The organism is Ensifer sp. BR816 (assembly GCF_000378985.1).
Lineage (GTDB): Bacteria > Pseudomonadota > Alphaproteobacteria > Rhizobiales > Rhizobiaceae > Sinorhizobium.
In genome coordinates this window covers 1,510,714-1,739,223 of sequence record NZ_KB905370.1, presented here as the reverse complement: position 1 = coordinate 1,739,223, position 228,510 = coordinate 1,510,714, and the positions used below count along the sequence as shown (strand labels likewise).

200 protein-coding genes, 2 tRNA genes, 5 pseudogenes and 2 riboswitches (2 of these 209 cut by a window edge) are annotated in these 228,510 nt (G+C 64.0%); of the genes and pseudogenes, 122 read left to right on the top strand and 85 right to left on the bottom strand.

Annotated elements, in window-relative coordinates:
• On the top strand, positions 1-556 hold the 3' portion of the coding sequence (acs, locus tag RHIBR816_RS0108310; RefSeq protein WP_018236070.1) for an acetate--CoA ligase. The gene continues 1,394 nt to the left of window position 1, outside the view; the window shows 556 of its 1,950 coding nt (coding positions 1,395-1,950); the start codon falls outside the window, past its left edge; its stop codon occupies positions 554-556.
• Positions 557-625: 69 nt separating this feature from the next.
• Here acs and imm45 read toward each other — a convergent pair whose 3' ends face one another.
• Both imm45 and RHIBR816_RS0108300 read right to left on the bottom strand, forming a co-directional pair.
• Positions 626-937, bottom strand: coding sequence for an Imm45 family immunity protein (gene imm45, locus RHIBR816_RS0108305; RefSeq protein WP_018236069.1), 312 nt, complete (start codon positions 935-937; stop codon positions 626-628).
• Positions 938-1,032: 95 nt separating this feature from the next.
• Positions 1,033-1,233: a DUF1674 domain-containing protein gene (locus RHIBR816_RS0108300; protein ID WP_018236068.1), complete on the bottom strand. Its 201-nt coding sequence runs from the start codon at positions 1,231-1,233 to the stop codon at positions 1,033-1,035.
• A gap of 187 nt (positions 1,234-1,420) precedes the next feature.
• On the opposite strand from RHIBR816_RS0108300, the gene htpX reads away from it, so the two are divergent.
• The 5 genes from htpX (at position 1,421) to purH (ending at position 7,537) form a co-directional block, all read left to right on the top strand.
• Positions 1,421-2,380 carry a zinc metalloprotease HtpX gene (gene htpX, locus RHIBR816_RS0108295; protein WP_018236067.1) on the top strand — a complete coding sequence of 320 codons (960 nt, stop codon included), beginning with the start codon at positions 1,421-1,423 and terminating at the stop codon, positions 2,378-2,380.
• A complete protein-coding gene (locus RHIBR816_RS0108290; RefSeq protein ID WP_026186767.1) occupies positions 2,380-3,792 on the top strand; it encodes an RsmB/NOP family class I SAM-dependent RNA methyltransferase in 1,413 nt (470 codons plus the stop codon). Before htpX ends, RHIBR816_RS0108290 begins: the two co-directional genes overlap by 1 nt.
• A 134-nt stretch (positions 3,793-3,926) precedes the next feature.
• Entirely contained in the window at positions 3,927-4,118 is a 192-nt protein-coding gene (locus tag RHIBR816_RS37435) for a hypothetical protein (protein ID WP_157628146.1), read from the top strand.
• Positions 4,102-5,787: a heparinase II/III family protein gene (locus RHIBR816_RS0108285; RefSeq protein WP_018236064.1), complete on the top strand. Its 1,686-nt coding sequence runs from the start codon at positions 4,102-4,104 to the stop codon at positions 5,785-5,787. Before RHIBR816_RS37435 ends, RHIBR816_RS0108285 begins: the two co-directional genes overlap by 17 nt.
• Positions 5,788-5,926: 139 nt before the next feature.
• Complete coding sequence (gene purH / locus RHIBR816_RS0108280) at positions 5,927-7,537, top strand: bifunctional phosphoribosylaminoimidazolecarboxamide formyltransferase/IMP cyclohydrolase (RefSeq protein WP_018236063.1); 1,611 nt, start codon at positions 5,927-5,929, stop codon at positions 7,535-7,537.
• Positions 7,538-7,812: 275 nt separating this feature from the next.
• Here the strand turns inward: purH and RHIBR816_RS0108275 are convergent, their stop codons facing one another.
• Positions 7,813-9,204, bottom strand: coding sequence for an MFS transporter (locus RHIBR816_RS0108275; protein ID WP_026186766.1), 1,392 nt, complete (start codon positions 9,202-9,204; stop codon positions 7,813-7,815).
• A gap of 120 nt (positions 9,205-9,324) precedes the next feature.
• Complete coding sequence (locus RHIBR816_RS0108270; protein ID WP_026186765.1) at positions 9,325-14,112, bottom strand: NAD-glutamate dehydrogenase; 4,788 nt, start codon at positions 14,110-14,112, stop codon at positions 9,325-9,327.
• Positions 14,113-14,394: 282 nt separating this feature from the next.
• Here RHIBR816_RS0108270 and pdxY point away from each other — a divergent pair, with 282 nt between their 5' ends.
• Together pdxY and RHIBR816_RS0108260 are read left to right on the top strand one after the other, a co-directional pair.
• Positions 14,395-15,276, top strand: a complete 882-nt coding sequence (gene pdxY / locus RHIBR816_RS0108265; protein WP_018236060.1) for a pyridoxal kinase PdxY — start codon at positions 14,395-14,397, stop codon at positions 15,274-15,276.
• A gap of 49 nt (positions 15,277-15,325) precedes the next feature.
• Positions 15,326-15,973 (top strand): carbonic anhydrase, encoded by a 648-nt coding sequence (locus RHIBR816_RS0108260; protein ID WP_018236059.1) that lies wholly within the window; start codon positions 15,326-15,328, stop codon positions 15,971-15,973.
• Between the two features lie 59 nt (positions 15,974-16,032).
• Here the strand turns inward: RHIBR816_RS0108260 and RHIBR816_RS0108255 are convergent, their stop codons facing one another.
• Together RHIBR816_RS0108255 and RHIBR816_RS0108250 are read right to left on the bottom strand one after the other, a co-directional pair.
• Positions 16,033-16,854 (bottom strand): lytic transglycosylase domain-containing protein, encoded by an 822-nt coding sequence (locus RHIBR816_RS0108255; protein ID WP_026186764.1) that lies wholly within the window; start codon positions 16,852-16,854, stop codon positions 16,033-16,035.
• A gap of 239 nt (positions 16,855-17,093) precedes the next feature.
• On the bottom strand, positions 17,094-18,128 hold the full coding sequence (locus tag RHIBR816_RS0108250) for an aspartate-semialdehyde dehydrogenase (RefSeq protein ID WP_018236057.1): 1,035 nt from the start codon (positions 18,126-18,128) through the stop codon (positions 17,094-17,096).
• A 500-nt stretch (positions 18,129-18,628) separates the two neighbouring features.
• Here RHIBR816_RS0108250 and RHIBR816_RS0108240 point away from each other — a divergent pair, with 500 nt between their 5' ends.
• Positions 18,629-20,521: an MFS transporter gene (locus tag RHIBR816_RS0108240; RefSeq protein ID WP_018236055.1), complete on the top strand. Its 1,893-nt coding sequence runs from the start codon at positions 18,629-18,631 to the stop codon at positions 20,519-20,521.
• 162 nt (positions 20,522-20,683) lie between these two features.
• Here RHIBR816_RS0108240 and RHIBR816_RS0108235 read toward each other — a convergent pair whose 3' ends face one another.
• Both RHIBR816_RS0108235 and leuB read right to left on the bottom strand, forming a co-directional pair.
• Positions 20,684-21,382, bottom strand: a complete 699-nt coding sequence (locus RHIBR816_RS0108235; protein WP_018236054.1) for a phosphatase PAP2 family protein — start codon at positions 21,380-21,382, stop codon at positions 20,684-20,686.
• 131 nt (positions 21,383-21,513) lie between these two features.
• Positions 21,514-22,626, bottom strand: coding sequence for a 3-isopropylmalate dehydrogenase (gene leuB / locus RHIBR816_RS0108230; protein ID WP_018236053.1), 1,113 nt, complete (start codon positions 22,624-22,626; stop codon positions 21,514-21,516).
• Positions 22,627-23,010: 384 nt separating this feature from the next.
• On the opposite strand from leuB, the gene RHIBR816_RS0108220 reads away from it, so the two are divergent.
• The gene (locus RHIBR816_RS0108220; protein ID WP_018236052.1) at positions 23,011-23,652 is read left to right on the top strand and encodes a LysE family translocator; all 642 of its coding nucleotides are present in this window, start codon (positions 23,011-23,013) and stop codon (positions 23,650-23,652) included.
• A gap of 89 nt (positions 23,653-23,741) precedes the next feature.
• The gene (locus RHIBR816_RS0108215; protein WP_018236051.1) at positions 23,742-25,829 is read left to right on the top strand and encodes a M3 family metallopeptidase; all 2,088 of its coding nucleotides are present in this window, start codon (positions 23,742-23,744) and stop codon (positions 25,827-25,829) included.
• Here RHIBR816_RS0108215 and RHIBR816_RS0108210 read toward each other — a convergent pair.
• On the bottom strand, positions 25,826-26,998 hold the full coding sequence (locus RHIBR816_RS0108210) for a dihydrodipicolinate synthase family protein (protein WP_026186763.1): 1,173 nt from the start codon (positions 26,996-26,998) through the stop codon (positions 25,826-25,828). The genes RHIBR816_RS0108215 and RHIBR816_RS0108210 overlap by 4 nt on opposite strands.
• Before the next feature lie 293 nt (positions 26,999-27,291).
• Here RHIBR816_RS0108210 and RHIBR816_RS0108205 point away from each other — a divergent pair, with 293 nt between their 5' ends.
• From RHIBR816_RS0108205 to RHIBR816_RS0108185, 5 genes are read left to right on the top strand one after another with little or no spacing between them, the layout of a single operon-like run.
• Positions 27,292-28,335 (top strand): LacI family DNA-binding transcriptional regulator, encoded by a 1,044-nt coding sequence (locus RHIBR816_RS0108205; protein WP_018236049.1) that lies wholly within the window; start codon positions 27,292-27,294, stop codon positions 28,333-28,335.
• Complete coding sequence (locus RHIBR816_RS0108200; RefSeq protein ID WP_018236048.1) at positions 28,332-29,333, top strand: Gfo/Idh/MocA family protein; 1,002 nt, start codon at positions 28,332-28,334, stop codon at positions 29,331-29,333. Before RHIBR816_RS0108205 ends, RHIBR816_RS0108200 begins: the two co-directional genes overlap by 4 nt.
• A gap of 5 nt (positions 29,334-29,338) precedes the next feature.
• A complete protein-coding gene (locus RHIBR816_RS0108195; protein WP_018236047.1) occupies positions 29,339-30,958 on the top strand; it encodes an acyl CoA:acetate/3-ketoacid CoA transferase in 1,620 nt (539 codons plus the stop codon).
• Entirely contained in the window at positions 30,951-31,730 is a 780-nt protein-coding gene (locus tag RHIBR816_RS0108190; protein WP_018236046.1) for an enoyl-CoA hydratase/isomerase family protein, read from the top strand. The genes RHIBR816_RS0108195 and RHIBR816_RS0108190 overlap by 8 nt, the downstream gene beginning before the upstream one ends.
• Positions 31,730-33,238 (top strand): aldehyde dehydrogenase family protein, encoded by a 1,509-nt coding sequence (locus tag RHIBR816_RS0108185; protein ID WP_018236045.1) that lies wholly within the window; start codon positions 31,730-31,732, stop codon positions 33,236-33,238. The genes RHIBR816_RS0108190 and RHIBR816_RS0108185 overlap by 1 nt, the downstream gene beginning before the upstream one ends.
• 113 nt (positions 33,239-33,351) lie before the next feature.
• Here the strand turns inward: RHIBR816_RS0108185 and RHIBR816_RS0108180 are convergent, their stop codons facing one another.
• The gene (locus RHIBR816_RS0108180) at positions 33,352-34,416 is read right to left on the bottom strand and encodes a LacI family transcriptional regulator (RefSeq protein WP_018236044.1); all 1,065 of its coding nucleotides are present in this window, start codon (positions 34,414-34,416) and stop codon (positions 33,352-33,354) included.
• 334 nt (positions 34,417-34,750) lie between these two features.
• On the opposite strand from RHIBR816_RS0108180, the gene RHIBR816_RS0108175 reads away from it, so the two are divergent.
• The 10 genes from RHIBR816_RS0108175 (at position 34,751) to RHIBR816_RS0108130 (ending at position 45,792) form a co-directional block, all read left to right on the top strand.
• Entirely contained in the window at positions 34,751-35,995 is a 1,245-nt protein-coding gene (locus tag RHIBR816_RS0108175) for an extracellular solute-binding protein (RefSeq protein WP_018236043.1), read from the top strand.
• 236 nt (positions 35,996-36,231) lie between these two features.
• On the top strand, positions 36,232-37,110 hold the full coding sequence (locus RHIBR816_RS0108170) for a carbohydrate ABC transporter permease (protein WP_018236042.1): 879 nt from the start codon (positions 36,232-36,234) through the stop codon (positions 37,108-37,110).
• Positions 37,110-37,991, top strand: a complete 882-nt coding sequence (locus tag RHIBR816_RS0108165; RefSeq protein WP_018236041.1) for a carbohydrate ABC transporter permease — start codon at positions 37,110-37,112, stop codon at positions 37,989-37,991. The genes RHIBR816_RS0108170 and RHIBR816_RS0108165 overlap by 1 nt, the downstream gene beginning before the upstream one ends.
• A 4-nt stretch (positions 37,992-37,995) precedes the next feature.
• On the top strand, positions 37,996-39,108 hold the full coding sequence (locus tag RHIBR816_RS0108160; RefSeq protein WP_018236040.1) for an ABC transporter ATP-binding protein: 1,113 nt from the start codon (positions 37,996-37,998) through the stop codon (positions 39,106-39,108).
• A 2-nt stretch (positions 39,109-39,110) separates the two neighbouring features.
• Complete coding sequence (locus RHIBR816_RS0108155; protein WP_026186761.1) at positions 39,111-40,619, top strand: GMC oxidoreductase; 1,509 nt, start codon at positions 39,111-39,113, stop codon at positions 40,617-40,619.
• Positions 40,616-41,389 carry a 3-ketoacyl-ACP reductase gene (locus tag RHIBR816_RS0108150; protein WP_018236038.1) on the top strand — a complete coding sequence of 258 codons (774 nt, stop codon included), beginning with the start codon at positions 40,616-40,618 and terminating at the stop codon, positions 41,387-41,389. Before RHIBR816_RS0108155 ends, RHIBR816_RS0108150 begins: the two co-directional genes overlap by 4 nt.
• Positions 41,390-41,479: 90 nt before the next feature.
• Positions 41,480-43,135: a GMC family oxidoreductase gene (locus RHIBR816_RS0108145; RefSeq protein WP_018236037.1), complete on the top strand. Its 1,656-nt coding sequence runs from the start codon at positions 41,480-41,482 to the stop codon at positions 43,133-43,135.
• Between the two features lie 13 nt (positions 43,136-43,148).
• On the top strand, positions 43,149-43,466 hold the full coding sequence (locus RHIBR816_RS0108140) for a Dabb family protein (RefSeq protein ID WP_018236036.1): 318 nt from the start codon (positions 43,149-43,151) through the stop codon (positions 43,464-43,466).
• Between the two features lie 4 nt (positions 43,467-43,470).
• Positions 43,471-44,742, top strand: coding sequence for a glycerate kinase (locus RHIBR816_RS0108135; RefSeq protein WP_018236035.1), 1,272 nt, complete (start codon positions 43,471-43,473; stop codon positions 44,740-44,742).
• 174 nt (positions 44,743-44,916) lie between these two features.
• On the top strand, positions 44,917-45,792 hold the full coding sequence (locus RHIBR816_RS0108130; protein WP_018236034.1) for a DUF3800 domain-containing protein: 876 nt from the start codon (positions 44,917-44,919) through the stop codon (positions 45,790-45,792).
• A 203-nt stretch (positions 45,793-45,995) separates the two neighbouring features.
• Here RHIBR816_RS0108130 and RHIBR816_RS0108125 read toward each other — a convergent pair whose 3' ends face one another.
• Genes RHIBR816_RS0108125 through RHIBR816_RS0108110 form a run of 4 tightly spaced genes read right to left on the bottom strand, consistent with a single transcriptional unit; the run spans position 45,996 to position 51,658 of the window.
• Positions 45,996-47,228, bottom strand: a complete 1,233-nt coding sequence (locus tag RHIBR816_RS0108125; protein WP_018236033.1) for a pyridoxal phosphate-dependent aminotransferase — start codon at positions 47,226-47,228, stop codon at positions 45,996-45,998.
• Positions 47,229-47,247: 19 nt separating this feature from the next.
• Positions 47,248-48,780 carry an aldehyde dehydrogenase family protein gene (locus RHIBR816_RS0108120; protein WP_018236032.1) on the bottom strand — a complete coding sequence of 511 codons (1,533 nt, stop codon included), beginning with the start codon at positions 48,778-48,780 and terminating at the stop codon, positions 47,248-47,250.
• A gap of 45 nt (positions 48,781-48,825) precedes the next feature.
• Positions 48,826-50,247, bottom strand: a complete 1,422-nt coding sequence (locus RHIBR816_RS0108115) for an FAD-binding oxidoreductase (protein WP_018236031.1) — start codon at positions 50,245-50,247, stop codon at positions 48,826-48,828.
• 10 nt (positions 50,248-50,257) lie between these two features.
• The gene (locus RHIBR816_RS0108110) at positions 50,258-51,658 is read right to left on the bottom strand and encodes a VOC family protein (RefSeq protein ID WP_018236030.1); all 1,401 of its coding nucleotides are present in this window, start codon (positions 51,656-51,658) and stop codon (positions 50,258-50,260) included.
• A 112-nt stretch (positions 51,659-51,770) separates the two neighbouring features.
• On the opposite strand from RHIBR816_RS0108110, the gene RHIBR816_RS0108105 reads away from it, so the two are divergent.
• The 4 genes and pseudogenes from RHIBR816_RS0108105 to RHIBR816_RS35705 form a co-directional block, all read left to right on the top strand.
• Positions 51,771-52,664, top strand: a complete 894-nt coding sequence (locus RHIBR816_RS0108105; RefSeq protein WP_026186760.1) for a LysR family transcriptional regulator — start codon at positions 51,771-51,773, stop codon at positions 52,662-52,664.
• Between the two features lie 353 nt (positions 52,665-53,017).
• Positions 53,018-61,627, top strand: coding sequence for a cyclic beta-(1,2)-glucan synthase (gene ndvB / locus RHIBR816_RS0108100; RefSeq protein WP_026186759.1), 8,610 nt, complete (start codon positions 53,018-53,020; stop codon positions 61,625-61,627).
• 196 nt (positions 61,628-61,823) lie between these two features.
• A complete protein-coding gene (locus RHIBR816_RS0108095; RefSeq protein ID WP_026186758.1) occupies positions 61,824-62,978 on the top strand; it encodes an OpgC family protein in 1,155 nt (384 codons plus the stop codon).
• Between the two features lie 77 nt (positions 62,979-63,055).
• Positions 63,056-63,724, top strand: a pseudogene (locus RHIBR816_RS35705) (carbon-nitrogen hydrolase family protein); the annotation flags it as partial.
• A gap of 294 nt (positions 63,725-64,018) precedes the next feature.
• On the opposite strand, the gene RHIBR816_RS0108085 reads toward RHIBR816_RS35705, so the two are convergent.
• Positions 64,019-65,776, bottom strand: a complete 1,758-nt coding sequence (locus RHIBR816_RS0108085) for a glucan ABC transporter ATP-binding protein/ permease (RefSeq protein WP_026186757.1) — start codon at positions 65,774-65,776, stop codon at positions 64,019-64,021.
• A gap of 368 nt (positions 65,777-66,144) precedes the next feature.
• Here RHIBR816_RS0108085 and RHIBR816_RS33800 point away from each other — a divergent pair.
• The 3 genes and pseudogenes from RHIBR816_RS33800 to RHIBR816_RS0108070 form a co-directional block, all read left to right on the top strand.
• Positions 66,145-66,441: pseudogene (locus RHIBR816_RS33800) on the top strand (autoinducer binding domain-containing protein); the annotation flags it as partial.
• Between the two features lie 132 nt (positions 66,442-66,573).
• Positions 66,574-70,032 (top strand): pyruvate carboxylase, encoded by a 3,459-nt coding sequence (gene pyc, locus RHIBR816_RS0108075; protein ID WP_018236023.1) that lies wholly within the window; start codon positions 66,574-66,576, stop codon positions 70,030-70,032.
• A gap of 93 nt (positions 70,033-70,125) precedes the next feature.
• Positions 70,126-70,404 carry a hypothetical protein gene (locus RHIBR816_RS0108070; RefSeq protein WP_018236022.1) on the top strand — a complete coding sequence of 93 codons (279 nt, stop codon included), beginning with the start codon at positions 70,126-70,128 and terminating at the stop codon, positions 70,402-70,404.
• A gap of 14 nt (positions 70,405-70,418) precedes the next feature.
• On the opposite strand, the gene RHIBR816_RS33795 is transcribed toward RHIBR816_RS0108070, so the two are convergent.
• The 4 genes from RHIBR816_RS33795 to RHIBR816_RS0108050 form a co-directional block, all read right to left on the bottom strand.
• The gene (locus RHIBR816_RS33795) at positions 70,419-70,718 is read right to left on the bottom strand and encodes a hypothetical protein (protein WP_018236021.1); all 300 of its coding nucleotides are present in this window, start codon (positions 70,716-70,718) and stop codon (positions 70,419-70,421) included.
• Positions 70,719-70,831: 113 nt separating this feature from the next.
• The gene (locus RHIBR816_RS0108060; RefSeq protein WP_018236020.1) at positions 70,832-71,593 is read right to left on the bottom strand and encodes an amino acid ABC transporter ATP-binding protein; all 762 of its coding nucleotides are present in this window, start codon (positions 71,591-71,593) and stop codon (positions 70,832-70,834) included.
• A complete protein-coding gene (locus tag RHIBR816_RS0108055) occupies positions 71,590-72,270 on the bottom strand; it encodes an ABC transporter permease subunit (RefSeq protein ID WP_018236019.1) in 681 nt (226 codons plus the stop codon). The genes RHIBR816_RS0108060 and RHIBR816_RS0108055 overlap by 4 nt, the downstream gene beginning before the upstream one ends.
• A gap of 346 nt (positions 72,271-72,616) precedes the next feature.
• Entirely contained in the window at positions 72,617-73,390 is a 774-nt protein-coding gene (locus RHIBR816_RS0108050) for an amino acid ABC transporter substrate-binding protein (protein WP_018236018.1), read from the bottom strand.
• Between the two features lie 268 nt (positions 73,391-73,658).
• Between RHIBR816_RS0108050 and RHIBR816_RS0108045 the strand changes: the two genes are divergently transcribed.
• The 3 genes from RHIBR816_RS0108045 to RHIBR816_RS0108035 are packed head-to-tail and all read left to right on the top strand — an operon-like array spanning position 73,659 to position 76,054.
• Positions 73,659-74,441 (top strand): DeoR/GlpR family DNA-binding transcription regulator, encoded by a 783-nt coding sequence (locus tag RHIBR816_RS0108045; RefSeq protein ID WP_018236017.1) that lies wholly within the window; start codon positions 73,659-73,661, stop codon positions 74,439-74,441.
• Positions 74,438-74,824, top strand: a complete 387-nt coding sequence (locus RHIBR816_RS0108040) for a VOC family protein (protein ID WP_018236016.1) — start codon at positions 74,438-74,440, stop codon at positions 74,822-74,824. The genes RHIBR816_RS0108045 and RHIBR816_RS0108040 overlap by 4 nt, the downstream gene beginning before the upstream one ends.
• Positions 74,825-74,857: 33 nt before the next feature.
• On the top strand, positions 74,858-76,054 hold the full coding sequence (locus RHIBR816_RS0108035; RefSeq protein ID WP_018236015.1) for an MFS transporter: 1,197 nt from the start codon (positions 74,858-74,860) through the stop codon (positions 76,052-76,054).
• A gap of 146 nt (positions 76,055-76,200) precedes the next feature.
• Here the strand turns inward: RHIBR816_RS0108035 and RHIBR816_RS0108030 are convergent, their stop codons facing one another.
• Both RHIBR816_RS0108030 and RHIBR816_RS0108025 read right to left on the bottom strand, forming a co-directional pair.
• Entirely contained in the window at positions 76,201-76,407 is a 207-nt protein-coding gene (locus RHIBR816_RS0108030) for a DUF1737 domain-containing protein (protein WP_018236014.1), read from the bottom strand.
• Entirely contained in the window at positions 76,404-77,309 is a 906-nt protein-coding gene (locus RHIBR816_RS0108025; RefSeq protein WP_018236013.1) for a CoA ester lyase, read from the bottom strand. The genes RHIBR816_RS0108030 and RHIBR816_RS0108025 overlap by 4 nt, the downstream gene beginning before the upstream one ends.
• Positions 77,310-77,411: 102 nt before the next feature.
• Here RHIBR816_RS0108025 and RHIBR816_RS0108020 point away from each other — a divergent pair, with 102 nt between their 5' ends.
• Positions 77,412-77,654 carry a hypothetical protein gene (locus tag RHIBR816_RS0108020; RefSeq protein ID WP_018236012.1) on the top strand — a complete coding sequence of 81 codons (243 nt, stop codon included), beginning with the start codon at positions 77,412-77,414 and terminating at the stop codon, positions 77,652-77,654.
• Positions 77,655-77,667: 13 nt separating this feature from the next.
• Here the strand turns inward: RHIBR816_RS0108020 and RHIBR816_RS35700 are convergent.
• Positions 77,668-78,422: pseudogene (locus tag RHIBR816_RS35700) on the bottom strand (IS5 family transposase).
• Between the two features lie 217 nt (positions 78,423-78,639).
• On the opposite strand from RHIBR816_RS35700, the gene leuD reads away from it, so the two are divergent.
• From leuD to RHIBR816_RS0107990, 4 genes are read left to right on the top strand one after another with little or no spacing between them, the layout of a single operon-like run.
• Positions 78,640-79,245: a 3-isopropylmalate dehydratase small subunit gene (gene leuD, locus RHIBR816_RS0108005; protein WP_018236009.1), complete on the top strand. Its 606-nt coding sequence runs from the start codon at positions 78,640-78,642 to the stop codon at positions 79,243-79,245.
• An 11-nt stretch (positions 79,246-79,256) separates the two neighbouring features.
• On the top strand, positions 79,257-79,637 hold the full coding sequence (locus tag RHIBR816_RS0108000; RefSeq protein ID WP_018236008.1) for a RidA family protein: 381 nt from the start codon (positions 79,257-79,259) through the stop codon (positions 79,635-79,637).
• Between the two features lie 24 nt (positions 79,638-79,661).
• Positions 79,662-80,501 (top strand): MoxR family ATPase, encoded by an 840-nt coding sequence (locus RHIBR816_RS0107995; RefSeq protein WP_198294167.1) that lies wholly within the window; start codon positions 79,662-79,664, stop codon positions 80,499-80,501.
• Complete coding sequence (locus RHIBR816_RS0107990) at positions 80,498-80,956, top strand: NUDIX domain-containing protein (protein ID WP_018236006.1); 459 nt, start codon at positions 80,498-80,500, stop codon at positions 80,954-80,956. Before RHIBR816_RS0107995 ends, RHIBR816_RS0107990 begins: the two co-directional genes overlap by 4 nt.
• Before the next feature lie 134 nt (positions 80,957-81,090).
• Here the strand turns inward: RHIBR816_RS0107990 and RHIBR816_RS0107985 are convergent, their stop codons facing one another.
• The gene (locus RHIBR816_RS0107985) at positions 81,091-82,305 is read right to left on the bottom strand and encodes a ubiquinone biosynthesis hydroxylase (protein WP_018236005.1); all 1,215 of its coding nucleotides are present in this window, start codon (positions 82,303-82,305) and stop codon (positions 81,091-81,093) included.
• A gap of 184 nt (positions 82,306-82,489) precedes the next feature.
• Here RHIBR816_RS0107985 and tesB point away from each other — a divergent pair, with 184 nt between their 5' ends.
• The 6 genes from tesB to RHIBR816_RS0107955 all read left to right on the top strand — a co-directional run bounded on the left by tesB (position 82,490) and on the right by RHIBR816_RS0107955 (position 90,139).
• Positions 82,490-83,374: an acyl-CoA thioesterase II gene (tesB, locus tag RHIBR816_RS0107980; RefSeq protein WP_018236004.1), complete on the top strand. Its 885-nt coding sequence runs from the start codon at positions 82,490-82,492 to the stop codon at positions 83,372-83,374.
• A gap of 251 nt (positions 83,375-83,625) precedes the next feature.
• Positions 83,626-83,964: a P-II family nitrogen regulator gene (locus RHIBR816_RS0107975; RefSeq protein WP_014766401.1), complete on the top strand. Its 339-nt coding sequence runs from the start codon at positions 83,626-83,628 to the stop codon at positions 83,962-83,964.
• A 27-nt stretch (positions 83,965-83,991) separates the two neighbouring features.
• Positions 83,992-85,416 (top strand): ammonium transporter, encoded by a 1,425-nt coding sequence (locus tag RHIBR816_RS0107970; RefSeq protein ID WP_018236002.1) that lies wholly within the window; start codon positions 83,992-83,994, stop codon positions 85,414-85,416.
• A gap of 339 nt (positions 85,417-85,755) precedes the next feature.
• Complete coding sequence (locus RHIBR816_RS0107965) at positions 85,756-88,404, top strand: DNA translocase FtsK (RefSeq protein ID WP_018236001.1); 2,649 nt, start codon at positions 85,756-85,758, stop codon at positions 88,402-88,404.
• Positions 88,405-88,519: 115 nt separating this feature from the next.
• Positions 88,520-89,182 (top strand): outer membrane lipoprotein carrier protein LolA, encoded by a 663-nt coding sequence (locus RHIBR816_RS0107960; protein WP_026186755.1) that lies wholly within the window; start codon positions 88,520-88,522, stop codon positions 89,180-89,182.
• 150 nt (positions 89,183-89,332) lie between these two features.
• Positions 89,333-90,139: an exodeoxyribonuclease III gene (locus tag RHIBR816_RS0107955; RefSeq protein WP_018235999.1), complete on the top strand. Its 807-nt coding sequence runs from the start codon at positions 89,333-89,335 to the stop codon at positions 90,137-90,139.
• 172 nt (positions 90,140-90,311) lie between these two features.
• Here RHIBR816_RS0107955 and RHIBR816_RS0107950 read toward each other — a convergent pair whose 3' ends face one another.
• Positions 90,312-90,953, bottom strand: coding sequence for a LysE family translocator (locus RHIBR816_RS0107950; protein ID WP_018235998.1), 642 nt, complete (start codon positions 90,951-90,953; stop codon positions 90,312-90,314).
• Between the two features lie 167 nt (positions 90,954-91,120).
• On the opposite strand from RHIBR816_RS0107950, the gene RHIBR816_RS0107945 reads away from it, so the two are divergent.
• Positions 91,121-92,338, top strand: a complete 1,218-nt coding sequence (locus RHIBR816_RS0107945; RefSeq protein WP_018235997.1) for an argininosuccinate synthase — start codon at positions 91,121-91,123, stop codon at positions 92,336-92,338.
• A gap of 335 nt (positions 92,339-92,673) precedes the next feature.
• On the opposite strand, the gene RHIBR816_RS0107940 is transcribed toward RHIBR816_RS0107945, so the two are convergent.
• From RHIBR816_RS0107940 to phaR, 3 genes are all read right to left on the bottom strand, one after another.
• Entirely contained in the window at positions 92,674-93,912 is a 1,239-nt protein-coding gene (locus RHIBR816_RS0107940; RefSeq protein ID WP_018235996.1) for a multidrug effflux MFS transporter, read from the bottom strand.
• The gene (locus RHIBR816_RS0107935; RefSeq protein ID WP_018235995.1) at positions 93,909-94,382 is read right to left on the bottom strand and encodes a MarR family winged helix-turn-helix transcriptional regulator; all 474 of its coding nucleotides are present in this window, start codon (positions 94,380-94,382) and stop codon (positions 93,909-93,911) included. The genes RHIBR816_RS0107940 and RHIBR816_RS0107935 overlap by 4 nt, the downstream gene beginning before the upstream one ends.
• Positions 94,383-94,580: 198 nt before the next feature.
• Entirely contained in the window at positions 94,581-95,159 is a 579-nt protein-coding gene (gene phaR / locus RHIBR816_RS0107930) for a polyhydroxyalkanoate synthesis repressor PhaR (RefSeq protein ID WP_018235994.1), read from the bottom strand.
• A 226-nt stretch (positions 95,160-95,385) separates the two neighbouring features.
• On the opposite strand from phaR, the gene RHIBR816_RS0107925 reads away from it, so the two are divergent.
• From RHIBR816_RS0107925 to RHIBR816_RS0107890, 7 genes are all read left to right on the top strand, one after another.
• A complete protein-coding gene (locus tag RHIBR816_RS0107925; RefSeq protein ID WP_018235993.1) occupies positions 95,386-96,567 on the top strand; it encodes an acetyl-CoA C-acetyltransferase in 1,182 nt (393 codons plus the stop codon).
• A 114-nt stretch (positions 96,568-96,681) separates the two neighbouring features.
• The gene (locus RHIBR816_RS0107920; protein WP_018235992.1) at positions 96,682-97,407 is read left to right on the top strand and encodes a beta-ketoacyl-ACP reductase; all 726 of its coding nucleotides are present in this window, start codon (positions 96,682-96,684) and stop codon (positions 97,405-97,407) included.
• Positions 97,408-98,129: 722 nt separating this feature from the next.
• Positions 98,130-101,111, top strand: a complete 2,982-nt coding sequence (locus RHIBR816_RS0107915) for a helicase-related protein (RefSeq protein WP_034816061.1) — start codon at positions 98,130-98,132, stop codon at positions 101,109-101,111.
• A 7-nt stretch (positions 101,112-101,118) separates the two neighbouring features.
• Positions 101,119-101,529, top strand: a complete 411-nt coding sequence (locus tag RHIBR816_RS0107910; protein ID WP_018235990.1) for an RNA-binding S4 domain-containing protein — start codon at positions 101,119-101,121, stop codon at positions 101,527-101,529.
• Positions 101,530-102,009: 480 nt separating this feature from the next.
• A complete protein-coding gene (gene fdxA / locus RHIBR816_RS0107900; protein WP_012709747.1) occupies positions 102,010-102,348 on the top strand; it encodes a ferredoxin FdxA in 339 nt (112 codons plus the stop codon).
• A 405-nt stretch (positions 102,349-102,753) separates the two neighbouring features.
• Complete coding sequence (locus tag RHIBR816_RS0107895) at positions 102,754-103,320, top strand: CarD family transcriptional regulator (RefSeq protein ID WP_018235988.1); 567 nt, start codon at positions 102,754-102,756, stop codon at positions 103,318-103,320.
• A gap of 387 nt (positions 103,321-103,707) precedes the next feature.
• The gene (locus RHIBR816_RS0107890; RefSeq protein ID WP_018235987.1) at positions 103,708-104,574 is read left to right on the top strand and encodes an RNA polymerase factor sigma-32; all 867 of its coding nucleotides are present in this window, start codon (positions 103,708-103,710) and stop codon (positions 104,572-104,574) included.
• 16 nt (positions 104,575-104,590) lie between these two features.
• Here the strand turns inward: RHIBR816_RS0107890 and ampC are convergent, their stop codons facing one another.
• From ampC to thiB, 5 genes are all read right to left on the bottom strand, one after another.
• A complete protein-coding gene (gene ampC, locus RHIBR816_RS0107885) occupies positions 104,591-105,775 on the bottom strand; it encodes a class C beta-lactamase (RefSeq protein ID WP_026186753.1) in 1,185 nt (394 codons plus the stop codon).
• Between the two features lie 156 nt (positions 105,776-105,931).
• Positions 105,932-107,443 (bottom strand): M48 family metalloprotease, encoded by a 1,512-nt coding sequence (locus RHIBR816_RS0107880; RefSeq protein WP_026186752.1) that lies wholly within the window; start codon positions 107,441-107,443, stop codon positions 105,932-105,934.
• Positions 107,444-107,777: 334 nt separating this feature from the next.
• Positions 107,778-108,509: an ATP-binding cassette domain-containing protein gene (locus tag RHIBR816_RS0107875; protein WP_018235984.1), complete on the bottom strand. Its 732-nt coding sequence runs from the start codon at positions 108,507-108,509 to the stop codon at positions 107,778-107,780.
• Complete coding sequence (gene thiP / locus RHIBR816_RS0107870) at positions 108,506-110,131, bottom strand: thiamine/thiamine pyrophosphate ABC transporter permease ThiP (protein WP_018235983.1); 1,626 nt, start codon at positions 110,129-110,131, stop codon at positions 108,506-108,508. Before thiP ends, RHIBR816_RS0107875 begins: the two co-directional genes overlap by 4 nt.
• 7 nt (positions 110,132-110,138) lie before the next feature.
• A complete protein-coding gene (gene thiB, locus RHIBR816_RS0107865) occupies positions 110,139-111,164 on the bottom strand; it encodes a thiamine ABC transporter substrate binding subunit (protein ID WP_018235982.1) in 1,026 nt (341 codons plus the stop codon).
• Positions 111,165-111,213: 49 nt separating this feature from the next.
• Positions 111,214-111,328: riboswitch (TPP riboswitch) on the bottom strand.
• Between the two features lie 166 nt (positions 111,329-111,494).
• Between thiB and RHIBR816_RS0107860 the strand changes: the two genes are divergently transcribed.
• The 3 genes from RHIBR816_RS0107860 (at position 111,495) to RHIBR816_RS0107850 (ending at position 114,552) form a co-directional block, all read left to right on the top strand.
• A complete protein-coding gene (locus RHIBR816_RS0107860) occupies positions 111,495-111,974 on the top strand; it encodes a GNAT family N-acetyltransferase (protein ID WP_026186750.1) in 480 nt (159 codons plus the stop codon).
• Positions 111,975-112,070: 96 nt separating this feature from the next.
• Complete coding sequence (locus RHIBR816_RS0107855) at positions 112,071-112,721, top strand: thiamine diphosphokinase (protein WP_018235980.1); 651 nt, start codon at positions 112,071-112,073, stop codon at positions 112,719-112,721.
• Positions 112,722-112,725: 4 nt separating this feature from the next.
• Positions 112,726-114,552, top strand: a complete 1,827-nt coding sequence (locus RHIBR816_RS0107850; protein ID WP_026186749.1) for an ABC-F family ATP-binding cassette domain-containing protein — start codon at positions 112,726-112,728, stop codon at positions 114,550-114,552.
• Positions 114,553-114,761: 209 nt separating this feature from the next.
• On the opposite strand, the gene rpmF is transcribed toward RHIBR816_RS0107850, so the two are convergent.
• From rpmF to mtgA, 3 genes are all read right to left on the bottom strand, one after another.
• A complete protein-coding gene (gene rpmF / locus RHIBR816_RS0107845; protein ID WP_026186748.1) occupies positions 114,762-114,947 on the bottom strand; it encodes a 50S ribosomal protein L32 in 186 nt (61 codons plus the stop codon).
• A 145-nt stretch (positions 114,948-115,092) separates the two neighbouring features.
• Entirely contained in the window at positions 115,093-115,740 is a 648-nt protein-coding gene (locus tag RHIBR816_RS0107840; protein ID WP_018235977.1) for a glutathione S-transferase family protein, read from the bottom strand.
• Positions 115,741-115,816: 76 nt separating this feature from the next.
• A complete protein-coding gene (gene mtgA / locus RHIBR816_RS0107835; RefSeq protein WP_034816057.1) occupies positions 115,817-116,563 on the bottom strand; it encodes a monofunctional biosynthetic peptidoglycan transglycosylase in 747 nt (248 codons plus the stop codon).
• 194 nt (positions 116,564-116,757) lie between these two features.
• Between mtgA and RHIBR816_RS0107830 the strand changes: the two genes are divergently transcribed.
• Both RHIBR816_RS0107830 and hisC read left to right on the top strand, forming a co-directional pair.
• Positions 116,758-117,672 carry a polyprenyl synthetase family protein gene (locus RHIBR816_RS0107830; RefSeq protein WP_018235975.1) on the top strand — a complete coding sequence of 305 codons (915 nt, stop codon included), beginning with the start codon at positions 116,758-116,760 and terminating at the stop codon, positions 117,670-117,672.
• 3 nt (positions 117,673-117,675) lie between these two features.
• The gene (gene hisC / locus RHIBR816_RS0107825; protein ID WP_018235974.1) at positions 117,676-118,731 is read left to right on the top strand and encodes a histidinol-phosphate transaminase; all 1,056 of its coding nucleotides are present in this window, start codon (positions 117,676-117,678) and stop codon (positions 118,729-118,731) included.
• A 134-nt stretch (positions 118,732-118,865) separates the two neighbouring features.
• Here hisC and ispG read toward each other — a convergent pair whose 3' ends face one another.
• Entirely contained in the window at positions 118,866-120,119 is a 1,254-nt protein-coding gene (ispG, locus tag RHIBR816_RS0107820) for a flavodoxin-dependent (E)-4-hydroxy-3-methylbut-2-enyl-diphosphate synthase (RefSeq protein WP_018235973.1), read from the bottom strand.
• 197 nt (positions 120,120-120,316) lie between these two features.
• Positions 120,317-120,394, top strand: a riboswitch (SAM riboswitch).
• 60 nt (positions 120,395-120,454) lie between these two features.
• Here ispG and metA point away from each other — a divergent pair.
• From metA to RHIBR816_RS0107795, 4 genes are all read left to right on the top strand, one after another.
• Positions 120,455-121,378, top strand: a complete 924-nt coding sequence (gene metA / locus RHIBR816_RS0107810) for a homoserine O-succinyltransferase (protein WP_018235972.1) — start codon at positions 120,455-120,457, stop codon at positions 121,376-121,378.
• The gene (locus RHIBR816_RS0107805; protein WP_018235971.1) at positions 121,378-122,562 is read left to right on the top strand and encodes a VWA domain-containing protein; all 1,185 of its coding nucleotides are present in this window, start codon (positions 121,378-121,380) and stop codon (positions 122,560-122,562) included. The genes metA and RHIBR816_RS0107805 overlap by 1 nt, the downstream gene beginning before the upstream one ends.
• 82 nt (positions 122,563-122,644) lie before the next feature.
• The gene (locus tag RHIBR816_RS0107800) at positions 122,645-123,661 is read left to right on the top strand and encodes an aldose epimerase family protein (protein ID WP_018235970.1); all 1,017 of its coding nucleotides are present in this window, start codon (positions 122,645-122,647) and stop codon (positions 123,659-123,661) included.
• Between the two features lie 234 nt (positions 123,662-123,895).
• Positions 123,896-124,642 carry a sulfite exporter TauE/SafE family protein gene (locus RHIBR816_RS0107795; protein WP_018235969.1) on the top strand — a complete coding sequence of 249 codons (747 nt, stop codon included), beginning with the start codon at positions 123,896-123,898 and terminating at the stop codon, positions 124,640-124,642.
• Here the strand turns inward: RHIBR816_RS0107795 and trmD are convergent.
• From trmD to RHIBR816_RS0107765, 6 genes are all read right to left on the bottom strand, one after another.
• Positions 124,624-125,328, bottom strand: coding sequence for a tRNA (guanosine(37)-N1)-methyltransferase TrmD (trmD, locus tag RHIBR816_RS0107790; protein WP_018235968.1), 705 nt, complete (start codon positions 125,326-125,328; stop codon positions 124,624-124,626). The genes RHIBR816_RS0107795 and trmD overlap by 19 nt on opposite strands.
• 13 nt (positions 125,329-125,341) lie before the next feature.
• Positions 125,342-125,905, bottom strand: coding sequence for a ribosome maturation factor RimM (gene rimM / locus RHIBR816_RS0107785; RefSeq protein WP_026186747.1), 564 nt, complete (start codon positions 125,903-125,905; stop codon positions 125,342-125,344).
• 132 nt (positions 125,906-126,037) lie between these two features.
• Complete coding sequence (rpsP, locus tag RHIBR816_RS0107780; RefSeq protein WP_018235966.1) at positions 126,038-126,412, bottom strand: 30S ribosomal protein S16; 375 nt, start codon at positions 126,410-126,412, stop codon at positions 126,038-126,040.
• A gap of 37 nt (positions 126,413-126,449) precedes the next feature.
• Positions 126,450-126,785 (bottom strand): chorismate mutase, encoded by a 336-nt coding sequence (locus tag RHIBR816_RS0107775; RefSeq protein ID WP_018235965.1) that lies wholly within the window; start codon positions 126,783-126,785, stop codon positions 126,450-126,452.
• Between the two features lie 29 nt (positions 126,786-126,814).
• Positions 126,815-128,371, bottom strand: coding sequence for a signal recognition particle protein (gene ffh, locus RHIBR816_RS0107770; protein ID WP_018235964.1), 1,557 nt, complete (start codon positions 128,369-128,371; stop codon positions 126,815-126,817).
• A 262-nt stretch (positions 128,372-128,633) separates the two neighbouring features.
• Positions 128,634-129,101 (bottom strand): MarR family winged helix-turn-helix transcriptional regulator, encoded by a 468-nt coding sequence (locus RHIBR816_RS0107765; RefSeq protein ID WP_018235963.1) that lies wholly within the window; start codon positions 129,099-129,101, stop codon positions 128,634-128,636.
• Between the two features lie 127 nt (positions 129,102-129,228).
• On the opposite strand from RHIBR816_RS0107765, the gene RHIBR816_RS0107760 reads away from it, so the two are divergent.
• From RHIBR816_RS0107760 to RHIBR816_RS0107735, 6 genes are all read left to right on the top strand, one after another.
• The gene (locus RHIBR816_RS0107760) at positions 129,229-130,236 is read left to right on the top strand and encodes an MBL fold metallo-hydrolase (RefSeq protein WP_026186746.1); all 1,008 of its coding nucleotides are present in this window, start codon (positions 129,229-129,231) and stop codon (positions 130,234-130,236) included.
• A gap of 90 nt (positions 130,237-130,326) precedes the next feature.
• The gene (gene dapF, locus RHIBR816_RS0107755) at positions 130,327-131,232 is read left to right on the top strand and encodes a diaminopimelate epimerase (RefSeq protein WP_198294136.1); all 906 of its coding nucleotides are present in this window, start codon (positions 130,327-130,329) and stop codon (positions 131,230-131,232) included.
• Positions 131,229-132,503 (top strand): tRNA (N(6)-L-threonylcarbamoyladenosine(37)-C(2))-methylthiotransferase MtaB, encoded by a 1,275-nt coding sequence (gene mtaB, locus RHIBR816_RS0107750; RefSeq protein WP_018235960.1) that lies wholly within the window; start codon positions 131,229-131,231, stop codon positions 132,501-132,503. Before dapF ends, mtaB begins: the two co-directional genes overlap by 4 nt.
• Before the next feature lie 15 nt (positions 132,504-132,518).
• Complete coding sequence (ftsY, locus tag RHIBR816_RS0107745) at positions 132,519-134,192, top strand: signal recognition particle-docking protein FtsY (protein WP_018235959.1); 1,674 nt, start codon at positions 132,519-132,521, stop codon at positions 134,190-134,192.
• Positions 134,193-134,351: 159 nt separating this feature from the next.
• On the top strand, positions 134,352-134,984 hold the full coding sequence (locus RHIBR816_RS0107740) for a septation protein A (RefSeq protein ID WP_026186745.1): 633 nt from the start codon (positions 134,352-134,354) through the stop codon (positions 134,982-134,984).
• Positions 134,981-135,571 carry a DUF2585 domain-containing protein gene (locus RHIBR816_RS0107735; RefSeq protein WP_018235957.1) on the top strand — a complete coding sequence of 197 codons (591 nt, stop codon included), beginning with the start codon at positions 134,981-134,983 and terminating at the stop codon, positions 135,569-135,571. The genes RHIBR816_RS0107740 and RHIBR816_RS0107735 overlap by 4 nt, the downstream gene beginning before the upstream one ends.
• 214 nt (positions 135,572-135,785) lie before the next feature.
• Here RHIBR816_RS0107735 and RHIBR816_RS0107730 read toward each other — a convergent pair whose 3' ends face one another.
• From RHIBR816_RS0107730 to ccmA, 5 genes are all read right to left on the bottom strand, one after another.
• Positions 135,786-136,397, bottom strand: a complete 612-nt coding sequence (locus RHIBR816_RS0107730) for a DsbE family thiol:disulfide interchange protein (protein ID WP_018235956.1) — start codon at positions 136,395-136,397, stop codon at positions 135,786-135,788.
• Entirely contained in the window at positions 136,394-136,570 is a 177-nt protein-coding gene (ccmD, locus tag RHIBR816_RS0107725; protein WP_018235955.1) for a heme exporter protein CcmD, read from the bottom strand. Before ccmD ends, RHIBR816_RS0107730 begins: the two co-directional genes overlap by 4 nt.
• Positions 136,567-137,337, bottom strand: a complete 771-nt coding sequence (locus RHIBR816_RS0107720) for a heme ABC transporter permease (RefSeq protein WP_018235954.1) — start codon at positions 137,335-137,337, stop codon at positions 136,567-136,569. Before RHIBR816_RS0107720 ends, ccmD begins: the two co-directional genes overlap by 4 nt.
• A gap of 144 nt (positions 137,338-137,481) precedes the next feature.
• On the bottom strand, positions 137,482-138,141 hold the full coding sequence (gene ccmB, locus RHIBR816_RS0107715; protein ID WP_018235953.1) for a heme exporter protein CcmB: 660 nt from the start codon (positions 138,139-138,141) through the stop codon (positions 137,482-137,484).
• The gene (ccmA, locus tag RHIBR816_RS0107710; protein ID WP_018235952.1) at positions 138,138-138,761 is read right to left on the bottom strand and encodes a heme ABC exporter ATP-binding protein CcmA; all 624 of its coding nucleotides are present in this window, start codon (positions 138,759-138,761) and stop codon (positions 138,138-138,140) included. The genes ccmB and ccmA overlap by 4 nt, the downstream gene beginning before the upstream one ends.
• Before the next feature lie 269 nt (positions 138,762-139,030).
• On the opposite strand from ccmA, the gene acnA reads away from it, so the two are divergent.
• The 3 genes from acnA to RHIBR816_RS0107695 all read left to right on the top strand — a co-directional run bounded on the left by acnA (position 139,031) and on the right by RHIBR816_RS0107695 (position 143,634).
• Complete coding sequence (gene acnA / locus RHIBR816_RS0107705) at positions 139,031-141,721, top strand: aconitate hydratase AcnA (RefSeq protein ID WP_018235951.1); 2,691 nt, start codon at positions 139,031-139,033, stop codon at positions 141,719-141,721.
• 256 nt (positions 141,722-141,977) lie between these two features.
• Entirely contained in the window at positions 141,978-142,751 is a 774-nt protein-coding gene (locus tag RHIBR816_RS0107700; protein WP_026186744.1) for a thioredoxin family protein, read from the top strand.
• A gap of 478 nt (positions 142,752-143,229) precedes the next feature.
• On the top strand, positions 143,230-143,634 hold the full coding sequence (locus RHIBR816_RS0107695; protein WP_034816054.1) for a DUF2794 domain-containing protein: 405 nt from the start codon (positions 143,230-143,232) through the stop codon (positions 143,632-143,634).
• A 70-nt stretch (positions 143,635-143,704) separates the two neighbouring features.
• Here RHIBR816_RS0107695 and RHIBR816_RS0107690 read toward each other — a convergent pair whose 3' ends face one another.
• From RHIBR816_RS0107690 to RHIBR816_RS0107675, 4 genes are all read right to left on the bottom strand, one after another.
• Complete coding sequence (locus tag RHIBR816_RS0107690) at positions 143,705-144,262, bottom strand: GNAT family N-acetyltransferase (protein WP_018235947.1); 558 nt, start codon at positions 144,260-144,262, stop codon at positions 143,705-143,707.
• 117 nt (positions 144,263-144,379) lie between these two features.
• The gene (locus tag RHIBR816_RS0107685; protein ID WP_026186742.1) at positions 144,380-145,117 is read right to left on the bottom strand and encodes a Bax inhibitor-1/YccA family protein; all 738 of its coding nucleotides are present in this window, start codon (positions 145,115-145,117) and stop codon (positions 144,380-144,382) included.
• A 215-nt stretch (positions 145,118-145,332) separates the two neighbouring features.
• Complete coding sequence (locus RHIBR816_RS0107680; RefSeq protein WP_018235945.1) at positions 145,333-147,888, bottom strand: ABC transporter permease; 2,556 nt, start codon at positions 147,886-147,888, stop codon at positions 145,333-145,335.
• Complete coding sequence (locus RHIBR816_RS0107675; RefSeq protein ID WP_018235944.1) at positions 147,885-148,610, bottom strand: ABC transporter ATP-binding protein; 726 nt, start codon at positions 148,608-148,610, stop codon at positions 147,885-147,887. The genes RHIBR816_RS0107680 and RHIBR816_RS0107675 overlap by 4 nt, the downstream gene beginning before the upstream one ends.
• A gap of 72 nt (positions 148,611-148,682) precedes the next feature.
• Between RHIBR816_RS0107675 and RHIBR816_RS0107670 the strand changes: the two genes are divergently transcribed.
• Complete coding sequence (locus RHIBR816_RS0107670) at positions 148,683-149,324, top strand: arylesterase (RefSeq protein WP_018235943.1); 642 nt, start codon at positions 148,683-148,685, stop codon at positions 149,322-149,324.
• A gap of 112 nt (positions 149,325-149,436) precedes the next feature.
• The gene (gene thpR / locus RHIBR816_RS0107665; protein WP_026186740.1) at positions 149,437-150,024 is read left to right on the top strand and encodes an RNA 2',3'-cyclic phosphodiesterase; all 588 of its coding nucleotides are present in this window, start codon (positions 149,437-149,439) and stop codon (positions 150,022-150,024) included.
• On the opposite strand, the gene RHIBR816_RS0107660 is transcribed toward thpR, so the two are convergent.
• A complete protein-coding gene (locus RHIBR816_RS0107660) occupies positions 149,964-150,446 on the bottom strand; it encodes a protein-tyrosine-phosphatase (protein WP_018235941.1) in 483 nt (160 codons plus the stop codon). The genes thpR and RHIBR816_RS0107660 overlap by 61 nt on opposite strands.
• Before the next feature lie 70 nt (positions 150,447-150,516).
• Here RHIBR816_RS0107660 and RHIBR816_RS0107655 point away from each other — a divergent pair, with 70 nt between their 5' ends.
• The 4 genes from RHIBR816_RS0107655 (at position 150,517) to rlmN (ending at position 153,678) form a co-directional block, all read left to right on the top strand.
• Positions 150,517-150,834, top strand: coding sequence for a 4a-hydroxytetrahydrobiopterin dehydratase (locus tag RHIBR816_RS0107655; protein ID WP_018235940.1), 318 nt, complete (start codon positions 150,517-150,519; stop codon positions 150,832-150,834).
• Between the two features lie 61 nt (positions 150,835-150,895).
• Complete coding sequence (locus RHIBR816_RS0107650) at positions 150,896-151,273, top strand: YkvA family protein (RefSeq protein ID WP_018235939.1); 378 nt, start codon at positions 150,896-150,898, stop codon at positions 151,271-151,273.
• 432 nt (positions 151,274-151,705) lie between these two features.
• The gene (locus tag RHIBR816_RS0107645) at positions 151,706-152,209 is read left to right on the top strand and encodes an invasion associated locus B family protein (RefSeq protein ID WP_018235938.1); all 504 of its coding nucleotides are present in this window, start codon (positions 151,706-151,708) and stop codon (positions 152,207-152,209) included.
• A 233-nt stretch (positions 152,210-152,442) separates the two neighbouring features.
• Positions 152,443-153,678: a 23S rRNA (adenine(2503)-C(2))-methyltransferase RlmN gene (gene rlmN / locus RHIBR816_RS0107640; protein ID WP_018235937.1), complete on the top strand. Its 1,236-nt coding sequence runs from the start codon at positions 152,443-152,445 to the stop codon at positions 153,676-153,678.
• Positions 153,679-153,783: 105 nt separating this feature from the next.
• On the opposite strand, the gene RHIBR816_RS35685 is transcribed toward rlmN, so the two are convergent.
• The 5 genes from RHIBR816_RS35685 to RHIBR816_RS0107610 all read right to left on the bottom strand — a co-directional run bounded on the left by RHIBR816_RS35685 (position 153,784) and on the right by RHIBR816_RS0107610 (position 157,390).
• Positions 153,784-154,735, bottom strand: a protein-coding gene (locus RHIBR816_RS35685) for an IS630 family transposase (RefSeq protein WP_371259044.1) whose coding sequence is annotated in 2 segments (ribosomal slippage) — positions 153,784-154,420 and positions 154,419-154,735 — 954 coding nt in all. Because the reading frame shifts where the segments join, the coding sequence is not laid out codon by codon here.
• Between the two features lie 83 nt (positions 154,736-154,818).
• Positions 154,819-155,007, bottom strand: a complete 189-nt coding sequence (locus tag RHIBR816_RS0107625) for a Trm112 family protein (RefSeq protein WP_018235934.1) — start codon at positions 155,005-155,007, stop codon at positions 154,819-154,821.
• A gap of 10 nt (positions 155,008-155,017) precedes the next feature.
• On the bottom strand, positions 155,018-155,698 hold the full coding sequence (locus RHIBR816_RS0107620) for an LON peptidase substrate-binding domain-containing protein (protein ID WP_018235933.1): 681 nt from the start codon (positions 155,696-155,698) through the stop codon (positions 155,018-155,020).
• A gap of 145 nt (positions 155,699-155,843) precedes the next feature.
• A complete protein-coding gene (trxA, locus tag RHIBR816_RS0107615) occupies positions 155,844-156,821 on the bottom strand; it encodes a thioredoxin (RefSeq protein WP_018235932.1) in 978 nt (325 codons plus the stop codon).
• Positions 156,822-156,880: 59 nt separating this feature from the next.
• A complete protein-coding gene (locus tag RHIBR816_RS0107610; protein WP_018235931.1) occupies positions 156,881-157,390 on the bottom strand; it encodes a prolyl-tRNA synthetase associated domain-containing protein in 510 nt (169 codons plus the stop codon).
• A 355-nt stretch (positions 157,391-157,745) separates the two neighbouring features.
• Between RHIBR816_RS0107610 and RHIBR816_RS0107605 the strand changes: the two genes are divergently transcribed.
• The 6 genes and pseudogenes from RHIBR816_RS0107605 (at position 157,746) to RHIBR816_RS0107575 (ending at position 163,054) form a co-directional block, all read left to right on the top strand.
• Positions 157,746-157,820 (top strand) — tRNA-Gly (locus RHIBR816_RS0107605).
• Positions 157,821-158,198: 378 nt separating this feature from the next.
• Complete coding sequence (gene rplS, locus RHIBR816_RS0107600) at positions 158,199-158,732, top strand: 50S ribosomal protein L19 (protein WP_018235930.1); 534 nt, start codon at positions 158,199-158,201, stop codon at positions 158,730-158,732.
• A gap of 127 nt (positions 158,733-158,859) precedes the next feature.
• Positions 158,860-159,669, top strand: a complete 810-nt coding sequence (locus RHIBR816_RS0107595) for a basic amino acid ABC transporter substrate-binding protein (protein WP_018235929.1) — start codon at positions 158,860-158,862, stop codon at positions 159,667-159,669.
• 9 nt (positions 159,670-159,678) lie between these two features.
• Positions 159,679-160,496: pseudogene (locus tag RHIBR816_RS33790) on the top strand (amino acid ABC transporter permease).
• Between the two features lie 430 nt (positions 160,497-160,926).
• Positions 160,927-162,336 (top strand): 3-isopropylmalate dehydratase large subunit, encoded by a 1,410-nt coding sequence (leuC, locus tag RHIBR816_RS0107580; protein WP_018235927.1) that lies wholly within the window; start codon positions 160,927-160,929, stop codon positions 162,334-162,336.
• A gap of 178 nt (positions 162,337-162,514) precedes the next feature.
• Complete coding sequence (locus tag RHIBR816_RS0107575) at positions 162,515-163,054, top strand: histidine phosphatase family protein (RefSeq protein WP_018235926.1); 540 nt, start codon at positions 162,515-162,517, stop codon at positions 163,052-163,054.
• A gap of 9 nt (positions 163,055-163,063) precedes the next feature.
• On the opposite strand, the gene RHIBR816_RS0107570 is transcribed toward RHIBR816_RS0107575, so the two are convergent.
• Positions 163,064-163,612: a L,D-transpeptidase gene (locus RHIBR816_RS0107570; protein ID WP_018235925.1), complete on the bottom strand. Its 549-nt coding sequence runs from the start codon at positions 163,610-163,612 to the stop codon at positions 163,064-163,066.
• A 142-nt stretch (positions 163,613-163,754) separates the two neighbouring features.
• Here RHIBR816_RS0107570 and RHIBR816_RS0107565 point away from each other — a divergent pair, with 142 nt between their 5' ends.
• Positions 163,755-164,438 carry a response regulator transcription factor gene (locus RHIBR816_RS0107565; protein ID WP_018235924.1) on the top strand — a complete coding sequence of 228 codons (684 nt, stop codon included), beginning with the start codon at positions 163,755-163,757 and terminating at the stop codon, positions 164,436-164,438.
• A gap of 15 nt (positions 164,439-164,453) precedes the next feature.
• The gene (locus RHIBR816_RS0107560) at positions 164,454-164,909 is read left to right on the top strand and encodes a cyclic nucleotide-binding domain-containing protein (RefSeq protein ID WP_018235923.1); all 456 of its coding nucleotides are present in this window, start codon (positions 164,454-164,456) and stop codon (positions 164,907-164,909) included.
• A gap of 37 nt (positions 164,910-164,946) precedes the next feature.
• Here RHIBR816_RS0107560 and RHIBR816_RS0107555 read toward each other — a convergent pair whose 3' ends face one another.
• A complete protein-coding gene (locus RHIBR816_RS0107555; protein WP_018235922.1) occupies positions 164,947-165,381 on the bottom strand; it encodes a metallopeptidase family protein in 435 nt (144 codons plus the stop codon).
• A 168-nt stretch (positions 165,382-165,549) separates the two neighbouring features.
• Here RHIBR816_RS0107555 and RHIBR816_RS38295 point away from each other — a divergent pair, with 168 nt between their 5' ends.
• The 6 genes from RHIBR816_RS38295 (at position 165,550) to RHIBR816_RS0107520 (ending at position 175,969) form a co-directional block, all read left to right on the top strand.
• A complete protein-coding gene (locus tag RHIBR816_RS38295) occupies positions 165,550-166,503 on the top strand; it encodes an ImuA family protein (RefSeq protein ID WP_026186737.1) in 954 nt (317 codons plus the stop codon).
• Positions 166,388-167,959, top strand: a complete 1,572-nt coding sequence (locus tag RHIBR816_RS0107545) for a DNA polymerase Y family protein (RefSeq protein WP_256375047.1) — start codon at positions 166,388-166,390, stop codon at positions 167,957-167,959. The genes RHIBR816_RS38295 and RHIBR816_RS0107545 overlap by 116 nt, the downstream gene beginning before the upstream one ends.
• Positions 167,956-171,303 (top strand): error-prone DNA polymerase, encoded by a 3,348-nt coding sequence (locus RHIBR816_RS0107540; RefSeq protein WP_018235919.1) that lies wholly within the window; start codon positions 167,956-167,958, stop codon positions 171,301-171,303. Before RHIBR816_RS0107545 ends, RHIBR816_RS0107540 begins: the two co-directional genes overlap by 4 nt.
• A 295-nt stretch (positions 171,304-171,598) precedes the next feature.
• Positions 171,599-171,910 (top strand): (2Fe-2S)-binding protein, encoded by a 312-nt coding sequence (locus RHIBR816_RS0107535; RefSeq protein ID WP_018235918.1) that lies wholly within the window; start codon positions 171,599-171,601, stop codon positions 171,908-171,910.
• Positions 171,876-172,361, top strand: a complete 486-nt coding sequence (bfr, locus tag RHIBR816_RS0107530; RefSeq protein ID WP_018235917.1) for a bacterioferritin — start codon at positions 171,876-171,878, stop codon at positions 172,359-172,361. The genes RHIBR816_RS0107535 and bfr overlap by 35 nt, the downstream gene beginning before the upstream one ends.
• Before the next feature lie 590 nt (positions 172,362-172,951).
• Entirely contained in the window at positions 172,952-175,969 is a 3,018-nt protein-coding gene (locus tag RHIBR816_RS0107520; protein WP_018235915.1) for a calcium-binding protein, read from the top strand.
• 67 nt (positions 175,970-176,036) lie between these two features.
• Here the strand turns inward: RHIBR816_RS0107520 and RHIBR816_RS0107515 are convergent, their stop codons facing one another.
• The 14 genes from RHIBR816_RS0107515 to rplU form a co-directional block, all read right to left on the bottom strand.
• Entirely contained in the window at positions 176,037-176,564 is a 528-nt protein-coding gene (locus RHIBR816_RS0107515; protein ID WP_018235914.1) for an RNA pyrophosphohydrolase, read from the bottom strand.
• Positions 176,565-176,617: 53 nt separating this feature from the next.
• The gene (locus RHIBR816_RS0107510) at positions 176,618-177,823 is read right to left on the bottom strand and encodes a divergent polysaccharide deacetylase family protein (RefSeq protein WP_018235913.1); all 1,206 of its coding nucleotides are present in this window, start codon (positions 177,821-177,823) and stop codon (positions 176,618-176,620) included.
• A gap of 155 nt (positions 177,824-177,978) precedes the next feature.
• Positions 177,979-179,301, bottom strand: coding sequence for a S41 family peptidase (locus RHIBR816_RS0107505; RefSeq protein ID WP_026186736.1), 1,323 nt, complete (start codon positions 179,299-179,301; stop codon positions 177,979-177,981).
• The gene (locus RHIBR816_RS0107500) at positions 179,291-180,688 is read right to left on the bottom strand and encodes a murein hydrolase activator EnvC (protein ID WP_084811017.1); all 1,398 of its coding nucleotides are present in this window, start codon (positions 180,686-180,688) and stop codon (positions 179,291-179,293) included. Before RHIBR816_RS0107500 ends, RHIBR816_RS0107505 begins: the two co-directional genes overlap by 11 nt.
• A 131-nt stretch (positions 180,689-180,819) precedes the next feature.
• Complete coding sequence (gene rlmH / locus RHIBR816_RS0107495) at positions 180,820-181,302, bottom strand: 23S rRNA (pseudouridine(1915)-N(3))-methyltransferase RlmH (protein WP_018235910.1); 483 nt, start codon at positions 181,300-181,302, stop codon at positions 180,820-180,822.
• Positions 181,303-181,462: 160 nt separating this feature from the next.
• Positions 181,463-181,954: a ribosome silencing factor gene (rsfS, locus tag RHIBR816_RS0107490; protein ID WP_026186735.1), complete on the bottom strand. Its 492-nt coding sequence runs from the start codon at positions 181,952-181,954 to the stop codon at positions 181,463-181,465.
• 44 nt (positions 181,955-181,998) lie between these two features.
• Complete coding sequence (locus RHIBR816_RS0107485) at positions 181,999-182,565, bottom strand: nicotinate-nucleotide adenylyltransferase (RefSeq protein ID WP_245262693.1); 567 nt, start codon at positions 182,563-182,565, stop codon at positions 181,999-182,001.
• A gap of 56 nt (positions 182,566-182,621) precedes the next feature.
• Complete coding sequence (locus RHIBR816_RS0107480) at positions 182,622-183,905, bottom strand: glutamate-5-semialdehyde dehydrogenase (RefSeq protein ID WP_018235907.1); 1,284 nt, start codon at positions 183,903-183,905, stop codon at positions 182,622-182,624.
• On the bottom strand, positions 183,898-185,079 hold the full coding sequence (gene proB, locus RHIBR816_RS0107475) for a glutamate 5-kinase (RefSeq protein ID WP_018235906.1): 1,182 nt from the start codon (positions 185,077-185,079) through the stop codon (positions 183,898-183,900). The genes RHIBR816_RS0107480 and proB overlap by 8 nt, the downstream gene beginning before the upstream one ends.
• A gap of 1 nt (position 185,080) precedes the next feature.
• Positions 185,081-186,091 carry a GTPase ObgE gene (gene obgE / locus RHIBR816_RS0107470; RefSeq protein ID WP_018235905.1) on the bottom strand — a complete coding sequence of 337 codons (1,011 nt, stop codon included), beginning with the start codon at positions 186,089-186,091 and terminating at the stop codon, positions 185,081-185,083.
• 176 nt (positions 186,092-186,267) lie between these two features.
• Complete coding sequence (locus RHIBR816_RS0107465) at positions 186,268-186,852, bottom strand: GNAT family N-acetyltransferase (protein ID WP_018235904.1); 585 nt, start codon at positions 186,850-186,852, stop codon at positions 186,268-186,270.
• Positions 186,849-187,481, bottom strand: a complete 633-nt coding sequence (locus RHIBR816_RS0107460) for a GNAT family N-acetyltransferase (protein ID WP_026186733.1) — start codon at positions 187,479-187,481, stop codon at positions 186,849-186,851. The genes RHIBR816_RS0107465 and RHIBR816_RS0107460 overlap by 4 nt, the downstream gene beginning before the upstream one ends.
• Before the next feature lie 130 nt (positions 187,482-187,611).
• On the bottom strand, positions 187,612-187,881 hold the full coding sequence (gene rpmA / locus RHIBR816_RS0107455) for a 50S ribosomal protein L27 (RefSeq protein WP_018235902.1): 270 nt from the start codon (positions 187,879-187,881) through the stop codon (positions 187,612-187,614).
• 30 nt (positions 187,882-187,911) lie between these two features.
• The gene (rplU, locus tag RHIBR816_RS0107450) at positions 187,912-188,283 is read right to left on the bottom strand and encodes a 50S ribosomal protein L21 (RefSeq protein ID WP_018235901.1); all 372 of its coding nucleotides are present in this window, start codon (positions 188,281-188,283) and stop codon (positions 187,912-187,914) included.
• Positions 188,284-188,586: 303 nt separating this feature from the next.
• Between rplU and RHIBR816_RS0107445 the strand changes: the two genes are divergently transcribed.
• Positions 188,587-188,676 (top strand) — tRNA-Ser (locus RHIBR816_RS0107445).
• Between the two features lie 69 nt (positions 188,677-188,745).
• Here RHIBR816_RS0107445 and RHIBR816_RS33785 read toward each other — a convergent pair.
• Positions 188,746-189,471, bottom strand: a complete 726-nt coding sequence (locus tag RHIBR816_RS33785; RefSeq protein ID WP_245262568.1) for a DUF429 domain-containing protein — start codon at positions 189,469-189,471, stop codon at positions 188,746-188,748.
• A 52-nt stretch (positions 189,472-189,523) separates the two neighbouring features.
• Positions 189,524-190,033: a hypothetical protein gene (locus RHIBR816_RS0107435; protein WP_026186732.1), complete on the bottom strand. Its 510-nt coding sequence runs from the start codon at positions 190,031-190,033 to the stop codon at positions 189,524-189,526.
• 191 nt (positions 190,034-190,224) lie between these two features.
• Between RHIBR816_RS0107435 and RHIBR816_RS35670 the strand changes: the two genes are divergently transcribed.
• On the top strand, positions 190,225-190,380 hold the full coding sequence (locus tag RHIBR816_RS35670) for a hypothetical protein (RefSeq protein ID WP_018235898.1): 156 nt from the start codon (positions 190,225-190,227) through the stop codon (positions 190,378-190,380).
• 101 nt (positions 190,381-190,481) lie between these two features.
• On the opposite strand, the gene RHIBR816_RS0107425 is transcribed toward RHIBR816_RS35670, so the two are convergent.
• Positions 190,482-191,828, bottom strand: a complete 1,347-nt coding sequence (locus tag RHIBR816_RS0107425) for an amidase (RefSeq protein ID WP_018235897.1) — start codon at positions 191,826-191,828, stop codon at positions 190,482-190,484.
• Between the two features lie 612 nt (positions 191,829-192,440).
• Here RHIBR816_RS0107425 and RHIBR816_RS0107420 point away from each other — a divergent pair.
• From RHIBR816_RS0107420 to ppa, 4 genes are all read left to right on the top strand, one after another.
• Positions 192,441-194,000, top strand: a complete 1,560-nt coding sequence (locus RHIBR816_RS0107420; protein WP_018235896.1) for an alkaline phosphatase — start codon at positions 192,441-192,443, stop codon at positions 193,998-194,000.
• 129 nt (positions 194,001-194,129) lie between these two features.
• Positions 194,130-195,956: a translational GTPase TypA gene (gene typA / locus RHIBR816_RS0107415; protein WP_018235895.1), complete on the top strand. Its 1,827-nt coding sequence runs from the start codon at positions 194,130-194,132 to the stop codon at positions 195,954-195,956.
• Between the two features lie 204 nt (positions 195,957-196,160).
• Entirely contained in the window at positions 196,161-196,667 is a 507-nt protein-coding gene (locus RHIBR816_RS0107410) for a GNAT family N-acetyltransferase (protein WP_018235894.1), read from the top strand.
• Between the two features lie 260 nt (positions 196,668-196,927).
• Positions 196,928-197,461: an inorganic diphosphatase gene (gene ppa, locus RHIBR816_RS0107405; RefSeq protein ID WP_018235893.1), complete on the top strand. Its 534-nt coding sequence runs from the start codon at positions 196,928-196,930 to the stop codon at positions 197,459-197,461.
• Here the strand turns inward: ppa and RHIBR816_RS0107400 are convergent, their stop codons facing one another.
• Together RHIBR816_RS0107400 and RHIBR816_RS0107395 are read right to left on the bottom strand one after the other, a co-directional pair.
• Entirely contained in the window at positions 197,462-197,785 is a 324-nt protein-coding gene (locus tag RHIBR816_RS0107400) for a DUF167 domain-containing protein (protein ID WP_018235892.1), read from the bottom strand. It lies immediately after the preceding gene.
• Position 197,786: 1 nt separating this feature from the next.
• Positions 197,787-198,080: a YggT family protein gene (locus RHIBR816_RS0107395; RefSeq protein ID WP_012709685.1), complete on the bottom strand. Its 294-nt coding sequence runs from the start codon at positions 198,078-198,080 to the stop codon at positions 197,787-197,789.
• A 129-nt stretch (positions 198,081-198,209) separates the two neighbouring features.
• Between RHIBR816_RS0107395 and RHIBR816_RS33780 the strand changes: the two are divergent.
• Positions 198,210-199,456 (top strand): annotated as a pseudogene (locus RHIBR816_RS33780) (MFS transporter).
• Between the two features lie 141 nt (positions 199,457-199,597).
• On the opposite strand, the gene RHIBR816_RS0107385 reads toward RHIBR816_RS33780, so the two are convergent.
• The 6 genes from RHIBR816_RS0107385 to hemC form a co-directional block, all read right to left on the bottom strand.
• Complete coding sequence (locus RHIBR816_RS0107385) at positions 199,598-200,368, bottom strand: glutamine amidotransferase (RefSeq protein WP_018235891.1); 771 nt, start codon at positions 200,366-200,368, stop codon at positions 199,598-199,600.
• A 2-nt stretch (positions 200,369-200,370) separates the two neighbouring features.
• Positions 200,371-200,856: a TerB family tellurite resistance protein gene (locus RHIBR816_RS0107380; protein WP_018235890.1), complete on the bottom strand. Its 486-nt coding sequence runs from the start codon at positions 200,854-200,856 to the stop codon at positions 200,371-200,373.
• A 31-nt stretch (positions 200,857-200,887) separates the two neighbouring features.
• Positions 200,888-202,513: a heme biosynthesis protein HemY gene (locus tag RHIBR816_RS0107375; protein WP_018235889.1), complete on the bottom strand. Its 1,626-nt coding sequence runs from the start codon at positions 202,511-202,513 to the stop codon at positions 200,888-200,890.
• Positions 202,514-202,642: 129 nt separating this feature from the next.
• Positions 202,643-203,941 carry a COG4223 family protein gene (locus RHIBR816_RS0107370; RefSeq protein ID WP_018235888.1) on the bottom strand — a complete coding sequence of 433 codons (1,299 nt, stop codon included), beginning with the start codon at positions 203,939-203,941 and terminating at the stop codon, positions 202,643-202,645.
• A 162-nt stretch (positions 203,942-204,103) separates the two neighbouring features.
• Positions 204,104-204,814, bottom strand: a complete 711-nt coding sequence (locus RHIBR816_RS0107365) for a uroporphyrinogen-III synthase (RefSeq protein ID WP_018235887.1) — start codon at positions 204,812-204,814, stop codon at positions 204,104-204,106.
• A 3-nt stretch (positions 204,815-204,817) separates the two neighbouring features.
• A complete protein-coding gene (gene hemC, locus RHIBR816_RS0107360; RefSeq protein WP_018235886.1) occupies positions 204,818-205,747 on the bottom strand; it encodes a hydroxymethylbilane synthase in 930 nt (309 codons plus the stop codon).
• A 176-nt stretch (positions 205,748-205,923) separates the two neighbouring features.
• Between hemC and tsaD the strand changes: the two genes are divergently transcribed.
• From tsaD to RHIBR816_RS0107335, 5 genes are read left to right on the top strand one after another with little or no spacing between them, the layout of a single operon-like run.
• Positions 205,924-207,018, top strand: coding sequence for a tRNA (adenosine(37)-N6)-threonylcarbamoyltransferase complex transferase subunit TsaD (gene tsaD / locus RHIBR816_RS0107355; RefSeq protein WP_018235885.1), 1,095 nt, complete (start codon positions 205,924-205,926; stop codon positions 207,016-207,018).
• Positions 207,019-207,028: 10 nt separating this feature from the next.
• Entirely contained in the window at positions 207,029-208,030 is a 1,002-nt protein-coding gene (locus RHIBR816_RS0107350) for an NAD(P)H-dependent glycerol-3-phosphate dehydrogenase (protein WP_018235884.1), read from the top strand.
• 33 nt (positions 208,031-208,063) lie between these two features.
• On the top strand, positions 208,064-208,357 hold the full coding sequence (locus RHIBR816_RS0107345; protein ID WP_018235883.1) for a YciI-like protein: 294 nt from the start codon (positions 208,064-208,066) through the stop codon (positions 208,355-208,357).
• 6 nt (positions 208,358-208,363) lie between these two features.
• Complete coding sequence (locus RHIBR816_RS0107340; RefSeq protein WP_018235882.1) at positions 208,364-208,795, top strand: EVE domain-containing protein; 432 nt, start codon at positions 208,364-208,366, stop codon at positions 208,793-208,795.
• Between the two features lie 34 nt (positions 208,796-208,829).
• Positions 208,830-209,495: a 50S ribosomal protein L11 methyltransferase gene (locus RHIBR816_RS0107335; protein WP_018235881.1), complete on the top strand. Its 666-nt coding sequence runs from the start codon at positions 208,830-208,832 to the stop codon at positions 209,493-209,495.
• Between the two features lie 30 nt (positions 209,496-209,525).
• Here the strand turns inward: RHIBR816_RS0107335 and RHIBR816_RS0107330 are convergent, their stop codons facing one another.
• Positions 209,526-210,176, bottom strand: coding sequence for a hypothetical protein (locus RHIBR816_RS0107330; protein ID WP_018235880.1), 651 nt, complete (start codon positions 210,174-210,176; stop codon positions 209,526-209,528).
• A 304-nt stretch (positions 210,177-210,480) separates the two neighbouring features.
• On the opposite strand from RHIBR816_RS0107330, the gene sdhC reads away from it, so the two are divergent.
• The 17 genes from sdhC to RHIBR816_RS0107240 form a co-directional block, all read left to right on the top strand.
• Positions 210,481-210,873 carry a succinate dehydrogenase, cytochrome b556 subunit gene (gene sdhC, locus RHIBR816_RS0107320; protein WP_018235878.1) on the top strand — a complete coding sequence of 131 codons (393 nt, stop codon included), beginning with the start codon at positions 210,481-210,483 and terminating at the stop codon, positions 210,871-210,873.
• A 12-nt stretch (positions 210,874-210,885) separates the two neighbouring features.
• On the top strand, positions 210,886-211,266 hold the full coding sequence (gene sdhD, locus RHIBR816_RS0107315; RefSeq protein ID WP_018235877.1) for a succinate dehydrogenase, hydrophobic membrane anchor protein: 381 nt from the start codon (positions 210,886-210,888) through the stop codon (positions 211,264-211,266).
• A gap of 7 nt (positions 211,267-211,273) precedes the next feature.
• On the top strand, positions 211,274-213,115 hold the full coding sequence (sdhA, locus tag RHIBR816_RS0107310) for a succinate dehydrogenase flavoprotein subunit (protein WP_018235876.1): 1,842 nt from the start codon (positions 211,274-211,276) through the stop codon (positions 213,113-213,115).
• Positions 213,116-213,133: 18 nt separating this feature from the next.
• A complete protein-coding gene (locus RHIBR816_RS0107305) occupies positions 213,134-213,913 on the top strand; it encodes a succinate dehydrogenase iron-sulfur subunit (protein ID WP_018235875.1) in 780 nt (259 codons plus the stop codon).
• A gap of 147 nt (positions 213,914-214,060) precedes the next feature.
• The gene (gene msrA / locus RHIBR816_RS0107300) at positions 214,061-214,657 is read left to right on the top strand and encodes a peptide-methionine (S)-S-oxide reductase MsrA (RefSeq protein WP_018235874.1); all 597 of its coding nucleotides are present in this window, start codon (positions 214,061-214,063) and stop codon (positions 214,655-214,657) included.
• A 182-nt stretch (positions 214,658-214,839) separates the two neighbouring features.
• Entirely contained in the window at positions 214,840-215,376 is a 537-nt protein-coding gene (locus RHIBR816_RS0107295) for a protease inhibitor Inh/omp19 family protein (RefSeq protein ID WP_018235873.1), read from the top strand.
• A 91-nt stretch (positions 215,377-215,467) separates the two neighbouring features.
• Complete coding sequence (gene zapE, locus RHIBR816_RS0107290; RefSeq protein WP_018235872.1) at positions 215,468-216,622, top strand: cell division protein ZapE; 1,155 nt, start codon at positions 215,468-215,470, stop codon at positions 216,620-216,622.
• 179 nt (positions 216,623-216,801) lie between these two features.
• Positions 216,802-217,764, top strand: coding sequence for a malate dehydrogenase (gene mdh / locus RHIBR816_RS0107285; protein ID WP_018235871.1), 963 nt, complete (start codon positions 216,802-216,804; stop codon positions 217,762-217,764).
• 47 nt (positions 217,765-217,811) lie between these two features.
• Positions 217,812-219,005, top strand: coding sequence for an ADP-forming succinate--CoA ligase subunit beta (gene sucC, locus RHIBR816_RS0107280; RefSeq protein WP_018235870.1), 1,194 nt, complete (start codon positions 217,812-217,814; stop codon positions 219,003-219,005).
• Positions 219,006-219,022: 17 nt separating this feature from the next.
• Complete coding sequence (sucD, locus tag RHIBR816_RS0107275; RefSeq protein WP_018235869.1) at positions 219,023-219,925, top strand: succinate--CoA ligase subunit alpha; 903 nt, start codon at positions 219,023-219,025, stop codon at positions 219,923-219,925.
• Between the two features lie 239 nt (positions 219,926-220,164).
• Entirely contained in the window at positions 220,165-223,161 is a 2,997-nt protein-coding gene (locus RHIBR816_RS0107270) for a 2-oxoglutarate dehydrogenase E1 component (RefSeq protein WP_018235868.1), read from the top strand.
• A gap of 123 nt (positions 223,162-223,284) precedes the next feature.
• Entirely contained in the window at positions 223,285-224,526 is a 1,242-nt protein-coding gene (gene odhB, locus RHIBR816_RS0107265; protein ID WP_018235867.1) for a 2-oxoglutarate dehydrogenase complex dihydrolipoyllysine-residue succinyltransferase, read from the top strand.
• Positions 224,527-224,690: 164 nt separating this feature from the next.
• Positions 224,691-225,332, top strand: coding sequence for a LysE family transporter (locus RHIBR816_RS0107260; RefSeq protein WP_026186730.1), 642 nt, complete (start codon positions 224,691-224,693; stop codon positions 225,330-225,332).
• A gap of 1 nt (position 225,333) precedes the next feature.
• Entirely contained in the window at positions 225,334-225,837 is a 504-nt protein-coding gene (locus RHIBR816_RS0107255) for a hypothetical protein (RefSeq protein ID WP_018235865.1), read from the top strand.
• Positions 225,834-226,586, top strand: coding sequence for an SDR family oxidoreductase (locus tag RHIBR816_RS0107250; protein WP_026186729.1), 753 nt, complete (start codon positions 225,834-225,836; stop codon positions 226,584-226,586). The genes RHIBR816_RS0107255 and RHIBR816_RS0107250 overlap by 4 nt, the downstream gene beginning before the upstream one ends.
• A 39-nt stretch (positions 226,587-226,625) precedes the next feature.
• The gene (gene lpdA, locus RHIBR816_RS0107245; protein WP_018235863.1) at positions 226,626-228,032 is read left to right on the top strand and encodes a dihydrolipoyl dehydrogenase; all 1,407 of its coding nucleotides are present in this window, start codon (positions 226,626-226,628) and stop codon (positions 228,030-228,032) included.
• A gap of 118 nt (positions 228,033-228,150) precedes the next feature.
• Positions 228,151-228,510 carry the 5' portion of a DUF2867 domain-containing protein gene (locus RHIBR816_RS0107240; protein WP_018235862.1) on the top strand. It continues 129 nt past the right edge of the window, so 360 of the gene's 489 nt are visible here — the first part of the coding sequence; the start codon lies at positions 228,151-228,153; its stop codon lies beyond the right edge, outside the window.

Below are 228,510 nucleotides of genomic sequence, written 5' to 3'. Positions count from 1 at the left end.
CATCACCGACAGTTGGCCGGGGCAGATGCGCACCGTCTATGGCGACCACGAGCGCTTCATCCAGACCTACTTCTCCACCTACAAGGGCAAGTACTTCACCGGCGACGGCTGCCGCCGCGACGAAGACGGCTACTACTGGATCACCGGCCGCGTCGACGACGTCTTGAACGTCTCGGGCCATCGCCTCGGCACGGCGGAGGTCGAATCGGCGCTCGTCTCGCACCACCTCGTTTCCGAAGCGGCCGTTGTCGGCTATCCGCATTCGATCAAGGGACAGGGGATCTATTGCTACGTCTCTTTGATGGCGGGCGAAGCCGGCAGCGATGAGCTGCGCCAGGAGCTGGTCAAGCACGTTCGCGCCGAGATCGGGCCGATCGCCACCCCGGACAAGATCCAGTTCGCGCCCGGCCTGCCGAAGACCCGCTCCGGCAAGATCATGCGTCGGATTCTCCGCAAGATCGCCGAGGACGATTTCGGTTCGCTCGGTGATACCTCGACGCTCGCCGATCCGACGGTCGTCGACGACCTGATTGCCAATCGGCAGAACCGGGCGTGATGCGAATTCACCAGCAGAAGATATCGGGCCGCTCAGCGGCCCGATGCACAAATAGCCTCGGCGAGGCTGTCAGGCCTGATAGCGCTCCAAGTAGAGGACTTCTTCGATAGGGCATTCCGGATAGATCCATTCTGCCCAATTGGCTTTGAGCCACGCGGCGGAGATGGATACGGTCCGCAAGACAAATGCTTCCGGCGGGAGGTGAACGAACGTGTGTCCCGCATGGTAACCAGTCGCCACCATGATGCCTAACGGACGCTTCTCATCCCCTGTCTCGACGACCATGAAGTCAACGGTTTCTTCATAAGGATAGGAGCCTTTGACACGAAAGATGGCACCGCGCCAAATTTGCGGTTCTTCAATGGCTATGAGCTTATGCATGTCTGACAACTAACTATCGATGACCGGCTACTTTTTAGCCACGGCGAGCTTTCGATTCGAGAGCGAAACTATCTCCGCCGCGGATTGAAAATGCCTCAGAAGTCGATTGCTCGGCCCTTGATCTCCCAGTCGCCGAAACGGGCGGGATCGAGACCGCCGCGACCGCCGAACTCCTCCGGGATCGCCGCCTGTTGCTCGGCGCGGCGTCGCTCCTCCGCCTCCTTCAAGGCACGAAGCGCGGCCGGTGACAGCGGCCGCTTCGGATGATCGGGTGAATTGTCATTGTCGTTCTGCATGTGACAGCCGGATTTCCCTGACGATATTGAAGAACGGGGGTTTGATCCCCATCATATAAGTCGCTTCCGTCAAAGCGGAACCCTGATTCACGTGAAACGTTTGGGGAGAGATCGCATGGACACGCCGAGCCGGTCCGCCGCGCCTCGTCGCCGAATGAAGTGATCTAAGAATGCCTGGAGCTCATCCATGAATCTCGTGCGCACTGCAATGTTGCTTGCCTTCATGACGGCCCTTTTCATGGCCGTCGGCTATGTCATCGGCGGCCGGGGCGGGATGATGATCGCCATGGTCATGGCTGCGGGCATGAACTTTTTCTCCTATTGGAATTCCGATCGCATGGTCCTGAGGATGTATCGGGCCCAGGAGGTCGACGAACGCAGTGCGCCGGAATATTATGGCATCGTGCGCGATCTGGCGCAGAATGCCGGTCTGCCGATGCCGCGCGTCTATGTCATCGACAGCCCGCAGCCGAACGCCTTTGCCACCGGCCGCAACCCTCAGAATGCTGCGGTCGCCGCCTCCACCGGCCTGCTGCAGTCGCTCTCCTATGAGGAAGTCGCCGGCGTCATGGCGCATGAGCTTGCCCATATCCAGTATCGCGACACGCTGACGATGACGCTGACGGCGACGCTCGCCGGTGCCATCTCGATGCTCGGCAATTTCGCCTTCTTCTTCGGCGGCAACCGCGAGAACAACAATCCGCTCGGCTTCATCGGCGTGCTGATCGCGATGATCGTCGCGCCCCTTGCCGCCGCGCTGGTGCAGATGGCGATCAGCCGCACGCGGGAATATTCGGCCGACCGGCGCGGCGCCGAGATCTGCGGCAATCCGCTCTGGCTCGCCTCGGCGCTCCGGAAGATCGCCGGGGCAGCCCATGTCATTCACAACCAGGACGCGGAGCGCAATCCGGCGACGGCGCACATGTTCATCATCAATCCGCTTTCGGGCGAGCGCATGGACAACCTCTTCTCGACCCATCCGAACACGGAGAATCGCGTCGCCGCGCTCGAGCGGATGGCGGGCGAGATGTCGACGGGCTCGACGGCGCCGGCGCGCCCTGATAATGCGGTGCGCAAATCGCGCTCTGTCCCGAGAACCGGCTGGGGTCGCGGTGGTTCCGAACCGCCGAAAGGCCCCTGGTCCTGATGCCCGAAGACAGACAAAACGATTCACGTCCGAAACGATCCCGATCGAACAAGCCCTCCCGGATGGGAAGTGAGCGGCCCGATGCCAGCGCCCAGGCCAAACCGGGCCTGAAGAGCCGTCAGGCGGCCGCCAAGATCCTGGCGGCTGTGATCGATCGCAAGACGTCGCTCGACGGCATGCTCGACCAGGAGCACGGCAATCCGGCCTATCGCGAGCTCAATGATGCCGACCGCGCGCTGGTGCGCGCCATCCTCAATTCGGCGCTCCGGCACCTGCCGCGGATCCGCGCCGCGATCGATTCGCTGCTGCAGACCCCGCTCCCCGAGGGCGCGCGCGCGCTCGAGCATGTGCTGACGGTCGCTGCGGCACAGATTCTCTATCTCGACATCCCGGATCATTCCGCCGTCGACCTCGCGGTCGAGCAGGCGCAGTCGGATCCGCGCAATCGCCGCTTCGCCAGCCTCGTCAACGCGGTCCTCAGACGGCTGTCGCGCGAGAAGGATGCACTTCTCGAAAACATGCAGGCCGTGCCCGCCATTCCGGCCTGGTTCCATGACCGACTCGTCGCCCATTACGGCCGCGCTGAGGCGGAAGGCATGTCCGAGGCGCAGCTCGTTCCCGCCGCGATCGACCTTACGGTGAAGTCCGACCCCGCCGGGTGGGCCGAGCGTCTCGGCGGCACGGTGCTGCCGACCGGCTCCGTCCGGCTCGGCGATTTCTCCGGTACGATCCCGTCCCTGCCGGGGTTTGCGGAAGGGGCCTGGTGGGTGCAGGACGCGGCCGCCTCCATACCGGCGCGGCTTTTCGGCGATCTTTCCGGCAAAGCCGTCGTCGATCTCTGCGCGGCGCCGGGCGGCAAGACGGCCCAGCTCATTCTCGCCGGGGCGACGGTGACGGCGCTCGACCAGTCCTCCAGCCGGTTGCGGCGGCTCAAGGGCAACCTTCAGCGCCTCGGCCTCGAAGCCCGCACGAAAGAGACCGACATGGCGGATTTCCGCCCGGAAGAGCTTTTCGACGCGGCGCTTCTCGATGCCCCCTGTTCATCGACCGGCACGACGCGCCGCCATCCGGACGTGCTCTGGACGAAAGGGCCGGAGGACATCGAAAAGCTCGCCCGGCTGCAGGAACGGCTGCTGCGCCATGCGCTGAGCGTCGTCAAACCTGGCGGTATCGTGGTCTTTTCCAATTGCTCGCTGGACCCGCGCGAAGGCGAAGAGGTCGTTGAACGCGTCCTTGGGGATGGACTTTGCGAGCGCGTTCCGATCGCCCCGTCCGACTGGCCCGGACTCGAGGCGGCGATCACCGCGATCGGCGAGTTCCGCACGACGCCGGCGATGCTGCCGCTCGACCCTCCCTTCTCCGGCGGGCTCGACGGTTTCTATGCGGCGGTGCTGCGCCGCTCCGATGGCTAGCGCATCGGCCCGAAAATCGGCTTCGATTTTCGGAAGGCACGATGCGTCGATTCAAACTGTTGCAGTGTCCTTTGCGCGTCTGAAACGACGCGCCGCTGTAACATCATCAAGCCTCGTCAACAGGCTGTCTCGCCGTGGCAATTGACGCTTTTGGACTGCCCGCCTATCAATGGTCGCAGATTGATAGAAATTTAATCATCCGTCCGGCACGGTTCCGGTCCATGAAAGCGATTCTGGCGCAATCCCGACAGGTGCTGGTCAAGCGCTTCGAGGGTCCCGTTGCGGAAATCAAGAGATTTGCAGGCGCCGATGCTGTTTTCCAGTAAACGTAGGCTGCTTTACCTGTATCTGCGCGAAGGCTGGCGCCGCTTTTCGCGCCGGCTTTCGCTCGGGCGGCTGTCGGCGCTGCGCTTTTCCGGATCGACGCCGGACCGGCTGATCGTCGCGCCGACGGATCTGAGAGCGATCGATCCCTTCGTGGCGGAGGAAATTCTTCACGGCCGCTATCCATTGGCGGGCCGGGTGCTCGATACGGAGGGCGAATCGCCCTTCGAGATCGACCTGCCTTCGCACGAATTTGCCAATCGGCTCCACGCCTTCGACTGGCTGCGCCACATGCGTGCGGTCCGGGATGAGGCCGGCTTTGCCAGGCTGCGCCAGATCCTCGACGACTGGATGGGCACGCACGGCCGCAATATCGGCGGCATCTCCTGGGATGCCGATGTGATCGCGCAACGCATCATTGCCTGGCTGTCGCATTCGCCGGTGGCGTTGCGCAATGCCGAGCATGGTTTCTATCGCCGCTTCCTGAAGAGCCTCGCCTTTCAGGTCCGCTATCTGCGCCACATCGCCGAAACCGTGCCGGATGGCGAGGCGCGGCTCAGGGTTCGCATAGCGCTGGCGATGGCCTCCGTGTCGATGCCCGTCTCCCCCTCGGCACTACGCCGGGCGGCGCGCAGTCTGGATCTGGAGCTCGACCGTCAAATTCTGCCCGACGGCGGGCATTTCTCCCGCAATCCGCGCGCCGCCCTCGAACTGCTGCTCGACCTGCTGCCGCTCAGGCAGACCTATGTCAATCTCGGCCACGACGTACCGTCGCGGCTGATCTCCGGCATCGACCGGATGTATCCGGCCTTGCGCTTCTTCCGGCATCAGAGCGGCGAGCTGGCGCTCTTCAACGGGGCAACCTCGGTGCCGGCGCACGAGCTCGCCTCGGTGCTGCGCTATGACGAGACGGCGGGCGAACCGTTCCGGTCGCTCCCGCATATCAATTTCGAGCGGCTCTCGCTGGGCGAAACCGTCGTCATCGTCGATACCGGGCGCCCGTTGTCGGTCGATCTGTCGCGCAGCGCCCATGCCGGCTGCCTCTCCTTCGAGATGTCGTCGGGGCGAAACCGTCTCATCGTCAATTCCGGCGCGCCGAAATTCGCCGGCGAACGATTTCGGCAAATGGCACGCGCCACTGCCGCGCATTCGACGGTGACGCTGAACGACACATCCTCCTCGCGCTTTTCGCAATCAAGCTTTCTCGGCGCGATCATGACGAGCGGTGTTTCGCGGGTCGAGGCGGAACGAGGCGACGAGCCCGGTCGCATCGAGTCGGTCCGGGCGCGCCATGACGGCTACCTTGCCGCCTTCGGTTTGATCCACGAGCGCGACATCGGCGTCCTGAACGGTGGTCGGCTGATCCGTGGACGCGATCGGCTTACCGGGGCAAACGGCGGCGATCCGGAGACCGCCGATGCGGCGGTCGCCGTTGCCCGCTTTCACATTCATCCGGCGATCGGGCTGCGCCAGAGCAGCAAGAGCGAAGTTTATCTGAGTGCGCCCGATGGCGAGGCCTGGCTTTTTGCCTGCCGGGATGGAGAACTGGGAATCGAGGAGGACGTCTTCTTCGCCGACCCTTCCGGCGTGCGGGCCTCGTCGCAGATCACGGTCACCTTCGCGGCCGGAGCGCAGCCGGAGATCCAGTGGACGCTGACCCGCGAGGGGTAGGCTGCTGCGCTGAAGCCTATTTTCCACCCCTCACGGCGGCGAAGGTTCCTTCCGCTGGCAAGCTGTGCTAACGGGCAGCCATTCCAATCGCCGGCACCCCACTTTCCAAGCGTCCGGCGCTGCCAAAGGAGCATGGTTGATGGCTGTCGCCTCCAAGAAGATCCCGGCTCCGGACGAAGTCCGGATCCAAACCGCCCTCCTCTCCGTGTCCGACAAGGCGGGCATCGTCGAGCTCGCCTGCGCCTTGCATGAGAAGGGCGTACGGCTGGTCTCGACCGGCGGCACGCACAAGGCGCTGGCGGGGGCCGGCCTGCCCGTCAGCGACGTATCCGAATTGACCGGCTTTCCGGAAGTCATGGACGGCCGCGTCAAGACGCTTCATCCCGGCGTCCATGGCGGCCTGCTCGCCATCCGCGACGACGCAGACCACAAGGCGGCGATGGACGCGCATGGCATCACGGCGATCGATCTCGTCGTCATCAATCTCTATCCGTTCGAAGAGGTTCGCGCTGAGGGCGGCGACTATCCGACCACGGTCGAGAATATCGACATCGGCGGGCCGGCGATGATCCGTGCCTCGGCCAAGAACCATGCCTATGTGACGATCGTCACCGATCCGGCCGATTATGCGACGCTGCTCGACGAAATCGCCAATGGCACGACGCGCTACGTCTTCCGCCAGAAGATGGCGGCCAAGGCCTATGCCCGGACGGCGGCCTATGACGCGGCGATCTCCAACTGGTTCGCCGAGGCGCTTGACACGCCCATGCCGCGCCATCGGGCGATCGGCGGCGTGCTCAAGGAGGAGATGCGCTACGGCGAGAACCCGCATCAGAAGGCGGGCTTCTACGTCACCGGCGAAAAGCGGCCGGGGGTCGCGACCGCGACGCTGCTGCAGGGCAAGCAGCTTTCCTACAACAATATCAACGATACGGACGCGGCCTTCGAACTCGTGGCGGAGTTCCTGCCGGAGAACGCGCCGGCCTGTGCGATCATCAAGCACGCCAATCCCTGCGGTGTCGCCACCGCGCCATCGCTCGCCGAAGCCTATCGCCGGGCGCTTGCCTGCGATTCGACCTCGGCCTTCGGCGGCATCATCGCGCTCAATCAGCAACTCGACGCGGAAACGGCCGAAGAGATCGTCAAGCTCTTCACCGAGGTGATCATCGCACCGTCGGTGAGCGACGAGGCCAAGGCGATTATCGCCCGCAAGCCGAACCTCAGGCTGCTGGCCGCCGGCGGCCTGCCGGATCCGCGCACCCCCGGCCTGACCGCCAAGACGGTCGCCGGCGGCCTGCTGGTACAGACGCGCGACAACGGCATGGTCGAGGACCTGGAACTCAAGGTCGTTACCAGGCGCGCGCCGACGGCGCAGGAACTTGAGGACATGAAGTTCGCCTTCAAGGTGGCCAAGCACGTCAAGTCGAACGCTGTCGTCTATGCCAAGGACGGCCAGACGGCCGGTATCGGCGCCGGCCAGATGAGCCGCGTCGATTCGGCCCGCATCGCCGCCATCAAGGCCGAGGAAGCCGCCAAGGCGCTCGGCCTTGCCACGCCGTTGACGCGCGGCTCGGCGGTCGCCTCGGAGGCCTTCCTGCCCTTCGCCGACGGCCTCCTGTCGGCGATCGCCGCCGGCGCCACGGCCGTCATCCAGCCGGGCGGCTCGATGCGCGACGACGAGGTCATCGCCGCCGCCAACGAGCACGATGTCGCCATGGTGTTCACCGGGATGCGGCACTTCCGGCATTGAGCGGTTAGGCGGAAAGGCACGCCCTCTCCCTTTGTCATCCTCGGGCTTGGCCCAGGGCTTGACCCGAGGATCCACTCACAAGCCGAAAGCTGAACACTCGGCTCGGTGCGGCTCGACCGCCTCTCGCTTTCCTCCGGTGCAGCGCTTGCGCATGGATCCTCGGGTCGAGCCCGAGGATGACGACTGGAAAGGGGGTGCCCACCAAAAACCGTCTGGTAGCAACGGGGTTGCAGGACGTGCCTTTGGTAAACTGCCGTGCCGCGCGGCGAACCCGTTCACGCCGGCCGATGCGCCGGATAGGGCGTGCGCAGCAGCATGACGAGGCCAACGGCGAGGAAAACGACCAGCGCCATCATGCCGATGCGTGCCGAGCCGGTCATCACGGTGATGGTCGCGACCGAGGCGGGCGCCAGGAACGACGTGGCGCGGCCGGAAAGCGCATAGAGCCCGAAATAGCGTCCGGCCTCGTCCGGCGAGACGCTGCGGGCCAGATAGGACCGCGACGAGGCCTGGACAGGGCCGAAGGCGATGCCGACCAGCAGGCCGTAAAGGATGTAAGCCTTTTCGGCGGCGGTACCGAAGAGCCCGTTCGAGTCCGCGGTCGGCAGCGGGACAAGCCCGAACAGCGTAAAGCCGGGACCGGTCGAGACGATGCCGAGCGTTGCGATCGTCAGGCAGACGAGGCTGGCGACAACGATGTTCTTCGAGCCGAGCCGCGCGTCGAGGCGGCTCGCATAGAGGCAGCCGCCGATCGCGACGACGTTGAGGATGATACCGTAGAGGCCGAGTTCCATCGTCTGCCAGCCGAACATGCCGGCGGCGAAGGTGCCGCCGAGTGCCAGCAGGCCGTTGACGCCATCCTGGAAGATCATCCGGGCAATCAGAAAGCGCAGGATTCCCGCCCTCTCCTTGAGTTCGCCGAGCGTGCCCTTGAGCTCCGTCAGCCCCCGGACCGTCGCCTCTCTGAGAGACGTCGTCGCCTTGCCTGCATCCGGGGTGAAGAGGAACATCGGCAGGATGAAGACAAGGTACCAGAGCGCCGAGATCGGGCCGGTGATGCGCGCATCTTCGCCCTTGGCCGGGTCGAGCCCGAAAAGCGGCTCGAGCCCAAGCGCCGTCTTGCCGGTAGCCGGATTCCCGGCAAGGAGCGCGACGACGCCGATAAGCACGATCATGCCACCGAGATAGCCAAGGCCCCAGGCGATGTTCGAGATCCGCCCGACGTCTTTCTCGCCGACGAGACGCGGCATCATCGAATCGTTGAAGACGATCGAAAACTCGGCCGCGACCGTTGCCAGCGTCAGGAAGATCGCCGGGTAGATCAGCGGCGAGCCGGGTACCGCGTACCACAGCATGGCGAGCGAGGCGATCTTGATGGCGGCAAAGAAGCCGATCCACGGTTTGCGCGGTCCAGTCGCATCGGCAATGGCGCCGAGGACCGGCGAGAGCACGGCGATGACGATGCCGGAAACGGTCAGCGTATAGCCCCAGATCGCCTGCCCCGCCGTGTGATCTGCCGTTAGCCGGGAAACGAAATAGGGTGCGAAGATGAAAGTGGTGATGACAGTGAAGAAGGGCTGAGCGGCCCAGTCGAACAGCATCCACCCGGCAATGCCGAGACGGGTGGTCTTCGGCTGCTCCTTCGCGCGTCCAGCTGCAATATCCAAGCTCCCCTCCCGGATCAGGCCGAGCCGCGCCATTCAGCGGCGCGGTGGCCAATGCGTTGAAATCACGCTCGATCCGGGAACGGAATCAGTCCTCCGGGCCAGCGGCCCGGAGGGACTGTGTCATTTCGCCCTGCCGCGTGCAAGATCGCTGAGGAGGCCTGCGGCGACGGTGATCTTGGCAAGCGTCGTCTCGCCCTTTTCGGTCAGGAGCTTCAGCTGGTCGCCTGCACGCGCCACACGCTCACGGTCCTGCTCCTGCCAGGCGAGGATAGGATTGCGTTCCTTCTTCTGTTCGACGAGCGCGGCGACGGTGATATCGCGGCGGGCGGTGGCGATGTCGGCAACGGCGCGCGTCAGCGCCATCGCCTCGAACTGCTCGGTGGCGGGCACCCGGTCGGCGGCCGCCAGTAGGCGGTTGACCCGTAGCGTCTCGGTCACGGCGAAATAGCCTTGCGCCGTGCGATTGAGCGGCTCGCCGGTCACCGTGGAGATCTGCATGATCTCGGGGACCAGCGTCATCAGCGACAGTTCGGCGATTTCCTCGGCAAGCTTTGCCGGCACGCCGCTCTCGATGAAGCCGGCTGCCTTCAGACGGGCCTCCTCGGCGCTTTCGCTCGAAATCGCCCCGCGCATCGTGCCGCGCAGCTTCTGCAGCCCGTCGCGCAGCCGCTGAACGGCGTCGGCAACCGGCCCCTCGGACGCTCGTGTTCGCAAGGCCCGTTCGGAGACCACCGCGAAGATGCGGCCGACCTCCTGGTAGAGCCTGTTCTGGACTGCGCCGCTGATCCTGTTGTCGAGCGCGTCGATTTCTCCATAGATCCGCGGCAGGTCGAAACCGTCGAGCGCCAGCACCGCGGCCTTGACGACATCGGCGGAAAGGAAACCGGTTCCGTCCGTCAGCGTCGACACGAAGGCGGGACCGCCGCGGTTGATCGCTTCGTTGGCGAGCACGGTTGCAATGATTTCGCGGCGCAGACGATGGCCGTGGATGTCCCCGCCATAGGTCTTGCGCATCTTCGCCGGGAAATAGCGTTCGAGCGTCGCGGTGAAATAGGGGTCGTCGGGCAGCTCGCTCTGGATCAGTTCGTCGAACAGTACCAGCTTCGCATAGGAGAGCAGCACCCCGATCTCCGGGCGCGTCAGCGGCTTGCCTCCCTGGTAGCGCTCGGCCATCGCCACTTCTGTCGGCAGGGTCTCCACCTTGCGGTTGAGATGCCCGTCGGTTTCGAACCGCGCCATCAGCCGCGCCAGCGGCGTGCGGTTGGCGAGACCCTGCATTTCCGTGAGCGAGATCGCCAGCGATTGTTGGTAGTTGTTGCGCAGCACGAGGTGGCCGACCTCGTCCGTCATCGCCGCCAGCAGCGTGTTGCGCTTGGGCCGGGTCAGGCGCCCGTCGCGCATCGCAGACGCGAGCGCGATCTTGATGTTGACCTCGACGTCGGAAGAATTGACGCCGGCCGAATTGTCGATCGCATCGGAATTGCAGCGTCCGCCGGCGAGCGAGAAGCCGATGCGTCCCCGCTGCGTGACGCCGAGATTGGCGCCCTCGCCGATGACGCGCGCGCGCACCTCCTCCGCGGTCACGCGGATCGGGTCGTTGGCGCGATCGCCGACTTCGGCGTCCGTCTCGTTGCTGCCGCGTACATAGGTGCCGATGCCGCCGAACCACAGAAGGTCGACCTGACTTTTCAGGATGGCGTTCATGATCTCGAACGGCGTCGCCTTCTGCTTGTCGATGCCGATCGCCGCCATTGCTTCCGGCGTCAGCGTGACCAGCTTTTCGGCGCGCGAGATGATGATCGCTCCGGGCGACAGCGTCTTGCGGTCATAGTCCTGCCAGCTCGAGCGCGGCAGCGCGAACATGCGCGTACGCTCGGCAAAGGAGAGATCGATATCCGGATTCGGATCGATGAAGATGTCGCGATGGTCGAAGGCGGCGATCAGCCGGATCTTCTCCGAAAGCAGCATGCCGTTGCCAAAGACGTCGCCCGACATGTCGCCGACGCCGGCCACCGTGAAGGGCGTCGTCTGGATGTCGATGTCCATCTCGCGGAAATGCCGCTTGACGGCTTCCCAGGCGCCGCGCGCGGTGATGCCCATCTTCTTGTGGTCGTAACCGGCCGAACCGCCGGAGGCGAAGGCGTCGTCGAGCCAGAAGCCGGCCTCCTGCGCCAGCCCGTTGGCCGTATCCGAGAAGGTCGCGGTGCCCTTGTCGGCCGCCACGACGAAATAGGGGTCGTCGCCATCGAGGCGAAGCGTGTCCTGAGGCGGCACGATTTCCTGGCCGACGATGTTGTCGGTCACCGAGAGCAGCGTGCGGATATAGGTCTTGTAAGCCTCGGTTCCGGCCTTGAAGATCTCGTCGCGGCTGCCGCCGACGGGGAGCTGCTTCGGATAGAAGCCGCCCTTGGCGCCGACCGGAACGATGACGGCGTTCTTGACCTGCTGCGCCTTGACGAGGCCGAGCACCTCGGTGCGGTAGTCCTGGGCCCGGTCGGACCAGCGCAGCCCGCCGCGCGCCACCTTGCCGAACCTGAGATGCACGCCTTCGACCTCGGTGCCGTAGACGAAAATTTCGCGGAAGGGGCGCGGTTCCGGCAGGCCTTCGAGCGCCTTCGGATCGAGCTTGAAGGCAAGCACCGGGCGCGGCCGGCCCTCGGCATCCTTCTGGAAATAGTTGGTCCGGAGCGTCGATTGGACGACGTTGACGTAGCGGCGCAGGATCCGGTCTTCGTCGAGGCTCGGCACGGCCGAGAGCGACTCCTCGATTGCCGTGAGCAGGGCGCTCACCTTCTTCGCGCGCGCCTTGGCGTCCATTTTCGGATCGAGCCGCGTCGAGAACAGGCGGAAGATATCGGCGGCAATGGCCGGATATTTGTTCAGCGTGTCGGCGATATAGCCCTGCGAATAGGTGATCCCCGCCTGGCGCAAATAGCGCGAATAGGCGCGCAGCACCGTTACTTCGCGGGCGGTAAGTCCCGCGAGCATGACCAGGCGGTTGAAGTTGTCGTCCTCGATCGTGCCGTTCCAGGCGGCGAGGAAAGCCTCCTCCAGGGCAGAGCCCGTCCTGGCGAGGTGGACGGTGTGGCCGTCGCGGTGAATGAGTTCCATGTCGTGCAGCACGACCTCGCGCGGCTCCTGCCCATGCGGGCGCACACCGATGTCGTGGGTCTGTTCGCTGATGACGCGGAAGCCGAGATTTTCGAGGAGCGGCACGCGGCGGGAGAGCGAGACCGGAGTGTCGGCGTGGAAGATCTTCAGTTCCAGCGCGTCCGGCCTTTCCCGGTCCCGGTGGTAGAAGGAGATGCGAATCGGATCGTCCGCCTGGCAGGCGGCCATGCCGCTAAGGTCGGCATAGGCCTCGGCCGGCGTGAAGGCGGCCTGATAGGCCTCGCCGACCGCAAGCTCGACACCGTCCTTGCGGGCGAGCAGGTTGAAGCGGTCGGTCCAGCGGGTGACGATGGCGCGGACCGCTTCCTCGAGTTTCGCCTGGGGGACGCGCGGCGTCTTGCCGCCGGAGCGCCCGATGATGAAGTGGACGCGGGCGAGACCGCCTTCGGGGAAGGCGGGATAGTAGGCCGAGACGCGGCCGTCATAGACGGTCTTCAGGTAATCGCCGATCTTCTCGCGGACATCCGAATCATATTGCTCGCGCGGCACGAAGACGATGACCGACACGAAGCGGTCGAAGTGGTCGATGCGCGGCAGCACGCGGATGCGCGGCCGGTCGCCGAGCTCGTTGATCTGCTCGCAGAAGGCGGCGAGCACGCCGACATCGATCTGGAAGAGATCGTCGCGCGGATAGGCTTCGAGCGTATTGGCCAGCATCTTGCCGGAGTGGCTCTGCGGATCGTAGCCGAAGTGATCGACGATCTTCTCGATCTTGTGCCGCAAGAGCGGGATCTCCGCTGCCTGGCGCGTATAGGCGGTCGAGGTGAAGAGACCGACGATGCGGAGCTCGCCCACGACGTTGCCGGAGGCGTCGAAGCGCTTGACGCCGATGTAATCCATATAGGCGCGGCGGTGGACGACCGACTTCACATTGGCCTTGGTGACGATGAGGAAGTCCGGTCCTTCCAGGAAGGCGAGGATTTCGGGCGTCGTCAGCACCGCGTCCTTGCCCTGGCGCAGCACGCGGACGTCCGGATTGGAAAGAATGCCGAGGCCCCGGCCCTTGCCGCGCTCGACAGCCGCTCTCTCACCCTTGCCGGAGTAAGTATATTCGCGCATTCCCAGGAAGGTGAAATTGTTATCCCTTAGCCAGCGAAGGAATGCGAGTGCTTCGTCTCGGTCGCTCTTTTTGCGGGACGCATTGTAATCCTCCAGTTCGCGCATGGCCTGATCGAGCAAGGCGGTCATCGCCGGCCAATCGTGGACGGTCTGATGGACCTGTTCGAGCACATCGGTGATGCGCTTGCTCAGCGACCGCTCCTCGAGCGGCGCCAGCTTGCTCAGGTGGATCTGGATATGGCTGACGCGGTGCGCCGGGTCGCTTTCCTCGTCCGGGTCGAACAGTTTCGCCGGTTGGCCTGGTTTCGTGACCAGAATGGGATGAATTGCCAGGTGAATGTCGCGGTGGGTGCTCGTCACCTCCCCCATGACCGAGTCATAAAGGAAGGGCATGTTGCGTTCGGTGACGGCGATGATCGAGACCTCGGTTCCGCCCGGCGCTATGCCCGGCACCGTCTCGACCGAAACCTGCGGTTTGCCGCCGTCCCAGCGGGCGAGCTCTCGGCGGGCATGGGCGGCTGTCAGCGCCAGCATGTCCGGAGAATAGAGATCCAGGTCGTCGTTGCTCGCGCCACCGAAGAGAATTTCCGGCGGCAGAGTCTCGGTGCCGATCTTGGTCATTGCCGCCCGGGCCGCGTCAATATGACGATCCCGTTTCGGATTATGCTTCACGCCCATGAACTCGCTCCCCCAAAATGATAGTCGACCCTAGCAGAACCATGGTCAATGGCGATGGTTTTTATGATGGATTTGGGCGAAATCGAGCCTGTTTTCGGAGAAATTCACGTAGAATCGACCTAAATCCATTTAAATCGGGCGTGATTTTGCGAAAATTTCTCAAAAAACGATGAAAACGAATAAAAACGCCGCAGCACTCCAAAGTCGCCACGGCCGGCTCCCTGTTGACAGGGCTGCGACAGTCGGGCGATCACACGCCGAATCGAAGGATTGGTCCGCCCGATGTCCGAAGCACCCGCCGCCCGCGGCGCCGTCATTGTCATATCCAGCCATGTGGTCCGCGGCACGGTCGGCAATCGCGCCGCGGTGTTTGCCCTGGAGACGCTCGGCCACCAGGTCTGGGCACTGCCGACCGTCATTCTTCCCTGGCATCCCGGCCATGGCCGTTCGACGCGGGTAGTGATGCCGGATCAGGATTTTCAGTCGATCATCGATGATCTCGCCGGCGCCCCCTGGACGGGCGAGGTGCGCGCCATCCTGTCCGGCTACCTGGGCTCGCCTGCCCAGGCGGAAGGCGTTGCCCGGCTGGTCACGGCGCTCAGGGACCGCAATCCGGAGCTTTTCTACGCCTGCGACCCGGTGATCGGTGATGCGACCGGCCTTTACGTGCCGGTCGAGCTCGCTGCCGCCATCCGCGACCGGCTGCTGCCGCTGGCGACACTGGCGACGCCCAACCGGTTCGAGCTCGCCTGGCTGGCGGGCGCCGCGCTTGAAACCAATGCGGCGATCCTCGACGCCGCGCTCGGCCTCGGGCCGTCCCGGGTGCTGGTGACCTCCGCGATCCCGATGATGAGCGGCGGCACCGGCAATCTCTATCTTTCCGGCCGGCACGCGCTCCTTGCCGAGCATCGTTTGATCGACGATCCGCCCAACGGTACCGGAGACCTGCTTTCGGCCGTCTTTCTTGCGCGGCTTCTCCAGGGGCTCTCCGAGGAACGTGCGCTGCAGCTGGCGACCGCCAGCGTGTTCGAGATCATAGCGCGCAGCCGCAAGCGCGGCGCCGACGAACTGACGCTCGAAAAGGACGCATCGAGCCTGGCGACGCCGATGGCGATGGTTCAGATGCGCCGGTTGGTGCATCCGAGCCAGATGCGGCCGAAATAAAAGAAACTGCTCATAATGGATTGATCTGTCGATCACAGCGAGGTAACCGATGGATATGCAGCGCTTCCCGGAAAATCTTCTGAACGGCTATCGCAATTTCATGAACGGCCGGTTCAGCGAACAGCAGCAACGCTACAAGACCCTCGCAGAGACAGGCCAAAAGCCCCGAACGATGGTCATCGCCTGTTGCGATTCGCGGGCGGCCCCCGAAACAATCTTCGATTGCGGCCCGGGGGAGCTGTTCGTCATCCGCAACGTTGCCAATCTGATGCCGCCCTACGAGCCGGACGGCCACTATCATTCGACCTCGGCGGCGTTGGAATTCGCAGTCCAGTCGCTGCGCGTCAGCGATATCGTCGTCATGGGGCACGGCCGCTGCGGCGGCATCAAGGCGGCGCTCGATCCGGACGCGGAGCCGCTCTCGCCCGGCGATTTCATCGGCCGCTGGATGAACCTCTTGAAACCGGCTGCGGAACAGATCCAGAGCAACGCCGTGATGACGCAGGCGGAGCGTCAAAGGGCACTCGAGCGCGTGTCGATCCGCAACTCGCTCGCCAATCTCCGAACTTTCCCCTGCGTCCAGGTTCTCGAGGCGAAGGGAAAACTCAGCCTGCACGGTGCCTGGTTCGACATTTCGAGCGGCGAGCTCTGGGTGATGGACGCGAAGACCGGCGATTTCGCCCGTCCGGGGATGTAAATAGAGAAAGGCCCGCTCCTTTCGAAGCGAGCCCTTTATTCCAATCGTCACTGGGGTGATCAGTCGCCGTCGATCTCGGCGCCGATGATGGCGATCGCCTGCTGGTAGACGCTCGCGGCGTTCCAGCCCTGGATCGCCGCGTAGTTCACCTGGCCCGGCTGGTAACCGCCGCCCGGCTGCCAGCCGTGGCCGCGCAGGAAGTTCGCGGTCGAGGCGAGCGCGTCGGCCCTGGAGCGGACCATGTCGACGTGGCCATTGCCGTCGCCGTCGACGCCGTATTTCAGCACGTTCAACGGCAGGAACTGCGTCTGGCCGATTTCGCCATGGGCAGCGCCGCGGGCGGCCGGGCTCAGGTCGCCGCGCTGGACGAGCTGAAGTGCGGCGTAGAGTTGGTCGGTGAAATAGGCGGAGCGGCGGCAATCATAGGCGAGCGTCGAGACGGCGGAAAGCGTGTGCTCCTTGCCCATGAAGGAGCCGAAGCCGGTTTCCATGCCCCAGATCGCGATCAGCGGACCTGCTGGTACGCCGAACCGCTGCTCGATGCTTTCGAACAGCCTGGCATTCTGGGCGCGCATTTTCCGGCCGCGTGAGATGATCGCCTGGCCGCCGCGCTTCTGCATGAACGCGTCGAGCGACAGCTTGAAGCTCTTCTGGCCGCGATCGGCGCGGATCGTCGCGCGGCTGTAGGAGACATTGGAAAGCGCCTGGTTGACGACCGACGGGCTGATGCCGCTGCCGGCGGCCTCGCGTTTGAACTCCGCCACCCAGGCAGCAAAGCCGCTGCCGTCGTTGCCGCACTGGGCCGCGAAAGAGGCGGCCGGGAGAAGTGCCGTTGTGATGAGGGCGGCGAGCCCCGCCGCCGCGCGCTTTGCCATGTGCATGAGATACCCCGTCATTGCCCGATTTACATTGCCTTCAAAGACGCCGGTGCCGTCGACGCTCTCGTTTGGCCGTTACAGCGCCGTCGCGTCCTTCAGACACATGGTCGCCGTAGCACCTTGAATTGCAGTCGTGCCGCGTGATGGTTTCACGTGAATCCACCGCTCCGGACTTCAATGCGAAACCCCGCAGGTCCCATTCGGTCCGAGCGGGGCTCCGATTGCGATCGATTGCCGCCTTTTCAGGCGGCCTGCTTGCGCGGCTTGATCAGGCCGCGATTGACCAGCAGTTCGGCGATCTGAACGGCGTTCAGCGCCGCACCCTTGCGCAGGTTGTCGGAAACGACCCACATATTCAGGCCGTTTTCGACGGTCGCGTCCTCGCGGATGCGCGAAATATAGGTCGCGTCTTCGCCGGCGCATTCGTAAGGCGTCACATAGCCGCCGTTCTCATGCTTGTCGACGACGAGGCAACCCGGCGCCTCGCGCAGGATCTCGCGGGCCTCGTCGGCGGTGATTTCGTTCTCGAACTCGATATTGACCGATTCCGAATGGCCGATGAAGACCGGCACCCGCACGGCCGTGCAGGTCACCTTGATCTTCGGGTCGAGCATCTTCTTGGTCTCGGCGAGAACCTTCCATTCTTCCTTGGTGTAGCCGTCTTCCATGAAGACGTCGATGTGCGGGATGACGTTGAAGGCGATCCGCTTGGTGAACTTCTTGCTCTCGATCGGATCGGCAACGAAGACGGCACGCGTCTGGTTGAAGAGTTCGTCCATGCCGTCCTTGCCTGCGCCGGAGACCGACTGGTAGGTGGAAACGACGACACGCTTGATCTTGGCATGGTCGTGCAGCGGCTTCAGCGCGACGACGAGCTGCGCGGTCGAGCAATTCGGATTGGCGATGATGTTCTTCTTGGTGAATCCGGAAACCGCATCCGCGTTCACTTCCGGCACGATCAGCGGTACCTCGGCGTCGTAGCGCCAGGCCGAGGAATTGTCGATGACGACGCAGCCCTGCTGGCCGATCTTCGGCGAGTACTTGAGCGATACCGCGCCGCCGGCCGACATCAGGCAAATATCCGTGTCGGAGAAATCATAGGTTTCGAGGTTGGAGACCTTCAGCGTCTTGTCACCATAGGAGACTTCGGTGCCGACGGAGCGCGAGGAGGCGAGCGCCACGACCTCTTCCGCTGGAAATCCCCGTTCGGAAAGGATGTTCAGCATCTCCCGGCCGACATTGCCGGTGGCGCCTGCGACTGCAATCTTGAAACCCATGATCTAAGCTCTCTTTCTGTCTCTCCTCATCTGGTGGAGGCGGAAGCCGCGCGGTTCGTCCGCGAGGTTCCTGTCCCCGGCCGAACCGGGGAGAGAGCGGAGGGCCAGAGACGTCAGACGGTTTTCGTCGTCGTTTTGGCCGTTGTTTTGCGATTGAGCGAGAAAGGGCGAGCCTGCCCGGCAGGGGCCGGCAAGCGCAGCGCAGCGATGGACGAACTGTTCGATCGCATCTCAAGTTTCCTCGTTCGCCGCTGCTCTTAGCGGCTTTTCGGCAAGAGTCAAGCCGGCGGCGGGGTCTCCGCCTTGAATTGCAGGGGGATGCGGGCACCGTTTTCCGCCCGCCGCATTAGACGAAAGTCATAGGACGAAAGCATCTCTGCCTCGGGCACGGCTTTTCTGACATCCTCTCAATCAGGCGTACCACGCTCGCGGCTTCGGGGAGGAGCCGGGAGCGATCCAACGGACGCTCCAATATGCCTTTTGAAGTGGAGGATCATCAAATGGCAAATGTCGCAACAGCGGACGGCATCAAAAAAGCCCGTCCGATGACCGGCGAGGAGAAGAAGGTCATCTTCGCTTCGTCGCTCGGTACCGTCTTCGAATGGTACGATTTCTATCTTTACGGGTCGCTCGCCCTCTATATCGGCGCGACCTTCTTCAGCCAGTATCCGCCGACGACGCAGGCGATCTTCGCGCTGCTCGCCTTTGCCGCCGGCTTCCTGGTTCGGCCCTTCGGCGCCCTGGTTTTTGGGCGTCTCGGCGACCTCGTCGGCCGCAAATATACGTTCCTCGTCACCATCCTGATCATGGGCCTCTCGACGTTCCTCGTCGGCGTGCTGCCGGGCTCGGCCTCGATCGGTATCGCTGCCCCGATCATCCTGATCATCCTGCGCCTGCTGCAGGGCCTCGCGCTCGGTGGTGAATACGGCGGCGCGGCCACCTATGTGGCAGAGCATGCCCCGCATGGACGCCGCGGCTATTTCACCTCCTGGATCCAGACGACGGCGACGCTCGGGCTGTTCCTGTCATTGGTGGTCATCCTGCTGGTTCAATACGTGCTCGGCAAGGAAGCCTTCGCCGCCTGGGGCTGGCGCATACCCTTCCTGCTCTCTTGCGTCCTTCTCGGCGTGTCCGTCTGGATTCGTCTGAAGATGAACGAATCGCCCGCCTTCAAGCGGATGAAGGAAGAGGGCAAGGGCTCGAAGGCACCGCTGACGGAAGCCTTCGGCCAGTGGGGGAATGCCAAGATTGCCCTGCTGGCGCTTTTCGGTGCCGTCGTCGGCCAGGCCGTTGTCTGGTACAGCGGCCAGTTCTATGCCCTGTTCTTCCTCACCGGCGTCCTCAAGGTTGACCCGCAATCTGCAAACCTGATGGTGGCTGCCTCGTTGTTGCTCGGAACCGGCTTTTTCGTCTTCTTCGGCTGGCTTTCGGACAAGATCGGCCGCAAGCCGATCATCATGGCCGGCCTGCTGCTTGCCATGCTCACCTATTTCCCGCTGTTCAAGGCGCTGACCTGGGCCGGCAATCCGGCGCTTGCCGAAGCGCAGGAGAATGTCCGTGCCACGGTTACCGCAGCGCCGGGAGATTGCAATTTCCAGTTCAACCCGACCGGCGTGCAGAAGTTCACGACGTCCTGCGACATCGCGACTGCCTTCCTCACCCGCAACTCCGTGCCCTATGACGTGGTGACGACGGCTGCTGCCGGCGCACCGGCAACCGTCAAAGTCGGAGAGACGACGATCACCAGCTATGATGCAGTTGCTGCCGGCGACAAGGCGAAGGCCGAAGACGCCGCGTTCAACAAGCAGGTCAATATGGCGCTGCAAACCTCGGGCTACCCGCTGGTGCGCGGTACGGCCAAGGTGCCGGAATCGAAGCTCGACGGCTTCGTTGCCGCCAATCCGGAACTGGCACTCGACGCGGCCGCCATCCGCGCCGGCGAAAAGGCCATGGTCCCGGCCGACAAGCTGACTGCCGACAAGCTGCTGACCAAGGAAGAGGTCGGCGGGGCGACCGAGATGGCGGTCTATTCGATCGACAAGGGCGGCGCCTTCACGATGGTGGCCGACCCGGCCCGCGTCAACTGGACGGTGATCATCGCAGTCCTGACCGTCCTCGTCATCTATGTGACGATGGTGTACGGCCCGATCGCCGCGCTGCTGGTCGAACTCTTCCCGACCCGCATCCGCTACACCGGCATGTCGCTGCCCTACCACATCGGCAACGGCTGGTTCGGCGGCCTGCTTCCGGCAACGGCCTTTGCGATGAGCGCGGCCAAGGGCGATATCTATTATGGCCTCTGGTACCCGATCGTCTTCGCCGGCATCACCCTGGTTATCGGCCTGTTGTTCCTGCCGGAAACCAAGGACCGCGACATCCACGCGATGGACTGAGCGGATCGAATTCGAGACGCGGGGTGCGGACGTAAACCGCACTCCGCTTCAGAACAAGCTCTCCTGACTCCGGCGCGGCCCCCGAGCCGGCTTTTTTTTTGCTTTGGGCCCGGCCTCCGCGTCGTCTTTTTTTGGCTTTGGGCGCTGCCTCCGCGCCGGCTTCTATTTGAGCTTCGGCGGGGGACTTGCACTCTTCGGCGCCGGCCAGCCGCCGGCATCGAGGCGGAAGAGCCAGTCCCGCCTGGCGAAGAGATAGGCCCACATCATCGCGGCCCAGAGGCCGAGCAGCAGGCCGACGGCGACGTCGCTCGGATAGTGGGCGCCGACGATGACGCGCGAGACGCCGATGAGCAGCGCCAGGATCAGGAACAGCGGCCGCAGCCCCGGCTTCAGCATTGCGAAGGCGCCGAAGAAGGCGCCGGCCGCCGTCGAATGGCCCGAAGGGAAGCTCTCGAACAGCCAGTCGCCGGTAAAGGGCGCCAGGCTGTAAGCGCCGTAGTCGGCGAAGAGTTCGGGGCGGGCGCGGCCGATCACCAGCTTCAGGCCGTGAACCAGAACGCTCGCCGTGGCGATCGTCAGCAGGAAATAGGCGGACAGGTTGCGCGCGGCGCGCGCCCGCTGCCGGACCGTGTCGCGCTGCGATGCGCGCCGTACGACGAAGGCGATCAGGAGCAGGGTTGCGGATGTATAGAGCATCCAGGCGAAGGTGCCGAAATCGGTGATCGTCCGGTTGAAGTCGACGATCTCGTCCGGCAGGCCGCGCGCCCATTCCGACAGATGCGGATCGAAGGGAACAAGGGCCAGGACGAGAACGATCGTCGTCAGAAGGATCCAGCCTGTGGAGGCAAGCGGTTGGTTCATGTCGGTCTTTCCTGTCGCTTTCCTGCATGTGAAAACGAACGCGGAAAAATCAAGGGATTCCAAAGAAAACACCTCCGGATTGCGTCCGGAAGTGTGCTTGTTCAGGCAGTCGGCGCTGTTCCGGCGGCCGATCAGGCCGAGAGCGCCTTGAACTCGGCGAGAATGGCGTCGCCCATCTCGACGGTGCCGACCTGGCGGCAGCCTTCCGCCATGATGTCGCCGGTGCGGATGCCCTTGTCGAGGACGTTGGCGATCGCCCTCTCCAGATTGTCGGCTTCCTTCACCAGGTTGAAGGAGTAACGCAGGCACATGGCGAAGGAGGCGATCATGGCGATCGGGTTGGCGATGCCCTTGCCGGCGATGTCCGGCGCCGAACCGTGCACCGGCTCGTAGAGCGCCTTGCGCTTGCCGGTCTTGGCGTCCGGTGCGCCGAGCGAGGCCGAGGGCAGCATGCCGAGCGAGCCGGTCAGCATCGCCGCGACGTCCGAGAGCATGTCGCCGAACAGGTTGTCGGTGACGATCACGTCGAACTGCTTCGGCTGGCGTACCAGCTGCATGCCGCCGGCATCGGCCAGCATGTGCTCTAGCTGAACGTCGGAATATTTCGCCTTGTGCGTCTCGGTAACCACCTGGTTCCAGAGCACGCCCGACTTCATGACATTGCGCTTTTCCATCGAGCAGACGCGGTTGTTGCGGGTGCGCGCCAGCTCGAAGGCGACGCCGGCGATGCGCTCGATCTCGTAGGTGTCGTAGACCTGGGTGTCGATGCCGCGCTTCTGGCCGTTGCCGAGGTCGATGATCTCCTTCGGCTCGCCGAAATAGACGCCGCCGGTCAACTCGCGGACGATCAGGATGTCGAGACCCTCGACCAGTTCGGCCTTCAGCGACGAGGCGTTGGCAAGGGCCGGGTAGCAGATGGCGGGCCGCAAATTGGCAAAGAGTTCCAGATCCTTGCGCAGCCGCAGCAGGCCGGCTTCCGGCCGCACCTCATAGGGAACCGCGTCCCATTTCGGGCCGCCGACCGCGCCGAAAAGCACGGCATCGGCGGCAAGGGCCTTCGCCATGTCGTCTTCCGAGATCGCCGCGCCATGGGCGTCATAGGCGGATCCACCCACAAGCCCCTCGTCCGTCACGAAGCCGGCGCCCTGCTCGGCGTTCATGTAAGCGATGATTTTGCGGACTTCCGCCATGGCTTCCGGGCCGATGCCGTCGCCGGGCAGAAGGAAGAGATTGCGCACAGTCATGGAAAGTCCTTCTCGAGGAGGGGAAACTGGGCCGCGTTCTTAGCGCAACTTCGTATCGAGGGAAATCGCGGCGGCGAAAGATTTGTGCGCGGTGCGTTCGGTTCCCGGCGAAACAGATGCCTGAGCCTTCCCATGAGAAAATAGCCGCCGTGGAACCGATCGCCCGGTTCCCGGAGCGCTGAGGGATACCTATGCGCAAATTCGTTCGGGCCATCGCGGAGCTGATCCGCGACACGATCAACCTCTTCACCTTCCGCAAGCCTTCGCAACGGGGTTGACGCCAAGTGGCGACAGCGACCGGTCGTATCCGCCGCCCGGTGTTTCCGCTTGACGGCCCCACCCGCGAACGCTCGAATGGCTCGACTTCACCTTGGGGGATTCGAGATGTCCGAGACGCTTCTTGTCGGTGCCTTCCTCGCCGCGCTGTCCTATACGCTGATCCCCGGTCCCGCCTTCCTGGCGCTTCTCGGCATCGGCGCCGGCCAGGGCCGAAAGGCCGGCGCCCTGTTCATGGGCGGTCATCTCGCCGGCGATATCCTCTGGTCGACGCTGGCGCTCGTTGCCATCGTCGGTGCGCGGTCGATCGGTACCGCGCTCTTCGACGTCCTCGGCCTCTTTTGCGGCGGCTATCTCGCCTGGATCGGCTGGACGGCGCTCAATGCCCGGCCGAGGGGCGAGAACCGGGCGCTCCTGACGGTCGAGCGGCCGCTCCGCCGCGGGCTGATCTTCGGGCTCACCAATCCCAAGGGCTACCCGGTCGCGCTCGCGACCTTCACGGCGCTGCTCGCCGGTTCCGCCAATGCGCTGGAATTCAATGCGCTACCAATGCTGCTCGCCGTCTCGCTCATCGGCTTCCTGATCGCCGACGTGATCCTGATCGCGATCATCGGCGCCTCGGTCGTGCGTCGCTTCTATCGCCGCCATGAGCTCACCATCGTCCGGCTGTCGGGGTTGCTGTTCATCGGCTTTGCGGTGCAGGCGATCTGGCATGCGGCGCCTGGCCTTTTCGGCCTTCGCAAGCCTTGACGACCGCCCCCTGCCCGACCACCTCAAACGTCGCCATCATGAATGTGACTGCGCCGGCTCTGCCGGTGCTGCATGCGAAAGGATCTCCCATGACTTCAAGCGCTTCGCTTAATCCCGCCCTGGTAGACTGGACCGGACACGAGGGCCTGCCTCGGTTCGAGGCGGTGAAGGACGCGGATTTCGCGCCCGCCTTCGATGCAGCCCTCGCAAGCCACGAGGCGGAGATCGACGCGATCGCCAACAATCCGGAGCCGCCGACCTTCGAGAACACCGTCGTCGCGCTGGAGATCGCCGGAGACGAGCTATCGCGCGTTTCGGCGCTGTTCTGGAGCAAGGCAGGTGCCCATACCAACGAAGTGATCCAGGCGCTCGAACGCGACATCGCGCCGAAGATGTCGCGCCACTATTCGAAGATAGGCACGAATCCGGCGCTTTTCAGCCGCATTGATACGCTGTGGGAGACGCGGGAGGCGCTTGGCCTCGATCTCGAGGCGACGCGCGTGCTCGAGCGGCACTGGAAGGGTTTCGTGAAATCCGGCGCCAGGCTTGCCAAGCCCGACCAGGAGCGGCTGGCGGCGATCAACGAGACGCTCGCCGGGCTCGGCGCGAAATTCGGCCAGAATGTGCTGGCCGACGAGAAGAGCTGGGCGTTGCTGCTCGCAAGCGAGGCGGAACTGGCCGGGCTTCCGGACTTCCTGAGGGACGCGATGGCGGCCCAGGCGCGCGACCGGGGCGTGGACGGAAAATATGCGGTCACGCTGTCGCGCTCGATCATCGAGCCGTTCCTGACCTTCTCGGAAAACCGGGAACTGCGCGAACAGGCGTTCAGGGCCTGGACGGCGCGTGGTGAAAACGGCGGCGAGACCGACAATCGCGGCATCATCGCGGAAACGCTTTCGCTCAGGGCGGAAAAGGCGAAGTTGCTCGGCTATGCGAATTATGCGGCGCTGAAGCTCGACGACACGATGGCGAAGACGCCCGAGGCCGTGAACGGCCTGCTGATGCAGGTCTGGGAGAAGGCGGTGGCGCGCGCCCGCGAGGAGGAGGCGGAGCTTGCCAAGCTCGTCGTCGCCGAGGGGCGCAATCACAAGGTCATGCCCTGGGACTGGCGGCATTACGCCGAAAAGCTGCGGGCGGAAAAATTCAACTTTTCGGAAAGCGAGCTGAAACCCTATCTGCAGCTCGAAAAGATCATCAATGCCTGCTTCGACGTCGCGGGCCGGCTCTTCGGCATCACCGCAACGGAAAAGAAGGGCATCGCCGCCTACCATCCGGACGTTCGCGTTTTCGAGATTCGCGACGCGGCTGGCAAGCTCGTTGCACTCTTCCTCGGCGACTATTTCGCCCGCTCTTCGAAGCGCTCCGGCGCCTGGATGAGTTCCTTCCAGTCGCAGCACAAGCTGAAGCTGAAGAACGGTGCGGTCGGCGAAATCCCGATCGTCTACAATGTCTGCAATTTCGCGAAACCCGCCGACGGCAAGCCGGCGCTGCTCTCCATAGATGATGCACGTACCCTCTTCCACGAGTTCGGCCACGCGCTCCACGGCATGCTGTCCAACGTCACCTATCCCTCGGTGTCGGGCACGGGCGTTTCGCGCGACTTCGTCGAACTGCCGTCGCAGCTCTATGAACATTGGCTGACGGTGCCGGACATCCTCAAGACATACGCCGTGCATTACCGGACCGGCGAGCCGATGCCGCAGGCGCTGCTCAACAAGGTGCTGGCCGCGAGAACCTTCAATTCCGGCTTCGCGACGGTCGAGTTCACGTCGTCGGCACTCGTCGACATGGCCTATCATACGACTGAGCCCGTCAGCGACCCGATGGCGCTGGAAGCGGCGACGCTCGATAGGATCGGCCTGCCGGCCTCGATCGTCATGCGGCATCGCAGCCCGCATTTCCTGCACGTCTTCTCGGGAGACGGCTACTCGGCCGGCTACTATTCCTACATGTGGTCGGAGGTGCTCGACGCCGACGCCTTCGCGGCCTTCGAGGAGACCGGCGATCCCTTCGACCCGGCAATGGCCGAGAAGCTCAAGGCCAATATCTACTCCGTCGGCGGCGCGATCGATCCGGAGGACGCCTACAAGGCCTTCCGCGGCAAGCTGCCGAGCCCGGATGCGATGTTGGCGAAGAAGGGGCTGGCGGCCGTAGCGCCGCCCTCGCCCGCCACTTAGCCCGCCTGTTCTACACCGAGGACGGCGAGAAAATTGCGCATCCGCGCCGCCGCCAGTTCCGGCCTGTCGAGCACATTGGCCCGGTCGGCGAGGCGGAAGATGTCGGCATAGTGCGAGAGCCCGCGGGCCGACTGCAGCCCGGCCGGCAGCGTGAAATGGCGCTGGTGGCCGTTCAGCCAGGCAAGAAAGACGACGCCGGCCTTGTAGTATTGCGTCGGCGCCTCGAAGATCTTGCGTGACAAGGGCACCGTCGGCTCGATGACGCCGCGGAAGGTGGTGATATCGCCGGCCGCCAGAGCAGCGAGCGCCTTGGAGGCAGATGGCGCGACGGCGTCGAAGATGCCGAGCAGCGCATCGCTGTATTTTCTGCCGTCGCCCTCGATCAGTTCCGCATAGTTGAAGTCGTCGCCGGTGAAGCAGAGCACGCCCTCCGGCAGCCGGTCGCGCAGCGCCACTTCCTTGGCGTTGTCGAGCAGCGAGATCTTGATGCCTTCGACCTTGGCGCTGCTCTCGCCGATGATCGACAGCACGGTTTCGAGCGCCTCCTCGAAATTTTCGGAGCCCCAATAGCCTTTGAGCTGCGGGTCGAACATGTCCCCCAGCCAATGCAGCACGACCTTGTCCTTCGCCTGGGCGAGGATATGGCCGTAGACGCGCCGGTAGTCGTCCCCGGAGCGCCCGACGCGGGCGAGCGCCCGGCTCGCCATCATGATCGCCCGGCCGCCCTCGCCCTCGACGAAACCGATCTGCTCCTCATAGGCGGCGATGACGTCGTCGATCGACTGTGCGTCCGCGGCAGCGAGATGGTCGGTGCCGGCGCCACAGGCGAGGTCGGCGCCGGGAACGCTGCGCGCCTCGGCAAGCGAACGGCGGATCAGTTCCCGGGCGCCCGCCCAGGAAAGCCCCATGCCGCGCTGGGCGGTGTCCATCGCCTCGGCGATCTTGAAGCCGAGGCTCCACAGATGATGGCGGAAGGCCATCGTCGCTTCCCAGTCGATCGCCGGATTGCCCCACGGATCGGCGTCGCGCAGCGGGTCGGAAACGACATGTGCGGCCGCATAGGCGATACGGTTGAAGGTCGGCACCGTGGCTGGCCGGGCAATCGGCGTTCCCTGGAGCGTATAGTGTTCGAGCGAGCCGTCCTGGCGCGGCAGCAAAAGACTGGTCATCGGCATTGATCCTCCTCAAATGTGCGGCATCGAATAATTTAGATCGTTCCAAATTGCAAGGTGGAAAAATATTGACGCTTGCCGATGCGCACGGCGCACCGCCTGAAGGTTTGTGGATGCGGAAATCACCTAATATGCTGGAAAAATGCATTTTTATCCAAGAAACCGTGTGATCGATCGACTTCCTGCCGAACCGTCATAGCCAGAAAAAAGTGAACGTAAACCTCTTGACGAACTTGGAACGTTCCAATTATTAAGGATGCAGCAAACAAAATGCCAGTGGGAGGACTGTGATGGCGAAGGAGCGGGTGACGGTTGTCGACATAGCGCGCGCCGCCGGCGTGTCGAAGTCGACCGTGTCGCTCGTCCTGCAGGGGAGTTCGCTGGTCAACGAGACGACGCGGGCGAAGGTGAATGCGGTGATCCGCGAGCTCGGCTATGTCTACAATCGCAGCGCCGCCAATCTGCGCCAGGCGAAGTCGAAGATCATCGGCATCGTCGTCAACGACCTGACGAACAGCTTCTTCGCGGAGCTTGCCGTCGGCGTCGATGCCGTGGTGCAGTCCGCCGGCTTCGTGCAGTTCCTTGCCAATACCGGCGAAAAGATCGAGCGCCAGCGCGAGGTCATCGCCTCGATGCGCGAGCATGGCGTCTCCGGTCTGATCATCTCGCCGGCGCGCGGCACGGAAGTCCGCGATCTCGCGCCATTGGTTGCCAGCGGCATTCCGGTGGTTCTCGTCGTGCGCGACATTGCGGAAGCGGGCGTGTCGTCGCTGATTTCCGACAATCATGCCGGCGCCATGGCCGCTGTTCGCCATCTGATCGAGCGCGGCCATCGCCGCATCGCCTTTCTCGGTGGTTTCCCGGACACCGCCGTCTTCGAGGCGCGCATGCGCGGTTATCGCGATGCGCTTCGCGAGGCGGGAATGCCGACCCCCGACGAACTCATCATCGGCTCGGCACCGTCGCGCGCCGGCGGGGTCACGGCGATCGAGCAGGCGATGATGCTGAAGGAACGGCCGACCGCCGCACTCTGCTTCAACGACGCGGTCGCCTTCGGCGTTTGCGACGGGCTTCGGGCACGGCGGCTGGAGCCGGGTGCGGACTTCGCGGTGATCGGTTTCGACGACGTGATCGAAGCAAAGACCGCGGTGCCAGCGCTGACCACGGTCTCGGTCGATCCGCAGGGCATGGGTGATCGCGCAGCGCAATTGCTGCTGAAACAGATCAATGCGGGACGGGCCGAGCCGGAAGCGATCGTCAGTCCGGTGCGGCTCGTCGTTCGCCAAAGCTGCGGCGGCACCGTCGAACGCAGAGTGAAGGAGATATCGTCATGATCCGATGGGGATTGATCGGCGCGAGCACGATCGCGCGCGAATGGGTGATCGGCGCGATCCGCGCCGCCGACGGCGAGATCGTCTCGGTGATGAGTTCGAGTGAGGAGCGTGGGCAGGCCTATGCCGCGGAAAACGGCATCGCCAAGGCGGTTGCCAGCCTCGACGACCTTGTCGGCGATCCCGACGTCGATGCGGTCTATATCTCGACGACCAACGAGCTTCATCACGACCAGGCGCTCGCGGCGATTCACGCCGGCAAACATGTTCTCTGCGAGAAGCCGCTGGCGATGAACCTCAACGACGGCTGCGAAATGGTGCTGAAGGCGTGCGAGGCTGGTGTCCAGCTCGGCACCAATCATCATTTGCGCAATGCCGCCACGCACCGGGCGATGCGCGAGGCGATCGCCGCGGGCCGGATCGGCAGGCCGATTGCGGCGCGCGTATTCCACGCCGTTTACCTGCCGCCGCATCTGCAGGGCTGGCGGCTCGACAAGCCGGAAGCCGGCGGCGGCGTCATCCTCGACATCACCGTTCACGATGCCGATACGCTGCGCTTCATTCTCGACGACGACCCGATCGAGGCGGTGGCGATCAGCCATGCCGCCGGCATGGGCAAGGAGGGGCTCGAGGACGGCGTCATGGGCGTCTTACGCTTCCGCTCCGGCGTGATCGCGCAATTCCACGATGCCTTCACGACGAAATACGCCGAGACCGGCCTCGAAGTGCATGGCACCGACGGTTCGCTGATCGGCCGCAACGTGATGACCCAGCGCCCGGTCGGCACCGTGACGCTCAGGAACGAAGAGGGTGAGGTCGAACTGCCGCTCGACCACCGCAATCTCTACGAGACGGGCCTCGAAGCCTTTCATGCCGCGATCGAAGGAAACGGCCGGCCCTCGGCGACGGGCGAGGACGGCGTCTGGTCGCTTGCCACGGGCCTCGCCGTGGTCAAGGCCGCGGCGACGGGTGTCGCGGCCCAGATCGAAACCGGACTGTGAAGCCAATGTCGATGAGCAAGCATATTTCGCCGGCAGAAGCGGCCGCCCTGATCCCGGACGGCGCCGTCGTTTCGGTCTCCTCGTCCAGCGGTCTTGGCTGCCCGGACCTGATGCTGAAGGCGATCGGCGAGCGCTTTGAGGCGACCGGCCACCCGCGCGACCTGACGACCTTGCACCCGATTGCCGCCGGCGACATGAGCGGTATCAAGGGGGTCGATTACATCGCCAGGAAGGGCCTACTGAAGAAGATCATCGGCGGCTCCTATCCTTCCGGCCCGTCGAGCGCCGAGCCGCCGCTGATCTGGCAGATGATCGGCGCAGATGAGGTTGCAGCCTACAACATTCCCTCCGGCATTCTCTTCGACATGCATCGCGAGGCGGCTGCAAAGCGCCCCGGCGTGATGACCAAGGTCGGGCTCGACACCTTCGTCGATCCCTCGCGCGAAGGCTGCGCCATGAACGCCTCGGCCGCTGCCGAGCCGGTGGTGAAGAAGATTTCCTTCGAGGGCGAGGACTGGCTCTATTTCAAGGCGATCGCGCCTGAGGTGGCGATTATCCGTGCTACCACCGCTGACGAACGCGGCAATCTCACCTACGAACACGAGGGCGCCTATCTCGGCGGGCTCGACCAGGCACTCGCCGCCCGCAACAATGGCGGCATCGTCATCGCCCAGGTGAAGCGCATCGCCAAGGAAGGCTCGCTCAAACCGCATGATGTCCGGGTGCCGGGCGTGCTCATCGATTACGTCGTCGTCGATCCGGAGCAGAAGCAGACGACGCAGACGCTCTACGATCCCGCCATCTCCGGCGAGATATTCCGGCCGCTCGACAGCTTCCGCGTCCCGGAATTCAACATTCAGAAGGTGATCGCCCGCCGCGTCGCGCAGGAGCTCGAAACGGGCAGCGCCGTCAATCTCGGCTTCGGCATCTCCGCCAATGTGCCGCGCATCCTGCTGGAAGAGGGGCTGCATGGTGCCGTCACCTGGGTGATCGAGCAGGGCGCCGTCGGCGGCGTGCCGCTCCTGGACTTCGCGTTCGGCTGCGCCTCGAATGCCGACGCCTTCATGCCGTCGCCCTACCAGTTCACCTATTTCCAGGGGGCGGGCTTCGACGCTTCGCTGCTCTCCTTCCTAGAGATCGATCGCAGCGGTTCGGTGAACGTCTCGAAGCTCAGCTTCCGCCCGCATGTCACCGCCGGCGCCGGCGGCTTCGTCGACATCACCGCGCGGGCGAAGAAGATCGTCTTCTCCGGCATGTTCAACGCCGGTGCGAAACTCGGCGTCGTCGACGGCCGGCTCGTCATCGAGAGGGAAGGCAAACTCAAGAAGCTGGTCAATCAGGTCGAGCACGTCACCTTCTCCGGCCGCCGCGCCATCGAGCAGGGGCAGGACATTACCTATGTCACCGAGCGCTGCGTCATGAAGCTGACGGCGCAGGGCGTCGTGCTGACCGAGATCGCGCCGGGCGTCGATCTTGAGACACATATCCTCGACCAGTCGGAATTCCCGCTGGTCGTCTCCGACAGGCTGAAGGTGATGGAGGCGGCATTGTTCCACGAAGCGCCGCTGGGACTCAAGCTGCCGGCCAAACCCCGGCGCGAGATCGCGGGAGGCGCAGATGGCTGACGAGCGGATCCGTATCGAGATCGACGGCGCGATCGCGACGATGACCGTCGCGCGACCGGAAAAACTCAATGCCTTCGATATCGACATGCTGAAGGCGCTGGCCTCGGCCTGCGACACGGTCGAGGCGAACGGGCAAGTGCGCGTCGTGATCCTCACCGGCGAGGGCAAGGCGTTCTCCGCCGGCGGCGACATCAAGGCCTGGGGCGGCATGGAGCCGGCCGCCTTCGGACATGAGTGGGTGCGCTTCGGCCACCGCGTCTTCGAGCGGCTGGCGACGCTGCGCATGCCGGTCATTGCGGCGCTCAACGGCCATGCGCTTGGCGGTGGCCTGGAACTCGCCGCGGCCGCGGATATCCGCATCGCCGAGAGCCAGGTGAAGATCGGTCTGCCGGAAACGAGCCTCGGCATGGTGCCCGGCTGGTCAGGCACGCAGCGCCTGGTCACCCGCTTCGGCGCGCAGATCGTCCGGCGCATGGTGATCGGCGGCGAGATGTTCACGGCGGAGGAGGCGAGGGCCGAAGGGCTCGTCGATGCCGTGGTCGAGACCGGCACGGTCATGAGCGCGGCGCGGGATTATGCCGCGCGGATCGCTAGCCGCGGTCCGGCGGCGCTGGAAATATCGAAGCTGATGATTGCCTCGGCGAATGGCGAGGACAAGGGCGCGGCCGTCGAGGCGCTGGGCTCGATCCTCGTCGCCAAGACCGGCGACCTCAAGGAAGGCGTCGCCGCCTTCAGCGAAAAGCGCGAAGCGCGCTTCAAGGGAGAATGGTGATGACGGTTCTGCTGAGGCCGAAGCCGCTTGGCGACCACAAGGTCCGCGAATTCCGGATGCTGATCGACGGTCAATGGGTGGCCGGCGCGGAGGGCCGGACAGTCGAGCGCGTGGCGCCCGGTCACGGCGTCGTCGTCAGCCGCTATGCCGCGGCGACGAAGGTGGATGCCGAGCGCGCCATCGCCGCGGCGCGGCGTGCCTTCGACGATGGTCCCTGGCCGCGCATGACCGCCTCCGAACGCTCGCTCATCCTGCTCCGCGCCGCCGACATGATCGCCGCGCGCGCCGACGAACTCGCCTTTCTCGATGCAATCGAATCCGGCAAGCCGATCAGCCAGGCCAAGGGCGAACTTGCGGGTGCTGCCGACATCTGGCGTTATGCCGCAGCGCTTGCCCGCGATCTCTCCGGCGAGAGCTACAATACGCTCGGCGATGGCACGCTCGGCGTGGTACTGCGCGAGGCGATCGGCGTCGTCTCGATCATTACGCCCTGGAACTTCCCCTTCCTGATCGTCGGCCAGAAGCTGCCCTTCGCGCTCGCTGCCGGCTGCACGACGGTCGTGAAGCCTTCGGAGCTGACCTCCGCCTCGACGCTCGTTCTGGGCGAGATCCTCGAGGCCGCCGGCGTTCCGGACGGCGTCGTCAACATCATCGTCGGTACCGGGCCGGAGGCGGGCGCGCCGCTCACCACCCACCCGGATGTCGACATGGTCTCCTTCACCGGCTCGACCGGGGTCGGGCGGCTGACCATGGCGAATGCGGCGCAGACCTTGAAGAAGGTGTCGCTCGAACTTGGCGGCAAGAACCCGCAGATCGTCTTCCCGGACGCCAATCTCGACGAGTTCATCGATGCCGCCGTCTTCGGCGCCTATTTCAATGCCGGCGAATGCTGCAATGCCGGCTCGCGGCTGATCCTGCATCGCGACATCGCCGACGAGGTGACGGCGCGCATCGCCAGCCTCTCGGCGAAGGTCAAGGTCGGCGATCCGCTCGATCCCGAGACGCAGGTCGGCGCGATCATCACGCCGCAGCATCTCGAAAAGATCGCCGGCTATGTAACTGCCGCCGCAGGCGAGGGCGCGGCCGTCAGCCATGGCGGCGCGGCGCTCGATCTCGGCATGGGCCAGTTCATGGCTCCGACCATTCTTTCGTCCGTCCGGCCGGAGATGGCAGTGGCACGCGAGGAGGTTTTCGGGCCGGTGCTCTCGGTCCTGACCTTCGAAACGACCGAGGAGGCGATCCGCATTGCCAACTCGATCGACTACGGGCTCTCGGCCGGCGTTTGGAGCCGCGACTTCGACACGTGCCTGACGATCGGGCGGCGCGTGCGCGCCGGCACGATCTGGATGAACACTTTCATGGATGGCGCCTCCGAACTGCCCTTCGGCGGCTACCGGCAGTCGGGTCTCGGCCGCGAGCTCGGGCGGCATGCGGTCGAGGACTACACGGAGACCAAGACGCTCAACATGCATATCGGTCAGCGTACCAGCTGGTGGATGCCGCGCTGAGATCGGGAGGTAAGTCGGAGATGGGTTCGTTGGCCAGGTTCGCAGGGAGGATGAAGGAGGCGCCGATGCCACGCCCTCCCGCTTCGACCGTGCGCAAGTCGGGCCGCCCCGCCTCAGGACACCTCGGCCGGCTGCGGCTTGAAGCGAAGCTCGGGGTCGAGCAGCAATTGCAGTTCGCCGATATCGGTGCTGCCGCCGATGCGGCGCAGCAGGATGCGCCCCATGTGCTCGCCGGTTTCGGTCAGGTCCTCGTAGATCGTATCGACCCGCGGCTGGATGGCACCCAGCAAGGGAGACGTCTGCTTGGCGACGATGTCGTATTCGAGCCCGAGCGTCAGGCCGCAATCGCTCATGCCGGTGATCGTCGCCAAGGCACAGACCTCGCCGCCGCAGGTGAAGCCGTCCGGCGGATCCTTTTCGGCCTGGCGCTGGCGGATCCGATCGCGGATCGCGCCGGCCGGGCTATCGAGATCGATGCCGGAGAGGATTTCGTAGGCGCAGCCCGCCTCGCGGACAGCCGTCATGAAGCCATGAAGGATGTGGCCGCTGAAGGTGAAGCCGGACGGGCCGCTGATCAGCGCCGGCTTGCGTCGTCCCTTGGCGATCAGCCGCCGCGTCGCCTCGTAGGTAAAGGTGAAGTTGTCGTAGTCGACGAAGGGATGCGTCGTCGCAAGCTCGGTGCGGCCATGCGTGACGAACGGAAAGCCGGTCTCCGAAAGCAGTTTGACGCGCGGGTCGAGCGGTTCGGTACGGGAGAAGATCAAGCCGTCGGCCATGCCGTTGCGGATGATGTAGTTCACCGCCTCGATATTCGCGGCATCGAGGAAATTCGGCATGACGATCAGGTGGTAGGCGGTGCCCTGCAAGGCCCGGGCGATGCCGGCCATCACGGAGGTCCCGTAGCCGAGGATCTCTTCGTGTGGGGCGAGCAGCACGGCAATCACATTGGTGCGTCCGGTCTTCAGGCGCTGGGCGGCGCGGTCCGGCGAGTAGCCGATCTCGAGCGCCACCTGACGCACCCGCTGGCGCGTCTCGAGCGAGATCTGCGGCGCATCGGCAAGCGCCCGCGAGACCGTGGTGACGGCGAGACCAGTGATGTCGGCGATGGTGCGCAGGGTTGGCTTACCGCGCTTTTCCGAGGCCCCTCCGGGGCGGACGAGTTTCGAAGGATCGGCCAAACGAATGCTTTCCTGCGAGAGGTCAAGTGCGGCATTTGTAACGTGCCGCGAACCAATAGGCAATCGCATCATGCAAACGTTTTAAATCGGTGCAAGGACCACGATTTGCTGCGCCGCGGCATCGTCGGCATGGCCTATAATGCAGGGAAATCAGTGTTGTTCGGTCGGAAGAGGGTGGAATAGGGCCGTCCGCTTGACTTGTGGCGATTTGTAACGTTTTAAATTGTGCGGGCGGCGCATGCCGCAAGCCCAGACTGCCCCCTGGGAGGGGGCAGACAATCCAAAAAAGCGGGAGGAGCTTCCGCTTCGGTAACTTGCAAACGGGAGGAAAACGATGCGCAAGTTGATGACGACGACGGCTGTTGCAGCATTGATGTTGGCGGCGACGGCCGCGCGCGCAGCAGAGAATGTGGAAGTGCTGCACTGGTGGACGTCCGGTGGCGAGGCTGCGGCGCTCGACGTCCTGAAGAAGGATCTGGAAGGCAAGGGCATCGGCTGGACCGACATGCCGGTCGCCGGCGGTGGCGGCACCGAGGCCATGACGGTGCTGCGCGCCCGCGTCACCTCCGGCAATGCGCCGACGGCGGTGCAGATGCTCGGCTTCGATATTCTCGACTGGGCCAAGGAAGGCGCGCTCGGCAATCTCGACGACATCGCCGCCAAGGAAGGCTGGGACAAGGTCGTTCCGACGGCTCTGCAGCAGTTCTCGAAGTATGACGGCCACTGGATCGCCGCTCCGGTCAACGTCCATTCGACCAACTGGGTCTGGATCAACAAGGCGGCGCTCGACAAGGCAGGCGGCAAGGAGCCGGCCAACTGGGATGAGCTGATCGCGCTGCTCGACAAGTTCAAGGAGCAGGGCATCACGCCGGTCGCTCACGGCGGCCAGCCCTGGCAGGATGCGACGATCTTCGACGCGGTCGTGCTTTCGCTCGGCAACGACGTCTACAAGAAGGCCTTCATCGACCTCGATCCGGCGACGCTCGGCGGCGACAAGATGAAGGAAGCCTTCGACCGGATGACGAAGCTCAGATCCTATGTCGACGACAACTTCTCCGGCCGTGACTGGAACCTCGCCTCGGCGATGGTCATCGAGAACAAGGCCGGCCTGCAGTTCATGGGCGACTGGGCGAAGGGCGAATTCCTGAAGGCGAAGAAGGTGCCCGGCACCGATTTCGTCTGCATGCGCTTCCCGGGAACGCAGGGCTCGGTCACTTTCAATTCCGACCAGTTCGCGATGTTCAAGGTCTCGGACGAGAAGGTCCCGGCGCAGCTGCAGATGGCCTCGGCGATCGAGAGCCCGACCTTCCAGTCGGCCTTCAACGTCGTCAAGGGATCGGTTCCGGCCCGCACCGACGTTCCGGATACCGACTTCGACGCCTGCGGCAAGAAGGGCATCAAGGACCTTGCCGAAGCCAATGCCAACGGTACGCTCATGGGCTCCATGGCGCATGGCCACGCCAACCCGGCCGCCGTCAAGAACGCGATCTACGACGTGGTGACCCGCCAGTTCAACGGTGAGCTGAGCTCGGAAGAGGCGGTCAAGGAACTCGTCGCGGCTGTCGAGGCTGCGAAGTAAGCGCGGCGCGACGGAGGGGATTGCCCCTCATCCGGCCTGCCGGCCACCTTCTCCCCGCGCGCGGGGAGAAGGGACAAGCGGCGAAGTCCGGCGTCCTCTTGCCCTTTGGGGTGGGGTGAGCCGCTGCGCCCCTGTCCCCTCTCCCCGCCTTCGGGGAGAGGGCTAGTCCTCGGGTTTAACCCGAGGAGAGGGGGCAGACCCGCGGCACGAACGAAACGATAACGGTGGTAACAAACATGGATAGCCGCACCCGGCTGCAGGAGCTTCTGCCCAAGCTCGTGCTCGCCCCCAGCTTTCTCATAGTTCTGGTGTTCGTCTACGGCTTCATCGTCTATACGGGCTTCCTCTCGCTGACGGACAGCAAGATGCTGCCGTCCTACAATTTCGTCGGGCTCACGAACTACAGCCGGCTTTGGGCGCTGCCACACTGGTGGCGGGCGGTCAGCAACCTGGCGATCTTCGCCACCCTCTATATCGTCATCTGCTCCGTGCTCGGCCTGGCGCTGGCGATCCTGCTCGACCAGAAGATCCGCGCGGAAGGGTTCCTCAGGCCGATCTATCTCTATCCGATGGCGCTGTCCTTCATCGTCACGGGGACCGCCTGGAAGTGGTTCCTCGATCCCGGCATCGGGCTCGAGAACACCATGCATCTCTGGGGCTGGGAAAGCTTCTCCTTCAACTGGATCAAGGACCGCAACTACGCGATCTACTGCGTCGTCATTGCCGCCGTCTGGCAGTCGACCGGCTTCATCATGGCGATGTTCCTGGCGGGGCTTCGCGGCGTCGACAACGAGATCATCAAGGCCGCCCAGATCGATGGGGCGACGACGCCGACCATCTACCGGCGGATCATCATTCCGCTGATGCGGCCGGTGTTCCTCTCGGCTTTCGTGGTCCTCGCCCATCTCGCCATCAAGGCCTACGACCTGATCATCGCCCTGACCGGCGGCGGGCCGGGGCAGGCGACGGAGCTGCCGGCGACTTTCATGTATTCCTACACATTCACGCGCAACCAGATGGCCATCGGCGCCTCGTCGGCGATCATCATGCTGGTGATGATCTTCTCGATCATCGTTCCCTATCTCTATTCCGAAATCCGGGGAGGAAAACGCTGATGGGCGCTCCCAGTCCTGAGAACGTCATCTCGCACAATCGCCTGACGCGGGCGCTGATCTATGCGGCGCTGATCCTCTTCGCGCTCTATTCGCTGCTGCCGCTCTACGTGATGCTGGTGAATTCCCTGAAGCCGCTCGATGAAATCCGCCAGGGCGGCATGCTGAACCTGCCTGAGACCTGGACGATCGAGCCCTGGCTTTCGGCCTGGTCGACGGCGCAGATCGGCGTTCAGCCGACCGGCCTTCGCCCTTTCTTCATCAACTCGATCCTGATGGTCGTGCCGGCCGTCGCGATCTCGACGATCATCGGCGCGCTCAACGGCTACGTGCTGACCAAGTGGCGCTTTCCGGGCGCGAACATCTTCTTCGGCATGCTGCTCCTGTCCTGCTTCATCCCGTTCCAGATCGTGCTGATCCCGATGGCGCGCATCCTCGGCATTCTCGGCATTGCGGGGTCGATCTGGGGGCTGATCCTCGTCCATGTTGTCTATGGCATCGGCTTCACGACGCTCTATTTCCGCAATTACTACGAGGCGTTCCCGACCGAGCTGGTGCGCGCCGCGCAGATCGACGGGGCGAGCTTCTTCCAGATCTTCCGGCGGATCATGCTGCCGTCCTCCGGGCCGATCATCGTCGTCTCGGTCATTTGGCAGTTCACCAATATCTGGAACGACTTCCTGTTCGGCGCCTCCTTCTCCGGTCCCTATTCGACGCCGATGACGGTGGCGCTCAACAACCTGGTGAGCTCGTCGACTGGCGTCAAGGAATACAACGTCCACTTCGCGGGCGCGATCCTCGCTGCCCTGCCAACGCTCATCGTCTACATCGTGTCCGGCCGCTACTTCGTCCGCGGGCTGATGTCCGGCGCCGTGAAAGGGTAAGCCAATGTCATTCCTGAAAATCAGCAACCTGCGCAAATCCTACGGCTCACTGGAGATCCTGAAGGACATCAACATCGAGATCGAACAGGGCGGCTTCCTCGTGCTTGTCGGTCCCTCCGGCTGCGGCAAGTCGACGCTTCTGAACACGATCGCCGGGCTGGAGCCGATCACCTCGGGCGACATCGCCATCGATGGCCGCTCGGTTTCGGGGCTGCACCCGTCCAAGCGCGACATCGCCATGGTGTTCCAGTCCTATGCGCTCTACCCGAACATGACGGTCGCCGGGAACATCGCCTTCGGCATGGAAATCCGCGGCGTGCCGAAGGAGGAGCGCGACAAGGCGATCAAGCAGGTTGCCGACATGCTGCAGATCGGCCATCTGCTCGAGCGCAAGCCCGGCCAGCTTTCCGGCGGCCAGCGCCAGCGCGTCGCCATGGGCCGAGCCCTGGTGCGCGACCCGAAACTCTTCCTCTTCGACGAGCCGCTGTCGAACCTCGACGCAAAGCTGCGCGTCGACATGCGGACGGAAATCAAGCGCCTGCACCATCGCATGAAGACGACGATCGTCTATGTGACGCATGACCAGATCGAGGCGATGACGCTCGCCACCAAGATCGCCGTGTTGAAGGACGGCGTGCTGCAGCAGTTCGGAACGCCGGCCGAGATCTACAACAACCCGGCCAATATGTTCGTCGCGGATTTCATGGGATCCCCGGCGATGAACCTGCTGAAGGCCCGGATCGAAGCCGCGGGGGCGAACGTCGCGGTCACTCTGGAGCGGCCGAATGCCGAACCGCTGAAGCTCGCCGTGCCGCATAACGGCGCGCTCTCCGCCTATGCCGGCCGGGATGTCGTTTTCGGCATCCGTCCGGAGGCGCTGACCGATCCGGACGGCGCCGACCGCAATGCGAAGTTCGTCGCCGAGGGCGATTGCCTGATCGAGGTCGTCGAGCCGGCCGGCTCGGACACCTTTGCCGTTACCCGACTCGGCGGCAAGGAAATCGTCGCGCGGCTGAGGGCAGACGCCCGCATCGCGCCAGGCCAGACGTCGCGGCTCGCCTTCAATCTCGACAAGGCCGTGTTCTTCGACCCTGAGAGCCAGATGCGGATCGCATGAGCATGGCAAGCCAGCCGGATATCGTCATCATCGGCTCGGGTGTCGGCGGCGCTACCGTGGCGGCGGGACTTGCCGCCTCGGGGGCCGAAATCCTCATCCTCGAGGCCGGCCACCACATCGAGGACCTGCCGGTCAATCGCGACCAGCGGGCGATCTTCCAGCGCGGCCATTTCCGGCCGAAGGAGACCTGGTACGAGGCGGGCGGCACCGGCTTCAACCCCGGCAACTACTACAATGTCGGCGGCAACTCGAAATTCTACGGTGCAGTGCTGACCCGCTACCGCCGCGAGGATTTCGAGGAGATGCAGCATCTCGACGGTGTCTCGCCCGCCTGGCCGTTTGCCTATGAAGAGCTGGAGCCCTGGTATGCCAAGGCGGAAGAACTCTACCAGGTGCGCGGGCGCCTCGGCGAGGACCCGACCGAGCCGGCGCATTCGAACGACTATCCGCATCCGCCGGTGCCGGACGAGCCGGCTATCGCCAAGGTGCGCAAGCAGCTGCGCGAAAACGGTATGCATCCCTATTCGCTGCCGCTCGGCATCGACCTCGACCGCTGGCTCGCCAAAGGCAAGACACCCTGGGATGCGCATCCGAACAGTTTCGACGGCAAGATGGATGCGGAAACCGCGGCGCTGACCGCGGCGCTCGAATATCCGAACGTGCGGCTGCAGACCGGTTCGCGGGTCACGCGGCTGACGACAGCGCCGGACGGCAAGGCGATTGCTTCGGTGCACTATGTGAAAGACGGTGTGGAACACAGCGTCTCGCCGAAGCTCGTCATTCTCTCGGCCGGCGCCGTGCAATCGGCTGTGCTGCTGCTGCGCTCGGCCGATGACGTCAACCCGACTGGGCTCGCCAACCGCTCCGACCAGGTCGGGCGCAATTTCATGAACCACAATTCGAGTGCGGTGATTGCGATCAGCCCCTGGTATCGCAACGATTCGGTCTACCAGAAGACCTTCGGCCTCAACGATTTCTATCTCTCCGACGGCCAGGGCGGACCACCGCTCGGCAATATCCAGCTGCTCGGCCGCGTCTCCGGCGCAATCCTGAAGGCCAACATGCGGTCGATGCCGGAATGGCTGCTCAGCCAGGTGTCCTCGCGCGCCATCGACTTCTACGCCATGAGCGAGGATCTGCCGTCGCCGGAAAGCCGGGTGGTGGTCGATGGCGACCGAATCCTGCTCAAATGGGTGCGCACCAACTGGGAGGCGCATCTGAAGCTCGTCTCCAAGCTGAAGGCGGTACTGAAGCAGGCAGGCTTCCCGGTGGTGCTGGCCAGGGCCTTCGACAAGCGGACGCCGTCGCATCAGTGTGGAACGGTCCGGATCGGCAATGATCCCGGGCAGGCGCCGCTCGACGTCCATTGCCGCGCCTTCGATCATCCCAACCTCTTTGTCGTCGATGCCGGCTTCCTGCCGACTTCGGCCGCGGTCAACCCGGCGTTGACGATCGCTGCCCAGGCGTTGCGCGTCGCCGACCACATCGTCAAGGGAGACCTTCGGTCATGACGGACAAGGCACGCCCCGTCGCGATCGTCACCGGCGGCCGCCGCGGCATCGGCCTCGGCATCGCCCGTGCCCTTGCGGCGGACGGTTTCGACATCGCCATTACCGGCATTGGTGACGCGGAGGGCGTGGCGCCGGTCATCGCCGAACTCGAGACGCTGGGCGCACGCGCCATCTTCCTCAGGGCCGACGTCGCGGATATTTCCGGCCATCAGCCGACGGTCGACGCCGTGATCGCCGTCTTCGGCCGGATCGACTGCCTCGTCAACAATGCCGGCATCGCCTCCGTGGTGCGCGGCGATTTCCTCGATCTGAAGCCGGAAAATTTCGACACGATCGTCGGCATCAACCTGCGCGGCACGGTCTTTTTTACCCAAGCGGTGCTGAAGACCATGCTCGCGGTCGAGGCGGACGCGCCGCGCTCGATCATCAACATCACCTCGGTTTCCGCGGCGATGAGCTCGCCGGAACGGCTCGACTATTGCATGAGCAAGGCGGGGCTTGCCGCCTTCAGCCAGGGCCTTGCGCTGAGGCTCGCCGATACCGGCATCTCGGTCTTCGAGATGCGCCCTGGCATCATCCGCTCCGACATGACCGCCGCAGTTTCGGGCAAATACGATGCGCTGATCGCCGGCGGGCTGGTGCCGGTGAGGCGCTGGGGCGAGCCCGAGGATATCGGCAATATCGTCGCGGGGCTCGCCAGCGGCAAATTTGCCTTCGCGACGGGCTCCGTCATCCAGGCCGACGGAGGCCTGTCGATCAGTCGGCTTTAGGACAGCAAGGACCGTCTCGCCTGAGGCGTCCGTCAGATTTATCACGCCTTGCATTTGGAACGTTCCAATGAGGCGGTGGAGGAACGGAGAATGGCATTCGACTACATCATCACCGGTGCCGGCCCGGCCGGCTGCGTGCTTGCCAATCGGTTGAGCGAGGATCCGGCCGTCAAGGTGCTGCTGCTGGAAGCCGGCGGCGGCGACTGGAACCCGCTGTTCCACATGCCGGCCGGCTTCGCCAAGATGACCAAGGGCGTGGCGAGCTGGGGCTGGCACACGGTGCCGCAAAAACACATGAAGGGCCGGGTGCTGCGCTATACCCAGGCGAAGGTGATCGGCGGCGGTTCGTCGATCAATGCGCAGCTCTATACCCGCGGCAATGCCGCCGACTATGATCTCTGGGCAAGCGAGGACGGCTGCGCCGGCTGGGACTACCGAAGCGTGCTGCCCTATTTCAAGCGCGCCGAGGACAACCAGCGTTTCGCCGACGACTATCATTCCTATGGCGGGCCGCTCGGCGTCTCGATGCCGGTTTCGCCCCTGCCAATCTGCGACGCCTATATCCGCGCCGGCCAGGAGCTCGGCATTCCCTATAATCACGACTTCAATGGCAAACAGCAGGCGGGCGTCGGCTTCTACCAGCTTACCCAGCGCAACCGCCGGCGCTCCTCCGCCTCGCTTGCCTATCTGTCGCCGATCAAGGATCGCAAGAATCTGACAGTACGCACCGGCGCCCGCGTCGCCCGAATCGTGCTTGAAGGTCGGCGCGCGGTCGGCGTTGAAGTTGTGACGAGCAAAGGCAGCGAGGTGATTGGCGCCGAACGGGAGGTGCTGGTGTCTTCCGGCGCCATCGGCTCGCCGAAGCTGCTCCTGCAGTCCGGCATCGGCCCGGCCGACCATCTGCGTTCCGTCGGCGTCGATGTCCGCCACGATCTTCCCGGCGTCGGCGGCAATCTCCAGGACCATCTCGACCTCTTCGTGATTGCCGAATGCACCGGCGACCACACCTATGACAATGTCGCCAAGCTGCACCGGACGCTGTGGGCCGGGTTGCAATATGTGCTGTTCCGTACCGGCCCGGTCGCCTCGTCGCTCTTCGAGACCGGCGGCTTCTGGTATGCGGATCCGAACGCTCGTTCGCCGGATATCCAATTCCATCTCGGCCTCGGCTCGGGCATCGAGGCGGGCGTCGCGCGGCTGAAAAATGCCGGCGTCACGCTCAACTCCGCCTATCTGCATCCGCGCTCGCGCGGCACGGTCCGGCTGTCCTCCGCCGACCCGGCCGCCGCACCGCTGATCGACCCGAACTACTGGGAGGACCCGCATGACCGGAAGATGTCGCTCGAAGGGCTTGAGATCGCCCGCGAGATCATGCAGCAGCCGGCGCTCGAAGCCTATGTGATGGCGGAACGTCTGCCGGGCAGGGAGATCAAGACCGAGGAGCAGCTCTTCGACTACGGCTGCGCCAATGCCAAGACGGATCATCATCCCGTCGGTACCTGCAAGATGGGAACCGACGGGACGGCGGTCGTCGACCTGGAACTGAAGGTCCGCGGGCTTGAAGGGCTGCGGGTCTGCGACAGCTCGGTGATGCCGCGGGTACCCTCCTGCAACACCAATGGGCCGACGATCATGATGGGCGAGAAGGGGGCAGATATCGTTCGCAGCCTGCCGCCGCTCCCGCCGGCCGTGTTCCAGCACGAACGCAACGACACGCGGCCCAGGGCCCGCGCCGATATTCGCTGAGGGTGAGGGAAGCATGATCCGCCACTGCGTTTTCATCCGCTTCCGCCCGGAGGTGAGCGAGGCCGAAAAGATGGGGATCTTCGCCGAGATTTCCGCCTTGAAGCCGCGCCTGCCGGGGCTCCTGGCTGCGCATGTCGGCACCAATGTCAGTCCGGAGACGGGGATGGACAAGGGTTATGCCGAAGGATTCATCGTCGATTTTGCCGATGCCAGGGCCCGCGACGCCTATCTCGATGACGCAGATCATCGCACGACTGGCGCGAAATTGGTTGCGGCGGCTGAAGGTGGCATCCAAGGTATCTTCGTCTACGAACTCGAAATCCCGGACTGATTCCATGACATCGATCGAGCCGCGTCCCTTCCTGACCTCCCTCTTCGAGGCCGCTGTCGTGGCGGCTGATCCTTACGCCGCCATTCGCGCCCATCTGCCGGCACGGCCGAAGGGACGCACCATCGTCGTCGGCGCGGGCAAGGCGGCAAGCCAGATGGCGGCCGCCTTCGAGAGGCTCTGGGACGGACCGATCGAAGGGGTGGTGGTTGCTCGCCATGGGCCGATCGAAACTTGCGAACGCATCAAGGTGCTGCAATCGGCCCATCCGGTGCCGGACGAGGCGGGGCTGATCGCCTCCACGGCGCTCCTCGAACGGGTCGAGGGACTGACGGCGGACGACCTCGTGATTGCGCTGGTCTCCGGCGGCGGCTCGGCGCTGCTGCCGGCGCCGCCGAACGGCCTGACGCTCGACGACGAAATCGCCGTCAACAAGGCACTGCTTGCTTCCGGCGCGCCGATCTCCGCGATGAACGTGGTGCGCAAGCACGTGTCGCGGATCAAGGGTGGACGGCTGGCCCTCGCCGCCTCGCCGGCGCGTGTTGTCAGCCTGGTCGTGTCGGATGTTCCGGGCGACAATCCGGCCTTCGTCGCCTCCGGTCCGACCGTGCCGGACCGGTCGAGCCTGGAAGAGGCACGCGAGATCGTCGCGCGCTACGCCATGGCGCTGCCGGAGCGGGTCGTCGCGCATCTTCGCTCGGATGCGGCGCGCGCGCCGAGCCCGGACGATCCGGCCTTTGCCGGCAACGAAGTCCATGTGATCGCCTCGGCGAGCGTCTCGCTGGAGGCGGCGGCGGCACGCGCGCGGCAGAGCGGCGTCGAGGCGATGATCCTCTCGGATGCGATCGAGGGCGAGGCGCGCGACATTGGCCGCATGCATGCGGCGCTTGCCCGCGAAGTGGCGCTGCGCAGCCGGCCCTTCACCAGGCCCGTCGTGCTGCTGTCCGGCGGCGAGACGACGGTGACGATTTCCGGCAAGGATTACGGCAAGGGCGGCCGCAACAGCGAGTTCCTCCTGTCGCTGGCGATCGACATCGACGGCGTCGCCGGCATCGACGCGCTTGCGGCCGACACGGACGGCATCGACGGCTCCGAAGACAATGCCGGCGCCTTTGCCGACGGGGCGAGTGTCGGCCGCATGCGGGCGGCCGGTGCCGATCCGCGCGCCCATCTTGCCCGCCACGATGCCTGGTCGGCCTTCGCCGCCAGCGGCGACCTTTTCGTTCCGGGTCCTACCGGGACGAATGTCAATGATTTCCGGGCGATGCTGATACGGTGACTGACTACGGATTTGGTTCGAATCGAGCTAAATTGCAAAGGTGTCTATTTAAAGTTGAATTGAATGCAGCGGTGCGGTAATTCGGATCGAGCCGACTCTGTACGTGATTTGACAACCGTTCGCTGATAAATCTGGCCCCGAGCGAGGCAATTCTCGATTCGGAGTCGCGCCAACATGGCGAAGCGTAATTACATTCTTTATTGCGATGAGTCGGCGAAGAAGGGGCCCTTCTACTCCAATTTTTATGGCGGAGCACTTCTCAAAGCTGAAGACAGAGAGGCTATAGAAAGAATTCTTCTGGAAAAGAAAGAAGAGTTGAACCTCTTTGATGAATTAAAATGGACAAAAGTCACACTGAATTACTTGGAAAAGTATATTCAGTTTGTCGATAAATTTTTTGATTTGATCGAATCGGGCCGAATAAAAGTCAGAATAATGTTCACTCATAACAGGTATGTGGCAAATAATCTTACTCAAGAGCAAAAGGACAATTCATATTTTCTTCTATACTATCAGATGCTGAAGCATGCATTCGGATTAGGTTACTGCAATCCGAACGGCATTGATCGAGTTTATCTCACGATGCTGCTTGATCAAATTCCTCATTCTCGCGACAAAGTAGAGTCATTTCGAACTGAACTGGAATCCCTTTCAAGCAGAAAGCTGTTCCGAAATGCACGAATCAGTGTAGTTCGCGACCAGATCGCAGATGTCGATTCAAAGAATCATTCGATTTTGCAAGGTCTGGATATCGTTCTCGGCAGTATGTATTTCCGTTTGAATGATCTTCACAAAATGAAGCCAGAAGGTGAGCGAAATAGGGGAAAGAGAACTATTGCAAAAGAGAAGTTGTACAAGCATATAAACAAAAGAATTCGAACAATTTATCCAAACTTCAATATCGGAGTTTCCACCGGCACACCGAATGGGTCTATCGATCGGTGGGAGCATCCATACAGACATTGGAAATTTACGCCACGCTCCCACACGGTAGATGAGACGGTTGTCAAAAAACGAAACGGCCCCACCGACGACTACTCATACCTTTAGTGGAACTAAAGGCTTCATCGAAGGCAGGGCCTGTATACATATATAGCGCATGATTCGCTTGACAACAAGAGTAATTTATGACTCGCGAGGTGCGGCAAGCAATGACTTTTCCTCCCTCCGACGCTCTTGACTTGTCGACCATCAAACCGGTCTGAACTGTCGACCATCAGTCTGGTCATGGGAAGGAAAGCCGGTTGTGTCCCTTATTTAAGCCGCGCGCAGGCCGCGGCGATGCGGGTGAGCGCTTCCTTCAGTTCGGCCTCCGAGGTCGCATAGGAGATGCGGAAGAAGGGCGAAAGGCCGAAGGCGGAGCCCGGGACGACGGCGACATGGGCGTCTTCGAGCAGATAGGTGCAGAAATCCGCATCCGTCTCGATCCGCTTGCCGGCGGGCGTCACCTTGCCGAGCATGCCGGCGCAGCCGGAGAAGGTGTAGAAGGCGCCTTCGGGAACGCGGCAATCGAGGCCTTCAATGGCGTTCAGGCCGCTCACCACCAGGTCGCGGCGGCGCTCAAAGCTCGCCGTGCGTCCTTTTAGGAAATCCTGCGGCCCGTTGAGGGCCGCCACCGAGGCCGCCTGGCTCACCGATGACGGGCAGGAGGTCGCCTGGCTCTGGACGACGGCCATCGCCTTGATCAACGCGCGCGGGCCGCCGGCATAGCCGATCCGCCAGCCGGTCATCGCATAGGCCTTCGATACGCCGTTGACCGTCAACGTCCGCTCCTTGAGCCTCGGCTCGAGCTCAGCCGGCGTGACGAAGCGGAAGCCGTCATAGACGATGTGCTCGTACATGTCGTCGACGAGCAGCCAGACATGCGGATGCTTCAGCAGAACATCGAGCAGCGGCCGGTAGTCGGCAGCGCTGTAAGCCGCACCCGACGGGTTCGAGGGTGAATTCAGGAGCACCCAGCGCGTCTTCGGCGTGATCGCCGCTTCCAGCTTGTCAGCGGTCAGGCGGAAACCGGACGATTGATCGCAGGCGATCAACACCGGCTTGCCTTCGCAGATCTGCACGATGTCCGAATAGGAGGTCCAGTACGGCGTCGGGATGATCACTTCGTCGCCGGGATTGATCGACGCCATCATGGCGTTGAACAGGATCTGCTTGGCGCCGGTCGCAACCGTGATCTCGTCCAGCTCGTAGGCGAGGCCGTTCTCGCGCTGGAACTTTTCGCGGATCGCCTTCTTCAGTTCCGGCGAGCCGTCGAGGGCCGTGTATTTCGTCTCGCCGCGCTGGATTGCCTCCCAGGCGGCCTGCTTGACGTGGTCGGGCGTGTCGAAGTCCGGCTCGCCGGCGCCGAGGATGATCACCGGCTTGCCGTCGCGCTTCATGGCGTTGGCGCGCGCGCCGATCTTCAGGATTTCGGAAACGCCGATCGTGGAAATCCGCGAGGCGGGCAGAAAGCCCGCCTCCTTGACCGTTGCATTGATGGTCATGGCCGATCCTGTGCGATGATTATTCGATGTCAAACGAGACGCCCTGCGCCAGCGGCAGAGCCTTCGAATAGTTCACCGTGTTGGTGGCGCGGCGCATGTAGGCCTTCCAGGCGTCGGAGCCGGATTCGCGGCCGCCGCCGGTCTCCTTCTCGCCACCGAAGGCGCCGCCGATTTCGGCGCCGGAGGTGCCGATGTTGACATTGGCGATGCCGCAATCCGAGCCGTCAGCCGCGAGGAAACGTTCGCTCTCCTGCATGTCGCGGGTGAAGATCGACGACGAAAGCCCAGCCGCGACCGCATTGTGCTCGGCGAGCACCGCATCGAAGTCGCTGTATTTGATGACATAGAGGATCGGCGCGAAGGTCTCTTCGAGAACCGGACCGGCCTGCTTCGGCATTTCGACGAGCGCCGGCTTGACGTAGTAGCCGTTGTCGTAGCCGAGCTCGACGCGTTCGCCGCCGGTGACGGCACCGCCCTCCGCCTTGGCTTCGGCAATTGCCTTCTGCATGTTGTCGAAGGCGGCCTTGTCGACGAGCGGGCCGACGAGGGCGGTCGATTCCAGCGGGTTGCCGACGGAGACCGACTGGTAGGCCTTCTTCAGGCGCGGCACGAGTTGGTCGTAGACGCTTTCATGGACGAACAGACGGCGGAGCGTCGTGCAGCGCTGGCCGGCGGTGCCCATGGCGCCGAAGGCGATGGCGCGCAGCGCCATGTCGAGATCGGCCGAGGGGCAGACGATGCCGGCATTGTTGCCGCCGAGTTCGAGGATGGCACGGGCAAAGCGCTTGGCAAGCCGAGGACCGACCTCGCGGCCCATGCGGGTGGAGCCGGTCGCCGAGACGATCGGCACCTTCGGATGGTCGACGAGCACTTCGCCGATCGAGCGGTCGCCGATCAGCACCTGCGACAGGCCTTCCGGCGCATCGCCGAAGCGGGCGAGGGCGCGCTCGAGGATCGCCTCGCATGCGAGGGCGGTGAGCGGCGTTTTTTCCGAGGGTTTCCAGACGACCGCGTCGCCGCAGACGAGCGCCAGCGCTGCGTTCCACGACCAGACGGCGACCGGGAAGTTGAAGGCCGAGATGATGCCGACGACGCCGAGCGGGTGCCAGGTTTCCATCATGCGGTGGCCGGGACGCTCGGTTGCGATGGTCAGGCCGTAGAGCTGGCGGGAAAGGCCGACGGCGAAATCGCAGATGTCGATCATTTCCTGGACTTCGCCGAGGCCTTCCGACGGGATCTTGCCGGCTTCGAGCGAGACGAGGCGGCCGAGATCGGCCTTGAAGGCGCGCAGTTCCTCGCCGAGCAGGCGGACGAGCTCGCCGCGCTTCGGCGCAGGCACGAGCCGCCAGGCGCGGAAGGCCTCGTCGGCCTGCTCGATCTTCCGGGCGGCTTCGGCTGCCGATACGGTCTTGAGGCTGGCGATCTGTTCGCCGGTGACCGGGCTATAGGACGGCATGTCGCCGCCGGTATAGAGTTCCTTGGCGACGCCCATCTTGTCGAGCAGGGCGGCTGCCTCCTTTGCGACGTCGATCTTCTTGGCTGCAATGTTCATCTGTCTGACTCCCGTGTTTTCCTTGTTGGCGCCGGTTGCGGCGACCTAGCCGAAACGAACGCTGCCGAGCTTGCCCGGCGAGGTGAACGACTTCAGGCCGGCGGCCATTTCTTTCAGTTTTTCCGGCGTGTAGAGATCGTAAATTGCCTGGTTGCGGCGGCCGATCGCATGCTCCGCGCTGAAGCTGCCGTGATGCTGATCGACCGCCACGGTGAAGACCCATTCGCGCAAACGCTGCTCGAAGGTCGGGTCGGTCAATAGCGGGCTATCCTTTGCAACGATCAGGTTGAAGTGGACGCCGCCGTCGCCGATATGGCCGAAATCGCAGACCGTGACGCCGGGAAATTTCTCTGGCATGGCGGCCTTCATATGGTCGCAGTAGGCCATGATGTCACCCCTGCGAAAGGACAGATCGAAGGCGATCAGCTTGCCGAGGTGCTTCACGCCTTCCGAGAGCGCATGGCGCAGCGCCCAGGTCTCATGCGGCGGACCGATGAAAGCGTCGGCGAGCGGCGCTTGCTCCAACTCCCAGATTTCCGCCAGCACCGTTTCGAGAACCGCATCCAGCGGCTGCTCGCCCTCGCGTGGTTCCCAGGTGCGGGAGATTTCGCAGAGAATGACGTAGTCGGGGATATTGCCGCCCTGGAACGGATTCTTCAGCGACGGCACATGGGCGAAAGCGGCGGCGATCGCGTTCTTCGACATGCCCTCGAAGGCGGAAAGATAGGCGCCGAGCCGCTCCTCCATGGCGTTCAAGAGCGGCAGCACATGGGCGCCGCTTGCCGGCACGAGGAGAGCCGTTGCCGTCTGCTTCGGAAGGCGCTCGAGGTTGAGCACGCATTCGGTAACGATGCCGAAGGCGCCGGAGGTGCCGATGAAAATCTGTTTCCAGTCGACGCCGGTATTGTTCTTCCTGAGGTCGCAATCGAGGTCCAGCACCGTGCCGGCCTCGTCGGCGAGCACCACCTTCAGGCCCAGCGTGTTGCGGCGGACATCGCCATATTTCAGGAAGCGCGAACCGCCCGTATTGGTGGCGATCATGCCGCCGAGCCTCGGATCGGCGCCGAGATCGATCGGGAAGAAAAGGTCGTGCTCCTCGAGCCGGCGGTTGAGATCGGACAGGCGGAAGCCCGCATCGACTCGGATCGAGCGGTTGTCGAGGTCGAGCTCGAAGTGCCGCGTCAAGCGGTCGACGCTGAGGACCACTTCGGTGCCGGAACCGTCGGGCGTCGAGCCCGAAACGAGGCCGGTATTGCCGGACTGCGGGACAAGGGCGATGCCGTTGCGGACGCAATAGGAGATCGCACCGGAAACCTCCGCCGTCGTTGCCGGACGCAGCACGGCGCCGGCGCTGCCGCGGTCGTAGCGCGCCCCGGTCTCGTAGGCTTCCATTTCTTCCGGACGCGTGACGACGCCCCTGTCGCCAAGGAGGCCCGTCAGCGCGTCGATATGGTTCCGTTCAATCATCGTCGGCGTATCATTCCGCTGCCACGGCGGCGGTCAAGGCCTTGAGGCAGCTTTCGATCGAGGCCTTTTCGATGCCGGCATAGTGATCGAATTCATTGAGGACGGCGGCGCCGAGATCGGCCTCGAAGCGCTTCTGGTTCGGGCTAGCGACGAATTCCTGCTGCGCGCCGTCGCCGAGGTTCGACTGGAAGATACCGGCGGCGCTGACCGGAAGGAAGTCCTCGTAGACGATCGGATCGAACTGAACGAGGCCATCGGCGATCAGCGAATCGAGATTGCGGCGGCCCGGAAGCTTCGTCTGCCGGCCCTTCTCCGTCAGAGAATAGCTGAAATAGCCGAGCCCTGCTTCACGGATTTCCGCCCAGCTGTCCGGAAAGGGCTCGAAAGCCGTTGCAAGCGCCGCCGCATAGTCCCTGGCATTGGAGCCGTCGGCGGCGGGGCGCACGATTTTGCGCGATTCGTCGAGCAGCCTGTCATAGAGGCCGCGGCCTTTCGGGGTCAGCGCGAGGCCGCGCTGTTCGATCTCGCCGAAGCGGGCGGTGTGCGAACCGGTCTTCCAGCCGCCCGCGGCGTCGCGGAACGAGACCGCTTCCTCGAGCGCCTTGAAGGAGGTCTGGCGAAGCAGGATCGGGCAGTTGCGGGTCGGTGGCCCTTCGACGACGGCCTTCGGGGCGATGCCGTATTCGGGCATCAGCGCCTGCACGCGGTCGATGTCGAGGGTGCGCGGCGTCAGATGGTTGATGTGCGGCCCCTTGAAGGAGACGACGTCGGCGATCAGCCGGTGGGCGTCATGCAGGCGCTCGTACATGTCGCCGCCAACATTGGCCTTGTCGTGCCAACGGAAGGTTTCCAGTACTTGCGCCACGAAATGCTCGGCATCGACCTTGTCGAGCCCGCCGTCGCGCTCGGCCTTTTCGGTGAGTTCGACCGCAGCGGGCGTGAAGATCCGGCGCTCGTTCAGGATCGCGTCGGCCTCGGCGCGCAGCGCCTCGTCGGCGATCAGATCCATTCTCAGCAGCGAGGTGAAGACGCGGAAGGGATTGCGCTTCAGCGACGCCTCGCCGACCGGCCGGAAGGCGGTGGAATGCACCGGCACGCCTGCCGTCGAGAGATCGTAGTAACCGACCGGATACATGCCCATGACGGCGAAGACGCGGCGCATCATCGAAAGCTCGGCCGGGGTGCCGAGGCGGATCGCCCCGTGGCGCTCCTCGGAGATGCGGTCGAGCGTATCGGTTGCATCGAGGCGCTCCTTGAGGTTGGCGTCCGCGGCAAGCGTGTCGGCATTGACCTTCGCCACCAGCTCCATCAGCGTGCCGTAGGCCGGTACTTCATCGCGGTACATGGCGGACATCGCGGCGGAAAAGGCCGAGCGAATATCGTCGGCCGATACGTAACTATTCTCTTTCACTGGGGCTCGCCTCGCGCTAAGGGTGACGACAAGATCATTCTTAATTCTGATCATATCGAAAGGTGACGGGCTTGGATCGCGTTGCTTCTGACTATGTTGATGCGAGGCCGGAATGAAGTTGAGCCGCCGATTGGTTCCCGACGTGACAACGCTGCAGGCATTCGAATGCGCGGCGCGCCACGGCAGCTTCACCCAGGCCGCAGCCGAGCTCAACCTCACCCAAAGCGCCGTCAGCCGGCAGATCAAGGATCTCGAAACCCAATTGGGCGTGCTGCTCTTCGAGCGGGTGCGCCAGCGCGTCATCCTCTCGGATGCGGGCCAGAAATTCCTGCCGGAGGTCCGCCGCCTCTTACACCAGACCGAGGAATTGATGGTGCGCGCCATGGCCTCGGCACGGGCCGATTCGAGTCTTTCCGTCGCTTCGCTGCCGACCTTCGGCAGCCGCTGGCTGGTGCCGCGCCTGCCCGACTTCCTGAGACGCCATCCCGGTACGGTGCTCAACATCGCCTCGCGTTCCGCACCGTTCGATTTCGACGAGCAGAATTTCGACCTGGCAATTCACTACGGCCAGCCGGTCTGGGCGCGCGCCATCTGCAGCTATCTCTGCAGCGAGGTCATCGTGCCGGTCGCAAGCCCGGCGCTTCTTGCGGCAAACGCGGCCGAGGTGCCTGACGACATCGGCGGCGGGCCGCTGCTTCATCTGGCGACGAGGCCGAAGCTCTGGGCGCAATGGTTCGACGCGAACGGTGTCGACAGCCATGGCGCCTACCGGGGCAACCGCTTCGACCAATTCTCGATGGTGATCGAAGCGGCGACCGCAGGTCTCGGTTTTGCCCTTTTGCCCCGCTATCTGATCGAGCAGGAACTGGCCGCAGGCACGCTGCGGATTGTAGTCGATCGACCGATGCAGACGGAAAACAGCTATTATCTCGTCGTGCCGGAAGGCAAACTGGAAAACCCGATCAGCCGCGCGTTCCGGGAATGGATCAGCGAGCAGGTCGACTGAAACAGATACAGCCGGGGAGGGTGGACGGCGGCATGTCCAGCGGTTCCTTGGGGATCGCGGCGTCGCCACATACCAGGAAGGGGCCGGATTTGACGGAAGCATTCATCAAGGCTGCGGGAGCGTGCGGCCGCGCCGCATGGCCGCCGCGGCAGGCCAGCGCAAATCGTCCGAGACGGTGCTCGCAATCCTTGCAAGCCGCTGACACTACGGCTAAAAAATGCCACGTTCATGCATCACGCCGCCGTGACATCCAACGCGCCGTCGGCCTTGCGATCTCTAAGCCCCAAGTCCCGGCCGGCGCCCGCTCCCGCGGGTTTCCGGCTCCAGGATGACGAGGGCTGATGGGGGGACACATGACCGTGTCTAGAAACGCGCCGGCGCCGCCTGGATCTTCAGGGCCGCAGCCAATTCGGCAGATCAACGAGAACCGGGCCGATCAACCCCGGTTGGAACCAGAATCCATACCCATGCTCCAACATACGACGTCGTCCAATACACCGCGCGAAACGGAAGCGAAGCAAATCGATTATAACGATTCGATCCGCTCGACCTATTTTTCGATCGACGACCTCAGGGCGTGCGGGGCCGAGCTTGCGCTAAACGGCGTTGCCTCCCTGCCGGGATTCTTTCCCTTCGAGTTCCGCACCAGGCACCGGGAGAATGAAAGGGAGATCTTCCGCGTCTACCGGGCGACGGCCGCCGATGTCGAAGCCGGCGCCTCGATCACGCCGGCGGCGGAGTGGCTGCTCGACAACCACCACGTCGTCGAGGAAGCGATCCAGGAGGTCCGGCGCGACTTTCCGCGCAGGTTCTACCGCCAATTGCCGACGCTGTCGGTCTCCGGAACGACCATACCGCGCACAATGGCGCTGGCCTGGCTCTTCGTGGCCCACACGCACAGCACGGTTTCGCGTGAGACCATCACCGCGATGGTCGAAGGCTTCCAGGAGCATGAGACCTTAAAGATCGGCGAGCTGTGGGCATTGCCGTCGATCCTTCGTTTCGTGCTCATCGAGAACCTTCGACGCATCGCGATCCGCGTCGAGCGCTCGCGCGGCATGCGCCGCAAGGCGAACGAGGTCGCCGACCAGATCATTCGTCTCGGCGATCCGGATCGATGCCGGGCGCTGCTGGCGGACTCGGAGGCGCTCGCCGCCGACAATACCTTCATCGCTCAGCTCCTCTACCGCATGCGCGACGGCTCGCAGACCTCCGGCGCGGTCATCGCCTGGATCGAGGAAAGGCTGGAGCAGCGCGGCACCGACGTCGAGGAGGCGCTGGTCGCCGAGCAGAACCGCCTGTCGTCGGGCAATGCGACGATGAGCAACATCATTCGCGGCCTGCGCGAAATCGACGACACCGACTGGGCCGTCTGGTTCGAGAGCGTCAGCAGGATCGACGCGACGCTGCGCGACGGTTCCGACTATTCGGCCCTCGATTTCGGCTCGCGCAACAAGTATCGGGACACGATCGAAAAGCTTGCCCGCCGGTCCGGCTACAGCGAGCATGAGGTCACCGAAACGGCGATCGAGATGGTCGAGGAGGCGCGGGCCGCCGCCGCGGTCGAGGCGCCGCTGCAGGAGCCGAATGTCGGCGCCTTCCTCGTCGGCAAGCGGCGCAAGGACCTGGAGAGGCGGATCGGCTATTCGCCGTCGGTGCTGCAGCGCATGATCCGCCTGGTGCGCAAGCTCGACTGGTTTGCGATCGCCGGGCCGAACATCCTCCTGACCATCCTGGCGATGATCGCCGTCTACGTGTTCGTCAGCCCGATGGACATTCCGAGCGGCGCGAAGCTGATCATGCTCTTGCTTTTCGCGCTGCCGGCCTCCGAAGGCGCGATGGGCCTGTTCAACACGCTGATCACGCTCTTCGTCAAACCGTCGCGGCTCGTCGGCTACGAATTCCTCGACGGCATCCCCGAGGACGCCCGCACGCTCGTCGTGGTGCCGTGCCTGATCGCCAAGCGCGACCATGTCGACGAATTGGTGCGCAATCTCGAGGTTCACTATCTCGCCAATCCGCGGGGCGAGATCTCCTTCGCGCTGTTGAGCGACTGGGCCGACAGCAAATTCGAGGAAACGGCGGCCGATTCGGACGTGCTGGAATATGCCAAGCGCGAAGTGGCCGCGCTCGCCGCACGCTATGCCTATGACGGCAGGACGCGCTTCTTCCTCTTGCACCGCCGGCGGTTGTTCAACGAGGCCGAAGGCGTCTGGATGGGCTGGGAGCGCAAGCGCGGCAAGCTGCATGAGCTCAACCTCCTCTTGCGCGGCGATCGCGACACGTCGTTCCTCCAGGGCGCCAACACGGTGCCGGCGGACGTGCAATATGTCATGACGCTCGATTCCGACACGCGCCTGATGCGCGACGCGGTGACGAAGCTGGTCGGCAAGCTCTACCACCCGATCAACCGGCCGGTCGTCGACCCGAAAAACCAGAACGTCGTCGCCGGCTACAGCCTCCTGCAGCCGCGCGTGACGCCGTCGCTGACGACGGGCAGCGAGGCCTCGGCCTTCCAGCGCATATACTCGATCAACCGCGGCATCGATCCCTATATCTTCACCGTTTCCGACGTCTACCAGGACATCACCGGCGAAGGCAGCTTCACCGGCAAGGGGCTCTACCACGTCGATGCCTTCGAGGCCGCCCTCAAGGGCCGCATCGAAGAGAATGCCGTGCTCAGCCACGACCTGCTCGAGGGCTCCTATGCGCGCTGCGCGCTGGTCACCGACATCGAGCTCGTCGAGGACTTTCCCACCCGCTACGAGGTGGAAATGTCGCGCCAGCATCGCTGGGCGCGCGGCGACTGGCAGCTCCTGCCTTACATTTTCAGCCTGGCGAACGGGCTTTCCATGCTCGGCCGCTGGAAGATGTACGACAACCTGCGCCGCTCGTTGATCCCCGTCGCCTGGCTCGCGGCCTCCGTCATGGGCTGGTACTACATGGAGCCGGCGGATGCGCTGATCTGGCAGATCGTGCTGATCTTCAGCCTTTTCGTCGCGCCGACCCTGTCGCTCATCAACGGCATCATGCCGCGACGCAACGATATCGTCGCCCGCGCGCATATCCACACGGTGCTTTCCGACATCCGTGCCGCCAACGCCCAGGTTGCCTTGCGCATCGTCTTCATCGCCCACAATGCGGCGATGATGGCGGACTCGATCGTCCGCTCGCTCTACCGCACCTTCGTCAGCCGCAAGCTGATGCTCGAATGGCGCACGGCCGCGCAGGTCCAGAGCGCCGGCCACGGCTCGATCGGCGACTATTTCCGCGCCATGTGGGCAGCGCCGGCGCTTTCTCTCGTCTCGCTGGCGCTCGCCGCCGTCTCCGACACCGGGCTGCCCTTCATCGGCATCCCCTTCGCCCTTCTCTGGGCGGCGTCGCCGGCGGTCGCATGGTTCGTCAGCCAGTCTGCGGAAACCGAAGACCAGCTCGTCGTCTCGGACGAGGCGATCGACGACATGCGCAAGATCGCTCGGCGGACATGGCGCTACTTCGAGGCTTTCGTCACGGCCGAGCAGAACTTCCTGCCGCCGGACAATTTCCAGGAAACACCGCAACCGGTCCTGGCGGAACGCACCTCGCCGACGAATATCGGTGTCTATCTGCTGTCGGCGATGTCGGCGCGCTCCTTCGGCTGGATCGGCTTCGAGGAGACGATCACGCGGCTTGAGCAGACGATCGCAACGATCGATCGCATGCCCAAATATCGTGGCCATCTGTTCAACTGGTACCGCACGCGCGGCCTCGAAACTATGGAGCCGCGCTACATCTCGTCGGTCGACAGCGGCAACCTCGCCGGGCACCTGATCGCCGTGTCTTCCATGTGCCGGGAATGGGCCGAGGCGCCCTCTGCCCATGTCCAGGGCAACCTCGACGGGATCGGCGACGTCGCCGCGATTCTCTCCGAGGTGCTGAACGAACTGCCGGACGACCGCAAGACCGTGCGTCCGCTCAGGCGGCTGATCGAAGAGCGCATCGCCGGCTTCCAGAACGCGCTCGCCGCGGTCAAACGCGAGCACGAGTTCGCCTCGATCCGGGTGATCAACCTGGCGGTGCTTGCCCGCGACATGCACAAGCTGACCGTCAATCTCGACCATGAGGTCCGCACCGCCCAGAGCGGCGAAGTGGCGAAATGGGCGAGCGCGCTGGTGGCGACCTGCGAGGCGCATATCGCCGACGGCGTCTTCGATCTCGGTGCGATCGACTCGCTGCGCCAGCGCCTGCTGGTGCTGAAGGACCGGGCCCGCGACATCGCCTTCTCGATGGACTTCAGCTTCCTGTTCCGGCCGGAGCGGCGGCTGCTGTCGATCGGCTACCGGGTGAACGCCAACGAACTCGACGAGGCCTGCTACGACCTCCTGGCCTCGGAAGCGCGGTTGACCAGCCTGTTTGCGATCGCCAAGGGCGACCTGCCGACCGAGCACTGGTACAAGCTCGGACGGCCGATCGTGCCGATCGGCGCGCGCGGCGCGCTCGTCTCCTGGTCCGGCTCGATGTTCGAATATCTGATGCCGCCGCTCGTCATGCAGGAGCGCCAAGGCGGCATCCTCAACCAGACGAACAACCTGGTGGTGCAGGAGCAGATCAACCATGGCCGGCGCCTCGGGACCCCCTGGGGCATCTCCGAGGCCGCCTTCAACGCGCGCGACCACGAGTTGACCTACCAGTACACCAATTTCGGCGTGCCGACGCTGGGCCTGAAACGCGGCCTCGGCCAGAATGCGGTGATCGCGCCCTACGCGTCGATCCTCGCCTGCATGTACGATCCGAAGTCGGCACTCGCCAATCTGGAGCGGCTGCGGGAAGTCGGGGCGCTGGGTGCCTATGGCTATCACGATGCGGTGGATTTCACGCCGACGCGGGTGCCCGAAGGGCAGAAATGCGCCGTAGTGCGCAACTACTATGCCCACCATCACGGCATGTCGATCGCAGCCGTCGCAAACGTCGTCTTCAATGGGCAATTGCGCGAATGGTTCCACGCCGATCCGGTGATCGAGGCGGCCGAGCTCCTCTTGCAGGAGAAGGCGCCGCGCGACATTCCGGTGATGGCCGCCAAGCGCGAGCCGGAATCGCTCGGCAAGGGCCAGGCCGACCTGCTGCGCCCGGAAGTCCGGATCATCGAGGAGCCGCTGTCGCAGGACCGCGAGACGGTGTTCCTGTCGAACGGCCACTATTCGATCATGCTGACGGCGACCGGCGCCGGCTATGCGCGCTGGAACGGCCAGTCGGTCACCCGCTGGAAGCCGGACCCGGTGGAGGACAGGACGGGAACGTTCATCTTCCTGCGCGACACGCTCACAGGCGACTGGTGGTCGGCGACCGCCGAGCCGCGGCGTGCCGAGGGCGAGACGACGCTCACCCGCTTCGGCGACGACAAGGCGGAGTTCGTCAAGACCGTCGGCGATCTCACGAGCGAGGTGGAATGCATCGTCGCCACCGAACACGACGCGGAAGGCCGCCGGGTGATCCTGCTCAATACGGGGACGGAAGACCGGTTCATCGAGGTCACCTCCTATACCGAGCCGGTGCTTGCCTATGACGACGCCGACAGCGCGCATCCGGCCTTCTCGAAGATGTTCATCCGCACGGAGATCAGCCGGCAGGGCGACGTCATCCGGGTGTCGCGCAACAAGCGCAGTCCCGGTGACCCGGATATCGAGGTCGCGCATCTGATCACCGACAATGCCGGCAGCGACCGCCACACCCAGGCGGAAACAGACCGCCGCCGCTTCCTTGGCCAGGGCCGCACGCTGTCGGAGGCTGCCGCCTTCGACACGGGCGCCAGCCTTTCGGGCACCGACGGCTATACGCTCGATCCGATCATGGCGCTTCGGCGCGTGGTGCGGGTGCCGGCCGGCAAGAAGGTGAGCGTCATCTTCTGGACGATCGCCGCCCCGGACCGGGAAGCGGTCGACCGGGCGATCGACCGCTACCGCCACCCGGAAACTTTCAATCACGAGCTGATCCACGCCTGGACCCGCAGCCAGGTGCAGATGCGCCATGTCGGGATCACCTCTAAGGAAGCCGCGAGCTTCCAGATGCTCGGCCGCTATCTGGTCTATCCGGACATGCATCTTCGCGCCGATACCGCGAGCGTCAAGAGCGGCCTTGCCTCCCAGGCGGCGCTCTGGCCGCTGGCGATCTCCGGCGACTTCCCGATCTTCTGCCTGAGGATCAATGACGACGGCGACCTCGGCATCGCCCGCGAGGCGCTGCGCGCGCAGGAGTATCTGCGGGCCCGCGGCATCACCGCCGACCTGGTGGTCGTCAACGAGCGCGCTTCGTCCTATGCGCAGGATCTGCAGCACACGCTCGATTCCATGTGCGAGAACCTGAGGCTGCGGGGGCTTTCGGACGGCCCGCGCCAGCACATATTCGCCGTCAGGCGCGACCTGATGGAGCCGGAGACCTGGTCGACCCTGATCTCGGCATCGCGCGCCGTCTTCCACGCCCGCAACGGCACGATCACCGACCAGATCGCCCGCGCCACTGCCCTTTACGCAAAGCCTGCGGGCGAGGCGAAGGAGAGCACTCGCATGCTGCCGGTGATCCAGGATGGAGCCTCGGGGGCAGCAGTGACCGTCTCTGGTGACGGCCTCGAATTCTGGAACGGTTTCGGCGGATTTGCCGACGAGGGCCGCCAATATGTCGTGCGGCTGCGTGGCGGCGAGGCGACGCCTCAGCCGTGGATCAACGTCATTTCCAACGAGGCCTTCGGCTTCCATGTGTCGGCCGAGGGAGCAGGCTTCTCCTGGAGCCGCAACTCGCGCGACTACCAGCTGACCCCCTGGACCAACGACACCGTCGTCAACCGGCCGGGCGAAGCGATCTTTATCCGCGACATTGCCAGCGGTGCGGTGTTGACGCCCCACGCCGCCCTTTCGCGGCGCAAGTCGGCGCTGTTCGAAGCGCGTCATGGCCTTGGTTATTCGCTCTTCCGAAGCAGGCAGGACGACCTCGAGATCGAAGCGACCCACACGGTGCACAGGTCGCTGCCGGCCAAGCTCGTCCGGCTGACGATCCGTAACCGCGGTTCGTCTGCCCGCAAGCTGCGCGTCTATGGCTATGCCGAGTGGGTTCTCGGCAACAATCGCAGCCGCACGGCACCCTTCGTGCTGGCGGAATGGCAGGAAGCCGCGAAGGCGCTTCTGGCGACCAATCCCTACAGCATCGACTATGCGGGCCGCACCGCCTTCTTCGCCATCGATGGCGCGACGGCGGGCCATACGGCGAGCCGCCGGGAGTTCCTCGGCCGGAATGGCGCGATCCTCGCCCCCGAGGCCGTCCTCTCGGGCACCGCGCTTTCCGGGTCGACCGAGACGGACGGCGACCCCTGCGCGGCACTGGCGACGGATCTCGCCATCGAACCGGGGAGCGAGCGGCAGATCACCTTCTACCTCGGCGATGCCGACAGCAGCGATCAGGTGGAGGGCATTCTCTCGGAACTGCGCGCCGGTGCCTTCGACAAGGTGCTGGAGGCGTCAAGAACCTTCTGGCGCGAGTTCACCGATGTGGTGAAGGTCGAGACGCCCGACCCGGGCTTCAACCACATGGTCAACCATTGGCTGCCCTACCAGGCGCTCGGTTGCCGGATCATGGCCCGATCGGCCTTCTATCAGGCGAGCGGTGCCTTTGGCTTCCGCGACCAGTTGCAGGATACGCTCGCCTTCCTCACCCACCGGCCGGAACTGGCGCGGGCGCAAATTATCAACGCCGCCTCCCGGCAGTTCGTCGAAGGGGACGTGCAGCATTGGTGGCTGCCGGGCTCCGGCTCCGGCGTCCGCACGATGATTTCCGACGATGTCGTCTGGCTCGCCTATGCGGTCGCGCATTATTGCGTGGTCACCGGCACAAAGGACATTCTCGACGAGAAGCTGCCCTTTATCGTCGGGCCGGCGCTCGAAGAAGGACAGCACGACAGCTTCTACACGCCGGAGATCGCCGACGAGGTGGCCGACATCTACGAGCATTGCGCCCGCGCGCTCGAACTCGCCATCAAGCGCACCGGGGCCAACGGCCTGCCGCTGATCCTCGGCGGCGACTGGAACGACGGCATGAACCGCGTCGGCGAAGAGGGCGAGGGTACGAGCGTCTGGCTCGGCTGGTTCCTGGCCGGTACGTTGCGCGCCTTCCTGCCGCACGCGCGCGAGCGCAAGGACCAGCCGCGCATCGCGCTCTTCGAAACGCATCTCGACATCGTCAAGCGGGCGCTCGATGAGGCCGGCTGGGACGGCGACTATTATCGCCGCGGCTACTATGACGACGGGACGCCGCTCGGCTCGGCGGAAGGCAACGAATGCCGGATCGACTCGATCGCGCAGTCGTGGAGCACGCTGTCGGGCGAGGGTGACGCGGAGCGTTCCCGGCGCGCCATGGATGCGGTGATGGCGGAACTGGTCGACCCGGAGAAGCGCATCGTCCGGCTCTTCACGCCGCCGCTCGAAAAGACAAAGCAGGATCCCGGCTATATCAAGTCCTACCCGCCGGGCGTCCGCGAGAATGGCGGCCAGTATACCCACGCGGCTACCTGGGTCGTGCTGGCCTTCGCCACCCAGGGACGGGCGGAGGAAGCCTGGCGTGCCTTCCAGATGCTGAACCCGATTTCGCATGCGCAGAGTCGCAGCGACGCGGAGCATTACCGCGTTGAGCCCTACGTCGTCGCCGCCGATGTCTATGGCGAGGGAGCGCTTGCCGGCCGCGGCGGTTGGACCTGGTACACGGGCTCGGCGGGCTGGCTTTATCGCGCCGGCGTGGAAGGCATCCTCGGTATCCGCCAGCGCGGCGAGAGGCTGGCGATCCGGCCAGTCTTGCCGGAACACTGGGACGGCTACTCCGCCGAGGTTCGGCTGAACGGTGCGACGCACCGGATTTCCGTCAGCCGCGACAAAAAATCCGGTGAGTTGATCGTCAGCGTCAATAATAGTGTCACAAAAAACGCGCATGAAGGCATTTTGCTGTAACTGCCGGAAATGACACGGAGGAGCCGGCTTTGTACGGAACGTGCGAGGCCGGTTTTTCTTTGCCGTTCAGTTGCGGTCGGCGCGCCCCGAATTTCGGGTCGCGATTTCATAGACGCTGCCGGAAGACCCTCTGGTGCGGCTGCGTCCGGTTTCAACAAGGGGTGGGGCGGGGCGCCAAATCCCGGATAAGGACCGCATGCTGCAAAAGACTTCTTGGGGCGGCAGAGACCCAATCGGAACCGCCCCGGCTATGGCAGGGCGCGACACGCGCCTCGACGTCTTTCGAGCCCTCTGCCTGCTGACGATCTTCATCAATCACGTTCCGGGCCAGTATCTCGAATATCTCACGCACAAGAACATCGGCTTCTCCGATTCGGCAGAGGCCTTCGTCCTGATTTCCGGCCTTTCGGTCGGCGTCGCCTATGGCGGCAGGTTCGTGGCGGGCGCGCGGCTGGCCCTGACGCTCAAGGTCTGGCGGCGGGCGCTGACGCTGTATGTCGCGCATATCATGACGAGCGTGGTGACGCTGGCGATCTTCGCCGGCGGCGCCCTCTATTTCGGCCGCCAGGACCTGATCGGCGAAATCAACATCCGCCCGATCGTCGACCAGGCGGAGCAGGGCATCGTCGCCATGGTGCTGCTCGGCCACCAGCTTGGCTATAACAACATTCTGTCGATGTATGCGGTGCTGTTCCTGATGCTGCCCGGCATGCTCTGGCTGAATGCTGCGAGCCCGCGATTGCTGTTCGGCCTCTCGGCAACGCTTTGGCTGGCCGCCGGCTGCTTCAAGCTGGTGCCATACAATTTCCTCGACGAGGGCTATTGGTTCCTCAATCCGTGGTCCTGGCAGTTCCTGTTCGTGATCGGCATCATCGCGATGACGCATGTGCGCCGCGGCGGCAGCCTGCCCAGAACCTGGTGGCTGATCCTGCCTTCCGTGGCCTATCTGCTGGTGTCAGGCGCCTGGGTGCTGTTTTCCTGGTGGAACATCGACTTTTCCTTCGGCCTACCGGCGGTCCTGACCGGCTTCGACAAGACTTTCCTGTCGCTGACGCGACTGCTGCATGTGCTGGCGCTCGCCTATCTTCTGGCGATCACCCCGCTCGTCAGCCGCCTGACGCGGCTCGATGCCAATCATCCGCTGGTGATGATCGGGCGCAACTCCCTGCCGGTCTTCATCTTCGGAACGATCCTTGCCATGGCGGGGCAGGTGCTGCTCTTCGTCACCGGCAAGAACCCGATCATCGGCTCCCTCTTCGTCGTCGCCGGCGTCGGTCTGCACTTCGTCTATGCCTATTACCTCGACTGGCTAAAGGAGGTGGGGAGCGTGAAGCCGCTGAGGGCTGCGTGAGAGCGCCTCCGGATCGGTCGAGATTTGCATGAATTCGATGTGGCGTAGGATGTGTCCAAGGATTCACCGATTCGTGGATGGGGAGGGCTCATTCCTTGAAAGTGGCCACAGCGCAGACGCCCGTGTCGGCGGCGATTTCGCTAAACGCAACCGCAATAGGCGACATGATCAGGAGAGCGGCGCTTCAAGGCGCGCGGCTGATCAGCTTTTGCGAAGGCGCGCTGTCAGGCTACGGGAAGGCACAAATAGGAAGTCCTGATCATTGGCGGGACTTCGATTGGGATCGGCAGGAAACCGAGCTTCGGAGCATCGCCGAAGTCTGCAGGCAATTCCGCATCTTTGCTGTCGTAGGTGCTGCGCATCGGCTCTCCGGAACCTACCCGCCACACAACAGCCTTTACGTGTTTGCGGACGATGGGAAGCTGCTGACGAGATACGATAAGAGATATCTGTCGAGCAGCGAGCTTGGCGGCTGGTATACGCCAGGACTGCAGCCTGTCACGTTCGAGGTCGATGGTTATCGTTTTGGCTGCGCTGTGTGCATCGAGTCGCAATTTCCTGAGATATTCGCCGAGTACGAGCGTCTTGGTGTCGATGCGGTTCTATTTTCCTCCTATGGCATTCCCCAACACTTCCAGATCGCGCTGCAGGCGCATGCTGGGCTGAACTGCATTTGGATAGCGGCGGCGACGCCGGCACAAGCCGCTCACGAGGGCGCCGGTGGGATGATCGGCCCCGATGGGAGATGGATCACTCGAGGCTCGGAGGCGCTTGAGCCGAGTCTCGCGGTAGCAATGCTCGATCGGGCAGATCCTGCTTACGAAATCCCGCTTCAAAGAGCGCGTCCCTGGCGTGCCAAAGCAAGGCAGGAGACATTTACCGCGAAAAGATGGCGGACGACGCGAGAAGTCTCGACAGGGACGTCTATTAACCTCGCGCGGGCGAGAAGCACATGCGCCTTCCGCGATCATCGCATTGCCTCAAAAGAAAATGCCCCGGAACGGTTCCGGGGCATTCCTTTGTTCGCAGGGGAGGTGGCGTCACGCCGCCGTGAGGCTCTTGCGGACATCCTCGTCCGTCAGGATCCCGCTGGCGCGCAGCAGTGCGGCGAAGCGGCCGTTGCTGTGGCTGAGCTCGTTGAAGCCACCCATCTCGACGATCCGGCCGTGATCCATGAAGATCACCAGGTCCGCCTCGCGCACCGTCGACAGCCGGTGGGCGATGATGAAGGTGGTGCGGTCCTTGCGCAGCGCATCGATTGCATCCTTGACACGTGCCTCGGTCTCGACGTCGAGCGCGCTGGTCGCCTCGTCGAGCACCAGGATCGGCGCGTTCTTGAGGATGGCGCGGGCAATCGCGATCCGCTGGCGTTCGCCGCCCGAGAGCCGGTTGCCGCGTTCGCCGACGAGCGTGTCGTAGCCGTTGAGGCGGCCCTCGATGAAGTCGCTTGCGGCGGCCGCTTCGGCAGCGGCCATGACCTCTTCGAGCGAGGCGTCCTCGCGGCCGAGCCGGATGTTGTCGCCGATCGAGCGGTTCATCAGGCCGGCGTCCTGGAAGACGGTGGCGATCGACCGGCGCAGCGACTTGCGCGTCACCGTCGAGATATCGACGCCGTCGACCAGGATCTGGCCGTGTTTCGGCTCGTGGACACGCTGCAGCAGGTTGACGAGCGTCGTCTTGCCGGCGCCGGTCGGGCCGACGATGGCGATCGTCTGGCCGGCCTTCGCCGTAAAGGACACATTGCGCACGCCCTGGGCGGAGTTGGCGAAGTCGAAGGAGACGTCGCGGAACTCGACTTCACCCACGACGCCGGTGAGCTCCCCGGCGCCGGCCGGCTCATCGCGTTCGCGGACCGAATCTTCGAGCTGGTAGAAGTCCTGAAGCTTGGCGCGTGCCTCGAAGATCTGTGTCGCGAAGGCTTTCATCTGGTCGAGACGGCCGATCAGCAGATTGGCGAAGCCGATGAACGCGATGACCTCGCCGACGCCGAGCTCGCCGCGCTGCACCAGGATCGTGCCGATAACGAGGATCGTCATCATCGAGATGGTCGAGGCGATGCGGTTGAGCGCGCTCGCCAAGGCCCACCAGTCGAGCACCGGGTACTGCGCCGAGAGAAGCCGTTCGGCGAACTTCTTCAGTTCGCGCGTTTCCGCTTCGATGCGGTTGTAGCTGTGAACCACCGAAACGTTGCTGATCGAGTCGGAGACGTGCGAGAAGACCGTGTGATAGTGGTTCTCGACCGAGGCCTGGCCGTCCTTCGTACGGTTCATCACGACCTTGCTGATCACCACATAGGCGGCGCCGAGCACGACGAGGACCATCGACAGGCGGAAATCCATGACGAAGGCGGTCGGCACCAGCAGGACGAGCGCCACGGCGGTCGCGAGATGCTGCCGCATGAATTCGAGCCAGAGGCCGAACAGGGTCTCGCAGGCGCGCAGCAGCGTGTGCAGCGCATTGGAGGTGCCGCGGTGGCTATGCCAGGAAAGCGGCATGGAGACGATCCGGCCGAAGGCCTCGGTCAGCAGCGTTGCGCGACGACCATGCGCAAGACGGTCGGCCTCGCGGGAAACGAGCACGAAGGCGAGGGTGTTGAAGACACCGAAGCCGGCCCACATGAGCAGCATCGGCGCGACTTCCTTCTGCGACGAGATCGCGTCGATGATGCGGCCGAAGAGGATCGGCTCGGCAATGGTGATCACAGCCAGGACGATATTGGCGATGACGATCGCCCCGACACGAAACTTGTGGACAGCAAGATACTGAAGCGCTCTTGCATACACCTGGAATAAAGACACTGTCTCACCCCTTCTGGGCATCGGATTTTTCTGCCGCAACAGCAATGCGGCAATGCGTTGCGCCCCCGGCGGTCAACGCAGGATTGCCCTGCAAAGCCGACGAAGCCGCGCGAGACGGTCCTTCAGAAAAACCTGCGGAAAACGCGAAGCGGGCAAATCAGACGGCTTGATCATCCGGTTCCAAGGGAGGATTTGGTGGACGATCCATCGTTCGCTATCTCTTGCCACACTCCGATTTTTGCGGGTTTCGTACAGGACCGGGCGTGATAGAAGGGATTATCGCGGTTGCAACATGAATGGCTTCTGAACGGCGCGTTCATGGAAGGCTTCGCAAGCGCTCGCTGTCCGTTCTGACCCGTAGGTGTTCCATGAATATAACGTTGCTCGTACAGTTTCTGGCGCTTCTGGAAGAGATGAAGACGCGCGAGGAGATCCTGCCCGAGTTCGAACGGCTGCTCGATCGCTGCGGCTTCGATTTCTACGGCGTGGTGCGCCAGCCCAAACCGCACGAGAACCCATTGAGGCTGTTGCTCGCCGGGCGTTGGCCCGAGGGCTGGCCGCAGATCTACATCCGCAAGAAATATGTCGTCATCGACCCGACCATCCGCTATCTCGGCCACGCCCAGCGCGGCTTCCGCTGGCGCGACACGCTCGTCGCCTTCCGCCTGGGGCTGATCTCCTGACCCAATGGGTTATGGCCCATGTCGCATCTGAAATTGCATCTCATTCCTTGACTCGCTAATAGTTCTTTTCGCGGGTGCAGCATTCCCGCGTTCCAAGTCTATGAGGAGTCCGACTTGTCCATCTCGAAGATCCTTGTTGCCAACCGTTCCGAAATCGCCATCCGCGTCTTCCGCGCGGCCAATGAGCTGGGACTTAAAACGGTCGCGATATGGGCTGAGGAGGACAAGCTGGCGCTGCATCGCTTCAAGGCCGACGAGAGCTATCAGATCGGCCGCGGCCCGCACCTTTCCCGCGATCTCGGGCCGATCGAAAGCTACCTTGCGATCGACGAGGTGATCCGCGTCGCCAAGCTGTCCGGCGCCGACGCAATCCACCCGGGCTACGGGCTGCTGTCGGAAAGCCCGGAATTCGTCGATGCCTGCGATGCCGCCGGCATCACCTTCATCGGTCCCCGGCCGCAGACCATGCGTCAGCTCGGCAACAAGGTCGCCGCGCGCAACCTCGCCATTTCCGTCGGCGTGCCGGTCGTGCCGGCCACCGATCCGTTGCCGGACGATGAGGCGGAAATCCATCGGCTCGCCGACGCGATCGGCTATCCGGTGATGCTGAAGGCCTCCTGGGGCGGCGGCGGCCGCGGCATGCGGGCGATCCGCGACCCGAAGGACCTGATCCGCGAGGTGACCGAGGCGAAGCGCGAGGCGAAGGCCGCCTTCGGCAAGGACGAGGTCTATCTGGAAAAGCTCGTCGAGCGGGCCCGCCACGTCGAAAGCCAGATCCTTGGCGACACGCACGGCAATGTCGTACATCTGTTCGAGCGCGACTGCTCGATCCAGCGGCGCAACCAGAAGGTCGTCGAGCGCGCCCCGGCGCCCTATCTCAGCGACGCACAGCGCCAGGAGCTCGCCGCCTATTCGCTGAAGATCGCCGAGGCGACCAACTATATCGGCGCCGGCACGGTCGAGTATCTGATGGATGCCGACACCGGCAAATTCTACTTCATCGAGGTCAATCCGCGCATCCAGGTCGAGCACACGGTGACCGAAGTGGTCACCGGCATCGACATCGTCAAGGCGCAGATCCACATCCTCGACGGCTTTGCCATCGGCACGCCGGAATCGGGCGTGCCGAAGCAGGAAGACATCCGCCTCAACGGGCATGCGCTGCAATGCCGCATCACCACCGAAGACCCGGAGCAGAACTTCATTCCGGACTATGGCCGCATCACCGCCTATCGCGGCGCCACCGGCTTCGGCATCCGGCTGGACGGCGGCACCGCCTATTCCGGCGCGGTGATCACCCGCTACTACGATCCGCTTCTGGAAAAGGTGACCGCCTGGGCGCCGAACCCGCAGGAGGCGATAACGCGGATGAACCGGGCGCTCAGAGAATTCCGCATCCGCGGCGTCGCGACCAACCTGACCTTCCTCGAGGCGATCATCGGCCACCCGAAGTTCAAGGACAACAGCTACACGACCCGCTTCATCGACACGACGCCGGAGCTGTTCCAGCAGGTCAAGCGCCAGGACCGCGCCACCAAGCTCTTGACCTATCTCGCCGACGTCACCGTCAACGGCCATCCGGAGGCGAAGGGCCGGCCGAAGCCCAACGACGACATCGCCGCCCCGGTCGTACCGTTCATCAATGGCGAGGCCAAGCCCGGCACCAAGCAGAAACTCGACGAGCTCGGGCCGAAGAAATTCGCCGAATGGGTCAAGGCGCAGCCGCAGGTGCTGATCACCGATACGACCATGCGCGACGGCCATCAGTCGCTGCTCGCCACCCGCATGCGCACCTATGACATCGCCCGGATCGCCGGCACCTATGCGCGGGCGCTGCCCAATTTGTTTTCGCTCGAATGCTGGGGCGGCGCCACCTTCGACGTGTCGATGCGCTTCCTGACAGAGGACCCGTGGGAGCGGCTGGCGATGGTGCGCGAGGGCGCGCCGAACCTGCTCTTGCAGATGCTGCTGCGCGGCGCCAACGGCGTCGGCTACAAGAACTATCCGGACAATGTCGTCAAATACTTCGTCCGCCAGGCGGCCAAGGGCGGCATCGACGTCTTCCGCGTCTTCGACTGCCTGAACTGGGTCGACAACATGCGGGTGTCGATGGACGCGGTCGCCGAGGAGAACCGCATCTGCGAGGCGGCGATCTGCTATACCGGCGACATCCTGAATGCCGCCCGGCCGAAATACGACCTCAAATACTATACCGCGCTCGCCGCCGAACTGGAGAAGGCCGGCGCCCATATCATCGCCGTCAAGGACATGGCGGGGCTCCTGAAGCCGGCCGCGGCGCGGGTGCTGTTCAAGGCACTGAAGGACGCGACCGACCTGCCGATCCATTTCCACACGCACGACACGTCGGGCATTGCCGCGGCGACGGTGCTGGCCGCGGTCGAATCCGGCGCCGATATCGTCGATGCGGCGATGGACTCGCTCTCCGGCAACACCTCGCAGCCCTGCCTCGGCTCGATCGTCGAGGCGCTGTCCGGTTCCGAGCGCGACCCCGGCCTGAACCCGGAATGGATCCGCCGCATCTCCTTCTACTGGGAAGCGGTGCGCCACCAGTATGCGGCCTTCGAGAGCGACCTCAAGGGGCCGGCCTCCGAAGTCTACCTGCACGAAATGCCGGGCGGCCAGTTCACCAACCTCAAGGAACAGGCGCGCTCGCTCGGCCTCGAGACCCGCTGGCACGAGGTGGCGCAGGCCTATGCCGACGCCAACCAGATGTTCGGCGACATCGTCAAGGTGACGCCGTCGTCGAAGGTGGTCGGCGACATGGCGCTGATGATGGTCTCCCAGGACCTGACGGTTGCCGACGTCGAAAACCCGGCCAAGGACATCGCCTTCCCGGATTCGGTCGTGCAGATGCTGAAGGGCGATCTCGGCCAGCCCCCGGGCGGCTGGCCGGCGGCCTTGCAGAAGAAGGCGCTGAAGGGCGAATCGGCCTATACGGCCGTGCCGGGCTCGCTGCTGCCGCCCGCCGATCTCGACCAGGAGCGGAAAACCATTGAGGAGAAGCTCGGCCGCAAGGTCGACGACTTCGAGTTCGCCTCCTACCTGATGTATCCGAAGGTGTTCACCGACTATGCGCTGGCCGCCGAGACCTATGGCCCGGTCTCCGTGCTGCCGACGCCCGCCTATTTCTACGGCATGGCGCCGGGCGAGGAGCTGTTCGCCGACATCGAGAAGGGCAAGACGCTCGTCATCCTCAACCAGACGCAGGGCGAGATCGACGAGAAGGGCATGGTCAAGGTGTTCTTCGAGCTGAACGGCCAGCCGCGGCCGATCAAGGTGCCGGACCGCAACCGCGGCGCTTCCGCCGCCATCCGCCGCAAGGCCGAAGCCGGCAACGCCGCCCATCTCGGCGCGCCGATGCCGGGCGTCATCTCGACCGTCGCCGTTCATCCCGGCCAGCCGGTCAAGGCCGGCGACGTGCTGCTCTCCATCGAGGCGATGAAGATGGAGACGGCGCTGCACGCCGAGAAGGACGGCACGATCGCCGAGGTGCTGGTCCGGGCCGGCGACCAGATCGATGCGAAGGATCTGCTGGTGGTGTTTGGGGCGTGATGCTCTCGTGGGGCCACATGGGGCCGGCCGGATTAGTCCCGGCCGGCTCCTGAACGCAGGCTGTTGTCAGATTTCGTGCGAACTGGAGCCAAGATGGCACTTCTGCTCACATTGGCCGGACCTCTTATTGTCTTGTCGGCTGCGGTAATTGGCCTGAGTTTCGGCATGAGACCGCTGACCGGCGCTCTGATCGCATGCTTCGGTTTACTCGCTGGTGCTGTCAGCTTGTACATCGGGGTCGATCATTCTTGCACAATAGCTGAGAACGAGTGCCTCGGAGCCAGCGGCACCGCACTTGTCGTCGGGCTGGTTTGGTTGATGGCAACGATACTTTTCGCGATCAAGCTTCACAAAAGCGCTCGGGTATCATAGCTGCGCGCGGCGCGTTAATCGAGAGACCCAACGCCATTTGCCACGAATACGGGTAGGGCTTTCGACGCCGCAGCTACGACCTGCATCCACTCGAGTTTACTGAGGTATTCAGCATCGCTCAGCTCCAGCCCATACTTCTCGAACACGCGGTCGATCGCGGCAATGATCGAGCGTATCCCTTCCGCCTCGCGGTGATCATAGAGAAACACCCCGATGGTGGATTCGGGATCGCTGGCTAGCTCGGTGTCGTCATAGAGAAAGTGAATTGTGTAATCCAATTCATCGTAGCGGGTGACGTTCGATAGACCTGCCAATTTTCTCGCTGATACTGGTAATCGGCCAAACCTCTTAAGTAAGAAATAAGTTCTGCCCTCATTGTGGGGTATTCGAGTGAAGTCACGGCTCGTTCCATTGGCTCCGATTTACCTCAAATGTCATAGCTCATCGGCGCGCTGAGCGAGGCTATGAACCTTTTCGTCCGCTCACGCTCCGGCACGGAAAAAATCTTCCGCGGCGGGCCGCTTTCGACGACGACACCGCCGTCGAGGAAGACCACGTGGTCGGCGACGCGGGAGGCGAGGCGCAGGTCGTGGGTGGCCATGATCATCGTGGTGCCTTCGCGGGCGAGCCGGCTCAGGACTTCCACCACTTCTTCTGCCAGCTCCGGGTCGAGCGCCGAGGTCGGCTCGTCGCAGAGGAGCACGCGTGGGGACGGTGCAAGGGCGCGGGCAATCGCCACGCGCTGCTGCTGGCCGCCGGAAAGCGTGGCCGGCCAGGCGTCCGCCTTGTGGGCCATGCCGACCTTCTCCAGGAGTTCGAGTGCGCGGGCGCGGGCGCGGTCGGCCGGCCATCTGAGGACGGTCACCAGGCCTTCCATGACGTTGCCGAGGGCCGTCTGGTGCGGGAAAAGCTGGAAGTTCTGGAACACCATGCCAGTCTGGCGGCGGAGCCGCTGGATCGCTTGCCAGCCGACCTTGCGGCCGGGAGCGAATTCCAGGCGCTCGTCGCCGAGGCGGATCGCGCCGCTGGTCGGGACCTCCAACAGGTTGACGCAGCGCAGGAGCGTGCTCTTGCCGCCGCCTGAGGGGCCGACAAGGGCAGTCACCGTGCCCTCCGCCAGGCTGACGTTGATGTCGTTCAGGACCGTGTTGGTACCGAAGCGCTTGACGATATGCTCGAGCTCGATCATGCGCGCGCCTCCAGGAAGCCGCCATAGCGGGCGAAGCGTTTCTCCAGTCTGACCTGCAGGGCCGAAAGCACGGAGCTCATGGCAAGGTAGATCAGCGCCGCCTCGATGTAGAGGATCAGCGGCTCGTAGGTGGTGGCGACGATGCGCTGCGCCGTCTGGAAGAGTTCGGGCACGGTGATCGCCGCGGCGAGCGAGGTGTCCTTGACCAGCGAGATGAAGGTATTCGAGAGCGGCGGCACGGCGACACGGCCCGCTTGCGGCAGGATGGTGCGGCGCATCGCCTGGCTCCAGCTCATGCCGATCGAATAGGCTGCCTCCCATTGGCCGCGCGGCACGGAGGAAATCACTGCGCGAATGATCTCGGAGGTATAGGCGCCGATATTCAGCGTGAAGCCGATCAGCGCGGCCGGAAAGGCGTCGAGCAGGATGCCCATGCTGGGCAGGCCGTAGAAGATGACGAAGAGCTGGACGAGCAGCGGCGTGCCGCGGATCACCCAGACATAGAAGCGCGCCACGGCGACGAAGGGAGCCGGCGCGAAAAGCCTGACGATGGCGGTGACAAGGCCGAGCAACAGGCCGAGGATGAAAGAAAGCAGGGTCAGCGGCACCGTGAAGATCAAGCCGGCCCAGAGCAGGGTCGGCAGCGATTCCGCCATGAGGTTCAGCCAGTTGGGCAAGGGAAAACCTTTCAAAATGCGCGGATCCGCTCCGGGAACGGAACGGATCGTAGTTCATGGAGCATGGTCGGGAAAGGTGGGACGACCGCGTCCCATGCAACCGTTCCGTCAGAACCCCTCCCGGCCCTTCGGGTCACCCTCCCCACAAGGGGCCCACAAGGGGGAGGGATGGGAGGCTTCCGAATCCTGCGCCCGTCTCGCGACGCTTTGCCTGTCGCACTGGCCTACGGCTCTGGACCTTGTTTAGGATGCGCAGGCTTCCTGTGGAGCTCGGCGCCGAGGCAAGTTAGCCCTCCCACTTGTGGGGAGGGTTGGGAGGGGTCAGTCGCCGGTCGCCCCCCCTCGCTTACTTCGAGACGTCGGCGCCGAAATATTTCTGCGAGATCTTCTCGTAGGTGCCATCGGCCTTGATCTCTTCAAGCGCCTTGTTGATGGCTGCGAGCAGTTCCGGCTCGCCCTTGCGAAGGATGATGCCGGAATAGTCGGCATCGGCCTGCTCTGCCGCGATCTTCACGGGGGCGTCCGGCTTCTGCTTCTTGAAGTCGAGGAAGGACAGGCTGTCGTTGATGGTCGCGTCGGCGCGGCCGGTCAAGACGAGCTGGATCGACTGGTCGAAGCCGTCGGTGCCGACGAGTTCGGCGCCCGAGGCTTGCGCAAGCTTGCCGAAGTTGCTGGTCAGCGACTGGGCCGACTTCTTGCCCTTCAAGTCGGCGAAGCCCTTGATCTCCTCGTTGTCGGCCTTGACGATCAGCACCGCCTTGGACGCGATATAGGGCTCGGAGAAGTCGTATTTCTTCCTGCGTTCCTCGGTGATGCCGACCTGATTGATGACGGTGTCGTAGCGGTTGGCGTCGAGGCCGGCGATCAGGCCGTCCCACTTGCCTTCGAGGAACTCGGCCTTGACGCCGAGGCGCTCGGCGAGCGCCTGGCCGATCTCGACGTCGAAGCCGACGAGCGTGCCGTTCGCATCATGATAGGTGAAGGGGGCATAGGTGCCCTCGGTGCCGATCTTCAGCACGCCGGCCGATTTGATCTCATCGAGGTTCGCCCCGGCCTCGGCCGGCGCAAAGGCGGCAATTTGCAGGAGAGTGGCGGCGAAAAGTGTCGGAAGGAATTTCATTGTGTTGTTTCCATCTTTCTGTTCTCCGGCCCGTCATCCGGATTGTGGTCAGCCTCGCACAAATTGCGAGCCGCCTGAGCGCATAAAAGACCAATTCTCGGCTGTTTCGATAGAATATTTTCTCAAGCGGGCCGCACCCCATCGAAACGGCCGCAATCAAAACAGGCAACCTGCGGACCTGTTCCAGATTATCCAAGGTTGAACTCGCACGGCAACGGTGGTATTCACGTTTCTATCGATTAATGCACGTTTATGCACGATTGGGAAAATGTCGACCGAACTGTTGCTGCGCGAAAGAAAATCGCTGATCCAGGATCGGCTGAAGACCGAGGGCCGTGTTCTCGCCGCCGATCTGGCGCGCGAGCTCAACGTCTCCGAAGACACGATCCGGCGCGACCTGCGCGAAATGGCTGCGGCGGGCCTCTGCGAGCGCGTCTATGGCGGCGCCCTGCCGCTTGCGCCGGATGCGGGCTCGCTCAGCGAGCGGGCCGCGCTCGCCCCGGAGCGCAAGGCGGCCCTGGCGCGGGCATCGATCGGCTTCATTCAGCACGGCATGACGGTGTTTCTCGATGCCGGTTCAACCAACCTCGCAATCGCGCGGACGATCTCTCCGGACCTGTCGGCGACGATCGTCACCAATACGCCGCTGATCGCCTCTGCACTGATGGAGAAGCCGGGCCTCAACCTGATCCTGATCGGCGGCACGCTCGACCGAACCGTCGGCGCTGCGGTCGGGGCCAGGGCGCAGCGCGACGCGGAGTTGCTGCGGCCGGATCTGTGTATTCTCGGAACGTGCGGCGCCGACGCCGAGGCGGGGCTCACGGCCTTCCATCTGGAGGACGCGGAATTCAAGCGGCTGATCGCCGCGCGCAGCCGTTCGGTGCTTGCCGCCGTCACTAGCGACAAGCTCGGTACGGCAGCTCCGCACGCGGTGATCGGCATCGGCTCCGGCTCGACCTTGGTCCTCGAGGCGGGTGCGCCGGAGGGTGAGGTCGCCGCCTTCATCGCGCAAGGCGCGAGCGTCGTCATTGCGGAGGAGCGCGCCGGATGAGCATTGCGCATGTCGCCCTCTGGACCAGAGATCTCGAGCGGATCGCGGCCTTCTGGGTCGAATTCCTCGGCGCCGATGCCGGCTCTGTCTATGAAAGCCGGCGTCGTCCCGGGTTCCGTTCGTGCTTCCTGACCATCGGCGCGGGACCGACGATCGAGGTCATGGAAGGGCCGTGGCTTGAGCCGCACGACGGCGTCATGGTCGAGCGCGCCGGCTACGCCCACATCGCCCTTTCGCTCGGTAGCGGTGAGGCCGTGGACGACATGGCGGCGCGGGCCGGCGAGCAGGGCCAGCTCGTTTCCGGAGCGCGGTGGACCGGGGACGGTTTCTACGAAGCCGTTATCCGCGACCCCGACGGCAATCTCATCGAAATCACCATTTGAGCCGGACGAACCGGCGAACAGGAAGATCAAAAAATGGATCAGCGCGCAGAGGCCGCCCCGAAGACCGCAGTCCGGCAGGGCTACATGTCGAGGAACCGGCTTGCCGTTTCCCTCCTGTTCCTGATGAACGGCTTCGTCACCGGCAGCTGGGCGCCGAAGATCCCGGAATTCAAGGACCGGCTCGGGATAGGCGAGAGCGTGCTCGGCCTCCTGATCCTGGTGTTCGGCATCGGCTCGCTGGTGCTGATGCCGATCGCCGGCGCCTACATTGCCCGCATCGGCTCGCAAAAAGTGGCCAAGGCGACGGCGATCATTCTCTCGCCCCTGCTTCTCGTCCTGACGCTCGTGCCCGATGTCTGGACGGCGGCGATCGGCATGTTCCTGCTCGGCGGCTTCGTCGGCGCCATGGATGTGGCGATGAACGCCAATGCCGTCGAGGTCGAGAAATCGATGCGTCGCGCCATCATGTCCTCCTGCCACGCCTATTGGAGTCTCGGCGGGCTGATCGGCGCCGGGATCGGCGGTGTCCTCATGGCCCGCGTCGGCGTGCTGCCGCATGCCATCCTGGTGACCGGCTTCTGCGCCGCGGTTCTTGCGATTGCCTGGCCGATGATCCTCGCCGATGAGCCGCACCCGGCAGCGGCGAAGGAGAAGTTGCGTCTGCCGATGACGCCGCTGCCCTGGCTGGTGGGGCTGATGGCGCTGTTCTCGATGGTGCCGGAAGGGGCGGTGCTCGACTGGGGCGCGCTTTATCTCCGCAACGAACTCGGCGCCTCGGTCGAGCTATCGGGTTTCGGCTTTGCCGCCTTCTCGGCGACCATGGCGGCGATGCGCTTTGCCGGCGATCATGTGCGCGACCGCTTCGGTGCGATCAAGACGCTGCGCGTTTGCACGCTCACCGCCCTCGTCGGGCTTGTCGTCGCGGGGCTCGCACCCACCGCGTCGCTCGCGATCCTCGGCTTTGCCGTCGCCGGCATCGGCATTTCGAACATGGTGCCGATCGCCTTTTCGGCGGCCGGCAATATGCCGGGCCTGCAGCCGGGTATCGGTCTCGCGGTCGCCACGACCATGGGCTATTCCGGCATGCTGTTCGCGCCGTCGCTGATCGGTTTCATTGCCGAGCACAGCGGCTTCGCGGTGATCTTTGCCTCGGTCCCCGTCCTCTTCATCGTCGTGCTGCTCCTGTCGCATCACGCCGTTCATGCGGATCATGGCAAGGGGGATTCATAGCCTACGAAAGGGCGATTTGCCCCTCATCCGGCCTGCCTGCCACCTTCTCCCGCAAGCGGGCGAAGGAGACTCGCGGCGCCGGCGTGCGGGGAGAGGGTTAGTCCTCGGGTTAAACCCGAGAAGAGGGGCAAATCCACTTACTCGCGTCACTGCTCCGACAGCTTCATGTCCGGAAGATAATCCTTGCCTTCCACCTCTTTCACTACCGCCTGGCCGCATTGCATATGCTGGGTGTCGGCGTTGAAGGCATAGGTCGGCGAGCCGTGCAGGCTCCAACCCTGGTTTAATGCCGCCGTCACCTTATGGCAGAACGAGGCGTCGTCGGGGCCGGTCAGGAATCGGTAGAGTTTCAAGGTTTCGCCCTTCGCTGTTCGATGATCTGCGCTTTCGCGGCAAGTTTCTGCGCCTGGCCGAGATGGAGGCGTTCGACCATGCGGCCGTCGAGATTGATGACGCCCTTCTCGGCATGCTCCGGCCGGGCGAAGGCGGCGATGATCGCGCGCGCTTCGTCAAGTGCTGCCTGGTCGACGCCGAAGCGGCGATTGGCCTCATCGATCTGAGCGGGGTGAATCAGCATCTTGCCGTCATAGCCCATGTCGCGCCCCTGCCGACACTCGGCCGCAAAACCTTGCGGATCGCGGAAATCGTTGTAGACCGCATCGATGACGTCGAGGCCGCTGCCGCGGGCGGCCAGCAGGACCTGCATCAGCCAGGGCACGAGATAGGTGCGGCCGGGAAGGGCGGGAACGCCCGTTTCCTTGCCGAGATCGTTGAGGCCGACGATGAAGCAATCGAGCCGTCCGCCGAAGGTGCGACCCAATTCGGCGATGGCCGGCGCGTTGATGACGCCGCGCGGCGTCTCGATCATCGCCCAGAGCCGCATGGTCTCCGGCGCATCGTTTTCAGAAAGCCAATCGAGGGCGCCTTGAATGTCGGCCGGGCTCTCGACCTTCGGCAGGAGGATTGCATCCGCGCGTACGGCGACTGCGGCGACGAGATCCGCGTCGCTGAAACCCGATTCCGCCACATTGATGCGGATGATCGCTTCGCCGTCCGTCCGGTTCGCGGACAGATGGCGGACAAGGTCGTCGCGGGCTTCCGTCTTGCGTTCGGGCGCTACGGCATCCTCGAGATCGAAGATGACCGCATCCGCGGCAAGGTCCTTGATCTTGGCAAGCGCACGGGCGTTGTCCGCCGGAACGCAAAGCACGGAACGGCGCAGCCGCACGGGATGGTGATCGGTCGCTCGAGTCATGGAATTGGTTGTGCCCGCCTTTCTTGCCTTGCGCAAGGTCGAAGGGTCCTCTTGCAAGCGGTGCCGCGAGCCACCACATGCCTGATAGAAAGGTGACGAAACATGCAAAGCATCCGCTCTGTTCTTTTCACGGCCGCAGCCCTGACCATCGCATTTGCGGCCTTCGTGCTGACCGCCTCGCTTGCCTTGGCGCTCGCCGGTATCGCCGCCGTCGTCGTGATCGGCAGCGCGATCGCCGCAAGGTTCAATGCGAAGCCGATGCCGGCGCGTGCCGGTCCGGCTGCCGGCCAGCAGCGCGAAATGCGGATCTGGAACGACGGGCGCGGCACGATCATCGATCTCTAAGGTCTGGACTCAATCAGGCCCACCAGATGATTGTTGCGGCGAGTTCGACGGCAGCGATGAAGTTTCGAGCGAGCTTGTCGTATCGGGTCGCGATGCGCCGCCAGTCCTTGAGCCTGCAGAACATGCGCTCGACCAGGTTTCGCCGCCTGTAGGCGGCTCGATCGAAGGGATGGATGCGTTTGCGGGTCGGGTTGTTGGGAATGACGGGGATGGTTCCGCGCGCGATCAGGAAGGTGCGCAGCCGATCGGCGTCATAGGCGGTATCGGCCGCGCAGGCGCGCGCTGGCGGCAAGGCCGCCAACAACGGGTCGGCCATGCGTACGTCGCCACGCTGCCCCGGCGTCACTTCGAGCGCGATGGCGCGCCCGAGACTGTCGCAGATCGCGTGGATTTTCGTGGTTCTGCCGCCGCGCGATCGCCCGATCGCCTGCGCTTCCGCCCCCCTTTTGCACCGCTGGCCGCCCGATGCGCCTTGGCGGTGGTGGAATCGATGGCGTGGAAATCCTCATCCGGCGAGATCGTTCGCAGCGCCTGGAACAGACGGTGCCAGACCTTGCGCCGCGACCAGCGGTTCCAACGGTTGTAGACCGTCGTATAGGGACCATAGACGGCCGGACAGTCCCGCCAGCGGCAACCGGATTGCAGCACATGAATGATGCCGCTGAGCACCCGCCGGTCGTCCACCCGCCGTGCGCCCGGCTGATTTTTCGGCAGGCAAGGTTCAATTGCTGCCCATTGGGCATCACTCAACCAGTATTCATGGGCCATGATTCGTCTCCTCCGACGGCGAAGAGAATCATGTTCAAATACAAATTCATAGCTCTGATTGAGTACGGACCTTAGGGCGCTGCGCGTTCAGTTGAATGCGCAGCGGACGCTTTGGAATCGAGCCGGCAGAGCCCGGATGCGCAGATTCTCCTTCATTTCAGCGCAAAACTGATCTAAACGCTCTCCCAACACTTCCGCTGAAATCGAAGGCTAGACCATGGACAAGTTCGTCAAGCTCACCGGCGTCGCTGCGCCCCTGCCCGTCGTCAACATCGACACGGACATGATCATCCCGAAGGATTACCTGAAGACGATCAAGCGCACCGGGCTCGGCACGGGACTTTTCGCCGAGGCCCGCTACAATGAGGACGGCACGGCGAATCCGGATTTCGTCCTCAACAAGCCGGCCTATCAGAACGCCAAGATCCTCGTTGCCGGCGACAACTTCGGCTGTGGCTCCTCGCGCGAGCATGCGCCTTGGGCGCTCCTCGATTTCGGCATCCGCTGCGTCATCTCGACCTCGTTCGCCGACATCTTCTACAACAACTGTTTCAAGAACGGCATCCTGCCGATCGTCGTCAGCCAGGCCGACCTCGACAAACTGATGGACGATGCCAACCGCGGTTCCAACGCCGTCTTGTCTGTCGATCTGGAAGCCCAGGAAATTACCGGCCCGGACGGCGGCTCGATCAAGTTCGAGATCGATGCCTTCAAGCGCCACTGCCTCCTGAATGGCCTCGACGATATCGGCCTGACGCTCGAAAAGGCAGGCGCTATCGACAGCTTCGAGAAGTCGACCGCCGCATCGCGTCCCTGGGCCTGAACGGTTCGCGGATGACGCGCAGGCTGATTTCGACCGGATCGCCCTTTGAGAAGACGGCAGGCTATTCGCGTGCCGTCGTCAAGGGCGACTGGTGCTTCGTCTCGGGCACGACCGGATACGACTACGCCAGCATGACCATGCCGGAGACGGTCGAGGAACAGGCGCGCAATTGCCTGAAGACGATCGAAGGTGCGCTGCATGAAGCCGGCTTCTCGCTCTCGGATGTCGTGCGCCATCACTACTACGTCACCGACGCCAGTTTCGCCGACCGGGTCTTCCCGATTTTCGGCGCGGTTTTCGGCGAGATCCGCCCGGCCGCGACGATGATTGTCTGCGACCTGATCCGCCCGGAAATGCTGATCGAAATCGAGGTCACGGCGTTTCGCGGGTAAAGCGGGATGGAACAGAGCAGGCTCATGCAGTTTGAAGGCACCGCCGACTATATCGCCGACAAGGACCTGATGGTCGCCGTCAATGCGGCGATAAGGCTGGAGCGGCCGCTGCTCGTCAAGGGAGAGCCCGGCACCGGCAAGACGGAGCTTGCCCGCCAGATCGCCGCGGCACTTGGCCTCGACCTCATCGAGTGGAGCGTCAAGTCGACCACCAAGGCGCAGCAGGGGCTTTACGAATACGACGCCGTCTCGCGGCTGCGCGACAGCCAGCTCGGCGATGCCCGCGTCAACGACGTGAAGAACTATATCCGCAAGGGCAAGCTCTGGCAGGCCTTCGAGGCGGCCGAGAAAGTCGTGCTGCTGATTGACGAGATCGACAAGGCGGACATCGAATTTCCGAACGACCTCTTGCAGGAACTCGACCGGATGGAGTTCCACGTCTACGAGACCGGAGAGATGATCCGCGCCCGGCACCGGCCGATCGTCATCATCACCTCCAACAACGAGAAGGAACTGCCGGACGCTTTCCTGCGCCGCTGCTTCTTCCACTATATCCGCTTTCCCGATGCCGAGACGCTCGCCCGCATCGTCGAGGTCCACTATCCCGGCATCCGCAAGACCCTGCTGTCGGCAGCCCTTGCCGCCTTCTACGGCATCCGCGAGGTGCCGGGCTTGAAAAAGAAGCCCTCGACATCGGAGGCGCTCGACTGGATCCGCCTGCTGGTCGCCGACGAGATCGATCCGGCGGACTTGCGCGCCGATCCGAAATCGATGCTGCCGAAGCTGCACGGCGCGCTTCTGAAGAACGAGCAGGACGTGCACCTTTTCGAGCGGCTGGCCTTCATGGCGCGCCGCGACGCATGACGCCGGACGCGCACAAGGTGCTGATCTACGCCACCTGGCGGGGTTTGCTGTTGGTCTTTGACGAGCCGGACTTTCCCGAAATCGAGCTGCAGGTGCCGGGCGGCACGATGGAGCCGGGCGAGAGCCCCGAGGAGGCCGCCCGCCGGGAATTCTCGGAGGAGACCGGGCTCACGCCGCCGGACACGTTGACCCAATTCGCCACACAGGATTATCGCTACGCGAAGGGGAACAGGGAAATCTGCCACCGCCGTCACCATTTCCACGTGGCCCTTGAAGGCGAACATCGGCAAACATGGCTGCACCACGAACTGACGCCGGACAGCGGCGGCGCGCCTATCCGATTTCGGTTCTTCTGGCTGAGCCCCACCGAGGCCGTCACGCGACTGGGGTACGGGATGCAGGAAGGTCTGGACTTCTTTCGATGTTGGCGGGATTGCCCCGCTCCTCGGGTTTAACGCGGGGACAAACCCTCTTCCTGCTCGCGGGGAGAGCTTGGGCGCTGCCGCGAGTCCCTTCTCCCCGCTTGCGGGGAGAAGGTGGCCGGCAGGCCGGCTGAGGGGCGCGCCACGCGAGAAACGCGCTCCACCCGTCAGATCGGCTGCCCCGACAGCAATCGCGGGTCCGCTTCGCCTGCAACGCCTGCGGCCTGGCGAATGAAGAAATTCTTGAGCGACGGCACCCGATCGACGAGGCCGAGGCCGATGTCGCGGGCGACCCTGACCGGTGTGATGTCGTTGGAGAACAGCCGGTTCAGCACATCCGTCGTCACCCCCATGCGGAACGTGTCGAAACGCCGCCAGGTCTGGTAGCGCTCGAGGACGGCAAGCGAGCCGATGTCGAGGCCGAGTCGGTCCGCCTCGACGATCGTTTCGGCAAGCGCCGCCACGTCCTTGAAGCCGAGATTGAGGCCCTGGCCGGAGATCGGGTGAATGCCGTGGGCGGCGTCGCCGGCGAGCGCGAAACGCGGGCCCACGAAATCGCGGGCCAGGGTCAGCCCGAGCGGAAAGGCCCTGCGACCGCCGACCACCTTGAGATGGCCGAGCTTGTGGCCGAAGCGGCGCTCCAGTTCCTCCTCGAAAATGAAGTCATCCTCTTTCAACAGCCTTTCGGCATCGTAGCTGCTCTCCGTCCAGACGAGCGAGGAGCGGTTGTTCTTGAGCGGCAGCGTGGCGAAAGGACCGGCCGGCAGGAAATGCTCCTCCGCCGTGCCGCCATGCGGACGCTCGTGCTCGACCGTCGTCACAATGCCCGACTGGCCGTAGTCGAACTCGACGACCTTGATGCCGGCCGCCTCGCGCAATTTCGAACGCACGCCGTCGCAGGCGACCAGCAGCCGCGCCTCCAACGCCTCGCCGCCGGCGAGCGTCACGGCGACGGCGTGGTCGCCGCTCCTGAAGCTCTCGACCATCGCCGATTGCCGGATCGCGATACCGAGATCCCGGCAGGCCTCGCGCAAAGCACCGACCAGCGCGGTGTTCGGAACCATATGGGCGAAGGGACGCCCCTCGCCGCCATCGCCCTCGAAGGTCAGGAACACCGGACGGACGGGATCGGCCGTCTTCGAATCGGTAATCTCCATCCGGAGGATAGGCTCGGCCTCCGGCGCGATCGCACCCCAGACTCCGAGAACATCGAGCATGCGCTCGGCGGCAAGCGCGACTGCGGACGCCCGCTCGTCCCTTTTCCAGGCGCCCTCGGGCGCACCGTCCACGACCGTCACCTCAAGATGCGGAGCCGCTTTCTTCAGCGATACGGCGAGCGACAGGCCGACATAGCCGCCTCCGGCAATCAACACATCGATCATCGCTTCTCTCCCGTCGCATTTGAGCATCACCTCGTGCCTATATAGATCAATGCCACCACCGTTCCTACTGCTGCATGCCTCCTTGAAGCGGAGGCGATTTGAGGAGACATGCAGCAACTCAAAGTGTTACAGCGGCCTTTGCGCGTCTGAAATGACGCGCGGCGCTGTAGAGGAGACCGCCGAGATGTCGCGCCCCGCCGAGACCGCCACGCCCATGGATGCGCTGCTTCAGATCCTCGATCTCGAGAAGCTGGAGGAGAATCTGTTCCGGGGCCTGAGCCCCCAGGTCGGCTGGCAGCGCGTGTTCGGCGGACAGGTGATCGGCCAGGCGCTCGTCGCGGCGCAACGTACCGTGGATGCCGGCCGCTACGTCCATTCGCTGCACGCCTATTTCCTGCGGCCCGGCGATCCCGCCGTGCCGATCATCTACGAGGTTGACCGCATCCGCGACGGAGCGAGCTTTGCGACGCGGCGCGTCGTGGCGATTCAGCACGGCAAGGCGATCTTCTCCATGTCGGCCTCCTTCCAGTATGACGAGGACGGGTTCGATCATCAGTTCGACATGCCCGACGTGCCGATGCCGGAAACGCTGCCGGGCGAACAGGAACTGCGCGAAAAATTCCTCGTCCATGCGCCGGAGGCGATCCGCCGCTATTGGGAGCGGCCGCGGCCGATCGAGATCCGGCCGACTGCGCTGGAGCACTATTTCTCGCGCGACAAGGCCGCGCCGCGGCAGGACGTCTGGGTGAAGGCCGTCGGCAAGGTGCCGGACGAGCGTCATCTACAGGCCGCCGTCCTTGCCTATCTCTCCGACATGACGCTGCTCGACACTTCGCTCTATGCGCATGGCACGTCGGTTTTCGACAGGACGCTGCAGGTCGCGAGCCTCGACCACGCCATGTGGTTCCACCGCCCGTCGAGGATGGACGACTGGCTGCTCTACACGCAGGATAGCCCGAGCGCACACGGCGCGCGCGGCATGACGCGCGGCAGCTTGTTCGATCGTTCCGGCGTGCTGATCGCCTCGGTGGCGCAGGAAGGCCTGATCCGTAAAAAGGCAGTTGAGTAAAAAATAGCCATCCATGAGCCATTTTTTGGCTTTTGCCTATTTTATCGGCTTTTTAATTGGCTGCTTTTTTAGCATTCCGCGCCTGCGGGCGCAGGAATCGTGGTTTTTTCGTGTCTTTTCCCGAATTTAGCCCCTCGGTGTCGAATCTGGCACGCCCCTTGAATGTCATTCTCCGGTTGCCCAGCGCGTCACGCGCTTACGCAGCAAGGAGAGACGGCCTCCCGCTGGAGGCAGACAAGGATGGGAAGCCGATGAAAATTGTGATGGCCATTATCAAGCCGTTCAAGCTCGATGAGGTTCGCGAGGCCCTGACCGCCGTAGGCATCCAGGGTTTGACCGTGACCGAAGTGAAGGGCTACGGCCGCCAGAAGGGGCACACCGAAATTTACCGTGGCACCGAATATGCCGTGAGCTTCCTGCCGAAGCTGAAGATCGAAATCGCGGTTCCGTCGGAGATCGTCGACAAGGCCGTCGACGCGATTGCCTCGGCCGCCAAGACCGGCCAGATCGGCGACGGCAAGATCTTCGTCTATTCGATTGACCACGCCGTGCGTATCCGCACCGGCGAAACCGATTCAGAAGCGTTGTAAGCAGCGCCGATCAGGGAGCATTTCTCGATGTCATTCTACCTTTCCTCCTCTCTTCGACGCGTGGGCGCCGCCGCTGCCGCCTTGCTCGCGCCGGCCGTTGCCTTCGCCCAGGAGGCGGCGCCCGCCGCCGCCGAGGCCGTTGCGGCAACCCCGGTTCCGGACAAGGGCGACACCACCTGGATGCTGCTGTCGACCATCCTCGTCCTTCTGATGACCGTTCCCGGTCTCGCGCTCTTCTATGGCGGTCTCGTGCGCGCCAAGAACATGCTGTCGGTGCTGATGCAGGTTCTGATGATCACCGCCGTCGTGATGATCATCTGGGTGACCTACGGCTATTCGCTCGCCTTCACCGATGGCGGCTCGCTCAACTCCTTCATCGGCGGCTTCTCGAAGATGTTCCTCGCCGGCGTTGACACGACGACACTTGCGGAAAGCTTCTCCAAGGGCGTCTTCATTCCCGAATACGTCTTCGTCGTCTTCCAGATGACCTTCGCCTGCATCACGCCGGCGCTGATCGTCGGCGCTTTCGCCGAGCGCATCAAGTTCTCGGCCGTCATGCTGTTCGTCATCCTATGGGTCACCTTCATCTACTTCCCGGTCGCCCACATGGTCTGGTTCTGGGGTGGTCCGAGCGCCTATACGGCTCCGACCGGCCTGATCTTCTCCTTCGGCGCGATCGACTTCGCCGGCGGCACCGTCGTCCACATCAATGCCGGTATCGCCGGCCTTGTCGGGGCGATCATGCTCGGTAAGCGCACGGGCTACAAGAAGGAGATCATGGCGCCGCATTCGATGACGCTCACCATGGTCGGCGCCTCGCTGCTGTGGGTCGGCTGGTTCGGCTTCAATGCCGGCTCCAACCTCGAAGCCAACGCCTATGCCGTCCTCGCCATGCTCAACACCTTCCTGGCAACCGCCGCCGCCATCATCTCCTGGGCCGTGGTTGAAACGCTGGTGCGCGGCAAGGCTTCGATGCTCGGCGCTGCGTCCGGTGCCGTTGCCGGTCTCGTCGCCGTCACCCCGGCCGCCGGCTTCGCCGGTCCGATGGGCGCAATCGTCCTCGGCCTCGTCGTCTCGCCGGTCTGCTACTTCTTCGTCGACGTGGTGAAGAACAAGTTCCACTATGACGACAGCCTCGATGTCTTCGGCATCCACGGCGTCGGCGGCATCCTCGGCGCCATCGGCACCGGCATCCTCGTCAACCCGGCGCTCGGCGGCGCAGGCATCGTCGACTACTCGACCGCGGACTTCGCCGCCGGCTATGCCGGTACCGCAACCCAGGTTCTGGCGCAGTTGAAGGGCGTGCTCGTCACGGTCGTCTGGTCCGGTATCGGCTCGTTCATCCTCTTCAAGGTAGTCGATGCGATCGTCGGTCTGCGCGTCTCGGTCGAAGCGGAACGCGAAGGTCTCGACCTCTCCTCGCACGGCGAAGCCGCCTACCACGCCAGCTAATCTCGATTGCGGCGCCCACAGAACGGCGCCGCCACCAGTCCCGTCGCGATCCGCATATTTCGCGGATCGCCCTTCGCCCGGATCCTCGCGATCCGGGCTTTTTTTGTCTCGACGAGGCCGATCCACCGCTATTTCGACCCCACACGCGGGATGGTTAATGTCGCATTAACCCACCTCCGCGTAGGTTGATTCCATGGCACGCAATGTGTCCGGAGCATTCTGCGCCGCACCGGTTTCGGAGGGCGGCAAGGATGCCCTGCAATCAATGGCTGGAATGCTCCCACCGTTCACTTCAAAAATGCGTGGCGCTCCGGCGGATCGAAACGGGCAGCAGGCAACATGAGCAGAAGCAACCCCGCAACGCTTGACAGCCGTTCCAACCAGTTCGTGCTGACCATCTTCCTTTGGCGCCAGACCGCGTCGCTGGCTGGTTTTGCGCTGTTCGGCGCCTTGGCGCTCGCCGTCGCCGCCCTCTCGACATGGAACGTCTCCGATCCAAGCTTTTCCTATGCGACCGCTCAGGAGCCGACCAACCTGCTCGGCCATGGCGGCGCCGCCTTTGCCGACATCTTCATGCAATTCTTCGGCCTGGCGAGCGTCGTAGCGCTGCTGCCGGTCGTCGCCTGGGCGCTCGTGCTCATCGGCAACAAGCCCTTCGACAAGGTCGTGAAGCGGTTCGCCCTCTGGTTCGTCGGCTCGGTGCTCGCCAGCGCCGCCTTGAGCTGCGTTCCGGCGCCGATCACCTGGCCGCTGCCGAACGGCCTCGGCGGCGTCTTCGGCGACATGATCCTGCGTTTCCCGGCGCTCTTCACCGGCACTTTCCCGAGCGGCACCTTCGCCACCGTTCTCGCCTGCCTGTTCGCCGGGCCGGCGGCCTGGGCGCTGATCTTCAGCGCCGGCCTGATCGGCGTCAGCGAGGCGGATGAGGAAGAGGACGCACCGGTGCCCGTCCCCAGCAAGGCGCGCACCATTCGCGAAGAACTCGAGGAAGACGACGACGAAGGTCCGCTGACCCTGCTGATGGGCTCGCTCGCGCATATGCGCTTCACGGCGCAAGCCCGGCTGCGGCGCGCCTTCGGCCTGAGCGCCAGCCGCACCAAGCGCCAGTATGACGAGCCCTACGATTTCAACAATGACGAATTCGGCACGCTCAACGAGCCGGCCCGTCCGAAGGCGCAGGGTGGCGCCGACCGCATCGAGCCGTCGCTCGATCGCGCCGAGCGCCGCATCGTCACGCCGCCGCCGATCCTCGCCGATAACGACGACCCGCCCTTCGACATAGACGAACCTCGCCCCGCCGGCATCCTGCCGGACGACGAAGACGACATTGCCGCCGACTGGGCGCCGCGCCCGGCCCCGGCAAGGCCGGCGGTCGCGGCCTCGCGGGTCGCGCCGCCGCCGCCGCGGCCGAAGAGCGGCCAGCGCATCGAACGCGAGGCCCAGCGCTCCTTCGTCGAGGACGATGGCGACTTCGCGCTGCCGCCGATCCATTTTCTCGCGGAGCCGAAGAATGTCGCCCGCGACGCCTCGCTGTCGTCTGACGCACTGGAGCAAAACGCCCGCATGCTCGAGGGCGTGCTCGAGGATTTCGGCGTCAAGGGCGAGATCATCCATGTCCGCCCCGGCCCCGTCGTGACCCTCTACGAGCTGGAACCGGCGCCGGGCATCAAGTCGTCGCGTGTCATCGGCCTTGCCGACGACATCGCCCGCTCGATGAGCGCGATTGCCGCCCGCGTCGCCGTGGTGCCGGGCCGCAATGCCATCGGCATCGAACTGCCGAACCAGCGCCGCGAAATGGTCTATCTGCGGGAGCTGATCGGCTCGCGCGATTTCGAGACCACCAAGACGAAGCTCGCCATGGCGCTCGGCAAGACGATCGGCGGCGAACCGGTCGTCGCCGACCTCGCCAAGATGCCGCATCTGCTCGTCGCCGGCACCACAGGCTCGGGCAAGTCGGTGGCGATCAACACGATGATCCTGTCGCTCGTCTATCGCCTTACCCCGGATCAGTGCCGACTGATCATGATCGATCCGAAGATGCTCGAACTCTCCGTCTATGACGGCATCCCGCATCTGCTCTCGCCGGTGGTCACCGATCCGAAGAAGGCCGTCGTCGCGCTGAAATGGACCGTGCGCGAGATGGAAGAGCGCTACAAGAAGATGTCGAAAATCGGCGTCCGCAACATCGACGGCTTCAACGCCCGCGTCGAGCAGGCGCTGGCGAAAGGCGAGGCGATCACCCGCACGGTGCAGACCGGCTTCGACCGCCAGACCGGCGAGGCCGTCTACGAGACCGAGGAATTCGATCTCTCGCCGATGCCCTATATCGTCGTCATCATCGACGAGATGGCCGACCTGATGATGGTCGCCGGCAAAGATATCGAAGGGGCGGTGCAGCGGCTCGCCCAGATGGCGCGCGCCGCCGGCATCCACGTCATCATGGCGACGCAGCGCCCGTCGGTCGACGTCATCACCGGCACGATCAAGGCCAACTTCCCAACCCGCATCTCCTTCCAGGTCACCTCGAAGATCGACAGCCGCACGATCCTCGGCGAGCAGGGCGCCGAGCAGCTGCTGGGCCAGGGCGACATGCTCTACATGGCCGGCGGCGGGCGCATCCAGCGCGTCCACGGCCCCTTCGTTTCCGACACCGAAGTGGAAGAGGTGGTCGCCTATCTGAAGACGCAGGGCGTGCCGCAATATCTCGATGCGATCACCGAGGACGACGACGAGGAGAACGACGGCGGCGGACCGGCCGGCACCGCGAACCTGGCCGATTCCGAGGATCCCTACGACCAGGCGGTGGCGATCGTGCTGCGCGACGGCAAGGCCTCGACCTCCTACGTGCAGCGGCGCCTCGGTATCGGCTATAATAGGGCGGCATCGCTGATCGAGCGGATGGAACAGGAAGGCATCATCGGCCCGGCGAACCACGCCGGCAAGCGCGAGATCCTGGTGCCGACGGAGGCGGAGATCACGGGCCGGTAAGTGCCGAGGGCCGGCCGGTAACGGTCATTTGAGAGCGGCGGCGCCGCGGCAGCGCATGATGCCTTGAAGGTGCCCCACTTGCGCTCCAAATGACGCTCATATGAAGGAGACTGCGATGACAGAGACAAGAAACGACGACGGCAACACTGGGGCGATCTCGCGGCGCGTCTTCGTTTGCGGCCTGGCAGCGTTGGCGGGCATCGCCGGAACGGCCCTCGATGCGGCTCCGGCCTCCGCACAGGCTTCCGCCGTCGCCCAGAAGATTGCCGATCATTTTTCATCGGTAAAGACGATGGCGGGCGAATTCGTCCAGTTCGGTCCGCGCGGCGAACAGACCGGCGGCAAGTTCTACATCCGCCGTCCCGGACGCATCCGCTTCAACTATGAGGCGCCCTCGCCGATGCGCGTCATCGCCGACGGCCGCTCGGTGGTCATCGGCAACATGAAGCTGAAGACCTGGGACATCTATCCGCTGTCGAAGACGCCGCTCAACCTGCTCCTGAGCGAAAGGATCGATCTCAGCAGCCGCATGGTGCGCAACGTCCGGGTCGAGTCCGACCTGATCACCATCGTGCTGGGCGACCGTTCGATCTTCGGCGATTCGACCATCACCATGATGTTCGATCCGAAGACCTACAATCTCCGCCAGTGGACGATTACCGACGCGCAGAAGAAGGACACCTCAGTGATGATCTTCAACGTGCAGACCGGCATCCAGCTGGACGACAAGGTGTTCCGCATTCCCTATGACGAGGTGCGCAACAAGGGCGGCAAATGAACGGACGAGGCTTCCCTCGCGCACCCAGCTATCGGCCGCCTTCGGGCGGCCTTTTTCATGCTTGTCGATTGGCGCCGGACCTGCTTAAAACGCCTCGGCGAAGGACACCTTTGCTTCTGCCGCCGGCGCGAACTTTCCAGAGGAATGAGAATGACCCTTTCCATCGCCACATGGAACATCAACTCCGTCCGCCTGCGCATGCCGCTGGTCGAGCATCTGTTGGAGACGTGGCAGCCGGACATTCTCTGCCTGCAGGAAACCAAGTGCCCGGACGATCAGTTTCCGTCCGCACCGTTGAAGAAGCTCGGCTACAACTATATCGAAATGCACGGACAGAAGGGCTACCACGGCGTAGCGACCATCTCCCGCCTGCCGCTCACCGAACTGACCGATCGTCGCGACTATTGCGGTGTCGGCGACGCGCGCCATCTCTCGGTCGTCTTCTCAGCCGGCGGCAAGATGGTTCGCCTGCATAATTTCTATGTGCCAGCCGGCGGCGACGAGCCGGACCGCACGATCAATCCGAAATTCGGCCACAAGCTCGACTTCGTCGACGAGATGAAGCTCCTGCATGCCGAGGCCGAAGCCGGCATCTCCTCGATCCTGGTCGGCGACCTCAATATCGCGCCGCTCGAGCACGATGTCTGGTCGCATAAGCAGCTCCTGAAGATCGTCAGCCACACCCCGATCGAGACCGACGGCCTGACCACGGTCATGACCGGCGGCGCCTGGGTCGACCTGATGCGCCAGCACACGCCGCCGCCCGAAAGGCTCTACACCTGGTGGAGCTATCGGGCGAAGGACTGGGCGGCGGCCGACCGGGGCCGCCGGCTCGACCATATCTGGTCCTCAGCCGACCTCGCTTCGAAGCTCGTCCGCGTCGACATCCTGCGGGAAGCACGCGGCTGGGAGCGCCCGTCCGACCACGTGCCGGTAATCGCGCATTTCGAATTGTGAGACAGAAATGGCCCCTCGCCGTATAGCGCCGCGCGCCTGACCGGGCGCGCAAAGGCTATGGCTGCGATGGCGGGCGAAGGAACGACAGCCCTTTGGGACGCACGATCCCGTGAGGTCGCCGCCCCCCTCCGTGGCGATCACACAATCGATGGTGAAATCGGCGCGGTAGAACTCACCGCGCCTGCGTCAGGAAGATCTTCACCGCGAATACGGAAAACACCCCGGCGAAACTATAGTCCAGGGCTCGCATCACCCGCCTGTTGCGCTGCAGCCAGGCCGCCAGCCAGTCTGCGGCGAGCACCACCAGCGCGTTGACCGGCATGCCGATGGCGATGAAGAAGAAGCCGAGAAACAGGAGCTTGCCGGTCACCCCCGGGTCCTCGGCGCTGACGAATTGCGGCAGGAAGGTCATGAAGAAAATGACGACCTTCGGGTTCAGGATGTTGACCGAGAAGCCGGTCGCTATGTTGGAAAGCGCCGTACCCTTCGCCTCCGTCACCTTTGTCACCGAAAGGCTGGAGCCGTAGCGGATGGCCTGGATCGCCAGCCACAGGAGATAGGCGGCACCACCCGTCTTCAACACCAGGAAGGCTGTGGGCGAGGCGGTGATCAGCGCCGAGATGCCGAAGGCGACGAGCAGCGTGTGAACGACGATGCCGAGCCCGGTGCCGACCACGACGAAGAGTGCGGCCTTCTTGCCCTGCGCCAGCGCCCGACTGATCGACAGCGTCATGTCGGGTCCGGGCGTTGCCGCCAGCAGCAGGCTCGCAGCGGCAAAGGCGAGGAGTGTCGGGAGGCTCGGCAGGAAGTCCATGGCTATTCCTCAGGCGAAGGTCATTGCTGATACCGAAGCTTACATCCTTTCGCCAGCAGATTCGTCCGAATGCCGCTTGTTCCGCTTGTATCGCTTCGAGTTCTGGCTAAAGTGCCGCAGATTTTGCACGGCGGCATTTCCGCCCTCGAAAAGCACGGACAGACATCATGGCATCGCACAAAGACGTGAAGAAGGTCGTACTCGCCTATTCCGGCGGTCTCGACACCTCGATCATCCTCAAATGGCTGCAGACCGAACTCGGCGCCGAAGTGGTGACCTTCACCGCCGATCTCGGCCAGGGCGAGGAACTGGAGCCGGCGCGCAAGAAGGCGGAGATGCTCGGCATCAAGGAGATCTACATCGAGGACGTCCGCGAGGAATTCGTGCGTGACTTCGTCTTCCCGATGTTCCGCGCCAATGCCGTCTATGAGGGCGTCTACCTGCTCGGCACCTCGATCGCCCGTCCGCTGATCTCCAAGCACCTGATCGACATCGCCCGCAAGACCGGCGCCGACGCCATCGCCCACGGCGCGACCGGCAAGGGCAACGACCAGGTCCGCTTCGAACTTTCGGCCTATGCCTTGAACCCCGACATCAAGATCATCGCCCCCTGGCGCGACTGGTCGTTCAAGAGCCGCACCGATCTGCTCGAATTCGCCGAGAAGCACCAGATCCCGGTCGCCAAGGACAAGAAGGGCGAGGCCCCCTTCTCCGTCGACGCCAACCTGCTGCACTCCTCTTCCGAGGGCAAGGTTCTGGAAGACCCGGCCCAGGAGGCGCCGGAATATGTGCATATGCGCACGATTTCGCCGGAGGCCGCGCCCGACAAGGCGACCGTCATCAAGATCGGCTTCGCGCGCGGCGATGCCGTCTCGATCGACGGCGTGCGCCTGTCGCCGGCGACGCTGCTTGCCAGGCTCAACGACTACGGCCGCGACAACGGCATCGGCCGTCTCGACCTCGTCGAGAACCGCTTCGTCGGCATGAAGTCGCGCGGGGTCTACGAGACCCCCGGCGGCACGATCCTGCTCGCCGCCCACCGGGCGATCGAGAGCATCACGCTCGACCGCGGCGCTGCACACCTCAAGGACGAGCTGATGCCGCGCTATGCCGAGCTGATCTATTACGGCTTCTGGTTCTCGCCGGAGCGCGAGATGCTGCAGGCGGCGATCGACAAGAGCCAGGAGCATGTGGAAGGCGAAGTGACGCTGAAGCTCTACAAGGGCAACGTCATGGTCATCGGCCGCGAGAGCCCGAAATCGCTCTATTCGGACAAGCTGGTCACCTTCGAGGACGACCAGGGCGCCTACGACCAGAAGGACGCGGCCGGCTTCATCAAGCTCAATGCCCTGCGCCTGCGCACGCTCGCGGCACGCAACCGATAAGACCGGGATTCTTCGAGACAGAGCCGCGGCGGAGCGATCTGCCGCGGCTTTTTTGTACCGAGCGGTTTGAGGCAGGTTTCAGGGAGAGCGGCCATAGCACCCCCCTCTGCCCTGCCGGGCATCTCCCCCACAAGGGGGGAGATCGGCAGAAGCATAGCTCTGCCTGACAGCGAGTTTGCGAAAGCCGACGAGATCACGTACCAAGATATGCGTGAACAGTAATGGCCTGAGCGGGACAGCGCTGCTTGCCGATCTCCCTCCTTGTGGGGGAGATGCCCGGCAGGGCAGAGGGGGGTATCCAAACGGAAAACCGTTACGCTTCCCCGCAATTGTCTCTATTCCGCTGCTTCGCGCAACGGCGCTTCAGCTGATGCCGGCGCGACGAGCGGCCTCAGCCGAACCGTCCTGCGATACCAGACATAGCTTGCTATGGAGATAAAGCCGAAGCCCGGGATGATCGTGCCGAGCGCCAGTGCCGGTGCACCGACGAGAGCGGCGAGCGCGCCGCCGAGCAGGCCGGAACCCATCTGAATGAAGCCCATCATCGCCGACGCCGTGCCGGCGATATGCGGGAAGGGCGCCATCGCCGCGGTCATCATATAGGGCATCACGAAGGCGATGCCGAAAGCATAGACGCCGATCGGCGCCATGACCGACAGGAAGGTCGGATCCAGCGCATGCATTGTGAAGGCGAGAACGATGCTCGCCATGCCGATGAAGAAAAGTCCGGGGGGTACAAGCGCCTGCGGCGTGAACCGCCGCATCAAGAGCCGCACGGTGACCGTGCCCGAAAAGAACAGGCCGGACTGCATCAGCATGCCGACACCGAACTCTGTCGGTGTCAGGCCGACCTCGCTGATCAGCACGAAGGGCAGCATGGTCGCCCAGGCATAGAGCGCGCCGACAGCGCCGGCGATCACCAGCGTCGAGGCCACGAAGCGGCTGTCCGTCAGCAGCTCGCGATAGGCGGCGAGGATCGGCCGCAAATGGGCCTTGCTGCGGTCCGGCGTCGCTGTTTCGACCATGAAGAACTGCACGGTGAAGCAGGCCATCAGGGCGAAGCCGACCATCAGGAAGAAGATCGACTGCCAGCCGAAAATTCCCAATGCGATGCCGCCGAGTGTCGGTGAGACCGCCGGGCCGAGCGCCAGCATCATGCCGATCATGTTCATGATCCGGGCGGCGCTCGTGCCGGTGAACTGATCGCGCACGATGGCGCGGGCAACCGTCATGCCGACGGAGGCCCCAATCCCCTGCACGAGCCGTCCGGCGAGCAGCACGGCGACTGAGGGGGCAAAGGCGGCCATCAAGCTGCCGGCGAGATAGATCGCCATGAAGATCAACGTCGCCGGGCGACGGCCGATGACATCGGAGAGCGTGCCGGAAACGAGCTGGGCGAAGGCGAAGCCGCCGAAATAGAGCGACAGCGTCATCTTGATCGCCGCCTCGCTGGAGGCAAAGGCGCGGACGAGTTCCGGCATGGCGGGCGTATAGAGCGCCATCGAGACGGGCCCGAGCGCCACCAGGAAGGCGCCGATGATACTCGTGCGCCGCTCGCTCATCCTGAGCGTCATTCCGCCTTCTCCTTGCCGGCAAGACAGGGATCAAGGCGGCGAAGGTTGTCGCGCAGGGTCCGGAGGCTGCCGCGCAACTCCTCGCGTCCCTCGTCGCCCAGGCCCTCGGTATAGGCGTTCATCATCTGGCGCAAACCTGCCATCAGTTCGGAAAGCAGCGGATCGGCCTTGTCGGTGATGACGACGTTCTTGGCGCGCCGGTCGGCCGGATCGGGCACGCGCGCAACGAGCCCGAGCGCCTCGAGGCGATCGAGATAGGCCGACAGCGTCATCGGCTCGATCCCCATGCGGGTGGCGATCTCCGCCTGCTTGATGCCCTCGGTCATGGCGACCTGCATCAGCGTGCGCGCTTCTCCCGGCGTTACCCCAAGTGCCATCGCATTGACCTTGCGGTCGAAGGCGCCGCGCAGCAGGCGCGAGACATCGGTGAGCAGCAATCCGATCGTATCGGATTCGAGTTTTCTGGGCATCCGGATCGTTCACAAATGAATTTAATAAGGTTTCCTTATCATATTCATTCAATCCGTTCAACGCGAACCATTGTGAACGACTCGCCGGCAGGGCGGTCGCTGCCGAAGAGGCGGCCATCCGCCATGTCGTCGCGGCGCGAAAGCGCCTCTAGATAGCACAGGCGACGGGCTTCAAAGGGGGTGGGAGATTGGCTCCCGTCAGCCGAGATTGTCGAGCTTCGTCTGAAGCGCGCGCAACTGTTCCTTGAGCTCGTCGATGTCCTTCGCTTCGGCCTTCTTGGTCTCCTTGGCCGGAGGAGCGGCCATGAAGGGGGAGAACATCTGCATCGCCTGATGGAACATTTCGGTGTTGCGCCGCACCTGCTCCTCGACGAGCTGCAGCGGCACCTGCAGGTTCTTGCCGAGCGGCGTGTCGCCGAAGGCCTTGTTGATCTGCTCGCGCATCTGCGCCTGCTGGTCGGTGAAGGCCTGCATCGAATGTTCGAGGTAGCTCGGCACGACCATCTGCATCTGGTCGCCGTAGAAGGAGATCAGCTGGCGCAGGAAGGAAATCGGCAGAAGCGTGTTGCCCGTCTTCGACTCCTGCTCGAAGATGATCTGCGTCAGCACGGAATGGGTGATGTCCTCGCCGGACTTGGCGTCCTGCACGACGAAGTCCTCTCCCCTCTTCACCATCACCGCCAAATCGTCGAGGGTCACATAGGTGCTCGTGCCGGTATTGTAGAGCCGCCGGTTTGCGTATTTCTTGATAACGATCTGGCCTTCGTTCTTCGCCATCAGGGTCTCCTCTTACCCATCGTCCCGTCTTTATTGGATTTTTTAAGAGTATCCGCAAAAGAGCGCTGCTGACAATCTCTTTGTGCGTTGCGGCGACGCAGGTGCAAAACGTGATGAACGGCGCCGCGCCGTGAAGCTTTTGTTGCAGAGCATCAAGGCGTTTGACTTGCGCTCCCGGCTTTGCCAGTCTGCTCCTCCAGGCAAAGGAAACAAGAGGAAACGTCCCATGAGCAATCCCTCCATCGTGATCGCCAGCGCCGCTCGCACCGCAGTCGGGTCCTTCAACGGCGCCTTCGGCAACACAGCCGCTCATGAACTGGGTGCAACGGTCATCAAGGCGGTCCTCGAACGGGCCGGAGTCGAGGCGGCAGAGGTCGACGAGGTGATCCTCGGCCAGGTGCTGCCGGCCGGCGAAGGGCAGAACCCGGCCCGTCAGGCGGCGATCAAGGGCGGCGTGCCACAGGAAAAGACCGCTTGGGGCATGAACCAGCTCTGCGGCTCGGGCTTGCGCGCCGTCGCCCTCGGCATGCAGCAGATCGCCACCGGCGATGCGAACATCATCGTTGCCGGCGGCATGGAGTCGATGTCGATGGCGCCGCATTGCGCGCACTTGCGCGGCGGCGTGAAGATGGGCGACTACAAGATGATCGACACGATGATCAAGGACGGCCTGACGGACGCCTTCTACGGCTACCACATGGGCACTACCGCCGAGAACGTTGCCCGCAAGTGGCAGCTTACCCGCGAGGAGCAGGACGAATTCGCGCTCCGCTCGCAGAACAAGGCTGAAGCCGCGCAGAAGGCCGGCCGGTTCGCCGACGAAATCGTCCCCTTCGTCGTCAAGACCCGTAAGGGCGACGTGACCGTCGACCAGGACGAATATATCCGCCACGGCGCCACGCTGGATTCGATCGCCAAGCTCAGACCCGCCTTCGACAAGGAAGGCACGGTCACCGCCGGCAATGCCTCCGGTCTCAATGACGGTGCCGCCGCGGCGCTGCTGATGACCGAGGCGGAGGCCTCCAGGCGCGGCATTCAGCCGCTCGCCCGCATCGTCTCCTGGGCGACCGCCGGCGTCGATCCGCAGATCATGGGCACCGGCCCGATCCCGGCTTCCCGCAAGGCGCTCGAAAGGGCCGGCTGGGCGATCGGCGACGTCGAACTCGTCGAAGCCAACGAAGCCTTCGCGGCGCAGGCCTGCGCGGTCAACAAGGATCTCGGCTGGGATCCGTCGATCGTCAACGTCAATGGCGGCGCGATCGCCATCGGCCATCCGATCGGCGCTTCCGGCGCCCGCGTGCTCAATACCCTGCTCTTCGAGATGAAGCGGCGCGGCGTCTCCAAGGGGCTTGCGACCCTTTGCATCGGGGGCGGCATGGGCGTCGCCATGTGCGTCGAGCGCCTGTAACCGGTCAGCGGCATGCCAGGGCATCCGCCCGATACGACTACGCGCGCGGTCCGGGACTCCGGGCCGCGGAGAATATTCCTTTGCAATTTGGTTTAACCCGAGTGGGAGGCGAGCATGAGCAGAGTAGCACTGGTTACGGGTGGGTCCCGCGGCATCGGCGCCGCGATTTCCGTCGCGCTGAAGGCGGCCGGCTACAAGGTGGCGGCGAACTATGCCGGCAATGACGAGAAGGCCCAGGCCTTCAAGCAGGAAAGCGGCATTCCGGTCTACAAATGGGATGTCTCCAGCTACCAGGCCTGCGTCGACGGCATCGCCAAGGTGGAGGCCGATCTCGGGCCGGTCGACATCCTCGTCAACAATGCCGGCATCACCCGCGATGCGATGTTCCACAAGATGACGCCAGAGCAGTGGGGCGAGGTCATCAACACCAACCTCACCGGCCTCTTCAACATGACTCATCCCGTCTGGTCGGGCATGCGCGACCGTGGCTTCGGCCGCGTCATCAATATCTCCTCGATCAACGGCCAGAAGGGGCAGATGGGCCAGGCGAACTATTCCGCCGCCAAGGCCGGCGACCTCGGCTTCACCAAGGCGCTGGCACAGGAAGGGGCGGCAAAGGGCGTCACCGTCAATGCGATTTGCCCGGGCTATATCGGCACCGAGATGGTGCGCGCCGTGCCGGAAAAGGTGCTGAACGAAAGGATCATACCGCAGATCCCCGTCGGCCGCCTCGGCGAGCCGGACGAGATCGCCCGCTGCGTGGTCTTCCTGGCCTCGGACGAGTCCGGCTTCATCACCGGCTCGACGATCTCGGCAAACGGCGGGCAATATTTCGCCTGACGCCTTTGACCGATCGCACATTGCGCGGCGCTCCTCGGGGCGCCGCTTTCTTTTTGCGATGTTGGCCTCCACCAGATGGGCGTCCAACCCGCTATATGTAGTAGCTGGCATAAGCTGGAATCGCTCCATCGGCCAGTCCGGCCGGAGTCGCTCCGGGCCACCAGCGCGGGTGAAGCAGCGATTCGTATTCCCGGAATCGGAAGGCAAAAAAACGAATCTTGGTCAAAATTTTCCAGCTATTCTAGACTCTTGGATTCGGAATCCTTTGAGCCGATTCCGCCATCGGCAATCGGAAAGCGTGCCCTTGAGCGGCGTCCAACGCGCGCGTCATCAGGAGATTCAGCATATGGGGGAAAGCGGGCTGGCGTGATCAATATATAGCCCTGAACATACAGTGAATCATTACGAGTCATCGATTCGTCGCCGATTCGTTCCGTCGCTGTTCCAAAAGCCCGCCGGGCGCTGCAAGCGGAGCCGCTAAATATGGTGGTGCGTGCCTTTTTAGTTGTCCTCGCCCCTTGCGTTTGCCTCTCCGCATGGGCATCTGTTCCCCGCCGGGGTGCGCCAGCGTGCCGGCACCTACTGCTTGTTTCCTTAAGTCGCAGCGGATTTAAGGATAAGAACATGCGGCAATCAAAAGTGCTGCGGCGACCTTGGTGCGTCCGAAAGACGCTCCGCGCTGCAGAGACCGCCCGGGATCGATGACCTTGTCCTTTCAATCGATGATCCTGAGCGGCCGCGGCGTGACCGCGGTGCTCGGGCCTACCAATACCGGCAAGACGCATTATGCGATCGAACGCATGGTCGCGCATGACAGCGGCGTCATCGGCCTGCCGCTGCGATTGCTGGCCCGCGAGGTCTATACGCGTCTGGTCGAGAAGGTCGGGCACCACAATGTCGCGCTGATCACCGGCGAGGAGAAGATTTCGCCGCATCGCGCCCGCTATTCGGTCTGCACGGTAGAGGCGATGCCGCGCGAGACGACGGCCTCCTTCGTCGCCATCGACGAGGTGCAGCTCGCCGGCGACCTGGAGCGCGGCCATATCTTTACCGACAGGCTGCTGCATCTGCGCGGCCGGGGAGAGACCCTGCTCCTCGGCGCCGCGACGATGCGGCCGATTCTCGAACATCTTCTGCCCGGCATCACCGTGGTCGAGCGGCCGCGCATGTCGCAGCTTCTCTATGCGGGCTCGAAGAAGATCACCCGGCTGCCGCACCGCTCGGCGATCGTCGCCTTTTCGGCCGACGAGGTCTATGCCATCGCCGAGCTCATCCGGCGGCAACGCGGCGGCGCCGCGGTCGTGCTCGGCGCGCTGTCGCCGCGCACCCGCAATGCCCAGGTCGCGCTCTACCAGGAAGGCGACGTCGACTATCTGGTGGCGACCGACGCGATCGGCATGGGGCTCAATCTCGACGTCGATCACGTCGCCTTCGCCCAGGACCGCAAGTTCGACGGCTACCAGTACCGCGACCTCAATCCGGCCGAGCTTGCCCAGGTCGCCGGTCGCGCCGGCCGGCATATCCGCGATGGCACCTTCGGCGTGACCGGTCGCGTCGATCCCTTCGGGGACGAGCTGGTGCAGCGGATCGAAGCGCACGAATTCGATCCGGTCCGGGTGCTGCAATGGCGCTCCAAGGCCTTCGACTACTCTTCGCTGAAGGCGCTGAAGCACAGCCTCGAGGCGGCACCTGCCGTGTCCGGGCTGACACGCGCCCTTCCCGCCGTCGACCAGCAGGCGCTGGAGCACCTGACGCGCTATCCGGAAGTCATCGACGTGGCCACGACCTCGGAACGCGTCGAGAAGCTCTGGGAAGCCTGTGCGCTTCCGGACTACCGCCGCATCACACCGGCGCAGCACGCCGACCTGATCTCGACTCTCTATGCCGATCTCGTCCGCCATGGCACGGTCAACGAGGACTTCATGGCGGAGCAGGTTCGCCGCGCCGACCATACGGATGGCGAGATTGACACACTTTCGGCGCGAATCGCGCAGATCAGGACCTGGACCTATGTGTCCAATCGGCCCGGGTGGCTTGCCGATCCGACACACTGGCAAGAAAAGACGCGGGAAATCGAAGATCGATTGTCCGACGCGTTACATGAAAGGTTGACGAAACGCTTCGTTGACCGCAGGACATCTGTGCTCATGAAGCGCCTGAGAGAGAATGCGATGCTGGAAGCAGAAATCAGTGTGAATGGTGATGTCTTCGTCGAAGGGCACCACGTGGGTCAGCTAACCGGTTTCCGGTTCACGCTTGTCGCCGGCAGCGAGGGGACGGACGCCAAGGCCGTTCAGGGCGCCGCCCAGAAGGCGCTTGCGCTGGAATTCGAGGCGCGCGCCGCCCGCCTGCATGCGGCCGGCAACAACGACCTGGCGCTTTCGTCGGACGGTCTGGTGCGCTGGCTCGGCGATCCCGTGGCGCGGCTTGCAGCGAGCGACCACGTCATGCGCCCGCGCGTCATCCTGCTCGCCGACGAGCAGCTCCAGGCGAACGCACGCGACCATGTCGTGGCGCGGATCGAGCGCTTCGTGAACCACCACATCAGCACGGTGCTGAAGCCGCTCGACGATATTTCGCGCGCGGAGGATCTCGAGGGCTTGGCCAAGGGCCTGGCCTTCCAGCTCGTCGAAAATCTCGGCGTGCTCTTCCGACGCGACGTCGCCGACGAGGTGAAGTCGCTCGACCAGGAAAGCCGGGCGTCGATCCGCAAATATGGCGTTCGTTTCGGCGCCTACCACATCTTCCTTCCGGCCCTCCTGAAGCCGGCGCCGGCGGAGCTGATCACGCTTCTCTGGGCGCTGAAGAACGATGGGCTGGACAAGCCCGGCTACGGCGAACTCATCCCGATGCTTGCCGCCGGCCGGACCTCGGTCGTCGCCGACTCGTCCTTCGAGCGGACCTTCTACAAGCTCGCCGGATTCCGCTATCTCGGCAAACGCGCAGTGAGGATCGACATCCTCGAGCGTCTCGCGGATCTCATCCGCCCGCTCCTGCAGTGGAAGCCGGGCACGACGCCACGGCCGGACGGGGCCTATGACGGCCGCCGCTTCACGGCGACGACGTCGATGTTGTCGATCCTCGGTGCGACGCCGGACGACATGGAGGAGATCCTCAAAGGTCTCGGCTACCGCGCCGACAGCGTGACCGCGGAGGAGGCCGCAGCCTTCCTGGCGAAACAGAACGCCACGCCGAACGAGGCGAGCGCTACGCCGGAAGCGGCTGCCGAGCACATCGAAGCGGATGCAGATGCCGCAGAGCCTTCCGAGGCGGATGCGACGGCGGCAGATACCGCACCGACAGAAGCCGCTTCGACAGAGCCGAGCGGCGACGAAACGCCCGCAGCGGCGCAGCCGGAAGAGCCGTCGGAACCGAAGCCGGTGCTGCTGTGGCGTCCCGGCACCCGCCAGGACAACCAGCGGGGCGGCCGCCATCAGGGCGACCAACGCCGCGGCGGCCAGCGTCACGGGCAGGGCGAGGCAAGGGAAGGCGGCCGCAAGGGCGGAGCACCGGCGCGCGGCAAGCCTCAGGACGGCAAGCCGGGCGGCCAGCGCAAGGAGCGTCAGGACCGCCACGAGCGGCATGAGCGTCACGACCGCGCCCCGGGCAAGTTCGACAGCCGCCCGCCGCGCAAGGAGAAGCCGATCGATCCGGATTCGCCCTTTGCGAAGCTCGCCGCGCTCAAGGAGCAACTGAAAAAGTAGGCGGGCCATGGAGAAACAGCCACCCTCACCGCCTGCCGCCCGCCAGCGGCTCGACAAGTGGCTGTTCTTCGCCCGGCTGATCAAGTCGCGGTCGCTCGCCCAGAAGGCGATCGAGGCCGGCCATGTGGCCGTCAATGGCGCCCGTACGACACAGTCGTCGGCGCAGGTCAAGGCGGGCGACACGCTGGAGCTTTCGCTCGAACGTCGTGACCTTGTCGTGCGGGTCGTCTTGGCAGGAACGCGGCGCGGCCCCTATGAAGAGGCGCGCCTGCTTTACGAGGATCTGACGCCCGCCGCACCCGTCGAGCGCCGCACGCGCTTCGAACAGGCGACCCGCGAACGCGGCGCGGGACGCCCGACGAAGCGGGAGCGGCGCGAGACCGACCGCCTCAGACCCGACCTCGACGACGACGATTAGGGCGTGCCGCCCGAATTGGGCAGCGGGTTGGGCAATAGAACAAGGATCCAAAGCGCGGTTTTTGTGATCGGCACGAAGCTGCGGGCTGCCGCCGCGGGGGCCCGCAGCAGTGCCCGGGAACGGGCCCGTCCGGCGAATTTGGATGCTTCGATCCGATAGCGCGCCAATGCTGGAAAACTCTGCCCTTTTGGCGGCAAATCGCGCGTGGATTATTCTTGCAAAGGCCGCCCAAAGCCTTTACGTCACAAGCCACGTTACAGTGCCTTGCGCCTGTTCATGCACACATAGGCGCTGTAATAATTTTGAATGCTGCATGGTTTTTCCCTTGGATCGGTGTGACCCACGGAACATGCAGGAGGTGGCATTCGTGGTTTGCTTCAGGCCGCTATGCGCGCCGGACATGCCTAGCATGCGCGGACGATCGAGCATCACCGTGGTTTGCCGTCTGCCATCAAATGTGAGCATTGGCTGGAGTACCTCATGACGTATGTCGTGACCGACAATTGCATTCGCTGCAAGTACACGGACTGTGTGGAAGTCTGCCCGGTGGACTGCTTCTATGAGGGCGAGAACTTTCTCGTCATCCATCCGGACGAGTGCATCGATTGCGGCGTGTGCGAACCGGAATGTCCTGCCGGAGCGATCAAGCCGGACACCGAGCCGGGCCTGGATATGTGGCTGAAATTGAACGCTGATTTCGCGACCCAGTGGCCCAATATCACGGTCAAGCGGGATCCTCTCCCGGAGGCCAAGGAGATGGACGGCGTCGAGGGGAAATACGAGCAGTATTTCTCCGAGAAGCCCGGTCAGGGCGACTGAAGCCCGCGTCGCCCGGTTCGTCGCGGCTGACGCAGGAGACATAGGGGCGAGGCCGAAATCTGGGGAAATCCCGCCGGCGCCTCGCAGCTGCGAGCGTGGTGACTTGATCGTTGCCATGCAGCAAATTATTGATTTCCGCTCTTTTTTGTGATAGGTTCCTGATACTGATCCACAGAGGGTGCTTTTGCGCGCCCGAAAACCAGCACGAAAGCAACTCGATTTCCACGGCGCGGCACTTTCAAAATATGCAACGTTCCGTTGCTTGTGACTGCGACGCAGGAAGCCGTTTGCACTTCGTTGGACGGACCAGGATTGACCCCACCCGGCGGTATCCCCGTCTATCCGGGCCTCACGACCCGGCCCGGCCGATTGAGGCCGGAGCGCAATAGGGAGTGTTTGAAACGAATGACGACCCAGCAGAAAAAATCTTCAACGCGCCAAGGCTTCAAGACCGGTGAATCGATCGTTTATCCGGCCCATGGCGTTGGTCAGATCGTGGCGATTGAGGAGCAGGAAGTCGCTGGCATGAAGCTCGAGCTTTTTGTCATCGATTTCGAAAAGGACAAGATGCGTCTCAAGGTCCCAGTGGCCAAGGCCGTCAGCATCGGCATGCGCAAACTGTCCGAAACCGATTTCGTCGATCGCGCATTGAAGGTTGTGCAGGGCAAGGCACGCGTGAAGCGGACCATGTGGTCCCGTCGCGCCCAGGAATACGATGCCAAGATCAATTCCGGGGACCTGATCTCCATTGCGGAAGTCGTGCGCGACCTCTATCGCGCCGAGAACCAGCCGGAACAGTCCTATTCCGAGCGCCAGCTCTATGAGGCCGCTCTCGACCGCATGGCGCGCGAAATCGCTGCCGTGAACAAGATGTCGGAAACGGAAGCCGTGCGCCTCGTCGAAGCCAACCTGAACAAGGGCCCGAAGCGCGGCAAGGCCATCGAAGAAGACGAGCAGGACGAGGCCGCCTAACCGGCAGCGAAACGCTTCGCAAGCTTCAGCAAATTGGATCAAGGCCTGGCATCACCGCCGGGCCTTTTTTCTTGCCGTGATGCGGTTCGCGCGAACCGGCACAGCTTGAAGTGCATGGCGCGCACCCTGCAATCTAAAAGCGTCATCACCGGAGGGAACTTTTCGACCCTGCGCACGTTTCTCGTTCACGGGACAGGTTTGCGCCTGCGTTCCCGCGCGATCTTGGTTCTGTGAATTCCTCACCGTCTCAGGTCGTATTCTTCGATTTAGGGCACTGCCTGAATTCGTCAAGCAGCGCCGGCCACCCTTCAACCGACCGCCGCCACGGCGTTCGGCCCCTTCTAGGATCAACAGTGTTGGCGTTCGGCGCCAGCCAGGGAGCAATCGATGAAGACCCTCACCGCAGACAGGCGTTTGATCAAGATTGCAATGGATGCCCCCTATCTCGAGCGTGACGAAGAGCATGCGCTGGCCGAGGCCTGGCGAAACGATCACGACCAGGAAGCCCGCAACAAGATCGCCATGTCGCACATGCGGCTGGTGATCGCCATGGCGGCCAAGTTCCGCAGTTTCGGCCTACCGATGGGTGATCTGGTCCAGGAGGGGCATATCGGGCTCCTTGAAGCGGCGGCGCGTTTCGAGCCGAGCCGTGAGGTTCGCTTCTCGACCTATGCCACCTGGTGGATTCGGGCATCGATGCAGGACTTCGTGTTGCGCAATTGGTCGATCGTGCGCGGCGGCACCAGTTCGGCGCAGAAGGCGCTGTTCTTCAATCTGCGCCGGCTCAGGGCGCGGCTTGCCCAGGGCGACCGGCAACTGACATCGCTGGCGATGCACGAGGAAATCGCCGCAGCCCTCGGCGTCAGCCTCGCCGATGTGCAGACCATGGATGCCCGCCTTTCCGGCAATGACGCATCGCTGCAGGCGCCGGTCGGGCACGGCGATAGCGACGGCGGCGCGCGGCTGGATTTCCTCCCCAGCGATGCGCCGCTGCCGGACGAGCAGGTGAGTGAGATGATCGACGGCGAGCGGGCGCGACGCTGGCTGCAGGTCGCTCTGACCCAACTCACCGAGCGCGAGATGAAGATCATCCGCGCACGCCGCCTGTCGGAGGACGGCGCTACCCTCGAGGAGCTCGGCCTCGCATTGGGGATATCGAAGGAGCGGGTCCGGCAGATCGAAACCCGGGCGCTTGAGAAGCTGCGCACCGCGCTGGCGGCAAAGGCCCCGGCGCTGACTGCCGCCATGCACTGATCGCGCGCTGAAGCCGTTATTGGGCGCTCGTTCCTGCTTCATCGAGCGCCGTCAGGATTCGATAGGCGGCCTTCACCCGTGCCGGAATGGGATAGGCCCTGTTGGCGAGAATGACGATGCCGATCCGTTCGGCGGGAACAAAGGCGGCATAGGCACCGAATCCGCTCGTCGAGCCGGTCTTGTTGATCAGCACGTTCTCCCGTGGCACCAGCGGCGGATTGTGCCTCGTCACCCTGTTGGGCTTGAAGCTCACCTCGGGCGAGTTTCCCGCCAGCAGCGGCTCGAGCTCGACCGGGTAGGGATGCATTTCCCATCCAAGCCCCTGTGTCATATCGCCGACGCTGAAATAGCCGGTGTGCGTTGCAGCGATCGCGCGCCGGAGCGTCTCGTCGAGCGCCGCGCCGCCCATGTTTGCCTCGACAAAGCGGATCAGATCGGCGGCCGTCGTCTTGACGCCATAGGCTTCCGAATCGAGCACGCCGGGGCTGACCCGGACCGGCTTGCCGGCTTTCGAATAGCCATGGGCGTAGTCGTCCATCCGATCCTCCGGCACGCGCATATGGGTCTCGGTCAGGCCGAGTGCCGGGAACAGCGTCTTTTCCATGAGATCGTCGAAGGGCTCACCCATGCCCTTGGCGGCGAGGTAGCCGAACACGCCGATGCTGGGATTCGAATAGAGCCTGTGGGTGCCAGGGTCGTAGTCCGGCTGCCAGGCTTTGAAATAGGCGATCATCTCTTTCTGGGTCTTGACCGAAGCCGGGAACTGCAAGGGCAGGCCGCCCGCCGTATAGGTGGCGAGATCGAGCAGCCTGATCTCCTCGAAGCGGCTTCCGGCGAGCGCCGGCAGGTGCTTGCCGGCCCTGTCGGAGAGCGACAGATCTCCACGCGCTTCGCCGTAGGCGGCGAGCGTCGCCGTGAAGGTCTTGCTGATCGAGCCGATCTCGAAAAGCGTCTCATCGCCGACCTTTTGTCCGGTTTCCTTCGAAGCGACGCCGTAGTTGAACACGTATCGTCTCCCCTCGAGCGTCACTGCGACAGCCATTCCGGGAATGTCGTATTCCGTCATCACTGGGCGGACCGCCTCGTCAACGACGCGCTCGATGTTCGCCCGGTCGTCGCTGGCAATCGCCTGGGTGCATGCGCCGCTGAAAAGAGATACGGCCGCAAGGACTGCAAGCTTATGAAAGTGCTTGTTTTTCATGCCGCTCCATCCCATCGAGTAACCGTGAGTACTTACTGCATGTTTCCTTGAATCGTAGCCGAAATAAGGACAAGACATGCAGCAATTCAAAGTTGCTACAGCGGTGAGAGGCATTGCATAGAGGATGAGGAAGGACCGCCGACTGGTGAGCATCACCTATTCGGAAATGATCTTCACCTTGTCGCCCGGTTTCACCGTGGAGGTGACCTGCATCGCGTTGATGAGCCGGAAGAGGTCGAGCTTGCGATCCGTTCCCATCATTCGCGCCGCCAATGTGGCGATCGACTCGCCCGGCCGCACCGTGACCACCCTGATGCGCAGCGGCTTCAAGGCCTGGACCTCGTTCGGCGACATGCGACGGAAGGAACTGCGCAACTGGTTGGCCGTCGCATCGAGCGCGGTCGATCCCTTGGGAACCGCGGTCAGGAAGCGGTAAATTCGATCGCCGAGCCGGATGACGGTGACGTCGAAATCCCAGCGATCGGCAGAAGCGCGCGCCGTCGCGGCTTCGAGGCCGTTGACGGCAACCGGGCGTATGGTGTCCGGCTGCAGGCCGGTCACCCAGCCGCTGGCGATGTAGTCGGTCAGGCTGCGGCGGGCATTGTCGGAGATACCGTCGAATCGGATGGCCACTTCGCCCGGCCCCGTGGCCAGCACAGCTTCCGCCTTGTTGTCGATCTGGAACCCTTGCGGCACGTCGAAGCGTATGCCGAGCTGTCCGTGTAGGAAGGTCTGCCCGCGGACATAGCCTTCCTGAGGGCTGTCGCCGTAGAGCAATCCGTCGATGCCGGCGAGATAATAGTCACGGCCACGGTCGCCGCTCGTTCCTTCGGCGCCGAAGGCGCGGGCGTGCCGGCGCGCCAGTTCGACGCGCTGCGGCGCGTTGGGGTGGCTCGAAAGGAAGTCCAGACTCTGGTCCGCTTCCGGATCGACCGCGGTGAAGCGGCTATAGGCAGCCATCGAATCGAGGAAGCGTGCGGCAGCGTAGGGATCGTAGCCGGCTTCGCCCAGCATCCGCACGCCGATCACGTCGGCCTGCAGTTCCTGGTTGCGCGAGAAGGCCGCCAGCCGCAGCTTGCCGCGGGCGAGCGCCTGCTTGCCGGCAAGGTTGGAGGACAGCACTTCGGAGACGACGCGGCTGGCGATGACCTCGGCCTCCTCGCGCTGCTGGCGCTGGATGCCGTGATTGGCGGTGACATGCGCCATTTCATGCGAAAGCACGGCGGCGACTTCCGAGGCGTCGTCGGCAAGCGCCAGCAGGCCGCGGGTGACGTAGAGATAGCCGCCCGGCAGCGCAAAGGCGTTGATCGCCGGGGAATTGAGGATGGTGATGCGATAGGACTGCTGCGGGTTTTCCGAAACCGCCGTCAGCGCGCCGGTGATACGCGCGACAAGCCGTTCGGTCTTGGCGTCCTTGTATTCGCCGCCGTAGCTTGCGACGATGCGCGGATGCTCGCGCGCGCCGAGCTGGGCGCGCGGATCGTTCTTCTGCACCTCCTCGACGATCTGCGGATTGGAAGAGGGCGAGACGGCCGGTTCATAGGTCTGCTCGATGATCGACTGGCAGGCGGAAAGAAGGCTCAACGAAGACAATGCAACCAACGCTCGTGGCGTCATGCTGCCATGCCACGTCGGAAACCAGCCTTTTGTGACTGTCTGCCTTGCCATTCCTCAGCCCGTTCCATCCGCCGATGCGCCCTGCGCTCGTGAGCCAACAGTCATCAGCGTCGAAAAATCCTACTTTTTCAGCCGCATAAGGGCTCCGGCGCAGGTTTCTCAGCCATCGTCATGCTGTATCGATTTAAGCGCCGCCTGCCTAGCTGATCCCTGTAGAAATAGTTGCCCCGTGGTATCGCAGCAACGGATACGCGAGTAACGCGCGCATCCCGCCGGACGTTCCGCGCGTCGCACGACGGGACGGTCAAATTGTGGCGAACGGCGCATTGTCCGCAAATACTGCAGCCGTTACCCCGAGGGAGTGCCATGAGAGGGCGAAAGACGCTCATTCGTCTCCACTGCTCTCGTCGTTGCCGAGAAACCGATTGATCGCCGCCAGGTCGCGCCGCGCCAGAAAACGATCCACGGCGTCATGGGCAACGATACGCCCCTGGTCAAGGAAAAGCACGCTATCGGCAAGGCTCTTCACGTCATCGGGATGATGCGTGATCATCAGGATCGTGTTGCCCTCCTCGCCATGGAGATCGACGATGAGGTCGCGCATCTCCGCGCGCATGCCGGGGTCGAGTGCGGCGAAAGGTTCGTCGAAGAGCAACAGCGGCCGGTGCCGCACCAGGGCGCGTCCCAACGCCACCCGCTGGCGCTCGCCGCCCGAAAGCGTCGACGGCAGCCTCTTGCCGAAGCCGCCGAGCCCGACCCGCGCCAGCGCTTCTTCGATCCGCTTGCGGTCCGCTGCCGTGAGGCGGAGCGACGGGCTGATCCCGAAGCCGACATTGGTCGCGACATCGAGATGAGCGAAGAGGTTGTTTTCCTGGAAGATGACGGAGACCGGCCGCTCGGCCGGCATGCGCCCCGCCATATCGTCGCCAAGGATCCGCACTTCGCCTGCCTCGGGCGCCTCGAAGCCGGCGATGACGTTGAAAAGCGTCGACTTTCCCGAGCCGGAAGGGCCGGCAACGGCAACGATCCGCCCGGCCGGAACCGCACAATCGAATGTCAGCGCGTTCGTTTCGAAACGAACCTTCACGCCCTTGAGCGACAAGGCGAGCGTACTCATGCGCCTCGTCCTTCCGGCGCCTTCTCTCCCGCCGTGCCCAACACGGTCAGAACGAGGCAGATGAGCCCCAGGACGAGGGCCAGCCCTGCGGCGTCCGCGGTGCGGTAGCTGCCCATCCGGCTGTAGAGGAGCCAGGGGAGCGTCGCGAGATCCTGCGAACCGAACAGGGCAACCGCACCGAGATCGCCGAGCGACAGCGCGAGCGCGAAGGAGAGCGCCGTCAACAGAGGCTTGCGCAACGCCGGCCAGTCGATCCATCGCAGGCGATGCAAGCTGCGAATACCGAGACTGGCGGCAAGGCGCTCGGTGCGCGCGGCATGGGTCGCCATCGCCGGGGCAAGGACGCGGTGGACGAAAGGCAGCGCCATCAGCGCATTGATGGCAATGACGACGAACGGTGCAAAGCGGGCGACGTCGCCGAGGGGCCTCAGGAGCAGGAACCATCCGGCGCCGAGCACGACGGGCGGGACGAGCAGGATGAAGGAGGTGCTGGCACCGATCGTGGCAGCAAACAGCCGGGCCGCAATCCCCCGCTGTCGTCGGGCGAGGACCAGCCTCCGGGCGCGGATCATCAGTGCGGCCATGGCGACGGAGACGATGCCGGAGGGGAGGGCGATGACAAGACTGGTGGCAAGGGCCCGATGGAATACCGGTTCGCTGACGAGGCGGGTTAGGTCGGCCTGCAACCCGGATGTCGCGATGGCGACAAAGGGCAGGCCGACGAAGACGAGTGCGAACGCCAGCCAAGCACCATCCGCTAGGCGAGGCAGCCGGCTCAGGCCGTCGAACCGTCGGATCGCCCTGCCGCTCGTCTCCCCTTCCTCGGGGGGCGGGGCGAGAAATTTCAGGGCGATCAGCAGGGTGCCCGTCAACAGGACCTGGAGGGCGGCAAGGGCGATTGCCCGGGGCGGATCGAAATCGAAACGCAGCGCCTGGTAAATGGCCACCTCGATCGTGCTTGCGGCCGGGCCGCCGCCAAGCGTCAGCACCAGCGTGAAGCTGGTGGCGCAAAGCATGAAGACGAGGCCGACAATGCCCGGCAGGAGCCCCCGGATCACCGGCCATTCGATGAAACGGAAGTTTGTGAGAGAACCCATGCCGAGATTGGCGGAACTGCGCCAATATTCGGCGGGAATGCGTTCGATCCCGGCAAGCATCAGCCGGGCGGCCAGCGGCATGTTGAAGAAGACATGCGCGAGCAGGATGCCGAAGAGGCCGTAGATGCTGATCGGCTGCGGCAGGCCCGTCGCCGACAGCAGAAGGTTCAGGAAGCCCTGCCGGCCCCAGACCTCGATCAGGCCGAGCGCGGCAACGAGAGCCGGCAGGCCCAGCGGCAGGGCCATCAGCCGCAGCATCCAGACACGGCCGGGGAAAGACGTCTGCCGGGCCAGCGCGCGCGCCACGGGGATCGCGAAGAGGATCGACAGCAGCGTCGAGAGGCAGGCCTGCAGCAGCGTGAAGCGGGTGACGCGCCAGATATAGGCGTCGAAGAGGCCGTCGCCGCTCCGGTCACCGGACTGGCCGAGAAGCGTAGCAGCGGCTAGGCCAACGAAAAGCAGAATGCCGCCAAGGCTGAAGGCCCCGGCGGCAATCGTCATCCTGTTTTCGCGAGCGGCGAACAATCCGGCCTCAGTTCTTGCTCATCGCCACCAGCCACTCGTCGATCCAGGCCTTGCGGTTGGCGGCGACCTCTTCCGACGGCAAGAGGAAGGTCTTTTGCGGCTCGACGAGCTTTCCGAAGGCCTCGGGCAGCGGCTCCTTCGTGGCGCCGACCGGCATCATCCAGTTGGTCGTCGGGATGATCGACTGGAACTCCGGTCCCGTCATGAAGGCCAGGAACTTGCGGGCGAGCTCCGGCTCCTTGGCATTCTTCGTCGCGCCGGCCACTTCGATCTGGATGTAGTGGCCTTCGGCGAAGGGGGCTGCCTGGTAGCGGTCGGTGTTCTCCGCCACCATGTGATAGGCGGGCGAGGTGGTGTAGGAGAGCACCATCGGCGCCTCGCCCTTGGTGAAGAGGCCATAGGCTTCCGACCAGCCCGGGGTCACCGTCAGCACCCGCTCCTTAAGCTTCGCCCAGGCCTCGCCGGCCTTGTCGCCATAGACAGATTTCACCCAGAGAAGCAGGCCGAGGCCGGGCGTCGAGGTGCGCGGGTCCTCGACGACGATCTTTTGCGCAGGATCGCCTTCGACCAGATCCTTGAGGCTCTTCGGCGGGTTCTTCAGGGTTTCCGTATCGTAGATCACGGCGAAATGGCCGTAGTCATAGGGCACGAAGGTGTCGTCGGAAAAGCCGCCGGGAACCTTGAGGCCTGCCGTATCGACGCCGTGTGGGGCGAAATAGCCGGTGGCCTTGGCCTCCGCGACGAGATTGGTGTCGAGGCCGAGAACGACGTCGGCCTTCGAGCCCTCGCCTTCGAGCTTCAGCCGCGTCAAGAGTTCGACGCCGTCGGCGACGCCGACATAGTTCACCTTGCAGTCGCAGGTCTTTTCGAAACCTTCGGCGACCTTGGCGCCCGGCCCCCACTCGGTGATGAAGCTCTCATAGGTATAGATCGTCAGCGTCTTTTCCGCTGCGACGGCGTTCGCCGACAACGCGGCGGCAGCCATGCCGGCGGCGGCGAGCCGACCAAGGATCTTTTGGAGTGAACTGGACATCTGGGGCACCTCTCCCTGTTGTTGATGTTGCACGGGAAAAGCGCGTATCGGTCCGATCGCTTCTAATCCCTCCGCCGGTATGAGCCGGATCAGGTTCCGCGGGTTGGCTCGAAGCCTCTCAGCCGTCGGGCCGCAAGCGGCCCCGGGCACCCCGTTAGAGCGCCTCAGATTTAGCTTCCGGCGGCAGCCAAGGCAAGCGGAGTTTCGGACGGTGCATTGGCCCGCGGCGCCGGCTGCGCTATCAAGAGTTTCCGAGAAACCGGAAGGTTTGCCGGCACTCCAATTCCAAACAACGGCGGCGGCGTTTTGTTCGCCAAGCGAGGTCATCTCATGCCGGATATGCTCGTTCGCCTCTATGCCTTGCCCGACGGCCGCGCGTCCCGGCTTGGCCCCGACGTCACCATCCGGCGCGCCATGGCGCCCGAACGCAGGATCGTCGTCGCCTGGATCGAGGAACGGTTCGGCGTCCTCTGGGCGGGCGAGGCGGAGGCCGCCTTTTCCTCGACGCCGACGCGGATCCATATTGCGCTACGCAACGGAGAACTGGCCGGCTTCGCCTGTCACGACGTCACGGCGCTCGGCTTCTTCGGCCCGACGGGCGTGGACGAAGCGATGCGCGGCCGTGGCCTCGGCGAGGCATTGCTTCTCGAAAGCCTCTCCGCCATGCGCGCCGCCGGCTACGCCTATGCGATCATCGGCGGCGTCGGCCCTGCGGAATTCTACGCGCGCGCCGTCGGAGCGGTGGAGATCGCCGATTCGACGCCCGGCATCTATGCGGACATGCTCGCGCCGGACGGGACCGGAACCTGAACCACACAAGTTGCGTTGGCCAAACGGCGGCAACGGCCCCCGAAAAGGCGTTCTGCCCTTTTCCTCAGGCGCCGCTTTGCGCTATGGGCTTCTGCCATGACCCGATCGACCTTCACCATTCTTCTCGGCGGCGCGCTCTCGCTCACGGAGCGGCTGGCGACACAGCTCACCGGCAGCCGGTTCATCGCGGCCGACGGCGGCATGCGCCATGCAAAGACGCTCGGTATCGTCCCGGATCTCTGGGTCGGGGATTTCGATTCGACCGATGCGGCACTGCTGGCGGACTTCGCCCATGTTCCGCGGGAAAGCTACCCGGCCGCCAAGAACGCCACCGATGGCGAGATCGCCGTCGAGGCGGCACTTGCGCTCGGCGCGACCGCGTTGATCTTCGCCGGCGCCCTCGGCGGCACCCGCAGCGACCATGCCTTCCTGCATCTCCTCCAACTCGCCGCCCTTGCCGAAAAAGGGCACGCCGCATTCATGACCTCCGGCGAGGAGGAAGCCTATCCGCTCAGGCCGGGCACCCATGTAATCGACCTGCCGAAGGACAGCCTGTTCTCGGTTCTCGGCTTTACCGACCTTTCCGGCCTGTCGATCGAAAACGTCCGCTATCCGCTCGACGACTTCGCGCTGCCCTTCGGATCTTCCCGGACGATTTCCAATGTCGCGGAAGGTCCGGTTCGCTTTTCCATGAAATCCGGCCGGGCGGTTGTTCTCGCCCGGCCCTATGATCTTTCCGGAGCCTGACGCCTTGGCGCCCCCCATCCTGAAGCTTGACGACATCTTCCTGACCTTCGGCGGCACGCCGCTGCTCGCCGGCGCCAACCTGCAGGTCGAGCCCGGCGACCGCATCTGCCTGGTCGGCCGCAACGGCTCCGGCAAATCGACCTTGATGAAGATTTCCGCCGGCCTTGCCGAACCGCAGTCCGGCGAAATTTTCCGGCATCCGTCGGTGACCATCCGCTACCTGCATCAGGCCCCCGACTTCGACGGCTTCGACACGGTGCAGGCCTATGCCGAGGCTGGCCTCGGACCGAGCGACGATCACTATCGCGTCACCTACCTGCTCGAGCATCTGGGGCTGACCGGCGAGGAGGATCCGAAGCGCCTCTCCGGCGGCGAGGCGCGCCGCGCCGCGCTCGCCCGCGTGCTGGCGCCGGAGCCCGATATCCTGCTTCTCGACGAGCCGACCAACCATCTCGACCTGCCCACGATCGAATGGCTGGAAGACGAGCTCACCCGCAGCCGCTCGGCCCTCGTGCTGATCTCGCACGACCGGCGCTTTCTCGAAAAGGTCTCGACGGCGACCGTCTGGCTCGATCGCGGCCAGTCGCGGCGGCTCGACCGGGGCTTTGCCCATTTCGAAGCCTGGCGCGACGAGGTGCTGGAGGCGGAAGAGCTCGAACAGCACAAGCTCGGCAAGGCGATCGAGCGCGAGGAGCATTGGCTGCGCTACGGCGTCACGGCGCGGCGCAAGCGCAACATGCGCCGCCTCGGCGAGTTGCAGGACATGCGAGCCCGCTATCGCGGCCACAAGGGGCCGCAGGGCACGATCCAGGCAACCGTCGCCGACGCCAGGGAATCCGGCAAGCTGGTCATCGAGGCGGAAAAGATCACCAAGGCCTATGGCGAGCGGACGATCGTCGCGCCTTTCTCGATCCGCGTCCATCGCGGCGACCGGATCGGTTTGGTCGGGCCGAACGGTGCCGGCAAGACGACGCTGCTCAAGCTTCTGACCGGGCAGATCGCGCCGGATTCAGGCAGCGTCAAGCTCGGCACCAACCTGGAGATGGCGACGCTGGACCAGAAGCGCGAGGATCTGAACCTCGACGAGACGCTGGCGCACTACTTGACCGACGGGCGCGGCGAGACGCTTCTCGTCAACGGCGAACAGCGCCATGTCACGGGCTACATGAAGGAATTCCTCTTCCAGCCGGAGCAGGCGCGCACACCGATCAGCGAACTTTCCGGCGGCGAGCGAGCCCGGCTGATCCTCGCCCGCATCCTGGCGCGCGCCACCAACCTCCTGATCCTCGACGAGCCGACCAACGATCTCGACATCGAGACGCTCGACCTCCTGCAGGAGATAGTCGCCGGCTTTGTCGGAACGGTGATCCTCGTCAGCCACGACCGCGACTTCCTAGACCGCACCGTGACCTCGACCGTCGCGCCGGCCAATCCGGAAGCGCCGGACGGCCGCTGGATCGAATATGCCGGCGGCTATTCCGACATGATGGCGCAGCGCCGCGGCGCGATCGAGGAGCGGCGCAGGGCCGAGAAAGCCGAGAAGGCCAGGCCGAGCGACACGTCTGCCGGGGCCGCCGAGCCGCAAAAGGCGAAGGCAAAGCTCTCCTACAAGCAGAAATTCGCGCTGGAGAACCTGCCGAAGGAGATTGCCAAGGCCGAGGCCGAGATCGCCGGGCGCGAAGAGAAGATGCACGATCCCGCCCTCTTTTCCCGCGATCCGAATGGTTTCGCCAAGCTTGCCGCCGAGCTCGAAAAGCTGAAGGAGGGGCTGGCGCGGATGGAGGAGGAATGGCTGGAGCTCGAAATGCTGCGCGAGGAGCTTGAGGGCTAGGGTCGGGCCTAGATCATTTTGCAGTCAGGTGAAACTCACCTGACGTCGCACAATTGCGGCAAAACAAGCAGATGGATCGGGGGCGCGAACGCATGAGAGCGCAACCCGCTCCGGCCCGCGTCGGCGATCAGGGTCGGAGACGAGCTGCCAACGAAAAAAGGGCCGGCGATGCCGACCCTTCGAACTTCATCCTGAAACAGGTTAAACGCTTACGCGTTTTCCTTCGGCGTCAGGACCTGGCGGCCGCGGTACATGCCGGTCTTCAGGTCGATGTGGTGCGGACGGCGAAGTTCGCCGGAGTTCTTGTCTTCGACGTAGGTCGGAGCCTTGAGGGCGTCAGCGGAACGGCGCATGCCACGCTTGGACGGGCTCGTTTTTCTTTTAGGTACAGCCATTTCATTCTCCACTTATCGGGCAAAACACTGTTCAGCAGCCGAAAATGGCCGGTTCAAACAGATGTCGATCTCGGAAATTTCGCGCGCTTATACATGCCCGACCGCGGTTTGACCAGTCCCCGCGCACAAATTTTCGACTCGGGCATCAGGCTTCGTCCTCCGGCACGACCCATGGTTCGGCCCTTGCGGCGTCTTCCCACTTGCGGAAGGCCGGATGCGCCTTGACGGCCTCCATGTAAGCGAGAGCCACCGGATCCGCCGTGAGCTCATAGACCTCCAGACGGTTGACGACCGGGGCGAACATCGCGTCGGCGGCTGTGAAGCGGCCAAAAAGGAAGGGTCCGCCGGAGCGGGCGATCGCCTCGCGCCAGATCGCTTCGATCCGGGCGACGTCGGCCGTGACCTCCTCGGGAAGCGCAATCGCCTTCACCGGCCGGCGGATATTCATCGGGCAGGCGCCGCGCAGCGCCCGGAAGCCTGCGAGCATCTCCATCGAATAGCTGCGCGCCCGGGCGCGATCCTCGCGATCCTCGGGCCAGAGACCGGCCTCGGGGTAGAGTTCCGCCGCATACTCGATGATCGCCAGCGATTCCCACACACGCGTTTCACCGTGGTGAAGCACCGGCACGCGTCCCGTCGGCGATATCTCGCGAAACTTCGGGTTTCCCGCCGGAAAGTCGAAAGGAATGACGACGTCCTCGAAGGGGATGCCGCAGCCTTCGAGCGCCAGCCATGGCCGAAGCGACCAGGACGAATAATTCTTGTTGCCGACATAAAGAACGAGCTTGGCCATGGATCCCTCACTGCATTTGGTTTCGGCGAGAGGATTGCCACATCACCGGCGGCAGGACCAATGAATTGCCTTCATCTCAATCATAAAGACATGTGATGTAGCCGCCCGATCGGCCGGCGCGACGCTCGATCACCGAGGCGAGCCGCCTCAGGCCGCGGCCCGGCTTGCCGGCATTGCGGTCGATCGGATTGGGCAGCGCCACGGCAAGCAGCGCGGCCTGGCGGCGCGAAAGCTTCGCGGCGGAAACGCCGAAGTGATGCCGCGCAGCCGCCTCGACGCCGTAGATGCCGTCGCCCCATTCGGCGACGTTCAGGTAGATTTCCATCATGCGCCGCTTGCTCCAGACGAGATCGGCGACGACGGCGAGGGGCAGTTCCATGCCCTTGCGAATGAAGGAGCGGCCGTTCCAGAGGTAGAGGTTCTTCACCGTCTGCATCGGGATCGTGCTCGCTCCGCGCGTCTGTTCGCCGTCGAGCGCGTCCTCGACGACACCGCGCATCTGCATCCAGTCGACCCCGTTGTGTGTGCAGAACTGGCCGTCCTCGGACATCATCACCGACTGGACGAGGACCGGGGCGATATCGTCGAACGCCACCCATTGCCGGTCGTATCCGCGCAGCAGCACGAGGTCGCGCAGCATCAATGTCGAAACCGGATGGATGAAGCCGGGCAGGTAGACGATGATCAGAAGATAGGGGAGCAGGAGAAGCGAAAGCACCGCGAGAACGAAACGCTGGCGCCGCGTTCGCCATGTGCGGCGCAGGACGGACCACCGGCGGGCGGGCAACTCGCCCTCCTCGCGTTCTTCCGGAACAATGTCCACGGCCTGACTGTCCACCCCTCTATCCATTCCCCGCTCTTACTTCATGGCCCCACTCTTATTTCATGGATCACGAAGATTGAACGGGCTTTCTTGCAAAACACAAGGTCGCCCGTGCACTCATCCCGCACAAAACGCAGGAACTGCGACTAGAAAGTCCGTTGAAAGCCGCTCTCCCCCGTGCCAAAGAGCCTTTCATGCAAGACGAGACATCATTCTTCCCGGAACGCCTCAAGGCCGCGGCGCTGGCGGTCGAGAGCCTGCTGACGAGCCTCTTCGGCCCCACCGTTCAGGAGGACGAGATCGCCCGGCCGATGCAGCTGCTCGATGCCATGCGCCACGGCGTGCTCAATGGCGGCAAGCGGCTGCGCCCCTTCCTCGTCGCCGAAAGCACCGCCCTTCTCGGCGGCAACGCCGACGCGGGCTTGCGGATCGGCGCGGCGCTCGAATGCGTGCATTGCTATTCGCTCGTCCACGACGACCTGCCGGCGATGGACGACGACGATATGAGGCGCGGTCAGCCGACCGTGCACATCGCCTTCGACGAGGCGACGGCTATCCTTGCCGGCGACAGTCTCCTGACCTTCGCCTTCGACATCATCGCCGCACCGCAAACGCCTCTCTCGGATCGCCAGAAGACGGCGCTCGTGCTGGCGCTCGCACGCGCCGCCGGGCATGGCGGCATGGCCGGCGGCCAGGCGCTCGACCTCGCCGCCGAGAGAAAAGCCCCCGACGAAGCGGGAATCGTCACGCTGCAGGCGATGAAGACCGGTGCGCTGATCCGCTTTGCCTGCGAGGCCGGTGCGATCATCGCCGACGCGGGGGCCGAAGACCGCCGGCGGATGCGCGCCTTCGGCGAAAAGATTGGCCTTGCCTTCCAGCTTGCCGACGATCTGCTCGATCTCACCGCCGACGCCGAGGCCATGGGCAAGGCCACCGGCAAGGACGCCGCCCGCGGCAAGGGCACGCTCGTCGCGCTTCACGGCCAGCCCTGGGCCGAGCGCCAACTCGAAAAACTGGTGGCCGACGCGGAAGCGCTGCTGTCACCCTACGGTGCCCGTTCGGCCGTTCTCGCCGAAACCGCCCGCTTCATCGCCAATCGCAGGAGCTAACCCGTGAGCAAGTTCTGGTCGCCGATCGTTTCCACGCTGAAGCCCTATGTTCCCGGCGAGCAGCCGCGCATCGCAAACCTCGTCAAGCTGAACACCAATGAGAGCCCCTATGGCCCTTCGGAAAAGGCGCTTGAAGCAATCCGGGCGGCGGCAAGCGCCGATCTTCGGCTCTATCCCGATCCCATCGCGCTGGCATTGAGGAAAGCGATCGCAAAGCGATACGGCGTTCAAGCGGACGAGGTCTTCGTCGGCAACGGCTCCGACGAGGTGCTTGCCCATGCCTTCGCGGCGCTGCTGAAGCACGACGAGCCGTTGCTCTATCCGGATATCTCCTACAGCTTCTATCCGACCTATGCAGGCCTTTTCGGCATTGACGCGGTGGAGATACCGCTCGACGCCGCCTTCCGCGTCAACATCGCCGACTACCGCCGACCTGCCGGCGCAATCATTCTGCCGAACCCCAACGCCCCGACCGGCATCGGCCTGCCGCTTGCGGAGATCGAAAAACTGGTGGCGGAGCACTCCGACCAGCCGGTGGTGATCGACGAGGCCTATATCGACTTCGGCGGCGAATCCGCGGTCGCGCTCGTGCCGAAATACCAGAACCTGCTGGTCGTCCAGACCTTCTCCAAGTCGCGGGCTCTGGCGGGCCTGCGCCTCGGCTTCGCGATCGGCCAGCGGCCGCTGATCGAAGCCCTGGAACGGGTCAAGGACAGCTTCAATTCCTATCCGCTCGGGCGCACTGCCCAGGCCGGCGCGATCGCCGCGATCGAGGACGCGGCGTGGTTCGAGGCGACGCGCGGCAGGATCATCGCTTCGCGCGAAAGGTTGACGAGCGAACTCGAAAAACGCGGCTTCGAGGTCCTGCCGTCCCAGGCGAATTTCGTCTTCGCCCGCCATCCCGCCCACGAAGGCCAGGCGCTCGCCGCCAAGCTGCGCGAACGCGCGGTGATCGTCCGCCATTTCGCCAAGCCGAGGATCTCGGATTTCCTGCGCATCACCATCGGCACCGACGAGGAATGCGAACGACTGGTCGCGGCGCTCGACGCGATTCTCTGAGGCCCGGCCTATGTCGGGCGACTGCGACTGCCCCTCTCCTCGTGTTTAACCCGAGGGACGAGCCCTCTCCCCGCAAGCGGGGCGAGGGGGTTGAAGGTCGCTGCAGCAGGATGAGGGGCGCGCAGATAACGGCGCTATTCGGCAGCCGCCTGGCCGTGGCCGAAGCGCTTCTCGATATAGTCGGCGACGAGAAGCTGGAACTCCTCGGCGATCCTCGGGCCGCGCAAGGTCATCGCCTTCTGGCCGTCGATGAAGACCGGTGCGGCCGGCATCTCGCCGGTGCCCGGCAGCGAGATGCCGATATCGGCATGCTTGCTCTCGCCGGGGCCGTTGACGATGCAGCCCATCACCGCGACCTTCAGCGCCTCGACGCCCGGATATTTCTCACGCCAGACCGGCATGCTGGCGCGGATGTCCTCCTGGATCTTCTGGGCAAGCTCCTGGAAGACGGTGGAGGTGGTACGGCCGCAGCCGGGACAGGCGGCGACGACGGGAATGAACTGGCGGAAGCCCATGACCTGCAAAAGCTCCTGCGCCACCTGCACCTCGCGGGTGCGGTCGCCGCCGGGCTCGGGGGTGAGCGAGATGCGGATCGTATCGCCGATCCCCTGCTGCATCAGGATGCCGAGCGAGGCGGAGGAAGCGACGATGCCCTTGGTGCCCATGCCGGCCTCGGTAAGGCCGAGATGAAGCGCATGGTCGGAGCGGGCGGCAAGCATCGCATAGACGGCAATCAGGTCCTGGACGCCGGAAACCTTGGCGGAGAGGATGATGCGGTTGCGCGGCAGGCCGAGTTCCTCGGCAAGGTCGGCCGAGAGCAGCGCCGACTGCACGATCGTCTCGCGTGTCACCTCTTGCGCCGTCAACGGCGATCCGTTGGCCTGGTTCTCGTCCATCAGTCGCGTCAGCAGTTCCTGGTCGAGCGAACCCCAGTTCACGCCGATGCGCACCGGCTTGTCGTAGCGGATCGCCATCTCGATGATCTCAGCGAACTGCTTGTCCTTCTTGTCCTTGAAGCCGACATTGCCGGGATTGATGCGGTATTTCGCCAGCGCCTCGGCGCAGGCCGGGTGATCGGCGAGCAGCTTGTGGCCGATATAGTGGAAATCGCCGACGAGCGGCACGTCCATGCCGAGACGCAAGAGCCTTTCGCGGATCTTCGGCACGGCGGCAGCACTTTCGTCGCGGTCGACGGTGATGCGCACCAGTTCGGAGCCGGCCTTCGAGAGTGCCGCCACCTGCGCCACAGTCGCGTCGATGTCGGCCGTGTCCGTGTTCGTCATCGACTGGACGACGACCGGCGCAGCACCGCCGACGATGACGCCGCCGACATCGACGGCGACCGAGGCGCGGCGCGGCTTTGGCTCGAAATCGAAGGCAGAAGACATGAAGGCCTCTTCTTGGGTCCCTTTTGCTGCGAACGCACCCGCGTTCCGCTGTCGCCTTTCAGGTGGCGAAGGAAAGCGTGCTTGTCAACGGCAACATCATGCGCTGACGGCGAATTGATGGCAGGCGGCCGTTCGGCGCGGGGCCGCAAACCTCAAGACTCCTTTTCCATTGACCACCAGCCCCCCGCCGCGCTATCAAACGGTCCTGTGGTGATTTGGCCGGCCGGCTTGCAGCCACGTTAAAGAAATCGCTAAAGGGCCGAGGAAGAACGGATTTCCGAGGACCGGTCGCGATCATTTCGCCGCCGGTTTTTTTGTATTGATCGAGTGGAACCATGCCCATCAAGATTCCCGATACGCTGCCCGCCTTCGAAACCCTCGTCAGCGAGGGCGTGCGGGTGATGACCGAGACGGCGGCGGTCCGCCAGGACATCCGGCCGCTGCAGATCGGGCTCTTGAACCTGATGCCGAACAAGATCAAGACGGAAATCCAGATCGCCCGGCTGATCGGCGCGACGCCGCTGCAGGTCGAGCTGACGCTGGTGCGTATCGGCGGCTACCGGCCGAAGAACACGCCCGAGGAGCATCTGTTCGCCTTCTACGAGACCTGGGAGGAGGTGAAGGGCCGCAAGTTCGACGGTTTCATCATCACCGGCGCGCCAGTCGAGACGCTGGACTATGAAGAGGTCACCTATTGGGACGAGCTCAAGCGCATCTTCGACTGGACGGAATCGCATGTGCATTCGACGCTGAACGTCTGCTGGGGGGCGATGGCGGGGATCTATCATTTCCACGGCGTGCCGAAATATCCGCTCAAGGAAAAGGCCTTCGGCGTCTACCGCCACCAGAACCTCAAGCCCTCCTCGGTCTATCTGAACGGCTTTTCCGATGACTTCGCCGTCCCTGTGTCGCGCTGGACCGAGGTGCGCCGCGCCGATATCGACCGGGTGCCGAGTCTCGAGGTCCTGATGGAATCGAAGGAGATGGGCGTTTGCCTGGTGCACGAGAAGAAGGGCAACCGGCTCTACATGTTCAATCATGTCGAATATGATTCGACTTCGCTTTCGGACGAATATTTCCGCGACGTGGACGCTGGCGTGCCCATCAAGCTGCCGCACGACTACTTTCCGCACAATGATTCGACCCTGCCGCCGCAGAACCGCTGGCGCAGCCATGCGCATCTCTTTTTCGGCAACTGGATCAACGAGATGTACCAGACGACACCCTACGAGCTCGACAAGATCGGCAGCGGAGAGTGATGTTCATCCCCTTCTTCCTCGAACTGAAGGCTGAGAAGATCCCGGTGACGCTCCGGGAGTTTCTGTCGCTGATCGAAGGAATGGAGAAGGGGATCGCCGCCTTCGACGTGGAGGCGTTCTATTTTCTCGCGCGCACGGCGCTGATCAAGGACGAGCGGTATATCGACCGTTTCGACCGGGTCTTCCGGCGCACCTTTGCCGGGCTCGAAACGGTCTCGCCGCCTGAGGGGCTTGCCGAGGCCGTCCTCCCCGAGGAGTGGCTGAGAAAGCTCGCCGAGAAACATCTGACTGAGGACGAGAAGAAGCTCGTCGAGGCGCTCGGTGGCTTCGACAAGCTGATGGAGACGCTGCGCCAGCGGCTTGCGGAGCAGACTGGCCGCCACCAGGGCGGCTCGAAATGGATCGGCACCGCCGGCACCTCGCCCTTCGGCGCCTATGGCTACAATCCCGAAGGCATCCGGATCGGCCAGGAGAGCTCGCACCACCGACGCGCCGTCAAGGTCTGGGACCGGCGCGAATTCAAGGACTACGACGACACGGTCGAGCTTGGCACCCGCAACATCAAGGTGGCGCTGAAGCGGCTCAGGCGCTGGGTGCGACAGGGGGCGGCTGACGAGCTCGACCTCTCCGGCACGATCCGCTCCACCGCGGAGCACGGCTATCTCGACGTGGTGACCCGGCCGGAGCGGCGCAATGCCGTCAAGCTCCTGATGTTCTTCGATGTCGGCGGATCGATGGACGACCACATCCGCATCGTCGAGGAGCTGTTCTCGGCGGCGCGCGCCGAGTTCCGGCACATGGATTACTTCTACTTCCACAATTGCGTCTATGAGGGCCTGTGGAAGGACAATCGCCGCCGCCGCTCCGACATCACCCGCACCACCGAACTCCTGCGCACCTATGGCGGCGACTACCGCGCCATCTTCGTCGGCGACGCCGCCATGAGCCCTTACGAGATCAGTCATCCGGGCGGCTCGGTCGAGCACTGGAACGACGAGGCGGGAGCACTTTGGCTGGAGCGCCTGACGACCCATTTCCCGCGCTCGGTCTGGCTCAATCCGGTGCCGGAGGATCATTGGCGCCACACCCATTCGATCGGCATGATCCGCGCGCTCTTTCACGGGCGGATGTTCCCGCTGACGCTCGCCGGCCTGCAGGCGGCGACCAAGGAATTGTCGCGCTGAAAAGTGTGACTTTCCGGTTGCCGCGCCCCCGGAAATGACGCAGTTTGTCGCCCGCTTGGATAGTGCCGCGAGGGGAGAAAAGATGAGCACCGATACGGAAATCTTCGGCCACCTGCCGTCCGGTGAACCGGTGCATCGGCTGACGCTCACGGGCGGTGGGCTGACGGCCAAGGTGCTGACCTGGGGTTCGGTCATCCAGGACCTGCGGCTCGAAGGCCATGCGGTCCCGCTGGTGCTTGGCTTCGAGGATTTCGACAGCTATCCGGCTCATTCCTCCTATTTCGGCGCCACGCCCGGCCGCAACGCCAACCGCATCGGCGACGGGCGCTTCACGCTCGACGGCAAGGCATTTGAGCTCGAGCTCAACGAGAAGGGCGTAACGCATCTGCACGGCGGCAGCGACAATATCGGCAAGCGCAACTGGACGATCGTCGAGCGGGCGGAGGATAGCGTGACGCTCAGGATCACCGATCCCGATCGCCGCGCCGGCTATCCCGGCAATTGCACGGTCACCTGCACCTATACGCTGAAGCCCGGCGGGACGCTGAACGTCCTCTACGAAAGCGAAACAGACGCGCCGACGCTCGCCAATGTCTGCCAGCATAGCTATTTCAATCTTGACGGCGGCGAGGAGGCGCTCGGCCATGACATCATGATCGCCGCCGACCACTATCTGCCGACGGACGAGCGGCTGATCCCGACCGGCGAGATCCGCCCCGTCGCCGGTACCGCCTTCGACCTCCGCGAGATGATCTCGCTCAAGCGCCAGATGGAAGGCGACAGGATCGCCTATGACCACAATTTCTGCCTCTCGCCGGAGCGCATGCAGAAGCGCTCGGTGGCGCTGGTGCGCAGCATCAATTCCGGCGTGTCGCTGGAAGTGCTGACCACCGAGCCCGGCGTCCAGCTCTATACCGGAGCCAAGCTGAACGTGCCGGTCCCGGGCCTCGAGGGCCGCCGCTACGGCCCCTTCGCCGGCTTCTGCCTCGAAACCCAGATCTGGCCCGATGCGGTGAACCACGAAGGGTTTCCGAAGGCGGTGCTCAGGCCGGGCGAGGTCCTTCGGCAGGAGACGGACTACGTGTTCGCGAAGAGTTGAGAGGCTGCGCGATAGAATCCGTCCCCCACCGGCGTCGTTGCCCGTCCCTCACGTCTCTGGAGTCATGTTCTGCCCAATGGGCTTGCGGTCGATTGCTCAAGCCGCTATCCCCGAATTACAGCGCCGCGCGTCCAATTGGACGCGCAAAGGTCGCTGTAACACTTTGAATTACTGCATGATTCCTCAAATCGATTCCGATTTTAGGAATCATGCAGTCGATTTTCGAGGCCGGCCATGACGATTTTCCAGGCGCTGTTGCTTTTTGTTGCTGGATTCCTGTCCGGTGCAGTCAACGCCATTGCCGGCGGCGGGACGTTTCTGACCTTCGGCGCCATGACGCTCGGCGGCCTGCCGCCGATCGTCGCCAATGCCACCTCCTCGATCGTCCAGTTTCCCGGCTACGTCACCTCGGCCCTCGCCTACGCCAAGGAGATCCGCGCCGACCGGAGGAATGCCGTCCTGCTCGGCGTCATTTCGGCGATCGGCGGGCTTGCGGGCGCGCTTCTCCTGCTGTCGCTCTCCAACCCGTCGTTCCGTGCGATGGTGCCCTGGCTGCTGATTGCCGCGACAGCGATCTTTGCGGCTGGGCCGCTCCTGAAGCCGAAGGCCCGCAGCGATGAGCACCGGATCGGCCCGCTCGGCGTGGCGAGCCAGATGGCGACATCCGTCTATGGCGGGTTCTTCGGCGCCGGCATGGGGATCATGATGCTTGCGGTGCTCGGGCTTGCGACCGGCGGCAGCTATCACCGGCTGAACGCGCTGAAGAACTTTATCTCGATCGTCATCGCGCTGATCGCCATCCTGGTGTTCGCCGCAGGCGGCGTCGTTTCCTGGCTGCATGCGGCGATCATGGTGCCGGGTGCCGCACTTGGCGGCTATTCCGGCGTCTGGGCCGCCCGACGCGTCCCGCAGGCCGTCATTCGCGCCATCGTCGTCGCTGTCGGCCTGCTGCTCGCCGCCTATTATTTCTTCACCGGCTGAGCCGAACTATCCTTCAGTAGATCCGGTCGACGTTCCGCCGTCAGCCGGCGCGCTTCGGCCTCGCGCCACTTGGCGACAGCGCCGTGGTTTCCCGAGGTCAGCACCGCCGGAATCTCATGGCCTTCGAAGACCTGCGGCCGGGTATAGTGCGGATGTTCGAGCAGCCCGCCCTCGAAGCTCTCATGCACGCCGGACAAGTCATTGCCCATCACGCCGGGGAGGATCCTCACGACCGCATCGAGCAGGACCAGCGCCGCCGGCTCGCCGCCGGAAAGGATATAGTCGCCGATCGAGACCTCTTCGAGATTGCGCGCGTCGATCACCCGCTGGTCGACGCCTTCGAAGCGCCCGCAGACGATAACGACGCCGGGGCCGGCGGCAAGCTCGCGCACACGCTCCTGCGTCAAGGGCAGGCCGCGCGGGCTCATCAGTAGCCGTGGCCGCTCGTCCTTTTCCGAGACGTCGTCGATGGCGCGGGCGAGAACATCCGGCTTCAACACCATGCCGGCGCCGCCACCGGCCGGCGTATCGTCGACGGTGCGGTGCTTGTCCTCGGCGAAATCGCGGATCTGCACCGCCTCGATCGACCATTGGCCGCGCTCCAGCGCCTTGCCGGCGAGCGACACGCCGAGATGCCCCGGAAACATCTCCGGGTAAAGTGTCAGGACCGTCGCGCGAAAGGGCATTGTTGGTCTACGCTCACTTGCGCTTCGTCGGGAATTGCTTGTCGAGGCTCTCGTCCTTGTCGTCGACGAGCCCGGCGGCGACCGGATCGACCAGCAGCTTGCCGGCCTCGAGATCGATTTCCAGCACCGACCACTCGGTGAACGGGATCAGCACAGGCCGCCGGCCAGGCCCTTTCAACTCCAGGAGATCGCCGGCGCCGAAGTCGAAGACGCCGGTCACAGAGCCGTAGCTCTTGCCGGTGCCGTCGACCGCCTCCAGCCCTTCGAGATCGGCATAGAAAAACTCGTCCTCGTCGAGATCGTCGTCGGGGAGATTGTCGCGCTCGATGAAGAGTTCGAGGCCGTTCAGCGCTTCCGCCGCGGTTCGGTCGTTGATGCCGCGAAAGCGGACGATGACCACGTTCTTCGCTTCACGGATCTCCAGCACTTCGAAGACACGGCCGTCCTCGCTGTGCAGATTGCCGTAGTCGCCGAGTGCCGTCGGATCGTCGGTAAAGGACTTCACCCGCACTTCGCCGCGCAGGCCTTGCGCCGCACCGATCGTCGCCATCAGGACAGGGTTTTCGAGCTTGGTCATTTTCGGCATCCAGGCAGGAGGGTTCTTGCCACCGCTCCAATTCTTTGCCCGCTCCAATTGTTTTAACGTGCACATAAAGCAAAACGGGCGGCATGAAAATGCCGCCCGTTTGCCACATCGTTTCGACGGATATTATTCCGCGGCTGCTTCCGCAGCGGCAGCGGCTGCATCTTCGGCCTTCTGCTTGGCTTCGGCGGCACGCTCCTGTGCCTTCTTGCCGGGCTGTGCCTTGGTCGGGTTGTTGCGGGCCGGGCGCTTGGCAAGGCCAGCCTGGTCGAGGAAGCGCAGGACGCGGTCGGTCGGCTGGGCGCCCTGGGCGATCCAGTGGCTGACGCGCTCGGCGTTCAGCTCGATGCGCTTTTCATCGTCCTTGCCGAGCATCGGGTTCCAGGAACCGATCTTTTCGAGGAAGCGGCCGTCACGCGGGCTACGCGCATCGGCAACGACGATCTGGTAGTAGGGGCGCTTCTTGGAACCGCCACGGGCGAGACGAATTTTCAGTGCCATTTCAGTTACTCCTTGCAGGCTTTCTTGACCGCTTCGTTCAAGCGGAACGGGTGGTGCCGGCGCTGCCCGCGGGCTGCGAGCGATCGGCGGCGATGGCTTCATGATGCCGGATGACTTCCTTGATGATGAAGTTCAGGAACTTCTCGGCGAAATCCGGGTCCAGATTGGCGTCCTTGGCCAAATGGCGAAGGCGTTCGATCTGGTATTCTTCGCGCGCCGGATCGGCCGGCGGCAGTTTGTGCTTGGCTTTGAGAACACCGACCGCCTTGGTGCAGCGGAAGCGTTCAGCCAGCATGTGGACGAGCGCGGCATCGATATTGTCGATCGACTGCCGGTAGCTCGCCAATTCCTCTTTGATCTCGGGATCAAGCATCCGTCGCGATCCTCATTTCTTCTTAGGCCTCACTTCTTCTTAGGCAAGCCGGGAAGGCCAGGGAAACCGCCGCCGAGGCCAGGCAGCTTGGCACCGCCCAAGCCACCGCCGCCGAGACCCGGAAGACTGCCGGGCCTGCCGAGACCGGCGGCCTCCGCCTGCTTCTGCAAGGCTTCCAGCTGCTTCGGGTCCATCTTCGACAGATCCGGCATGCCGCCGCCCAGGCCGCCAAGGCCCATCTTGCTGGCAAGGCCGCCCATCATCTGCTTCATCATGCCGCCTTTGCCCTTGCCGCCCATCATCTTCATCATGTCCGCCATCTGGCGGTGCATCTTCAGAAGCTTGTTGATGTCGGCGGCATCGGTGCCGGAGCCGCTGGCGATGCGCTTCTTGCGCGAATGCTTGAGCAGATCCGGATTGGCACGCTCGGCCTTGGTCATCGAGGAGATGATGGCGAGCTGACGCTTGAAAAGACTGTCGTCGAGGCCGGCGGCGGCGATCTTGTCCTTCATGCCGGCCATGCCGGGCATCAGCCCCATAATGCCACCCATGCCGCCCATCTTCTGCATCTGGCGCAACTGGTCGGCGAGATCGTTGAGGTCGAACTTGCCCTTGGCCATCTTGGCGGCCATGGCGGCCGCCTTTTCGGCGTCGATGTTTTCCGCCGCCTTCTCGACCAGCGAGATGATGTCGCCCATGCCGAGGATGCGGTCGGCGACGCGGCGGGGATGGAACTCCTCAAGCTCGTCCATCTTCTCGCCGACGCCGATCAGCTTGATCGGCTTGCCGGTGACGGCGCGCATGGAGAGCGCCGCACCGCCGCGGCCGTCGCCGTCCATGCGGGTCAGCACCAGGCCGGTGATGCCGACGCGGTCGTCGAAGTTGCGGGCGAGGTTGACGGCATCCTGGCCGGTCAGCGCATCGGCGACGAGCAGGATCTCATGCGGATTGGACTTCCGCTTGATCTCCGCCATCTCGATCATCAGCGGCTCGTCGATATGGGTGCGGCCGGCGGTGTCGAGGATGACGATGTCATGGCCGCCGAGCTTGGCGGCCTGCACGGCGCGCGCGGCGATATCCGTCGGCGACTGGCCGGCGATGATCGGCAGCGTATCGACGCCGGTCTGCACGCCCAGCTGGCGCAACTGCTCCTGCGCGGCCGGGCGGCGCGTATCGAGCGAGGCCATCAGGACCTTTTTCTTGTCGCGCGTCGTCAGCCGCTTGGCGATCTTGCCGGTGGTCGTCGTCTTGCCCGAGCCCTGCAGGCCGACCATCATGACGACGACGGGAGCCGGCGCGTTGAGGTCGATCGTCACGCCCTCGGAGCCAAGCATGGCGATAAGCTCGTCATGGACGATCTTGACGACCATCTGGCCGGGCTTGATCGATTTCAGGATTTCGGCGCCGACCGCCTTCTCGCGGACCTTTTCGGTGAAGCCGCGCACGACGTCGAGCGCGACGTCCGCTTCGAGCAGCGCACGGCGAACCTCCCGAAGCGCCGCGGAAACGTCAGCTTCCGACAGGGCGCCGCGGCCGGTCAGTCCATTCAATATGGAACCAAGACGGTCCTGGAGGCTCTCGAACATTCTCTCTTCCTTCTGGTTTCCGGTTCGCTTCAGACTCGCCGAAAACTTGGGTACCCTCGCGCGGAAAACAAGGCGCAAAGCCAAAAACCACCCGAGGGCGCAACGCGCTGTCGGGTGTTGACCTCCGGGCTCTCTTTATACCTTGCGGGGCCCGGTCGGCGGCTTCGAAGTCATCACTTGCGAAGGAATTTGCCGTGATAAACAGCAAGGCGACCGAAAAGTCAAGTTAGGGGAGAACCTTGCGCGACGAGGAAAGGCCGCGTCAAGCTCCTTCGCTCACCTGTCGGGCGAGCGTCTCGAAGGCGGCGTCGATCCGTGCCATGACTCTGAGTGCCACGACCACTTCGGTCTGATTGATATCGCCGAGGACCGAATGCAGCATTTCAAGCTCGCGCTGATGGACGGCGTTGAAGAGATCCCTGCCGGCCGGGCTCGGTGCGCAGAAATAGGCCCGCCGGTGTTCCGGATTCGGTTTCTTCTCGACCAGCCCTTTCTCGATCAGGCCGGCGGCGACGCGCTGGACGAACTGGCGCTTCATCGACAGCCGCCTGGCCGCCTCCGGCACCGTCAGCGGCTCCTCGCACAGGAGTTCCAGCACGGCGCGCTCGACAACGCTGATTCCCGCGCCCTCGAGCATCTTCTCGACTGTCCTGCTGACGTTGAGATGCACGGGCCTGACGAGTTTGATGGCTTTGTAGAGCCGTTCCTGTCTGTCGAATCGGGCAAGCATGACCGCATGGTAGCAATCGAGTTGTCATTCTCAAGAAATTCTTAACGGATTTTGCCTCCACACTGTGATCGGGCGCCGGAGCGCCTATCTTTTCGGCATCAAGGCAATCGGACAGCTTGGGACGGCAATGGGCAAAGGCGGCAATCGCTACTACAACGGACCCGTTTCGGATCATTTCGACGGCGTTCGCTTCTTCAATCCCGGCGGCATGGCGCCGCGCGGCTTTGCCGACCTGTTGCGCTGGCAGCTGCGCGGCAAGCGCGTGCGGTGGCCGAGATACTACGAAAGCCCCTTCGTCGAGGTCCGGCCCGAACTCAATGTCGACGGCGACCGGCTGCGGGTGACCATGATCGGGCACGCGACGCTCCTGATCCAGGTGGCCGGCCTGAACATCCTCACCGATCCGGTCTGGTCGCATCGGGTGAGCCCTTTCGCCTTTGCCGGGCCGCATCGGCATAATGCGCCGGGCATTCACATGGACGACCTGCCGCCGATCGACGTCGTCCTCGTCACCCACAATCACTACGACCATCTCGATGTCGAAACAATCGGCACGCTGCATGCCGAGCACGCGCCGCTGATCGCAACGCCGCTCGGCAACGACACGATCATCCGCCGCGCCGTTCCGGATGCGGAGATCGCCGTTCTCGATTGGGGCGAGCGGATCGAGATCGACGACGGCGTCGTCATCCACGCGGAGCCTTGCCACCATTGGTCGGCCCGCGGCACCCGCGACAGGCGGATGGCGCTCTGGGCCGCCTTCGTCATCGAGACCCCGGCCGGCAAGATCTACCATGTCGGCGACACCGGCTTCCACGGCGGCATCAACTATCGCGCCGCCCGCGACAAGCATGGCCCGTTCCGCCTCGCCAACCTGCCTTTCGGCTGTTACGAGCCGCGCTGGTTCATGGAAAGCCACCACCAGAATCCGGAAGAGGCGGTCATGGGCATGCTCGCCTGCGGCGCCGAACACGTGGCGGGACACCATTGGGGAACGTTCCGTTTGACGGACGAGGGCATCGAGGAGCCATTGAGGGCGCTGGAGGCCGCACTCGACAAGGCCGGCATCGAGCCAGGCCGCTTCCGGCCGCTGAGGCCCGGCGAAGTCTTCGACATTCCCGCCTCGGCGGAATAATGCAGCACTGGTAATTTCCGGGCTTTTCCGCCATATACAGCCCGAATGAACGGCCCCCGGGGTCGAGAGCCGAGTTTGGACAATCGCGACATGGCCGATCACGTGCAATTTGCCAGGATGAACGGGCTTGGAAACAAGATCCTGGTCGTCGATATGCGCGGCCGCAAGGATCGCGTCACGCCTGCGGCGGCGATCGCGCTCAATGCCGATCCGGCGACCGCGTTCGACCAGATCATGGCGATCCACGATCCGAGGGCCGCCGGCACCGATGCCTGGATCGACATCGTCAATTGCGACGGCTCGATGGCGCAGGCCTGCGGCAACGGCACCCGCTGTGTCGTCCAGGCGCTTGCGGCCGAAACCGGCAAGAAGGCTTTTCTCTTCCACACGGTCGCCGGCCTGCTCGAGGCGAAGGAGCATGACGACGGCACGATCTCGGTCGACATGGGAGCCCCGCGCTTCGGCTGGAACGAGATCCCGCTCGCCGAGGAATTCCATGATACGCGGCGGATCGAGCTGCAGATCGGGCCGATCGACGATCCGGTGCTGCATTCGCCCTCGGTCGCCTCGATGGGCAATCCGCATGCGATCTTCTGGGTGGAAAACGACGTCTGGAGCTACGAGCTCGAGCGCTTCGGGCCGCTGCTCGAAAATCATCCGATCTTTCCCGAGCGCGCCAACATCTCGATCGCCCGTGTCCGTTCGCGTGAGGAGATGGACCTCAGGACCTGGGAGCGCGGCGCCGGGCTGACGCTTGCCTGCGGCTCCGCCGCCTGTGCCGCCGCGGTCAGCGGCGCCAGGACCGGCCGCACGGATCGGACCGTGACGGTGAACGTGCCGGGCGGGCCGCTGAAGATCGAATGGCGCGAGCGGGACGACCACGTCATCATGACGGGGCCGGCCGAATGGGAATGGTCGGGCACGCTTGATCCCGCCACCGGCGCCTATCAGCGCGACCATGTCACCACCGGCGCAAACGGAGCGCGAGCGCTTTGAGCGGCGTCGAGGTCATAACCTTCGGCTGCCGCCTCAACACCTATGAATCGGAAGTGATGCGGGCGGAGGCCGAGAAGGCGGGGCTGAACAACGCCATCCTCGTCAACACCTGCGCCGTCACCGCGGAGGCGGTGCGCCAGGCGCGCCAGGCGATCCGCCGCGCACGCCGCGCCAATCCGCACGCCCGCATCATCGTCACCGGCTGCGCCGCCCAGACGGAGAAGAAGACCTTCGCCGAAATGGCCGAAGTGGATGCCGTGCTCGGCAATGAGGAGAAGCTCAAAAGCGCCTCCTATCGTTCGCTGCCGGATTTCGGCCTCTCGGCCGAGGAGAAGCTGCGCGTCAACGACATCATGAGCGTGCGCGCCACCGCGCCGCAGATGATCAAGCACATCGACGGCCACGTGCGCGCCTTCATCCAGGTGCAGAACGGCTGCGATCACCGCTGCACCTTCTGCATCATCCCGTATGGCCGAGGCAATTCCCGCTCAGTGCCGATGGGCGCCGTCGTCGACCAGGCGCGGCGCTTGGTCGAAGGCGGCTATCGCGAGATCGTGCTGACTGGCGTCGACGCGACGAGCTACGGCGCCGATCTTCCCGGAACGCCGACGCTCGGGCTGCTCGCCAGGACGTTGCTGAAGCAGATTCCGGAAATCCTGCGCCTGCGCCTTTCCTCGATCGACAGCATTGAGGCGGACAGGCATCTCCTCGACCTCATCGCCGACGAGCCGCGTTTTATGCCGCATCTGCATCTGTCGCTGCAACACGGCGACGACCTGATCCTGAAGCGCATGAAAAGGCGGCATTCGAGCGCCGACGCCCGTGCCTTCTGCGACGAGGTACGCGCCTTAAGGCCCGAGATCAGCTTCGGCGCCGACATGATCGCCGGCTTTCCGACCGAAACGGAAGAGATGTTCGAAAACGCCGCGCGCCTTGCCGAGGACTGCGGCATCGCCCATCTGCACGTCTTCCCCTATAGCCCCCGCCCCGGCACGCCGGCCGCCCGCATGCCGCAGCTCGACCGCGCGCTCGTCAAGGACCGCGCCGCGCGACTGCGCGCGCGGGGGGCAGAACTCTACGCTGCCCATCTCGACCGCATGGTCGGCGGCAAGCAGACGATTCTCGTCGAGATGAACGGCCTGGCGCACACGGAAAACTTCACGCTCGTCGATGCCGCCGGCCTCGAGCCGCGCTCGCTGCTGGAGGTGACGATCTCCGGCCACGATGGCAAGCATCTGGCGATGCAACGAAAACAGATGGCTGCGGCCTGACACCCGGACATTCCCATGGCGATTGGTTTCATCAAGAAGATCTTTTCCTTCGGCAAGGACACCGTCGAAGAGAAACCCGTGTCGCCGCAAGAGGTGGCGCCGGAGGCCCCGGTTATCCCTTCGACGAGCGCCGAGGATGATCGGACTGCCATCGACGAGGCGAAGGCTGGTGCGGACGAGATCGCGCCATCCGCTGACGCGCCGGATGAAAGCGGTACTGTTGATGAAGCCTCTGGGGTGAGTGCCGACATCGCTGCTGGCGAGAGCTTTGCCATCGAAGACGAGCGGCCGCCCCATCCAATCTCCCCCCTTGTGGGGGAGATGCCCGGCAGGGCAGAGGGGGGTGAAGCCCCTTCCGGAGACGCTCCGTTTGCCGGTGAAGCTGCGATACCCCGCTCTGCCCCTTCGGGACATCTCCCCCACAAGGGGGGGGAGCCGATGGCGGCCGAGGCACCCCCTGCGGACGAGGGGGCCGTCGTCGAGGCGGCAGAGGCCGGTGGTGCAGACGAAATTGCGCCGACAGGCGAGCCCGCCCCGGATGAGGTTGATACCCCTGGCGAAGAAGTCGACGAAAGCGCCGCGATAGACGACCAGAGCGCGCCCCATCCACTCTCCCCCCTTGTGGGGGAGATGCCCGGCAGGGCAGAGGGGGGTGCCCCCTCCACGGACCAGGCCGCGCTCCGCGACGAAGCCGCACCCGCACTCCCCAAAGGCTTCGCCGCCTCCGACAAGCGTCCCAAGGAAGCAGCGCTTGTCCCCCAGCCGCAGCTTTCCTGGTACCAGCGGCTGCGCCGCGGCCTCGCCCGTACCTCATCGCAGCTCACCGGCCAGATCGCCAGCCTCTTCACCAAGCGCAAGCTCGATGAGGCGACGCTGCAGGATCTGGAAGACCTGTTGATCCAGGCGGACCTCGGCGTCGAGACGGCAATGCGCATCACCGACACGCTCGCCTCCGAGCGCTACGGCAAGGACGTGACCGGCGAGGATGTCTCGCGCATCATGGCCGGCGAAATCAGCAAGGTACTGGCGCCGGTCGCCAAGCCGCTTGAACTCGACCTCAGCCACAAGCCGCATGTGATCCTTGTCGTCGGCGTCAACGGCACCGGCAAGACGACGACGATCGGCAAGCTTGCCGCCAAGCTTTCCGGCGCCGGGCTGAAGGTGATGCTCGCGGCCGGCGACACGTTCCGCGCCGCGGCGATCGAGCAGTTGAAGATATGGGCAGAACGGACGAAGTCCGACATCGTCGCCTCGAAGCTCGGCGCCGACGCCGCGGGTCTTGCCTATGAGGCCTACCAGCTCGCCCGCGAAAAGAAATCGGACGTGCTGATCATCGACACGGCCGGTCGGCTGCAGAACAAGGCCGAGCTGATGGCCGAGCTCGAGAAGATCGTCCGCGTCCTCGGCAAGCTCGATCCCGATGCGCCGCACACCGTCCTGCAGACGCTCGATGCGACGACCGGGCAGAATGCGCTGCAGCAGGTCGAGATCTTCCGCAATGTCGCAGGCGTCAGCGGGCTGATCATGACCAAGCTCGACGGCACGGCGCGCGGCGGCATCCTGGTGGCGATCTCCGCCAAGCACAAGCTGCCGGTCTATTTCATTGGCGTCGGCGAAGGAGTGGACGATCTCGAACCCTTCGAGGCGAAGGATTTTGCCGAGGCGATCGCCGGCGTCGCCGCCGGCTGATCAAGAAACGCGAAGCTTGCGGCGGCAACGCCGGTTGATATGGTTTTGCCGCAATGCTGGTGTTATGAGCGGCCAGAGAGCGGGACGAGGAAAAGTGTGAAGCGGTTTTCCGCCCGCGTCCCGCTCCAGCAAGGTGATATGACAGAACAGGATCCGCACATGTCGACAATCGAGGCCGAGAAGCCCCGGACGGAGGTAAGCCCGCTCCTGAAGCTCGTGCTGGAGCTCGGGCCGCTCATGGTTTTCTTCTTCGCCAATTCGCGCGGCGACTGGCTGGCTGCGCGTTTTCCCGTGCTAGCCGAGCTCGGCGGTCCGATCTTCATTGCCACCGGCCTGTTCATGGCGGCGACGGCCGCGGCGCTGATCGTCTCCTGGATCATGACGCGCACCCTGCCGATGATGCCGCTCGTCTCCGGCATCGTCGTCTTCGTCTTCGGGGCGCTGACGCTGTGGCTGCAGAACGATACCTTCATCAAGATGAAGCCGACCATCGTCAATACGCTGTTCGGCGCGATCCTGCTCGGCGGGCTCCTGTTCGGCAAATCGCTGCTCGGCTATGTCTTCCACGCCGCCTTCAAGCTCGACGAAGACGGCTGGCGCAAGCTGACAATCCGCTGGGGCGTGTTCTTCCTGTTCCTTGCCGTCCTGAACGAGATCGTCTGGCGCTCCTTCTCGACCGACTTCTGGGTCGCCTTCAAGGTCTGGGGAACGATGCCGATCACCATTCTCTTCACGCTTGCCCAGATGCCGCTGATCATGAAGCACTCGCTGGAACAGGAGAGTGCCGAGTGACGATTGCCGCCGGTACCGACGACAACAGACAGCGCGCCTGGATCTGGCTGGTCGCCTGCCTCGGCGTCGTCGCGATCCAGATCCTGACGCAGTACCTGATGGGACGGCTGTGGATCTGCGAATGCGGTTACGTGAAACTCTGGGAGGGCGCCGTCAATTCGAGCGGCAACTCGCAGCACATTTCCGACTGGTACACGCCGTCGCACATCATCCACGGCTTCCTGTTCTACGGCCTCGGCTTCCTGCTGCTGCGCGGCAGGCCCTTGAGCGCCCGCCTGTTGCTCGCGACCGTCATCGAGTCGGCCTGGGAAATCGCCGAGAACACGCCGATGGTGATCAATCGCTACCGCTCGGCGACGATCTCGCTCGACTATTTCGGCGACAGCATCCTGAATTCCACCATGGACACGCTCGCCATGGCCGCCGGCTTCCTGCTGGCCTCACGGCTGCCGGTGGCGTTGACCGTCACGATCGCGATCGTCCTCGAGCTCTTCACCGGCTGGCTGATCCGCGACAACCTGACACTCAACGTGCTGATGCTGGTCTGGCCGCTGGATGCGGTGAAGGCGTGGCAGGCGGGGCTTTAGCGGTCGTCCGAATATTCCCCTCATCCCGCTGCCGCGACCTTCTCCCCGCAGGCGGGGAGAAGGGACTTCGCGGAAACGCCGAACGCCCTCTTAACGCAAGGCGTTGGAAGGGGAAGCCGCGTTTCCGTTACCTTCCCGCAGGCGGTTCGACGAGGATGAGCGGGCGCCACGAGTCCCCTTCGCCCCGCGCGCGGGGAGAAGGTGGCAACCCCACCTACGACCCCGCCAGCGCCTTCTCGATCGCCGGCAGCAGCCCTTCCTTCAAGGTCTTTTCGTCGAACGGCCCGGCGCGCTTGTAGAGGATCGTGCCGTCGGCGCCGACGAGGAAGGATTCCGGGATGCCGTAGACGCCCCAGTCGATCGCCGCCTTGCCGTTCGGATCGATGCCGACCGCGGAGAACGGATTGCCGAGTTCACCGAGGAACCGGAGCGCGTTGTCGTTGCGGTCCTTGTAGTTGATGCCGACAATGGTCAACCGCGGGTCCTTGGACAGTTCGAGGATGATCGGATGCTCCTGCCGGCAGGGCACGCACCAGGACGCCCAGACGTTGACGAGCGTCAGCCTGCCCTTGACGGCCGCATCGGTGAGCGCCGGCATCGGCTGGCCGGAAGGCGTCGTGGCGCCTTCGAGCGGCGGCAGATCGAGCTTCGGCGCCTTGGTGCCGATCAGAGCCGAGGGAATTTCGCTGATATCCCGGCCGGAATTCAGCTGGCTCCAGAAGATCAGCGCCAGCGCCGCGAAGATCAGAAGCGGAAGCGCCGCGAAGAGATAGCGCAGGGCACCGGGCCTGCGCTCGTCCGGCTGCGGCGCGGGTGTGCTCGTCATTTGCCCGCTCCGTTTGGCATTTCCGCCGAACGGCGGCGAATGCCGGCGGCCTCGAGCGCCTTCAATTCCCGCCGCCGGGCGCGGCCGTCGCCGATGACCCAGAGGGCCAGCCCCGCGACGATGGCGAAGGCCACGGCATAGCTGGCAAAGACATAGGCTGCATGGCTCGTCATGGCGCGAGCGTCTCCCGGCCGGCATTGCGGGCCGCCTGGCGGCGGAGCGACGTCACCCGGCGGCGCCAGATCTCGTTGCGCATGGCGGCGATGTGCAGCGTGAAGAACAGAAGAGTGAAGCCGGCCGCCATGACAATCAGCGGCCAGAGGAATTCCGGATCGATGGTCGGCCCGTCGAGGCGCACGACGCTTGCCGGCTGGTGCAGCGTGTTCCACCATTCGACCGAGAACTTGATGATCGGGATATTGACGAAGCCGACCAGCACCAGCACCGCCGAGACGCGTGCGGAGCGGGCCGGATCCTCCATGGCGCGGTTCAGCGCCATCAGCCCGAGATACATGAGGAACAGCACGAAGACGGAGGTCAGCCGCGCGTCCCACACCCACCAGGTGCCCCACATCGGCTTGCCCCACAGCGAACCGGTGACGAGCGCCAGGAAGGTGAATGAGGCGCCGATCGGTGCCGCCGCCTTGCCCGAAACATCGGCGAGCGGATGGCGCCACACCAGCGTGCCGAGCGCCGAGATCGCCATCACCGTGTAGCACATCATCGACAGCCATGCGGCAGGCACGTGCACGTACATGATGCGCACCGTCTCGCCCTGCTGGTAATCGCCTTCGGTGGTGAAGGACAGCCAGAGCCCGGCGGCGAAGGCGAGAACGGTGAAAGCGGAAAGCCACGGCAGCACGCGATCGGCGAGCGCCAGGAACCGGGTCGGGTTGGCGAGATCGCTGAATTTGCGGATGGCCAGGCTGTTTTCGCTCATGACGGCTCTTTAACGCGGAAGGCCGTCTTCCGCAATTGACCCCGGTCAATCACAATTGCGTCAATGCCGCGGTTTTGAGACAACGCATGCATAAAACAAGGACGCGAAGCGCGACGCACAGATCCCGTCCGAACACGACACGCTTCAGTCGGCCGAATGTCTCAGCGCCGCAGCCGCCGCCACCGGCCCGACGACCGCGAAGAACAGGGTTAGCGCCATCAATATCATGAAAGGCGGCAGGAAGGGGGCAGGGTCTTCGACCGCCGCATAGACCGCGCTGACCCCGAAGATCAGCACGGGGAGGGCGATCGGCAGCACAAGAATCGAGACGAGCAGCCCGCCGCGTGGCAGCGCCACGGCGACGGCGGCGCCGACCGCGCCGATGAAGGTGATCGCCGGCGTCCCGGCAAGCAGCGTCAGCACGGTGGCGCCGATGGCGAGTTCGTCCATGTTCATGAAGAGGCCGAGAAACGGCGAGGCGACGACCAGCGGCAGGCCGGTGGCGGCCCAATGGGCGGCGCATTTGACGAAAACCGTGAGGATCAGCGGCGTCTCGTGCATCAGCATGAGATCGAGCGAGCCGTCTTCGCGCTCCGCCTGGAAAAGCCGGTCCAGGCCGAGAAGCGAGGCGAGCAGCGCGCCGATCCATAGGATCGCCGGGCCGATGCGGGAGAGCAGGTTGAGATCCGGACCGACACCGAAGGGGATGACCGAGACGACCGTCATGAAGAAGAGCACGCCGATCATCGCACCGCCGCCGGCGCGCACCGAAAGCTTCAGGTCTCGGAAGAAGAGGGCGATCAATGCACGAACCCCGTCATCTGCAAAGTCTTCGCCTGTCCAATTCCCAGCGATTGGTGGGTGGCGGCAATGACGATGCCACCGCGCTCGAGATGGTTCGTGACCAGTCCGGCAAAGAGCCTGTCCGCGCCGGCATCGAGAGCCGCGGTCGGCTCGTCGAGAATCCAGATCGGCCGGTAGGCGACGAGAAGCTTCGCCATGGCCATGCGTCGCTGTTGCCCGGCGGAGAGATAGCCGAAGGGCAGATGGGTGATGCCGGCAAGACCGACGGCCGCGGCGGCGGTCGCGAGATCGCTAGCGGAGCCGCCCGGTGAATTGCCGAGAAATCGCTGCCAGAAGGAAAGATTTTCCTCGACGGTCAGTTCCCGCTTCATCGCATTGCGGTGACCGAGATAGTGGCTGAGCTCATGCGGATGCGCGAAGCCGGAGGGTCCGTCGGCGAGGGATATCCGCCCCGATTCGGCCTGCAGGAGACCCGCCAGGACACGCAGCAGGGTCGACTTTCCCGAGCCGTTCGGCCCGGTCACCACCAGCGCTTCCCCACCCGCAAGCGAAAAGGAAATATCGTGGAAAATCAAGTCTTCGCCTCGCCTCGCACTCAAACCCTCAACCAGCAGGCGCATCAATTTCAAGCTTTCCTTGACGCTCTTTTCCGCAGAGCAAAAAAAGTTCCGATTGGACCTTGGTTGGTCTGGCACGATTTCGAGAAATTATCTATAAGGCGGCCAACACGCCAGCGGTCGGCGTGAATTTTATCCAAGCGCCGAACATGGAATGACATTCCACGTACGGACAGCGGAAATGGCCGCACCCGCATCCCATTTCGCGCCTCACAGGCGCTCGGGCGTTCGTACGTCAGTTTTTGGCGATCAGACGGAACGGGGTAATTCCAGTGTCCAAATCCCTAGACAGTTTCAATTGTCGCTCCACGCTCACCGTCAATGGCGTGGACTATGTCTATTACAGCCTGCCGAAAGCGGAAGCGAACGGCCTCGCCGGTGTCTCCAAGCTTCCCTATTCGATGAAGGTGCTGCTGGAAAACCTGCTGCGCAACGAGGACGGCCGCTCGGTCACCAGGAAGGACATCGAAAACGTCGCCGCATGGCTCAGCGACAAGGGCACTGCGGAAAATGAGATCGCCTACCGTCCGGCACGCGTTCTGATGCAGGACTTCACCGGCGTTCCGGCTGTCGTCGACCTCGCGGCGATGCGCGATGCGATGGTTTCGCTCGGCGGCGACCCGGAAAAGATCAACCCGCTCGTGCCGGTCGACCTCGTCATCGACCACTCGGTCATCGTCGACGAATTCGGCACGCCCACTGCCTTTGCCAAGAACGTCGAGCTCGAATACCAGCGCAACGGCGAGCGCTACCGCTTCCTGAAGTGGGGCCAGCAGGCCTTCAAGAACTTCCGCGTCGTGCCGCCCGGCACCGGCATCTGTCACCAGGTCAACCTCGAATATCTCGGCCAGACGGTCTGGACCCGCGAAGAGAACGGCGAAATCACCGCCTATCCGGATACCTGCGTCGGCACCGACAGCCACACCACGATGATCAACGGCCTCGGCGTGCTCGGCTGGGGTGTCGGCGGCATCGAAGCCGAAGCCGCGATGCTTGGTCAGCCGGTCTCGATGCTCTTGCCGGAAGTCATCGGCTTCAAGCTCACCGGCAAGCTCAAGGAAGGCGTGACGGCAACCGACTTGGTGCTGACCGTCGTCCAGATGCTGCGCAAGAAGGGTGTCGTTTCGAAGTTCGTCGAATTCTTCGGCCCCGGCCTCGACAACATGACGCTTGCCGACCGGGCCACCATTGGCAACATGGGTCCGGAATACGGCGCCACCTGCGGCTTCTTCCCGGTCGATGCCGAGACGATCAACTATCTCACCATGTCCGGCCGTGAAGAGAGCCGCATCGCGCTCGTCGAGGCCTATTCCAAGGCTCAAGGCATGTGGCGCGAAGGCGACGGTTCGGACCTCGTCTTCACCGACACGCTGGAACTCGATCTCGGCGACGTCGTGCCGTCGATGGCCGGTCCGAAGCGCCCGGAAGGCCGCATTGCGCTGGAAAACATCGCTTCCGGTTTCGCCACAGCGCTCGAGAACGACTACAAGAAGCCCGGCCAGCTTTCCAACCGCTATGCGGTCGAAGGCACGGATTTCGACCTCGGCCATGGCGACGTCGCGATCGCGGCAATCACCTCCTGCACCAACACCTCGAACCCGTCGGTGCTGATCGCAGCCGGCCTGCTGGCCCGCAACGCCGTCGCCAAGGGCCTGAAGACCAAGCCTTGGGTCAAGACCTCGCTGGCACCGGGATCGCAGGTCGTCGGCGAATACCTCGCCAAGTCGGGCCTGCAGAAGGACCTCGACGCGCTCGGCTTCAACCTCGTCGGCTTCGGCTGCACGACCTGCATCGGCAACTCCGGCCCGCTGCCGGCGCCGATCTCGAAGACGATCAACGAGAAGGGCCTGATCGCCGCCGGCGTTCTTTCCGGCAACCGCAACTTCGAAGGCCGCATCTCGCCGGACGTCCAGGCAAACTATCTCGCCTCGCCGCCGCTCGTCGTTGCCTATGCGCTCGCAGGCTCCGTCCAGACGGATCTGACCAAGGATCCGATCGGCGAGGACAAGGACGGCAAGCCGGTCTACCTGAGGGACATCTGGCCGACCTCCAAGGAAATCCAGGAGTTCATCTTCAAATACGTGACCCGCGAGCTCTACGCGTCCAAATACGCGGACGTCTTCAAGGGCGACGAAAACTGGCAGGCCGTCCAGGTTCCGGCCGGGCAGACCTACGCATGGGACGAAGGCTCGACCTATGTGCAGAACCCGCCCTATTTCGTCGGCATGGGCAAGTCCGGCTCGGGCATCTCCGACATCAAGGGCGCCCGCGTCCTCGGCCTCTTCGGCGACAAGATCACGACCGACCACATTTCCCCGGCCGGTTCGATCAAGGCCGCGTCGCCGGCAGGCTCCTACCTGCTCGGCCATGGCGTGACCGTTGCCGACTTCAACCAGTACGGCACGCGCCGCGGCAACCATGAAGTGATGATGCGCGGCACCTTCGCCAACATCCGCATCCGCAACCACATGCTCGGCCCGAACGGCAAGGAAGGTGGCTACACCATCCACTATCCGTCGAAGGAAGAGATGTCGATCTACGACGCAGCGATGCAGTACAAGGAAGAGGGCATTCCGCTCGTCATCTTCGCCGGCGTCGAATACGGCAACGGTTCGTCGCGCGACTGGGCTGCCAAGGGCACCAACCTGCTCGGCGTCAAGGCCGTAGTCGCCCAGTCCTTCGAGCGCATCCACCGCTCGAACCTCGTCGGCATGGGCGTCATTCCCTTCGTCTTCGAAGAGGGCACGACCTGGGATTCGCTCGGCCTGAAGGGCGACGAGGTCGTCACGATCGACAACCTCGCCAAAGTCCAGCCGCGTGAAAGGCGTGTCGCCAGGATCACCTATGGCGACGGTTCGGTGAAGGAAGTGCCGCTCATCTGCCGCATCGACACGCTGGACGAGGTCACCTACGTCAACAATGGCGGCATCCTGCAGACGGTTCTGCGCGATCTCGCGGCCTGAAGCCGATCGGCCGGGGCCGGATGAGGGTTCCGCACATTCTGCTTCAACGATCTGGCCGGGGCATCAGCCGATGCCCCGGTTTTTTGTTGCCAGCCCTTCCGGTGGAATGGGCTTTCGCTTCGTCAGGCGCGCCTATCCGCCGGTTTTCCGAATTTGGCGACAGGTCACTCCAACGTGACTTTCTGTTGAAACCGGGCCGTCGTATGTAATGTATTCCCCTGATGAAGACGCCCGCCCGACAAACGCAAGTGAAGCCATGACACGCGCCTCAACGCCAATGATCCGCCGCCTGGCCCTGACGATGGGGTTTCTCGGCGTCATCGGCGGCACGGCGGCGGCGGACAAGGACCGGGCGATCAAGGGGGTTGTCGAGCTGTTCACCAGCCAGGGCTGTTCCTCCTGCCCGCCGGCCGACGCCGCCCTGAAGAAGCTGGTCGACGAGGGTGACGTCGTGGCTCTCTCCTATCACGTCGACTATTGGAACTATCTCGGCTGGGCCGACACGCTGGCGACCAAGGAAAACACAGAGCGGCAATATGCCTATGCCCGGATGCTCGGCCGCAGCGGCGTCTACACGCCGCAGGTGGTTCTGAACGGTCGCGACCACGTGAACGGCTCCAACCTCGAGGCGATCAAGACCCGCCTGGCGACGATGGGGGCGAGCGGTGGCGGGCTCGCGGTGCCGGTCGATGCCTCGATGGGTGGCGACGAAATCTCCATCAAGGTCGGCGCCGGCGAGGGCAAGGCGAATGTCGTCGTCGTTTATTTCGACCGGGCCAGGGAGGTCAAAGTCGAAAGGGGCGAAAACAAAGGCAAAGAGATCGCCTATTGGCACGCGGTCAAGGATATCCAGACCATCGGCATGTGGGACGGCAAGCCCGCCCAGTTCACGCTGCCCGCTTCGGTGCTGATCGAGGGGCGCGGCAACAGCGGTTGCGCGATCCTGCTGCAATCGATGAAGGACGCGGAAACGCCCGGTCCGATCATCGGCGCTGCAACCCTTCTCGCCGGCCCGCAGGGCAAGCTTTAGCCGCGCTGCAAGGGCGGCGGAGTTCGCTCGCGGGGGAAGTTAAGCCGATGGGGCCCTTTCAAAGTGCTACAGCGACCTTTGCGCGTCTGATAAGACGCGCGGCGCTGTAGGAGAAGGTGGCCGGCAGGCCGGATGAGGGGCAGGCGCGAAGGAGACCGCGACGCTCGGAATTTCGAGCGGAGGGATGGTTCGGCCCGGCAGCATCGAGGGGCTGGGGCTGAGGGTTCGAAGTTACCGGACCGAACCGGCCATGTCCGCGTTCGGAAACCTCCCGCAGCATGACGACCTGTCCGGACATACGGTGGCAACGACTCTGTCCGGCAGCGCGACGGAGTTTTGCGGTGAATTGGGGCGGCGATTTGACTGAATTGCGGCAAGGGCAAGAATTGCCAGCCTTTACCAACAGCTTCCGGCTTGCATTTCGTCTCTCGTCAGGCACACTGTCATGGTCCTGTCACATCAGAAGGCCGAATTGCCGATGACCGATCAGTCGGATTTTCCGGAGGGCGAAGCGAGTCACCAGGGCCAGACCACATCGAATGTGGTCGTCGATTTTCACGAATACAAACAAGCCAAGAATCCCCCGCCCGTCACCTTCCACCGTCGTGAGCTGGACCTCGTCCTGAGACTCTACGGCCGCATGGTCGGCGAGGGCGAATGGCGCGACTACGCGATCGACCATTTGAAGGACCGTGCCGTGTTCTCGGTGTTCAAGCGTGCCGGGGAAGTCCCGCTCTACCGCATCGAGAAGAACCCTAAGCTCGCCGCCAAGCAGGGTGCCTACAGCGTGCTGAACGCCCACGGCACGATCCTGAAGCGCGGCCACGAGCTGGCTCAGGTCCTTAAAGTCTTCGACAAAGTGCTGAAGCTCGTCGAGACGTGAGCTTTGGAATTTGCCCCTCCTCCGCCTGCCGGCACCTTCTTCCTCGGGTTTGACCTGAGGAGAGGGGCAATCAGTTCCGGTAAAGCGTATCCGGATAGGCGCCCTCGGGCGGCAGGGTATCCGTTCCCTCGCCGAGCGGCAGCTGCATGATCGCGGTATCCAGCCAGCGCCCATGCTTGAGGCCGGTTGCCTTCATCGTCCCCTGATGCTCGAAGCCGACGGCGCGATGAACGGCGATCGAGGAGGGGTGGGCGCCGCCGATCACCGCCACCATCTGGCGGAAACCAAGCGCCGTGCACCTTCTGACGAGCTCCTCGAGCAGCGCCCTGCCGATGCCCTGGCCGCGTGATTCCGGCGCCAGGTAGATCGAATCCTCCACCAGGAACCGATAGGCGGTCCGGGTGCGGAAAGCCGAGGCATAGGCATAGCCGAGCACGCTGCCCCGCTCGTCCGCGGCGACAATATAGGGATAGCCGCTGCCGGTGATCGTCGAGAAGCGCAGCGCCATCTCCGCCTCGGAGGGCGGCGTCACCTCGTAGGTCGCGACACCGTTGAGGACGGATTCGCGGTAGATCTCGGTGATTGCCGGAAGGTCGGTGGCGACGGCGTCGCGAAGCGTGAAGGCCATGGGAGATTTTTTCGTGGTTGGGACTGCCGCAGCATTCGCATGAAGCGGCCGGGCCGATCAAGATTTCGCGCAACAAAAAAGGCGGCCGAAGCCGCCTTCTTCGTCAATTCAAGCTGACTACTCGTTCTTGTTGCCCAGGAACTGCAGCAGGAACATGAACAGGTTGATGAAGTCGAGGTAGAGCGTCAGCGCGCCCATGATGGCCTTGCGGCCGGCGACCGCGACGTCATCGGCCTCGAAGTACATTTCCTTGATCTTCTGGGTGTCGTAGGCGGTGAGGCCCGCGAAGACCAGTACGCCGATCACCGAGATCGCAAAGCCGAGTGCCGACGAGGCGAGGAAGATGTTGACGATCGACGCGATGATCAGGCCGAAGAGGCCCATGATCAGGAACGTGCCGAAGCCCGACAGATCCTTCTTCGTCGTGTAGCCATAGAGCGACAGGGCGCCGAACGAGGCGGCCGTCACGAAGAACGTCTGCACGATGCTCTGCCCGGTGAAGACCAGGAAGATCGAGGACAACGAAAGGCCCATCAGCGCGGCGTAGATCCAGAACGTCGTCTGTGCGGCGGAAACGCTCATGGAGTTGATGCGGAAGCTCATGAAGAAGACCAGCGCCAGCGGTGCCAGCATCACGACCCACTTCAGCGGCGAGGCGTAGATGAGCTGGGCGAATGCCGGATTGGAGGCGGCAAGCGCATAGGTCCCGTAAGCTGCAACGCCGGTCATCGCCAGTCCCAGGGCCATCAGGTTGTAGACCTTCAGCATGTATGCACGAAGGCCTTCATCGATCACGGCACCCGCCTGAGCGCCGGCGGGCGACATTCGGGTTTGGTAGTTTCTCAGATCAGCCATTGTTTCCTCATTTAAGCCCCGGTTGGAATTACGGTGTCGGGCGGCGGGTCTCTCTGTGCCAGCGCACGCCCAGGCGCCGCTGCGGGGCTCCAGCATGCCTGTGGATAAATATGATGGTGAAAGCCGCGCTGCACAAGGCCTCACCCGGTCGGAATCGAGCAAAGCCGGGCGTTTGGGCGATCAAACACGGGTGATTAACGGTAAAATCGCCATCCCTACAGTTCGCGCAGCACCGGAGCGGCCTTCTGCCCGAGGACGCGCCAGGTCCCGGCAAGACCGATGCCGACCGTCACGACAAGGGCGACGGCGATCGTGGCGACGGCGACGTCGGGCAGGAAACTCGAGGGCAGTGTCATGATCCGGCTGACGACGAACCAGGCCGCAGCACCGCCGGCCAAGAGCGCGAAAACGGCGGTGGCGAGGCCGAGGATGAAATATTCGTAGCTGAAGGCGCGGATCAGCGTTCCCCGCGTGGCGCCGAGGGTCTTCAGCACCACCGCGTCATGGATGCGCGCCCGGTTTCCGGCCGCAAGCGCGCCGGCGAGAACCAGCACCGATGCGACCAGCGCCACTGCCGCGGCGGCACGGATTGCCGTGGCAAGCTGCCCAAGCAGCGTGTTGACGATATCGAGCGCGTCCTTGACGCGGACGCTTGTGATTGTCGGGTAGGCGTGGGTGACGGATTTCAACACCGCCGCCTCTTCCGCAGCCGTGGCGTCCGGATCGATGATCGTCGCCAGCCAGGCATGCGGCGCCCCGGCGAAGGTGTTGGGCGAGAAGACCATGACGAAATTGATCGACAGCGACTCCCACTCGACATTGCGGAAATTGGCGATCCGGGCGGTGATATTGCGGCCGAGCACATTGACGGTCACCGTATCGCCGAGCTTCAGACCGAGCTCGCCGGCCTCTTCCGCCGAGAAGGAGACGAGCGGCTCGCCGCTATAGTCCGCGGGCCACCAGGCGCCTTCGGTGAGCGTCGAATTCTCCGGCTTGTTCTTCGCATAGGTAATGCCGCGGTCGCCGCGCAGCACCCATTGCCCGCCGGGCGGCACGGTGCGCCTGTTCACGTCCTCTCCGTTGAGCGCGACGATGCGGCCGCGCAGCATCGGCACCTCGACGATCTTGCCTTTCGGCATGGCCCCGCCGAGCAGCGACCTGAAGCCGTCGATCTCGTGCCCCTGGATGTCGACGAAGAAGAAGTTTGGCGCACGTTCCGACATGCTGCCGGTCAGTTCGCGTCGCAGATTGCCGTCGATCAGCGCGAGGGTGACCAGTAGCGCGAGGCCGAGGCCGAGCGACAGGACCACCGACGGCGTCAAGGCGCCGGGACGATGGATGTTGCCGATCGCCAGCCGAAGCGCCGGCGAGTGGACGCGCGGACTGCGGCGCGCCAGCCAGCCGATGAGGAAGGCCACGGCGCGCAGGACGACGAAGGCGAATGCGATCGCGCCGAGGAAGATCAGCGAGATGTAGCGGTCATAGGCCGTCCAGACGGCGAGACCGGCAAGCGCCGCAAGGCAGACGAGAGCGCCGGCGAGATAGGGCCAGGCGGGAAGACCGGCCGGCTCGAACCCCTGCTGGCGGAAAAGGGCGGTGGCCGGCACCCGGCGCGCCCGACCGAGCGGCAGCACCGCAAAGGCAAGCGCCGTCATGAAGCCGAACAGCGCCGCAAGCGCGAGCGCCGACGGATAGAGCTCGAAGGACGTCGAAACGGGCAGCACGTCGGCCAGGAACTGTGCAGCCACGAACGGTATCAAGGCGCCGAAGACGAGGCCGATGGCGATGCCGATCGCCGCAATCATCAGGATCTGCGCCAGGTAGATCGTCGCCACCAGCGAGGCCGGCGCGCCGAGGCATTTGAAGGTGGCGATGACACCGCGCTTGCCGTCGAGATAGGATCGCACCGCATTGCCGACGCCGACGCCGCCGACGATCAGCGCCGTCAGCCCGACAAGTGTCAGGAACTGCGAGAAGCGGGTGATGTTGGCGTTGAGCGACGGGGCGGCATTGCCGCTGGTACGGATCGACCAGCCGGCGGTCGGAAAGCGCGTCTCGGCCTCGGTCCGAATCGAGGCGACGCGCGACGGATCGGCGAGCCTGATCTTGTAGCTGTGCTCGACGAGGCTGCCGGTCTGCACCAGGCCGGAAGCGGCAAGCGCCTCGGCCGATACCATCAGCCGCGGCGCGAAGCCGAAACCGTCGGACAGCGCATCCGGCTCGCGGATGATCGTGGCATTGACGCGGATCCGCGCGTTGCCGAGGAGGATTTCGGCGCCCGGGGCGACGCCGAGCCGCTCGAGGAGCAGCGGTGCGGCAACGGCGCCGAAGACATCGCCGTCCTTCGCAAGCAGTTCGGCGAGTGGCTTCGCCGGCTCGCTTTCGAGCGCGCCATAAAGCGGATAGGCGCCGTCGACGGCCTTCAATTCCACCAGCGCCTGGTTCGATCCGTCCGGGAGGCGCGCCATGGAGCGTAAGCCTGCGGACGCGGAGACATCGCCGTAGCCGCCGAGAAAGGCGCGCTCCTCGGGGGTGGCGATGCGGTTGTTGAGCTCGAAACGGATATCGCCGGCAAGGATCTCCTGACCCCGCGAGGCGATCGTCGCGCTGATCGACTGCGACAGCGAATTGACGCCGGCGATCGCCGCCGTGCCGAGCGCGATGCAGGCGAGAAAGATGTAGAAGCCCTTGAGACCGCCGCGCATCTCCCGAAGGGCCAGGCGAAGAGCAAGCACGGGGCGAAGGCGATGGATGGCCGTGGCTACGCTCATGCGGATGCGGCCTCCTGGCGGGGCGGTTCGGCGAGCGGCGCTGTCTCGGCGCCGGAAACGATCTCGCCCGAGCGCATCCGCACCTGCCGGGAGCAGCGCCCGGCGAGCGCGGCGTCATGGGTGACCAGAATGAGCGTCATGCCGCGCTCGCGCTGCTCGGCAAAGAGCAGATCGGCGATCTGACGCCCCGTCTCGGCGTCGAGATTGCCGGTTGGCTCGTCGGCGATCAGCAGTTTCGGCGACGGTGCCAGCGCCCGGGCGATCGCCACGCGCTGCTGCTCGCCGCCGGAAAGCTGGCCCGGATAATGCGTCAGCCTTTCGCCGAGCCCGACGGCGACGAGCTCCCGGCGCGCGACATCGAAGGCGTCGCGAACATTGGCGAGCTCCAGCGGCACCGCGACGTTTTCGAGCGCGGTCATGTTGGGGATGAGATGAAAGGACTGGAAGACGATACCGATATTGCGGCCGCGGAAATCGGCGATCTCGTCCTCGTTCATCCGGTGCAGCGCCGTGCCGCCGATGACGATCTCGCCGCGATCGAGTTGCTCCAGGCCGGCCATGACCATCAAGAGGGTCGATTTTCCCGAGCCGGACGGCCCGACGATGCCGACGGATTCGCCGGCGTTCACGGTCAGGCTCACGCCCTTCAGCACATGCACCGAGGCCGCCGCCTCGCCGAGGGTCAGATCGGCATTTTTAAGTTCGATGATGGTTTTTGCCACGCGGAACGACCCTATATGAAAGAAGATAGTTGGAATGACGATAAGATTGCCCGCCGATTTAGGAACGAAAGCATGCGATTGAAAGATTTTCTGCCCTTTTTCTTCTGCCTGGCAATGACAATCGCGTTATCGGCGACGGCCCGCGCCGAAAGCCTGAGTTTCGTCGCTTTCGGCGACAGCCTGATGGCCGGCTATCAGCTTCCGCCGGAGGATGCCTTCCCGGCCCGCCTCGAAAAGGCGCTCAAGGACAAGGGCTTCGATATCACGGTCGCCAATGCGGGCGTGTCGGGCGATACGACATCGGGCGGCCGCGCCCGCATAGACTGGTCGGTGCCGGACGGGACGAAGGGCGTGATCCTCGAACTCGGCGCCAATGATGCGCTGCGCGGTATTCCGCCGGAAGAAACCCGCAACAACCTGGAAGCGATGATCGTGCGGCTCAAGGAACGGGGTGTCGCCGTGCTGCTCGCCGGGATGATGGCCCCACCCAATATGGGTGCCGATTACGCGGCGCGATTCAATTCGATCTATTCCGACCTTGCGAGGGAACACAGCCTCGCCTTCTACCCTTTCTTCCTCGACGGCGTCGTGACCCGGGCGGAGCTGCAACTCGAAGATGGCATGCACCCGAACAGCGATGGCATCGCCATTATGGTGGAGCGCTTTCTCCCAACGGCCGAGCAATTTGTCCGGTCGCTTCAGAAAGGAGAGTGACAAACATCCACAATTAAGCGGACGTTAGTTTCTGAACCCGCCAAATAATAGTTGCGTGCAGAGTTGATGCGTGATTCGCTAAGACATCTGCAAGAGATTCGGGGAGCTCGCCATGCCGAGACTATTCACCGCCCTCGAAATTCCGCGCAATGCAGCAATGAGTCTTTCACTGCTGCGCGGAGGTCTTCCCGGAGCTCGATGGATCGATGTGGAGAACTACCACATCACCCTGCGTTTCATCGGCGACGTCGACTGGCGCACCGCCAATGAAATCATCGACGGGCTCGACCGGATTGAACGGCCGGAATTCCAGTTGCAACTGACGGGCACCGGCGCTTTCGGCTCGAAGAAGCCGCACTCGGTCTGGGCCGGCGTCAGCAACAATCCGGACATGTACGCGCTGCAGGGGGAAATCGAACGCATCTGCCAGCGCCTCGGTCTGCCGCCGGATCCGCGCAAGTTCACGCCGCACGTGACGCTGGCGCGACTACGCGCTTCACGTGTCGACGACGTCGTCGAATATTTGTCAGGGCGCGGCAATTTCATGACCGCGCCCTTTATCGTTCCGCGCTTCGTCCTCTTGTCTTCGCGCGATTCGGTCGGTGGCGGGCCCTACCTGACGGAAGAGGTGTTCCCGCTTCACGAAGGGCGCTCGAGCTTCGCAAGCAGCGAGGAGCAACCCTCCTCCAGCCCCTGGTAGAGCGCATCGAAGGCATCGGCTGTCTCGTAATAGGGATCCGGAACGTCGACGTTCCGGCCCGTGGCAAGCGTCATGAAAAGATGCACCTTGTGTGCCGTTTCCGGCGAAGCGAGGCGCATGAGCTCGCTGACGTTGCAACGGTCCATGCCGAGGATCAGGTCGAAGGCGGCAAAGTCGGCGGCGCTGATCTGCCGGCCGCGCAGATCCTTAATGTCGATGCCGTGGGCTCTGGCAACCGCGATCGACCGCCGATCGGGCGGATGGCCGACATGCCATGCGCCGGTTCCAGCCGAATCGACCGAGACCGACTGGCGATAGCCGGCGCGGCCGACCAACTCACGCATCACACCCTCGGCCAGTGGCGACCGGCAGATATTGCCGAGACAAACGAAGAGAATTCTGACGGGTTTCATGGTATCCATTGGGCTTTCACGGGCGCAACCGCGCGTCCACTCGGCATGGTTAGCCTGAAAAGGGCAGGGAGAAAACCGCATGAGGCCTGACAAGCTCGATGCCGAAGCCATCGCCGAACATCTGCACAGGATGGAGGGCTGGGTTCTCGCCGAGGACGGCGCCTCGATCTGGAAGGCGTTTCGTTTCCGCAACTTCGCCGAAGCCTTCAGCTTCATGACGCAATGCGCTCTCGCGGCGGAGAAGCTCAACCACCATCCGGAATGGTTCAATGTCTACAACAAGGTCGATGTCACGCTTTCGACGCATGACGCCAGCGGACTGACGGAACTCGACTTCAAGCTGGCGGCGAAGATGGACCAGGCCGCCGCCGGCCGGATGCCGGATCATCTGAAATAGGACCATTTGAAATAGCGCCTGCCATGCCCATATCTGGCTGGTGACAAGCGGAACGGACGCGATGGACGACGTGAAGATCGGTGAAATTCTCCTTCCCGGCGAGGAATCGGAACAGGAGCGCCGCGAGCGCAAGGTGCGCCGCAGATTCTGGCCGACCTTCCGCCGGGCAGTCCGCCAGATCCCCTTCAGCCGCGATCTCGTCGCTGCCTACTATTGCGCCGTGGACCCGCAAACGCCGACGCGCACCCGCGGCATATTGCTCGCGGCACTCGCCTATTTCGTCCTGCCGCTTGATTTCGTGCCCGACGTGCTCGCCGCAGTCGGCTTTTCCGACGACGTCGCCGTGCTGACCGCCGCCTTTGCGGCGATTAGCGGCCAGATCAAGGAAACCCACTATCGCAAGGCCGACGAGACGATTGGCGACCGGCCCGATGATTAGGGTCAGGACCTATTAAATTCATCCATTCTGCGCGCCGCTGTAGACCCGCCGCCCGATGGTAAGCGTCGCCGTATTGCCGCCCGCAAAGACAAACTCTTGCCCGATTCTTTGTGACATAGATTCGGAAACGTGACGGCTGTAGGAAAAAACGCTATAGGACGGCGCGTCCGACAAGATTTGAGACAGGGAAATCACCGACCACGACCCGCCGGAACCGACGTTCGACCGAACCGGCAGATCCGCACACGAGAGGACCGCGATGCCCCGAGGACCGGGCATGCGGCCGAAGGGGGCGCCTTCCGCGGGACGATTGCGGCGATCGTTGACGGTTTGGTAACTCGAATTAAGTCAAAATAAATTCAAATCGTGACTATGCGTTGCCCGTGTAAGCCTGGTACGGGCGATCGCAAGCTAGGAAATCGGCAGGAACTCATGTTTGCAAGAAAGATCGCAACTGCAATCGCAATCGTAATAGCGGCAGCCGGCGTGGCTTCCGCGCAGTCGCCGACGCGAATCCAGCAGTTCAATGCCTGGGGCGCCTACTCCTACCAAGCCGGCGGCGGCAAGGTCTGCTATGTCCTGTCGGTGCCGAAGGAGAAGAGCCCCGCCGGTGTCGACCATGGCGACATCTTCTTCCTCGTCTCGCAGCGCCCGGGACAGAACATCAGCTATGAGCCGCAGGCGATGATGGGCTACCCGCTGCAGGACAATTCGAAGGTGAACGTGGTCATCGACGGGCGCACCTTCGTCATGTTCACCAAGGGCAACTCCGCCTGGGTGGAGAACGCCGCCGAGGAGCCGGCCCTGGTCGCCGCCATGAAAACTGGCAAGGACATGTCGGTCAACGCCAAGTCCCGCAAGGGCACCACAACCTCCTACTCCTATTCGTTGTCCGGCATCTCCGCCGCCTTGAAACAGATCGAGGCCTGCAAGTAAGACGCGACAAGGCGTTGTCGATCGCAAAGGCCGGCCGCTCAGCCGGCCTTTTTACTTTTCGGTGAAGCGCTCATGGTGACTCCTCGTCGAAAGAATGCTAAAGGCCGGCAAATTCGGAGCCCCACGCCCCCGTCGAGCGCGCGTCGAGGCTCACCATTTCAATTCGAGCACTGGGAAATAGTCCGGAACCGTTGTCCGGATGCCTCTTTGCTGTACGACAGGACATCGAGAGCATGGCAGCCACCGAGATCTTGAACAGGACGGAGATCGTCAAGGCGCCGCAGGTGCGGCCTCAGCCGCAGGCGGAAAAGCCGTCGCTGATCGGCCTCTTGCGCGAGGACATGGCCAAGCTGCTGGTCGAAAAAGGCGTACCGGAGCGGCAGGTCAAGATGCGCGTCAGCCAGCTCTGGCACTGGCTCTATGTGCGCGGCGTCTCGGACTTCGACCAGATGTCGAACGTTTCCAAGGACATGCGTGAAATGCTCAAGCAGCATTTCACCGTTGCCCGGCCGGAGATCGTCGAGGAGCAGGTATCGGGCGACGGCACGCGCAAGTGGCTGCTGCGCTTTCCGCCGCGCGGTGCCGGCCGGCCGGTGGAGATCGAGACCGTCTATATTCCCGAGGAAGGCCGCGGCACGCTCTGCATCTCGAGCCAGGTCGGCTGTACGCTCACCTGCTCCTTCTGTCACACCGGCACGCAGAAGCTGGTGCGCAACCTGACGGCCGAGGAAATCCTCTCCCAGCTACTGCTCGCCCGCGACCGGCTCGGCGACTTTCCGGAGCGCGACACGCCGCAGGGCGCGATCGTGCCTGCCGAGGGCCGCAAGATCACCAATATCGTGATGATGGGCATGGGCGAGCCGCTCTACAATTTCGACAACGTCAAGACGGCGCTGCTGATCGCCTCGGACGGCGACGGGCTGTCGCTGTCGAAGCGGCGCATCACGCTCTCGACCTCCGGGATCGTTCCGGAGATTTACCGCACCGGCGAGGAGATCGGCGTGATGCTGGCGATCTCGCTGCACGCGGTCAACGACGAACTGCGCGACATGCTGGTGCCGATCAACAAGAAATATCCGCTGAAGGAGCTGATGGCGGCCTGCCGCGCCTATCCGGGCCTTTCGAACGCGCGCCGCATCACCTTCGAATATGTGATGCTGAAGGACGTCAACGACAGCCTGGAAGATGCCAAGGAACTGGTGAAGCTCCTGAAGGGCATTCCGGCGAAAATCAACCTGATCCCCTTCAATCCCTGGCCGGGCACCAACTACCAGTGCTCGGACTGGGAGCAGATCGAGTCCTTCGCCGACTTCATCAACCAGGCCGGCTATGCTTCGCCGATCCGCACTCCGCGCGGCCGCGACATCCTCGCCGCCTGCGGCCAGCTCAAGTCGGAGTCCGAGCGCATGCGCAAGGTCGACCGGCTCGCCTTCGAGGCGATGATGATCGCCAATCACGGCGAGGATTGAGGCGGCCCGTCTCATCTGCCTACCGGCATCTTTTCCGGCGCGTGGAACGAAGGTTAGGGTAAGGGGCCATCCCGGAATGCGAGGTCGATCTAGAGCAACGGACGTTCAAGTGAATCCATATCCGGCGGCGTTGAAGTAGTTTCTGCATTCTGCTGGAGAGAACAGGGCGCAGATGTCGCCGATGGCTTTCCAGAGGGCGTCGATGCTGCGGACGGCCTTTGCTCTCAGATGCGCTTTCAGCTTGGCGAAGGCCATTTCGATCGGATTGAGATCGGGGCTGTAGGGTGGCAGGAAGAGCAGCCAGGCGCCCTTGGCGCGGAGCATCTGCTCGACCTTCTGGCTCTTGTGGGCGGCAAGATTGTCGAGGATGACGACATCGCCGTGTCGCAGCGTGGGCGCGAGCTGTGTTTCGACGTAAGTCTCGAAGATGCGCCGGTTCATCGGCCGGTCGACAACGAAGGGTGCCGTCAGCCCGTCGCATCGCAAGCCGGCGATGAAGGTCTGTGTCTTCCAATGACCGAAGGGCGCCTTGCTCTTCAGGCGACAGCCCTTGAGGCAGCGGCCGCGCAGCCGCGTCATCTTCGTCGTTGTGCCGGTTTCATCAATAAAGACAAGGCGATGTGGCTCAAGTCGCATCCTCGGCTGCCGCCTCGTCGTCCAGGCTTCCCGGGCCTGGCGAATATCCGGGCGATCTTGCTCGCTGGCCAGCAGCGTTTTTTTTGAAGCGGTAGCCGTTGCGGATAAACCAGCGGGAGATCGAAGCCGGATCGACATGCGTGCCCGTGGCCGCCAGTTCGGCCCTGAGTTCGGGCATGGTTATATCGTCCTTTTCGCCGATCCGGCGAAGCAGAAAGCTGCGGTGCGGGTCGAGCTTGGAATGCCGCCGCCCGCCGCCGGGCTTGGGATCAAGCCTCCCGGTCCTGCGCCAGACCTGCATCAGCCTGACGACGAAGGAAACCGATACGCCAAAGTGGGCGGCCGCCGCATGACGCGAGTGCCCGGCATCGACAAAGCGGGAAACCCGCTCCCGAAGATCACGTGAATAGGCTTTTGGCATCGCAAATCACCTCCGGACGAAAGTGAATCACGAATGCCAACGCAACGGAATCCCCCACCGACTCAACCTGAGAATCCGATGCTCTAATCCTCGATCTTGCGCGCCTCCGAGACCAGCATGATCGGCACGCCGTCGCGGATTGGATAGGCAAGGCGGGCCTTTTCCGAGACCAGTTCGTGGGCCTCGGCATCATAGCTAAGCCGCCCCTTCGTCAGGGGGCAGACGAGCAATTCGAGGAGCTTCGGATCGACCCTGCTGGCGTTTGCGTCCATGGCTTCGTCTTCACTGCAGAATGTTGTCGAGATCGCCGAAATTGCGGGCGAGCACGATCTCGGTGATCGCGATCAGCGTTTCGGCGCGCGTCTTGAGATCGGGGGCTTCGAGCAGCGCCTGTTTCTCCGCCGGCCCATAGGGCGACATCATCGCCATCGAATTGACGAGCGTACGGTTGCTTGCGCGTTCGACGCTTTCCCAATCCGCTTCCAGCTTGTTGGCGTCGAGATAGGCGCGGAAGGCGGCGAGCAGCGCCTCGCGGTCGACCAGGGCTTCGTCGTCCGGTCCCTGGAGGTCGGCCGCGAAGGGGCCGATGCGGAAACGGCGATAGCCGCGCACGCCTGAAATCTCTGCAAACAGCCTGTAGCGGCAGACGCCGGTGAGCGAGGTGATATAGCGGCCGTCGCCGGTCTCGGCGAAGGAGGTGATGCGGCCTATGCAGCCGACCTGGCATAGTGCCGGCACAGGCGCGGAATCGATATCGCTGCGGCCCTCTGCAAAGGAGGGCTGGACGATACCGATCAGCCGGTCACCGGAAAGCGCGTCGTCGAACATCGCGAGGTAGCGCGGTTCGAAGATGTTGAGGGGAAGCTGCGCACCCGGAAGAAGCAGCGCGCCTGTCAGCGGGAAGACCGGAATGGTCTCCGGCAAATCCTTCGGACTGAGATAACGCGCATTTCCGACATGCATTTCCGATGGTCCCTGAAGATCGCGGCGTCCCCCGCAGCAGGCGCGCGGACCGCACGCTCAAGAGATGGTGCATCCCTCGAAAATCTCAAGGAGAAAGCGGCGGTCGGCGACGCAAAAAGCAGTTTCGCTTCCCGCCGTCGGCCGGTCAGGAGAACAGAAGCGCGGAAAGCTTGCGGCGGGCGGCGATCGTCGCCGGATCCTTCGGCCCCCAGACTTCGAAGAAGGACAGGAGTTCGCGCCGCGCGGCGTCGTCCTCGAAGCTGCGGTCCCGCTTCATGATCAGCAAGAGATGGTCGGCGGCGCCGGTCCTGTCGCCTTCGACATTGCGGATCTTGGCAAGCTTCAGCCGCGCCGCATGGTCGTCAGGGTTGAGCGCCAGTTGCTGCTCGAGAGCCACCGGATCGCCGAGCTTGCGCGCCTCTTCGATCTGGTCGAGCTTCTTCGAGACGGCGCCGATGGCCGCAGCCTTGCCGATCTCTTCCGGCAGTTGCGAAAGCGCCTGGCGCGCCTCGGCAAGCTGGCCGAGCGCGATCATGCATTCGACCATGCCGGCGATCGCCTCGACATTTTCCGGTTCCGCCTGCAGCACGGCACCATAGAGGCCGGCGGCGTTCTGAGCGTCACCGGCTTCGACGAGCGCCTTGGCGTCGGCAAGCACGGCCTCGACCTCGGCCTTGGCATCGTCCACCGCCGGGCCGGCAATGCGATCGATAAACTGCTTGATCTGGCTCTCGGGGATGGCGCCCATGAAGCCGTCGACCGGGCGGCCGCCGACGAAGGCAATGACGGCCGGGATCGACTGGATGCCGAGCTGGCCGGCGATCGAGGGATGATCGTCGATGTTCATCTTGACGAGCCTGACGCGGCCGGCGGCTTCCTTGACGACCTTCTCGATGACAGGCGTCAGCTGTTTGCACGGCCCGCACCACGGCGCCCAGAAATCGACGAGCACCGGCTGCTGGCGCGAGGCCTCGAGCACGTCGCGCGCGAAGGTGGCGGTGGTCGTCTCCTTGATCAGGTCGCCGGCGGCTGCGCCATTCGGTGCCGGCTGCCCGCCGAACGAGGCCGAGGCCGTCATCTGGTTGCCGAAGGAACCTGCATAGGGATTGTCGCTACCGCCCATTCTTCTCTCCTCGCGGGCTTGCCGCCCGACTTGATGCTTTCCGCGCCAAAGATCGTATGTCAGGCCGTCACTTTCAAGACAAGCGGCTCGTGTCCCGTGGCCTCCATAAAGCGCAGCATATCCTTAGCGGCGATCGACGTCGTCTGGTCGTTCGAGAGGGGATGGCAGTTGATCGTGTCGAATTCCATCAGCCCCTCGTCGAAAATGATCTTCACCTTGCCCGACGTGTCGTTGATCGCGCCGAAGGCGGTCACGGCGCCCGGGATCACGCCCAGATATTCCATCAGCTTCTCCGGTTTGCCGAAGGAGACCTTGCTTGCCGCGCCGATGGTCTGATGGATGGTCTTCAGCTCCACCGTCGCATGCTCCTCGACGGTCAGGAGGAAATAATTGTCCTTTTTGTCCTTGAGGAACAGGTTTTTTGTATGTCCGCCAGGAATTTCGTCGCGCAGCGCCACCGATTCGGCGACGGTGAAGACCGGCTGATGCCGCTTCGTCCGGTGTTCGATACCGAGTTCGTCGAGAAAGCGGAACAACTCTTCCGCGGTCTTCGGCTGCGTCTCGCTCATGCTTCTGATCCTTCTGCCGCCCTAGCGCATCGGCCCGAAAATCGGCATCGATTTTCGGAAAGCGCGATGCGTAGATTCAAAGTCTTACAGCGTCGTTTGCGCGTCTGAATACATGCGCGGCGCTGTAGTGTGCCCCTGCTTTACGAGGAAGGAAGGGCTTGCGCAATCTCAAGGGCGGCGGCGAACGAGCGAGATCGCGGCATTGCGGCCTTTTGGGATTAGTCCGAAAAATTTCTTGCCTTCCACGCCATTTCCCTGTTGCATTTGAAAAATCGATAGGCCATATAGCGCCGGTCGCCGCAAGACGGGGCGGCAACCCACGGTCCACAGACTACCCCGGGCCTGGGTCTGATGAGCGGGTGTAGCTCAGGGGTAGAGCACAACCTTGCCAAGGTTGGGGTCGAGCGTTCGAATCGCTTCACCCGCTCCATTCTTCCAGTTCATACCGAAGACTTGTTTTCAGACATTGCAGCAAGCTCGTACCGAACGGGTTGTCGATGGCTTGCAAAGTCCTCTGCCCAGGTCGACATGCATGATGCTGACGAGCCACATGTGTGCCCCGGATGGGTTCCAGATCCACGAAATGCCCACCGGTGCGGGTGATCGGTCGAGAAAATCCGTGATCGGGGATGACAAGCGGCCTCGTTTGGTGTATGTGCCGCCCCGGTTCGGGTTCTTGCCCGTCGACCATCAACAAAGAATGGTGAAACCGCTCCTGTCCTTGGAAAGAGGGCAAGACCTGAAGGAAATCCCGACAGGTCGGCCGAGAGCGCTCTGGCTGTTTCAGAAGAAAGCAAAGGTTAGACCGATGAACATCATCCAGCAGCTGGAAGCCGAACAGGCCGCCAAGATCGCCGCCAAGCGCACCCTTCCCGATTTCTCCGCCGGCGACACCGTCCGCGTCAACGTCCGCGTCGTCGAAGGCAACCGTACCCGCGTCCAGGCCTATGAAGGCGTCTGCATCGCCCGCTCCGGCGGTGGCCTCAACGAGAGCTTCACCGTTCGCAAGATTTCCTACGGCGAAGGCGTCGAGCGCGTATTCCCGGTCTACTCGCCGCTCGTCGAGAGCGTCGAAGTGGTCCGCCGCGGCAAGGTCCGTCGCGCCAAGCTCTACTATCTGCGCGATCGTCGCGGCAAGTCGGCTCGTATCGTCGAGAACACCGGCACCCGCGCCCGCAAGCTGAACGAAGCCGAGCGCCAGGCAGTCGCCGACGAGAAGGCACGCGTCGAGGCTGAGAAGGTCGCAGCCGCCCAGGCGCTCGCCGCCGAAAAGGCAGCCGCCGAAGCCGCCGAAGCAAAGGCAGCCGAAGAGGCGAAGGCAGCGGAAGCCGCCGCGGAATAAGTTTTCAAATCCTCGGATTTGCGGAAAGGCGGCCTCTCGGCCGCCTTTCTTGTTTAGAACTATCTGCTTGTCTTCCCGACGAAATTCGTGACATTTTCGGTCGCCACAATTTTCGGGAGTTTCTCCAATGACAATCCGCCGCCACGTGCTCGCGGGCATCGCCGCTGCCCTCGCCGTTCCCTTCGCATTTGCCGCGCCTGCCGTCGCGAGCGACCTGCCGGACCTCGGCGGCAAGACGGTCGTCGTCGTCACCGAGAACGCCTACCCGCCGCTGCAATTCGTCGATCCGAAGTCCGGCCAGGCGGTCGGCTGGGAGTATGACGCGATGAACGAGATCGCCAAGCGGCTGAACTTCAGGGTCGAATATCAGAACACCAGCTGGGATGCGATGATCCAGTCGGTATCCGACGGCCAGTATCAGATCGGCATGACCGGCATTACCATCAAGGACGACCGCAAGGAGAAGGTGGACTTCTCCGACCCCTATATGCGTTCGCAGCAGTTCATGCTGGTGCGCGCCGACGAGGCGCGCTTCAAGGATGCCAAGAGCTTTGCGGCGGTCGAAGACGGGCTCGTCGGCGCCCAGCCGGGCACCTCGCCCTTCTACACCGCCGTCTATGAAATCCTCGACGGCAACGAGCAGAACCCGCGCATCAAGCTGTTCGAGACCTTCGGAGCCACGGTGCAGGCGCTGAAAGCCGGCGACGTCGATCTGGTGCTGACCGACAGCGTCGCGGCGAAAGGCTATGTCGACGCCTCCGAAGGCAAGCTCAAAGTGGTCGGCGAGCCGCTCGGCACCGAGGATTTCGGCTTCATCTTCCCGAAGGGATCCGATCTCGTCCAACCGGTCAACGCCGCCATCAAGGCGCTGAAAGAGGACGGCACCTTCGAGGCGCTCAACAAGAAGTGGTTCCTCGACTACAAGATGGGCGGCTGATCGCTACAGATGGCGCCGGTCAATTCATCCGTTTCCGAGAAGGGCGACTATCCCTGGTGGCTGGTCGCCCTCCTTGTAATCGCCGTGGCGCTTGCCGCGGTGATCGCCGCCAATGACATCTTCGCACAGGTCTTCGCGGTCGTCCTGAAGGGTCTCGGCGTCACCGTCTTCGTGACCCTGGTCGGCTTCGCGCTCGCGACCATGCTCGGCCTTGGTGTGGCGCTGATGGCGCTTTCGGAGCACGCGGCATTGCGCCAAGTGGCGCGCTTCTACACCGAAGTCATTCGCGGCGTGCCGATCCTCGTGCTGCTCTTCTATATCGCCTTTGTCGGTGCCCCGGCGCTGGTGACAGCGGTCAACTTCCTGGCGGCGCCGCTCGTCAAGGCGGGCGTCATGGAGCCGCTCGCCGTGCGTGACGTCTCGCTGATGTGGCGGGCGATCATCGCGCTGATGATTGGCTATTCGGCCTTCATCGCCGAGGTCTTCCGTGCCGGCATCCTTTCGGTCGACAAGGGGCAGGTGGAGGCGGCGAAGGCGCTTGGCCTGACGCGCTACCAGCGTTTCCGGCTCGTCGTCTTCCCCCAGGCGATCCGCGTCATCCTGCCGCCGCTCGGCAACGACTTCGCGCGATGGTCAAGGATTCCTCGCTCGTCTCGGTGCTCGGCGTCGCCGACATCACCCAGATGGGCAAGATCTACGCCTCGGGCTCGTTCCGCTTCTTCGAAACCTATTCGATCGTCGCCTATGTCTATCTCATCCTGACGATCGGCCTGTCGCTGGCGCTGCGCGGGCTCGAGCGGCGGCTGAGAAGGGCGGAGGCGCGGTAGGGCGGCAATGCCCCCTCCCCAACCCCTCCCCACAAGGGGGAGGGGTTCCGATGCCGCGCCTGCATGCCCCTTCTGCACCGTTGCAGCCATCTCTCTTGGGACCAAGGAGACGGAAGAGGGTGCCGCGCGCGCCAAACCCCTCCCCCTTGTGGGGAGGGGTTGGGGAGGGGTCTTGACCGTCTACTGCCTTCCATCTCGTCGATTGCCGAACAGTCAAAAAATTGATATGAGCACCGGCCATGGAATCCAAGTTCGGATGTCGCGCCCAGAAAATCGTCGTGCTGCAGGACCACAAGCGTCTGCCGGCACGTTTTTTCGCACGCGTCTGCGGCGCTCTTACGAGCCGCCTATCCTGATCGCCTGATCAGCGTTGTTCCGGCAGCACCGCCGCCGGCTTTTCCGTATTTGAAAATTCGATGGATATCTCGCCATGAGCGCACCGCGTACTCTCTATGACAAGATCTGGGACGATCATCTGGTCAACCAACAGGATGACGGCACCTGTCTGCTCTACATCGACCGTCACCTCGTGCATGAGGTGACGAGTCCGCAGGCCTTCGAAGGCCTGCGCATGGCCGGCCGCAAGGTCCGGGCGCCGGAAAAGACGCTCGCCGTCGTCGACCATAACGTGCCGACCTCGCCGGACCGCCACCTCGGCATCAAGAACGAGGAAAGCCGCATCCAGGTCGAGGCGCTCGCCAGGAACGCTGCCGATTTCGGCGTTGAATATTACTCCGAAAACGACAAGCGTCAGGGCATCGTCCATATCGTCGGCCCCGAACAGGGCTTCACCCTGCCGGGCATGACGATCGTCTGCGGCGACAGCCACACCTCGACGCACGGCGCCTTCGGCGCGCTGGCGCACGGCATCGGCACGTCGGAAGTGGAGCACGTGCTGGCGACCCAGACGCTGATCCAGAAGAAGGCGAAGAACATGCTGGTGCGCGTCGACGGGCAGTTGCCGCCCGGCGTCACCGCCAAGGACATTATCCTTGCCATCATCGGCGAGATCGGCACGGCCGGCGGCACCGGCCATGTCATCGAGTTTGCCGGCGAAGCGATCCGCTCGCTGTCGATGGAAGGTCGCATGACCGTCTGCAACATGACGATCGAGGGCGGCGCCCGCGCCGGCCTGATCGCGCCGGACGAGACGACCTTCGACTATATCAAGGACAAGCCGCGCGCCCCGAAGGGCAAAGCCTGGGACATGGCGCTCGAATACTGGAAGACGCTGCACACGGACGAGGGCGCCCATTATGACCGCGTCGTCGTGCTCGACGCGGCCAACCTGCCGCCGATCGTCTCCTGGGGCTCCTCACCGGAAGACGTCATCTCGGTTCAGGGCGCCGTTCCGAACCCGGACGAGATCCAGGACGAGACGAAGCGCGCTTCGAAGTGGCGCGCGCTCGACTATATGGGCCTGAAGCCGGACACGAAGATCACGGATATCGCCATCGACCGGGTCTTCATCGGCTCCTGCACGAACGGCCGCATCGAGGATCTGCGCGCCGTCGCCAAGGTCGTCGAGGGCCGCAAGGTCGCCTCGACCGTTTCGGCGATGATCGTGCCGGGCTCCGGCCTCGTCAAGGAACAGGCGGAGGCCGAGGGTCTCGACAAGATCTTCAAGGAAGCCGGTTTCGACTGGCGCGAGCCCGGCTGCTCCATGTGCCTGGCGATGAACGACGACCGGCTGAAGCCGGGCGAGCGCTGTGCCTCGACGTCGAACCGCAACTTCGAAGGCCGCCAGGGCTTCAAGGGCCGCACGCACCTTGTCTCGCCGGCGATGGCCGCCGCCGCTGCGGTGGCAGGCCACTTCGTCGATATCCGCGACTGGAAATAGGCCGGTTTTGAGCTTTTCCGGCACAATTGGCCGCCCTTCGGGGCGGCCTTTTTTTGTCGAGGCTGCTACAGCGCCTTGCGTCTTTTCAGACGCGCAAAGATCGCTGCAGCAAGCGGGAAGACAAGTGGCGCCAACGGTGCGACAATCGCCCGATCGATCTTGTCTCGCGAAGACCATCATGTCCGATCCAGATAAAACACCAGCGCGCCGCCTCATGCTGCTTCGCCACGCGAAGTCCGCCTGGCCCGAAGGCGTTGCCGATCATCGCCGGCCGCTCGCCGGGCGCGGGCGAAAGGCCGCCCCGGCGATCGCCGCCTATATGGCCGAGCATGGCCTCGTTCCGGATCTGGCGCTCGTTTCCACGGCACGGCGGGCACAGGAGACCTGGGAGCTCGTGGCCGAGGCCTTGCCGCGCGGCATCGACGTCCGCGATGCCGTCGGCATCTATGAAGTCTCGGCCAAGGCCATTCTCGGCGTGATACGCGGCGTGGAGCCGTCAATACACAACCTGCTGCTCGTTGGGCACAATCCGGGCATGGCGGAGCTTGCCCTCATGCTCGCCGGGGAAGGTGAGGCACTGGCGCGGCTTCACGAGAAATTTCCGACGGCCGCCCTCGCGGTCATCGATTTCGATGCCGGGCAATGGTCGGAGATCGAGCCGGGCCGGGGCCGCCTCGTGCAATTCGTGACACCGCGCAGGCTCGAGCGAGAGCAATGACGGTCTCGGCTACGTTATCCTGACAGCCATGCCGCGGCGCATGTGCCGGACCAGCCGTTTCATCGCCGGCAGGCTGATGGCGATGCAGCCTTGCGTCGGCTCATAGCCGGGGCGGATGAGATGGAAGAAGATCGCGGAGCCGGCATGCCGCCGCCTGGAGGAGATGTTCCAGTCCATGACGAGGCAGACATCGTAAAGCCCGTCATCGCGCATCATCGCTTCGTGACTTGCGGCAAACGGCGCCCTGACCGGGCGATTGTAGGCGGCATGGTCCGGTGCGTCGCACCAGAGCATGTCGCGACGGGTCGCGCGCATCGGCAGTGGCGTCTGCGGCAGGGACACTCGGTCGCGTCGCGTGAAGCCGCCGATCAGCCTCATCGTCGCCCGGGGCGTCGCGCCGTCGCCTTCGCGCTTCATGGCGGTGAGGCCGCCTCGCCCGATCGCCGCCTGCTCCGTTCTGCCGTCGAAGCTCAGAAGCGCGCGACGGCGATCGCGCGGCGCGGCGCGGACGACGATGGTGGACTTCCGCGATCTTACTCCCGACGTTTTCTTGCGCATTATTCTCACGATTTCTTGCTTTGCCGTGATCTCACGGCCACCCTAAGCACGGTTGCACGGCGACAAGATTGAGGAACGGCCGCGCTTTGCCAAGGGCGGCATTTGAGCTAGTTTGAATCCAGGAAGCAACAGGAACTGTCCCATGGCGACGCGCACCATCCTCCTTGTCGACGATGACAATGATCTGCGTGAGACGTTGATAGAGCAGCTTTCTCTCTATGAGGAGTTCGACCTCCTGCAGGAAGCGACGGCCGGCAAGGGCATCCAGACGGCGCGCGCCCGCCAGGTGGACCTGTTGATCATGGATGTCGGCCTGCCGGACATGGATGGCCGCGAGGCGGTGAAGCTTCTGCGCAAGGGTGGATTCAAGGCGCCGATCATCATGCTGACCGGTCACGATACCGATTCGGACACGATCCTCGGGCTTGAGGCCGGCGCCAACGACTATGTCACCAAGCCCTTCCGCTTCGCCGTGCTGCTCGCCCGCATCCGCGCCCAGCTGCGCCAGCACGAGCAGAGCGAGGACGCGACCTTCAGCGTCGGCCCCTACACGTTCAAGCCGAGCCAGAAGCTGCTGACGATGGAGAACGGCCAGAAGATTCGCCTGACCGAAAAGGAGGCGGCGATCATCCGCTACCTCTACCGCGCCGACCAGAAGGTGGTGACCCGCGACGTCCTGCTCGAGGAGGTGTGGGGCTACAATTCCGGGGTGACGACGCACACGCTCGAGACGCATGTCTACCGGCTTCGCCAGAAAATCGAACGCGACCCTTCCAATGCCGAGATTTTGGTGACAGAGAACGGCGGCTACAAGATCGTTCCATGATCGGAGATTTGCCGCTTGTCACTCAATGATGACATCGCACTTCTGTCCAACGTCTCGCTCTTCGCCGAGATTGGCGACGACAAGCTTCGGCTGATCGCCTTCGGCGCCGAGCGCCGTCGCGTTGCCAAGGGCCATGAGCTCTTCCGCGAAGGCGCGCCGGCCGATTGCGCCTATGCGGTTGCCGCCGGAAGCTTCTCGCTGTCGAAACTCGACGCCGAAGGCCGCCCGCAGCCGGTCGACAGCGTCGGCCGCGGCGCGCTGTTGTCGGAACTGGCGCTGATCTCGATGGTCGAGCGCAAGTTCACCGCGACCGCGAACGAGGACAGCGAGGTGATCCGTATCAACCGGCCGCTTTTCCGCCGCATGCTGGAAGAATATCCGGAGGTGACCGCCTTGGTCGAAGCCCGGATCCGCGACAATCTGCAGGCGATGATCCGCCGCGTCGAGGCGCTTGCAGGGCGGTTCGCTTAGCGCATGTCGTCCAAAAAACTTTAGGAAGCTGTTGGCTCTAACCGCCGACGTGCTCGACGCTCGCCTCGATCCGCTCCATGTCGTCGTCGGACAGGCCGAAATGGTGGCCGATCTCGTGGATCAGCACATGGGTGATGATGTCGCCGAGCGTTTCCTCGTTTTCCGCCCAGTAATCGAGGATCGGGCGACGGTAGAGGGTGATCCGGTTCGGGAACTGGCCGGTCTCCATGGTGAAGCGCTCGCCGATGCCGCGCCCCTCGAACAGGCCAAGCAGATCGAAAGGCGTCTCGAGCGCCATGTCTTCGAAGACGTCGTCGCTGGGAAAATCGGCAACTTCGATGATGAGGTCCGTCGTCAGCTTGCGGAATTCCTGCGGCAGGTGGCTATAGGCTTCAAACGCAAGCTGTTCGAATGTGGTAAGCGTCGGTGCGTGGCGTTCCCGCCAATCATCGGTCTGGTCAATGCGGGCCATAGGCACTCCTTGTTGCCCTCATATAGCGATTTCGCGTTTGTTTTTCGAGTGTTGAATTGTGGTCGGGCAGGCGTGAGGAATAAATTCTTATCCTTTGCTGTTGACTCTTCCCGCAAGCTCTGGAATCCATAAGAACATAACATGAACAAATGATGGGAGCTGACCGTCATGGCCGAGAACGCCGTGCAACGGCAAACCATTCTTTCCCTTCGTGACACCATAGCACGGATTGAAAATTGCAGCTTGCCTGGAATTGCGCGGGCCGCCAAGGCGGCCGATGCCGCCGGCTTTCGCCGCGGCAGGGAAGGAACCTCGCATCGCAAGGTCCTGCCGCTCGGGATCGGGCCGCTCGACGATCTCCTCAAGGGCGGGTTGCCGCTCGAAGGGATGATGGAAATCCGCAATGCCGAAACCCGCGATGCGGGCGCGGCCGCCGGTTTCGCGGCGGCGCTTGCGGTGCTCTATCAGCAGGAGAGGAGGGAGAAAGGCCATCTCGCCCCGGTGCTGTGGATCAGCCAGGCGCTCGCTTCCCGCGAGGCGGGTCAGCTCTATGCGCCCGGCGTCAAGTCCTACGGGCTCGATCCTGGGCGCTTCCTCTTCGTCTCGGTGCGCACGGTCAAGGATGCGCTCTGGATCGCCGAGACGGCGCTTTCGGTGCCGGTCTTTGCCGCGGTCGTTCTGGAAATCCGCGGCAATCCCGCCTGTTTCGCCTTGAGCGAGAGCCGGCGCCTTCATGTCCGGGCCCGGGCCGGCCATGTGCCTCTGCTTCTCTTCCGCCAGGCGGGCGAGGAGGAGGCGAGCAGCGCCTTCTTCCGCTTCCAGATCAAGCCGGCGCCGGCCGGCGAACGTCCTCTCCCCGATGGCTCGGTGCTTTGCGGCAGCATCGCCCATCCCGTCTTTCACCTCCTTGTCGAAAAAAGCAGGGCTTATGCCGCTGCCGACATCTTTCTGGAATGGAACGCCCATGACCGCCGCTTCTACCCCCTCGACGCGCGCCGGAGCACCGCTGTTCAGGCCAACGGACAGCCAGAGAATCCTGTCGATCCACTTTCCGCATCTGCCGGCCGATCGCGTCGCACGCAGCCGCTGGGGCGCCTCCTGGCTTTCGCGCGGGCGTCCTGATCATCCGCCGGTCGTTTTTGCTGCCAAGATCGACAATGCCATGCGCCTCGTCGCGCTCGACACGCTTGCCGAGCGGATCGGCCTGAAGCGCGGCCAGGGGGCGGCGGAGGCCCGCGCCATGTGCCCGGCGCTCGACGTGATCGCCGCCGATCCGGCGGCAGACCAGGCCTTTCTGGAGGGGCTTGCCGACTGGTGCGACCGCTATACGCCGCTCGTCGCGCTCGACGGAAAGGACGGCCTGTTCCTCGACATCACCGGCTGCGCCCACCTGCATGGCGGCGAGAAGGGGCTTGTCAGCGACCTCCTGTCCCGGCTTTTCTCGCTCGGCGTCGAGGCGCGGGCGACCGTCTCCTCCGCAGCCGGCCTTTCCTGGGCCGCCGCCCGCTACGGCGATGTGGCCGTCATCGAGGCGGAAGAGGCCGGCCGGGTTCTGGCACCCTTGCCGGTCGCGGGCCTCCGCCTGCCGGAGGAAACCGCCGCGGCCCTCGAGCGGGTCGGGCTGAAACAGGTCGGCGACCTTCTCGAAGCGCCCCGCGCGCCGCTTGCCCGCCGCTTCGGTTCCCTCCTTCTCCTCAGGCTCGACCAGGCGAGAGGCGAGGCGGACGAACCTTTGTCGCCACGCCTGCCGGTGCCGAGCTTTTCCGCCGAGCGGCGGCTCGCCGAGCCGCTGATGGACGAGGAATACATTCTCGAACTCACCCGCCACCTTGCCAAGGATGTCCGCGCCTCGCTGGAGCGTCATGGCGAAGGCGGGCGCCTGTTCGAGCTCCTGCTGTTTCGCGTCGACGGGCGGGTGTTCCGCGTGCGGGCGCATGCGGCCATGCCGTTGAACGATGCCGAGCGCATCGCGGCGCTCTTTCGCGAACGGCTGCAGGCAGTTCATGACGATCTCGATGCCGGCTACGGCTTCGAGATCCTCAGGCTGGCCGTTTTGCGCAGCGAAAGGCTTGATCCGGCGCAGCAGGATTTTTCCGGCGTGCCCGAGGAAAGCCAGCCGCTTGCCGCCTTCATCGACAAGGTTGCCGCCCGTTTCGGCCCCGATTGCCTGATGCAGGCGAGCCTTGCCGAAAGCCACCTGCCGGAGCGGGCGGGCGGATTTGCCCCCGTCAGGAATGTGGCGGCGGTGATGGCGCCGCCTGGCTCTGACGACAGGGTCTTTCCAGAAAACCGCCCGCTTCGGATTTTCGCCCATCCCGAACTGGTGGAGGCGACGGCCGAGGTGCCGGACGGCGCCCCGCGCAGCTTCAACTGGCGCAAGATCCAATATCGCGTCGCCCGCGCCGAAGGGCCCGAGCGGATCGCCGCCGAATGGTGGATCGACGGCGAGGACCATCCGACGCGCGACTATTTCCGGGTCGAGGATCAGGAGGGCCGTCGCTTCTGGCTGTTCCGCGAAGGGCTTTACGGAAGGGAAGTCGCGGCAGTCCGCTGGTTCATGCACGGAGTTTTCGCATGAGCGCGGCGCCGGTCTTCTACGAGCTTGGGGCGCGCACGAATTTCTCCTTCCTCGAGGGGGCGGCGCCGGCCGAGGAGATGATCGTCTTCGCCAGGAAGGTCGGGCTTTCGGGCCTCGGCGTGGCCGACCGCAACAGCGTCGCCGGTGTCGTCCGGGCTCATGCCAAGGCGAAAGTGGAGAATTACCCTTTCCAGCCCGGCGCCCGCCTGGTCCTTGCCGACGGCACGCCGGACATTCTCGCCTATCCCCGGAACAGGCGGGGCTGGGGGCATCTTTGCCGCCTGCTCAGTGCCGGCAACCTGCGTTCGAAGAAGGGCGAGTGCACGCTTCATCTCGCCGATCTCCTCGAATGGCAGGAGGAACTGCTGCTGATCATCATGCCGGGCGAAGGCCGGCCGCAGCCGGAAATGCTGAGCGCGCTTCTTGAGACACTGCGGGAGCATGCCGGCAACCGGCTCTATCTCGGCTTGGTGCCGCGCCATGACGGTTTCGACCGGCATGACTTCGCCGTTCTCGCCGCAGTCGCCCGGAGCCTGGATGTCCGGCTTCTGGCCACCAATGATGCGCTCTATCACGATCCGCACTACCGGCCGCTTGCCGATGTCGTCACCGCCATTCGCGAGCATGTGACGATCGCCAGCGCCGGCTTCCTTCTCCATAAGAATGCCGAAAGGCACCTGAAGAGCCCGAAGGAGATGGCACGGCTTTTCCGCGACTATCCCGAAGCGATCGCCAATGCAGGAAAGTTCTTCAAGCGGCTTTCCTTCAGCCTCGACGAGCTCAGCCACCAATATCCGGACGAGAACGCCGAGGGCGAGACGCCGGCCGAGAGCCTGCGAAGGCTCGTCGCCGAAGGCGCGCGCGTGCGGTACCCTTCCGGCGTGCCGGAAAAGGTAAAGCGGCAGATCGAATACGAGCTCGAACTCATCCACGACAAGAAATACGAACCCTATTTCCTGACCGTCCACAAGCTGGTGAAATTTGCCCGCAGCGTCGACATTCTTTGCCAGGGGCGGGGGTCTGCCGCCAATTCCTCGGTCTGTTTCTGCCTCGGCATCACCGATGTGGACCCGCAGAAGTTCACGCTGCTGTTCGACCGCTTCCTGTCGCGCGACCGCGACGAGCCACCCGATATCGATGTCGATTTCGAGCATGAGCGGCGCGAAGAGGTCATCCAATATATCTACAGGACCTACGGCAAGGAGCATGCCGGTCTCACTGCCGCGGTGATCAGCTACCGCTCGCGTTCGGCCGGCCGCGAAGTCGCCAAGGCCTTCGGCCTGTCGGAGGATGTGCAATCGGCGCTCGTCAGTTCGGTCTGGGGCTGGGGGACCTCGCCCTTCACCGAAGAACAGGCGAAGGGGGCGGGCCTCGACATGGCGGATCCGCTGACGAGGCGCGTCCTTGCCTATGCCAGCCTGCTCATGAACTTTCCGCGGCATCTCTCCCAGCATGTGGGCGGCTTCGTCATCACCCGCGACAGGCTCGACGAGGTCGTGCCGATCATGAATACGGCCATGCCCGACCGCTACATGATCGAGTGGGACAAGGACGACCTCGACCAGTTGAAGATCCTCAAGGTCGATGTGCTGGCGCTCGGCATGCTGACTTGCCTCGCCAGGGCCTTCAAGTTTCTGGAAGCCCATTACGGCGAACAAAAAACGCTCGCCGAAATCTATCAGGATCATCAGGAGGCCGTTTACGACATGATCTGCCGCGCCGATACGGTCGGGGTGTTCCAGATCGAAAGCCGGGCACAGATGAGCATGCTGCCGCGGCTTAGGCCACGCGAAATGTACGATCTGGTGATCGAGGTGGCGATCGTCCGTCCGGGACCCATCCAGGGCAACATGGTGCATCCCTATCTGAAGCGGCGCGAGGCGCAGCGCAGGGGCGAAGCGGTCGATTATCCCAGCGAGGAATTGAAGGCGGTTTTGGAAAGAACGCTGGGTGTGCCGCTTTTCCAGGAGCAGGCAATGCAGATCGCCATCACCGCCGCCGGCTTCTCGCCGAGCGAGGCCGATCGCCTGCGGCGTGCCATGGCGACCTTCAAGCGGACCGGCACGATCCATACTTTCGAGCGGAAGATGATCGATGGCATGGTCAGGAACGGCTATGACAGGGAATTCGCCGAGCGCTGCTTCAACCAGATCAAGGGTTTCGGCGAGTATGGCTTTCCCGAAAGCCATGCCGCCTCTTTCGCCTCGCTCGTCTATGCCTCGTCCTGGTTCAAGGCCTACTATCCGGACATCTTCTGCGCCGCCCTTCTGAATTCGCAGCCGATGGGCTTCTATGCACCGGCCCAGCTCGTGCGCGATGCCCGCGAGCACGGGGTCAGGATGCTGCCGGTCGACGTCAATCATTCGGACTGGGATGCTCTGCTCGAAGGCGAGGCGATGTTTCGCAAGACTGCGATCGACCCGCGCCATGCGGATATGCGGGATGTGATCAAGTCGCAGAAGGCCGTCCGGCTCGGTTTCCGGCTGGTCAAGGGATTGCGGCAAGCGGATATGGAGGCGCTCGTCGCGCGCCGCGGCGAGGGATATCGCTCCGTCCACGATCTCTGGGCCCGCTCCGGGCTGACCCGGGCCGTGCTGGAGCGCCTTGCGGATGCGGACGCCTTCCGCTCCGTCGGGCTCGATCGGCGGAGAGCACTCTGGGCGGTGAAGGCACTCAACGAACAGTCGGCGGTCGAACGCCTGCCGCTTTTCGATGGGACCGGTTCCACGGACCTGCAGGTCGAGCCGGCGGTTGCCCTGCCGGACATGCCCGCCGGCGAGCATGTCATCCATGACTATCGTTACCTGACGCTTTCCCTGAAGGCCCATCCGGTTTCCTTCATGCGCGAGGATTTCGCGCGGCTGGGTATTCTTTCCAGCCGGGATCTGGCGAGGACCGCGGCCGGAAGACGGGTGACGGTGGCGGGCCTTGTGCTCGTTCGCCAGCGGCCGGGCTCCGCCAACGGCGTCATCTTCATGACGATCGAGGACGAAACCGGTGTCGCCAACATCATCGTCTGGGAGAAGACCTTCCAGAAATATCGGCGGCAGGTCATGGGATCGCGGCTCGTGAAGATACGCGGCCGCCTACAGAGCGAAAGCGGGGTCATCCATGTGGTCGCCGAATATATGGAGGATATGACGCCGATGCTCGGCCTGTTGCGCAACGAGGCCCGGCGCTTCGCAGCCAATGACCGGGCGGACGAGGCGCTCAGGCCGACGGCGGATGCCCGCGACAAGAAAGCGCTCCGGCAATTGCGCCTGGCCCCGCCGGCACAGGGGGACGCCACGGAGGCGGGGAGCGCGGTGGCCGAGGTCATGCCGAAGGGGCGCAATTTCCATTGAGCCCTTCGTCAGGCTTGCTACCGGTGATCGTCGCATTGTCGCTTTTCCCAAGCCTTCGCCTCAGGACATGCCTGTGTAAAAATGTCGCAGGCCGTCCTGCCCGTTCTGCAAGCGCAGGGAGAAAAATCGACACCTTAGAGTCACCTAATCTAATGAAAATACGAACTTTTTTATCAAGATTAGAACCGCTCTAATATGTTCCTCAACTTTATGGAGAGGAGTTTTTTGTTGACGGCAAATGTCCTCTTTTGCTTTATCGCAATTTCAGGATGTTGCGTGTGACAGGCAAGACGAAATGTTGGTTTGCAGCTGCAATTTCATCAGCGAGAAAGAGATCGAGGACACGATCATCGGCCTCCTCGACGAGGACTGCTGGCAGCTGATCGTGCCGGCGAAAGTCTATCACGCGATGGAAAAGCGCGGCCGTTGCTGCGGCTGTTTCCCCAACGTCGTCGACATCATCATCCGCACCACCGAGCAATATCACGCCCGTCGCGACTCGACGGAGGCCGAGATATTTGATTTCATGACCCGCCTAAAACAATTCCACGAAGAAAGTCGGAGGGCGGATCTTGAAAGGCGACGCAAAGGTCATAGAGCAGCTTAACGAAGCGCTCTTTCTCGAACTCGGTGCCGTAAACCAGTACTGGGTGCATTACCGCTTTCTCGAAGACTGGGGTTACACGCTTCTCGCAAAGAAGGAGCGTGAGGAATCCATCGAGGAAATGCACCACGCCGATAAACTCATCGCACGCATCATCTTCCTCGAAGGCCATCCCAACCTGCAGACGGTCGCACCGCTGCGCATCGGCCAGAATGTCAAGGAAGTGCTGAAGGCCGACCTCGCCGGCGAATACGACGCCCGCACGGCCTACAAGAATTCCCGCGACGTCTGTCACGCGGCCGGCGATTATGTCTCGATGAAACTCTTCGAGGAACTGCTCGCCGACGAGGAGGGCCACATCGACTTCCTCGAGTCGCAGATCCAGCTGCTCGAAACGATCGGCGAGGAAAAATACGGGCAGCTCAACGCCGCCCCGGCCAACGAAGCCGAATAATATCGAAGTCGTTCAGATGAAGCGCCGCGCGTGGCACGCGCGGCGCTTTTTGTTTTGAGCTTATTGCAGAATAGCCAGCCCCGCAGGGATGCAGACGTTCATCCGCAAGACCCCAATCGGCGTCATAATGTTCGATGCGAGAATCATAGCATCGCACCACGCCCGGATCGCCAGCGGCGATGTTTTCGCCCAACGCATTTGACTGTTCCGGCAGGAACAGGAGAGACCTCGGAACTCGCGCATAGATGGCAGCGGAATGGAAGCTCCGTTCTCGAGGTCATGCGAATGCATGATCCGGTATGGGGTCGAAGCAGGTCACGGAAAATTGCCGGTTCTCGTTCATTTCACGCTCTTTTCCCGGCTCGCTCCTGGTCAGGTCACGGATCGGGGGCGCCTCAATGCGAAAAGCGGCATCAAGATGCGGGGGGCACGTTGGCTACAGCCTGCGGGGCATGAATGGGCAGCGGCCCTTGCGTGTCATCGCTTGGCGCGCCTGGGGCACTTCTCCGAACGATCCGATTTTGACGGGCGAGACATGAGGATCGTGGTTCGAGCCTGCGCGCCCCGAGGCAACCAGTCAGGAGACAGGAATGGGAACTATCACGGGCACCACCGGCAACGATGTGTTGATCGGCAGCGACCTCGAGGCCGACGTCATTGCTGCGTATCAGGGGACCGACATCATCAATGGCGGCATGGGCGGCGACAGGGCCTATGGCTATGAGGATAACGATACCGTCAGCGGTTCCTTTCAGGGGGACGAACTCCACGGCAACGACGGTGACGATACGCTGAACGGCGACAGCGGCAACGATGTACTGACCGGAGACGCCGGTAAGGACAAGGTCAATGGCGGCAGCGGCCGTGACACCATCTCGGCAAGCTCTGTTGACGAGATCGCCGGCGATATCGTCGACGGTGGCTCCGGCACCGATACGGCGAGGCTCGATTATTCGGCATATGGCGCCGGACTCGACATCACAATCAAGGATTGGGCTTCCGTGCAGACCCTGACCGGCGGCATGCAGATAAGCAATGTCGAGTCCTTCTATATCACCGGCACCGGTTTCGACGATGTGATATCCGGGGGCGCCTATGCCGATGTTCTTTCCGGAGGCGTCGGCAATGACGAGCTTTGGGGTGGCCGTGGCGATGATGCGCTGACGGGCCACACGGGTGCTGACATGCTCGCCGGCGGCTATGGTTCCGACCGCCTGTTCGGCGAAACCGGGCATGACATCCTCTTCGGGGACGCTGGAAAGGACTATCTCTACGGGGGTGACGGCGACGACAAGCTCTATGGCGGCGACGGGGATGACGATCTCAACGGCGATTTTGGCAGCGACCTTCTTTCGGGTGGCAATGGCAGGGACATGATCTTCGCCGGTGATGGCGCGGACATTCTCCAGGGAGGGGCGGGCAACGATCTCCTCTTCGGGGGGCTCGGCGACGATACGTCGGAGGGCGGGGCCGGGGACGATATCTTCTTCTACACCTACGGCCAGGGGAAGGACCAGATTACTGATTCGAGCGGTAACGATCGGCTGGAAATCTGGAGCTTCACAGGCGACTTCACGGCGAAAGCGGCAACCGAGGTCAACACGCTCGATGGCGGAACGACGGTTATCGGCATAGAGCACTATTCGATCTTCGCCAGCGGGACCGCCGCGAACCGCATCGTCACCGCCGACGGCAACGACGTTGTCTTTTCCGATGGCGGAGACGATACGGTCGATCTCGGCGCCGGTCGTGATTACGTCAACGCGGGGGCCGGCATGGACAACGTGTCCGGTGGCGACGGCGATGACGAGATGGTTTTCGGCGAAGGCGGACCGGATCTGGCCGACGGCGGTACCGGAACCGATTATGTATCTCTCCACCGCCACTCCGTCACGACGGCCCTGACCTTCGCGGTGAACGGTACTACGGCCACGCTTTCCGACGGCACGAGTCTTGCCAATTTCGAGCGTTACATCGTCAATTTTGGCGCCGGCAACGACGTGGTCGCCTCGGTAGGCTCCGCTGAGAGCGTCTGGTTCTTCGGTCAGGGCGGCAACGACACGCTGATTGGCACCAACGGTGCGGACCGACTGGACGGCGGCGCGGGCAACGACACCCTGACATCCGGCGCCGGCGACGATGTGATCAACGACCTCGACGGGTTCAACACAATCAGTGCCGGGGACGGCGATGACAAGGTTTCGGTCGGCGACGGATCGAGCGGCGCCGGCAATAATGTCGTCGATCTTGGTGCTGGAAACGACAGTTTTTCGCGGAGCGCCTCGAACGGGGTTCTCGACCTCGATGGCGGCACCGGAATCGACTTCGCGACCATCGACTTCAGCATGGCCTGGTCAAATGTCGGATTTGAGCTCTCGGCCGACGTGACTGCTACCGATGCCCCCGTTTTTGTCCGCAACGTCGAGCGCGTCAAGCTCATCGGCGGTCCGGGCAGCAACACCTTCGTCGGCGGCAGCCTCAACGAGTTGAGCGGCGGCGGCAACAACGACACCCTCGATGGCGGCGCTGGCGACGACACGATATCGGGTGATGCCGGCAACGACCGCTTGAGAGGCGGTGCGGGCAATGACATCATTCGCGGCGCAGGCCTCGGCGGCACCGACGGCAAGGACATGATCTATGCCGAGGACGGCAACGACACAGTCTATATGGGGATCGGCGACAAGGCCGACGGCGGCGCCGGAACCGACGTACTGAACCTTGATCTCACTGGGCAGACGCGGGACATCAGTTTTGCGTTTTCCGGCGCCGTCATCGTCGACACGGCGACGTGGTTCAGCGGCTTCGAAGGGCTCGAATATGCGGGTAGCAACGGCCGCGACAGGGTGAGCGGCGGCAATCTCGACGACACGCTCAAAGGCAACATCGGCGACGACGTTCTGCACGGCGGCGCCGGCAACGATACGCTCCGGGACGGCGCCGGAGACGATCTGCTGTTCGGGGATGCCGGCGACGACCTTCTCATCCGCGATGATTCATCGGGCAAGGATGTGTTCGACGGCGGTAGCGGTGTCGACACGCTTTCCTTCATTGAAGGATCGACTTCGGTCGTTCTCGATCTCCAGGACCAGGCGGCGAACAAGGGCCTGGCACTCGGTCTCACGGTGACGAACGTCGAGACCATCAGAGGCAGCGGCGCCGACGACGAGATCCGCGGCGATGCAAACGGCAATATTCTTTATGGCGGGAAGGCCGACGACATCCTTGATGGCCGCGCCGGCAACGACACGCTGGTCGGCGGCAAGGGCGACGATTGGCTGACCGGCGGTGTGGGCAACGACCAGTTCGTCTTCGATAAGGACGGCTTCGACGGCGAGGGGGACGTGATTACCGACTTCGTGCGCGGCCAGGACAAGCTCGTCGTCGAACGTGCCGGCTTCGGCATCGCGGCGGGCGACACGGCGGTGACGCTCGTGACCGGGACGGATCCGGCCGCCACGAGCGGGAAGGCCACATTCCTTTTCGAGACGGACAATGGCCGGCTCTGGTTCGATGCCGATGGATCCGGCACCGACGCCGACCTGCAGCTTGTGGCCATCCTGCAAAAGGTCGGGACGCTCTCGACGAGCGACTTCGTCCTCGCCTGACGAGCTCCGCGCGACGAGCTGCGCCCGTCCCGGTTTGGGGCGGGCGCACGACCGGGGCAGGACCTTCCTACTTCACCAGATGCGCGAAAGCGGTGACGATCTCTTCATAGGCCTTGCGCTTGAACGGCACGATCAGGTTCGGCAGCTCCTGCATCGGTTTCCATTCCCAGGCGTCGAATTCGGGATCGTGGCCGCCGGGCGGCGGGTTGATGGCGATCTCGCTTTCGTCGCCTTCGAAGCGGAAGGCGTACCAGCGCTGCATTTGGCCGCGATATTTTCCCTTGAGGCCGATGCCGATCAAATGCTCCGGCAGGTCGTAGTTGATCCAGTCGGGCGCTTCGGCCAGCAGCGAAACGCTGCGCATGCCGGTCTCCTCGTAGAGTTCCCGATAGGCGGCTTCGAGCGGGTCCTCGCCCTCGTCGATGCCGCCCTGCGGCATCTGCCAGAGCTGCGGCGAGCCGTCATATTCCGAATTGCCGACCGCGAGCCGATGTCCGGCCCAGACAAGCCCCTCTTGATTGAGGACCATGACGCCGACGCACGGCCGATAGGGCAGGTCCTCTGCCTTCAAAACCTTGCCCTTGTCTTTACCCATGTCGCGATTCCCTTGCATGTGCCGACAAACATTCAGCCGATTGCCTGCTTAGATCAGTTTTGTTGCGGATCGTTGACGAGCGCCGAAACGCCGACGAATTCGATGCCGCGCCCGCCGGCCTCTTCCATCCACGTGGCGATCGTCGCCACGCTTTCGTCGAAGGCGGAGGCAACGCCGATCGCCGTGCCGTTGCGCCGCGCGACGCGTTCGAGCTCGTCGAGCTTGCGCAGGATCGCAGCGCGGCTGAGTTCGCTGTCGAGGATGAGATCGGCAAAGCCGTGCGGCACGCCGAAGGCGCCGGAAAGCGTTCCGGAAAGCGATTGCGCCGAGGTGCCGTCGTCGAGGAACAGGAGACCGCGCTTGCCGAGGTCGCGCATGACCGGCTCGAGCGCATCGGGGTCGGAGAGGAACCGGCCGCCGAGATAGTTCATGACACCGGTATAGTTGGTGATCTGTCCCATGCTGCGGTGCAGTTCGGCAAGGTTCTTCGTGGCGTCGCGGGAGACGAGAAGCGCACGCGGCCCGGGGTCGTTGTCCGGGTAGTCGAACGGCTCCATCGGGATCTGCAGGAGGATCTCGTGACCATCGCGCCGCGCATCCTGCATCCAGCGCTGCAGGCTGTTGCCGGCAGCGGCGAAGCCGAGCGTCACCTCCGGCGGCAGGTCGCGGATTGCGCGCTGGGTTCCCGTCTGGCTCAGGCCGAGGCCGCCGACGATGAGGCCGATGCGCGTGCCGCGCGCGCCGGACCAGGGACGGGCATACTGGTCCATCGGCCTCAACCCGTCCGGACCGACGATCGGCAACCGGCCTTGTGCCGTGTCCTCGATCAGGTCCTCGTTCGGAAACGCCGCCATGCGGGGATCCTGGCCGCGCATCGGCCCGGCACTGATCAGCGCCGGTCCGTCGCCGTCGCGCGCCCTCGGCGAGTATTTCGTGACCGTCGCGCCGTCGTCGGTCAGGACTTCCTCGACATGGGCTCCCGAGCGCGCACCGCTGGCGCGGAGCGAACCGGCTCGTTCCTTGGGCTTGGCCGAAGGCGCGGCGTCACCGACGGCTGCCTGGTTCGTTTCAGCGCTTGCCGACGGATCGGGCGCCCGGAGCAGGCGATCGGGTGTCAAAGCGGCCCAGCCGGAGAGCCCCGCGACGGAAAGCGCGAAGATGCCCAGGAATGCATAGCCGAACAGCCGGCGCCGATCGCGCCGGCGCGCCGGCCTCTTCTTCAGGCCTTGGCCAAGGGGGGCATTGAGATCAGTTCCCAAACGGAGCCTCGGTCGACCTGAGGAAAGTTGCCGGTGAGGAATGCGCCCGCTCGTGAAGAATCATCGGCAGTCGGCTACATCGCCGATGCATAATATAAAGGCGCCGGGTTGAACAGCCCGGCGCCTTGTCTGTCTCGCTTGGAAACCCCGCGGGCTCACTTCTTCAGTTCGGCCTGTTCTGGATTGGCCGGGAAGGACGGATCCGTCTTCTTGCCGCGCAGCAGGTCGAGCGCGTAGTTGAGCTGAATGTCGTCCTTGGCCTCCGGCGGCACGTAGGCGACCGAGCCGGAACCCTCGTCGTCCTCGTTCTGGCCCTTGATGTGGCCGCGCAGATCGGACTCGCCCTGGGCCTCGACCTTGCCGAGGAGTTCCGGCGGCAGCGGCTGCTCGACCTTGATGTCCGGGGTGATGCCGGTGCCCTGGATCGACTTGCCGGACGGCGTGTAATAGAGCGCCGTCGTCAGCCGCAGCGCGCCGGCGTCGCCAAGCGGGATGATCGTCTGAACCGAACCCTTGCCGAAGGACCGCGTGCCGAGCACGGTCGCACGCTTCATGTCCTGGAGCGCCCCGGCGACGATCTCCGATGCCGAAGCCGAGCCGCCGTTGACGAGCACGACGACGGGCTTGCCGTCCGCCAGGTCGCCTGGCGTCGCATTGAAGCGGCGCGTCTCGTCGGGGTTGCGTCCGCGGGTCGAAACGACCTCGCCGCGCTCCATGAATGCGTCCGAAACATTGATTGCCTGGTCGAGCAGACCGCCCGGGTTGAGGCGCAGGTCAAGGACATAGCCCTTGAGCTTGTCTGCCGGGACATCCGCCTTGACCTTTTCGATGCCCTTCTTCAGGTCGTCGAAGGTCTTCTCGGTGAAGGAGATCACCCGCAGATAGCCGACATCGCCTTCGACGCGGTATTTGACCGCGCGCACGGCGATGACGTCACGAACGATCGTCAGCTCGATCGGCTTGTCGGCGCCCTTGCGCAGGATCGTGAGCTTAATCGGCGTGCCAACCGCGCCGCGCATCTTCTCGACGGCTTCCTCGAGCTTCAGGCCGCGAACGTCCTGCCCGTCGATCTTCGAGATCAGGTCGCCGGCAAGCACGCCGGCGCGGGCGGCAGGGGTCTCGTCGATCGGGCTCGTCACCTTGACGAGATCCTCTTCCATCGTCACCTCGATGCCGAGGCCGCCGAACTCGCCGCGCGTCTGGGTGCGCATATCCTCGGCATCGGCCGAGTTCATGTAGCTCGAATGGGGGTCGAGGGAGGAGAGCATGCCATTGATAGCATTCTCGATGAGCTTGTCGTCCTGCGGCGGCGTCACGTACTGCGCGCGCACGCGCTCAAACACATCGCCGAAAATCGCCAGCTCGCGATATGTGGACGAATTGGCCGCCACGGCCGGGATCGTTGCCGAATAGACGACGCCCATTGCCGTCGCCCCCATCAGCGCCCCGACCAGAACAAGTGAAGCTCTACGTATCATTTCGCGCCTTTCCAACTTCTGCTGCGGTCCACCACGGTCGGGAATCAACCGGCTTTCCGTCTTTTCGGAATTCAATGTAAATCGTTGGCCTGTCCGTTTCCAGCGTCAAGGCCGCCGCACTTGCCACTCTTTTTGCGCCCATCGTCGCGACCGGCTCGCCTGCCACGACGAATTGCCCCGGGCGGACGCTCACGCCCTCCATTCCGGCCAGCACGATATGGTAGCCGTCGCCGGGGTTGAGGATGATCATCTGCCCGTAGCTGCGGAAGCTGCCGGCATAGACGACCCAGCCGTCCGCCGGCGTGGTCACCAGCGCGCCTGCATTGGTTTCCAGCATGATCCCCTGCAGCGAGTGCCCGGTGCCGTCCGCGTCGCCGTATTGCCGCAGGATTGAGCCTGCGACCGGAAAGCTGAGCCTCTGTTGCAATTCGGAAAACACGTATGCGGGGGCAATGCGGTTTTTGTCGGGCACCGCGCTCTTGGCCAACTCCCGCGCCGCTTCGCGCTCGGCTTCGTTCATCCGCAGCCGTTCCTCCTCCTGGGCGCGGGCGGCGGCAGCCGCATCGCGCACCGAGGAGATGTCCTTTTCGAGCGAGGCGATCAGCCCTTCAAGATTGGTCGCCTGCAAGGCGAGTTCCTCCGCCTTGCGCTGTTCGGAGGAGAGTTCGGTCGCGTTCCGCTGCCGCAGCTTTTCCTTCTCGGCGGCGAGCATCGACATGCGCCGTTCTTCCTCGAGATTGGCCGTCATCGCCGCCGACAGATCATCCCTCTGTGTGGCGATTCCGGCGCGGATGTCGGAGAGCGCCTTGAGGTCGGCGACGAGGCTGTCGGTCTGCTCGCGGATTTCCGGAACGACGGCGCCGAGCAGGATGGCGCTGCGAACGGAGCCAAGCGCATCTTCCGGCGTCACCAGGATCGCCGGCGGCGGGTTCCGGCCCATGCGCTGCAGGGCGGCGAGCACTTCGGCAAGCACGCCGCGCCGGCCCCGGAGCGAACGCTTGACCACGTCCTCCTTGACGCGCAGCTCGCCGAGCTTCTTCTCTCCCTCGGCAATCTGCCGCTCTAGTTGCTGGCGCTTGGCTGCCGAGTCGACGATCGCCGAACGCAGCGCCGCATTGCTCTTGTCGATTTCGGCAATCGTCTGCTCGAGGGCCTTGGCGCGGTCGCGCGAAAGGCTGATCGTCTTCGAGAGCGCGTCGAGTTCGCTGCGCGTGCTGTCGCGCCGAAGGGTCAGGTCGGCGGCGGGATCCGGCGGCCCCTGTTTCGCGGCGGCCGGGCCCGGCGCGGCGTTCACGCCGGCATCCTGCGCCAGCGTCGGGCCGCACATCGACAGAAGAACGGCGGCGATCGCCGCGTGCAGGCCGATCTGCCCGACGGCAAATTTCATCCCGGCCACCTCGGCTCTGTTCCTGGCGCGCGTCATCCTGTCTCGTGGGCTAGAAAATAAATCAGGAAACCCTAGTCCGATTTGCCGGAGGCCACCAATACATATTCTTGTTATCGCATACGAGCGAAGATTCACGCCCGGTGGTAGGGGTGTCCGGCAAGAATGGTCACGGCGCGATAGAGCTGTTCGGCAATCAGGATGCGCGCCAGCTGATGTGGCCAAGTCATCTTGCCGAGGCACAGGACCGCATCGGCCCGGGCGTGGAGTGCCGGGTCGAGCCCGTCGGCACCGCCGATGGCGATCATCAGGTCGCGCTTGCCGCCGTCCCGGAAGGCGCCCAGCAGCGTGGCGAAACTTTCCGAATCGAGGGCCTTGCCGCGTTCGTCGAGCAAGATCAGCAGGCTGCCGTCGGCAAGCGCCTTTTCGAGCTGGGCCGCTTCCTCGCGCTTGCGCGTTTCCGCATTCGATGCCCGGCTTTCGTTGATCTCGACGACGCGCGCGAGTTCGAGGCCCACGGCCGGCCCCGCCTTGGCGAAGCGGTCGAGATAGCGGGCCGCGAGGTCCTTTTCCGGCCCCGCCTTCAGGCGGCCGACTGCGAAAAGTCCGATACGCATTGCCCCGTTCCGTCCCCACCGGCACCCGATCGAAGGGGATTTCGATCGGCAAAAACCCTTCTGCTGCCATCCTCCCAAGTGGGCGATGACAGCCACATCTCAAATCGGCACCGGTCGTCGCTCCGTCCTGAGGCGATTGGTCAGGGACGGGCGGCGCGTCTCAGTGCAGGGTGCTGTCCTCGATCTCCGGGGCGGCCCACATCTTTTCGATGTTGTAGAACTCCCGGATCTCCGGCCGGAAGATGTGAACGATCACATCGCCGGTGTCGATCAGCACCCAGTCGCCACCCTCGAGGCCCTCGACGCGGGGATTGCCAAGGCCCTCGTCCTTCAGGTCTGTCACCAGGTGGTCGGCAATGGCCATCACATGCCTGTTCGAGCGCCCGGAGACGACGACCATGAAGTCTCCCAACGCCGACTTTCCGGCAATGTTGATGGTGATGATGTCTTCTGCCTTTGAGTCCTCTAGGCTTTCGAGGACCAGCGTGAGCGCACGGACAGCGGCTTCGTCGCTCAGTTCCGTGCTGCGCGGGACTGCGGAGACCGCATATCCCTTGGCGTGTGCTGTTGTCAGGGTCTTTCCTTTCCGAATGAACAGAACAAGCACTTCCGGTTCGTGATTCTCGTTGAACCGTGCTTCAAATGTAGGCACCAAACCGGTGCGGTTTCAAGACGCGAGAAATAAATGACGGGAATTCACCCGGAATTGGCGGAACGAAGCGCCGTCGAGCTCAGCGACGAGCGGGGGCCGTGGATGAAGGTCCAGGCCGGCGCCCTTCGAAAGGCAAGCCTCGGCGCGTCGTCCTCGTCGATTCGCGCATGGCTGAAAGTCATCGCCATGCGTGACGATAGAAAGGCGAGCGTCGAACCCGGCCTGTCGATCACCGCGACCGGAAAGGTGCGGACGATCCGGCGCCAGTTCTGCCAGCGGTGGAAATTGCGGAGATTGTCCGCCCCCATCACCCAGACGAAGCGCACGCCGCGATTGCGCGCCCGGACGAATTCCAAGGTGCGCGCCGTATAACTCTGGCCGAGCGCCTGCTCGAAGGCGGTGACCTTGATGCGCGGGTTGCGGGCGATCTTCTCGCTCGTCGCGATGCGCTCGGCAAGCGGCGCGAGATTGTTGCGGTCCTTCAGCGGATTGCCGGGAGTCACCATCCACCAGAGCTGGTCGAGCCCGAGCTTGCGCAACGCCGTCTCGGCAACGAGCACGTGGCCGTCATGCGGCGGGTTGAAGGACCCGCCGAACAGGCCGACGGCCATGCCGCTCTCGGCATGCGGCATGCGCAGATATTCCGGCTTCACATCCGCGGGTGTCGTCAGGGCCGCACCTGTCCCGTGCCGCGCACACGATATTTGAACGAGGTGAGCTGCTCGACGCCGACCGGACCGCGGGCATGCATCTTGCCGGTGGCAATGCCGATCTCGCCGCCCATGCCGAATTCGCCGCCATCGGCAAATTGCGTCGAGGCGTTGTGCAGCAGGATCGCCGAATCGATCTCGGTGAAGAAGCGCTCGACGACGGCCGGATTCTCGGCAATCACCGCCTCGGTATGGGCCGAAGACCAGCTGTTGATGTGCTCGATGGCGCCGGAAATGCCGTCGACGAGCCTCGCCGAGATGATCGCGTCCAGGTATTCGGTCGCCCAGTCGACGTCGCTTGCAGCCTTCAGTCCGGGAAGCAGGCCTTGCAGCTCTTCGGAGACACGCACTTCGCAGCCGGCATCGAGCAACCCCTTGAGCAGCGGTTTTGCCAGCCGGTCGGCGGCATTGCGGTCGATCAGCAGCGTCTCGGCGGCGCCGCAGATGCCGGTTCGCCGCATCTTGGCGTTGACGACAATCTTTCTCGCCATGTCCAGATCGGCGGAGGCATCGACATAGATATGGCAGAGGCCTTCGAGATGGGCGAAAACCGGCACGCGCGCCTCGTTCTGAACGCGGGCGACGAGGCTCTTGCCGCCGCGCGGCACGATCACGTCGATTGCCCCGTTCAGCCCCGAAAGCATGGCACCGACGGCGGCGCGGTCGGCGACCGGCACCATCTGGATCGCGTCCTCCGGCAGGCCGGCAGCCTTCAGCCCTTCGACGAGGCAGGCATGGATCGCCCGCGACGAATGGAAGCTGTCGGAGCCGCCGCGCAGGATCACCGCATTGCCGGCCTTGAGGCAGAGCGCGCCGGCATCCGCCGTAACGTTCGGGCGGCTTTCATAAATCACCCCGATGACGCCGAGCGGCGTGCGAACGCGCTCGATGTGCAGCCCGTTCGGCCGGTCCCATTCGGCGATCACCTCGCCGACCGGATCTTTGAAATCGGCGATCGCGCGGATGCCCTCCGCCATGTCGCGGATGCGAACTTCCGTCAGCGTCAGCCGGTCGATGAAGGACTTGGCGACGCCGCTCTCTTCGGCGTTCTTGAGATCGATCGCATTGGCGGCGAGAATGGCGCTGCTCTTGGCGATGACTGCATCCGCCATGGCGACGAGAGCGGCGTGCTTGCGCTCGGCGCCGGCAATGGCGAGCGGGCGGGCAGCCGCCTTGGCGCGGCGGCCGATCTCCAGCATGATTGCGTTGACGTCTGAGCCGTTCTCGACCGTGTCAAGCATGGAGCTTGCCTTTCTTCTCGTCCTTGTCCGCCCCGGATCGCGGTTCCGAGGGAGCCGTCATCACCATATCGTCGCGATGCACCATGGCCGTGCGCCCCGCATAGCCGAGGATCACGGCGATCTCGGCGGATTTCTTGCCGGCGATCTGACGCGCCTCGTCGGCGTCGTAGCCGGCAAGGCCGCGGGCGATCTCGCGGCCGGAATTGTTGAGGATCGCGATCGTGTCGCCGCGGCTGAACGTTCCAGTCACCTGCCGGACACCGGCCGGAAGCAGGCTCTTGCCGGAGCGCAGCGCGGTCTCCGCCCCGGCGTCGACCGTCAAGGATCCGGCCGGCAGGAGCTGCCCGGCGATCCAGGTCTTGCGGGCCGTCACCGGCGAGCGGGAAGGCGCGAACCAGGAGGAGCGGGCACCGGCCTCGATCGCGTTCAGCGGATGCTCCGGCTTGCCCGAGGCGATGATCATCGCGCAGCCGGCAGTGGTGGCGATCTTGCCGGCATCGATCTTGGTGCGCATGCCGCCGCGCGAAAGCTCGGACGCCGCACCGCCGGCCATCGCCTCGATCTCCGGGGTAATTTCCGCAACCGTCTCGAGGAAGCGGGCCTCCGGATCGAGATGCGGCGGCGCCGTATAGAGCCCGTCGATGTCGGATAGCAGCACGAGCAGATCGGCGCCGACCATCGTCGCCACGCGGGCGGCGAGCCGGTCGTTGTCGCCATAGCGGATCTCGGTGGTGGCGACCGTGTCGTTCTCGTTGATGATCGGCACGGAGCCGAGCTTCAGCAACTGGTTGATCGTGGCGCGCGCATTCAGATAGCGGCGCCGCTCTTCGGTGTCGCCGAGCGTCAGCAGGATCTGGCCAGCGATGATCTGATCGGTCGAAAGGCTTTCCGACCAGGCACGCGCCAGCGCGATCTGGCCGACCGCGGCGGCCGCCTGGCTTTCCTCGAGCTTCAAGGCGCCGCCCGGCAGGTTCAAGACGGTGCGGCCGAGCGCGATCGCCCCGGAGGAGACTACCAGCACCTCGACGCCCTTGGCCCTCAGCGCCGCGATATCGGCGCACATGGCGTCGAGCCAGCCCTTCTTCAGCCCTGTCTTGCGGTCGACGAGGAGCGCCGAGCCGATCTTGATGACGATCCGGCGGTACTTTTCGAGCGGTTTGCGCGTCGCGGCCATGTCAGGCTTGCTCCTCGCCGGCCTTGGCGGCGGCAATGACGTCGCGCAGTGCCCGCAGCGCCTCGGTCATGCCCCTGTTGGTAACGGCCGAGATGAGCAGCGGCTGTGCGCCGCAGGCCTTGGCGAGCGCCTTCGCCTTCGCCTTCAACTCCGCCTCGCCGAGCACGTCGATCTGCGACAGGGCGACGATCTGCGACTTGTCTTCGAGCCCGCCGCCATAGGCCTCGAGCTCATGCTTGACGGTCTTGTAGGCCTTGGCAACATCTTCCTCCTGCGCCGAGACCAGGTGCAGAAGCACGCGGGTGCGCTCGACATGGCCGAGGAACCGGTCGCCGATGCCCACACCTTCATGGGCGCCTTCGATCAGTCCGGGAATGTCGGCGATGATGAATTCCTGGCCGTCGATGGTGGCGACGCCGAGATTGGGGTGGAGCGTCGTGAAGGGGTAGTTGGCGATCTTCGGCCGCGCGCGGGTGCAGGCGGCGAGGAAGGTCGACTTGCCGGCATTCGGCAGGCCGACCAGACCGGCATCGGCGATCAACTTGAGCCGCAGCCAGATGGTCTTTTCCTCGCCCTCGAGGCCGGGATTGGCCCAGTTCGGCGCCTGGTTGGTCGAGGACTTGAAATGGGCGTTGCCGAATCCGCCGTTGCCGCCGGCGGCAAGCCGATAGCGCTGGCCTTCCTCGACCATGTCGACGATCAGCGTCTCGTTGTCCTCCTCGAAGATCTGCGTGCCGACCGGCACCTTCAGCGTCACGTCGGCGCCCTTTGCCCCGGTGCGGTTGCGGCCCATGCCGTGGACGCCGGTCTTGCCCTTGAAGTGCTGCTGGTAGCGGAAGTCGATCAGCGTGTTGAGGCCGTTCACCGCTTCCACCCAGACATCGCCGCCGCGACCGCCGTCGCCGCCGTCCGGCCCACCGAACTCGATGAATTTCTCGCGGTGGAAGGAGACGGCGCCCGCGCCGCCATCCCCGGACCGGATATAGACTTTCGCTTCATCGAGGAATTTCATCGGCTCGCCATTTCTTGCGTGTTCGGCTTCATTCTGGGTAGGGAAGGATGCAGCCGGAAAACGCGCACCCTTGCTCTCTTGCAGTCGCCGCCATCGATATAGGCGGTTCCGGCAGAGGTCAAAGACTATCATGCAAAAGAACCCGCCAGGGTAGACGCCCTGGCGGGTTCGGTTCGTCAAGCCGGCCGGCGCAGGTCCTCGGCCGTCAGGCGCGTTTCGATATGCGCCACCATGGAATTGCGGGCGAGCGCATAGATCTGGCTGCAGCCGGTGATGCGGAAGCCGACCTTCTCCTGCACCTTGAGCGAGGCCGGATTGTCGGCGAAGACCCCCGAATGCAGCACCGCATCCGGCATGCGGCGGAAGAAGCGTTCGACCGCGGCATGGACCGCCTCGCTCGCCAGGCCCTTGCCCCAATAGAAGCGGTTCAGCCAGTAGCCGACATGCCACTCGCCCTTGAGGAGTTCGATGCCGACGCAGCCGATTTGGACGTCGTCGCCGGTGGTGAGGGCGAACGTCCAGTCGGGCAAGACGCTCGCCGTCTGGCGGTTCAGCCAGTCGAAAGCGTCCTCAAGGTCATAGGGGGCGGGCACCCGCGCCAGCATGCGGGACACCTGGAAATCGCCGAGCGACTCGGCGATCGCCGCGGCATCCGACAGCCGGTGCGGCCGGAGCCTCAGCCGGGCCGTTTCGATGACCGGGCAGGGGCCGGGATCGGGGCGGGCGACGACCCGCGCCCGTTCGGTGACGAGCGCGTTCATCGCATGCCTCCCCAGCTTCTGAGCGATACCCAGGTCTTGCGGTCGAGCCGGTACCACTCGACGGCGATGGTGCCGCCGAGCGCCAGGCTGTCGACCATGCCGGAGCCCTGGAACTGGTAGCCGCACTTCTGGATGACCCGGCGCGAGGCCATGTTCATGACCCGGCAGCGCGCATCGATCTGGTCGATGTCGCGGGTGCGGAAGGCCATGTCGGTTAGCGCCTGCGTCGCCTCCGTCGCATAGCCCTTGTTCCAATAGGGCTCGCCCAGCCAGTAGCCGAGCTCGACCGTCTTGCCGTCGGCATGCGGCTCGATCCCGCAGCAGCCGAGGAATGCGCCATTGTCCGCTTTGGTGATCGCGTAGACGCACTTGCCAATCGTGCCGGCTTTGGCGCGTCGCACGAAATCAGCCGCATCCGCCGTGGTGTACGGGTGCGGCATGCGCGAGACCATGGTGGCGATATTGGCGTTGTTGGCAAGATGGGCAAGGGCGTCGATATCGTCTTCGTGGGGCGCGCGCAAAACGAGCCGGGGCGATAACAATATCGGGCAATCGGTCCTTGACCGTTGAGGCCTCAGCCTTTGTTCGGGAGACCGGGATTGGTCTTCCCTCAGGAGCTCGGTTTGCATGGTTCTTCCTCCAGAACGTGAAAAAGGGGAGTTGGGTATTGCCCCATCTCCCCTTTGAGTCTGGCTTCAGAACCTTGCGAGTGCGTCAGCCGGGTCGATGAGACGCCGGCTGTTTTAGAGCGCTACCGGCTTATTCCGCTGCTTCGGCTTTCGGCATTACAGACACGTAGACTCGGCCATTGGCCTTCGTACGGAAGTCCACGTTGCCGGTCGTAAGCGCAAAAATCGTATGATCCTTGCCGAGGCCGACATTGGCGCCGGCATGCCACTTCGTGCCGCGCTGGCGCACGATGATGTTGCCTGCAATGACGGCTTCGCCGCCGAACTTCTTCACGCCAAGGCGCTTGGACTCAGAATCGCGACCGTTGCGCGACGAACCGCCAGCTTTTTTGTGTGCCATTGGTGTTCTCCTTTAACCTTCGATCCGAACTCAGTTTGCAGCTTCAGCTTCAGCTTCGGTCTTCTTCGAAGCCTTCTTCGCCTTGCCGCCGGCGGCAGCGATGTCCAGGATGCGGACGATCGTCTGATGCTGGCGATGGCCGCGCGAGCGCTTGGAGTTCTGGCGGCGGCGCTTCTTGAAGGCGATGACCTTCTTGGCGCGGCCCTGGTCCACAACCTCGGCGCTGACAACGGCACCTTCGACAAACGGAGCGCCGATGGTTGCATCGGCGCCGACGCCGACCATCAGGATCTCGGTGAATTCAATCTTGTCGCCTTGAACGCCTTCCAGCTTTTCGATGGTGATGACGTCGTCGGCTGCCACGCGGTACTGCTTACCGCCGGTCTTGATGACTGCGAACATATTTTATCCTTTCATGTTCGGTCCGGCTCTTTACCCGGAAAGGCAAGGCCGTCTTTTTGTCAGTCGTTGCGAAAAGCGGAGCGATCTAAGGAAATCCTTGACCGCCGCCAGTGAACGGGCACAAACCTTTACCCCTCGCGGTGCGGGCAGGCCACACCACTTCATGGCGCGGATTACGGGAACCGTCCTTCCTTGTCAAGGCGAAAGGCACGGGCTTGAAGATATTCTTCTTTCAGCCCCCTTGTCAGCGGCGGAAACTGCCGCTATGAACCGGCCGCGCTCAAGAGCGCCAACCGGCCCCGCGGAGAGGTGGCAGAGTGGTTGAATGCACCGCACTCGAAATGCGGCATGGGTGCAAGCCCATCGGGGGTTCGAATCCCCCCCTCTCCGCCATAAGTCACGTGCCCAACCAGGTTCCACCGGCCACCGTGCCGCCGCACGCGACCGCCACCTTGCTCCGACTCAGGGCATCCGCGGCCCACTCCAAAGTTCCGCCGGCGGTAGCCAGATCCATCCGCCGGCTTGATCGCCGACGACCTCCGACTTGCCGGCCGCGGCGCAGGCGGCGGTTAGCAGGCAGATCCAGGCGGCGCGTTTCTCGTGGTCGGTTTCGGTGGTGATGTTCTGCAGCAAACCGTCATTGTGCCAGCCAATGAAATCCAGGAGGCGGGCGATGACACCGGTCTCGACGGCTTCGGCATAGAGCCAGTCGAACTTTTTGCGTTTCGCGGCACTTGAGATCGCAAACCGCTCATCGGCGAGAAGGACGCCGAGAAAGGCGTTGGGGAAGGCCTCGATGATCGCGGCGCCGGGGATAACGCATTGGTCGATCGGTGCGGCAGCGGCCAGGTGCCTGACTTGCGCGGCGGTCTCGGCGGCGGCTTTTCTGAGCGCAAGGCCCTGGCCGAAGTGACTGAGGCCCGGTTTGCAGCGTCTCTGGAAGGCGTCGCGGGTGAAGAGGCGCTCGCAGAAGCGGTCGAGGGTGTCGGGCGCGTCCGGCGGCGTCAAGGGGCCGTCGATGGCGATCATCGCGAAAGACGTCGAGGGGGGAATGTGCTGCTGCCGCCGCTCCCAGTCGGTGTGCGTCCTTGCGGAGCCGACGGCATCGCCGAGGCTCCAGGCGATGCCCGTCGTCGGGTGGGACCGGTCGTAGCCGACGTCGATGCCGAGCAGCTTGTCGAAGCGCATCCTTTTCGCTCCCATTGCATCACGTTTCCGCACGAGGCTATGTCCGGTCGGCTCAGCGCCTATTGGCGCGCAGCCACCCTTCGAGGGAAGCAATCACCGACAACCTGAGGCTGGCGCCACGGGCGAGCGCGCCGGCAAGCGCGCGGCCCTCGGCTTCGAATCCCATCTCCCGCATCGCGTCCTCAGGCGTCAGCCGGCGCCGGGCCATGATCGCCTTGATCTCGGCGATGGTGGGGGCAAGCAGGTAGCGGCCGCTCGCGATGGCTGTTTGCGCCCGCCGCGGATCGGAAGGCGTCGGGGCGGGGGAGGTGAGTCTCGGGGCGAGTGGCCCCGCGCCATTGGCGGCAAGCCAGGTCAGGAAGGCGTCGCGCTCGGCATCCGTCGCTTTCGTCCAGGAGTTCTTAAGCTTATCGAGGCGGGTGCGTTCCGGCTCGATGCCAGCGATGACGGAGGCCTTGCGTGCCGAGCCGATCTCACCGGCGAGCAGGGCGCGATAGATGTCCGGGAAATCGGTTTTCAGCCGCTGCAGGTGGCCGTCATCGCGCCTCGTCTTCTTCGACATCATGACCCTCGACACTTGCTCCTGACGGTCCTCTACCGTGCGGGAGCGGCGAGGGCGAGGAAAAACATCGGCCAGCTGGTTGGTCGGCGCTGGATCGGCGGAGTCGCGGCGGACCTCAAGCTCTGCACAAGCCGGCCCTTCCATCCTGGCGCCAACAGCCGGAATGATTCGTGGCGAAGGAAGGACGATGGATGTCTGACATTGTTGAGCACTATACCGATCCGCAGGATGCGAGCTTGGCCCTCTACCTGATGGAAAACGACGGCGACGAACTCACCGATATTCTGGTCGCCGCGCTGGAGGATGCGTTCCGGATCCTCGGTGAGGATTCCCAGACGATGCATTGAGGCGGTCGGCCTACGTTACAGCGCCGCGCGTCTCATCGCGCAAAGGACGCTGTAACGCTTTGAATTGCTGCATGATCTTAATCGGACTCCGATTCAAGGAATCATGCGAAGCCTTGCTGCAACAGGCGCTCCACCGAAACGGCGATCATGAGCAGCATCGCGTCGGCGCCGTTCCGGCCCATCAGCATCAGCCCCGCCGGCAAGGCCAGGCCTCGCATCGGCAGCGTGATGGCCGTCAGGTCGAACTGGTTGGCGACCTGCGGGTTGCGCAACAGCAGATCCTCGATGCGGCGATACTCCGCCTTTTCCCCTTCGACCGAAGCGATGCGGACGGCGGGGATCGGCGTCGTCGGCAGTAGGATCAGGTCGAAGGGCGCCAGCCGCTCGTCCATGGCGCCGGCAAGGGCGCGCCGCGTTTGCAGCAGGGTTTCGATGGCCGTGTCGGGAACGGCAAGACGGCGGCTGAGCGGCGATTTGATGCGGATATCGACCGGCGCATGGTCGTCCTTCAGCCAGTCCGCATGGATGCGGCTTGCTTCGAGGCTGGCGATCGAGCCGATCGCCGTGGCGTCGGCGAAGCGGGCGAGGAGGTCGTCCATCTTGCATTCGGCAAGCCTTGCGCCGGCGCGGGCGAGTGTTTGCAGGCTCGCTTCGAAGGTTCTGGCGATGTCGGGCGTGAGGTCGTCGAGCAAAGCACCTCTCGGAATGCCGAGCCTCAGGCCATGAAGCGGCAGCGGTGTGATGGGATTCGGCGTCTCGCCGGCCATGACGGCGTCGGCCGCCGCGCAATCGGCGACGCTGTGCGCCAGCGGGCCGATCGAATCGAGGCTGGGCGAGAGCGGAAAGGCACCGTCGAGCGGTACACGGCGGGCAGTCGGCTTGAAGCCGACGAGGCCCTGCAGCGCGGCCGGGATGCGCACCGAACCGCCGGTGTCGGAGCCGATGGCGATCTCGCTCGTGCCCTCCGCCACCGAAACACCCGCTCCCGAAGAGGAGCCGCCGGGGATGAGCTTCGCGTCAAGCGCGTTGCCGGGCGGCGGATAGTGCGGGTTGAGGCCGACGGCGGTGAAGGCGAACTCGGTCATGTGCGTCTTGCCGATGATCACCGCGCCGGCGGCGCGCAGGCGCCGGACGATCGTCGCGTCCGCCGCTGCGGGCGGCGCGCTGCGCCTGATGATCGAACCGGCAAGCGTCGGCTCACCGGCGACGTCGAAGAGGTCCTTGATCGAGACGATGCGGCCGTCGAGCGGGCCGAGACCCGTTCCGTCCTCACGCCTGCGGTCCGCCGCGTCGGCTTCGGCGCGGGCGGATTCGGTAAAGAGCTTCATGAAGACGCGTTCGTCGCTGCGGCGCTGTTCCAAGTGCCTGAGGAAGGCTTCGAGCCGGTCGCGGGACGGGGTGTTCGAACGGGTCAAGGCAAAGACCTCATAGGTGCGGCGCCGACGCATACCGGATTTCAGAGGGACGCGAGCGGGCAGGCGAGATGCAACCATTTATAGAGCTGCTGCCCCATTGGTATAGAATGCAAGCGGCAAGGATTTCCAGATTCCGATCAGGAAGACGTCGATGCCGAACCGGAAATCTCTTTTGATCCTCGGTTCTACGGCAATCCAAGCGGTCGCGCCGAATGTTGAGCATCTGGTTGGTCGGCGACCACCGACATTATCATTGCCTCGATGTCCCGGCGCATGTTTACGAACAACGCGAGCAGGCGGAGTCGGCCGTCGCCTATTTCAACCACCACAGCGCCCCCTCATCCCGCTGCCGCGACCTTCTCCCCGCAAGCGGAGCGAAGGGGCAAGCGGCACCTCCCGTCTTTCCAACAGAATGACACGCGAGGCGGCTTGCTCTCTTCTCCCCACGCGCGGGGAGAAGATGCCGGCAGGCAGATGAGGGGCAACGACATCGGCGGGGTTCCTTTCGGGGACCTCCACTCCCTTCACAGAACTGTCGCCAATCCGTTCAAATAGTTTCATGTGCCTGTAAAGCCGCTGACATGCGGGGCGCCAATGGTCCGCTCGCGAGAACGATGATTCGCGAAACGGAACCGGAGGCAGGATTTGGCGGCTGTTCGAGATGCGCTCACCCGGCGTTCTTTTCTCTTTTCGGCCGGCGCCGCCGGCCTCATGGCTTCGTCCGGCCTTGCGACCCCCTTCTATGCCCGCGGCTACGGGCGGCCGGAATTCCTGCATGGTGTGCAGTCGGGCGATGTCGATCCGCAATCGGGGATGATCTGGACGCGGGTGGATCGCCCGGCGCGCGTGACGGTCGAATATTCGACCACCGAGAGCTTCTCGAATGCCGTCCGGCTGCCCGACATCGATGCGACGCCACAGAGCGATTGTGCCATCAAGTGCCGCCTCGACAATCTGCTGCCCGACCAGGACATCTTCTACCGCTTCACCGCGACCGATCTTTACGACGGCAATCGCGTCTCGGAGCCGGTCGCCGGACGTTTCCGCACCGCGCCCTTGCGCAAACGCTCCGTGCGCTTCGTCTGGTCCGGCGACACCGCGGGGCAGGGCTGGGGCATCGACGAGGTCGGCATGAAGACCTATTCGACCATGCGGCTGCACGAGCCGGATTTCTTCATCCATTCCGGCGATACGATCTATGCCGACAATCCGATCCCGGACGAGATCAAGCTTCGCGACGGCGGCATGTGGAAGAACCGCATCGTGACGCCGGAGAAGCGCGACGTCGCCCGCACCCTCGAGGAATATCGCGGCCAGTGGAAATACAATCTGCTCGACGAGCATGTGCGCGGGCTCAATGCCGTCTGCCCGACCTTCTATCAATGGGACGACCATGAGGTCCTGAACAACTGGTCGGCCTCGACCGATCTTCGCGACGATCCGCGCTATCCGGAGAAGGACGTGGCGGTCTATGCATCGCGGGCGGCGCGCGCCTTTCACGAGATGACGCCGATCCGCACGCTGCCGACGCAGCCGGGCCGCATCTTCCGCAAGGTCGCCTATGGGCCGCTGCTCGACGTGTTCTTCGTCGACCTGCGCTCCTATCGCGGCCCCAACCAGGGCGGTGAGGCCGGCCTGCTCGGCTGGCGCCAGACGGACTGGTTGAAGCGCGAACTTGCGGCGTCCAGCGCCACCTGGAAGGTGATCGCCTGCGACATGCCGATCGGCCTCGTCGTCTGGGACGACTATTCGAGGAAGCGCGGATCGGACGCGATCGCCAACGGCCATAATGGCGCTCCCAAAGGGCGCGAGGCGGAATTTGCCGATCTGCTGCGTTTCATCCGCGACAATGCGATCGACAACATCGTCTGGCTGACGGCCGACGTGCACTATACGGCCGCTCATCATTACGACCCGTCGCGCGCCGCCTTCAAGGAATTCCTGCCTTTCTGGGAATTCGTCTCCGGCCCTTTGCATTCCGGTACCTATGGGCCGAAGGAGCTCGACATGACCTTCGGCCCGGACGTCCGCTTCATCAAGGCAGCGGCCGGCGGCATCGACAGCAACCTGCCGCCCTCGGCCGGCCTGCAATTCTTCGGCATCGTCGATATCAGCGGTCAGACCGGCCAACTGACGGTGCGGCTCATGGACCGGCAGGACAAGGAGCTTTGGCGGGTGACGCTCGATCCGGCGGCCGTTGGGTGACTTGCTTTTTGCAAAGCTGCTCCGCGCGCCGGCCCCCTTTCGCTCTTGCAAAAAAACCTGTATGAGCGCGGCAACTGAAAAAGCGGTGCCCGCCCTGACGCGCGCGCCCAGAACTTTCCGAGACAAAAAATGAGCATTCGTAACATCGCGATCATCGCGCACGTTGACCATGGGAAGACCACGCTCGTCGACGAACTTCTGAAGCAGTCGGGCTCGTTCCGCGAAAACCAGCGCGTCGCCGAACGCGTCATGGATTCCAACGATCTTGAAAAGGAGCGCGGCATCACCATTCTCGCCAAGGCGACCTCGGTCGAGTGGAAGGGAACGCGCATCAATATCGTCGACACCCCCGGCCACGCCGACTTCGGCGGTGAGGTCGAGCGCATCCTGTCGATGGTGGACGGCGCGATCGTGCTGGTCGATGCCTCCGAGGGCCCGATGCCGCAGACCAAGTTCGTGGTCGGCAAGGCGCTGAAGGTCGGCCTGAAGCCGATCGTCGCGATCAACAAGATCGACCGGCCGGACGGCCGCCACGAGGAAGTCATCAACGAAGTCTTCGACCTCTTCGCCGCGCTCGACGCGACCGACGAGCAGCTCGACTTCCCGATCCTCTACGGTTCGGGCCGTGACGGCTGGATGAACGTCAATCCCGAAGGTCCGAAGGACCAGGGAATGGGACCGCTGCTCGACCTGGTTCTGAAGCATGTTCCCGAGCCGACGGTCGCCGAAGGCCCGTTCCGGATGATCGGCACGATCCTGGAAGCCAACCCCTTCCTCGGTCGCATCATCACCGGCCGCGTGCATTCCGGTTCGATCAAGCCGAACCAGGCCGTGAAGGTGCTGGGCCAGGATGGCAAGCTGCTCGAATCCGGCCGTATTTCGAAGATCCTCGCCTTCCGCGGCATCGAGCGTCAGCCGATCGAGGAGGCCCATGCCGGGGACATCGTAGCCATCGCCGGGCTCACCAAGGGCACCGTTGCCGACACCTTCTGCGATCCTTCGGTGGCCGAGGCGCTGACGGCCCAGCCGATCGACCCGCCGACCGTCACAATGTCCTTCATCGTCAACGATTCGCCGCTTGCCGGTACCGAGGGCGACAAGGTGACCTCGCGCGTCATTCGCGACCGGCTGTTCAAGGAAGCGGAAGGCAATGTCGCGCTCAAGATCGAGGAATCGTCCGAGAAGGATTCCTTCTTTGTCTCCGGCCGCGGCGAATTGCAGCTCGCCGTCCTGATCGAAACGATGCGCCGCGAAGGCTTCGAGCTTGCCGTTTCGCGTCCGCGCGTCGTGATGCACAAGGATGACAACGGCCAGCTTCTCGAGCCGATCGAGGAAGTCGTCATCGACGTCGACGAGGAGCACTCCGGCGTCGTCGTGCAGAAGATGTCGGAGCGCAAGGCCGAAATGGTCGAGCTGCGTCCGTCGGGCGGCAATCGCGTCCGGCTGGTGTTCTTCGCCCCGACCCGCGGCCTCATCGGCTACCAGTCGGAACTCCTGACCGACACGCGCGGCACGGCGATCATGAACCGGCTGTTCCACGACTATCAGCCCTACAAGGGCGAGATCGGCGGCCGCGTCAACGGCGTGCTGCTCTCCAACGATGCCGGCGAATCCGTGGCTTACGCCATGTTCAATCTTGAGGATCGCGGCCCGATGATCATCGAGGCGGGCGAAAAGGTCTATGCGGGAATGATCATCGGCATCCACACCCGTGACAACGATCTGGAAGTCAATGTTCTGAAGGGCAAGAAGCTCACCAACATGCGCGCCGCCGGCAAGGACGAAGCCGTTCGCCTGACGCCGCCGATCCGCATGACTCTGGAGCGCGCGCTTTCATGGATCCAGGACGACGAGCTTGTAGAAGTCACGCCGAAATCGATCCGGCTCCGCAAGATGTATCTCGATCCGAATGAGCGCAAGCGCTTCGAGAAGTCCCGCACCGCCGGCGCGGCGTAAATTTCGATAAAATCGACAGATGCATGAGAACCCCGGAGCGATCCGGGGTTTTTTGCTGTGTGTGCCTTTCGCGGTCGGCTTGCGGATAAAGTTAAAAACACGTTAACCTTCGCACGGATGCCGTTGAAGTTGCCTGTGGGTTAACCTGGGCGCGGCAGGCCGGCGGGATTCCGGTTCGCCGTGTCGTGTGTTTAGAGTCAGGTCATGAAGACTGTTTCGATCGAGGTCAGGCCCGGGGAGCCGCATGAAGCGGCGGCGATTGCCGATGTGCATCGCGTTTCCTGGCTGCAGGCCTATGGCGGACTCATCCCGCACCGCCCCCTGGTCAAGATGGTCAACCGGCGCGACGAGACCTGGTGGAGGAAGGCGACGCGCGGCCCGGCGACACTGCTCGTCGTCGATGTGGCGGGAACAATAGCCGGCTATGCGACGCTGGGCCTCAGCCGCGCCCGGGCGCTGCCGCAGGAAGGCGAGATCTACGAGATCTATCTTCGACCGGAATACCAGGGCATCGGGCTCGGGCGTGTCCTGTTCGGCGAGGCGAGGAGCCTGCTGAAATCGCTCGGCTGCGAGGGGATGGTCGTCTGGTGCCTCGAAGACAGCGACCTCGCCTATAATTTCTTCCTGTCGGCCGGTGGCCGCGACGTTGCCGAGGGCATGGAAGACTTCGGCGAGAAATACCTGAAAAAGGTCGGCCTCGTCTGGAAATAAGGCCTCCAGGGCAAATGCATTTCGTCGCAAGCCTGCGTGCCTCCCGGCGCTGCGGAAGCTGATATCCGGCTGCTATTGCCAAGCGGCGCCGGCCAAGGCGTCCGGCTACCGACATTCTCCGGGATAAAATCCGTTCTGCCCATATTTGGCCGTGTCGCCTGCCTATGGCAATTCCGCCCAGCCGGACGAAAGTCATGTTGCATCGCCGCATGTTTCCCTTTATCCGACGGGCGACTTCTTAAACGGCCCTGGAGGTGCTCATGCGGATCGACGCGATTTCCATCGGAAAGAATCCACCCGAAGATATCAACGTGATTGTGGAAGTGCCGGTTGGCGGCCATCCGATCAAGTACGAGATGGACAAGGAAGCCGGCACGCTGGTCGTCGATCGCTTCCTCTACACGCCGATGACCTATCCGGGCAACTACGGCTTCGTGCCGCACACGCTCTCCGATGACGGCGATCCGATCGACGTGTTGATCTGCAATACGCGGCCGCTGGTGCCGGGCTGCGTCATCAATGTCCGCCCGATCGGCGTGATGATGATGGAAGACAATTCCGGACAGGATGAAAAGATCATCGCGGTCCCGTCGGCTCACCTGACCAAGCGCTACGACAAGGTCCACGACTATACCGACCTGCCGGAAATCACCTTGAAGCAGATCGAGCATTTCTTCGAGCACTACAAGGACCTGGAGCCCGGCAAGTGGGTGAAGATCTTCGGCTGGAAGGATGCGAGCGTCGCCAAGCAGCTGATCCGCGAAGCGGTCGAGCGCGCCAAGACGAAGAAATAACTACCTCCGCTCACCGACGAGTTCGGCGAGACGTTTCTCGATAGCCTCCGGGTCGGCCTCGATCCGGAGGATTTTTTTGCGCTGTGTGTCGCCGGAGACGAGCGCGATCCTGTTCCGGGCGATGCCGAAGGACTTGGCGAGAAGGGCGATCAGGGCCTGATTGGCCTTGCCCTTTTCCGGCACGGCACGCACCCGCACCTTCAGATGCTCCTCGCCATCGGCCGCCGTTTCCAGGCCGTCGATCGCGTCGCGGCCACCGTTCGGCGTCAGCCGCACGGTCAGTCGCGCATGGTCGCCGAAGCCGGTCAGCGCGCCGCGCGCCACGTCAGCGAATGAGCGCCGGCGCGATCGTCGTGTTCAGGAAGAGCTGGATGAAATAGAGGATGACAAGCACGACGAGCGGCGAAAGATCGACGCCGCCCATGTCCGGCAGGAAGCGGCGGATCGGCCGGTAAAGCGGCTCGGTCAGTTGGTAGAGCGAGCGGCCGATCATGTTAATCGCCTGGTTGTTCACGTTGATCACGTTGAAGGCGTAGAGCCAGGAGAAGATCGCCGACGCGATGATCAGGAACCACGCGATGTTGATGATGAAGTTCAAGGTACCGATGACAGCAATCATGCCCGTCTCCAAATCTTTGTCGCCAGACATGTAGACATTGCGAACCAAACGGGCAAGTACGACGGTTCACCGCCGCGCCATCATGTTTAACGATGCGGGGCCGCGACTACACCGGGGAGTGCTTCCGCAATGTCGGCCGTCCATACTGCGCATCGTCTTGCCGCATTCCGGCATGTCGGCTACCGGCGCTATTTCTTCTCGCGCTTCCTCGCCTATTTCGCCGTGCAGATCATGTCGGTCTCGGTCGGCTGGCAGATCTACGATCTGACGCGGGATCCTTTCGCACTCGGCCTGATCGGACTTTTCCAGTTCCTGCCGTCTCTTGTCCTCATTCTCGTCACCGGCAGCGTAGCGGATCGCTACAATCGTCGCGTCATCATGGGGCTGTGCATGCTCGTCGGCACGCTCTGCGCCGCGGCATTGCTGACGCTCACCGTGACGGGCCTGTTTTCGCCCTGGCCGGTCTACGTCATCCTTATCGTCTTCGGCATCGAGCGGGCCTTTCTGACGCCTGCCGCGCAATCGCTGGCGCCCAATCTCGTGCCAGCCGAGGATCTGCCGAATGCGATCGCCTGGAACTCGAGCTCCTGGCAGACGGCGACGATCGTCGGGCCGGTGGCGGGCGGTCTGATCTACGGCCTCGGCCCTGTCGTTCCCTATCCGTCAGCCTCTGCTTCTTCGCGGCTGCGGCGCTGATGGTATTCGCGGTGCCGAAGCCCGCCCAGCGCACGCCCGCCGCGGCACAGAATTGGCAGACGATCACCGCCGGCTTCCGCTACATCAAGGCGGAGAAGGTCGTGCTCGGGGCGATCTCGCTCGACCTTTTCGCGGTGCTGCTCGGCGGCGCGGTGGCGCTGATGCCGGTCTTTGCGCGCGACATACTGGTGCTCGGCCCATGGGGGTTGGGCCTGTTGCGTGCCGCCCCTGGCGTCGGCGCCGTCGGCATGGCCATCTGGCTTGCCGCCCACCCGATCCGCAACCGCGCGGGCCTCTCCATGTTCATCGGCGTTGCGCTCTTCGGCCTCGCCACGATCGTCTTCGGCCTGTCGGCGACGCCATGGATCTCGATCGCCGCGCTGGTCGTCATGGGGGCGGCGGACATGATCTCGGTCTATGTGCGCGAAAGCCTGATCGCCCTCTGGACGCCGGACGAACTGCGCGGCCGGGTCAACGCCGTCAACGCGGTCTTCGTCGGTGCCTCCAACGAGCTCGGCGAGTTTCGCGCCGGTACGATGGCCGCCGGCTTCGGCGCCGTCTTTGCCGTCGTCTTCGGCGGGCTCGGCACGCTTTTCGTATCGCTCGTCTGGGCGGCCGGTTTCCCGCAATTGCGCAGGATCGATACGCTCGACGTGCCGGAGGAGAAGCGTGCGGCGTGATTTTTGGCGGAGAGGCCGCATGGCCCCTCCGCAACGCCTCCCCACAGGTGGGAGGGGCTTTGGCGCCCGCTGCGACCGACTACGATTTCCCAAAGACGGGAGCCTGTTTGCGACCAACAGAGTCCGCGAAGGTGCGGCAGGTTAAGCCCCTCCCACCTGTGGGGAGGGGTTGGGGAGGGGCAAACTCGCTCTTTCCTTGTCGCCACCGCGCAAAAAGATCAGCTCGAGAAAATTCTCCATCCAGGTGCGCAATGGGTGATCATGTATCATCCGGCCCTCGAGATGCGCCTTGCCCAATTGGGCGCCGGGCAGAACGAAACGGTGGGCGCCATGCACGACCCAGCGATGCATCATCGCCCGTGTCAGTTCGCCGTGAAACTGGATGCCCCAGGCGTTGTCGCCATAGCGGAAAGCCTGGTTCGGATAGGTGTCGCCGGTGGCGAGCAGTTCGGCCCCCTTGGGGAGATCGAAGCCTTCGCGGTGAAAATGATAGACCATGTCAGGCCAGTCCAGGAGTGCCTTGCCCGCTTCCGTGGCTTCAAGCGGATACCAGCCGATTTCGGTCATGCCCTCGTGGTGGGGAGCGACCGTACCGCCAAGGTTGCGGGCGAGCATCTGCGCGCCTAAGCAGATGCCGAGATAGGGTTTGTTTTCGAGCAGCGGCACCGACAGCCAATCGATCTCGCGGCGAACGAATTCCTCCTCGTCGTTGGCGCTCATCGGCCCGCCGAAGATGATCGTTCCCGAATGACCCTCGAGTGTCGGCGGCAGCTCGTCGCCGAGTGCCGGGCGGCGGATATCGAGGGAGAAGCCCTTCTGCTCGAGAATATGGCCGACGCGACCTGCGCTCGAGCGCTCCTGGTGGAGGACGACGAGGATCGGTCTCTTGGCGTCGCGGGCGTCTGGCGGCATCGTCAGCCTTCCTGTTGTGCCTCATTCTCCTCTTCAACCATATGGAACTTGGCGGCTGCCTGCTGGCGTTTCAAGACCCGGTCGCGCCCCGATACGCCGAGCAGGTCGGCGATCCGCCAGATCACATGGTCCTCCATCTCGCTCCGTGCGCCGTCGGCATAGACGATTTCCCACAACATGCCGACGAGTTCGATGCGCTGGTCCTCGGAGAGGTGGCGCTTGATCTCGGAGGTGAAGCGGTAGAAGTCGATCGCCTCGCTTTCGGCGGTTTCGCCTGCCGCGACGAGCGCATTGAGGGCGGCATCGTCGAGCTTGTAGTGCTCCTTGATGACCTTGCGCATCTTGCGCCGCTCCGACCGACGGATGGCGCCGTCCGCCTCCATCACCTGGAAACAGAGCCCGATCACCGCAACACGCGGATCATCCTTGTCGATCCGCGCGGCCGTACCCTTCAGTTCGTCGAGAAACGCTCGAAACCGTTCAAACATGCCTTGTGCCCACAGCCCGTGAAACCAGAACTCAGAACAGCCGGAAGCCGGCCTTGTTGCCTTCCTCCGGCGGCCGGTCACGAACGCCCGGATCATCCGGCGGCCGACCGAAGAAGGGCGGCCGATCTTCGTCCTTGGCGGCGGCCTCCTCGCTCTTGGCGGGCGGTGCGGCGGGTTCCTTTCGCTCGGGCACCTTGATCGGGGCAGGGGTCGGGGCTGGGCGGTCCGCTTCCAGCACGGGCCGGCTTAGTTCGGGCTCGGCCGGTGCCGGCGGTTCCGGTGCGGGTGCCTGCGGTACGGGGGCGACCGGCGGCAGGCTGCGGATCGCATCGTCGATGTTGAGGCGACCGTCTTCCGTCGCGCCGGCGATCGGGGAGGGCGGCGCCTTCCATTCGAAGGCATCGAGCCGGCCGCTCACAGGCGACACCGGCAGCCAGGTCGGCGAGGTGACGCCATCGGCCGTCCAGGCCGGGTCGCGCGGGCTTCTGAGTGCCTGCGCCATCCAGTGGCGGATACGGCCCTCGTCGCCGGTATCGGCCTCCTCGATATCGGCAAGGAGCAGGAAGATGCTTTCGCTCGGCGCCAGCCGAGCCGCGGCCTCGGCCTTCTCTCGGGCGAGCTCCAACTCGCGTGCCTCGAGCGCCGCCTCGGCGACGGTTGCGAGGCTAACCGCATTGTTGCCGCGCAGCGTTTCCAGCCTTTTGGCACGCTTCAGCCGGTCGGCGGCGGAATCGCCTCCGCGCGCCCGGACGTAAAGTCGCGCCACGTCCGGATGCGGCTCCTGCTTCCAGACCTTCTCGAGGACAGAAGCGCCCTTGCGCAGATTGTCCTCGCGAAACAGCGCCTTGGCGGCGATGAGGGCCGCCGGCACCAGCCGATCGTCGAGCTTCAGGGCGGCGAGCGCGTCGTCCCGGGCGGCTTTCGGGTCGGCCTCCAGCTTGCTCGTTGCCCCGGCGGTGAGCAGAACGGCCTTCTTGCGGTTCGTTTCCTTCTTGTCGAGGACGTTGGCGGCGCGGCTCTGGTCGAGAAGACGGATCGCCTCGTCCCACTCTCCCGCCTGGCTGCGCTGGTCGAGGGTCGCAAGTGTCGCCCAGGAAAGGTGCGGCGCCTTTTCGGCAGCGCGTTCGGCATATTGCCGGGCGGCCTCGTTGGCGCCCAGCCGCTTGGCTTCGAGGTAGAGCCCGCGCAGGCCGAGTTCGCGCGTCTCGAGATCATCCGCCATCAGCTCGAATTTCTTGCGGGCGTCGTCATACTTGCCCTCGATGAGTGCCGTCTGCGCCTCGAGCAGGTGGATCAGTGGTTCCTGATCGGCGCTGATGAGGCCGCGGGTCCGGCCCGCCATCTTGCGCGCCAGCATCGCGTCGCCGGCCCCGGCAGCGATCAGTCCGGTCGAGAGCGCCTGGTAGCCGCGGTCGCGCTTTCGGGCGCGGAAGTATCGCGTCACGGTGTGGGGCGAAAGCCAGATCGTGCGGATCAGCCAGACGACGATCAGGATCGCGGCGAAGAGCGAAATCAGGATGGTGGCGGCACGCATCAGGCTCATCTCGATGCGTTGGCCCTGCCAGATCAGCGACAGCTCTCCCGGCCGATCCGCCAGCCAGGCAAAGCCGAGCGCCAGCGCGAGGACGAACAGGATGAAGAACAGTATCCGGACCATGTCGTCTTCTTTCCTTCCTTAGATCACGATGATTTTAGGTCCTCGACCCAAAATCATAAAACGTGATCGATTCTAAGAGTTAGAGCGGGATGCGGGCGGAAAACCGCGCACACTTTTCCTCATCCCGCTCTAGCCTTGCGTGCCGCTTCGCGTCATGGTCGCCGCCACGGCCGCATCGATGGCGGTTTCGACGCGCAGTCGCCGGTCGAGTTTCTGCTTGAAATCCTGCCCGGCGGTCTTTGCCGCGTCAGGAAGGCTTGCCCATTCGAGCGAGGCCCCCTTGAGATCGCCATTATTGAGCTTGTCCTCGATGCGCGCGACCACCGCCTCCGGCGTGTCGCCCTCGACGCTGCCGACCGGCCGGACGCGAATGCCGGACATCGCGCTCGAATAGAGCCGGGCAAACAAGCCCTCGTTCGGGTCGGGCTGATGGAGGGCGTCGAGCATCGCGGTCGCCGCTGCCGGAAATTCGCTGCGCAGGTCCGTTCGCGTGGCGACGCCCGTCGAGGCGTCTTCGGCAAGCTCCTTCACCGCCGCCTCCTCGGGCGCGATGCTGCGCAGTGCATCGAGTTCGGCCAGGAACGGTCCGCCGCGGTCGATCGCGGTCTTCAGGGCGGTGACGGCGACGGCCTTTGCCATCTCGATGTCGTTGACCGGCTCGTTGATTTTCTGCTCCGCCTGGTCGATGCGGCCGGCAAGTTCGGTATTGGCGGTATCCGCTGCCTGTCGGGCATCGGCAAGTTCGGTCTTCAGCGACGCAAGCTCCTTGGTCAGATTGGCGACCTGAGCCTCAAGTGCCGTAACCTCAGGCGCGCCGGCACCCGACGGGGCCGTCTGTTCCAGAGCCGCCAGGCGGCTCTCCAAGGGGCCGATATCCACACCCGACGCCGGGCGGGACTGGACCTCTGTCCTGATCGCCTCGATTTCGCTCTTGAGCTCCTGCTCGACCGATCCGCCGCGATCCGGCCCGGGGGCCGGGACATAGCCGGCATATTGCAGCACGCCGGCACCGGCAAGCGCAACGAGGCCGCCGAGGATGCCCGCGGCCAATGCGCCGGCGCTTGACGGCTGCTTTCTCGTCGGCTCGGGCGTCGCCGTATTGCCCAGGTGCGGAGGCTCTTCGTCGAAGGCGGCCGCGGCCGCGTCGGCGCGGGCTTCCTCAGCCTCCGTCTCGGCTTTCACCTCGGCATCTTGGGCCTCGTCCGTCCGGGTCTCTTCCGTCTGGGCCTCTTTCGTGTCGGCGTCGCCCGCGACCGTCTCCGCCGCGTCCTGTGCCTCGGTCGCCGAGATCTCCGCCGGCTCGTCGGTCACTGAGCCCTCGGCGGCGATCGCCTCCGTCTCCTCGGTCACCGTCCTCTCGGCCTCGAGGTCGATCGTCAGCGGTTCCTTTTCCGGTTTCGCGCGGCGCGGCGGCTTTTCCGATACCATGATGACCTCTTCACCGTTCTGTCGGGCTCTTAAACCAAACCTAGTCAGGGAAACTCAGCAGGGAAAGTCCCTGTGTCCCGTTTTTGCGGCATTTGCCTTAGATGACCTGAGCAACGCCCGAGAAGTCAGCGGAAAATCGTCGCCGTCTTTGCTGATCCCGCCTCAAAGGAGGCTCAACAGGCTTTTCTCGTCGGGCGCCGCTGCAACGCTCGCCGTGGCGCCGACGGGCAGCACCTCCTTGACGGACGCGCTGAGGCAGAGGTAACGGGCCGACACGCCGGTCGCATCGAGGCCGCCCTCGCGCATGAGTGCGACAAGACGTCGAGCCGTTTCGCGCGAATAGAGCAGCACCGCGTCGAAGGGGCCGGCCTGAACGAGAGCAGGCAGCGTCTCCGGCGCGTGGCCCACGGGGTTCATTCGGTAGCATTCGACGGTGACGTGATCGATCGCCCGCTCCCGCAGGGCGTGTTCGAAACCATCGGCGCGCGGCAGGCCGGCAAAATAAAGCAGCGATCCGGTTTCCGGTCCAAGGAAGCCGGCAACCGTTTCCGCGAGCGCCTCGCCGGTTCCCGTCCCCACCCGTATGTCCGTGAAGCCGAGCTCGGTGGCGGCGCGCGCCGTCGCCGCACCGACGGCGAAAAGCGGTGTCGCCAGATGCGGCTGAAGCGCAGGACCGAGCCCGGCCAGAACACGGACGGCTTCGGCACTGGTCACGCCGATCGCATCATGGGATCGCTCGAACCCGGCGCGAACCGCGGCGGCAAAATGCTGCGCCTGCATCATCGGCAGGACAACCGCATCGTGTCCCATCGCTTCAAGTTTCAGCGCCGTTTTTTCGGCCGCCGGCTGCGGCCGGGTGACGAGCACGCGCATCGCTCATGTCCAGCTTGAAAAGAACCCCGGTCCGGCCTTGGCGCGGATCTGTTCGCCGGCCCGGTGGCCAAGTTCCGTCGCCTCTGCGGCCTTGCCTTCGATTTCGACGCGATGCGAGGTCGTGCCGTCGGGCGTCAGGATCATGCCGGAGAAGCGGATATTGATGCCGTCCGACTGGGCGTAGCCGGCAATCGGGGTGCGGCAGGAGCCGTCGAGCGTCGCCAGGAAGCCACGCTCGCAGGCGACTGCCTCATGGGTGCGCGGATCGTCGATGGCGGCGAGCAGCGTGTTGACGCGGCTGTCGCCGACGCGGCTTTCGATGCAGATTGCGCCCTGGGCCGGAGCCGGAGGGAATGCCTCCGGATCGAGCAGTTCGGTCGGAACGTCGGCCATGCCAAGCCGCCTCAGGCCGGCATAGGCAAGCAGCGTGCCGTCGACCTGGCCTTCGGCGAGCTTGCGCAGCCGCGTCTCGACCTGGCCGCGATAGGTGATGACGTTGATGTCGGGCCTCAGCCGCCGGATCAGCGCCTGGCGGCGCAGCGACGACGAGCCGACGGTAGCGCCCTCAGGCAGGTCGACGAGCCTCGGCGCGGTGCGGCCGATGAAGGCGTCGCGGATGTCCTCGCGCGGCAGGTAGGCGGAGAGAAACAGCCCCTCGGGCAGCTTCGTCGGCATGTCCTTCGACGAATGGACGGCGAAATCGAGGTCGCCCGAGAGAAGCTGCTGCTCGAGTTCCTCGGTGAACAGACCCTTGCCGCCGATTTCCGCGAGCGGCCGGTCGGTGATGCGGTCGCCCTTGGTCGAAAGAACGACGACCTCGAACATTTCCGGCGGCAGGCCATGGGCGGCGGCCAAACGGTCGCGCGTCTCATGCGTCTGGGCGAGCGCCAGCGGGCTGCCGCGCGTGCCGATGCGGAAAGGTTTCGTTTGCATCCTTGGCCATCCGTTGTTACTGCATGGTCGCTTAAATCGGAGATCGATTTAAGGATAAAACCACGCAGCACTTCAAAGCGTTACAGCGTCCTTTGTGTGTCTGAAAGACGCACGGCGCCCACTGAGTTCCGTGTACCCACCTTTCACGGTGACCGCAATCTTTGAGTATACCACGTATGTCCCCGCCCTTGCGCATCCTCGGCATTGAGACAAGCTGCGACGAAACCGCCGCTTCCGTCGTGCTGCGGGACGAGGAAGGCGGCGGCCGGATCCTCGGCGACGTGGTGCTGAGCCAGCTCGAAGAGCACAGCGCCTATGGCGGGGTCGTGCCCGAGATCGCCGCGCGCGCCCATGTCGAGGCGCTGGATACGCTGATCGAGGAAGCGCTGCTGCGCGCCGACGTAACGCTGAAGGACATCGATGCGATCGCTGCGACGAGCGGTCCCGGCCTGATCGGCGGCTTGATCGTTGGGTTGATGACCGGCAAGGCGATTGCCCGGGCGACGGGCAAGCCTCTCTACGCTGTCAACCATCTCGAAGGACATGCGCTTACGGCGCGGCTGACGGACGGGCTCTCCTTTCCCTATCTGATGCTGCTCGTCTCGGGCGGCCACACGCAACTGATCCTGGTCAAGGGCGTCGGCGACTACGAGCGCTGGGGCACGACGATCGACGACGCGCTCGGCGAGGCCTTCGACAAGACGGCGAAACTGCTCGGCCTTCCCTATCCGGGCGGACCGGCCGTGGAGCGGGCGGCCCGAACAGGCAATCCGGAGCGCTTCGATTTTCCCCGGCCGCTCGTCGGCGATGCCCGGCTCGATTTCTCCTTCTCCGGCCTGAAGACCGCGGTCCGCCAGGCGGCGCAATCGCTGGAGCCGGTCACGGATGAGGATATCGCCGACATCTGCGCCTCGTTCCAGCGCGCCATCGCGCGGACGCTGAAGGATCGCGTCGGTCGCGGGCTGAAGCGATTCAGGGCGGAATATGGCTCAGTCGATGCGCCGGCGCTCGTCGTTGCGGGAGGTGTGGCCGCCAACCAGACTCTCCGGGCGACGCTGCAGGCGCTTTGCGACGAGCACCGCTTCCGCTTCGTCGCGCCACCGCTTCAGCTTTGCACGGACAATGCGGCGATGATCGCCTGGGCCGGAGCCGAACGGCTGGCGGCCGGCCTGCCGGCCGACGGGCTCGATGTCGCGCCGCGTTCGCGCTGGCCGCTCGACACCCGGGCACAGACATTGATCGGCTCCGGCAAGCGCGGCGCCAAGGCATGACGGACAGAAGATGAGTGACAATCCAACGATCGTGCCAAAGATCGTCGTCTTGGGCGCGGGTGCATTCGGAACGGCGCTCGCGGCTGTAGCGGCGGCAAAGGCCAATGCGGATGTGACGCTGCTTTCCCGACGCGAGGAAGTGGCGGCAGAATGCCGGCTGACCGGGCGCAACGAAAGGGCCCTGCCCGGCATCGCGCTTCCGGCCGGCCTGGCGTTTTCCTCCGACATCGCTGTGCTTGGCGGCGCCGATATCGTGCTCTTCGCGATGCCGTCGCAGGAGCACCGGGCGGCAGCACAGCGTTACGGTGCCGCGATCGGCGCCGATGCGACGATCGTCACCTGTGCCAAGGGCATGGAGCAATCGACGGGCCGGCTCCTGACCGACCTGCTCGAGGAGGAATTGCCTGGCCACCGGATCGGCGTGCTCTCCGGGCCCGGCTTTGCCGCCGATATTGCCAAGGGGCTGCCGACCGCGATGGTCGTCGCCGCGCCCGACATGGCGATTGCGACGGAACTGGCCGAAGCGCTTTCCGGCCCGACCTTCCGGCTCTACCCGTCGACGGATCGTATCGGCGTGCAGCTTGGCGGCGCGCTCAAGAACGTGCTGGCGATCGCCTGCGGTATCGTCGAAGGGGCGGGGCTCGGCGATTCCGCCCGCGCGGCGCTGATCTCCCGTGGCCTTGCGGAAATGTCGCGCTTCATCGCCGCGAGAGGCGGCGAGGCCGATACGGTGCGCGGCCTGTCGGGCCTCGGCGACCTCGTGCTGACGGCGACGAGCCACCAGTCCCGCAACCTGCGCTTCGGCATTGCGCTCGGCAAGGACGGGCGCGCCAATGGGCGTGGCGGCGAGCTGGTCGAGGGCGCCTTTGCCGCATCGGTGGCGGCGCGCGTGGCCAAGGACCTCGGCATCGAGATGCCGATCACCGAGGCTGTCGCCGCCATCATCGACGGCAAGCTCGATGTCCGCACCGCTCTCGAACAATTGATGTCGCGACCGATCACCCAGGAGTGATCCGCACTCGCAACCCTATCATCAGGAGGAATCATGCTCTTCGCACTGCTCTGCACGGATAAGCCCGGTGCCCTGCAATTGAGGCTCGACACGCGGCCCGACCATCTCGCCTATCTCAACGAACTCAACGCCAAGGGCGTTCTGAAGATCGCTGGCCCCTTTCTCGGCGAAGACGGCAAGCCGACCGGCAGCCTGGTGATCGTCAAGGCCGAGACGATCGACGCGGCCAAGGCGATCGCCGACGCCGACCCCTATGCCAAGGCGGGCCTGTTCGCCAATGTCGAGATCAAGGCCTACAACTGGGTCTTCAACAATCCGGAGGCTTGAGCGGCGATGGCGTATTGGCTCTATAAATCCGAACCGAAGAAGTGGTCCTGGCAGATGCAGAAGGATGCCGGCGCCAAGGGCACCGAATGGACGGGCGTGCGCAACTATCTGGCGCGCAATAACATGCGGGCGATGAAGATCGGCGACAAGGGCTTCTTCTACCATTCGAACGAGGGGTTGGAGATCGTCGGCATCACCGAGGTCTGCGCGCTTTCGCATCCGGATTCGACGGCCGAGGGTGACGCCCGCTGGGACTGCGTCGACATCCGCGCCGTGATCGACGTGCCGCGCCCGGTCTCCCTGAAGGAGATCAAGGAAAACCCGAAGCTCGCCAAGATGTCGCTGGTGACCTCCATGCGCCTCTCCGTCCAGCCGGTGACCGAGGACGAATGGATCGAGGTCTGCCGCATGGGCGGGTTCGACAAACCGCCGAAGTAGTGTCCTTGCGGGTCACGCTCTTGAGTCTCCAGCCTTGAAATCCGATCCGGAAAGCTTCATCCGCGCCAATACCGGCATCCTGTCGCCGCCGCATGTGCCGGAAGTTCGCCTGCACCTCGCCAGCGAAGCGCATGATCTGTGGCAGAAGACCGAGGAGGAACTTGAAGAGATCGGCTTGCCGCCGCCCTTCTGGGCTTTTGCCTGGGCGGGCGGGCAGGGGCTCGCCCGCTATGTCCTCGATCATCCGGAGGTGGTGCGCGGCCGCCGCGTCGTCGATTTCGCTTCCGGCTCCGGACTCGTCGCGATTGCCGCGATGAGGGCCGGCGCTGCCGAGGTTCTCGCCGTGGATATCGACCCCTGGGCGGAGACGGCCGTGCGGCTCAATGCGGAACTGAACGGCGTTGCGATCGGCTTCATCAGCGAAGACATCATCGGCCGTGAGCGCGCCGCCGACGTTTATCTCGCCGGGGACGTCTTCTACGACAAGGGCTTTGCCGACCTGCTGCAGCCCTGGTTCGCCGCGCTCGGGCGTGCCGGCGCCGCGGTTCTCGTTGGCGATCCGGGCCGCGCCTATTGCCCGCGCCAGGCGATGACGGCGCTTGCGACCTATGAAGTGCCGGTAACGCGGGCGCTCGAGGATAGCGAAGTCAAGCGGACGACGGTCTGGCGGTTTGGGGTGGGCCGTATCGACGATCGCTGACGAGCCCTGTCGTCTTGCTGTATTGCCGGCCTACGGCCGGATGATGCAGACGCCGTGCTCCCAGGCGCAGGCGCCGGCATTCGTCTGCGGTGAGACGACGATAATCTTCGGGCGCTCCGCCGGCGGGGCTGCCTCGATGTCGTCCCCGGCGACGTAGGAATAGCTGCCGGCCTGGCTGAAATAGATGCCGTTGCCCACCTGCTCGTAGGCCGAAAGGTTGCCGGCATAGGTGCCGAGCCCGGGGATCCCGGACGGAAAATCATAGCTGCCGTCGATATCGCCGCTGTAGCGGCCGCCGCCGTAGCCCCTTCCGTCGATGAAGACCCAGGGGCCGCGATTGCGGTCACGCCGTGCGAAGTGAGAGGGCCAGTGCTTGCGGCGGACATGGCGGGTGCGGGTTTGAACGTTGCCCAGGCCGCCCGTCTCGAAGGAAGAGAAGTCGTCGATGCTGGAGTTGACGGAGCGGTGGCGCCGATGGCCGGCGAAATGACGGTGATGATGCCGCGCCTTGCGCCATGCGTGGTGCGGCGGGCGATGCTTGAGCCGGACGTGCCGGACACGCGTCTCCACTTGCTGTAGTCCCTGGCCGCTCCCGGCTTCCGCAGGCAGGCCGACCGGGATCGCCAGCGTGAGGGCCAGGAGTAGAACTTTGGTCGCATGGACCGCGCGCAACAGATTCATTCTGTCCTGCCCTCCGGGATGCGGTTAACGAATTCTTAACGGCATCCTGATGCAAGCGCCGGCAAATGTCACGGATTCGATTGGCTTTTCCGCCTATATCGTTAACGGCCTCGATGTCTTCGCCAGACATCAAAATGCCGCTTTTCGCTAATCGATTTTATTTATTTTGCACTGCAAACATACTTGTCGTTAAGCAATATGGTGATTAAAGGTCCGGATGACTGAATTGCGCACAATCAGGTGCGATACCGGACGAAAATAGTCTAGTTTAAGGCGTGGACTCCGGATATTTCGTGAGGTTCCGATGACGAATGTCACAAGAAGCCGGCCGCTCTCGCCGCATCTTCAAATCTACAAGCCAATCCCCACCATGGTCATGTCGATCGTGCACCGCATTACCGGCGGCGCACTCTATTTCGGCACCGTGCTGGTCGCCTGGTGGCTGATCGCCGCCGCCTCGGGGGCTGCCTATTACGACTGGGTCAACTGGCTGTTCGGCACGTTGATCGGCAAGGTCGTTCTTTTCGGCTACACCTGGGCGCTGGTGCACCACATGCTCGGCGGTCTCCGCCATTTCATCTGGGACCTCGGCTACGGTTACGAAAAGCATTTCGCGACGAAGATGGCCAAGGCGACGCTCGCCGGATCGGTGGCGTTGACGCTGCTTCTCTGGATCGTCGGTTCTCTGGTTCGCTAAGGGGAAATCACCATGGATATGCGCACACCCCTCGGCAAGGTTCGCGGTCTCGGCTCGGCCAAGGAGGGTACCGATCACTTCTGGCGCCAGCGTCTGACGGCGGTCGCCAATGTTCCGCTGCTGATCTTCTTCGTCTTCTTCCTCGCCCGCTATGCCGGTGCGCCTTATGCAGAAGTCGTCGCGGCGCTTTCGAATCCGTTCGTCGCGGTGATCCTCGGTCTCGTCGTGACCTCGGCGCTCATTCACATGAAGATCGGCATGCAGGTCATCATCGAGGACTACGTTCATGCGGAGGGCGTCAAGATCGCGCTGCTCATGCTCAACACATTTTTTGCGATCGCGATCGGCGGGCTCTGTCTTTTCGCCATCCTGAAGATCGCTTTTGCAGGGTAATTTCGTCATGGCATCGATCAGTTCCCCCGCTGCAAACGGCAAGGCCTACCAATACGTCGATCACGCCTTCGACGTCGTCGTCGTCGGCGCCGGCGGCGCAGGCCTGCGCGCGACCCTCGGCATGGCCGAACAGGGCCTCAAGACCGCCTGCATCACCAAGGTCTTCCCGACGCGCTCGCACACCGTCGCGGCACAAGGGGGCATTGCAGCTTCGCTGCAGAACATGACGCCGGATTGCTGGCAGTGGCACCTCTACGATACGGTCAAGGGCTCCGACTGGCTCGGCGACGTCGACGCCATGCAGTATCTCGCCATGGAAGCGCCCAAGGCGGTCTATGAGCTCGAGCATTACGGCGTGCCCTTCTCGCGCAACGAGGAAGGCAAGATCTACCAGCGGCCCTTCGGTGGCCACATGCAGAACTACGGCGAAGGCCCGCCGGTACAGCGCACCTGCGCCGCCGCCGACCGCACCGGCCACGCGATCCTGCACACGCTCTACGGCCAGTCGCTCCGCAACAACGCCGAATTCTTCATCGAATATTTCGCCCTCGACCTGATCATGTCGGATGACGGCCGCTGCACCGGCGTCGTCGCCTGGAACCTCGACGACGGCACGATCCACCGCTTCGCCGCCAAGATGGTGGTGCTGGCGACCGGCGGCTATGGCCGCGCCTATTTCTCGGCGACCTCGGCGCATACCTGCACCGGCGACGGCGGCGGCATGATCGCGCGCGCCGGCCTGCCGCTGCAGGACATGGAATTCGTGCAGTTCCACCCGACCGGCATCTACGGCGCCGGCTGTCTGATCACCGAAGGCGCGCGCGGCGAGGGCGGCTATCTGGTCAACTCGGAAGGCGAGCGCTTCATGGAACGCTACGCCCCGTCGGCCAAGGACCTTGCCTCGCGCGACGTCGTCTCGCGCTGCATGACGATGGAAATCCGCGAGGGTCGCGGCGTCGGCAAGAACAAGGACCACATCTTCCTGCACCTCGATCATCTCGATCCGGCGGTGCTGCACGAGCGCCTGCCGGGCATCTCGGAATCGGCAAAAATCTTCGCCGGCGTCGACGTCACCCGCGAGCCGATCCCGGTGCTGCCGACCGTCCACTACAATATGGGCGGCGTCCCGACCAACTATTGGGGCGAGGTGCTGAATGCGGATGCCGAGAACCCCGAGCGGATCGCCCCCGGCCTGATGGCCGTCGGCGAAGCCGGCTGTGCCTCGGTGCACGGCGCCAACCGCCTCGGCTCCAACTCGCTGATCGACCTCGTCGTCTTCGGCCGCGCCGCGGCGATCCGCGCCGGCCAGATCATCGACCGCAACGAGGCGGTGCCGGAGGTCGACACGGCTTCCTGCGACCGGATCATGGAGCGCTTCGACCGGCTGCGTAATGCCAGGGGCGGCACGCCGACGGCGGTGCTGCGCGACAAGATGCAGCGCGCCATGCAGGAAGACGCGGCGGTGTTCCGCACCCAGGAATCGCTCGAATCCGGCTGCCAGCGCCTCTCGGCCATCTGGAAGGAGATGCCGGACGTCAAGGTCACCGACCGCTCGATGATCTGGAACTCCGACCTTGTCGAGACGCTGGAGCTCGAGAACCTGATGGCCAACGCCATCACCACGGTCTACGGCGCCGAGGCGCGCAAGGAAAGCCGCGGCGCGCATGCCCGTGAAGACTACAAGGACGGCCCGCTTGGCGGCCGCGACGACGACAATTGGCGCAAGCACACGCTCGCCTGGGTCAACGAGGCTGGCGATGTCCGGCTCGAATATCGTCCGGTGCACACCGAGCTGATCGCCGGCGGCATCGATCCGAAAAAGATCGAGCCGAAGGCGCGCGTCTACTGATCTCGAGGACTAAGGCACATGGTTGAACTCGCTCTTCCCAAGAACTCGCAGGTCAATGAGGGCAAGGTCTGGCCGAAGCCGGTCGGCGCGACCAACCTCCGCGAATACCGCGTCTACCGCTGGAATCCGGACGACGGCAAGAACCCGCGGATCGATACCTATTACATCGACGTCGACGATTGCGGGCCGATGGTTCTCGACGGGCTGCTCTACATCAAGAACAACATCGATCCGACGTTGACACTGCGCCGCTCCTGCCGCGAGGGCATCTGCGGCTCCTGCGCGATGAACATCGACGGCACCAACACGCTCGCCTGCACCAAGGGCATGGACGAGGTCAAGGGATCGGTGAAGGTCTATCCGCTGCCGCATATGCCGGTGGTCAAGGACCTGGTGCCGGACCTCACCAATTTCTACGCCCAGCACCGCTCGATCGAGCCCTGGCTGAAGACGGTCTCGCCGACGCCGGCCAAGGAATGGCGGCAGAGCCACGAGGACCGTCAGAAGCTCGACGGCCTCTACGAGTGCATCCTCTGCGCCTGCTGCTCGACCTCCTGTCCGAGCTACTGGTGGAACGGCGACCGCTATCTCGGCCCGGCCGTTCTGCTTCAAGCCTATCGCTGGCTGATCGACTCCAGAGACGAGGCGACCGGCGAGCGCCTCGACAATCTCGAGGATCCGTTCCGGCTCTACCGCTGCCACACGATCATGAACTGCGCCCAGGCCTGTCCCAAGGGGCTGAACCCGGCCAAGGCGATCGGCGAGATCAAGAAAATGCTGGTCGAGCGCCGGTTCTGACCGGCGCACGGCCAACCATTCAATGGCAATTTGACGGCGGGCCTAAAGCCCGCCGTTGCTTTATCACGGCTCTCACAACGACGTGTCGGTAAGTGATTTGAAAGCCGCTGCCAGGTGCATAGGTAATAGTAGCGTGGAGGGTCGCCCATGCTTCGCCTGGCTGTCGGAATTGCCGTGAGCTGCCTTTTCCTGTCGCCGGTGCGGGCGGCAGAGGCGCAATACGCGATCTTCGCCGGCGGCTGTTTCTGGTGCGTCGAGAGCGACTTCGATGACGTGCCCGGCGTTCTCGAGACGATTTCCGGCTATGCCGGCGGCAAGAGCGAAAATCCGACCTATGAGACCTATGCGAAGGGCGGGCACCGCGAGGTGGTGCGGATCAGGTTCGATCCCGACAAGGTCTCCTATGCGGCGCTCGTCGGCATTCTGTTCCACACCACGGACCCGACCGATGGCAGCGGGCAGTTCTGCGATCGCGGCTTCTCCTATACGACGGCGATCTACGCGCTCACCGAGCAGCAGGCGATGCAGGCCAAGGCCGGGAAGATCAAGGCCGAGGCCGAACTCGGCAGGCCGATCGTGACGCCGGTCGAAGGGAGCGCGACGTTCTGGCCCGCCGAAGGCTATCACCAGGATTTCGCGGCCCGAAACCCGATCCGCTACTGGTACTACCGCAATGGTTGCGGACGAAACCGGGCGGTCGAGGCGCTGTGGGGCGAGCGCGCCTATGCCGGCGTCAGCCACTGAACCGGTCACGCCGCCTTGGGCGAAAAGTTAGTCCCGCCTTCATGCTGTTCATCCGAAGCGTTTCCCGCGGGCAACAGCCAAGGTCGAAATGTGGTGCCTTGATCTCACAGGTGGATTTGCTGTAATTCGGCCTTTATTATCGCGTTGCATCATGGTTCGCGGACAATATCGGGGGTAAAGACATGCGGGTTTTTCATGCGGCGGCGGGCCTTGTTATTGTGCTTGCGCTGACCGGATGCCAGCGGACATCCTATGGCGGCTTCGGTTCTCAGGATGTTTCTGCAGCGCCTGCCCCCCTGCAAGCGCAACCGGTGCCATCGGTCTCGGCGGGCCAACTGCCCGATCCGACGACGAGCACCTCGCAATTCCCGAGCGCTCCGACGGGCACCCCGGCCGGCGCGCCCGCGGGCACGCAGGTGGCCGCCGCCACCAGTGGCCTCGACGTGACGAAGGAATCGATGGTCGGCAATTGGCGCGTTTCGAGCGCCGGCAGTTCCTGCGACATGTTCCTGACGCTGACCAATCTCGGTAGCGGCTCGCGCGGCGGCACGCGCGGTTGCGCCGGCGAACTGACGACGATGGGATCCTGGGAGGTGGCCGGCAAGCAGGTCGTTCTCAAGGATCGCAACGGCAGTCCGATCGCCCGCCTCTACAAGACCGCCGATTCGCGCTTCGACGGCTCGACCAATGGCGGCCAACCGGTCAGCCTCAGCCGCTGAACCTTTCTGTCGCTTGTTGTCGGGGTGGGGCTTCCGCCTGCAGCGCTGAGTCTCTCCTCCCAAAATAGCCCCTGGCTCATCCAGGTGCATCGTGCTCAATCCCGACGACAGTATTCTCCACAAGCTCGAGGCGCTCGCTGCGGCCGGCGAGCGGCATCGTGATCCGGCTCAATTTGCGATCGCGAGGCGGCTTGACCATCTGACGGCGACGCTGATCGCCAGCCGGCCGTCGCGCAAGGCCAATGCGCTCGGCTGGCTGTTCGCGGCCCGCAAGAAGGACCACGCGCCGGTCAAGGGCCTCTACATCCATGGCGGCGTCGGGCGCGGCAAGACCATGCTGATGGACATGTTCTTCGATGCGGTGCCGATCGGGCGCAAACGGCGCGCCCATTTCCACGAATTCATGGCCGATGTGCACGAGCGCATCTACAGGCACCGGCAGAAGCTCAAGAACGGCGAGACCAAGCAGGCCGATCCAATACCGCCGGTCGCCTCGGAGCTTTTCGCCGAGGCGCGACTCCTGTGCTTCGATGAATTCTCGGTGACCGACATCGCCGACGCGATGATCCTCGGACGCCTGTTCGGCGAACTCTTCGCCAAGGGCTGCGTGCTCGTGGCGACCTCGAACGTCGAGCCGTCCGAGCTCTATCGCGACGGTCTCAACCGCGGCCTCTTTCTTCCCTTCATCGACCTCCTGAAAGCCAGCACGGACATCATCTCGCTCGATACGGAGACCGATTATCGCCTGCGCAAGACCGACGGAAATCCCGTCTGGCTGTCGCCGCTCGGACCGGAAACGGAAGCCGCGATGGATCGCGCCTGGTATGTCGAGACGAGCGGCGCAGCCGCCAGTTCGGCGGAGATCGGCCGCAAGGGACGGACGATCCGCGTGCCGGCCGCAGTCGGGCACTGCGCCCGCTTTTCCTTCGCCGATCTCTGCGCCCAGCCGCTCGGAGCGGCCGACTATCTCGCCATCCTGTCGCAGTACAGGACGGTCTTCCTCGACCGGGTGCCGCATCTCGGCCCGCACATGCGCAACGAAACGAAGCGCTTCATCATCCTGGTCGATGCGCTTTACGACCAGGGCGCCCGCCTCTTCGCCTCGGCCGCCGCCGAACCGGAGCGGCTGCTGATTGCCAAGAAGGGGACGGAAGGGTTCGAATTCGACCGCACGGTTTCACGTCTGATCGAGATGCAAAGCGAAGAATACGCCGCGCAACATATTGAAAATATGGAGATTCGATGACGTAACAATGACGAGAATTCTTACCTTTACGTAAGAATTTTATGATCTAACCGATTGAATTTGCTCTGTCGAAAAGTATGGATTGATATTTTACCATTTGCCGTTTAAGGGCTTTCCGCGAAGGTTTGGCGTTTGCCGCGTTTCAGGCCTCGATCATGGATCACAAAGGAAGCACTTTCATGGCGCGCAACAAGATCGCACTTATTGGTTCAGGGATGATTGGTGGCACGCTGGCGCATCTCGCCGGCCTGAAGGAACTGGGCGACATCGTCCTGTTCGATATCGCCGACGGCATCCCCCAGGGTAAGGGCCTCGACATCGCCCAGTCCTCGCCGGTCGAAGGTTTCGACGCATCGCTGACGGGCGCCAGCGACTATTCGGCGATCGAAGGTGCCGACGTCTGCATCGTCACCGCCGGTGTTCCGCGCAAGCCCGGCATGAGCCGCGATGATCTGCTCGGCATCAACCTGAAGGTCATGGAACAGGTCGGCGCCGGCATCAAGAAATATGCTCCGAACGCCTTCGTCATCTGCATCACCAACCCGCTCGACGCCATGGTCTGGGCGCTGCAGAAATTCTCCGGCCTGCCGAAGAACAAGGTCGTCGGCATGGCTGGCGTGCTCGATTCGTCGCGCTTCCGTCTCTTCCTCGCCCAGGAATTCAACGTTTCGGTCCAGGACATCACCGCCTTCGTTCTCGGCGGCCATGGCGACACCATGGTGCCGCTCGCCCGCTACTCGACCGTTGCCGGCATTCCGCTGACCGATCTCGTGCAGATGGGCTGGGTCACCAAGGAACGCCTCGAAGAAATCATCCAGCGCACCCGTGACGGCGGCGCGGAGATCGTCGGCCTCCTGAAGACCGGCTCGGCCTACTACGCGCCGGCGGCTTCCGCGATCGAGATGGCCGAAGCCTATCTCAAGGACAAGAAGCGCGTGCTTCCCTGCGCGGCGCATCTCTCCGGCCAGTACGGCGTCAAGGACATGTATGTCGGCGTGCCGACGGTCATCGGCGCCGGCGGTGTCGAGCGGATCATCGAGATCGATCTCAACAAGGGCGAGAAGGAAGCCTTCGACAAGTCGGTCGGGGCTGTCGCCGGCCTTTGCGAAGCCTGCATCGGCATCGCGCCCAGCCTGAAGTAATCGCCGCCAAGCCGATCAGGCAGGGCCAATCAGACAGGAAAGAACCCATGAACATTCATGAATATCAGGCCAAGGCTCTCTTGAAGAGCTATGGCGCGCCGGTCGCCGAAGGCGTCGCGATCTTCACGGCCGACGAAGCCGAAGCGGCTGCGAAGAAGCTGCCGGGACCGCTTTACGTCGTCAAGAGCCAGATCCATGCGGGCGGCCGCGGCAAGGGCAAGTTCAAGGAACTCGGCCCCGACGCCAAGGGCGGCGTTCGTCTTGCCTTTTCGATCGATGAAGCCAAGGCTCATGCCAAGGAAATGCTCGGCAATACGCTCGTCACCGCGCAGACCGGCCCTGCCGGCAAGCAGGTGAACCGTCTCTATATCGAGGACGGCGCCGACATCGATCGCGAACTCTATCTTTCGCTGCTCGTTGACCGCTCGGTCGGCCAGATCGCCTTCGTCGTTTCGACGGAAGGCGGCATGGACATCGAGGCTGTTGCGCACGACACGCCGGAAAAGATCGTCAACGTCGCGATCAACCCGGAAGCTGGCGTCACCGCCGCTGATCTCGCCAAGCTCACCTCGGCCCTGAAGCTCGAAGGCGAAGCCAAGGCTGACGCCGAAAAGCTCTTCCCGATCCTCTACAAGGCCTTCGTCGAGAAGGACATGAGCCTGCTTGAGGTCAACCCGCTGATCGTCATGAAGAACGGCCGCATGCGCGTTCTCGATGCCAAGGTCTCGTTCGACGGCAACGCGCTCTTCCGCCACGACGACATCAAGGCACTGCGCGACGAGACCGAAGAAGACGCAAAGGAAATCGAGGCCTCCAAGTGGGACCTCGCCTATGTGGCGCTCGACGGCAACATCGGCTGCATGGTCAACGGCGCGGGTCTTGCCATGGCGACGATGGACATCATCAAGCTCTACGGCAAGGAGCCGGCGAACTTCTGCGACGTCGGCGGCGGCGCCGGCAAGGAGAAGGTCGCGGCAGCCTTCAAGATCATCACCGCCGACCCGAAGGTCGAGGGTATCCTCGTCAACATCTTCGGCGGCATCATGAAGTGCGATGTCATCGCCGAAGGTGTCGTTGCGGCCGTGCAGGAAGTCGGCCTCAAGGTTCCGCTGGTCGTTCGTCTCGAAGGCACGAATGTCGAGCTTGGCAAGAAGATCCTGAACGAATCCGGCCTGGCGATCACCGCCGCCGACGATCTGGATGACGCTGCCAAGAAGATCGTCGCCGCGATCAACGGCTAACTGAAGGACCAGACCTCATGTCGATTCTCGTCAACAAGAACACCAAGGTCCTCGTTCAGGGCCTGACCGGCAAGACCGGCACCTTCCATACCGAACAGGCGCTCGCCTATTACGGCACGCAGATGGTCGGCGGCATTCACCCGAAGAAGGGCGGCGAAACCTGGACCGGCTCCAAGGACGAAACCCTGCCGATCTTCGCGTCGGTTGCCGAAGGCCGTGAAAAGACCGGTGCGGACGCTTCCGTGATCTATGTTCCGCCGGCAGGTGCCGCGGACGCGATCATCGAGGCGATCGATGCGGAAATCCCGTTCATCACCTGCATTACCGAAGGCATCCCGGTTGCCGACATGGTGCGCGTCAAGGCTCGTCTCGACCGCTCCAAGTCGCGCCTGCTCGGCCCGAACTGCCCCGGTATCCTGACGCCGGAAGAATGCAAGATCGGCATCATGCCGGGCTCGATCTTCCGCAAGGGTTCGGTCGGCATCGTCTCACGCTCCGGTACGCTTACCTACGAAGCCGTGTTCCAGACCTCCAACGAAGGCCTCGGCCAGACGACGGCTGTCGGCATCGGCGGCGACCCGGTCAAGGGCACCGAGTTCATCGACGTCTTGGAGATGTTCCTGGCGGACGAGGCCACGACCTCGATCATCATGATCGGCGAGATCGGCGGCTCGGCCGAAGAGGATGCGGCGCAGTTCCTCATCGACGAGGCCAAGAAGGGCCGCAAGAAGCCGATGGCCGGCTTCATCGCGGGCCGTACCGCGCCGAAGGGCCGCACCATGGGTCACGCCGGCGCCGTCGTTTCCGGCGGCAAGGGCGATGCGGAATCCAAGATCGCTGCGATGGAGCAGGCAGGCATCCGCGTGTCGCCGTCGCCGGCTCGTCTCGGCAAGACGCTCGTCGAAGTCCTCAAGGGCTGATCTTAAGTCTTCTGCCCGGGCCGGACCGATCCGGCCCGGGCATTCCGAAGCCCGCGTGTTTCCTTGGCTGATGATGTCAGGATACGCGGCAAACCAAGTGCCACGGTGATCCCGGCGCCTCCTTTCGATGCCCGGCGTCGTAGGAAAGGGCGCGGACCGCGCCGAACGAACATGAACGACCGGGACAACCCGGCATCCCAACTTAGAGTCAGGAGGCGGACTCAAGTCCGCGAGAGACCATGACAAGGCAAGAGGCCAACGAGCAATTCCAGCTCACTTCGTTTCTGGACGGCGCCAACGCCGCCTATATCGAGCAGCTCTATGCGCGCTATGAAGCGGATCCGTCGTCCGTTTCGGCCGAATGGCAGTCCTTCTTCAAGGCGCTTGCCGACAGGCCCGAGGATGTGGTGAAGGCGGCCAAGGGGGCCTCCTGGAAGAAGAAGAATTGGCCGATCGCCGCCAATGGCGAACTCGTCTCCGCGCTCGACGGCGACTGGGGCGCCGTCGAAAAGATCGTTGAGAAGAAGGTCAAGGCAAAGGCCGAGGAAGCGGCCGCCGTTGCCGGCGTGCCGGTCAGCGAGGCCGAGGTTCATCAGTCGACGCGCGATTCCGTCCGCGCCATCATGATGATCCGCGCCTACCGCATGCGCGGCCACCTGCATGCCAAGCTCGATCCGCTTGGCCTTGCCGATCCGGTCGAGGATTACGAGGAACTCTCGCCGAAGACCTATGGCTTCGAGGAGAAGGACTACGACCGCAAGATCTTCCTCGACAACGTGCTCGGGCTGCAATACGGCACCGTGCGCGAGATGGTCGAGATCCTCGAGCGGACCTATTGCTCGACGATGGGCGTCGAATTCATGCACATGTCCAACCCGGAGGAGAAGGCCTGGATCCAGGAACGGATCGAGGGGCCGGACAAGGGCGTCGAATTCACGCCCGAGGGCAAGCGGGCAATCCTGCAGAAGCTTATCGAGGCGGAAGGGTTCGAGCAGTTCATCGACGTCAAGTACAAGGGCACCAAGCGCTTCGGCCTCGACGGCGGCGAGTCGCTCATCCCGGCGCTCGAACAGCTCATCAAACGCGGCGGGCAGCTCGGCCTCAAGGAGATCGTTCTCGGCATGGCCCATCGCGGCCGCCTCAACGTGCTCTCCCAGGTGATGGCCAAGCCGCACCGCGCCATCTTCCATGAGTTCAAGGGCGGCTCCTACGCGCCGGACGACGTCGAAGGCTCGGGCGACGTGAAGTACCACCTCGGCGCTTCCTCCGACCGCGAATTCGACGGCAACAGGGTGCACCTGTCGCTGACGGCCAACCCGTCGCATCTCGAGATCGTCAACCCGGTCGTCATGGGCAAGGCGCGCGCCAAGCAGGACCAGATGGCGACCGTGTTCGAGGGCGACATCATTCCGCTGCGCGAACGCGTCAAGGTCATGCCGCTGCTGCTGCATGGCGACGCGGCCTTTGCCGGCCAGGGCGTCATCGCGGAAATTCTCGGTCTCTCCGGTCTGCGCGGCCACCGCGTTGCCGGCACTGTCCACTTCATCATCAACAACCAGATCGGCTTCACCACGAACCCGGCCTTCTCGCGATCCTCGCCCTATCCTTCGGATGTGGCGAAGATGATCGAAGCGCCGATCTTCCACGTGAACGGCGATGACCCGGAAGCCGTCGTCTATGCGGCCAAGGTGGCGACCGAGTTCCGGATGAAGTTCCACAAGCCGGTCGTCGTCGACATGTTCTGTTATCGCCGCTTCGGCCACAACGAGGGCGACGAGCCGGCGTTCACGCAGCCGAAGATGTACAAGGCGATCCGCGCCCACAAGACGGTCGTCCAGGTCTATTCGGCACGGTTGATCGCCGAAGGACTGATGAACGAGGGCGAGGTCGAGAAGATGAAGGCGGACTGGCGCGCCCATCTCGAGCAGGAGTTCGAGGCCGGCCAGTCCTACAAGCCGAACAAGGCCGATTGGCTCGACGGTGCCTGGTCGGGCCTGCGCACGGCTGACAATCAGGATGAGCAGCGCCGCGGCCGGACTTCAGTGCCGATGAAGCAGCTCAAGGAAATCGGTCGCAAGATCTCGGAGATCCCGGCCGGCTTCAACGCCCACCGCACCATCCAGCGCTTCATGGAAAACCGCGCCGGCATGGTTCAGACGGGTGAGGGGATCGACTGGGCGATGGCGGAAGCGCTCGCCTTCGGGACACTCGTCACCGAGGGCACGAAGATCCGCCTGTCCGGCCAGGACTGCGAGCGCGGCACGTTCTCGCAGCGCCACTCGGTCCTCTACGACCAGCAGACGGAAGAGCGCTACATTCCGCTCGCCAACCTGTCGGCGACGCAGGCGCGCTACGAGGTGATCAACTCGATGCTCTCGGAAGAGGCTGTGCTCGGCTTCGAATACGGCTACTCGCTTGCCCGCCCGAACGCGCTGACGCTCTGGGAAGCCCAGTTCGGCGACTTCGCCAACGGCGCGCAGGTGGTCTTCGACCAGTTCGTCTCGTCGGGCGAACGCAAGTGGCTGCGCATGTCCGGTCTCGTCTGCCTGCTGCCGCACGGCTATGAAGGCCAGGGACCGGAGCACTCCTCGGCGCGCCTCGAGCGCTTCCTGCAGCTCTGCGCGGAAGACAATATGCAGGTCGCCAACGTCACCACGCCGGCGAACTACTTCCACATCCTGCGCCGCCAGGTGAAGCGCGACTTCCGCAAGCCGCTGATCCTGATGACGCCGAAGTCGCTGCTGCGCCACAAGCGGGCGATCTCCAGCCTTTCGGAGATGGCCGGAGAGAGCTCGTTCCACCGCCTGCTGTGGGACGATGCGGAGGTCATCAAGGACGGACCGATCAAGCTGCAGAAGGACTCGAAGATCCGCCGCGTCGTGATGTGCTCGGGCAAGGTCTACTACGATCTTCTCGAAGAGCGCGAAAAGCGTGGCATCGACGACATCTACCTGCTGCGCGTCGAGCAGCTCTATCCGTTCCCGGCCAAGGCGCTCATCAACGAGCTCAGCCGCTTCCGCCACGCGGAGATGGTCTGGTGCCAGGAAGAGCCGAAGAACATGGGCGCCTGGTCGTTCATCGATCCCTATCTCGAATGGGTTCTTGCCCATATCGACGCCAAGTATCAGCGGGTGCGCTACACCGGTCGTCCGGCTGCCGCTTCCCCGGCGACGGGCCTGATGTCCAAGCACATGGCGCAGCTTGCCGCCTTCCTCGAGGATGCGCTGGGGGGCTGATCAAGCCCCTCACGGTCTGTCAATCGCTGGAGCACTTCCAGGAAAAGTGCGCAGCGGTTTTCCGTCCGGGAGTGCGTAACGCAAAGAGCTAGAAACAGATATCTGATCAACGGAACAAAAATCATGGCAACTGAAATCCGCGTTCCTACCCTCGGCGAATCCGTCAGCGAAGCGACCGTCGGGACCTGGTTCAAGAAGGTCGGCGATGCGATCAAGGCCGACGAGCCGATCCTCGAGCTCGAGACCGACAAGGTGACGATCGAAGTGCCGGCGCCGGCTGCCGGCACGCTCAGCGAGATCGTCGCGCAGGCCGGTGAGACCGTCGGCCTCGGCGCGTTGCTCGGCCAGATCGCCGAAGGCGCTGGTGCCGCCGCAGCCGCCCCGGCGCCGGCCGAGAAGAAGGTCGAGCCGGCTGCCGCCGCACCGGCCGCGAAGCCGGCCGCCGCTGCCGCACCGCAGGCCGCCTCCTCGATGCCGGCTGCTCCGTCGGCTGCAAAGCTCATCGCCGAGAACAACCTCTCCGCCGATCAGCTCGACGGTTCGGGCAAACGCGGCCAGGTGCTGAAGGGCGACGTGCTTGCGGCGATCGCCAAGGGCGTCTCCGCGCCGGCCGCCGCCGAGCCGGCCAAGGTCCAGGCCCGCGCGCCGGCACCGGCCGAGGACGCGACCCGCGAAGAGCGGGTCAAGATGACCCGCCTGCGTCAGACGATTGCCCGTCGTCTCAAGGATGCGCAGAACACCGCAGCCATGCTCACCACCTATAACGAGGTGGACATGAGCGCCGTCATGAGCCTGCGTTCGAAGTACAAGGACATCTTCGAGAAGAAGCACGGGGTGAAGCTCGGCTTCATGGGCTTCTTCACCAAGGCCGTGACCCACGCGCTCAAGGAGTTGCCGGCTGTCAACGCCGAGATCGATGGCACCGACATCATCTACAAGAACTTCTGCCATGTCGGCGTAGCCGTCGGCACGGACAAGGGCCTCGTCGTGCCGATCGTGCGCGATGCCGACCAGATGTCGATCGCCGAGATCGAGAAGGAAATCGGCCGCCTCGGCAAGGCCGCCCGCGACGGCGCGCTGTCGATGGCCGACATGCAGGGCGGCACCTTCACCATCTCCAACGGCGGCGTCTACGGTTCGCTGATGTCCTCGCCGATCCTCAACGCGCCGCAGTCCGGCATCCTCGGCATGCACAAGATTCAGGACCGTCCGGTTGCGATCGGCGGCCAGGTTGTCATCCGTCCGATGATGTATCTGGCGCTCTCCTACGATCACCGCATCGTCGACGGCAAGGAAGCCGTGACCTTCCTGGTGCGCGTCAAGGAAAGCCTCGAGGATCCGGAGCGCCTGGTGCTCGACCTCTAAGTCAAGGCGGGGGCATCAGCCCCCGTTTCTTTCTCGCCGCGCGAAGCCGTCGACGCGGCCCGCTCGACAGCGATGGGGCAGGAGGCTAGGGTCTTGCAAAGCTCGCTATGCGCGCATTCAGGCTCGTCCGGCACCATTTGAACTTCAACGCACCGGTGACTACCATGAGCGCTTACCTGATCGAACTTGCTTCGCTGATGGCGATCTTTTCCTTCGCGATCGTCTCGCCGGGGGCGGATCTTGCCATGGTGATGCGGCAGTCGCTCGTCAACGGCCGCCGGGCGGCGATCATCACCTCCTTCGGGATCGGCGCGTCGCTGATGTTCCACGTCAGCTACACCGTTCTCGGCCTCGGGCTGATCATTTCGCAATCGATCTATCTCTTCAACATCGTCAAATGGTGCGGCGTCGCTTACCTGGTCTATATCGGCGTCAAGGCGCTTCGGGCCGGCCAGACGGAGATTGACGTCGAGCCGGGCGAGGATGCCGGAGCGCGCAGGGGCCAGTCGGCGCTGAAGGCCTTCGGCCTCGGCTTCGCTGCCAACGCACTCAACCCGAAAGCGGTGTTCTTCTTCCTGTCGATCTTCTCGACGGTGGTCAGCGCGCATACGCCGATGCCGGTAAAGTTCGGCTACGGCCTTGTCATGGCGAGCGCTCTGATCCTCTGGTTCGTCGGCGTCAGCCTGTTCATGACGACACCGCGGATGCGGGCCGCCTTCACGCGGGCGAGCAAATGGATCGACCGGGCAAGCGGCCTCGTCTTCATTGCGCTCGGGCTGAAGCTCGCGACCGAGAAGGCCGCCTGAGATGTTTGGCCGGCCAGCCATCCTCGCTTGCTTCGCGCTGGCGTTGGTCGCGCTTCCGGCGCTTGCGCAGGAGTGCAAGCAGGCCCGCGCCGTCTATGCCGACCCGGCCGGCGGCTACGAGCTGCGTTTCGAGCCGGTCGGATCGGAAGCAGCGGTTACCAGCAATCATTTCAAGATCACCATTGAGGGCACCACATTGTCGCTCGACGGCGTCGTCCTGCCTTCCGGCGAACCGGAACGCCCGAACGGCATCGTCATGAACAATTGCCCGACCGGGGATGTGACGGGCAACGAACTCACGGCCTGCACCGTCTGGCAGGGTCCGATCTACGCCGTCGACGGCGCCGGCAAGATCGGATTGCTTCAGCCGGAAGACGCGCCTGCGGCGCTGCAGATACTGCTCCCGGATTTCGGTCCGTCGCTGCGCCAATCGAGCGCCTGGGGCAAGGGCAAGGCGACGTCCGACAGTTCCGACATCTTTGCGTTCAAGGGATGCGCCGCATGAGTGGCAGCCGCGTCCTTCTCGTCACCGGCGGCAGCCGCGGCATCGGCGCCGCCGTCTGCCTCGCCGCGGCACGCGAAGGCTGGCGGGTGGCGGTCAATTATGCCTCGAAGCGGCAAGCCGCCGAAGACGTCGTTCGTCAAATCTCCGAGGCAGGCGGCACGGCGATCGCCGTGCAAGGCGATGTCGGCTCCGAAGACGGGATAGAGGCGATTTTTTCGGCCATCGATGCCGCCTTCGGGCGGCTCGACGGGCTCGTCAACAATGCCGGCATCGTCGGCCCGCCCGAGCGGATCGATGAGATTTCGACGGAGCGATTGGAGTGGATGCTTCGCGTCAATGTCACGGGATCGATCCGCTGCGCGGCGGAAGCGGTCAAGAGGATGTCGACACGTCACGGCGGGCAGGGCGGCGCAATCGTCAACCTCTCGTCGGCGGCGGCCGTGCTGGGCGCGCCGGGCCAATATGTCGACTATGCCGCCACCAAGGGCGCGATCGACAGCTTCACCATCGGTCTCGCGCGCGAAGTGGCATCTGAGGGTGTCCGCGTCAACGCGGTTCGCCCCGGCATCATCGATACGGATATCCATGCGTCCGGCGGCCTGCCCGATCGCGCCCGCGACATGGCGCCGTCGATCCCGATGCAGCGCCCCGGCACGGCCGGCGAGGTGGCCGACGCAATTCTCTATCTCCTGTCGGACAAGGCGACTTATGTGACGGGAGCCATTCTCAATGTCAGCGGCGGGCGATGACCGCCCTTTAGAAGACTACCCTCCCAGAAGGATAATCAAATGGCTTATGATCTCATCGTTATCGGTAGCGGTCCCGGCGGCTATGTCTGCGCCATCAAGGCGGCGCAACTGGGCATGAAGGTTGCCGTGGTCGAAAAGCGCAGCACCTATGGCGGCACCTGCCTCAATGTCGGATGCATTCCCTCCAAGGCGCTGCTGCATGCTTCCGAGATGTTCCACCACGCCGGCCATGGTCTCGATGCGCTCGGCGTCGAGGTCGCAAGCCCGAAACTCAATCTGCAGAAGATGCTCGCCCACAAGGACGCCACCGTTAAGGCGAATGTCGACGGCGTCTCCTTTCTCTTCAAGAAGAACAAGATCGACGGCTTCCAGGGCACCGGCAAGGTACTCGGCCAGGGCAAGGTCTCTGTCACCAACGACAAGGGCGAGGAGCAGGTCCTCGAAGCCAAGAATGTCGTCATCGCCACCGGCTCGGACGTTGCCGGCATTCCGGGCGTCGACGTCGAGTTCGACGAGAAAGTCGTTATCTCCTCGACCGGCGCCCTTGAGCTCGAAAAGGTTCCGGCGAGCATGATCGTCGTCGGCGGCGGCGTCATCGGCCTCGAGCTCGGCTCGGTCTGGGCGCGCCTCGGCGCCAAGGTGACCGTCGTCGAGTTCCTCGATACGATCCTCGGCGGCATGGACGGCGAAGTCGCCAAGCAGCTCCAGCGGATGCTGGCGAAGCAGGGCATCGACATCAAGCTCGGCGCCAAGGTGACCGGCGTCGTGAAGTCCGCCAATGGCGCGAAGGTGACCTTCGAGCCGGTCAAGGGCGGCGAATCGACGACGCTCGACGCGGAGGTGGTGCTGGTCGCGACCGGTCGCAAGCCGGCGACGGACGGGCTGGGTCTCGCCAAGGCGGGCGTCGTCCTCGATGCGCGCGGCCGGGTCGAGATCGACCATCACTTCCAGACGAGCATCACCGGCGTCTACGCGATCGGCGACGTGGTGCGCGGTCCGATGCTCGCCCACAAGGCGGAGGACGAAGGCGTCGCCGTGGCCGAGATCATCGCCGGTCAGGCCGGCCATGTGAACTACGACGTCATTCCGGGTGTCGTCTACACCCAGCCGGAGGTCGCTTCCGTCGGCAAGACCGAGGAAGAACTGAAGGCCGCCGGCGTCGCCTACAAGGTCGGCAAATTCCCTTTCACCGCCAATGGCCGCGCCCGCGCCATGCTCCAGACCGACGGCTTCGTGAAGATCCTCGCCGACAAGGAGACCGACCGGGTCCTCGGCGGCCACATCATCGGCTTCGGCGCCGGCGAGATGATCCACGAGATCGCCGTGCTGATGGAATTCGGCGGGTCGTCCGAAGACCTCGGCCGCACCTGCCATGCGCATCCGACCATGTCGGAAGCGGTGAAGGAAGCGGCGCTTTCGACCTTCTTCAAGCCGATCCACATGTGACAATTGGCGCGGGGGCTGCGACAAGCGGTCCCCTGCCTCCGGCGCTCGTCCAGCGCAATCATGAACGCACTTCAAGAGCGCAGCCGGACCACCGGCGGACCGCGGAAAGGACGCGTCCATGAAACCTCGCAGCGTTGCCGCCCGCCTGCCGAACGCCTGCCTGCCCGGTGCCGACTGGGCGGATTGCTACGAGCTTCTGTTTCTTGGCGACCGGCTAACCGCGCTTGAAGCGGCGAGGCGGGCGCTTGGAAGCGCGCCCCGCTGGATTCGCAATCTCCTGGCCTTGCGCAACCGCATCGTTGCGCCGCTCGGCCTCAAGGCCGCTGCTCCTGCTGGAGATGCGAGCCTCGTCGGCATCTTTCCGGTCCTGAGCGGCAGCGAGCGCGAAGCGGTTCTCGGCTTCGACGACCGTCATCTCGACTTCCGGATCGTGGTGGAGGTGCGCGACGGGCCGGCCGACAGCCAGGTGATCGGCGTC

Excerpts from the sequence above, each read along its gene's own strand:
- RHIBR816_RS0107575 (WP_018235926.1), top strand. The coding sequence starts at position 162,515 with ATGTCCGATCCAGATAAAACACCAGCGCGCCGCCTCATGCTGCTTCGC.
- RHIBR816_RS0107960 (WP_026186755.1), top strand. The coding sequence starts at position 88,520 with ATGACAGAGACAAGAAACGACGACGGCAACACTGGGGCGATCTCGCGG.
- leuB (WP_018236053.1), bottom strand. The coding sequence starts at position 22,626 with ATGACTGTGCGCAATCTCTTCCTTCTGCCCGGCGACGGCATCGGCCCG.
- RHIBR816_RS0107565 (WP_018235924.1), top strand. The coding sequence starts at position 163,755 with ATGGCGACGCGCACCATCCTCCTTGTCGACGATGACAATGATCTGCGT.
- RHIBR816_RS0107765 (WP_018235963.1), bottom strand. The coding sequence starts at position 129,101 with ATGCTTGCCCGATTCGACAGACAGGAACGGCTCTACAAAGCCATCAAA.
- RHIBR816_RS0107800 (WP_018235970.1), top strand. The coding sequence starts at position 122,645 with ATGAGCACCGATACGGAAATCTTCGGCCACCTGCCGTCCGGTGAACCG.
- RHIBR816_RS0107305 (WP_018235875.1), top strand. The coding sequence starts at position 213,134 with ATGGTTGAACTCGCTCTTCCCAAGAACTCGCAGGTCAATGAGGGCAAG.
- RHIBR816_RS0108120 (WP_018236032.1), bottom strand. The coding sequence starts at position 48,780 with ATGAACATTGCAGCCAAGAAGATCGACGTCGCAAAGGAGGCAGCCGCC.
- trxA (WP_018235932.1), bottom strand. The coding sequence starts at position 156,821 with ATGGGCGGTAGCGACAATCCCTATGCAGGTTCCTTCGGCAACCAGATG.
- RHIBR816_RS33785 (WP_245262568.1), bottom strand. The coding sequence starts at position 189,471 with ATGCGCTTCGACAAGCTGCTCGGCATCGACGTCGGCTACGACCGGTCC.
- RHIBR816_RS0108155 (WP_026186761.1), top strand. The coding sequence starts at position 39,111 with ATGGCAAGCCAGCCGGATATCGTCATCATCGGCTCGGGTGTCGGCGGC.
- tesB (WP_018236004.1), top strand. The coding sequence starts at position 82,490 with ATGTCGCGCCCCGCCGAGACCGCCACGCCCATGGATGCGCTGCTTCAG.
- RHIBR816_RS0108195 (WP_018236047.1), top strand. The coding sequence starts at position 29,339 with ATGTCGATGAGCAAGCATATTTCGCCGGCAGAAGCGGCCGCCCTGATC.
- RHIBR816_RS0108300 (WP_018236068.1), bottom strand. The coding sequence starts at position 1,233 with ATGCAGAACGACAATGACAATTCACCCGATCATCCGAAGCGGCCGCTG.
- imm45 (WP_018236069.1), bottom strand. The coding sequence starts at position 937 with ATGCATAAGCTCATAGCCATTGAAGAACCGCAAATTTGGCGCGGTGCC.
- rplS (WP_018235930.1), top strand. The coding sequence starts at position 158,199 with ATGAACATCATCCAGCAGCTGGAAGCCGAACAGGCCGCCAAGATCGCC.
- RHIBR816_RS0107365 (WP_018235887.1), bottom strand. The coding sequence starts at position 204,814 with ATGCGCGTGCTCGTCACCCGGCCGCAGCCGGCGGCCGAAAAAACGGCG.
- odhB (WP_018235867.1), top strand. The coding sequence starts at position 223,285 with ATGGCAACTGAAATCCGCGTTCCTACCCTCGGCGAATCCGTCAGCGAA.
- RHIBR816_RS0108240 (WP_018236055.1), top strand. The coding sequence starts at position 18,629 with ATGGCAAATGTCGCAACAGCGGACGGCATCAAAAAAGCCCGTCCGATG.
- RHIBR816_RS0108130 (WP_018236034.1), top strand. The coding sequence starts at position 44,917 with ATGGCGAAGCGTAATTACATTCTTTATTGCGATGAGTCGGCGAAGAAG.
- RHIBR816_RS0107855 (WP_018235980.1), top strand. The coding sequence starts at position 112,071 with ATGACCCGATCGACCTTCACCATTCTTCTCGGCGGCGCGCTCTCGCTC.
- RHIBR816_RS0108205 (WP_018236049.1), top strand. The coding sequence starts at position 27,292 with ATGGCGAAGGAGCGGGTGACGGTTGTCGACATAGCGCGCGCCGCCGGC.
- RHIBR816_RS0107540 (WP_018235919.1), top strand. The coding sequence starts at position 167,956 with ATGAGCGCGGCGCCGGTCTTCTACGAGCTTGGGGCGCGCACGAATTTC.
- RHIBR816_RS0107860 (WP_026186750.1), top strand. The coding sequence starts at position 111,495 with ATGCCGGATATGCTCGTTCGCCTCTATGCCTTGCCCGACGGCCGCGCG.
- leuD (WP_018236009.1), top strand. The coding sequence starts at position 78,640 with ATGGACAAGTTCGTCAAGCTCACCGGCGTCGCTGCGCCCCTGCCCGTC.
- ftsY (WP_018235959.1), top strand. The coding sequence starts at position 132,519 with ATGGCGATTGGTTTCATCAAGAAGATCTTTTCCTTCGGCAAGGACACC.
- RHIBR816_RS0107655 (WP_018235940.1), top strand. The coding sequence starts at position 150,517 with ATGAGGCCTGACAAGCTCGATGCCGAAGCCATCGCCGAACATCTGCAC.
- RHIBR816_RS0108140 (WP_018236036.1), top strand. The coding sequence starts at position 43,149 with ATGATCCGCCACTGCGTTTTCATCCGCTTCCGCCCGGAGGTGAGCGAG.
- RHIBR816_RS0108115 (WP_018236031.1), bottom strand. The coding sequence starts at position 50,247 with ATGATTGAACGGAACCATATCGACGCGCTGACGGGCCTCCTTGGCGAC.
- rplU (WP_018235901.1), bottom strand. The coding sequence starts at position 188,283 with ATGTTCGCAGTCATCAAGACCGGCGGTAAGCAGTACCGCGTGGCAGCC.
- RHIBR816_RS0107515 (WP_018235914.1), bottom strand. The coding sequence starts at position 176,564 with ATGGGTAAAGACAAGGGCAAGGTTTTGAAGGCAGAGGACCTGCCCTAT.
- RHIBR816_RS0107995 (WP_198294167.1), top strand. The coding sequence starts at position 79,662 with ATGCAGTTTGAAGGCACCGCCGACTATATCGCCGACAAGGACCTGATG.
- RHIBR816_RS0107535 (WP_018235918.1), top strand. The coding sequence starts at position 171,599 with ATGTTGGTTTGCAGCTGCAATTTCATCAGCGAGAAAGAGATCGAGGAC.
- RHIBR816_RS0107610 (WP_018235931.1), bottom strand. The coding sequence starts at position 157,390 with ATGAGCGAGACGCAGCCGAAGACCGCGGAAGAGTTGTTCCGCTTTCTC.
- RHIBR816_RS0107625 (WP_018235934.1), bottom strand. The coding sequence starts at position 155,007 with ATGGACGCAAACGCCAGCAGGGTCGATCCGAAGCTCCTCGAATTGCTC.
- RHIBR816_RS0107650 (WP_018235939.1), top strand. The coding sequence starts at position 150,896 with ATGGACGACGTGAAGATCGGTGAAATTCTCCTTCCCGGCGAGGAATCG.
- RHIBR816_RS0108135 (WP_018236035.1), top strand. The coding sequence starts at position 43,471 with ATGACATCGATCGAGCCGCGTCCCTTCCTGACCTCCCTCTTCGAGGCC.
- RHIBR816_RS0108060 (WP_018236020.1), bottom strand. The coding sequence starts at position 71,593 with ATGATCGAGCTCGAGCATATCGTCAAGCGCTTCGGTACCAACACGGTC.
- RHIBR816_RS0107775 (WP_018235965.1), bottom strand. The coding sequence starts at position 126,785 with ATGCTTGATCCCGAGATCAAAGAGGAATTGGCGAGCTACCGGCAGTCG.
- thiB (WP_018235982.1), bottom strand. The coding sequence starts at position 111,164 with ATGTCCAGTTCACTCCAAAAGATCCTTGGTCGGCTCGCCGCCGCCGGC.
- RHIBR816_RS0107500 (WP_084811017.1), bottom strand. The coding sequence starts at position 180,688 with ATGAAATTTGCCGTCGGGCAGATCGGCCTGCACGCGGCGATCGCCGCC.
- RHIBR816_RS0108210 (WP_026186763.1), bottom strand. The coding sequence starts at position 26,998 with ATGACCAGTCTTTTGCTGCCGCGCCAGGACGGCTCGCTCGAACACTAT.
- RHIBR816_RS0107295 (WP_018235873.1), top strand. The coding sequence starts at position 214,840 with ATGCGGGTTTTTCATGCGGCGGCGGGCCTTGTTATTGTGCTTGCGCTG.
- tsaD (WP_018235885.1), top strand. The coding sequence starts at position 205,924 with ATGTCCCCGCCCTTGCGCATCCTCGGCATTGAGACAAGCTGCGACGAA.
- rpmA (WP_018235902.1), bottom strand. The coding sequence starts at position 187,881 with ATGGCACACAAAAAAGCTGGCGGTTCGTCGCGCAACGGTCGCGATTCT.
- RHIBR816_RS0107915 (WP_034816061.1), top strand. The coding sequence starts at position 98,130 with ATGATCCTGAGCGGCCGCGGCGTGACCGCGGTGCTCGGGCCTACCAAT.
- purH (WP_018236063.1), top strand. The coding sequence starts at position 5,927 with ATGGCTGTCGCCTCCAAGAAGATCCCGGCTCCGGACGAAGTCCGGATC.
- RHIBR816_RS0107805 (WP_018235971.1), top strand. The coding sequence starts at position 121,378 with ATGTTCATCCCCTTCTTCCTCGAACTGAAGGCTGAGAAGATCCCGGTG.
- RHIBR816_RS0107465 (WP_018235904.1), bottom strand. The coding sequence starts at position 186,852 with ATGAACGCGCTCGTCACCGAACGGGCGCGGGTCGTCGCCCGCCCCGAT.
- trmD (WP_018235968.1), bottom strand. The coding sequence starts at position 125,328 with ATGCCCTTTCGCGCGACGGTCCTGACACTTTACCCGGAGATGTTTCCG.
- RHIBR816_RS0108215 (WP_018236051.1), top strand. The coding sequence starts at position 23,742 with ATGACTTCAAGCGCTTCGCTTAATCCCGCCCTGGTAGACTGGACCGGA.
- RHIBR816_RS0107570 (WP_018235925.1), bottom strand. The coding sequence starts at position 163,612 with ATGCGCAAGAAAACGTCGGGAGTAAGATCGCGGAAGTCCACCATCGTC.
- RHIBR816_RS0108285 (WP_018236064.1), top strand. The coding sequence starts at position 4,102 with ATGCTGTTTTCCAGTAAACGTAGGCTGCTTTACCTGTATCTGCGCGAA.
- RHIBR816_RS0107970 (WP_018236002.1), top strand. The coding sequence starts at position 83,992 with ATGTCATTCTACCTTTCCTCCTCTCTTCGACGCGTGGGCGCCGCCGCT.
- ispG (WP_018235973.1), bottom strand. The coding sequence starts at position 120,119 with ATGTCTTCTGCCTTCGATTTCGAGCCAAAGCCGCGCCGCGCCTCGGTC.
- RHIBR816_RS0107975 (WP_014766401.1), top strand. The coding sequence starts at position 83,626 with ATGAAAATTGTGATGGCCATTATCAAGCCGTTCAAGCTCGATGAGGTT.
- RHIBR816_RS0107690 (WP_018235947.1), bottom strand. The coding sequence starts at position 144,262 with ATGGCCTTCACGCTTCGCGACGCCGTCGCCACCGACCTTCCGGCAATC.
- metA (WP_018235972.1), top strand. The coding sequence starts at position 120,455 with ATGCCCATCAAGATTCCCGATACGCTGCCCGCCTTCGAAACCCTCGTC.
- RHIBR816_RS0108040 (WP_018236016.1), top strand. The coding sequence starts at position 74,438 with ATGAGCATTGCGCATGTCGCCCTCTGGACCAGAGATCTCGAGCGGATC.
- rpsP (WP_018235966.1), bottom strand. The coding sequence starts at position 126,412 with ATGGCACTGAAAATTCGTCTCGCCCGTGGCGGTTCCAAGAAGCGCCCC.
- RHIBR816_RS0108175 (WP_018236043.1), top strand. The coding sequence starts at position 34,751 with ATGCGCAAGTTGATGACGACGACGGCTGTTGCAGCATTGATGTTGGCG.
- sdhA (WP_018235876.1), top strand. The coding sequence starts at position 211,274 with ATGGCATCGATCAGTTCCCCCGCTGCAAACGGCAAGGCCTACCAATAC.
- RHIBR816_RS0107395 (WP_012709685.1), bottom strand. The coding sequence starts at position 198,080 with ATGATTGCTGTCATCGGTACCTTGAACTTCATCATCAACATCGCGTGG.
- obgE (WP_018235905.1), bottom strand. The coding sequence starts at position 186,091 with ATGAAATTCCTCGATGAAGCGAAAGTCTATATCCGGTCCGGGGATGGC.
- RHIBR816_RS0107925 (WP_018235993.1), top strand. The coding sequence starts at position 95,386 with ATGAGCAATCCCTCCATCGTGATCGCCAGCGCCGCTCGCACCGCAGTC.
- RHIBR816_RS0108160 (WP_018236040.1), top strand. The coding sequence starts at position 37,996 with ATGTCATTCCTGAAAATCAGCAACCTGCGCAAATCCTACGGCTCACTG.
- RHIBR816_RS0107425 (WP_018235897.1), bottom strand. The coding sequence starts at position 191,828 with ATGCGTCGGCGCCGCACCTATGAGGTCTTTGCCTTGACCCGTTCGAAC.
- rlmN (WP_018235937.1), top strand. The coding sequence starts at position 152,443 with ATGGCAGCCACCGAGATCTTGAACAGGACGGAGATCGTCAAGGCGCCG.
- RHIBR816_RS0107680 (WP_018235945.1), bottom strand. The coding sequence starts at position 147,888 with ATGAGCGTAGCCACGGCCATCCATCGCCTTCGCCCCGTGCTTGCTCTT.
- RHIBR816_RS0107955 (WP_018235999.1), top strand. The coding sequence starts at position 89,333 with ATGACCCTTTCCATCGCCACATGGAACATCAACTCCGTCCGCCTGCGC.
- RHIBR816_RS0107330 (WP_018235880.1), bottom strand. The coding sequence starts at position 210,176 with ATGAATCTGTTGCGCGCGGTCCATGCGACCAAAGTTCTACTCCTGGCC.
- RHIBR816_RS0108045 (WP_018236017.1), top strand. The coding sequence starts at position 73,659 with ATGTCGACCGAACTGTTGCTGCGCGAAAGAAAATCGCTGATCCAGGAT.
- rpmF (WP_026186748.1), bottom strand. The coding sequence starts at position 114,947 with ATGGCTGTACCTAAAAGAAAAACGAGCCCGTCCAAGCGTGGCATGCGC.
- RHIBR816_RS0108235 (WP_018236054.1), bottom strand. The coding sequence starts at position 21,382 with ATGAACCAACCGCTTGCCTCCACAGGCTGGATCCTTCTGACGACGATC.
- RHIBR816_RS0107340 (WP_018235882.1), top strand. The coding sequence starts at position 208,364 with ATGGCGTATTGGCTCTATAAATCCGAACCGAAGAAGTGGTCCTGGCAG.
- RHIBR816_RS0108000 (WP_018236008.1), top strand. The coding sequence starts at position 79,257 with ATGACGCGCAGGCTGATTTCGACCGGATCGCCCTTTGAGAAGACGGCA.
- RHIBR816_RS0108200 (WP_018236048.1), top strand. The coding sequence starts at position 28,332 with ATGATCCGATGGGGATTGATCGGCGCGAGCACGATCGCGCGCGAATGG.
- RHIBR816_RS0107555 (WP_018235922.1), bottom strand. The coding sequence starts at position 165,381 with ATGGCCCGCATTGACCAGACCGATGATTGGCGGGAACGCCACGCACCG.
- typA (WP_018235895.1), top strand. The coding sequence starts at position 194,130 with ATGAGCATTCGTAACATCGCGATCATCGCGCACGTTGACCATGGGAAG.
- RHIBR816_RS0108260 (WP_018236059.1), top strand. The coding sequence starts at position 15,326 with ATGGATATGCAGCGCTTCCCGGAAAATCTTCTGAACGGCTATCGCAAT.
- RHIBR816_RS0107830 (WP_018235975.1), top strand. The coding sequence starts at position 116,758 with ATGCAAGACGAGACATCATTCTTCCCGGAACGCCTCAAGGCCGCGGCG.
- RHIBR816_RS0107620 (WP_018235933.1), bottom strand. The coding sequence starts at position 155,698 with ATGCATGTCGGAAATGCGCGTTATCTCAGTCCGAAGGATTTGCCGGAG.
- RHIBR816_RS0107685 (WP_026186742.1), bottom strand. The coding sequence starts at position 145,117 with ATGGCTGATCTGAGAAACTACCAAACCCGAATGTCGCCCGCCGGCGCT.
- RHIBR816_RS0107595 (WP_018235929.1), top strand. The coding sequence starts at position 158,860 with ATGACAATCCGCCGCCACGTGCTCGCGGGCATCGCCGCTGCCCTCGCC.
- RHIBR816_RS0108025 (WP_018236013.1), bottom strand. The coding sequence starts at position 77,309 with ATGACTCGAGCGACCGATCACCATCCCGTGCGGCTGCGCCGTTCCGTG.
- sucD (WP_018235869.1), top strand. The coding sequence starts at position 219,023 with ATGTCGATTCTCGTCAACAAGAACACCAAGGTCCTCGTTCAGGGCCTG.
- RHIBR816_RS0108290 (WP_026186767.1), top strand. The coding sequence starts at position 2,380 with ATGCCCGAAGACAGACAAAACGATTCACGTCCGAAACGATCCCGATCG.
- RHIBR816_RS0107935 (WP_018235995.1), bottom strand. The coding sequence starts at position 94,382 with ATGCCCAGAAAACTCGAATCCGATACGATCGGATTGCTGCTCACCGAT.
- RHIBR816_RS0107965 (WP_018236001.1), top strand. The coding sequence starts at position 85,756 with ATGAGCAGAAGCAACCCCGCAACGCTTGACAGCCGTTCCAACCAGTTC.
- RHIBR816_RS0108050 (WP_018236018.1), bottom strand. The coding sequence starts at position 73,390 with ATGAAATTCCTTCCGACACTTTTCGCCGCCACTCTCCTGCAAATTGCC.
- RHIBR816_RS0107985 (WP_018236005.1), bottom strand. The coding sequence starts at position 82,305 with ATGATCGATGTGTTGATTGCCGGAGGCGGCTATGTCGGCCTGTCGCTC.
- RHIBR816_RS0107760 (WP_026186746.1), top strand. The coding sequence starts at position 129,229 with ATGGGCAAAGGCGGCAATCGCTACTACAACGGACCCGTTTCGGATCAT.
- hemC (WP_018235886.1), bottom strand. The coding sequence starts at position 205,747 with ATGCAAACGAAACCTTTCCGCATCGGCACGCGCGGCAGCCCGCTGGCG.
- sdhC (WP_018235878.1), top strand. The coding sequence starts at position 210,481 with ATGACGAATGTCACAAGAAGCCGGCCGCTCTCGCCGCATCTTCAAATC.
- ampC (WP_026186753.1), bottom strand. The coding sequence starts at position 105,775 with ATGAAAAACAAGCACTTTCATAAGCTTGCAGTCCTTGCGGCCGTATCT.
- RHIBR816_RS0108220 (WP_018236052.1), top strand. The coding sequence starts at position 23,011 with ATGTCCGAGACGCTTCTTGTCGGTGCCTTCCTCGCCGCGCTGTCCTAT.
- RHIBR816_RS0107795 (WP_018235969.1), top strand. The coding sequence starts at position 123,896 with ATGACGATTTTCCAGGCGCTGTTGCTTTTTGTTGCTGGATTCCTGTCC.
- rlmH (WP_018235910.1), bottom strand. The coding sequence starts at position 181,302 with ATGCGTATCGGACTTTTCGCAGTCGGCCGCCTGAAGGCGGGGCCGGAA.
- RHIBR816_RS0108270 (WP_026186765.1), bottom strand. The coding sequence starts at position 14,112 with ATGGGCGTGAAGCATAATCCGAAACGGGATCGTCATATTGACGCGGCC.
- RHIBR816_RS0107695 (WP_034816054.1), top strand. The coding sequence starts at position 143,230 with ATGACCGATCAGTCGGATTTTCCGGAGGGCGAAGCGAGTCACCAGGGC.
- RHIBR816_RS0107740 (WP_026186745.1), top strand. The coding sequence starts at position 134,352 with ATGTCGACAATCGAGGCCGAGAAGCCCCGGACGGAGGTAAGCCCGCTC.
- RHIBR816_RS0107910 (WP_018235990.1), top strand. The coding sequence starts at position 101,119 with ATGGAGAAACAGCCACCCTCACCGCCTGCCGCCCGCCAGCGGCTCGAC.
- RHIBR816_RS0108150 (WP_018236038.1), top strand. The coding sequence starts at position 40,616 with ATGACGGACAAGGCACGCCCCGTCGCGATCGTCACCGGCGGCCGCCGC.
- RHIBR816_RS0107520 (WP_018235915.1), top strand. The coding sequence starts at position 172,952 with ATGGGAACTATCACGGGCACCACCGGCAACGATGTGTTGATCGGCAGC.
- RHIBR816_RS35670 (WP_018235898.1), top strand. The coding sequence starts at position 190,225 with ATGTCTGACATTGTTGAGCACTATACCGATCCGCAGGATGCGAGCTTG.
- sdhD (WP_018235877.1), top strand. The coding sequence starts at position 210,886 with ATGGATATGCGCACACCCCTCGGCAAGGTTCGCGGTCTCGGCTCGGCC.
- RHIBR816_RS0108105 (WP_026186760.1), top strand. The coding sequence starts at position 51,771 with ATGAAGTTGAGCCGCCGATTGGTTCCCGACGTGACAACGCTGCAGGCA.
- RHIBR816_RS0108165 (WP_018236041.1), top strand. The coding sequence starts at position 37,110 with ATGGGCGCTCCCAGTCCTGAGAACGTCATCTCGCACAATCGCCTGACG.
- htpX (WP_018236067.1), top strand. The coding sequence starts at position 1,421 with ATGAATCTCGTGCGCACTGCAATGTTGCTTGCCTTCATGACGGCCCTT.
- RHIBR816_RS0107920 (WP_018235992.1), top strand. The coding sequence starts at position 96,682 with ATGAGCAGAGTAGCACTGGTTACGGGTGGGTCCCGCGGCATCGGCGCC.
- RHIBR816_RS0108070 (WP_018236022.1), top strand. The coding sequence starts at position 70,126 with ATGGCACTTCTGCTCACATTGGCCGGACCTCTTATTGTCTTGTCGGCT.
- pdxY (WP_018236060.1), top strand. The coding sequence starts at position 14,395 with ATGTCCGAAGCACCCGCCGCCCGCGGCGCCGTCATTGTCATATCCAGC.
- RHIBR816_RS0107895 (WP_018235988.1), top strand. The coding sequence starts at position 102,754 with ATGACGACCCAGCAGAAAAAATCTTCAACGCGCCAAGGCTTCAAGACC.
- RHIBR816_RS0107700 (WP_026186744.1), top strand. The coding sequence starts at position 141,978 with ATGACACGCGCCTCAACGCCAATGATCCGCCGCCTGGCCCTGACGATG.
- sucC (WP_018235870.1), top strand. The coding sequence starts at position 217,812 with ATGAACATTCATGAATATCAGGCCAAGGCTCTCTTGAAGAGCTATGGC.
- RHIBR816_RS0107410 (WP_018235894.1), top strand. The coding sequence starts at position 196,161 with ATGAAGACTGTTTCGATCGAGGTCAGGCCCGGGGAGCCGCATGAAGCG.
- ppa (WP_018235893.1), top strand. The coding sequence starts at position 196,928 with ATGCGGATCGACGCGATTTCCATCGGAAAGAATCCACCCGAAGATATC.
- phaR (WP_018235994.1), bottom strand. The coding sequence starts at position 95,159 with ATGGCGAAGAACGAAGGCCAGATCGTTATCAAGAAATACGCAAACCGG.
- RHIBR816_RS0107505 (WP_026186736.1), bottom strand. The coding sequence starts at position 179,301 with ATGATACGTAGAGCTTCACTTGTTCTGGTCGGGGCGCTGATGGGGGCG.
- RHIBR816_RS0108255 (WP_026186764.1), bottom strand. The coding sequence starts at position 16,854 with ATGCACATGGCAAAGCGCGCGGCGGCGGGGCTCGCCGCCCTCATCACA.
- RHIBR816_RS0107880 (WP_026186752.1), bottom strand. The coding sequence starts at position 107,443 with ATGGCAAGGCAGACAGTCACAAAAGGCTGGTTTCCGACGTGGCATGGC.
- RHIBR816_RS0107945 (WP_018235997.1), top strand. The coding sequence starts at position 91,121 with ATGGCATCGCACAAAGACGTGAAGAAGGTCGTACTCGCCTATTCCGGC.
- proB (WP_018235906.1), bottom strand. The coding sequence starts at position 185,079 with ATGGCCGCGACGCGCAAACCGCTCGAAAAGTACCGCCGGATCGTCATC.
- RHIBR816_RS0107460 (WP_026186733.1), bottom strand. The coding sequence starts at position 187,481 with ATGCAAACCGAGCTCCTGAGGGAAGACCAATCCCGGTCTCCCGAACAA.
- ffh (WP_018235964.1), bottom strand. The coding sequence starts at position 128,371 with ATGTTCGAGAGCCTCCAGGACCGTCTTGGTTCCATATTGAATGGACTG.
- RHIBR816_RS0107730 (WP_018235956.1), bottom strand. The coding sequence starts at position 136,397 with ATGACGAGCACACCCGCGCCGCAGCCGGACGAGCGCAGGCCCGGTGCC.
- RHIBR816_RS0107350 (WP_018235884.1), top strand. The coding sequence starts at position 207,029 with ATGAGTGACAATCCAACGATCGTGCCAAAGATCGTCGTCTTGGGCGCG.
- RHIBR816_RS0107660 (WP_018235941.1), bottom strand. The coding sequence starts at position 150,446 with ATGGATACCATGAAACCCGTCAGAATTCTCTTCGTTTGTCTCGGCAAT.
- RHIBR816_RS0107260 (WP_026186730.1), top strand. The coding sequence starts at position 224,691 with ATGAGCGCTTACCTGATCGAACTTGCTTCGCTGATGGCGATCTTTTCC.
- RHIBR816_RS0107940 (WP_018235996.1), bottom strand. The coding sequence starts at position 93,912 with ATGACGCTCAGGATGAGCGAGCGGCGCACGAGTATCATCGGCGCCTTC.
- RHIBR816_RS0107670 (WP_018235943.1), top strand. The coding sequence starts at position 148,683 with ATGCGATTGAAAGATTTTCTGCCCTTTTTCTTCTGCCTGGCAATGACA.
- RHIBR816_RS0108020 (WP_018236012.1), top strand. The coding sequence starts at position 77,412 with ATGCAAAGCATCCGCTCTGTTCTTTTCACGGCCGCAGCCCTGACCATC.
- RHIBR816_RS0107990 (WP_018236006.1), top strand. The coding sequence starts at position 80,498 with ATGACGCCGGACGCGCACAAGGTGCTGATCTACGCCACCTGGCGGGGT.
- RHIBR816_RS0108170 (WP_018236042.1), top strand. The coding sequence starts at position 36,232 with ATGGATAGCCGCACCCGGCTGCAGGAGCTTCTGCCCAAGCTCGTGCTC.
- thpR (WP_026186740.1), top strand. The coding sequence starts at position 149,437 with ATGCCGAGACTATTCACCGCCCTCGAAATTCCGCGCAATGCAGCAATG.
- RHIBR816_RS0107645 (WP_018235938.1), top strand. The coding sequence starts at position 151,706 with ATGTTTGCAAGAAAGATCGCAACTGCAATCGCAATCGTAATAGCGGCA.
- RHIBR816_RS0107380 (WP_018235890.1), bottom strand. The coding sequence starts at position 200,856 with ATGTTTGAACGGTTTCGAGCGTTTCTCGACGAACTGAAGGGTACGGCC.
- leuC (WP_018235927.1), top strand. The coding sequence starts at position 160,927 with ATGAGCGCACCGCGTACTCTCTATGACAAGATCTGGGACGATCATCTG.
- RHIBR816_RS0107345 (WP_018235883.1), top strand. The coding sequence starts at position 208,064 with ATGCTCTTCGCACTGCTCTGCACGGATAAGCCCGGTGCCCTGCAATTG.
- dapF (WP_198294136.1), top strand. The coding sequence starts at position 130,327 with ATGGCCGATCACGTGCAATTTGCCAGGATGAACGGGCTTGGAAACAAG.
- RHIBR816_RS0107875 (WP_018235984.1), bottom strand. The coding sequence starts at position 108,509 with ATGAGTACGCTCGCCTTGTCGCTCAAGGGCGTGAAGGTTCGTTTCGAA.
- RHIBR816_RS0108125 (WP_018236033.1), bottom strand. The coding sequence starts at position 47,228 with ATGACCATCAATGCAACGGTCAAGGAGGCGGGCTTTCTGCCCGCCTCG.
- RHIBR816_RS0107890 (WP_018235987.1), top strand. The coding sequence starts at position 103,708 with ATGAAGACCCTCACCGCAGACAGGCGTTTGATCAAGATTGCAATGGAT.
- lpdA (WP_018235863.1), top strand. The coding sequence starts at position 226,626 with ATGGCTTATGATCTCATCGTTATCGGTAGCGGTCCCGGCGGCTATGTC.
- RHIBR816_RS0107950 (WP_018235998.1), bottom strand. The coding sequence starts at position 90,953 with ATGGACTTCCTGCCGAGCCTCCCGACACTCCTCGCCTTTGCCGCTGCG.
- RHIBR816_RS0107485 (WP_245262693.1), bottom strand. The coding sequence starts at position 182,565 with ATGGCCGTCGGCCTGTTCGGCGGGTCCTTCAACCCGCCGCATGACGGC.
- ccmD (WP_018235955.1), bottom strand. The coding sequence starts at position 136,570 with ATGACGAGCCATGCAGCCTATGTCTTTGCCAGCTATGCCGTGGCCTTC.
- ndvB (WP_026186759.1), top strand. The coding sequence starts at position 53,018 with ATGACCGTGTCTAGAAACGCGCCGGCGCCGCCTGGATCTTCAGGGCCG.
- ccmA (WP_018235952.1), bottom strand. The coding sequence starts at position 138,761 with ATGCGCCTGCTGGTTGAGGGTTTGAGTGCGAGGCGAGGCGAAGACTTG.
- RHIBR816_RS0107720 (WP_018235954.1), bottom strand. The coding sequence starts at position 137,337 with ATGAGCGAAAACAGCCTGGCCATCCGCAAATTCAGCGATCTCGCCAAC.
- rimM (WP_026186747.1), bottom strand. The coding sequence starts at position 125,905 with ATGACCAAGCTCGAAAACCCTGTCCTGATGGCGACGATCGGTGCGGCG.
- RHIBR816_RS0108190 (WP_018236046.1), top strand. The coding sequence starts at position 30,951 with ATGGCTGACGAGCGGATCCGTATCGAGATCGACGGCGCGATCGCGACG.
- RHIBR816_RS0107250 (WP_026186729.1), top strand. The coding sequence starts at position 225,834 with ATGAGTGGCAGCCGCGTCCTTCTCGTCACCGGCGGCAGCCGCGGCATC.
- RHIBR816_RS0107435 (WP_026186732.1), bottom strand. The coding sequence starts at position 190,033 with ATGTCGAAGAAGACGAGGCGCGATGACGGCCACCTGCAGCGGCTGAAA.
- RHIBR816_RS0107480 (WP_018235907.1), bottom strand. The coding sequence starts at position 183,905 with ATGCTTGACACGGTCGAGAACGGCTCAGACGTCAACGCAATCATGCTG.
- RHIBR816_RS0107840 (WP_018235977.1), bottom strand. The coding sequence starts at position 115,740 with ATGGCCAAGCTCGTTCTTTATGTCGGCAACAAGAATTATTCGTCCTGG.
- RHIBR816_RS0108035 (WP_018236015.1), top strand. The coding sequence starts at position 74,858 with ATGGATCAGCGCGCAGAGGCCGCCCCGAAGACCGCAGTCCGGCAGGGC.
- RHIBR816_RS0108145 (WP_018236037.1), top strand. The coding sequence starts at position 41,480 with ATGGCATTCGACTACATCATCACCGGTGCCGGCCCGGCCGGCTGCGTG.
- RHIBR816_RS0108250 (WP_018236057.1), bottom strand. The coding sequence starts at position 18,128 with ATGGGTTTCAAGATTGCAGTCGCAGGCGCCACCGGCAATGTCGGCCGG.
- RHIBR816_RS0108185 (WP_018236045.1), top strand. The coding sequence starts at position 31,730 with ATGACGGTTCTGCTGAGGCCGAAGCCGCTTGGCGACCACAAGGTCCGC.
- RHIBR816_RS38295 (WP_026186737.1), top strand. The coding sequence starts at position 165,550 with ATGGCCGAGAACGCCGTGCAACGGCAAACCATTCTTTCCCTTCGTGAC.
- fdxA (WP_012709747.1), top strand. The coding sequence starts at position 102,010 with ATGACGTATGTCGTGACCGACAATTGCATTCGCTGCAAGTACACGGAC.
- RHIBR816_RS0107385 (WP_018235891.1), bottom strand. The coding sequence starts at position 200,368 with ATGCCGCCAGACGCCCGCGACGCCAAGAGACCGATCCTCGTCGTCCTC.
- RHIBR816_RS0107270 (WP_018235868.1), top strand. The coding sequence starts at position 220,165 with ATGACAAGGCAAGAGGCCAACGAGCAATTCCAGCTCACTTCGTTTCTG.
- RHIBR816_RS0107375 (WP_018235889.1), bottom strand. The coding sequence starts at position 202,513 with ATGGTCCGGATACTGTTCTTCATCCTGTTCGTCCTCGCGCTGGCGCTC.
- mdh (WP_018235871.1), top strand. The coding sequence starts at position 216,802 with ATGGCGCGCAACAAGATCGCACTTATTGGTTCAGGGATGATTGGTGGC.
- RHIBR816_RS0107255 (WP_018235865.1), top strand. The coding sequence starts at position 225,334 with ATGTTTGGCCGGCCAGCCATCCTCGCTTGCTTCGCGCTGGCGTTGGTC.
- RHIBR816_RS0107370 (WP_018235888.1), bottom strand. The coding sequence starts at position 203,941 with ATGGTATCGGAAAAGCCGCCGCGCCGCGCGAAACCGGAAAAGGAACCG.
- msrA (WP_018235874.1), top strand. The coding sequence starts at position 214,061 with ATGCTTCGCCTGGCTGTCGGAATTGCCGTGAGCTGCCTTTTCCTGTCG.
- RHIBR816_RS0108095 (WP_026186758.1), top strand. The coding sequence starts at position 61,824 with ATGCTGCAAAAGACTTCTTGGGGCGGCAGAGACCCAATCGGAACCGCC.